Origin of the sequence: Arthrobacter sp., from assembly GCF_048266065.1 — a bacterium.
GTDB lineage: Bacteria > Actinomycetota > Actinomycetes > Actinomycetales > Micrococcaceae > Arthrobacter_H.
Genome location: NZ_JBLXAH010000006.1, coordinates 57672 through 287253 on the forward strand (window position 1 = coordinate 57672; position 229582 = coordinate 287253).

The 229582-nt window shown below is 68.3% G+C and carries 203 protein-coding genes, 5 tRNA genes and 1 riboswitch (1 of these 209 running past the window's edge); of the genes, 131 read left to right on the forward strand and 77 right to left on the reverse strand.

All coding sequences use genetic code 11. From position 1 onward, the window contains the following. From murC to nrdR, 13 genes are all read left to right on the forward strand, one after another. Positions 1 to 818: the 3' portion of a UDP-N-acetylmuramate--L-alanine ligase gene (murC, locus tag ACN0TP_RS11075; RefSeq protein ID WP_417218941.1), read on the forward strand. The gene continues 580 nt to the left of window position 1, outside the view; the window shows 818 of its 1398 coding nt (coding positions 581-1398); its start codon lies off the left edge, out of view; the stop codon is at positions 816 to 818. After that, positions 815 to 1558 carry an FtsQ-type POTRA domain-containing protein gene (locus ACN0TP_RS11080; RefSeq protein ID WP_417218942.1) on the forward strand — a complete coding sequence of 248 codons (744 nt, stop codon included), beginning with the start codon at positions 815 to 817 and terminating at the stop codon, positions 1556 to 1558. The genes murC and ACN0TP_RS11080 overlap by 4 nt, the downstream gene beginning before the upstream one ends. Positions 1559 to 1754: 196 nt before the next feature. After that, positions 1755 to 2984, forward strand: coding sequence for a cell division protein FtsZ (ftsZ, locus tag ACN0TP_RS11085; protein ID WP_417218944.1), 1230 nt, complete (start codon positions 1755 to 1757; stop codon positions 2982 to 2984). An 85-nt stretch (positions 2985 to 3069) separates the two neighbouring features. Continuing rightward, positions 3070 to 3873: a polyphenol oxidase family protein gene (locus ACN0TP_RS11090; protein WP_417218945.1), complete on the forward strand. Its 804-nt coding sequence runs from the start codon at positions 3070 to 3072 to the stop codon at positions 3871 to 3873. A gap of 10 nt (positions 3874 to 3883) precedes the next feature. Beyond that, positions 3884 to 4669: a YggS family pyridoxal phosphate-dependent enzyme gene (locus ACN0TP_RS11095; RefSeq protein WP_417218946.1), complete on the forward strand. Its 786-nt coding sequence runs from the start codon at positions 3884 to 3886 to the stop codon at positions 4667 to 4669. Positions 4670 to 4737: 68 nt separating this feature from the next. After that, positions 4738 to 5244: a cell division protein SepF gene (locus ACN0TP_RS11100; RefSeq protein ID WP_417218947.1), complete on the forward strand. Its 507-nt coding sequence runs from the start codon at positions 4738 to 4740 to the stop codon at positions 5242 to 5244. A 14-nt stretch (positions 5245 to 5258) separates the two neighbouring features. Beyond that, positions 5259 to 5549 carry a YggT family protein gene (locus ACN0TP_RS11105; protein WP_417218949.1) on the forward strand — a complete coding sequence of 97 codons (291 nt, stop codon included), beginning with the start codon at positions 5259 to 5261 and terminating at the stop codon, positions 5547 to 5549. Between the two features lie 168 nt (positions 5550 to 5717). After that, positions 5718 to 6467 carry a DivIVA domain-containing protein gene (locus ACN0TP_RS11110; RefSeq protein ID WP_417218950.1) on the forward strand — a complete coding sequence of 250 codons (750 nt, stop codon included), beginning with the start codon at positions 5718 to 5720 and terminating at the stop codon, positions 6465 to 6467. A gap of 96 nt (positions 6468 to 6563) precedes the next feature. Then, on the forward strand, positions 6564 to 7151 hold the full coding sequence (gene lspA / locus ACN0TP_RS11115) for a signal peptidase II (protein WP_417218951.1): 588 nt from the start codon (positions 6564 to 6566) through the stop codon (positions 7149 to 7151). Beyond that, the gene (locus ACN0TP_RS11120) at positions 7148 to 8083 is read left to right on the forward strand and encodes an RluA family pseudouridine synthase (RefSeq protein WP_417218953.1); all 936 of its coding nucleotides are present in this window, start codon (positions 7148 to 7150) and stop codon (positions 8081 to 8083) included. Before lspA ends, ACN0TP_RS11120 begins: the two co-directional genes overlap by 4 nt. Before the next feature lie 167 nt (positions 8084 to 8250). Beyond that, positions 8251 to 11757: a DNA polymerase III subunit alpha gene (gene dnaE, locus ACN0TP_RS11125; protein WP_417219398.1), complete on the forward strand. Its 3507-nt coding sequence runs from the start codon at positions 8251 to 8253 to the stop codon at positions 11755 to 11757. Between the two features lie 58 nt (positions 11758 to 11815). Beyond that, positions 11816 to 13183, forward strand: coding sequence for a histidinol dehydrogenase (gene hisD / locus ACN0TP_RS11130; protein ID WP_417218955.1), 1368 nt, complete (start codon positions 11816 to 11818; stop codon positions 13181 to 13183). A gap of 122 nt (positions 13184 to 13305) precedes the next feature. Further along, the gene (gene nrdR, locus ACN0TP_RS11135) at positions 13306 to 13797 is read left to right on the forward strand and encodes a transcriptional regulator NrdR (RefSeq protein ID WP_417218957.1); all 492 of its coding nucleotides are present in this window, start codon (positions 13306 to 13308) and stop codon (positions 13795 to 13797) included. A 28-nt stretch (positions 13798 to 13825) separates the two neighbouring features. Here nrdR and ppgK read toward each other — a convergent pair whose 3' ends face one another. Beyond that, entirely contained in the window at positions 13826 to 14632 is an 807-nt protein-coding gene (ppgK, locus tag ACN0TP_RS11140) for a polyphosphate--glucose phosphotransferase (RefSeq protein WP_417218959.1), read from the reverse strand. 54 nt (positions 14633 to 14686) lie between these two features. Next, positions 14687 to 15562, reverse strand: a complete 876-nt coding sequence (gene map / locus ACN0TP_RS11145) for a type I methionyl aminopeptidase (RefSeq protein ID WP_417218960.1) — start codon at positions 15560 to 15562, stop codon at positions 14687 to 14689. 98 nt (positions 15563 to 15660) lie between these two features. On the opposite strand from map, the gene ACN0TP_RS11150 reads away from it, so the two are divergent. Next, the gene (locus tag ACN0TP_RS11150) at positions 15661 to 15849 is read left to right on the forward strand and encodes an SPOR domain-containing protein (RefSeq protein WP_417218962.1); all 189 of its coding nucleotides are present in this window, start codon (positions 15661 to 15663) and stop codon (positions 15847 to 15849) included. Between the two features lie 24 nt (positions 15850 to 15873). On the opposite strand, the gene panB is transcribed toward ACN0TP_RS11150, so the two are convergent. After that, positions 15874 to 16728 carry a 3-methyl-2-oxobutanoate hydroxymethyltransferase gene (panB, locus tag ACN0TP_RS11155; protein WP_417218963.1) on the reverse strand — a complete coding sequence of 285 codons (855 nt, stop codon included), beginning with the start codon at positions 16726 to 16728 and terminating at the stop codon, positions 15874 to 15876. A gap of 127 nt (positions 16729 to 16855) precedes the next feature. Here panB and glnA (ACN0TP_RS11160) point away from each other — a divergent pair, with 127 nt between their 5' ends. The 4 genes from glnA (ACN0TP_RS11160) to ACN0TP_RS11175 all read left to right on the forward strand — a co-directional run bounded on the left by glnA (ACN0TP_RS11160) (position 16856) and on the right by ACN0TP_RS11175 (position 23899). After that, a complete protein-coding gene (glnA, locus tag ACN0TP_RS11160) occupies positions 16856 to 18196 on the forward strand; it encodes a type I glutamate--ammonia ligase (RefSeq protein ID WP_417218964.1) in 1341 nt (446 codons plus the stop codon). Between the two features lie 9 nt (positions 18197 to 18205). Beyond that, on the forward strand, positions 18206 to 21370 hold the full coding sequence (locus tag ACN0TP_RS11165; protein ID WP_417218966.1) for a bifunctional [glutamine synthetase] adenylyltransferase/[glutamine synthetase]-adenylyl-L-tyrosine phosphorylase: 3165 nt from the start codon (positions 18206 to 18208) through the stop codon (positions 21368 to 21370). A 57-nt stretch (positions 21371 to 21427) separates the two neighbouring features. Beyond that, positions 21428 to 21757, forward strand: coding sequence for a cupin (locus tag ACN0TP_RS11170; RefSeq protein ID WP_417218968.1), 330 nt, complete (start codon positions 21428 to 21430; stop codon positions 21755 to 21757). Between the two features lie 87 nt (positions 21758 to 21844). After that, the gene (locus tag ACN0TP_RS11175; protein WP_417218970.1) at positions 21845 to 23899 is read left to right on the forward strand and encodes a DUF222 domain-containing protein; all 2055 of its coding nucleotides are present in this window, start codon (positions 21845 to 21847) and stop codon (positions 23897 to 23899) included. A gap of 109 nt (positions 23900 to 24008) precedes the next feature. Here the strand turns inward: ACN0TP_RS11175 and glnA (ACN0TP_RS11180) are convergent, their stop codons facing one another. Then, the gene (glnA, locus tag ACN0TP_RS11180) at positions 24009 to 25433 is read right to left on the reverse strand and encodes a type I glutamate--ammonia ligase (RefSeq protein ID WP_417218972.1); all 1425 of its coding nucleotides are present in this window, start codon (positions 25431 to 25433) and stop codon (positions 24009 to 24011) included. 275 nt (positions 25434 to 25708) lie between these two features. Between glnA (ACN0TP_RS11180) and ACN0TP_RS11185 the strand changes: the two genes are divergently transcribed. Next, positions 25709 to 26143 carry an RDD family protein gene (locus ACN0TP_RS11185; protein WP_417218974.1) on the forward strand — a complete coding sequence of 145 codons (435 nt, stop codon included), beginning with the start codon at positions 25709 to 25711 and terminating at the stop codon, positions 26141 to 26143. Between the two features lie 100 nt (positions 26144 to 26243). On the opposite strand, the gene ACN0TP_RS11190 is transcribed toward ACN0TP_RS11185, so the two are convergent. The 3 genes from ACN0TP_RS11190 to lipB are packed head-to-tail and all read right to left on the reverse strand — an operon-like array spanning position 26244 to position 28721. After that, positions 26244 to 27005, reverse strand: coding sequence for a DUF4191 domain-containing protein (locus tag ACN0TP_RS11190; protein WP_417218975.1), 762 nt, complete (start codon positions 27003 to 27005; stop codon positions 26244 to 26246). Positions 27006 to 27036: 31 nt separating this feature from the next. Further along, positions 27037 to 28041, reverse strand: a complete 1005-nt coding sequence (lipA, locus tag ACN0TP_RS11195) for a lipoyl synthase (protein WP_417218977.1) — start codon at positions 28039 to 28041, stop codon at positions 27037 to 27039. Then, entirely contained in the window at positions 28038 to 28721 is a 684-nt protein-coding gene (gene lipB / locus ACN0TP_RS11200) for a lipoyl(octanoyl) transferase LipB (RefSeq protein WP_417218979.1), read from the reverse strand. Before lipB ends, lipA begins: the two co-directional genes overlap by 4 nt. A 105-nt stretch (positions 28722 to 28826) precedes the next feature. Between lipB and ACN0TP_RS11205 the strand changes: the two genes are divergently transcribed. Together ACN0TP_RS11205 and ACN0TP_RS11210 are read left to right on the forward strand one after the other, a co-directional pair. Then, positions 28827 to 30515: a serine/threonine-protein kinase gene (locus ACN0TP_RS11205; RefSeq protein ID WP_417218981.1), complete on the forward strand. Its 1689-nt coding sequence runs from the start codon at positions 28827 to 28829 to the stop codon at positions 30513 to 30515. A gap of 45 nt (positions 30516 to 30560) precedes the next feature. Further along, entirely contained in the window at positions 30561 to 34133 is a 3573-nt protein-coding gene (locus tag ACN0TP_RS11210; RefSeq protein ID WP_417218983.1) for a S41 family peptidase, read from the forward strand. A 112-nt stretch (positions 34134 to 34245) separates the two neighbouring features. Here the strand turns inward: ACN0TP_RS11210 and ACN0TP_RS11215 are convergent, their stop codons facing one another. The 5 genes from ACN0TP_RS11215 to ACN0TP_RS11235 form a co-directional block, all read right to left on the reverse strand. Then, on the reverse strand, positions 34246 to 34683 hold the full coding sequence (locus ACN0TP_RS11215) for an OsmC family protein (RefSeq protein WP_417218986.1): 438 nt from the start codon (positions 34681 to 34683) through the stop codon (positions 34246 to 34248). Positions 34684 to 34836: 153 nt separating this feature from the next. Then, a complete protein-coding gene (locus ACN0TP_RS11220) occupies positions 34837 to 35187 on the reverse strand; it encodes a hypothetical protein (protein ID WP_417218989.1) in 351 nt (116 codons plus the stop codon). A 135-nt stretch (positions 35188 to 35322) separates the two neighbouring features. Then, positions 35323 to 37059, reverse strand: coding sequence for a 2-oxoglutarate dehydrogenase, E2 component, dihydrolipoamide succinyltransferase (gene sucB, locus ACN0TP_RS11225; protein WP_417218990.1), 1737 nt, complete (start codon positions 37057 to 37059; stop codon positions 35323 to 35325). A gap of 143 nt (positions 37060 to 37202) precedes the next feature. Beyond that, complete coding sequence (lpdA, locus tag ACN0TP_RS11230; protein ID WP_417218991.1) at positions 37203 to 38582, reverse strand: dihydrolipoyl dehydrogenase; 1380 nt, start codon at positions 38580 to 38582, stop codon at positions 37203 to 37205. A gap of 207 nt (positions 38583 to 38789) precedes the next feature. Next, positions 38790 to 40301 (reverse strand): leucyl aminopeptidase, encoded by a 1512-nt coding sequence (locus ACN0TP_RS11235; RefSeq protein ID WP_417218994.1) that lies wholly within the window; start codon positions 40299 to 40301, stop codon positions 38790 to 38792. Positions 40302 to 40527: 226 nt separating this feature from the next. Here ACN0TP_RS11235 and ACN0TP_RS11240 point away from each other — a divergent pair, with 226 nt between their 5' ends. The 4 genes from ACN0TP_RS11240 to ACN0TP_RS11255 all read left to right on the forward strand — a co-directional run bounded on the left by ACN0TP_RS11240 (position 40528) and on the right by ACN0TP_RS11255 (position 45585). Further along, on the forward strand, positions 40528 to 41463 hold the full coding sequence (locus ACN0TP_RS11240; RefSeq protein ID WP_417218996.1) for a proteasome assembly chaperone family protein: 936 nt from the start codon (positions 40528 to 40530) through the stop codon (positions 41461 to 41463). Next, complete coding sequence (locus ACN0TP_RS11245; protein WP_417218998.1) at positions 41460 to 42806, forward strand: MFS transporter; 1347 nt, start codon at positions 41460 to 41462, stop codon at positions 42804 to 42806. The genes ACN0TP_RS11240 and ACN0TP_RS11245 overlap by 4 nt, the downstream gene beginning before the upstream one ends. A 126-nt stretch (positions 42807 to 42932) precedes the next feature. Continuing rightward, positions 42933 to 44069 carry a DUF4192 domain-containing protein gene (locus tag ACN0TP_RS11250; RefSeq protein ID WP_417219000.1) on the forward strand — a complete coding sequence of 379 codons (1137 nt, stop codon included), beginning with the start codon at positions 42933 to 42935 and terminating at the stop codon, positions 44067 to 44069. A gap of 250 nt (positions 44070 to 44319) precedes the next feature. Next, positions 44320 to 45585 carry an RNA polymerase sigma factor gene (locus ACN0TP_RS11255; RefSeq protein WP_417219002.1) on the forward strand — a complete coding sequence of 422 codons (1266 nt, stop codon included), beginning with the start codon at positions 44320 to 44322 and terminating at the stop codon, positions 45583 to 45585. A 178-nt stretch (positions 45586 to 45763) separates the two neighbouring features. On the opposite strand, the gene ACN0TP_RS11260 is transcribed toward ACN0TP_RS11255, so the two are convergent. Further along, positions 45764 to 45991: a hypothetical protein gene (locus ACN0TP_RS11260; protein ID WP_417219004.1), complete on the reverse strand. Its 228-nt coding sequence runs from the start codon at positions 45989 to 45991 to the stop codon at positions 45764 to 45766. Positions 45992 to 46242: 251 nt separating this feature from the next. On the opposite strand from ACN0TP_RS11260, the gene ACN0TP_RS11265 reads away from it, so the two are divergent. Next, the gene (locus tag ACN0TP_RS11265) at positions 46243 to 48348 is read left to right on the forward strand and encodes a DNA gyrase/topoisomerase IV subunit B (protein ID WP_417219006.1); all 2106 of its coding nucleotides are present in this window, start codon (positions 46243 to 46245) and stop codon (positions 48346 to 48348) included. Between the two features lie 12 nt (positions 48349 to 48360). Here the strand turns inward: ACN0TP_RS11265 and ACN0TP_RS11270 are convergent, their stop codons facing one another. Continuing rightward, entirely contained in the window at positions 48361 to 49386 is a 1026-nt protein-coding gene (locus tag ACN0TP_RS11270; protein ID WP_417219009.1) for a M56 family metallopeptidase, read from the reverse strand. A gap of 29 nt (positions 49387 to 49415) precedes the next feature. Next, positions 49416 to 49790 carry a BlaI/MecI/CopY family transcriptional regulator gene (locus tag ACN0TP_RS11275; protein ID WP_417219011.1) on the reverse strand — a complete coding sequence of 125 codons (375 nt, stop codon included), beginning with the start codon at positions 49788 to 49790 and terminating at the stop codon, positions 49416 to 49418. 204 nt (positions 49791 to 49994) lie between these two features. Between ACN0TP_RS11275 and ACN0TP_RS11280 the strand changes: the two genes are divergently transcribed. From ACN0TP_RS11280 to cydC, 3 genes are read left to right on the forward strand one after another with little or no spacing between them, the layout of a single operon-like run. Beyond that, positions 49995 to 51599: a cytochrome ubiquinol oxidase subunit I gene (locus ACN0TP_RS11280; RefSeq protein WP_417219013.1), complete on the forward strand. Its 1605-nt coding sequence runs from the start codon at positions 49995 to 49997 to the stop codon at positions 51597 to 51599. Between the two features lie 30 nt (positions 51600 to 51629). Beyond that, entirely contained in the window at positions 51630 to 52652 is a 1023-nt protein-coding gene (gene cydB / locus ACN0TP_RS11285) for a cytochrome d ubiquinol oxidase subunit II (RefSeq protein WP_417219015.1), read from the forward strand. Positions 52653 to 52659: 7 nt separating this feature from the next. Further along, positions 52660 to 56181, forward strand: a complete 3522-nt coding sequence (gene cydC, locus ACN0TP_RS11290) for a thiol reductant ABC exporter subunit CydC (protein WP_417219018.1) — start codon at positions 52660 to 52662, stop codon at positions 56179 to 56181. A gap of 40 nt (positions 56182 to 56221) precedes the next feature. Here the strand turns inward: cydC and ACN0TP_RS11295 are convergent, their stop codons facing one another. After that, positions 56222 to 58990 (reverse strand): DNA topoisomerase (ATP-hydrolyzing), encoded by a 2769-nt coding sequence (locus tag ACN0TP_RS11295; protein WP_417219020.1) that lies wholly within the window; start codon positions 58988 to 58990, stop codon positions 56222 to 56224. 125 nt (positions 58991 to 59115) lie between these two features. On the opposite strand from ACN0TP_RS11295, the gene ACN0TP_RS11300 reads away from it, so the two are divergent. The 3 genes from ACN0TP_RS11300 to ACN0TP_RS11310 are packed head-to-tail and all read left to right on the forward strand — an operon-like array spanning position 59116 to position 63785. Continuing rightward, positions 59116 to 61881 carry a GNAT family N-acetyltransferase gene (locus ACN0TP_RS11300; protein ID WP_417219024.1) on the forward strand — a complete coding sequence of 922 codons (2766 nt, stop codon included), beginning with the start codon at positions 59116 to 59118 and terminating at the stop codon, positions 61879 to 61881. Positions 61882 to 61932: 51 nt separating this feature from the next. After that, positions 61933 to 62601: a DUF5998 family protein gene (locus ACN0TP_RS11305; RefSeq protein ID WP_417219027.1), complete on the forward strand. Its 669-nt coding sequence runs from the start codon at positions 61933 to 61935 to the stop codon at positions 62599 to 62601. Positions 62602 to 62606: 5 nt separating this feature from the next. After that, the gene (locus ACN0TP_RS11310) at positions 62607 to 63785 is read left to right on the forward strand and encodes an alkaline phosphatase family protein (RefSeq protein WP_417219029.1); all 1179 of its coding nucleotides are present in this window, start codon (positions 62607 to 62609) and stop codon (positions 63783 to 63785) included. Between the two features lie 31 nt (positions 63786 to 63816). On the opposite strand, the gene sepH is transcribed toward ACN0TP_RS11310, so the two are convergent. After that, positions 63817 to 64983 (reverse strand): septation protein SepH, encoded by a 1167-nt coding sequence (sepH, locus tag ACN0TP_RS11315; RefSeq protein ID WP_417219032.1) that lies wholly within the window; start codon positions 64981 to 64983, stop codon positions 63817 to 63819. Positions 64984 to 65368: 385 nt separating this feature from the next. Between sepH and ACN0TP_RS11320 the strand changes: the two genes are divergently transcribed. Then, positions 65369 to 65668, forward strand: a complete 300-nt coding sequence (locus ACN0TP_RS11320) for a DUF4193 domain-containing protein (protein WP_417219035.1) — start codon at positions 65369 to 65371, stop codon at positions 65666 to 65668. An 18-nt stretch (positions 65669 to 65686) separates the two neighbouring features. Here ACN0TP_RS11320 and ACN0TP_RS11325 read toward each other — a convergent pair whose 3' ends face one another. Both ACN0TP_RS11325 and ACN0TP_RS11330 read right to left on the reverse strand, forming a co-directional pair. Beyond that, entirely contained in the window at positions 65687 to 66511 is an 825-nt protein-coding gene (locus tag ACN0TP_RS11325; RefSeq protein WP_417219037.1) for a GNAT family N-acetyltransferase, read from the reverse strand. A 99-nt stretch (positions 66512 to 66610) separates the two neighbouring features. Beyond that, complete coding sequence (locus ACN0TP_RS11330) at positions 66611 to 67084, reverse strand: DUF3093 domain-containing protein (protein WP_417219039.1); 474 nt, start codon at positions 67082 to 67084, stop codon at positions 66611 to 66613. A 76-nt stretch (positions 67085 to 67160) separates the two neighbouring features. Between ACN0TP_RS11330 and dut the strand changes: the two genes are divergently transcribed. From dut to ACN0TP_RS11350, 4 genes are read left to right on the forward strand one after another with little or no spacing between them, the layout of a single operon-like run. Continuing rightward, positions 67161 to 67670: a dUTP diphosphatase gene (gene dut, locus ACN0TP_RS11335; protein ID WP_417219041.1), complete on the forward strand. Its 510-nt coding sequence runs from the start codon at positions 67161 to 67163 to the stop codon at positions 67668 to 67670. A gap of 55 nt (positions 67671 to 67725) precedes the next feature. Beyond that, positions 67726 to 68478 (forward strand): DUF3710 domain-containing protein, encoded by a 753-nt coding sequence (locus ACN0TP_RS11340; RefSeq protein ID WP_417219043.1) that lies wholly within the window; start codon positions 67726 to 67728, stop codon positions 68476 to 68478. Next, a complete protein-coding gene (locus ACN0TP_RS11345) occupies positions 68471 to 68872 on the forward strand; it encodes a hypothetical protein (protein WP_417219045.1) in 402 nt (133 codons plus the stop codon). The genes ACN0TP_RS11340 and ACN0TP_RS11345 overlap by 8 nt, the downstream gene beginning before the upstream one ends. Further along, complete coding sequence (locus ACN0TP_RS11350) at positions 68869 to 69570, forward strand: DUF3159 domain-containing protein (RefSeq protein ID WP_417219047.1); 702 nt, start codon at positions 68869 to 68871, stop codon at positions 69568 to 69570. Before ACN0TP_RS11345 ends, ACN0TP_RS11350 begins: the two co-directional genes overlap by 4 nt. A 13-nt stretch (positions 69571 to 69583) precedes the next feature. Here the strand turns inward: ACN0TP_RS11350 and ACN0TP_RS11355 are convergent, their stop codons facing one another. Together ACN0TP_RS11355 and ACN0TP_RS11360 are read right to left on the reverse strand one after the other, a co-directional pair. Next, positions 69584 to 70294 (reverse strand): potassium channel family protein, encoded by a 711-nt coding sequence (locus tag ACN0TP_RS11355; RefSeq protein ID WP_417219050.1) that lies wholly within the window; start codon positions 70292 to 70294, stop codon positions 69584 to 69586. Further along, complete coding sequence (locus ACN0TP_RS11360) at positions 70291 to 70983, reverse strand: potassium channel family protein (RefSeq protein ID WP_417219052.1); 693 nt, start codon at positions 70981 to 70983, stop codon at positions 70291 to 70293. The genes ACN0TP_RS11355 and ACN0TP_RS11360 overlap by 4 nt, the downstream gene beginning before the upstream one ends. Positions 70984 to 71126: 143 nt before the next feature. Between ACN0TP_RS11360 and ACN0TP_RS11365 the strand changes: the two genes are divergently transcribed. From ACN0TP_RS11365 to ACN0TP_RS11415, 11 genes are all read left to right on the forward strand, one after another. Beyond that, positions 71127 to 73160: an APC family permease gene (locus ACN0TP_RS11365; RefSeq protein ID WP_417219055.1), complete on the forward strand. Its 2034-nt coding sequence runs from the start codon at positions 71127 to 71129 to the stop codon at positions 73158 to 73160. Continuing rightward, on the forward strand, positions 73157 to 74533 hold the full coding sequence (locus ACN0TP_RS11370) for a class I SAM-dependent RNA methyltransferase (RefSeq protein ID WP_417219057.1): 1377 nt from the start codon (positions 73157 to 73159) through the stop codon (positions 74531 to 74533). The genes ACN0TP_RS11365 and ACN0TP_RS11370 overlap by 4 nt, the downstream gene beginning before the upstream one ends. Before the next feature lie 114 nt (positions 74534 to 74647). Then, entirely contained in the window at positions 74648 to 77353 is a 2706-nt protein-coding gene (acnA, locus tag ACN0TP_RS11375) for an aconitate hydratase AcnA (RefSeq protein WP_417219060.1), read from the forward strand. A 462-nt stretch (positions 77354 to 77815) separates the two neighbouring features. Next, entirely contained in the window at positions 77816 to 78058 is a 243-nt protein-coding gene (locus ACN0TP_RS11380) for an addiction module protein (protein ID WP_417219062.1), read from the forward strand. A gap of 171 nt (positions 78059 to 78229) precedes the next feature. Further along, positions 78230 to 78952, forward strand: a complete 723-nt coding sequence (locus ACN0TP_RS11385) for a tyrosine-protein phosphatase (protein ID WP_417219065.1) — start codon at positions 78230 to 78232, stop codon at positions 78950 to 78952. Positions 78953 to 79614: 662 nt separating this feature from the next. Further along, positions 79615 to 80283, forward strand: a complete 669-nt coding sequence (locus ACN0TP_RS11390; protein WP_417219067.1) for a GNAT family N-acetyltransferase — start codon at positions 79615 to 79617, stop codon at positions 80281 to 80283. Positions 80284 to 80343: 60 nt separating this feature from the next. After that, positions 80344 to 82311, forward strand: a complete 1968-nt coding sequence (dxs, locus tag ACN0TP_RS11395; RefSeq protein WP_417219069.1) for a 1-deoxy-D-xylulose-5-phosphate synthase — start codon at positions 80344 to 80346, stop codon at positions 82309 to 82311. Beyond that, entirely contained in the window at positions 82308 to 82895 is a 588-nt protein-coding gene (locus ACN0TP_RS11400; RefSeq protein WP_417219071.1) for a DUF402 domain-containing protein, read from the forward strand. The genes dxs and ACN0TP_RS11400 overlap by 4 nt, the downstream gene beginning before the upstream one ends. Positions 82896 to 82973: 78 nt before the next feature. Then, on the forward strand, positions 82974 to 83546 hold the full coding sequence (locus tag ACN0TP_RS11405; RefSeq protein WP_417219074.1) for a hypothetical protein: 573 nt from the start codon (positions 82974 to 82976) through the stop codon (positions 83544 to 83546). 103 nt (positions 83547 to 83649) lie between these two features. Then, positions 83650 to 84624, forward strand: a complete 975-nt coding sequence (locus tag ACN0TP_RS11410) for an aldo/keto reductase (RefSeq protein ID WP_417219399.1) — start codon at positions 83650 to 83652, stop codon at positions 84622 to 84624. A gap of 9 nt (positions 84625 to 84633) precedes the next feature. Further along, on the forward strand, positions 84634 to 85374 hold the full coding sequence (locus tag ACN0TP_RS11415) for a hypothetical protein (protein ID WP_417219077.1): 741 nt from the start codon (positions 84634 to 84636) through the stop codon (positions 85372 to 85374). Positions 85375 to 85386: 12 nt separating this feature from the next. Here the strand turns inward: ACN0TP_RS11415 and ACN0TP_RS11420 are convergent, their stop codons facing one another. The 6 genes from ACN0TP_RS11420 to ACN0TP_RS11445 form a co-directional block, all read right to left on the reverse strand. Beyond that, positions 85387 to 85815: a Rieske (2Fe-2S) protein gene (locus tag ACN0TP_RS11420; protein ID WP_417219080.1), complete on the reverse strand. Its 429-nt coding sequence runs from the start codon at positions 85813 to 85815 to the stop codon at positions 85387 to 85389. Positions 85816 to 85868: 53 nt separating this feature from the next. Then, positions 85869 to 86315 carry a ubiquinol-cytochrome c reductase iron-sulfur subunit gene (locus ACN0TP_RS11425; protein WP_417219083.1) on the reverse strand — a complete coding sequence of 149 codons (447 nt, stop codon included), beginning with the start codon at positions 86313 to 86315 and terminating at the stop codon, positions 85869 to 85871. Positions 86316 to 86443: 128 nt separating this feature from the next. Further along, positions 86444 to 88573, reverse strand: a complete 2130-nt coding sequence (locus ACN0TP_RS11430; protein WP_417219085.1) for a 3-hydroxyacyl-CoA dehydrogenase NAD-binding domain-containing protein — start codon at positions 88571 to 88573, stop codon at positions 86444 to 86446. Between the two features lie 2 nt (positions 88574 to 88575). Beyond that, a complete protein-coding gene (locus tag ACN0TP_RS11435) occupies positions 88576 to 89817 on the reverse strand; it encodes a thiolase family protein (protein ID WP_417219088.1) in 1242 nt (413 codons plus the stop codon). A 126-nt stretch (positions 89818 to 89943) separates the two neighbouring features. Further along, on the reverse strand, positions 89944 to 91236 hold the full coding sequence (locus ACN0TP_RS11440; protein WP_417219090.1) for an HRDC domain-containing protein: 1293 nt from the start codon (positions 91234 to 91236) through the stop codon (positions 89944 to 89946). Positions 91237 to 91257: 21 nt separating this feature from the next. Continuing rightward, entirely contained in the window at positions 91258 to 91866 is a 609-nt protein-coding gene (locus ACN0TP_RS11445; protein ID WP_417219401.1) for a DUF3000 domain-containing protein, read from the reverse strand. A 233-nt stretch (positions 91867 to 92099) separates the two neighbouring features. On the opposite strand from ACN0TP_RS11445, the gene ACN0TP_RS11450 reads away from it, so the two are divergent. Next, a complete protein-coding gene (locus tag ACN0TP_RS11450) occupies positions 92100 to 93593 on the forward strand; it encodes an L-lactate permease (protein WP_417219092.1) in 1494 nt (497 codons plus the stop codon). Here ACN0TP_RS11450 and ACN0TP_RS11455 read toward each other — a convergent pair. From ACN0TP_RS11455 to ACN0TP_RS11480, 6 genes are all read right to left on the reverse strand, one after another. Further along, positions 93590 to 94483 (reverse strand): DUF817 domain-containing protein, encoded by an 894-nt coding sequence (locus ACN0TP_RS11455; protein WP_417219094.1) that lies wholly within the window; start codon positions 94481 to 94483, stop codon positions 93590 to 93592. The genes ACN0TP_RS11450 and ACN0TP_RS11455 overlap by 4 nt on opposite strands. Positions 94484 to 94558: 75 nt before the next feature. Continuing rightward, positions 94559 to 95590, reverse strand: coding sequence for a threonine aldolase family protein (locus ACN0TP_RS11460; RefSeq protein WP_417219402.1), 1032 nt, complete (start codon positions 95588 to 95590; stop codon positions 94559 to 94561). A 63-nt stretch (positions 95591 to 95653) separates the two neighbouring features. Beyond that, positions 95654 to 96385, reverse strand: a complete 732-nt coding sequence (locus tag ACN0TP_RS11465) for an SDR family NAD(P)-dependent oxidoreductase (RefSeq protein WP_417219097.1) — start codon at positions 96383 to 96385, stop codon at positions 95654 to 95656. Positions 96386 to 96394: 9 nt separating this feature from the next. Further along, positions 96395 to 97786, reverse strand: a complete 1392-nt coding sequence (locus ACN0TP_RS11470; protein ID WP_417219099.1) for a DUF6421 family protein — start codon at positions 97784 to 97786, stop codon at positions 96395 to 96397. A 177-nt stretch (positions 97787 to 97963) separates the two neighbouring features. Continuing rightward, entirely contained in the window at positions 97964 to 98398 is a 435-nt protein-coding gene (msrB, locus tag ACN0TP_RS11475; protein WP_417219101.1) for a peptide-methionine (R)-S-oxide reductase MsrB, read from the reverse strand. A gap of 64 nt (positions 98399 to 98462) precedes the next feature. After that, positions 98463 to 98687, reverse strand: a complete 225-nt coding sequence (locus tag ACN0TP_RS11480) for a hypothetical protein (protein ID WP_417219103.1) — start codon at positions 98685 to 98687, stop codon at positions 98463 to 98465. 76 nt (positions 98688 to 98763) lie between these two features. Here ACN0TP_RS11480 and ACN0TP_RS11485 point away from each other — a divergent pair, with 76 nt between their 5' ends. Then, on the forward strand, positions 98764 to 100026 hold the full coding sequence (locus tag ACN0TP_RS11485; RefSeq protein WP_417219105.1) for an alpha/beta hydrolase family protein: 1263 nt from the start codon (positions 98764 to 98766) through the stop codon (positions 100024 to 100026). Between the two features lie 28 nt (positions 100027 to 100054). Here the strand turns inward: ACN0TP_RS11485 and ybaK are convergent, their stop codons facing one another. The 3 genes from ybaK to ACN0TP_RS11500 are packed head-to-tail and all read right to left on the reverse strand — an operon-like array spanning position 100055 to position 101966. After that, a complete protein-coding gene (gene ybaK / locus ACN0TP_RS11490) occupies positions 100055 to 100567 on the reverse strand; it encodes a Cys-tRNA(Pro) deacylase (RefSeq protein ID WP_417219107.1) in 513 nt (170 codons plus the stop codon). Between the two features lie 13 nt (positions 100568 to 100580). Beyond that, complete coding sequence (locus ACN0TP_RS11495; RefSeq protein ID WP_417219109.1) at positions 100581 to 101027, reverse strand: SufE family protein; 447 nt, start codon at positions 101025 to 101027, stop codon at positions 100581 to 100583. Between the two features lie 30 nt (positions 101028 to 101057). Beyond that, positions 101058 to 101966 (reverse strand): sulfurtransferase, encoded by a 909-nt coding sequence (locus ACN0TP_RS11500; RefSeq protein WP_417219111.1) that lies wholly within the window; start codon positions 101964 to 101966, stop codon positions 101058 to 101060. 173 nt (positions 101967 to 102139) lie between these two features. Here ACN0TP_RS11500 and zapE point away from each other — a divergent pair, with 173 nt between their 5' ends. Next, on the forward strand, positions 102140 to 103183 hold the full coding sequence (gene zapE, locus ACN0TP_RS11505; RefSeq protein ID WP_417219114.1) for a cell division protein ZapE: 1044 nt from the start codon (positions 102140 to 102142) through the stop codon (positions 103181 to 103183). On the opposite strand, the gene ACN0TP_RS11510 is transcribed toward zapE, so the two are convergent. Continuing rightward, on the reverse strand, positions 103074 to 104360 hold the full coding sequence (locus ACN0TP_RS11510) for a benzoate/H(+) symporter BenE family transporter (RefSeq protein ID WP_417219117.1): 1287 nt from the start codon (positions 104358 to 104360) through the stop codon (positions 103074 to 103076). The genes zapE and ACN0TP_RS11510 overlap by 110 nt on opposite strands. A gap of 57 nt (positions 104361 to 104417) precedes the next feature. Between ACN0TP_RS11510 and ACN0TP_RS11515 the strand changes: the two genes are divergently transcribed. Beyond that, on the forward strand, positions 104418 to 104972 hold the full coding sequence (locus ACN0TP_RS11515) for a helix-turn-helix domain-containing protein (protein ID WP_417219120.1): 555 nt from the start codon (positions 104418 to 104420) through the stop codon (positions 104970 to 104972). Between the two features lie 89 nt (positions 104973 to 105061). On the opposite strand, the gene ACN0TP_RS11520 is transcribed toward ACN0TP_RS11515, so the two are convergent. From ACN0TP_RS11520 to ACN0TP_RS11540, 5 genes are all read right to left on the reverse strand, one after another. Next, the gene (locus tag ACN0TP_RS11520) at positions 105062 to 105289 is read right to left on the reverse strand and encodes an antitoxin (RefSeq protein WP_417219122.1); all 228 of its coding nucleotides are present in this window, start codon (positions 105287 to 105289) and stop codon (positions 105062 to 105064) included. A gap of 192 nt (positions 105290 to 105481) precedes the next feature. Then, positions 105482 to 105555, reverse strand: a tRNA-Gly gene (locus ACN0TP_RS11525). A gap of 34 nt (positions 105556 to 105589) precedes the next feature. After that, a tRNA-Val gene (locus ACN0TP_RS11530) sits at positions 105590 to 105661 on the reverse strand. Between the two features lie 28 nt (positions 105662 to 105689). Next, positions 105690 to 105760: transfer RNA gene (locus ACN0TP_RS11535), tRNA-Cys, on the reverse strand. A 63-nt stretch (positions 105761 to 105823) separates the two neighbouring features. Next, positions 105824 to 105897 (reverse strand) — tRNA-Gly (locus tag ACN0TP_RS11540). 206 nt (positions 105898 to 106103) lie between these two features. On the opposite strand from ACN0TP_RS11540, the gene ACN0TP_RS11545 reads away from it, so the two are divergent. From ACN0TP_RS11545 to ACN0TP_RS11610, 14 genes are all read left to right on the forward strand, one after another. After that, positions 106104 to 106955 (forward strand): cytochrome, encoded by an 852-nt coding sequence (locus ACN0TP_RS11545; protein WP_417219124.1) that lies wholly within the window; start codon positions 106104 to 106106, stop codon positions 106953 to 106955. A 91-nt stretch (positions 106956 to 107046) separates the two neighbouring features. Continuing rightward, the gene (gene def, locus ACN0TP_RS11550) at positions 107047 to 107619 is read left to right on the forward strand and encodes a peptide deformylase (protein WP_417219126.1); all 573 of its coding nucleotides are present in this window, start codon (positions 107047 to 107049) and stop codon (positions 107617 to 107619) included. Then, complete coding sequence (locus tag ACN0TP_RS11555; protein WP_417219129.1) at positions 107616 to 108560, forward strand: methionyl-tRNA formyltransferase; 945 nt, start codon at positions 107616 to 107618, stop codon at positions 108558 to 108560. Before def ends, ACN0TP_RS11555 begins: the two co-directional genes overlap by 4 nt. Beyond that, positions 108557 to 110080: an RsmB/NOP family class I SAM-dependent RNA methyltransferase gene (locus ACN0TP_RS11560; RefSeq protein WP_417219132.1), complete on the forward strand. Its 1524-nt coding sequence runs from the start codon at positions 108557 to 108559 to the stop codon at positions 110078 to 110080. Before ACN0TP_RS11555 ends, ACN0TP_RS11560 begins: the two co-directional genes overlap by 4 nt. Positions 110081 to 110083: 3 nt before the next feature. Next, positions 110084 to 110755: a ribulose-phosphate 3-epimerase gene (rpe, locus tag ACN0TP_RS11565; RefSeq protein WP_417219134.1), complete on the forward strand. Its 672-nt coding sequence runs from the start codon at positions 110084 to 110086 to the stop codon at positions 110753 to 110755. A gap of 19 nt (positions 110756 to 110774) precedes the next feature. After that, a riboswitch (FMN riboswitch) is annotated at positions 110775 to 110907 on the forward strand. A 95-nt stretch (positions 110908 to 111002) separates the two neighbouring features. Beyond that, positions 111003 to 111701 (forward strand): nicotinamide riboside transporter PnuC, encoded by a 699-nt coding sequence (pnuC, locus tag ACN0TP_RS11570; protein ID WP_417219136.1) that lies wholly within the window; start codon positions 111003 to 111005, stop codon positions 111699 to 111701. After that, complete coding sequence (gene ribD, locus ACN0TP_RS11575; RefSeq protein ID WP_417219139.1) at positions 111698 to 112798, forward strand: bifunctional diaminohydroxyphosphoribosylaminopyrimidine deaminase/5-amino-6-(5-phosphoribosylamino)uracil reductase RibD; 1101 nt, start codon at positions 111698 to 111700, stop codon at positions 112796 to 112798. The genes pnuC and ribD overlap by 4 nt, the downstream gene beginning before the upstream one ends. Further along, on the forward strand, positions 112798 to 113424 hold the full coding sequence (locus ACN0TP_RS11580; protein WP_417219141.1) for a riboflavin synthase: 627 nt from the start codon (positions 112798 to 112800) through the stop codon (positions 113422 to 113424). Before ribD ends, ACN0TP_RS11580 begins: the two co-directional genes overlap by 1 nt. After that, positions 113421 to 114761 (forward strand): 3,4-dihydroxy-2-butanone-4-phosphate synthase, encoded by a 1341-nt coding sequence (gene ribB / locus ACN0TP_RS11585; RefSeq protein ID WP_417219143.1) that lies wholly within the window; start codon positions 113421 to 113423, stop codon positions 114759 to 114761. The genes ACN0TP_RS11580 and ribB overlap by 4 nt, the downstream gene beginning before the upstream one ends. Further along, positions 114761 to 115243, forward strand: coding sequence for a 6,7-dimethyl-8-ribityllumazine synthase (gene ribH / locus ACN0TP_RS11590; protein ID WP_417219146.1), 483 nt, complete (start codon positions 114761 to 114763; stop codon positions 115241 to 115243). Before ribB ends, ribH begins: the two co-directional genes overlap by 1 nt. A gap of 91 nt (positions 115244 to 115334) precedes the next feature. Next, a complete protein-coding gene (locus ACN0TP_RS11595; RefSeq protein ID WP_417219147.1) occupies positions 115335 to 115598 on the forward strand; it encodes a phosphoribosyl-ATP diphosphatase in 264 nt (87 codons plus the stop codon). An 88-nt stretch (positions 115599 to 115686) separates the two neighbouring features. After that, positions 115687 to 116535: an ATP phosphoribosyltransferase gene (gene hisG, locus ACN0TP_RS11600; protein WP_417219149.1), complete on the forward strand. Its 849-nt coding sequence runs from the start codon at positions 115687 to 115689 to the stop codon at positions 116533 to 116535. Positions 116536 to 116547: 12 nt separating this feature from the next. After that, positions 116548 to 117318, forward strand: coding sequence for an imidazole glycerol phosphate synthase subunit HisF (hisF, locus tag ACN0TP_RS11605; RefSeq protein WP_417219151.1), 771 nt, complete (start codon positions 116548 to 116550; stop codon positions 117316 to 117318). Positions 117319 to 117340: 22 nt separating this feature from the next. Further along, positions 117341 to 118060, forward strand: coding sequence for a GNAT family N-acetyltransferase (locus ACN0TP_RS11610; protein ID WP_417219153.1), 720 nt, complete (start codon positions 117341 to 117343; stop codon positions 118058 to 118060). 40 nt (positions 118061 to 118100) lie between these two features. Here ACN0TP_RS11610 and ACN0TP_RS11615 read toward each other — a convergent pair whose 3' ends face one another. Further along, positions 118101 to 118736 carry a TIGR03085 family metal-binding protein gene (locus tag ACN0TP_RS11615; RefSeq protein ID WP_417219154.1) on the reverse strand — a complete coding sequence of 212 codons (636 nt, stop codon included), beginning with the start codon at positions 118734 to 118736 and terminating at the stop codon, positions 118101 to 118103. A gap of 93 nt (positions 118737 to 118829) precedes the next feature. On the opposite strand from ACN0TP_RS11615, the gene hisI reads away from it, so the two are divergent. The 10 genes from hisI to pyk all read left to right on the forward strand — a co-directional run bounded on the left by hisI (position 118830) and on the right by pyk (position 132904). Beyond that, complete coding sequence (hisI, locus tag ACN0TP_RS11620) at positions 118830 to 119264, forward strand: phosphoribosyl-AMP cyclohydrolase (RefSeq protein ID WP_417219156.1); 435 nt, start codon at positions 118830 to 118832, stop codon at positions 119262 to 119264. Then, positions 119261 to 120817, forward strand: coding sequence for an anthranilate synthase component I (locus tag ACN0TP_RS11625; RefSeq protein ID WP_417219158.1), 1557 nt, complete (start codon positions 119261 to 119263; stop codon positions 120815 to 120817). The genes hisI and ACN0TP_RS11625 overlap by 4 nt, the downstream gene beginning before the upstream one ends. Then, a complete protein-coding gene (locus tag ACN0TP_RS11630) occupies positions 120814 to 121497 on the forward strand; it encodes a Trp biosynthesis-associated membrane protein (protein ID WP_417219161.1) in 684 nt (227 codons plus the stop codon). The genes ACN0TP_RS11625 and ACN0TP_RS11630 overlap by 4 nt, the downstream gene beginning before the upstream one ends. A gap of 121 nt (positions 121498 to 121618) precedes the next feature. After that, entirely contained in the window at positions 121619 to 121888 is a 270-nt protein-coding gene (locus ACN0TP_RS11635) for an HGxxPAAW family protein (protein WP_417219162.1), read from the forward strand. Positions 121889 to 121890: 2 nt separating this feature from the next. Then, entirely contained in the window at positions 121891 to 122721 is an 831-nt protein-coding gene (gene trpC / locus ACN0TP_RS11640; protein WP_417219163.1) for an indole-3-glycerol phosphate synthase TrpC, read from the forward strand. Positions 122722 to 122772: 51 nt separating this feature from the next. After that, the gene (gene trpB / locus ACN0TP_RS11645; RefSeq protein ID WP_417219165.1) at positions 122773 to 124074 is read left to right on the forward strand and encodes a tryptophan synthase subunit beta; all 1302 of its coding nucleotides are present in this window, start codon (positions 122773 to 122775) and stop codon (positions 124072 to 124074) included. A 5-nt stretch (positions 124075 to 124079) separates the two neighbouring features. Beyond that, entirely contained in the window at positions 124080 to 124856 is a 777-nt protein-coding gene (trpA, locus tag ACN0TP_RS11650) for a tryptophan synthase subunit alpha (protein ID WP_417219403.1), read from the forward strand. Between the two features lie 391 nt (positions 124857 to 125247). Continuing rightward, positions 125248 to 129852: a glutamate synthase large subunit gene (gene gltB / locus ACN0TP_RS11655; protein ID WP_417219167.1), complete on the forward strand. Its 4605-nt coding sequence runs from the start codon at positions 125248 to 125250 to the stop codon at positions 129850 to 129852. Continuing rightward, the gene (locus ACN0TP_RS11660) at positions 129845 to 131302 is read left to right on the forward strand and encodes a glutamate synthase subunit beta (RefSeq protein ID WP_417219168.1); all 1458 of its coding nucleotides are present in this window, start codon (positions 129845 to 129847) and stop codon (positions 131300 to 131302) included. Before gltB ends, ACN0TP_RS11660 begins: the two co-directional genes overlap by 8 nt. Before the next feature lie 60 nt (positions 131303 to 131362). Further along, entirely contained in the window at positions 131363 to 132904 is a 1542-nt protein-coding gene (gene pyk / locus ACN0TP_RS11665; protein WP_417219170.1) for a pyruvate kinase, read from the forward strand. A gap of 103 nt (positions 132905 to 133007) precedes the next feature. On the opposite strand, the gene ACN0TP_RS11670 is transcribed toward pyk, so the two are convergent. Then, positions 133008 to 133610, reverse strand: coding sequence for an ANTAR domain-containing response regulator (locus tag ACN0TP_RS11670; protein ID WP_417219171.1), 603 nt, complete (start codon positions 133608 to 133610; stop codon positions 133008 to 133010). Between the two features lie 150 nt (positions 133611 to 133760). Here ACN0TP_RS11670 and ACN0TP_RS11675 point away from each other — a divergent pair. From ACN0TP_RS11675 to ACN0TP_RS11685, 3 genes are all read left to right on the forward strand, one after another. Then, positions 133761 to 133844: transfer RNA gene (locus tag ACN0TP_RS11675), tRNA-Leu, on the forward strand. 306 nt (positions 133845 to 134150) lie between these two features. Next, entirely contained in the window at positions 134151 to 134819 is a 669-nt protein-coding gene (locus ACN0TP_RS11680) for a GntR family transcriptional regulator (protein WP_417219172.1), read from the forward strand. A gap of 98 nt (positions 134820 to 134917) precedes the next feature. After that, positions 134918 to 136117, forward strand: a complete 1200-nt coding sequence (locus ACN0TP_RS11685; RefSeq protein WP_417219173.1) for an MFS transporter — start codon at positions 134918 to 134920, stop codon at positions 136115 to 136117. 3 nt (positions 136118 to 136120) lie between these two features. Here ACN0TP_RS11685 and ACN0TP_RS11690 read toward each other — a convergent pair whose 3' ends face one another. Then, positions 136121 to 136741 (reverse strand): L-threonylcarbamoyladenylate synthase, encoded by a 621-nt coding sequence (locus tag ACN0TP_RS11690; RefSeq protein ID WP_417219174.1) that lies wholly within the window; start codon positions 136739 to 136741, stop codon positions 136121 to 136123. Between the two features lie 192 nt (positions 136742 to 136933). On the opposite strand from ACN0TP_RS11690, the gene ACN0TP_RS11695 reads away from it, so the two are divergent. From ACN0TP_RS11695 to ACN0TP_RS11710, 4 genes are all read left to right on the forward strand, one after another. Next, positions 136934 to 138241 (forward strand): anion permease, encoded by a 1308-nt coding sequence (locus ACN0TP_RS11695; protein ID WP_417219176.1) that lies wholly within the window; start codon positions 136934 to 136936, stop codon positions 138239 to 138241. Continuing rightward, entirely contained in the window at positions 138238 to 138474 is a 237-nt protein-coding gene (locus tag ACN0TP_RS11700; protein ID WP_417219177.1) for a hypothetical protein, read from the forward strand. Before ACN0TP_RS11695 ends, ACN0TP_RS11700 begins: the two co-directional genes overlap by 4 nt. A 43-nt stretch (positions 138475 to 138517) precedes the next feature. Continuing rightward, complete coding sequence (locus ACN0TP_RS11705; protein ID WP_417219179.1) at positions 138518 to 139096, forward strand: dihydrofolate reductase family protein; 579 nt, start codon at positions 138518 to 138520, stop codon at positions 139094 to 139096. Between the two features lie 78 nt (positions 139097 to 139174). After that, positions 139175 to 139594 carry a hypothetical protein gene (locus ACN0TP_RS11710; RefSeq protein WP_417219181.1) on the forward strand — a complete coding sequence of 140 codons (420 nt, stop codon included), beginning with the start codon at positions 139175 to 139177 and terminating at the stop codon, positions 139592 to 139594. A gap of 35 nt (positions 139595 to 139629) precedes the next feature. Here ACN0TP_RS11710 and ACN0TP_RS11715 read toward each other — a convergent pair whose 3' ends face one another. After that, entirely contained in the window at positions 139630 to 140001 is a 372-nt protein-coding gene (locus ACN0TP_RS11715) for a hypothetical protein (protein ID WP_417219182.1), read from the reverse strand. Between the two features lie 175 nt (positions 140002 to 140176). Beyond that, a complete protein-coding gene (locus tag ACN0TP_RS11720; RefSeq protein ID WP_417219183.1) occupies positions 140177 to 140677 on the reverse strand; it encodes a hotdog fold thioesterase in 501 nt (166 codons plus the stop codon). 85 nt (positions 140678 to 140762) lie between these two features. Between ACN0TP_RS11720 and polA the strand changes: the two genes are divergently transcribed. The 5 genes from polA (at position 140763) to ACN0TP_RS11745 (ending at position 147722) form a co-directional block, all read left to right on the forward strand. Further along, on the forward strand, positions 140763 to 143396 hold the full coding sequence (gene polA, locus ACN0TP_RS11725; protein ID WP_417219405.1) for a DNA polymerase I: 2634 nt from the start codon (positions 140763 to 140765) through the stop codon (positions 143394 to 143396). Then, a complete protein-coding gene (locus ACN0TP_RS11730; protein ID WP_417219185.1) occupies positions 143396 to 144733 on the forward strand; it encodes a GNAT family N-acetyltransferase in 1338 nt (445 codons plus the stop codon). Before polA ends, ACN0TP_RS11730 begins: the two co-directional genes overlap by 1 nt. Positions 144734 to 144924: 191 nt before the next feature. Next, positions 144925 to 146394, forward strand: coding sequence for a 30S ribosomal protein S1 (gene rpsA, locus ACN0TP_RS11735; protein WP_417219186.1), 1470 nt, complete (start codon positions 144925 to 144927; stop codon positions 146392 to 146394). Positions 146395 to 146517: 123 nt separating this feature from the next. Then, positions 146518 to 146898 (forward strand): hypothetical protein, encoded by a 381-nt coding sequence (locus ACN0TP_RS11740; RefSeq protein WP_417219189.1) that lies wholly within the window; start codon positions 146518 to 146520, stop codon positions 146896 to 146898. Between the two features lie 32 nt (positions 146899 to 146930). Beyond that, a complete protein-coding gene (locus ACN0TP_RS11745; protein ID WP_417219191.1) occupies positions 146931 to 147722 on the forward strand; it encodes a PIG-L deacetylase family protein in 792 nt (263 codons plus the stop codon). 30 nt (positions 147723 to 147752) lie between these two features. On the opposite strand, the gene ACN0TP_RS11750 is transcribed toward ACN0TP_RS11745, so the two are convergent. Next, positions 147753 to 148913, reverse strand: coding sequence for a class I SAM-dependent methyltransferase (locus ACN0TP_RS11750; protein ID WP_417219194.1), 1161 nt, complete (start codon positions 148911 to 148913; stop codon positions 147753 to 147755). Continuing rightward, complete coding sequence (locus ACN0TP_RS11755) at positions 148910 to 149602, reverse strand: IMPACT family protein (protein ID WP_417219196.1); 693 nt, start codon at positions 149600 to 149602, stop codon at positions 148910 to 148912. The genes ACN0TP_RS11750 and ACN0TP_RS11755 overlap by 4 nt, the downstream gene beginning before the upstream one ends. A 70-nt stretch (positions 149603 to 149672) precedes the next feature. On the opposite strand from ACN0TP_RS11755, the gene coaE reads away from it, so the two are divergent. From coaE to ACN0TP_RS11780, 5 genes are all read left to right on the forward strand, one after another. Continuing rightward, entirely contained in the window at positions 149673 to 150323 is a 651-nt protein-coding gene (gene coaE / locus ACN0TP_RS11760; RefSeq protein WP_417219199.1) for a dephospho-CoA kinase, read from the forward strand. Further along, positions 150320 to 150652: a hypothetical protein gene (locus ACN0TP_RS11765; protein WP_417219200.1), complete on the forward strand. Its 333-nt coding sequence runs from the start codon at positions 150320 to 150322 to the stop codon at positions 150650 to 150652. Before coaE ends, ACN0TP_RS11765 begins: the two co-directional genes overlap by 4 nt. A gap of 87 nt (positions 150653 to 150739) precedes the next feature. Continuing rightward, on the forward strand, positions 150740 to 152842 hold the full coding sequence (uvrB, locus tag ACN0TP_RS11770; RefSeq protein WP_417219202.1) for an excinuclease ABC subunit UvrB: 2103 nt from the start codon (positions 150740 to 150742) through the stop codon (positions 152840 to 152842). A gap of 178 nt (positions 152843 to 153020) precedes the next feature. Then, entirely contained in the window at positions 153021 to 154064 is a 1044-nt protein-coding gene (locus ACN0TP_RS11775; protein ID WP_417219204.1) for a TerC family protein, read from the forward strand. 109 nt (positions 154065 to 154173) lie between these two features. Continuing rightward, positions 154174 to 155547, forward strand: coding sequence for an MFS transporter (locus ACN0TP_RS11780; RefSeq protein WP_417219205.1), 1374 nt, complete (start codon positions 154174 to 154176; stop codon positions 155545 to 155547). Here the strand turns inward: ACN0TP_RS11780 and ACN0TP_RS11785 are convergent. Then, a complete protein-coding gene (locus ACN0TP_RS11785) occupies positions 155544 to 156860 on the reverse strand; it encodes an alpha/beta fold hydrolase (RefSeq protein WP_417219207.1) in 1317 nt (438 codons plus the stop codon). The two genes, ACN0TP_RS11780 and ACN0TP_RS11785, sit on opposite strands and share 4 nt — an antisense overlap. 145 nt (positions 156861 to 157005) lie before the next feature. On the opposite strand from ACN0TP_RS11785, the gene ACN0TP_RS11790 reads away from it, so the two are divergent. After that, a complete protein-coding gene (locus ACN0TP_RS11790; protein ID WP_417219208.1) occupies positions 157006 to 157857 on the forward strand; it encodes a metal-dependent hydrolase in 852 nt (283 codons plus the stop codon). A 42-nt stretch (positions 157858 to 157899) separates the two neighbouring features. After that, positions 157900 to 159402: an AAA family ATPase gene (locus ACN0TP_RS11795; RefSeq protein ID WP_417219210.1), complete on the forward strand. Its 1503-nt coding sequence runs from the start codon at positions 157900 to 157902 to the stop codon at positions 159400 to 159402. A 23-nt stretch (positions 159403 to 159425) separates the two neighbouring features. Here the strand turns inward: ACN0TP_RS11795 and ACN0TP_RS11800 are convergent, their stop codons facing one another. Then, a complete protein-coding gene (locus tag ACN0TP_RS11800; protein ID WP_417219213.1) occupies positions 159426 to 161960 on the reverse strand; it encodes a DEAD/DEAH box helicase in 2535 nt (844 codons plus the stop codon). A gap of 140 nt (positions 161961 to 162100) precedes the next feature. Here ACN0TP_RS11800 and ACN0TP_RS11805 point away from each other — a divergent pair, with 140 nt between their 5' ends. The 4 genes from ACN0TP_RS11805 to ACN0TP_RS11820 all read left to right on the forward strand — a co-directional run bounded on the left by ACN0TP_RS11805 (position 162101) and on the right by ACN0TP_RS11820 (position 165182). After that, positions 162101 to 162850: a sulfite exporter TauE/SafE family protein gene (locus tag ACN0TP_RS11805; protein WP_417219214.1), complete on the forward strand. Its 750-nt coding sequence runs from the start codon at positions 162101 to 162103 to the stop codon at positions 162848 to 162850. Positions 162851 to 162927: 77 nt separating this feature from the next. Next, positions 162928 to 163452, forward strand: a complete 525-nt coding sequence (locus ACN0TP_RS11810; protein ID WP_417219217.1) for an AAA family ATPase — start codon at positions 162928 to 162930, stop codon at positions 163450 to 163452. 619 nt (positions 163453 to 164071) lie between these two features. Continuing rightward, positions 164072 to 164869: a trans-aconitate 2-methyltransferase gene (locus ACN0TP_RS11815; protein ID WP_417219218.1), complete on the forward strand. Its 798-nt coding sequence runs from the start codon at positions 164072 to 164074 to the stop codon at positions 164867 to 164869. Between the two features lie 109 nt (positions 164870 to 164978). After that, positions 164979 to 165182 carry a hypothetical protein gene (locus tag ACN0TP_RS11820; protein ID WP_417219220.1) on the forward strand — a complete coding sequence of 68 codons (204 nt, stop codon included), beginning with the start codon at positions 164979 to 164981 and terminating at the stop codon, positions 165180 to 165182. A 23-nt stretch (positions 165183 to 165205) separates the two neighbouring features. Here the strand turns inward: ACN0TP_RS11820 and ACN0TP_RS11825 are convergent, their stop codons facing one another. Beyond that, a complete protein-coding gene (locus ACN0TP_RS11825) occupies positions 165206 to 165877 on the reverse strand; it encodes an MBL fold metallo-hydrolase (protein WP_417219222.1) in 672 nt (223 codons plus the stop codon). A 104-nt stretch (positions 165878 to 165981) separates the two neighbouring features. On the opposite strand from ACN0TP_RS11825, the gene ACN0TP_RS11830 reads away from it, so the two are divergent. The 13 genes from ACN0TP_RS11830 (at position 165982) to secG (ending at position 180169) form a co-directional block, all read left to right on the forward strand. Then, positions 165982 to 166362: a GntR family transcriptional regulator gene (locus ACN0TP_RS11830; protein ID WP_417219224.1), complete on the forward strand. Its 381-nt coding sequence runs from the start codon at positions 165982 to 165984 to the stop codon at positions 166360 to 166362. Positions 166363 to 166455: 93 nt separating this feature from the next. After that, the gene (gene uvrA / locus ACN0TP_RS11835) at positions 166456 to 169353 is read left to right on the forward strand and encodes an excinuclease ABC subunit UvrA (protein ID WP_417219407.1); all 2898 of its coding nucleotides are present in this window, start codon (positions 166456 to 166458) and stop codon (positions 169351 to 169353) included. A gap of 103 nt (positions 169354 to 169456) precedes the next feature. Beyond that, positions 169457 to 170173, forward strand: a complete 717-nt coding sequence (locus ACN0TP_RS11840; protein ID WP_417219409.1) for an HAD hydrolase-like protein — start codon at positions 169457 to 169459, stop codon at positions 170171 to 170173. Next, positions 170174 to 170842, forward strand: a complete 669-nt coding sequence (locus ACN0TP_RS11845; protein ID WP_417219226.1) for a lysophospholipid acyltransferase family protein — start codon at positions 170174 to 170176, stop codon at positions 170840 to 170842. It begins immediately after the preceding gene. A 9-nt stretch (positions 170843 to 170851) separates the two neighbouring features. Continuing rightward, positions 170852 to 172840, forward strand: a complete 1989-nt coding sequence (gene uvrC, locus ACN0TP_RS11850) for an excinuclease ABC subunit UvrC (RefSeq protein ID WP_417219228.1) — start codon at positions 170852 to 170854, stop codon at positions 172838 to 172840. 37 nt (positions 172841 to 172877) lie between these two features. Next, positions 172878 to 173771 carry an RNase adapter RapZ gene (gene rapZ, locus ACN0TP_RS11855; RefSeq protein ID WP_417219230.1) on the forward strand — a complete coding sequence of 298 codons (894 nt, stop codon included), beginning with the start codon at positions 172878 to 172880 and terminating at the stop codon, positions 173769 to 173771. Between the two features lie 5 nt (positions 173772 to 173776). Then, positions 173777 to 174826, forward strand: a complete 1050-nt coding sequence (locus ACN0TP_RS11860; RefSeq protein ID WP_417219231.1) for a gluconeogenesis factor YvcK family protein — start codon at positions 173777 to 173779, stop codon at positions 174824 to 174826. A 2-nt stretch (positions 174827 to 174828) separates the two neighbouring features. Continuing rightward, complete coding sequence (gene whiA, locus ACN0TP_RS11865) at positions 174829 to 175809, forward strand: DNA-binding protein WhiA (RefSeq protein ID WP_417219232.1); 981 nt, start codon at positions 174829 to 174831, stop codon at positions 175807 to 175809. A gap of 92 nt (positions 175810 to 175901) precedes the next feature. Beyond that, positions 175902 to 176531, forward strand: a complete 630-nt coding sequence (locus ACN0TP_RS11870) for a superoxide dismutase (protein ID WP_417219234.1) — start codon at positions 175902 to 175904, stop codon at positions 176529 to 176531. Positions 176532 to 176794: 263 nt separating this feature from the next. Further along, positions 176795 to 177805, forward strand: coding sequence for a type I glyceraldehyde-3-phosphate dehydrogenase (gene gap, locus ACN0TP_RS11875; protein WP_417219236.1), 1011 nt, complete (start codon positions 176795 to 176797; stop codon positions 177803 to 177805). A 26-nt stretch (positions 177806 to 177831) separates the two neighbouring features. After that, on the forward strand, positions 177832 to 179061 hold the full coding sequence (locus ACN0TP_RS11880; protein ID WP_417219238.1) for a phosphoglycerate kinase: 1230 nt from the start codon (positions 177832 to 177834) through the stop codon (positions 179059 to 179061). A gap of 6 nt (positions 179062 to 179067) precedes the next feature. Then, entirely contained in the window at positions 179068 to 179883 is an 816-nt protein-coding gene (tpiA, locus tag ACN0TP_RS11885; protein WP_417219240.1) for a triose-phosphate isomerase, read from the forward strand. 34 nt (positions 179884 to 179917) lie between these two features. Next, on the forward strand, positions 179918 to 180169 hold the full coding sequence (secG, locus tag ACN0TP_RS11890; protein WP_417219241.1) for a preprotein translocase subunit SecG: 252 nt from the start codon (positions 179918 to 179920) through the stop codon (positions 180167 to 180169). 136 nt (positions 180170 to 180305) lie between these two features. Here secG and ACN0TP_RS11895 read toward each other — a convergent pair whose 3' ends face one another. From ACN0TP_RS11895 to tkt, 5 genes are all read right to left on the reverse strand, one after another. Next, complete coding sequence (locus ACN0TP_RS11895) at positions 180306 to 181247, reverse strand: glucose-6-phosphate dehydrogenase assembly protein OpcA (protein WP_417219242.1); 942 nt, start codon at positions 181245 to 181247, stop codon at positions 180306 to 180308. Next, a complete protein-coding gene (gene zwf / locus ACN0TP_RS11900; protein WP_417219244.1) occupies positions 181244 to 182824 on the reverse strand; it encodes a glucose-6-phosphate dehydrogenase in 1581 nt (526 codons plus the stop codon). The genes ACN0TP_RS11895 and zwf overlap by 4 nt, the downstream gene beginning before the upstream one ends. A 73-nt stretch (positions 182825 to 182897) precedes the next feature. Next, positions 182898 to 184526, reverse strand: coding sequence for a glucose-6-phosphate isomerase (locus tag ACN0TP_RS11905; protein ID WP_417219247.1), 1629 nt, complete (start codon positions 184524 to 184526; stop codon positions 182898 to 182900). Further along, entirely contained in the window at positions 184523 to 185647 is a 1125-nt protein-coding gene (gene tal, locus ACN0TP_RS11910; RefSeq protein ID WP_417219249.1) for a transaldolase, read from the reverse strand. Before tal ends, ACN0TP_RS11905 begins: the two co-directional genes overlap by 4 nt. A gap of 97 nt (positions 185648 to 185744) precedes the next feature. Beyond that, positions 185745 to 187829, reverse strand: coding sequence for a transketolase (tkt, locus tag ACN0TP_RS11915; RefSeq protein WP_417219250.1), 2085 nt, complete (start codon positions 187827 to 187829; stop codon positions 185745 to 185747). 298 nt (positions 187830 to 188127) lie between these two features. Between tkt and ACN0TP_RS11920 the strand changes: the two genes are divergently transcribed. Further along, positions 188128 to 189111 (forward strand): heme o synthase, encoded by a 984-nt coding sequence (locus ACN0TP_RS11920; protein WP_417219252.1) that lies wholly within the window; start codon positions 188128 to 188130, stop codon positions 189109 to 189111. Positions 189112 to 189435: 324 nt separating this feature from the next. Here ACN0TP_RS11920 and ACN0TP_RS11925 read toward each other — a convergent pair whose 3' ends face one another. From ACN0TP_RS11925 to ACN0TP_RS11935, 3 genes are read right to left on the reverse strand one after another with little or no spacing between them, the layout of a single operon-like run. Beyond that, positions 189436 to 190365 (reverse strand): COX15/CtaA family protein, encoded by a 930-nt coding sequence (locus tag ACN0TP_RS11925; protein WP_417219254.1) that lies wholly within the window; start codon positions 190363 to 190365, stop codon positions 189436 to 189438. Positions 190366 to 190411: 46 nt separating this feature from the next. Continuing rightward, complete coding sequence (locus ACN0TP_RS11930; RefSeq protein WP_417219256.1) at positions 190412 to 191206, reverse strand: ABC transporter permease; 795 nt, start codon at positions 191204 to 191206, stop codon at positions 190412 to 190414. Next, positions 191199 to 192161, reverse strand: coding sequence for an ABC transporter ATP-binding protein (locus ACN0TP_RS11935; protein WP_417219257.1), 963 nt, complete (start codon positions 192159 to 192161; stop codon positions 191199 to 191201). The genes ACN0TP_RS11930 and ACN0TP_RS11935 overlap by 8 nt, the downstream gene beginning before the upstream one ends. Positions 192162 to 192276: 115 nt before the next feature. On the opposite strand from ACN0TP_RS11935, the gene ACN0TP_RS11940 reads away from it, so the two are divergent. The 5 genes from ACN0TP_RS11940 (at position 192277) to ACN0TP_RS11960 (ending at position 196972) form a co-directional block, all read left to right on the forward strand. Continuing rightward, the gene (locus ACN0TP_RS11940; RefSeq protein ID WP_417219259.1) at positions 192277 to 193068 is read left to right on the forward strand and encodes a helix-turn-helix transcriptional regulator; all 792 of its coding nucleotides are present in this window, start codon (positions 192277 to 192279) and stop codon (positions 193066 to 193068) included. Continuing rightward, the gene (sufB, locus tag ACN0TP_RS11945) at positions 193065 to 194525 is read left to right on the forward strand and encodes a Fe-S cluster assembly protein SufB (RefSeq protein ID WP_417219260.1); all 1461 of its coding nucleotides are present in this window, start codon (positions 193065 to 193067) and stop codon (positions 194523 to 194525) included. Before ACN0TP_RS11940 ends, sufB begins: the two co-directional genes overlap by 4 nt. A gap of 2 nt (positions 194526 to 194527) precedes the next feature. Beyond that, the gene (sufD, locus tag ACN0TP_RS11950) at positions 194528 to 195805 is read left to right on the forward strand and encodes a Fe-S cluster assembly protein SufD (protein WP_417219262.1); all 1278 of its coding nucleotides are present in this window, start codon (positions 194528 to 194530) and stop codon (positions 195803 to 195805) included. Between the two features lie 64 nt (positions 195806 to 195869). Further along, complete coding sequence (gene sufC, locus ACN0TP_RS11955) at positions 195870 to 196628, forward strand: Fe-S cluster assembly ATPase SufC (protein ID WP_417219264.1); 759 nt, start codon at positions 195870 to 195872, stop codon at positions 196626 to 196628. 2 nt (positions 196629 to 196630) lie between these two features. Beyond that, positions 196631 to 196972: a metal-sulfur cluster assembly factor gene (locus tag ACN0TP_RS11960; protein WP_417219267.1), complete on the forward strand. Its 342-nt coding sequence runs from the start codon at positions 196631 to 196633 to the stop codon at positions 196970 to 196972. Positions 196973 to 197244: 272 nt separating this feature from the next. Here the strand turns inward: ACN0TP_RS11960 and ACN0TP_RS11965 are convergent, their stop codons facing one another. Genes ACN0TP_RS11965 through ACN0TP_RS11980 form a run of 4 tightly spaced genes read right to left on the reverse strand, consistent with a single transcriptional unit; the run spans position 197245 to position 199949 of the window. Further along, complete coding sequence (locus ACN0TP_RS11965; RefSeq protein ID WP_417219269.1) at positions 197245 to 197874, reverse strand: GNAT family N-acetyltransferase; 630 nt, start codon at positions 197872 to 197874, stop codon at positions 197245 to 197247. A 57-nt stretch (positions 197875 to 197931) separates the two neighbouring features. Next, positions 197932 to 198609, reverse strand: a complete 678-nt coding sequence (locus tag ACN0TP_RS11970) for a CbiQ family ECF transporter T component (RefSeq protein WP_417219271.1) — start codon at positions 198607 to 198609, stop codon at positions 197932 to 197934. Next, the gene (locus ACN0TP_RS11975; protein WP_417219273.1) at positions 198609 to 199322 is read right to left on the reverse strand and encodes an energy-coupling factor ABC transporter ATP-binding protein; all 714 of its coding nucleotides are present in this window, start codon (positions 199320 to 199322) and stop codon (positions 198609 to 198611) included. The genes ACN0TP_RS11970 and ACN0TP_RS11975 overlap by 1 nt, the downstream gene beginning before the upstream one ends. Positions 199323 to 199331: 9 nt before the next feature. Then, a complete protein-coding gene (locus ACN0TP_RS11980; protein WP_417219275.1) occupies positions 199332 to 199949 on the reverse strand; it encodes a biotin transporter BioY in 618 nt (205 codons plus the stop codon). Between the two features lie 149 nt (positions 199950 to 200098). On the opposite strand from ACN0TP_RS11980, the gene ACN0TP_RS11985 reads away from it, so the two are divergent. Further along, on the forward strand, positions 200099 to 201700 hold the full coding sequence (locus ACN0TP_RS11985; RefSeq protein WP_417219277.1) for an ABC-F family ATP-binding cassette domain-containing protein: 1602 nt from the start codon (positions 200099 to 200101) through the stop codon (positions 201698 to 201700). 108 nt (positions 201701 to 201808) lie between these two features. On the opposite strand, the gene ACN0TP_RS11990 is transcribed toward ACN0TP_RS11985, so the two are convergent. Genes ACN0TP_RS11990 through ACN0TP_RS12000 form a run of 3 tightly spaced genes read right to left on the reverse strand, consistent with a single transcriptional unit; the run spans position 201809 to position 203458 of the window. Continuing rightward, a complete protein-coding gene (locus ACN0TP_RS11990; protein WP_417219279.1) occupies positions 201809 to 202702 on the reverse strand; it encodes an SURF1 family protein in 894 nt (297 codons plus the stop codon). A 4-nt stretch (positions 202703 to 202706) separates the two neighbouring features. Continuing rightward, entirely contained in the window at positions 202707 to 202949 is a 243-nt protein-coding gene (locus ACN0TP_RS11995; protein ID WP_417219282.1) for a hypothetical protein, read from the reverse strand. After that, positions 202946 to 203458, reverse strand: a complete 513-nt coding sequence (locus ACN0TP_RS12000; protein WP_417219288.1) for a DUF3099 domain-containing protein — start codon at positions 203456 to 203458, stop codon at positions 202946 to 202948. The genes ACN0TP_RS11995 and ACN0TP_RS12000 overlap by 4 nt, the downstream gene beginning before the upstream one ends. 109 nt (positions 203459 to 203567) lie before the next feature. Here ACN0TP_RS12000 and fabG point away from each other — a divergent pair, with 109 nt between their 5' ends. Continuing rightward, the gene (fabG, locus tag ACN0TP_RS12005; RefSeq protein ID WP_417219291.1) at positions 203568 to 204293 is read left to right on the forward strand and encodes a 3-oxoacyl-ACP reductase FabG; all 726 of its coding nucleotides are present in this window, start codon (positions 203568 to 203570) and stop codon (positions 204291 to 204293) included. Between the two features lie 143 nt (positions 204294 to 204436). Further along, positions 204437 to 205180, forward strand: a complete 744-nt coding sequence (locus ACN0TP_RS12010) for an SDR family oxidoreductase (RefSeq protein ID WP_417219293.1) — start codon at positions 204437 to 204439, stop codon at positions 205178 to 205180. Positions 205181 to 205288: 108 nt separating this feature from the next. Here the strand turns inward: ACN0TP_RS12010 and ACN0TP_RS12015 are convergent, their stop codons facing one another. Together ACN0TP_RS12015 and serB are read right to left on the reverse strand one after the other, a co-directional pair. Next, entirely contained in the window at positions 205289 to 206986 is a 1698-nt protein-coding gene (locus ACN0TP_RS12015; RefSeq protein ID WP_417219410.1) for a VanW family protein, read from the reverse strand. Positions 206987 to 207125: 139 nt separating this feature from the next. After that, on the reverse strand, positions 207126 to 208058 hold the full coding sequence (gene serB / locus ACN0TP_RS12020) for a phosphoserine phosphatase SerB (protein ID WP_417219295.1): 933 nt from the start codon (positions 208056 to 208058) through the stop codon (positions 207126 to 207128). A 130-nt stretch (positions 208059 to 208188) separates the two neighbouring features. Here serB and ACN0TP_RS12025 point away from each other — a divergent pair, with 130 nt between their 5' ends. The 4 genes from ACN0TP_RS12025 (at position 208189) to ACN0TP_RS12040 (ending at position 210974) form a co-directional block, all read left to right on the forward strand. Then, entirely contained in the window at positions 208189 to 208980 is a 792-nt protein-coding gene (locus ACN0TP_RS12025; protein WP_417219297.1) for an ABC transporter ATP-binding protein, read from the forward strand. 14 nt (positions 208981 to 208994) lie between these two features. Beyond that, a complete protein-coding gene (locus tag ACN0TP_RS12030) occupies positions 208995 to 209789 on the forward strand; it encodes a sulfite exporter TauE/SafE family protein (RefSeq protein ID WP_417219300.1) in 795 nt (264 codons plus the stop codon). Further along, positions 209789 to 210595, forward strand: a complete 807-nt coding sequence (locus ACN0TP_RS12035) for a TrmH family RNA methyltransferase (protein WP_417219302.1) — start codon at positions 209789 to 209791, stop codon at positions 210593 to 210595. Before ACN0TP_RS12030 ends, ACN0TP_RS12035 begins: the two co-directional genes overlap by 1 nt. A 124-nt stretch (positions 210596 to 210719) precedes the next feature. Next, positions 210720 to 210974 carry a type B 50S ribosomal protein L31 gene (locus ACN0TP_RS12040; protein ID WP_417219304.1) on the forward strand — a complete coding sequence of 85 codons (255 nt, stop codon included), beginning with the start codon at positions 210720 to 210722 and terminating at the stop codon, positions 210972 to 210974. Between the two features lie 72 nt (positions 210975 to 211046). On the opposite strand, the gene ACN0TP_RS12045 is transcribed toward ACN0TP_RS12040, so the two are convergent. Next, positions 211047 to 211376 carry a GNAT family N-acetyltransferase gene (locus ACN0TP_RS12045; protein ID WP_417219306.1) on the reverse strand — a complete coding sequence of 110 codons (330 nt, stop codon included), beginning with the start codon at positions 211374 to 211376 and terminating at the stop codon, positions 211047 to 211049. A gap of 239 nt (positions 211377 to 211615) precedes the next feature. Between ACN0TP_RS12045 and ACN0TP_RS12050 the strand changes: the two genes are divergently transcribed. Next, positions 211616 to 212722: a lipoate--protein ligase family protein gene (locus tag ACN0TP_RS12050; RefSeq protein WP_417219308.1), complete on the forward strand. Its 1107-nt coding sequence runs from the start codon at positions 211616 to 211618 to the stop codon at positions 212720 to 212722. Here the strand turns inward: ACN0TP_RS12050 and pepN are convergent. From pepN to glgC, 3 genes are read right to left on the reverse strand one after another with little or no spacing between them, the layout of a single operon-like run. Beyond that, a complete protein-coding gene (pepN, locus tag ACN0TP_RS12055) occupies positions 212719 to 215343 on the reverse strand; it encodes an aminopeptidase N (protein ID WP_417219311.1) in 2625 nt (874 codons plus the stop codon). The two genes, ACN0TP_RS12050 and pepN, sit on opposite strands and share 4 nt — an antisense overlap. Positions 215344 to 215379: 36 nt before the next feature. After that, positions 215380 to 216858 (reverse strand): SDR family NAD(P)-dependent oxidoreductase, encoded by a 1479-nt coding sequence (locus ACN0TP_RS12060; RefSeq protein WP_417219314.1) that lies wholly within the window; start codon positions 216856 to 216858, stop codon positions 215380 to 215382. A 45-nt stretch (positions 216859 to 216903) separates the two neighbouring features. After that, complete coding sequence (gene glgC / locus ACN0TP_RS12065) at positions 216904 to 218166, reverse strand: glucose-1-phosphate adenylyltransferase (protein ID WP_417219316.1); 1263 nt, start codon at positions 218164 to 218166, stop codon at positions 216904 to 216906. A 102-nt stretch (positions 218167 to 218268) separates the two neighbouring features. Between glgC and glgA the strand changes: the two genes are divergently transcribed. After that, the gene (glgA, locus tag ACN0TP_RS12070; RefSeq protein WP_417219318.1) at positions 218269 to 219477 is read left to right on the forward strand and encodes a glycogen synthase; all 1209 of its coding nucleotides are present in this window, start codon (positions 218269 to 218271) and stop codon (positions 219475 to 219477) included. Positions 219478 to 219544: 67 nt separating this feature from the next. Here glgA and ACN0TP_RS12075 read toward each other — a convergent pair whose 3' ends face one another. Both ACN0TP_RS12075 and ACN0TP_RS12080 read right to left on the reverse strand, forming a co-directional pair. Further along, complete coding sequence (locus tag ACN0TP_RS12075) at positions 219545 to 221737, reverse strand: acyl-CoA dehydrogenase (RefSeq protein ID WP_417219321.1); 2193 nt, start codon at positions 221735 to 221737, stop codon at positions 219545 to 219547. Further along, a complete protein-coding gene (locus tag ACN0TP_RS12080; protein WP_417219323.1) occupies positions 221653 to 222381 on the reverse strand; it encodes a TetR/AcrR family transcriptional regulator in 729 nt (242 codons plus the stop codon). Before ACN0TP_RS12080 ends, ACN0TP_RS12075 begins: the two co-directional genes overlap by 85 nt. A gap of 64 nt (positions 222382 to 222445) precedes the next feature. Between ACN0TP_RS12080 and ACN0TP_RS12085 the strand changes: the two genes are divergently transcribed. The 3 genes from ACN0TP_RS12085 to ACN0TP_RS12095 are packed head-to-tail and all read left to right on the forward strand — an operon-like array spanning position 222446 to position 225986. Continuing rightward, complete coding sequence (locus ACN0TP_RS12085; RefSeq protein WP_417219326.1) at positions 222446 to 223774, forward strand: acetyl-CoA C-acetyltransferase; 1329 nt, start codon at positions 222446 to 222448, stop codon at positions 223772 to 223774. A 2-nt stretch (positions 223775 to 223776) separates the two neighbouring features. Beyond that, complete coding sequence (locus tag ACN0TP_RS12090) at positions 223777 to 225114, forward strand: 3-oxoacyl-ACP reductase (protein ID WP_417219328.1); 1338 nt, start codon at positions 223777 to 223779, stop codon at positions 225112 to 225114. Further along, positions 225111 to 225986, forward strand: coding sequence for a MaoC/PaaZ C-terminal domain-containing protein (locus ACN0TP_RS12095; protein WP_417219331.1), 876 nt, complete (start codon positions 225111 to 225113; stop codon positions 225984 to 225986). The genes ACN0TP_RS12090 and ACN0TP_RS12095 overlap by 4 nt, the downstream gene beginning before the upstream one ends. On the opposite strand, the gene ACN0TP_RS12100 is transcribed toward ACN0TP_RS12095, so the two are convergent. Together ACN0TP_RS12100 and ACN0TP_RS12105 are read right to left on the reverse strand one after the other, a co-directional pair. Further along, positions 225983 to 227257, reverse strand: coding sequence for a glycosyltransferase (locus tag ACN0TP_RS12100; RefSeq protein WP_417219333.1), 1275 nt, complete (start codon positions 227255 to 227257; stop codon positions 225983 to 225985). The genes ACN0TP_RS12095 and ACN0TP_RS12100 overlap by 4 nt on opposite strands. 73 nt (positions 227258 to 227330) lie before the next feature. Then, entirely contained in the window at positions 227331 to 228953 is a 1623-nt protein-coding gene (locus tag ACN0TP_RS12105; RefSeq protein ID WP_417219336.1) for a peptidoglycan DD-metalloendopeptidase family protein, read from the reverse strand. 302 nt (positions 228954 to 229255) lie between these two features. On the opposite strand from ACN0TP_RS12105, the gene ACN0TP_RS12110 reads away from it, so the two are divergent. Further along, complete coding sequence (locus ACN0TP_RS12110; RefSeq protein ID WP_417219339.1) at positions 229256 to 229492, forward strand: hypothetical protein; 237 nt, start codon at positions 229256 to 229258, stop codon at positions 229490 to 229492. The last annotated feature ends 90 nt before the right edge of the window (positions 229493 to 229582 follow it).

Here is a 229582-nt window from a genome sequence, read left to right on the forward strand (position 1 = left end):
ACGGCACCGAAGCGGCGGTGCACGAGAGCTTCCACCGGTTCGCATCGCTGCTTCCCGACGGGGGACTGCTGGTGGCGTGTGCCGATGACGCCGGGGCGCTGGCGCTGGCCGGGCGCATCCGCAGCGAACGCCCGCTGGTGCGGGTGCTGACCTATGGCTTCGCCGAGGATGCCGACCTCCGGCTCAGCGGTTCGGCCCCCGACGGTGGACGCTACGGCTGCGGGCTCCATTGGGGCGGCGGTGCCACGGAGCGGTTGTCGCTCTCGGTCCCGGGGGACCACAACCTGCTCAACGCAGCAGCGGCCTTCGCGATCGGCCTCGATTGCGGCGTCGCCCCCGACGCTGCGGCCGCCGGGCTCGCCGCCTTCACCGGGGCCGCGCGCCGCTTCGATTTCCGCGGGGAAGCCGACGGGATTCGCGTCTACGACGACTACGCCCACCATCCCACCGAGGTCCTGGCTGCCCTGCGCGCCGGCCGGGCCGTCGCGGGGGAACACGGGCGCGTGCACGTGGTCTTCCAACCGCACCTGTTCACCCGGACGCGTGAATTCTGGGCGGCCTTCGCCCGGGCGCTCTCGCTGGCCGACACCGCACTGGTGCTGGAGATCTATCCCGCCCGGGAGCAGCCGCTGCCCGGGGTCACCTCGGCACTGGTGGCCGACGCCCTGGAGACCACCGGGGGACTGGTCGCCCGGGATGAGGTGCCCGCGCGCATCGCTGACGTGGCACGGCCCGGCGACATCGTGATGACCATTGGCGCCGGAGACGTCACCGAGCTCGGCGCGGAGATCGTGGCGGCACTGGGTGGGCGCGCATGAGCCCGCGCACCACCGGCGGCCAGAATGTCGTCACCCTGCCCGAGACCCCCGGGCGTCGGCTGCGCCGTCGTGTGATCTGGGTTTCTGCCTCGGTCGTCGCCGTGATCGTGGCCCTGATGCTGGTGCTGCTGTTCTCGCCGTTGCTGGCGGTGCAGACGATCACCGTCGAGGGCAACAAGCTGGTGCCCACGAAGACCATCAACTCGGCGCTCGCACCGCTGAAGGGGGTTCCGCTGCCGCGCATCGGTCCCGCCCAGGTCAAGGACCTGCTCGCCGACCAGCCCTCGATCCAGGAAGTCGTCGTGCAGGCGCACGCCCCCGGGACCCTGGAGGTGCAGATCGTCGAATACGCGCCGGTGGCGATCGTGAAGAACGGGTCGAAGTCCTATGACCTGGTCGGCGAGGACGGACGCACGCTCTCCACGGTGGCCAAGCGCGAGAGCGTGAAGTTGCCGCTGATCGACGCGAAGAAGTCGGCACAGGATCCCGAGGTCTTTGCAGCGCTGACCCACGTCCTGGCGGCGCTGCCGGCCTCGGCGCTGAAGAAGCTCGACCACGCCAGCGCCCAGACCGTCGATTCTGTCCAGCTGTCCATGACCAACGGGCAGAAGGTCCTCTGGGGCAGCGACGAGCGCAGCGGCGACAAGGCCAGGGTGTTGACCGCCTTCCTGAAGGACAAGAACCAGCAAGGGGTCGACACCTTCGACGTGAGCACCCCCGACCACCCGGTCACGCGCTAGCCGCGGTGCTCTCCTGGACACAACAGATCACGGTAATGCAGCGACACGCGGTGGCGGTCGTTGCATGCCGGGGACTCAAAACATAGCGTCTTAGTAGCAGTTACTTGACATAACTCTAACCCTCAAGTAGAGGGTTAACGTTGGTCCGGTTGAAGCTTCCTAGACTCAGCAGCACATCGAACAAGGGAAACAGGACGTGGCAGCTCCACAGAACTACCTCGCCGTCATCAAGGTCGTCGGTATCGGCGGTGGTGGCGTCAACGCCGTCAACCGCATGATCGAAGTCGGCCTCCGCGGCGTCGAATTCATTGCGATCAACACCGACGCGCAGGCGCTCCTCATGAGTGACGCCGACGTGAAGCTCGACGTGGGGCGCGAACTGACACGTGGCCTGGGCGCGGGCGCCAACCCGGAGGTCGGCCGCCAGGCGGCGGAAGACCATGCCGAGGAGATCGAGGAGGTCATGCGCGGCGCCGACATGGTCTTCGTGACCGCCGGCGAAGGTGGTGGCACCGGAACCGGTGGCGCCCCCGTCGTCGCCCGCATCGCCCGCTCGCTGGGCGCACTGACCATCGGCGTGGTCACCCGCCCCTTCACGTTCGAGGGCCGCCGTCGTGCGACCTCGGCCGAGTCCGGCATCGACGCGCTGCGCGATGAGGTCGACACGCTGATTGTCATCCCCAACGACCGGCTGCTGTCCATCAGCGACCGCAACGTCTCGGTGCTCGATGCCTTCCGTTCCGCCGACCAGGTGCTGCTGTCCGGCGTCCAGGGCATCACCGACCTGATCACCACCCCGGGCCTGATCAACCTCGACTTCGCCGACGTGAAGTCGGTGATGCAGGGTGCCGGCTCGGCCCTCATGGGCATCGGCTCGGCCCGCGGTGACGACCGTGCCGTGAAGGCTGCGGAACTGGCCATTGCCTCGCCGCTGCTGGAGGCGTCCATCGACGGCGCCCACGGCGTGCTGCTCTCCATCCAGGGTGGCTCCGACCTCGGCCTGTTCGAGATCAACGAGGCGGCCCGCCTGGTCCAGGAGGTCGCCCACCCGGAGGCGAACATCATCTTCGGTGCGGTCATCGACGACGCGCTGGGGGACGAGGCCCGCGTGACCGTCATCGCCGCAGGCTTCGACCAGGTCGACGTCACCAGCGCCCCCGCGCAGCCGAAGCAGGTCCCGCAGCAGAACACCCAGCAGCAGGCACCGGCCCAGGCCATCCCGACGACGGTCCCGGGAACGATCCCGTTGGCGCCCGCCCAGGGATCCGCCTCCGCGCAGTCGAGCCAGGCGGGAGCCTACTCGGCCTCCTCGGCCGCGGAAGCCCCGGCCTCCGCCGGCTACGAGGAACTGCCCACCGTCGTCGAGCAGGACCTGTCCTCCTCGTCCGAGCACGACGAACTGGATGTCCCCGACTTCCTGAAGTAGCACTCCCGGACCGTTCGCGGTCCAGACGGCGCGTTGCCCGGCCCGGCCGGGCGACGCGCCGTTGCCCTATCCCGAGGTGGTCGACATGCTCCGCTACGAATTCAACGGCCCGACGCCGGCGCAGGTGGCCTTCACCTCGGTCGCCGAGGGCAACCTGGCCCTGCACGTCGGCGACCGGCCCGCAGAGGTGTTGCAGCGTCGGCGTTCGCTCGAGGCCGGCCTCGGCCTGGACGCAGGGGCCGTGCAGTTCATGAACCAGACCCATTCGGTGGTCGTCCACGAGGTGCGCTCCACCGCCTCCGGCCCGCAGGACACCGTTGGAGGGGACACCGTTGGAGGGGACACCGTCGGAGGGGGCACCGGGGGAGCGGACGCGGTGGCGTGGGGCCCGGATGCGGACGCCATGGTCAGCCCGGACGGCACGAGCGCGCTGGCCGTCCTGGTGGCGGATTGCCTGCCAGTGGTCTTTGCCGCCACCGGGGACGACGGCGGTCTGGTCTCCGCCGTGGCCCACGCCGGCCGCCAGGGGCTGCTCGGTGGCATCCTGCAGAACATCGTGGACGCCATCGTTGCAGCGGGCGGCCGCGACCTGCACGCCTGGATCGGCCCAGCCGTCTGCGGTGCCTGTTACGAGGTCCCCGCCCAGATGGCCTCCGAGGCCGACTCCGTGATGCCCGGCATCGCCGTCACCAGCCGGTGGGGGACCAGCTCCCTGGACCTGCCGGGGGCCGCCGGCAGGTTGCTGAGCGGGCTGGGCGTGCAGGTGGCCGCCACCGCGGTGTGCACGCTGGAGGATCCCGACTACTTTTCATACCGCCGTGACCAGCAGCACGCCGGCCGGCTGGCCGGCATCGTCTGGCCGGCAAGCACCGGCGCCCCGGGCGCCTAGGAGAGAACGCATGCCCACCGATTCCCCTGCCGATTCGACAGTCGCCGCCGAGCGCCGCGCGGACCTTGAGCGGCGCCTGGCCGCGGTGAACGAGCGCATCGCCGGGGCCACCCGTGCCGCGGCGCTGGACCGGTCCCCGGAACTGATCGTGGTGACCAAGTACTTCCCGGCCGCCGACGTCCGCGCCCTGCACGAGCTCGGCATCCGCCAGGTCGGGGAAAACCGTGACCAGGAAGCCGGGGCCAAGGCAGCGGAACTCGCCGACCTGGACCTGGCGTGGCACTTCATCGGCCAGTTGCAGGGCAACAAGGCCAAATCGGTGGTCCGCTATGCCACGGCAGTGCACTCGCTGGATCGCCCCTCCCTGGTCACGGCGCTGGGCAAGGCCATGCGGCGCGAGAACGAGCTGCGTGAGCAGGCTGGACGCGGCCAACGGGCACCGTTGGCCACGCTGATCCAGGTCGATCTGCGTGATGAGGCCCAGCGTGCGGGGAACGACGGCGGCGTTGGCCGCGGCGGTGCGGCACCGGCCGATGTGCAGCAGCTGGCGGACCTGGTGGCCGAGGCCGACGGGCTGGAACTGGCCGGCGTCATGGCCGTGGCACCGCTGGGCGCCGACCCGGCACCGGCCTTCGAGCGCCTGGCGGCAATTGCCGCCGACCTGCGGGCCAACCACCCGGGCGCCACCTGGATATCGGCCGGCATGAGCCACGACCTGGAACAGGCCATCGCCGCCGGTGCGACACACCTACGGGTGGGCTCCGATGTCCTCGGTCCACGTCCGCCGGTGCTGTAGCGTCGTTTCCAGCGGAGACTCAAGCGGGAGAAGACCCCCTCGCCGCGCACGATCATAAGGAGAAGACCATGGCTGGCGCCCTGCGCAAGACAATGATCTACCTGGGACTCGCCGACGGTGACGAGCACTACGAGGACGAGACCTACCAGGTGGCCGAGGCCCAACGCCCCGAACCATCCCGGGTGGAGCACGAGAAGGCCCCCATTGCCGTCGCCGCGGATCCGGAGACGGAATACCGGGCACCCGTTACCCCCATCAAGCGCGCGCCTTCTTCCAGGGACGAGGATTCTTCATTGCGGCAAATCACCACGGTCCACCCCCGTTCCTACAACGATGCCAAGATCATCGGGGAAAGCTTCCGCGACGGCATCCCGGTCATCATGAACGTGACCGACATGGGTGAAGGCGATGCCAAGCGGCTGGTGGACTTCTCCGCCGGCCTGGTCTTCGGCCTGCACGGCAGCATCGAGCGGGTCACCAACAAGGTGTTCTTGCTCTCACCGGCCACGGTCGAGGTCCTGGGTGAGGACAAGAAGTCCTCCGAGGACACGGCGACCTTCTTCAACCAGAGCTAGCCCCGCTTCGCCCCGTGGATATTCTTCTTGGACTGGTCTATGCGGTCCTGACGGTCGTACAGGTCCTGCTGATGCTGCGGATCGTGTACGACATCGTGCAGATGTTCGCCCGATCCTGGCGTCCGCGCGGGCTGGCACTGATCGTTGCCAGCTTCGTCTACCGCATCACCGACCCGCCCATGCGGTGGCTCAGGTCGCGGATCAAGCCGCTGGACCTGGGCGGCATGCGCCTGGATCTGGCGTTTCTGATCCTGTACTTCGCCATCATCATCGCCAAGGTGATTGTGCTTCAGATCGGCAGGTAGCCCACCAGGGGCGGTTCGCACCGAGGTTAGTCTTCGGTGCGGAAAACGTTATAGTCTTGAAATAGGAAGCGCGACCGGGTTGCCCGGTCGCGCTCATACCAACCGGTGTAATCGCCCTCGGGTCGCAATCAGGCGGCCGGGGAGAGAACTAAGTATCGAGGTGACCAGATGGCGCTCACGCCTGAAGATGTAGTCAACAAACGTTTCCAGCCAACCAAGTTCCGGGAGGGCTACGATCAGGACGAAGTTGACGACTTCCTGGACGAGATCGTTGTCGAACTTCGTCGCCTGACCCAGGAGAACGAGGAGCTGCGCCAGCGCGTCAGCGGCCTCGGCGGGTCCGACGCCGACACCGGCAGTGTGCCGGCACCCGTTGCGGCCTCCCCGGCCACCGAGGCTTCGGCAGCCAAGGGCGCCGACGAGAAGCCGGTCGTTGCCCCGGTCGAGGACAAGGAAGAGGCCGCCGAGGTCGCCGAGCCGGTCGTCGCCGAGGAGGCCCCGGTCACGGAGTCCGCTCCCGCCGCACCAGCACCGGCCGTGGCAGCAGCACCGGCCGCCGACTCCGCCGCTGTGGCGGCACCGGCCAACGGCGCCTCCGCCGAATCCGCTGCTGGCGTCCTGGCCATGGCCCAGCGCCTGCACGACGAATACGTGGGTGCCGGCGTCGAGCAGCGCGACAAGATCATCGCCGAGGCCCAATTGCAGGCCACCAAGCTGGTCACCGATGCCGAGAACAAGAGCACCAAGACGCTCAACTCGCTCGAAGAGCAGAAGTCGGTCCTCGAGCGCAAGCTGGACCAGTTGCGCGGATTCGAACGCGACTACCGTGCCCGCCTGAAGTCCTACATCGAAGGCCAGCTCCACGACCTCGAGTCGCAGGGCTCCATCGCGGCACCAGACGCCAAGGACAACGCCTAGCCACCCGTTTGCGGCGGGCCGCTGTGGTGGCCCGCCGAAACCATTGACTGTCGGGGGGCGGGGCTCCCGGCCGCCGACAGCACGTTAAGGACCACCATGGACCAGGACCACGCAGCACGCCCCGATGACACCGCCGCCGAGCCGCCGACGCCGGCGCGCGCCCGGCCGGCGCTGCTCGCCCTGTCCCTGGCGATCGCGGTGATCGGCATCGGGGTGGACCAGCTCACCAAGGCCCTGGTGCAGTCCACCATGGAACTCGGTGAAAAGATCGACGTGATCGGATCCGTGCTGAGTTGGCACTACATCCTCAATTCGGGGGCCGCCTTCTCCATGGGAACGTCGGTGACCTGGGTCTTCACCATCGTGATGGCGGTCGTCGTCATCTACGTGCTGACCCTGCTGCGCAAGGTCCGCTCCCGGCTGTGGGCGATCGCCCTCGGCGGGCTGCTGGCGGGAGCCACCGGCAACCTGATCGACCGGCTCTTCCGTGCGCCGTCCTTCGGCATGGGCCATGTCGTGGATTTCATCGGCGTGCGCCATTTCGCCATCTTCAACGTGGCCGATTGCTTCGTGGTCTGCTCGATGATCGGGATCTGCCTGCTGCTGTTCCGTGGCATCGGGGTCGATGGCCGGCCGATCGAGGACAAGCCGGCACGCAAGGACGGGAAAGCGGGACGGCCATGACCACCGCCTCCTTCGCCGTCACCCCCGAGGAGGCAGGACGCCGGATCGATGCCGCCGTGGCCTCCACCCTGGGTGTCTCACGCAGTACCGCCGCACAGTGGTGCACCGATGGCCACGTGCTGCTCAACGGCACGGCAACCGCCAAGTCCCGCAAGGTCGCGCCGGGCGACCTGGTCAGCGTCGAGGCACCCGAGGAAGACGACCCGCTGGAAGTGAGGGCAGAGCACGTGGAAGCCATGGGGATCCTGGCCGAGGATGATGACTTCGTGGTCATCGACAAACCCGTCGGCGTTGCCGCCCACCCCTCGCCCGGGTGGGTCGGCCCCACGGTCGTGGGCGCCCTGCTCGCCGCCGGCTACACCATCTCCACCTCGGGTGCCCCCGAACGCCAGGGCATCGTGCACCGGCTCGACGTCGGGACCTCCGGCGCCATGGTCGTCGCCAAGACCGAACGCGCCTATACGGCCCTGAAGCGGGCCTTCAAGGAACGCACCCCGGCCAAGACCTACCACGCCCTGGTCCAGGGGCTGCCCGACCCCCTGGCGGGGACCATCGACGCCCCCATCGGCCGGCACCCGGGACACGACTGGAAATTCGCAGTCCTCGAAGACGGCAGGGATTCCGTCACCCATTACCAGGTCCTGGAGGCCTTCGGCCGCGCCAGCCTGGTGGAGGTCGAACTCGAGACCGGACGCACGCACCAGATCCGCGTGCACTTCTCGGCCCTGCGCCACCCGTGCGCCGGAGACCAGACCTATGGGGCTGACCCGCGGCTGGCCGCCGCCCTGGGGCTGACCCGGCAGTGGCTGCACGCCCACCGCCTCGGGTTCCCCCATCCGGTCACGGGGGAGTGGGTCCAGGTCGAAAGCGGCTATCCCCAGGACCTGGAACATGCCCTGGAGATCATGCGCGAGGGCGACCTGCGCTATTAGCGAGGCACCGCCGTCGTGCACCGGTGGCAGTCGCCGGGCAGGGCGTGGGGATCGTCACCCGGCCCGCGCGGGGTCCTCGGCCACCGCCGGATCGGGCCTAGACTGGATCGGTGGCCAGCTCAACTCGTGACGGATTCGTCCACCTCCATACGCACACCGAATATTCCATGCTCGACGGCGCGGCACGCCTGACCGACCTCTTCGAGGAGACCGAACGCCTGGGCATGCCGGCCCTGGCGACGACGGACCATGGGTACCTGTTCGGGGCCTTCGACTTCTGGAGCAAGGCCACCAACGCGGGGATCAAGCCGATCATCGGCGTGGAGGCGTACGTCACCCCCGGGACGGCGCGCACCGACAAGACCCGGGTGCGCTGGGGCGAACAGCACCAGAAGCGCGACGACATCTCCGGCGGCGGTGCCTACACGCACATGACGCTGCTCAGCCGCAACAACGAGGGCATGCGCAACCTCTTCCGCGCCTCCTCCATCGGGTCGCTGGATTCGGTGTTCGGCAAATGGCCGCGGCTGGACCGTGAACTGCTGGAACAGTACAGTCCGGGGCTCATCGCCACGACCGGCTGCCCGTCGGGGGAGATCCAGACGCGGCTGCGGCTGGGCCAGTACGAGGAGGCCAAGCGGGCGGCCGGGGAATACCGTGACATCTTCGGGGCGGAGAACTACTACTGCGAGCTGATGGACCACGGGCTGGAGATCGAGCGCCGGGCCACGCAGGACCTGCTGCGCCTGGCCAAGGAGATGAACCTCCCGTTGGTGGCCACCAACGACCTGCACTACACCCACGAGCACGACGCCAAGGCGCACGAGGCGCTGCTGGCCATCCAGTCGGGCTCCACGCTGCTCGAGCCGAGCTACGACCAGGGCGGGTCGCGCTTTGCGTTCTCCGGGACGGGCTTCTACCTGAAGTCCCCGCAGGAGATGCGCACCCTCTTCGCCGAGTTCCCCGAGGCGTGCGACAACACGCTGGAGATCGCCGAACGCTGCGAGGTCTCCTTCAACACCGACGCGAACTACATGCCCAAGTTCCCGTGCCCACCGGGGGAGGACGAAACCAGCTGGCTGGTCAAGGAGGTCGACACCGGGCTGAAGTACAGGTACCCGAACGGGGTCCCCGACGCCTCGCGCAAGCAGGCCGACTACGAGCTGGACATCATCACGAAGATGGGCTTCCCGGGCTACTTCCTGGTGGTGGCCGACTTCATCAACTGGTCCAAGGACAACGGCATACGCGTCGGCCCCGGCCGTGGTTCCGGTGCCGGCTCCATGGTCGCCTACGCCATGCGCATCACCGACCTGGACCCGCTGCAGCACGGGCTGATCTTCGAACGGTTCCTGAACCCCGAACGCGTCTCCATGCCCGACTTCGACGTCGACTTCGATGATCGGCGCCGCTCCGAGGTCATCAAGTACGTGACCGAGAAGTACGGCGACGAACGCGTGTCCATGATCGTGACCTACGGCTCGATCAAGACCAAGCAGGCACTGAAGGACTCCGCCCGCGTGATGGGCCACCCCTTCAGCATGGGCGAGACCCTGACCAAGGCGCTGCCGCCGGCCGTGATGGCCAAGGACATCCCGCTGGCCGACATCGAGGACACCAAGGCCAAGCGCTACGCCGAGGCCGCCGACTTCCGCCAGCTGATCGCCGGCGACCCCGAGGCCGCGAAGGTGTTCGAGACCGCCAAGGGCATCGAGGGCCTCAAACGCCAGTGGGGTGTCCACGCCGCTGGGGTGATCATGTCCTCGGACCCGATCATCGACGTCGTGCCGATCATGCGCCGTTTTCAGGATGGGCAGGTCATCACCCAGTTCGACTACCCGACCTGCGAGGGCCTGGGGTTGATCAAGATGGACTTCCTGGGGTTGCGGAACCTGACGATCATTTCCGACGCGATCGAGAACATCAAGATCAACCGGGGCGTGGACCTGGACCTGGAACACCTGGAGGTCGATGACCGGGCCTCCTACGAGCTGTTGGCCCGCGGCGACACCCTGGGCGTGTTCCAGCTCGATGGCGGGCCCATGCGTTCGCTGCTGCGCCTGATGCGCCCCGACAACTTCGAGGACATCTCGGCAGTGATCGCCCTGTACCGGCCGGGCCCCATGGGCGCGAACTCGCACAACAACTATGCGTTGCGCAAGAACGGGCTGCAGGAGATCACCCCGATCCACCCCGAGCTGGAGGAACCGCTCGCCGAGATCCTGAACACCACCTACGGGTTGATCGTGTACCAGGAGCAGGTCATGGCCATCGCGCAGAAGGTCGCCGGCTACTCGCTGGGCCAGGCCGACATCCTGCGCCGCGCGATGGGCAAGAAGAAGAAGGCGGAACTGGACAAGCAGTACGCCGGCTTCCACCAGGGCATGCTCGACAACGGGTTCGGCGAGGCCGCCGTGAAATCGCTGTGGGACATCCTGCTGCCGTTCTCCGACTACGCGTTCAACAAGGCGCACTCCGCGGCCTACGGCCTGGTCTCCTACTGGACTGCCTACCTCAAGGCCCACTACCCGGCCGAATACATGGCTGCCCTGCTCACCAGTGTGGGCGACGACAAGGACAAGTCGGCCCTGTACCTCAACGAGTGCCGGCACATGGGCATCACCGTGCTGCCCCCCGACGTGAACGAATCCCAGTTGAACTTCACCCCGGTGGGCGATGACATCCGCTTCGGCATGGGTGCCATCCGCAACGTCGGCGCCAACGTGGTCAACGCCATGGTGGAGGCCCGGACCGAGAAGGGGAACTTCGAGTCCTTCAGCGACTACCTGCAGAAGGTCCCCGCCGTCGTGTGCAACAAGCGCACCATCGAATCGCTGGTCAAGGCCGGCGCGTTCGATGAGATGGGGCACCCCCGTCGGGCGTTGGCGATGATCCACGAGGAGGCCGTCGATTCGGTCATCGTGCTCAAGCGCAACGAGGCGGCCAACCAGTTCGACCTCTTCAGCGCCATGGACGATCCGGCGGCCGGGGCGGGGTTGGCCATCGAGGTGCCCGACCTGCCCGAGTGGGAGAAGAAGGACAAGCTCTCCTTCGAGCGCGACATGCTGGGCCTCTATGTCTCGGACCATCCGCTGCAGGGGCTGGGCAGCCTGCTCGAACAGCATGCGGACCTCTCCATCACCCAGGTGCTCTCCGAGGACGGGCCGCGTGACGGGCAGATCGTGACCATCTCGGGGATGATCACCTCGCTGCAGCGCCGCATCGCCAAGAACAGCGGCAACCCGTACGCCCGGTGCGAGATCGAGGACCTGGGCGGCTCGATGGAGGTCATGTTCTTCGGCCAGGCCTACGGGCCGATCGCCAGCGTGCTGGCCGAGGACCTGATCGTCGTGGTCAAGGGACGGCTGCAGCGGCGCGATGACGGCGCCGTGTCCCTGAACGCCCAGGAACTGACGATCCCGGAAATCAGCGAGGACGGGCTCGCGGGGCCGGTGGTCATCTCGATGCCGGCCCACAAAGCCACCGAGGCAGTGGTGTCGCAGTTGGGGGAGGTCCTGCAAACCCACTCCGGCAACACCGAGGTGCGGGTCAAGCTCTCCGGAACGCGCAGCGTCGAGCTCATGCGCCTGGGCATCGAATTCCGGGTCAACCCCAATCCGGCGCTCTTCGGGGACCTGAAGGTGCTGCTCGGTCCTGCCTGCCTGGACATCTGAGGTCCACGGGCCGTCGCAACAGTCGGCGGCCCGGCACCGCCCGTCGTAAACTTGGACGGTGACTTATCCAGCCAACGCCCCCGAGTCCTTCAGCGCCCTGCGCACCCTTGACCTGCGCAACACGGTGCTGGGCCATGCCGCGTTGAAGGCCACGCTGCCCCGGCCCGAGAACGACGGCGCGTCGGCGGCCGCAGCGGTCCAGGGGATCATCGACGATGTCCGCTCGCGCGGGTTCGCCGCCCTGGCCGAGCTGGCCCTGCGGTTCGACGGCGTCGAACAAACCACCACGGCGGTCCCCGCCGAGGCGCGGCGCCGGGCGCTGGAACAGCTGGACCCCGCCGTGCGACGTGCCCTGGAGGAATCGATCCGCCGGGCCAGCCGGTTCGCCGCGGCCCAGGTCCCCACGCCGGCGTCGGTGGACTTCGGCGACGGCGCCACGGTGACCCAACGGTGGGAACCGGTCCGCCGGGTCGGCCTCTACGTCCCGGGTGGCCTGGCCGTCTATCCGAGTTCCGTCATCATGAACGTCGTGCCGGCCCTGGCCGCGGGGGTGGGGTCCATCGCCCTGGCCTCGCCGCCGCAGCGCGAATTCGGTGGCCTGCCCCACCCCACGATCCTGGCGGCCGCCGAGCTGCTGGGCATCACCGAGGTCCACGCCATGGGCGGCGCCCAGGCGATTGCCGCCTTCGCCTACGGGATCGAGCCGGACTCGGGCCCCGCGGGCGCCGCGGGCATCGACCCGGTGGACGTGATCACCGGCCCCGGCAACGTCTTCGTGGCCACCGCCAAACGACTGGTCAAGGGGGCCGTGGGGATCGACGCCGAGGCGGGACCCACGGAGATCGCCATCCTGGCCGACTCCGGGGCGACCGCACGCTATGTCGCTGCCGACATGATCAGCCAGGCCGAACACGACCCGAATGCAGCGGCCGTCCTGGTCACCGATTCCGTGGACCTGGCGGACGCCGTCCGGGGCGAACTCGAGCTCCAAACCCGCACGACCAAGCACTCCGAGCGGGTGCTGGCCGCCCTGTCGGGGCGCCAATCGGCCATCATCCTGGTCGATGACCTGGAGTCCGGCCTGCGCGTCTGCAACGCGTACGCCGCCGAGCACCTGGAGATCCTGACCGCCGACGCCGCGGCAGTGGCCGCCCGGATCACCGCCGCCGGCGCGGTCTTCGTGGGGGAGCACAGCCCCGTGTCGCTGGGCGACTACAGCGCGGGGTCCAACCACGTGCTGCCCACGAGCGGGACCGCGGCCTTCGCCTCGGGCCTGAACGTGTTGACGTTCCTGAAGGCCATCCAGGTCATCGACTACCCGGAGGCGGCACTGCGCGGGGTCGGGGACCACGTGGTGGCCCTGGCCCGGGCCGAGGACCTGCCGGCGCACGGCGACGCCGTCACCCAGCGCCTCGACCACGGGTAACCCGCCCGCAGCGGGGAAACCGGACGTGGCGGACATGACATGATGGTTCCAACCGCCCACGGCACAGATCACGGCGGTGCGGGCGGAGCCCCGCCCCACGACCACGGAAAGGGATGGAGCCCATGCGTTGTCCATTTTGCAGGAACTCCGACTCCCGGGTCGTAGACAGCCGCCTGACCGAAGACGGCTCGGCCATCCGCCGGCGCCGGTTGTGCAGTGCCTGCGAACGCCGTTTCACCACGTTGGAGACCACCAGCCTGAATGTGGTCAAGCGTTCGGGCGTGGCGGAACCCTTTGACCGGGCGAAGGTCATCTCGGGGGTCGGCAAGGCCTGCCAGGGCCGGCCCGTCACCGATGACGACCTGGCGCTGCTGGCCCAGGAAGTCGAGGAAACCGTCAGGGCCTCCGGTGCCGCGGAGATCAACGCCAACGACGTGGGCCTGGCCATCCTGGGGCCGCTGCAGAACCTGGACCAGGTCGCCTACCTGCGGTTCGCCAGCGTCTACCAGGGCTTCGACTCGCTCGAGGACTTCGAGACGGCGATCGCCAAGCTGCGCAGCGAGGGCAAGGGCGCCCCCGACGCCGGGCACCAGCGGCCGCTGACCGCCGACTGACGGAACCCCGCCATTTGGGGCCCGCGCGCTACTTGCGCAGGCCGAAGTGGATGGCCGCCTGCAGTGCGCCGCCGACGATCCCCGCATTGTTCTTCAACGCAGCCGGCTTGATCGGCGTGCGCAGATCGAGCCGCGGCAGGAAGTCCTCGGAGCGCTTGGAGATCCCGCCGCCGACCACGAACAGCTTCGGGGAGAAGAGGAACTCCACGTGGGAGAAGTAGCGTTGCAGACGCACCGCGTAGTCCTCCCAGGCCAGGTCCTCGCGTTCCCGGGCGGAGGCGGAGGCCCGTGATTCGGCGTCGTGCCCGTCGACTTCCAGGTGGCCCAGTTCCAGGTTCGGGACCAGGATGCCGTCGTGGATCAGCGCCGAGCCGATGCCGGTGCCCAGGGTGATGACCAGGACCGTTCCCTCCACTCCCTCACCGGCGCCATAGCGCACCTCCGCGAGCCCGGCGGCATCGGCGTCGTTCATGACCTGGACCGGGCGGTTCAGCGCGTCGGTGAAGAGCGTGTCCACGTCCGTGTCGATCCACGACTTGTCCACGTTGGCCGCCGAGAGCGCGACGCCCTCGTGGATGATGGCCGGGAAGGTGATGCCCACCGGGGCGTCGGCGTCGGGGGCGCCCTCGCGGGACCCCAGCTCCGTGACGATCTGCGCGACGACCTCGGCGACTGCCTCCGGGGTGGAGGGCTTCGGCGTGTCGATCCGGTACCGGTCGCCGACCAGCTTGCCCTTCTTCAGGTCGACGATCCCGCCCTTGATGCCGGTTCCGCCGATGTCCAGGCCGATGGCTGTGGAGATCTTGTTCTTCTTGCTCTTCTCGTCCTTGGACATGCGGGCTCCTGTGCGGATCGGTGGGGCGGATCGGTGGGGCGGTGGGGGCGGCGCTCAGGCCACGGTGAGGATTTCGGCTCCGGCATCGGTCACCAGCAGGGTGTGCTCGAACTGGGCGGTGCGGCTGCGGTCGCGGGTGACTGCGGTCCAGCCGTCGTCCCACATGTCCCAGTCGATCCCGCCCAGGGTGAGCATCGGCTCGATGGTGAAGACCATGCCGGGTTCGATGACGCGGGAGTACGCCGGCGCCGCGTCGTAGTGGGGGATGATCAGCCCGGTGTGGAAGGCCTCGCCGACGCCGTGGCCGGTGAAGTCGCGGACCACCCCGTACCCGAAGCGCTTGGCGTAGGCGGAGATGGTGCGGCCGATGACGTTGATCTCCCGCCCCGGCATGACGGCCTTGATGGCCCGGCGCAGGGACTCCCGGGTGCGTTCGACCAGCAGGCGCGACTCCTCGTCGACGTCCCCGGCGAGGAACGTCGCGTTCGTGTCGCCGTGGACCTGCCCGATGTAGGCGGTGATGTCGATGTTCACGATGTCCCCGTCCTGCACCACGGTGGTGTCCGGGATGCCGTGGCAGATGACCTCGTTGATGGAGGTGCACAGCGACTTGGTGAAACCGCGGTAGCCCAGCGTGGAGGGGTAGGCGCCGTGGGCGATGAGGTACTCGTGGCCGATGCGGTCCAGCTCGTCGGTGGTCACTCCCGGGACGACGGCCTCGCCGACCAGTGCCAGTGCCTCGGCGGCGATCTTCGAGGCGTGGCGGATGCGTTGGATCGTCTCGGCCGATTTGACCTCCGAGCCCTCGAACGTCGCCGGGGCCGGTTTGCCCACGTATTCGGGGCGTTCGATCGAGGCGGGCACCCGGCGCATCGGCGTGGGCGTTCCGGGGACCAGGGTGCCCAACGGGGCAGTTGACGTGCGTGGCATGTCATCGATCCTATCGCCATCCGCCGGCGCCGGAGTATGGTGGGCGGGCAGCGACACGCCCCGCGATCCACGCGGGCCCGCAGACCCGAAGGAGCACGATGAGCGACGGCAGCGAAACCACCGGCGGCGATTTCTGGTTCAACGTCAACACGAAACAGGTCGAATCCGGTCCCCAGTCGGACTGGTCGCAGCTGTTGGGACCCTACGCGACCCGCGAGGAGGCCCAGGGGGCGCTGGCGCAGGTGGAGCGCAACAACGAGTCCTGGGAGGACGACGACGGCGCCTGAGCCGGTGCCCGGGGCGCCGGCGGGCTAGAACCCGTGTTCGTCGGCGGGGAACGTCCCGTCCACCACGTCACGGTGGTACGCCGCAGCGGCGTCGCCCATGACCTGGCGCAGGTCGGCATATTTCTTCACAAAACGAGGCAGCTTGCCGGGGTTCAACCCCATCATGTCCTGCCAGACCAGCACCTGCCCGGTGGTGGCGGCGCCGGCCCCGATGCCGATGGTCGGCACGGTGAGGGCCGCCTCCACGGCGGCCGCCGCCTCGGCCGGCACCATTTCCAGCAGCACGCAGAACGCGCCGGCCGCCTCCAGGGCGAGGGCGTCCTCGACGAGCCGCGCGGCGGCCTCCCCGCGGCCCTGCACCTTGTAGCCGCCGAGGGCGTGTTCGGCCTGCGGGGTGAACCCGATGTGCGCCATGACCGGGATCCCGGCGTCCACGACGGCCCTCACGTGGTCGGCACGGCGCGCCGTGCCCTCCATCTTCACCGCGTGGATGCCCGTGTGCTTCATCAACCACACCGACGATTCCACCGCCTGCCGCGGTGAGGCCTCGAAACTGCCGAACGGCAGATCGCAGACCACCAGGCTGCGCTTCGCCCCGGCGGTGACGGACCGGGCGAACACCCCCATCTCCTCGAGCGTGATCGGCAGCGTCGTGGTGTGGCCCATGACGTTGTTCGCCGCCGAATCGCCCACCAGCAGGACCTCGATGCCCGCCTCCTCGAAGATGGCTGCTGCGTACTGGTCGTAGGCGGTCAGCATCGTGAAGCGCCGGCCCTCGGCCTTGGCCTGGGCCAGATGGCCGATGCGGATCCGTCCGGCGGGGCGTGGCGCGGCGGCGGGCTGGCCGGAGGCATTGGGGGAGGGCTGTTCGTGCGACATGTCCCCCAGAATACGCCACCGGTGGGAGCCGGACACCCGGTTGACTACGGTTTCCGAGTAGAGTTGGCGACGGTGGGACGGCCCGCAACCACCGCAGCAATCGCCGGATCAGACGAGGAGCCAACCCATGGACCGCCAGCAGGAATTCGTGCTCAGGACCATTGAGGAACGCGACGTGCGCTTCGTGCGCATGTGGTTCACCGACGTCGTCGGATCGCTCAAATCCGTCGCCCTGGCCCCGGCCGAGGTCGAGGGCGCGTTCGAGGAAGGCCTGGGCTTCGACGGCTCCTCGATCGAGGGCCTGTCGCGGATCTACGAATCCGACATGCTTGCCCAGCCGGACCCCTCCACCTTCCAGATCCTGCCGTGGCGCGGGGAGATCGAACCGACATCGCGGATGTTCTGCGACATCCTCACCCCCGACGGGGAACCGTCGCCGGCGGATCCGCGGCATGTGCTCAAGCGCCAGCTGGCCGCCGCCGCCGACATGGGCTTCACCTGCTACACCCACCCCGAGGTCGAGTTCTACCTGCTGAAGTCCGATGACCTGGACGCCAACGGCGAACCGATGCCGGTGGACCATGGCGGCTACTTCGACCACGTGACCGGCGGCGTGGGCCAGGATTTCCGCCGTCGTGCAGTGACCATGCTCGAAGCGGTGGGCATCTCCGTGGAATTCAGCCACCACGAGACCGGACCGGGCCAGAACGAGATCGACCTGCGCTACGCCGACGCCCTGCAGACCGCCGACAACATCATGACCTTCCGGACGGTGGTCAAGGAGGTGGCGCTGCAGCAGGGCATCTACGCCACGTTCATGCCCAAGCCGTTCTCCAGCCACCCGGGGTCCGGGATGCACACCCACTTCTCGCTCTTCGAGGGCGACACCAACGCGTTCTTCGAGGCCGGCCAGGAGTACCAGCTCTCGCAGACCGCCCGGCAGTTCATCGCCGGCGTGCTGCACCACGCCCCCGAGTTCACGGCGGTCACCAACCAGTTCGTGAACTCCTACAAGCGGCTCTGGGGCGGGGGAGAGGCGCCCAGCCACCTCTCCTGGGGCCACAACAACCGTTCCGCACTGGTCCGCGTGCCGCTCTACAAGCCGAACAAGGGCCAGTCGGCGCGGGTGGAATACCGCGGGATCGACTCGGCGGCCAACCCCTACCTCGCCTACGCCGTGATCCTCGGTGCCGGGCTGAAGGGCATCCAGGAGGGGTACGAGCTGCCGCCGGCCACCGACGACGACGTGTGGGGCCTCAGCGCCGCCGAACGCCGCGCCCTGGGCCACGCCCCGCTACCGGGGTCCCTGCATGACGCGATCCGCTCCATGGAGGACTCCGAACTGGTCCCCGAGATCCTCGGCGAGCAGGTCTTCGATTCGTTCCTGCGCAACAAGCAGGACGAGTGGAACGAATACCGCCAATACGTCAGCCCCTTCGAGACCTCCCGCTACCTCGGCATCCTCTAGGGGCACGCCGTGAGCCTGACGCGACAGCTGATCTCCGCGGGGTTCGACGACGTCGAGCGGGCCAAGCGGTTCCTGGCCGACGACGTGTTCGCCGGCGCCGACGAGGCCGCGCTGCTGGCCGGGTTGCGTGCCGCGGCGGACCCCGATCTGGCCCTGCTGCTGCTGTTGCGCCTCGCCGAAAGCGAACCGGCCATCCTGGAACGGGTGCACGACGCCGAGGGGGCGGTTCCGGTGATGCGCCTGTTGGGTGCCTCCGAGGCCCTGGGGGACTTCCTGGTCCGGCACCCCGAACACCTGGACATCTTCGACCCCGGCGAGGCGGGTGCTGAGGATCATCCGGACGCCCCGGACGCCCCGGACGCCCCGGACGCCCCGGCCGCCACGGCACCGGAAGCCGGAAGCGCCGGGGCTGAGCCGGGGGACCCGGACGCCGTCGTGCCCGGCGGACCCGAGGTGCCGCCCGGGTGGACGCAGGTGCCCGCTGCCGCCCTGCGCGCACGCCTGCTGGCAGCTGTCGGGGCCGACCCCGCGGCCCGCGCACCCGTGGCCGAACACACCGGCAAGGACGCCTACGCCCGCATCCGGGTCGCCTACCGGGCCGCGTTGGCTTCGCTGGCCCTGCGCGACGTCAGCGCCGAGGACCCGTCCCTGGTCTTGCCGGTGGTCGCCGCTGAACTGGCCGACCTGGCCGGCGCGGCAGTCGACGCGGCGCTGGCCGTCGCCCGCACCGAGGCGGCCGGGCGTTTCGACCCCGAGGAGGTGGATGCCGTCCGTCTGGCGGTCATCGGCATGGGCAAATGCGGGGCCCGCGAGCTGAACTACATCTCCGATGTGGACGTGATCTACGTGCACGACGCCGAGGGGCTGGACGATGACCGGGCTGCAGATATCGCGGCGACCCTGGCCATCGGCATCGGCCGGGCCATCAACAGCCCGGGCCCCGAGCCGGGACTGTGGGAGGTCGACGCGAACCTGCGCCCCGAGGGCAAGGACGGGGCCCTCTCGCGCACGCTCTCCTCCCATGTGGCCTATTACGACAGGTGGGCCCAGAGCTGGGAGTTCCAGGCCCTGCTCAAGGCCCGCTGCATCGCCGGTGACCTGGAGGTGGGGCGTGCCTATGAGGAGGCCGTTGCACCGCTGATCTGGAACTCCTCGGAGCGTGACGGATTCGTGGAGTCGGTGCAGGGGATGCGCAAGCGGGTGCTGGCGAACATCTCCTCCGAGGAACTCGCCCGGCAGATCAAGCTGGGCCCGGGGGGCCTGCGGGACGTCGAATTCACGGTGCAGCTGCTGCAACTGGTCCACGGGCGCGTCGACGAGACGCTGCGGGTGCGGGACACGACGTCGGCCATCGCGGCCCTGAGCGAGGGCGGGTACATCGGCCGCGCCGATGCAGCTGAGTTCGACCTGGCCTACCGGTACCTGAGGGTCCTGGAGCACCGGATCCAGCTGGTCAACCTGCGGCGGACCCACCTCATGCCCGTCAAGGAGGAGGCCCTGCGCGTGCTCTTCCGCGCCTCCCGCGGCCGGGCCGTCAGCGGGCGCAAACCGGCCGAGGAACTGACCCGGCAATGGCAGAACACCAAGCGCTCGGTGCGCCGGCTCCACGAGGCGATCTTCTACCGCCCGTTGCTCGCCTCCGCCTCGAACCTCTCCACCGACGAGGTCCGCCTCTCCCCGGCGGCGGCCCAGGCGCGGCTGGCGGCGTTGGGGTACCTGGATCCGCAGGGTGCCATGCGCCATATCGAGGCGCTGACCTCCGGGGTCCGGCGTCGTGCCTCCCTGCAGCGCCAACTGCTGCCCGTGCTGCTGGAATGGCTCGCCGACGGGGTGGACCCCGACGCCGGATTGCTCGGTTTCCGCCGCCTGAGCGAGGCGCTGGGCGAATCGCACTGGTACCTGGGCATGCTGCGCGATTCCAGCGCCGCCGCCGAACGCCTCTGCCATGTGCTCTCCGGCTCGAGGTTCATCACCGACCTGTTGGAGGTTTCCCCGGAATCGGCCGCCTGGTTGGGCGATGACCGCGAATTGCGGCCCATGCCCTTCGAACAGTTGTGGCAGGAGAATGCCGCCAAGCTCAAACGCCACAAGAACCCGGAGTCGGCGATGCGCCTGGTCCGGTTGAACCGGCGGCGGGAGATGCTGCGTGTCGCGTTGGCCGATTCGGCGAAGCTGATGGACATCGATGAGATCGGGTTGGCGCTCTCGGACGTCGACCGGGCCGCCGTGCTGGCGGCGCTGCGCGTGGCGGAGCAGCACGAGTTCGCCACCACCGAGCGCCTCACGGACCTGCTGGTGGTCGCGATGGGCCGCCAGGGGGGCCGCGAAATCGGCTACGGCTCGGACGCCGACGTCCTGTATGTCCACCGGCCCCGGGACGGTGCCGACGCCCAGGCGGCCCAACAGCAGGCCCTGCGCATCTTCACCCACCTCGGCAAGCTGCTGACCCAGCCGTTGAAGCCAGCGGTGCTCGCCGAACCCAAACTCGTCGTCGACGCCGCCCTGCGCCCCGAGGGCAAGAACGGCCCCCTGGCCCGTTCGCTCGGTTCCTACCGCGAATACTACGAACGGTGGGCACTGGTCTGGGAACGCCAGGCACTGTTGCGCGCCCGGCCCATGGCCGGTGACGACGAGTTGGCCGGCGACTTCATGGAACTGGTGGACGGCATCCGCTACGGTCGTGGGGTCACCGCCGACGAGGTCAGGGAGGTCCGCAGGATCAAGGCGCGCGTCGAGGCCGAGCGGCTACCGCGCGGCGCGGATTCCACCCGCCATGTCAAGCTCGGGCGCGGGGGATTGAGCGACGTCGAATGGCTCGTCCAGCTGTTGCAGCTCGAACACGGCACGGAGCACCCGGAGCTGCGGACCACCTCCACACGGACCGCCCTGGCGGCCCTGGCCACGCTGGAGATCCTCCCGGCCGGCGACGTGGAACTGCTGGACCGGGCCTGGTCGCTGGCCACCCGGATCCGCAGCGCCTCGGTGGCCTGCACCGGGAGGGCATCTGACGTGCTGCCCAGGTCATGGCGCGACATGGAGGCCGTCGCCCGCTGGTGCGGTTACCCGGCCGGCGGGGCCTCGGAGCTCGACAACGACTACCGACGTGTCACCCGCAGGGCACGTGGTGTCTTCGAACGGCACTTCTATGGTTTCGAGGAGACAAGCCAACATTAAGGACGACGGCGGTGCCTCCCGGGCAAGCCGCCACCGGTGAGAAGGAGAGTGGGAACCATGCATGTGAGCAAGGCAGAGTTGGATGAGCTGGTCCAGGAGCACCTGGAACGGGCGAAGACCGCCCCGCATCGGCGCAGTGCCACCGCGGTGCTCAAGGACGGGCGGCTGCGCCAGACCCTGATGGCGCTCGACGGCGGATCCGAGCTGGCCGACCACACCAAACCGGAGGCCGCGACCCTGCTGGTCCTGCACGGTTCCGTGACGGTCCGGTGGGCCGACGGGGAACAGGTGGTCGGCCACGGGGGCCTGTTCGTCATCCCCGACGTCGTGCACAACGTCGTCGCCGCCGAGCCGGCGGTCTTCCTGCTGACCACCATCGCCGGATAGGCCCCGGCCCGCCTGGTCCGCCGTTCCGTCCAGCCTTTCCACCGGGGCCGGTTCCAAACTGTCGGTAGCGGCTGGCATCGTGGAGTCATGGAACAGATCGCGGACCGGGTGGAGGTCACCGGGTGGGGCATGACCCGCCTGGCGGGCTCCTCCGTGACGGGGTCCGCGCGGCTCAAGGCCGCCGAGGCGCTGGCTCGATTTGCCGAGGCCGAGAAATACCGGGCCGCAGCGATGCTCCATGACGAGGCCCAACGCGCCGTGGAACCACGCCTGGAGGCGCTGGAGGGCCGTCCGGGCATGCAGATTTCCCTGCGCACGGGGCGGACCGTCTTGTTTGCTGCCACGGACAGCGCCGCCATGGAGATCGCCTTGGTTTCGGGTCTATCGCAGGGCCAAGCACACCGCGTGCTGGACCAGGCCGAAACCCTGGTCATGGATACCCCCGAGGTGCTCGAATCCCTGGCCCTGGGGCGGATCGGGGCCAGCCACGTCCAGCGCATCCTCGAGCACACCGCGCACCTCGTTCCCGAGCCGCTGCCCGTGCCGCCGGCAAATGCCGACGACTCGACGAAGGAACAGTGGGAACGCGAAATGGCCCGACGTGCCGCCCGGACGCGGGAGGACCGGCGTGACTTCGGAGCCGACATGTTGGCTGCCGCTCCAGGAAAATCACCGGCGCAATTACGCGTCAGGGGCCGGCAGCTGTTGGAAAAGTACTATGGCTTCTCCTACACCAAGCGCTCCCGCACCGAACTGCGGGACCGGCGCATCACCCTGGAGGAGGCCAACCACGGCATGACGTGGTTCTCGGGCTACCTTCCAACCGCCAGCTGCCAGGCCATCTTCTCCAAAATCGACGGCATGGCCCGGCTGCTCAAGGCAGACCCCGACTCCGCCGCGGCCGTCGTCGAAGCGGCGGCGACGGCGGCCACCGGTGACGCAGGCGTCCAGCTGTTGGAGGACCCGGCAGAAGTCCGGACCATGGACCAGCTGCGGGCCGACGTGTTTACCGACATGATGCTCAACGGTCCACGTGGCCAGGGACTGGAAACGGTCAACGCAGAAGTCTTCGTTGCCATCCCGGCCACCATGCTTCCGGGGACCCCCGGTGGGCCCACCGCCGCCGACGACACGGGCATCGACGGCCCCGCAGTGGGACCCGGAACGGACGCTGAACGGCTCCAGCGGGCCGGAGGCGTGGCCATCGCAGAGCTTGAGCCGGGTGCGCCCGTGCCCTCACTGCTCGGGGCCGGTTCCATCGACCAGGAGTCGGCAGCCCAGCTGATGACCGCCGCGAAGACCTGGTGGCGCTTGATCACCGACCCGCTCACCGGGGCCATCCTGGAATTCGGCCAGGACCGGTACCGTCCCACCGCAGCCCAGCGCGCGGCGCTGACGTTCCGTGACGGTGGATGCACGACGCCAGGGTGTACCGGACCGGCGCGAAACTGCGAGGTGGACCACGCCGAGGAATGGCAGGACGGCGGTGGCACCGACATCGCCAACGTCGGGCTCAAATGCCTGCGATGCCACCGGTTGAAGTCCCTGGGACTGATCGAGGTGAAACAGTGTGCCGGGGGCACGACGCTGGTGACGAGCCTCTTTGGAACCCAGCGTGTCGGCTACCCTGCGGCGCCGTGGGCCGTGGGCGCAGCCCGGCAAGCTCCGGTGCCCCACCATCCGCCGGGCTCCGATATCCCGCCGTCCGATCCGGATTCATCCATTCCGTCTGCGTCAGCCCCACCACCGGCGGAGCCTGCCGACTCCCGGGTTGCCACCGTGAAGCGGACGACGTTCCTGGCCACGGTCCAATGGGAGCGCTGGCTGTGGAAGGACCTGGAGCCGGACCAGCCCCTGGACCGCTTCGGCACAGAGTGCAGGAGGATCGAGTCGGACCACTACCAGGCCCTGCACCTGAGCGAGTGGGGGCGCATCCAGGACGTTCCGGACAGCTCGAGCGAAGATCCCGAGCACGGTCGCTATGCGCGCAGCCGGTGGGGCAAGGCCACCCGGAAACGGAGGCTGAAGCGCATCGCCGGCGACTACGGACCGCCGGCCATCCACCGGCCCGACGACCGGGACAACCCCTGGGGCGGCGAACGGCCACCGCTCCCGGCGACCCCGGACGAGCCTCCCTTCTAGGCAGGGCCGGACAGCCAGGCGGGAACATCCCGGACAGCACGGAGGCCAGACACCGAAACGGTGTCTGGCCTCCCGATGCTAGGGCCGTGGTGCCATCAGGACCTGGGTCCTAGCAACCGTAGTAGAGCTCGAATTCGTACGGGTTCGGACGCAGCGACAACGGCTTGATCTCGTTCTCGCGCTTGAAATCAACCCAGGTGCGGATCAGGTCCTCGGTGAACACATCACCGGCCAGCAGGAATTCGTAGTCCTCCTCCAGCGCTGACAGCGCCTCCTCAAGGGAGCCCGGCGCGACCTGGATGTCCTTGGCTTCTTCGGCCGGCAGCTCGTAGAGGTCCTTGTCGATCGGGTCGGCCGGCTCGATGCGGTTGCGGATTCCGTCCAGGCCGGCCATCAGCTGGGCGGCGAAGGCGAGGTACGGGTTGCCGGAGGCATCCGGTGCGCGGAACTCGATGCGCTTGGCCTTCGGGTTCGAGCCGGTGATCGGAATGCGGATGCCAGCCGAACGGTTGCCCTGCGAATACACCATGTTCACCGGGGCCTCGAAGCCCTTCACCAAACGCTTGTAGGAGTTCACCGTCGGGTTGGTGAAAGCCAGGACGGCCGAGGCGTGCTTGAGCAGGCCACCGATGTACCAGCGGGCGACGTCCGAAAGGCCGGCGTAGCCCTTCTCGTCGTAGAACAGCGGTTCGCCGTCGGTCCACAGCGACTGGTGGCAGTGCATGCCCGAGCCGTTGTCCCCGAAGATGGGCTTCGGCATGAAGGTGGCGGACTTGCCCCAGGCATCGGCCAGGTTCTTGACGATGTACTTGAACTTGAGGATGTCATCGGCCGAGTGGGTCAGCGTGTTGAACTTGTAGTTGATCTCGGCCTGTCCGGCGGCGCCCACTTCATGGTGGGAGCGCTCGACCTCGAGGCCGGCGGCCTCCAGCTCCAGGCAGATCGCATCGCGCAGATCGGCCTGCTTGTCGGTGGGGGAGACCGGGAAGTAGCCGCCCTTGTACGGCGTCTTGTACGCCTGGTTGCCGCCCTCTTCCTTCTTGCCGGTGTTCCAGGGCGCCTCGACGGAGTCGATCTTGTAGAAGGAGCCCTGCGGCTTCGACTCCCACTGCATGTTGTCGAAGATGAAGAATTCAGCCTCGGGGGCGAAGAACGCTGTGTCGGCGATGCCGGTGGATGCCAGGTAGGCCTCGGCACGTTCGGCCACGCCACGCGGGTCGCGGTGGTAGGGCTCGCCGGTGCGTGGGTTCACGATCGAGAAGTTGAAGGCCAGCGTCTTCTCAACGCGGAACGGATCGATGAACCCCGTCGTGACATCCGGGATCAACTGCATGTCGGAGTCGGCGATGCCCTGGAAGCCCTTGATCGACGAGCCATCGAAGAGCTGCCCATTGACGAAGAAGTCGGCGTCGACCGTCTTCGCCGGGACGTTGAAGTGCTGCTGCACCCCCGGAAGGTCCGTGAATCGGATGTCGACGAACTTAACATCTTCGTCGGCAATGTACTTGAGGACTTCGTCCGGGTTCTTGAACATCTGCTACTGCTCCTAAGAGATCTGCTCAGGCCAGGGAAGCACGCGGCTTTTGCACGTGTCGGCCCCTCGCTGTTACCCCTACCCTAGCGAATTCTGGTTTCCCGGCAGTGACGCAATTGTTTCGATGACGTTACAGAGGGCCTCCCCTGGCGGCATCCCGGGACCCGGGGGTCACCCATGGTCGGCGCCGGAAGATCCCCGGATACCGGCGGCTGCACGTGTGTTCCCGGGCACGACGCCGGTACGCGTCGATGCGGCCAAGCTAAGCTAAGGGAGTGGAGAGAAAAGACATCGGTTCGTGGCTCGAAGGCCCCCCGCAGCTCAATCCGGAAGCCTGGCCCGGCCAGCGGCTGGGTCGACCCGAGTCGGGTCCGGGGTCGGTGGTGCGCATCGGACGGCGCGTCGGAGCACTGTGCATCGACTGGGCGCTGGCCATGATCCCGTCCTTCATCTTCTTCGACGGAAGCGCGCTGGCGAACCTGACATTCTTCGCCGCCATGCAGATCGTCTTTGTCGGCGTCACCGGCCACTCCATCGGCCACCGCATCCTCGGGATGCAGGTCCAGGGAATGGACGGCTCGGCCATCAAGCCGCTGCAAGGCCTGGTCCGCGGCCTGCTGGTGTGCCTCATCGTTCCGCCGCTGGTGACGGACCCCGACCAACGCGGACTGCATGACCGGGCCATCAAGGCGATTCTCGTACGCATCTGACCCCGCCGGCCGACGCCGGCCGGAAGCGAACGATCCCCCTGGTCAACAACAAAAAAGTGCTGGTTCCCCGGATGGGGAACCAGCACCTTGCCATGGGCGCCTAACGGCCGCGCATGGACCGGCGATCCGGCCGGGCCTTGTTCGGGTCGATGCCCTTCGGGATCGGCAGCTTGGCGCTTCCCAGCGTCGACAGGCGCATGTCCACGGCGTGGACTTCCTGCTTGTTCAGCGTCTTGGGGAACTTCTTCATCTTCTTGGCGACATCACCGAGCGGGGTTTGGCCCTCGCCCGAGCCGGCGTTGATGACATGGATCGGGACGTTGGGCAGCACCCGGCTCATGCGACGGCGCTCGGAGTCCACCAGGGGGCGGACACGGTTCGTCGGGCCCTCGGTGACCAGGACGACGCCGGGGCGGCCAATGCCGCGGAACACCAGGTCCTGGGTCCGGGGGCTGATGGCCACCGGCTGTTCGGTGAGGACCCACCCACGACGCAGGACTGACATGGAGGCCCCGGCGGCACCTGGCTTGCCCTCGAGCTGCTTGAAGGCTGCCCGTTCGGCACGACGCGAGAGGATCAGCAACGCGGCCAGCAGGCCCAAGGGGATGGAAACCAGCAGCGTGGTGATCCAGTTGTTGATCAGCAGACCGACGATCAGTCCGACGGCCACGATGCCCAGGAAGGCCAGGACCATCCACCACACGGCATTCGGATCGTTGCGCCGCGTCATCTGGAAGACCTGGCCGAGCTGCTTCAGCCGTCCGGGTTCCTTCGTGGCCTTTTCGGCCTTGGGCTTGCGGGAGAACAAGGATCGCTTGGGCTTCGCATCGTCATTTGAGGGAGAGTTAGTGGTCTTGGCCATAATGGGTCAATTCTACGCGATCGGCGGAGTGCTAGCGGGCAGCGATGAGGGTGACGGCCTCTTGCTTGGTCGTACCGGAGCTTTCGATGTGTGAGAGCTCCTCGGGGATGGCCAATCCCTTCTTGCGCATCGCTCCTGCCCACAACCGGCCGGCGCGGTAGGACGAGCGCACCAGCGGCCCGGACATGACCCCCAGGAAGCCGATCTCCTCGGCCTCCTTCTGCAGGTCCACGAACTCCTGCGGCTTGACCCATCGTTCCACCGGGTGGTGGCGTTCGGTGGGGCGCAGGTACTGCGTGATGGTCAACAAATCGCAACCTGCCTCATGCAGATCGCGCATGGCCTCGGAGACCTCTTCCATGGTTTCGCCCATGCCGAGGATCAGGTTTGATTTGGTGATCATGTGGTGGTCCCGGCCCTGTGAGATCACGTCCAGGGAGCGTTCATAGCGGAAGGCCGGACGGATGGACTTGAACAGCCGCGGCACCGTCTCGATGTTGTGGGCGTAGACCTCGGGGGCTGAGGCACAGATCTCGTCCAGGAATTCCTTCTTGCCCGAGAAATCAGGAATCAGCAATTCGACGCCGGTGCCGGGGTTGAACTGGTGGATCCTGCGGACGGTCTCGGCATAGAGCCAGGTGCCCTCGTCCTCGAGGTCGTCGCGGGCGACGCCGGTGACCGTCGCGTACCGCAGGCCCATTTGCTTCACGGACTGTGCGACCTTGAACGGTTCGGCCCGGTCGATGGCCTGTGGCTTGCCGGTGTCGATCTGGCAGAAGTCGCACCGCCGGGTGCATTCGGAGCCGCCGATGAGGAACGTGGCCTCGCGGTCTTCCCAGCACTCGAAGATGTTGGGGCAACCGGCCTCCTCGCAGACGGTGTTCAGCCCCTTGTCCTTCACGAGCTTCTTGAGCTCAACGTACTCCGGGCCGATCTCGACCTTCGCCTTGATCCACTCGGGCTTGCGTTCCACGGGGGTGGCCGAGTTGCGCTGCTCAATGCGCAACATGCGGCGTCCTTCGGGGGCGAGGCTCACAGTAGGGCTCCTTCATCGGCGATGGGTTGGATGGTCTTGATGGCTGGTTCCAGAAGCCGCGTCAGCTCGGCCTGGACGCGGTCCAGCACCTCGGCCGGGCGCACGGCAGTTCCGCTCTCCTGGGTGATGCTCGTCGTGGAGGCGTCGGTGATCCCACACGGGATGATCCGCGAAAAAGCAGCATCGTCATTGTCGCAGTTCAGGGCGAAGCCGTGCATGGTCACCCCGTGGTCAACGCGGATTCCAATGGCGGCGATCTTGCGGTCCTGCTGGCCGTCGGTGCCCAGCACCCACACCCCGGCCCGACCCGGCACTCGTTCGGCTTCGATGCCGTAATCGGCGACCACGTTGATCAACATCTCCTCGAGACGGTGCACGTAGTCGCGGATCCCTGCGTGGTTGGCCAACTCAACGATGGGGTAGCCCACCAGCTGGCCCGGTCCGTGCCAGGTGATCTTTCCGCCCCGATCCACGTCGATGACGGGGGTCCCGTCCAGGGGAAGGTCCTGGGGTTCCGTGCGTTTCCCGGCAGTGTAGACGGCCGCATGTTCGAGGAGCAGGACGTGTGGGCCGCGCGTACCGGCCGCCACTTCGTCGTGGATTCCGCGCTGCAGGTCCCAGGCCTTCTGATAGTCAACGTAGTCCGGGGCAAAGCCCAGCCGCTGGAAGGAAATGGTCATGGGCCCAACGCTACTCGTCGGAGTGCACAGGTTCGAATTGCATGAAGGCCGACGGGGCTGTGGATAACTTCTGCAGCGATCGGGCAAACACGTTAGAACTGGAACATGGATGCCCCGAACACCACAACATCACGCCCCGTACTCGAGGAGTGGTCCGTTGAATCGGAGATCGGCAGCGGTGCCGGCGGCACTGTCTATGTGGTGCGGCACCGCCAGACCGGCGAACGGGCGGCGCTGAAGGTGCCCACTACGTGGGGCAACGATGACCTCGCGGCAGCGGAGGTCTCGGCGCTGGCCTCCATGAAGCACCAGCACATCGTCGATCTGATCGGGACGGTTCGGACCGACCAGGGCACGGCCATCTTGATGGAATACCTGCCGGGCGGATCCATCGCCGACCTCATTGCGGCACGCGGGCCGTTGGGCCTTGGGGAGGCCGTGACCGTTGTTGCCCCCATCGCCTCGGCCTTGGCGTACCTGCACGAGCACGGCGGAGTCCACGGCGATGTGGCTCCGGGGAACGTCCTGTTCACCGCGGCGGGAATGCCCAAGCTGGCGGATCTGGGCCTGGCGGTGCTCGTCGGTGGACGGCAAACGGACTCGGGAACGCCAGGATTCCGGGCACCTGTGACGGTCGATGATGAGAGCAGCGGACGTCGGCTGCGGCCCGATCGGGATGTCTATTCCCTGGCAGCACTGGCCTGGTACATGGTGACGGGCAGGATTGCCGGACCGACCCAACAGAGGCCACCTTTGTCCAGTTTGCTCGGAAGCGTTCCCCGCCAGCTGGTGGAGCTGCTGGAGGAGGGGCTCTCGGAGGACGAACAACGCAGGCCCACCGCAGCGGAATTCAACCGCAGGATCTTCGAGGTGGCGAAGCCGCAACCGGTCAGCCTCCGCGATGCGGTTCGACCTGAAGCACTCAGCCAGATGGTGACCCACGTGGTGGCCGGCGCCTCGGCTCGTCCCGGCCGGAATCCCTGGGCATGGATCCGGGCCCGGGCGACGCGCCGCCAGCCAGGCAGCCTTCCGAGCCGACTGCGGTTCCAAGGCCTGCGGGGAAGGCAGCGCGCACGGTCGCGGCCCGAACGCACGCGGGAGAGTGGCACCAGCGCAGTTGCCGGCCGCTGGCGGCACCGTCGCGTGATGTGGGTTGCCGCTGGAGCGCTCGTCGTCGCGGGGCTGGCCGCTGGCGGGGCCGGGGTACTGGGGAACCAGCAGGCCGGGTCCCAACCACCCGGCGCTGACGGCACCCCAACGGCCGCAGCGGCCACCGACCCCGGCACCCGGGAGCCGGAAGCGAGCGGGGCGAAGACCCCCGCCGGAGCGGCCTCTGCGCCGACGGCCCAACAGGCCCTGGACGACGAGCAGTTCCGCCGGGCAGTACCCAGGGATCCCCTCGCCGCCGCCCAGGTCCTCAGTGGACGGCGGGACCTGGCCCTGGCGGCCGCCGATGCCGCGGCCTTGCGCCAGGTCCACTCACGCCATGGCTCCTCCCTCGGCCCGGATCTGGCGAAGGCGAGCCAACTGCGCGCCCAGGGCCTGCACTACCAGGGGTTGTCCACCCGACTGTCTGATGCGACGGTCCACAAGGGGGCCACGCACGGCACCGTAGACGTCGTCGTCACCAGCACGATGGGCGCCTACGAGGTGGTGGGGGCCGATGGGGCGATCGTTGCGCGCATCGAAGCCCCCCGGGCCCAGCGCGTGACGCTTCGCTTGGCCGACACCGACGGCGGGTGGCGTATCGCCGGGGTCTTCGAAGCGGCGGAGACCGAAAAAGCGGCGTCCTGACCACCTGCCGGTGACGCGTGCCGATCCTGTCGATAGGATCGGACGATGAGTCCTCGCAGCTATCTTCGATACCCCCATGTCTTCGGCGAACTGGTGACCTTTGTCGCCGAAAACGATGTCTGGCTTGCCCCGGTGACGGGTGGTCGTGCCTGGCGGCTGTCGGCGCAGGGCCTGCCGGCACGCAATCCACGTTTCACCCCCGATGGCCAGCACATTGTCTGGACCATCATCGACGGGGGCAGCCAGGAGATCGTCGCGGCGTCGGTCGACGGCGGCGACTACCGGCAGCTGACCCATTGGGGCCACCCGTCGACCAGAAACCGCGGCTTCACCCCGGAGGGGGACATCGTCGCGGTCACCTCCCAGGGCCAAGGCGACTCCCGGTTGACGTGGGCACGAACCGTCCGGCTGGACGGAACGCCGGGAACGACGCTCAGGTATGGTCCGGTGGATTCCCTGGCCTGGGGCCCCTCGACGGGGGATGACCGGCCGCTGGTCATCGGCAGCGCGCTGAGCCGTGAACCAGCATGGTGGAAACGCTATCGCGGCGGCACTGCGGGCAAGCTCTGGATCGACCGCGATGGTGGCGGGAACTTCGAACGACTGGTCCCCGAAATCGACGGGAACCTGTGCGATCCATGGTGGATCGACCACCGCATTGCCTTCCTCTCCGATCACGAAGGGTACGGAAACGTCTACTCCGTCGACCCTGACGGGGGTGGCCTGCAACGCCATACCGATCACGACAGCTACTACGTCCGGCACCTGGCCTCGGACGGAGGCCGCCTGGTCTATGAATCGGCCGGTGACCTCTGGCTGGTGGACGATCTGGAAGCGCAGCCGCGTCGGCTCGAGATCTCCTTGGGATCCGCGGGGCACGGACGCCAGCCAGGCTCCCTGGACGTGGCAGCCCATTTGGTGGACGCAGTGCCGGACCACGCGGGCCAGGCCAGCGTCATCGAAAGCCATGGAACACTTCACCTGCTGGTCCACCGGCGTGGGCCAGCCCGCGTCGTCGAAGCGCGCCCCGGTGTCCGCGCGCGACTCGGACGGCTCCTGGGCCGGGATCAGGTCGTCTACGTCTGCGACAACGGCGGGACGGAAACCGTTCAGATCAGGGCGTTGGACGCGGTGGAGCGGCGCGGAACCGACCCGGCGGGACCCACCGGACCGGCACGCCCCGGACCAACGCCACCCGACGACGCGAGGCAGGACGATGCCGGGCAGGACGACGGCGGTGCGCACTTCGCCCTCCCCGAGCCGGTCAGGGCGGCGCGGCTCTCCGCCCCGGCGGGCCAGCACGGCGCAGGCGCGACCATCGATTCACCGGGGGAGTCGGGCGGCGAGTCCGCTGGCGATCCGGACGAATCCGCCCCGGCGGCGGCAACCACCGATCAGGAACCGGGGTCCGCGGCCCCCCGGGCCTTCGCCCTGCCGGCAGGCCACCGGGTTCGTGCCCTGACCGCCAGCGCCGATGGCAACTGGGTCGGGGTTTCCACCGAGACCGGCCACGCGTTCCTGCTGGACCCGGCCACCGGCACGTGGCATGAACTCAGCAGCGGGGGGCATGGAGGTATTGAGCGGCTGGCGTTTTCGCCCGATGGCCGGTGGGTGGCCTTTGCCGAGCCGGTGACGGCCTTCGGTTCCCGCAGCCGGATCCAACTCGTCTCCACCGAGGATCCCGGCGCCGCCCCGATCAGTGCCACCGACGGTCGATTCCGTGACCACTCGCCGTCATTCACTCCCGACGGGAAGTACCTGGCCTTCCTGTCGGATCGGAGTTTTGACCCGCTGTACGACACCCACGGTTTTGACCTGGCCTTTCCCTCGTCGACCAAGCCGTTCATGATCGCGTTGGATGACCGGACGCCCTCGCCCTACGGGCCGCAGGCCTACGGGGCCGAATCCACCGCGGGGACGGTGGCCACGGGGGACGATTCCCCGAGCGCGGCCGCTGCCGGGGACGGCGTACCGGCGGTGGAGGGGCAGCCGGCCCCGATAACCACCGTGGTGGTCCCGGGATTGCCCGCCCGCCTCATCGCGGTCCCCGTCCCGCAGGGACGCTATGAATCCCTCGCAGCCGTCGACGGGGGTCTGCTGTGGCTCTCCGACGTCTCCACGGGAGTGACCGGCGACGGGAGGGCACCGGAGACCAGTGCCGAGGCGAAACACATGGAGCGATTCGACCACGGGACGCGGAAGTCCGCCACGCTGCTGGATGCCGTCGAGTCATACCATGTCAGCGGCGACGGCAAGCGGCTCGTGGCAGTCAACGACGGAACCGTGCGCGCCGTGCCGACCGACAAACCGGCAGACAAGGAGTCACCCGACGCCCAGGACATCGACCTGGGCCGGATCCGGGTGCGGCTGGAGCCGGGCGCGGTGTGGGCCCATGCCTTCGACGAGGCCTGGCGGCTTCAGCGGGACTTCTACTGGGTCCGCGACATGGCAGGACAAGACTGGGAATCGGTGGCCGAGACCTACCGTCCACTGGTGCAGCGGCTCGGCAGCCACGATGACCTCGTGGACCTGCTGTGGGAGCTGCACGGTGAACTGGGGACCTCCCACGCGTATGTGACACCGTCCCCTGCGGCCGGTGCGGAGCCGCAGGGCCTGTTGGGTGCCGACATCGAGCACGTCGAGGGCCACTGGCAGGTCGTGGATGTCCTGGCCGGGGAGTCCTCCGACCCGCAGGCGTACTCGCCGTTGGCCGCGCCGGGCGTCGGCGTGCGTGCCGGGGACACGTTGCTGGCCATCGACGGGGTCGACATCCCGGCCGGTGGGCCTGCTGTGTTGTTGCAGGGTGCCGGTGGCAAGATCGTCGAGTTGACGGTGCGTGACGGCGAGCAGTCGGCGACGCCGGGAGCCGTGCGACGCGTATCGGTGGTGCCGGTGCGCGATGAGCAACGCCTGCGGTATCACCAGTGGGTGGAACGCAACCGGCGGGAGGTCCGCGAGGCCTCCGACGGGTTGTTCGGCTATCTGCACATCCCCGACATGATGCCGTTGGGTTGGGCCCAGCTCTTCCGGGATCTGGACCAGGAGGCCTCCCGGGATGCCCTGCTGATCGACGTGCGGCGCAACCGCGGGGGCCACACCTCGCAGCTGGTCGCCGAGGTGATATCGCGGAAGGTGACCGCCTGGAGCGTTGGCCGGGACATGGAACCCTGGACCTACCCGACCAGTGCCACGCGGGGGCCGGTGGTCATCATCACCGATGAGTGGGCCGGGTCCGACGGCGACATCATCACCCAGGTGGCCAAGCTGCGGGGCATCGGTCCGGTGGTCGGCGTGCGCACATGGGGCGGGGTCATCGGCATCGACGGGCTCTTCGACCTGGTCGATGGGACCCGGGTGACCCAGCCGCGCTACGCCACCTGGTTCACCGGCGGGGTCGGCTGGGGCGTGGAAAACAGGGGAGTGGACCCCGACATCGAGGTTCCCTTCCCCCCGCATGCCCACCTGGCGGGGCAGGACCCGCAGCTGGAACAGGGCATCGCGGTCCTCAAGGAGATGCTCCGTGAGATCCCCACGCAGCTGCCACCGGAGCGCGCTGGATATCCGAGCCGGAAACCCGGTGCCCTGCCGCAGCGCCCGCAGGACGCCTCGGGACACTGACCCGGGACCCCGGCGGTGGTGGCCGGGGCCGCCCACCCGGACGGGCAGGAAAAAAGGGACGCCGGACCAGCTGGGCTGGTTCCGGCGCCCCTTGTCCGCGAGGCGGTGGAGGCTAGGACACGAGGGTGGCGTCCAGCGTGATGCTCGGGACCGAGGCCAGGGCCTTGGAGACCGGGCAACCTTCCTTGGCGCCCTGGGCGGCCTCCTCGAAGGCTGCCTCATCGATTCCCGGGACCGTGGCCTTCAGGACCAGGCGGATCTCGGAGATCAGCGGGCCGTTGGTCGTGTCGAAATCAACTTCGGCGGTCGTCTCGAGGGACTCCGGGGCGAACCCGGCCTCCTTGAGCACGTTGCTCAGGGCCATCGAGTAGCAGGAGGCGTGCGCGGCGGCGATGAGCTCCTCGGGGCTGGTCTTGCCCTCGGACTGCTCGGCACGGGCCTTCCACGTGATGTCGTAGGTGCCGATGCCCGACGTTTCGAAGGTCGTCTGTCCGCTGCCGGAGAAAAGATCGCCGTTCCATACGGTGCGGGCTGAACGGGTTGTAGCCATTGGGGGACTCCTCCACATCTGGGTGGGCGACCGGTTCCGGGCGCCACTTACCATCCTATGGGCCCACGTGCCGGTGGCAAGTGGAAGTCGCCGGAGGTCAAAGGACCCCCGGCGATCCGTGGGGATCGGCCGGGGGTCGTGCAGGAGATCCGGCTAGACCCAGAGAACGGCGATGGCGATGTTGACCAGGGCCAGACCGCCCACTGCGTGGGCAATGCCGGTGGGGACCTCCTCGTTGGCCTTGACCTTCTTGCGGCCGATCCAGGCCGCCACGAGGATGCCCAGGGCGATGATGAGCTTGATGCCGAGTTTGATGCGGTTGGGTTCGCCGTCGCCCATTTCCAGCAGGCCGAACATCAGGATTCCGGTCACGACCTGGGTGATGGCACCGATCCACTGCCACAGGCCCACGGTGGGCTTCTTGAAGGAGGCGAGCCAGCCGCCGAAGATCGCGGCCGCACCCAGGATGTGCAGGAAGATGAGCAGAGTGAAGAGGATGTCCATGACCCCAGTTTAGGGCCGAATTCGACAGCCTGTCGAAACCGCGCCGGAGACAACGACGACGGCGGGTGACTTCCGTGGGGGAAGTCACCAGCCGTCGTCGTGCGGGTTCAGGCAGCCGAGGCGCCCGCTACCCGGTTACAGGCCGAGGTCCGCCTCGAAGGCGCCCTCTTCCAGACGTGCGCGCAGCGTCTGCAGGAAGCGTCCCGCGTCGGCGCCGTCCACCAGGCGGTGGTCGTACGTCAGCGACAGGTACATCATGTGCCGGATCGCGATGGTGTCATCGCCGTCCGGGCCCGTGACCACCATGGGACGCTTGACGATCGCGCCGGTGCCGAGGATGGCGACCTGCGGCTGGTTGATGATCGGGGTGTCGAACAAGGCGCCGACGGAGCCGATGTTCGTGATCGAGAACGTGCCGCCGGACAGCTCGTCCGGTCCGATCTTGTTATCCCGCGTGCGCTTGGCGACATCGGCGATCTTGCCGGCCACTCCGGCGAGATTGAGGTCACCGGCATTGGAGATGACCGGAACCAGCAGGCCCTTGTCGGTATCCACCGCAATCGCGAGGTGCTCGGCGTTGTGGTACGTGATCTCCTGCTTGTCCTCGTCGTACTCGGCGTTCAGCTTCGGGTGCTGCTTCAGCGCCTCGGCCACGGCCTTGGCGATGAACGGCAGGAACGTCAGCTTGGTGCCGTTGACGGCCTGGAACTGGTCCTTGGCCGCCGTGCGGAGCTTGGCGACGCGGGTCATGTCGACCTCGTGCACCTGGGTCAGCTGCGTGGAGACATCCAGGGACTCGCGCATGCGCCGGGCGATGACCTGGCGGATCCGCGGGGCCTTCTCCGTCTTCCCGCGCAGGGAGGACGGCACGACGGCGGCAGGGGCCTTCGGTGCCGAACCCTGGACTGCTGCCGGAGCGGCTGCCGGGGCAGCTGACTTCTTGGCCTCCACGGCGTCCAGGACGTCCTGCTTGCGAATACGGCCGCCGACGCCGGTGCCCGAGACGGACGCGAGGTCGATGTCGTTCTGGGACGCCAGGCGACGGACCAGCGGAGTCACGTAGCCGTCGTTGCCGGAGGCCGGTGCTGCTGCCGCCGACGCGGGCGCGGACTGCTGCTTCGGGGCTTCCTGGGCAGGAGCCTCCTGCTTCGAAGCGGATTCCTGCTGCGGGGCAGCCTCCTCCTGGGGGGCCTCTTCCTTCGGGGCAGCCTCTTGTTTCGGTGCTTCCTCCTTCGGTGCTTCCTGGGCGGGAGCCGCTCCGGAACCGACAACTGCCAAGACGGCACCGACCTCTGCGGTCTCGTCCTCGTTGACCTTGATTTCCAGCAGGGTTCCGGCGACGGGCGACGGGATTTCGGTGTCGACCTTGTCGGTGGAAACCTCGAGCAGCGGCTCGTCGACCTCCACGCTGTCGCCAACCTGCTTCAGCCACCGGGTGACGGTGCCTTCGGTGACGCTTTCCCCCAGTGCCGGAAGGGTGACGTCGGCGCGTTCGCCGGAGTCGGCCGCATCATTGGACGCTGCGGGGGATTCCTCCGACGCAGGCTCCTCGGCCGGGGCCTCCTCGGACTTCTCGGGCGCTTCCTCGGCGGCGGGCTCTTCGGCCGGCTCGTCGCTGGAAGACCCCGAACCGGAGCCATCGCCGATGCGCACCAACGGGGCTCCGACGTCTGCGGTCTCGTCCTCGGGGACGAGGATTTCCTCGATGACGCCGGCGACGGGCGACGGGATTTCGGTGTCGACCTTATCGGTGGATACCTCGAGCAGCGGCTCGTCGACCTCGACGCTGTCGCCAACCTGCTTGAGCCAGCGCGTCACGGTGCCTTCGGTGACGCTTTCACCGAGTGCGGGTAAGTTCACGGTTTCAGACATGGTGTCCCCGTTCTCCTAAAGCTATGTGTCTTGACTTGGACGGCCGGCAACGAGGGCGGAGCGGCCGGTGTTCGGCTTGGTTCGAGCTTAGTCCACGGTGGCCCGGCAGCGGAAAGCCGGGGCACCGTGGACGCCCGAAGGATCTAGCCGTGAAGCGGCTTGCCTGCCAGCGACAGCGCGGTCTCGCCGAGCGCCTCGTTCTGGGTCGGGTGGGCGTGGATCAACTGGGCAACGTCCTCAGGGTAGGCCTCCCAGTTGACGATCAGCTGTGCTTCGCCGATCTGCTCGCCAATGCGGCCGCCGATGCCGTGCACGCCGACGATGGGCCCGTTCTTGACGCGCACCATCTTGATGAGGCCCGAGGTGCCGAGGATGGAGGACTTGCCGTTTCCGGCGAGGTTGTACTCCGAGACCTCGATCTGGTCCTCACCGAACTTCTCCTTCGCCTTGGGCTCGGTGTAACCGACCGAGGCGATCTCCGGCTCGCAGTAGGTGACCTTGGGAATGTTGATGTCCTCGACGATGACAGGGTTCTGGCCCGCGATTTCCTCGGCAACGAAGATGCCGTGCTGGAAACCACGGTGTGCCAGCTGCACGCCCGGGACGATGTCGCCGATGGCGTAGATGTTCCCGACGCCGGTGTGCTGGCGTTCGTTGGTGATGACGAAACCGCGATCGACGGTGATGCCCTGCTCTTCGAACCCCAGGCCCTCGGTGACCGGGCCGCGGCCGACGGCGACGAGCACGACGTCCGCCTCCAGGACCTTTCCATCGGCCAGCGAGACCTTGGCGGAGTTTTCGTCCTGTTCGACCTTCTCGAAGAAGACGCCGGTGTTGAACTTGATGCCGCGCTTCTTGAAGGAACGCTCAAGGTTCTTGATGATCGACGGATCCTCGTTCGGCACGAGGGAGGGCAGGCCCTCGACGATGGTGACATCCACTCCGAAGGACTTCCACACCGAGGCGAACTCGACGCCGATGACGCCGCCGCCGAGCACGATGGCACTCTGGGGGATCGTGTCCATGTTCAGCGCCTCGGTGCTGGTCAGCACGCGCCCGCCGATTTCCAGGCCCATGGTCTTGGACGTGGAACCCGTGGCCAGGATGATGTTCTTGCCCTTGTAGGCGACACCGTCGACATCGATGGTGTCCTGGGAAACGAGGCGGCCGTTGCCTTCGATGACATTGACCTTCTTCATCTTCAGCAGACCCGAGAGCCCCTTGAACTTCCCGGCAACAATGCCGTCCTTGTACTTGCGCACACCCTCCATGTCGATGGAGTCCAGCGTCGTGTTGATGCCGTACTTGGCGCCCTCACGGGCATTCTCGGCCAGCTCGGCCGAGTGCAGGTACGCCTTGGTGGGGATGCAACCGGTGTGCAGGCAGGTGCCGCCGACCTTGGCCTTCTCCACGAGCCCGACGGTGAAGCCGAGCTGGACGGCACGCAATCCGGCCGAGTAGCCGGCGCTGCCGCCACCAAGGATGAGTACATCGAATTCCTGCGTTGTTGCCGAATCGGCCACGTTAACGCTCCCTCGCGAGTGAGATCGGGCCCCCACGAAGCTGGGGGCTCATTCCTTGTAAATTGCCTGGTCGACGTAGCGGTCTGGCAGGCACTGCCTACTATTCTTTCAGGGTTCACCTTAGCGCGGCCACCGACCCTTCCTCCACCCGTGGTGACGGGGGGATCGGCCACTGGTGACCAGCTTCACGGCCGCCGGCCGGTTGGACTACTTGCCGGCGAGTCGTTCGGCGTACGCCACCAGGGTGCGCAGCCCGGAACCCGTACCGTCCTTGGGAACGTAACCGTAGGCCGCGACATCGTTGAAGGCCGGGCCGGCGATGTCGATGTGCGCCCACGGGATCTTATTGCCATCAACCTCTCCCACGAATTCCTGTAGGAAGACGGCCGCCGTCATCATCCCTCCGTTGCGATCCCCGGCGTTGGCCAAATCCGCAACCGTCGAGTCCAAGGAGGCGCGCAGTTCCTCGGGAAGGGGCATGGCCCAGACGCTTTCCCCGGACACCGCCGCTGCCTCGACGAGTGCATCCCTGACGGTTTCCTCACCCATGATGCCGCTGGTGCGACGCCCCAGGGCCACCATTTGCGCACCGGTCAAGGTCGCGATGTCGATCACCACGTCGGGCTTGTCCGCACTCGCGGCCACCAGGCCGTCGGCCATGACCAGACGACCCTCGGCGTCGGTGTTCAGGATCTCCACTGTCTTTCCGCCGAACATGGTGAAGACGTCGCCTGGCCGTGCAGCATTTCCACCGGGCATGTTCTCGGCCAGGCACAACCAAGCAGTGGTGCGGACCGGCAATCCGAGTTCCGCGATGGCCAGTATTGTCCCCAGAACCGTGGCGGCACCGGCCATGTCGGACTTCATGTGGTGCATGTTTGCCGGCGGCTTCAGGGAGATGCCACCGGTGTCGAACGTGATCCCCTTGCCTACGAGCGCCAGATGACGGGCTGCCTTCGCCGGGGTGTATTCGATCTTCACCAGACGTGGGGGACGGGCGGAACCCTTGCCGACGCCCATGAGACCGCCGTAGCCGTCCTTCTCGAGGCGCTTGTCATCGAGCACCGTGACCTTCAGCGGGAACGGCTTCACTGCGTTGCGGGCCTCGGAGGCAAAGGACTCCGGGTAGAGATCGTTCGGCGCGGTGTTGACCAGGTCCCTGACCCCGCGCACTGCCCGGCCGATCACTGCTGCCCGGCGGAGGGCTGCCGGCAGCTCCTTGTGGGCCGAGGCTGCCGTCGCGACGACGCCTTCGGTTAGCGGTCCCTTCTCTGGGGCCTTGGAACGGTGGTTGGAGTAGGTGTAGGCACCCAGGGCGATTCCTTCCGCCACGGCGGCGGCCAGTTCCACGGTGGGCGTCGGGAACGCGAAGACGACCTTGGACAGCCCCGCCAACTGGCGGGCAGCGGATCCAGCCGCCCGCCGGAGCGTTTCGGCATCAGGTGTGGAGCCTTCAACCCGTCCAACGCCGGAGAGGACCAATACGCCGGCCTTGAGCGAGTCGGTGGCAGGCAGTCGCAGAACCTGGTCAGTTGCCCCCGTGACTCCCAGGGAGGCCAGGGAGTCCTGCAAGGCAGCGGTTTCCGCCTTGGGAAGCGGTGAATCAAGCAACCGTGGCCCCTGTTTGTCCTGGGCGACGGCGATGACGACGGCTTGGGCCGCCACCCGACGCACATCGGGGGAGACTGCGGTCAGCTTGAGTTCGCTGGCGTTGATCACGGGGCAAATTCCTTAATGCGGCCGGTGGGCTGCTGTTGGTGAATCGGCAGGGTTGTTGCATCCACCTCCGATCGTAGCGCCGCATCGTGGGGACCGCGGTCCCGGACCGCCGCGGTGAGGGGCCCGTGGGGCCTGCCGATAGACTGGTGGAGGTGCCGGGAAGCATTCCGGCCGTGCGCGTGTTGAATCGTGAGAGTGCATGTCTGAGTCCCTGGAAGGAGACATCATGCTTGATCCCCTGTCCCTCGTCAGGCTCAATGAAGAGGTCATCGATGACGCGCGCCTGCAAGGTCTGGGGATGTTGGTTTCGTTGACCGGGCACGCCGACGCCGGGCATGTCAGCCAGCAGGTTCGCCGCGAACTGTTGGGAGGACTTGAGTCGGAACTGGTTGCCTCCTTTGATGCGGACCAGCTGGTGAACTACCGGGAGCGCCGCCCCCACGTCTCACTGGCTGGTGACCACTTCACCGAATATGTCGCTCCGGCCATCGAGTTGTACCGCCTCACCGACGGCCTCGGCACCGACTTCCTGTTCCTGACCGGTTCGGAACCCGACCTGCAGTGGGAGCGGTTTGCAGCAGCCGTCGTCCTGTTGGCGCGCGGACTGAACGTGCGCTTGACCGCCGGAATCGGCGCCGCCCCGCTTCCGGTACCCCACACGCGCCGCATCGGGGTGACCGTCCACGGTAATCGGCAGGACTTGCGCGAGGGGATTTCCACGTGGAATCCCACGGCCGAAATTCCGGCTGCCGCGGCCCACCTGGTGGAAATGCGGTTGGACGAAGACGGGCGCGACGTCGTGGGCTACGACCTTCATGTCCCGCATTACCTCGCCGATTCCGAATATCCGCAAGCGGCCGTGGCCGCCCTTGAGTTCCTCGGCGCCGCCCTGAGCCTGGGCTTGCCGACCGACAAGCTACGCGAGGCGGCGCGCAAGGTCGAGGGCCAGATCGCCGAACAGGTGGCAGAAGCCCCTGACATCCAACGGATGGTCTCCAGTTTCGAACAACGCTTCGATGCCCACGCGCCGGAGACGGAACGGCGGTCGCTGCTGCTTCCGCCCGACGAGGACCTTCCGGACGGTGAGGACCTGGCCTCGGCCGCAGAGGCGTTCCTTTCCTCACCGGCGGCCAAGGGCTTCTCCGACGAAGGCGGTCGATGAGCGACAAGGCCGTGAAGGTCGGATCCGGCCAGGCCTGGTGGGTATGGGGCATTGGGGTTTTCGCCTACCTGGTTGCCGTCACGCAGCGCACGAGCTTCGGCGTGGCCGGGTTGGAGGCCACTGAACGGTTCGATGCCAGCGCTTCGATATTGGCGACCTTCAGTGTTGTCCAACTCGTCGTGTACGCCGCACTGCAGATCCCCGTGGGGCTGATGATCGACAAGTTCGGATCACGGCGGCTGATCATCTTTGGTGCGGTGCTGATGGCCATCGGCCAAATGCTCCTTGCCTTGGCTACCTCCGTTCCGGCCGGCCTGGTGGGTCGTTTTTTTGTGGGCGCGGGTGATGCGATGACCTTCGTTTCGGTGATCCGGCTCATATCGGCATGGTTTCCGGGCTACCGGGTGCCTATGCTCACTCAGTTCACCGGCATGGTCGGACAACTCGGGCAATTACTGAGCCTGGTCCCCTTCGTCGCCTTGCTGCATTGGGCAGGATGGGCGCCGTCGTTCCTTTCGCTGGCCGCACTGTGCGTCATCGCCTTCGTGCTCTCACTGGTCGCGGTACGCGACCAGCCACGCGGCACTGCTCCGTTGCCAGCGGGCCCGCAGGCGAAGTCATTGGCCGTGCTGAGGGAAGCGTGGCATGAGCCGGGAACACGTCTGGGGTTCTGGACCCACTTCTCCCTGCAGTTTACGTCGAATGTCTTCCTGCTCGCGTGGGGATACCCCTTTTTGGTTTCGGGACAGGGCCTGGATCCGACCGTCGCATCGGGCCTCATGACAATTTTCGTGGTCGTGGCGTTGGTCTTTGGACCGTTGTTCGGTGCAGTGGTCTCCCGCCACCCCTTGCGCCGGTCGACTTTGGCGCTGACCATCATCATTCTGATCGCCGCGTCCTGGGCAACCGTGTTGTTGTGGCCGGGACGTGCCCCCATCGCGGTGCTAGTCGTCCTGATGACCCTTGTCGCCGTCGGCGGCCCGGGCTCCATGATCGGCTTTGACTTCGCCCGCACCTTCAACGCACCACGGATCATCGGGACTGCGACCGGCATCGTCAATGTCGGGGGGTTCACTGCGGCATTGGTGAGCGTCTACTTCATCGGGTTGATCCTGGATCTGCAGTTCGCGGCGGCCGGTGGATCAGGTGAGCTCTACAATCTCGGTGCCTTCCGCTGGGCCTTGGCCTTCCAGTTCATTCCGTTGGCGCTGGGTGCGCTGGGCATCGTCGTCACGCGGCGCAAGACCCGGGCCCACCTCGCTGAGACCGGAGTGGTGCTGGTTCCGCTGCTTCAGGCCATTGCCGAGCGCCGGTGGCGCAGGGGCGGCCACCGGGGGATCTGACTCACCGCTCACGTCTGGTTCGCCCACCCCCCTCACAGGCAAGGGACACCCGATCGGCCGTGCCGGTCGTCCACAGGAGGGTCTTTCGGTCCGGCGGCCTCACGGGCGGAGGTCCAGCGTGGTGGCATGGACAGCACACAGGGACAACTTTCCGTTACGGACGCCGAAGGGGTCATCTCGCTGGTGCCCCACATGCTCGGGTTCCACCCCCGCGAGAGCCTGGTGGTCCTGATCATGCAGGACAAGGCGCTCGAAGCCACCCTGCGCATAGACCTGCCGCAGTCGGATCTTGGTTTGCCTGCCACGCGCAGGCTCGCCCGGCAACTGGTGGATTATCTGCGCGCCGCCCCCGAAGCCGACGGGGCCTGTCTGGTGGTCTACTCCGAACGGGTCCGCACGCCCGACGAACTGCCGCTCCAGGAGTTCGTTGACGTGGTCACCACGCAATTCCAGCGGTGTGGATACCGCATACCCGACGCATGGCTGGTGGGCTGCCAGCGCTGGTGGTCATATTTTTGCACCGACCTCTCCTGCTGTCCCGTCGAGGGGCGCCCCCTTGAAGCTGTCTACCTGTCGGACGCCCACCTGCGGATGGTCGTGGAGGGAAGCAGCCCGTTGGCCGAGCTCTGGGACGGGACCGACAACCGCACCTGGCCCGGAGTGAATGCGGTGCGGGAAGTTGTGGGGGCCCAACGCGGGGCCGGTGACGGGTGGAAGGAAACCATCCGGGGGCTCGAGCGCTGGTGTTCCGCGCTGGACCAGGATCCCGACGAGCTCTTGGAACGGCTTCGCGCCAACCCGGCAGACGCCGGCGCGTTGTTGGCCGTTCTGGCCGAAAACCTGGTCAGGGATGCACTGCCGTTTGCGGCCGGGGCATCCAGTGCCGAGGCGCGTCGGGCGCTGGTGGGCCAGCTGCGCGAGGGCGGGTCCACCGGGCAATTGAACGAACTCGGTGAGTTCATGCTGGGCCATGCCGATCGTGCCCCGCATTGGGACGCACTGGAGCGCCTCTGGATCCTGGGGCGGGGCCTGCTGCCAGCGGCCCGTGGCATCGACCGTTGCGCCTTGCTGTGCATCCTGGGGTGGATCGAGTGGGCCAAGGGGCACAGCAGCGGCGCCCACGCCCTGATTTCCACGTGCCGCCTCGAGGATCCGCAGTATCGCCTGGCTGTCCTTCTGGATGCCTTTTTGGCCAGAGGCAGGCTTCCGCGTTGGGCGACGAACCGGGAGACGGCTTGGCGTGGGGGCCTGGGCGCGGGATAGATGTCCTGCCGGGGCGTGAAACGTGAGAGACTGGTAGCCGCAGACCCGGTTGGGTCCGTGTCCTTGGGCGGTTGATACCGCACTTCCGGTCTTCCGCTCGCGGAACCGGGAACAAAAGGTCGAATGAAGGCGTTCCAACCACTGGACCCTTCATCCTGATCCGTCGTCACGGCGGAACCCGGACTTGACAGGGTCATAGTGGTGTTACCCGTCAGGTGGCGCCGCGGTCGATCCGTGAGAAAGGTTATTCGTGCCAGCTTCCAAATCAAGCCCCCAGGCCACCACCAGCCGGGGCAAGAAGCCCGCTTCCGCAGCGGGTGCAGTGGATACAGCCGATGAGACGGACGAGTTGACGCCCCAGCAGAAGGCGGCCAAGACCAGGGCCGGAAACAAGGCGAAGAAGGCTGCGGAGGCCGAAGGGGCATCACACGACGTCGTGGCGACTTCCGAGACGGAGGCCGACGACGAAGGTGGCGCGGCAGCCAAGCCCGACGCCGAGAAGTCCGGGGCGCCGGCCGACCCGGCGGCGCCCGAAGACGAAGCACGCGGCTTCATCATCACCTCCGATGACGACGACGCCCCGCAGCAGCAGGTCCTGGTGGCCGGCGCGACCGCCGACCCGGTGAAGGACTACCTGAAGCAGATCGGCAAGGTAGCCCTGCTCAATGCCGAGCAGGAAGTCGACCTTGCTTTGCGCATCGAGGCCGGACTCTATGCAACGGAGAAGCTCAAGGCCGGCGATGACCTGCCCAAGCGGTTGCGCTGGGATCTCGAACAGGTGGTGCACGACGGCAAGATCGCCAAGAACCACCTGCTCGAGGCCAACCTGCGGCTCGTTGTCTCGCTTGCCAAGCGGTACACGGGGCGCGGGATGCTTTTCCTTGACTTGATCCAGGAAGGAAACCTGGGTCTGATCCGGGCCGTCGAGAAGTTCGACTACACCAAGGGCTTCAAGTTCTCCACCTATGCGACCTGGTGGATCCGGCAGGCCATCACCCGTGCCATGGCCGACCAGGCGCGTACCATCCGCATCCCCGTCCACATGGTCGAGGTCATCAACAAGCTCGCGCGCGTGCAGCGCCAGATGTTGCAGGATCTGGGTCGGGAACCCACTCCCGACGAGTTGGCCAAGGAACTGGACATGACCCCCGAAAAGGTCGTCGAGGTGCAGAAGTATGGCCGCGAACCGATCTCGCTCCACACCCCCTTGGGCGAGGACGGCGATTCGGAATTTGGCGACCTCATCGAGGACTCCGAAGCAGTGGTTCCGGCCGATGCCGTGAGCTTCACCTTGTTGCAGGAGCAGCTGCATTCGGTGCTCGATACGCTCTCCGAGCGCGAGGCCGGTGTCGTTGCCATGCGGTTCGGATTGACCGACGGACAGCCGAAGACGTTAGACGAAATCGGCAAGGTCTATGGCGTGACGCGCGAGCGCATCCGCCAGATCGAGTCCAAGACGATGTCCAAGTTGCGCCACCCCTCGCGTTCACAGGTCCTGCGGGACTACCTGGACTAAACCGTCGGGTACCGGGGTACCCCTGCTGCGAAAGGCCGGCTTCCACTGGAAGCCGGCCTTTCGCGTGGGCGCACCCGATGAGGACGATCCTCGGCGAGATGAAAAAAGTGCGGGAACCGTGGTCCACGGTTCCCGCACTTGTGGTCGTTACGTCCCGGACGGACGAACCAATGAGGCCCTAGTCCTCGTCGGCGAAGGCAGGCTTTTCGTGTAGCTTGCCGGTTTCGTCCTGCCACTCGGCGCTCATGGGACGGAGCTTTGCCTCGACATCGCGAGCATGGTGGCCGCAGAAGAGCAGCTCCCCGCCAGAGGTCTCTAACACCGCTCGCACATATGCCTGTGCCCCGCAGCGGTCGCAGCGATCGAGCGCGGTCAGTCCGCGTGTTGCCACTGATGTTGCCGTCATGGTGACCTCCTAAGATCTCGTGTACTCCATACAACCAGCTATCGGCCCGGAACCATGCCGCCGTCCCTTGACTTTCGCTCACCGCGTACTGATCCGGTCGCATGGGGGCTCCGGCGTGTCGAATGACGCGGCGCCGAATGCTTGGCGCGGAGTGGTGCGTGCGACAACGGCGCGGGAACCGGCAATTTCGGGCTCCTCGGACTAACGTGGTAGGGATCCCCTAGCAGTCGTCGACAAGGAGCACGCTTCCCGTGGCACCGAGTTCTGAGTACAACGCACGCCACCTCTCCGTGCTCGAGGGGCTCGAGGCCGTGCGCAAGCGCCCCGGCATGTACATCGGTTCCACCGATTCCCGCGGCCTGATGCACTGCCTCTGGGAGGTCATCGACAACTCCGTTGACGAGGCCCTGGGCGGATTCGGCCAAAGCATCACCGTCGTGTTGCACGCTGACGGCTCCGTCGAGGTGCACGATGACGGCCGCGGCGTACCCGTCGACCTCGAACCCAAGACCGGGTTGACCGGCGTGGAAGTGGTGTTCACCAAGCTGCACGCTGGTGGAAAGTTCGGCGGGGGTTCCTACACGGCTTCGGGCGGACTGCACGGTGTCGGCGCCAGCGTCGTCAACGCGCTCTCCGGCCGCTTGGACGTCCAGGTCGACCGGGGCGGCAAGACCTACCAGATGCAGTTCCGGCGCGGCGAGCCCGGCAGGTTCAAGGACACCGGCAAGCCCAAGCCGGATGCTCCCTTCGAGGCATTCGTCGAGAACTCGCAACTCGACATCGTGGGCAAGGCCAAGCGCGGGGTGACCGGCACACGCATCCGCTACTGGGCGGACCGGCAGATCTTCACGGCAGACGCCAAGTTCTCCTACGAGGAGCTAGAAGCCCGCGCACGCCAGACGGCCTTCCTCGTTCCCGGTCTGCGGATCACCCTGCGCGACGAGCGCAAACTGCCGGGGACCGCAGCCGAAAACGGTCCCATCGAAGAGGTCTTCCACCACGATGGCGGCATATCCGAATTCGTCGACTACCTGTCCAACGACCCGGCGGTAACCGACATCTGGCGCATCCAGGGCACCGGGACCTTCAAGGAATCGGTCCCGGTTCTGGATGAGAGCGGACATAGCCGCGTGATGGAGGTCGATCGCTCCTGCGAGGTCGACGTCGCCTTGCGCTGGGGGATCGGCTATGACACGTCGGTGCGCAGTTTCGTGAACATCATCGCCACGCCGAAAGGCGGTACCCATCAGACCGGTTTTGAACAGGCGCTGCTCAAGACCTTTCGCAAGGTCATCGAGGCCAATGCCCGCAAGCTCAAGGCGGGCAACGACAAAATCGAGAAGGATGATGTCACGGCCGGCATGACAGCGGTTTTGACCGTCAGGTTGGCGGAGCCGCAGTTCGAAGGACAGACCAAGGAGATCCTGGGGACCTCGGCGGTTCGCCAGATCGTCTCACGCGTGGTCGAAAAGCAGCTCGGCGCCCGGCTGACCTCGACGTCCCGGGCCGATAAGCAGCAGTCGACCTCCTTGCTGGAGAAGGTCGTCAACGAGATGAAATCGCGTATCTCGGCACGCGTCCACAAGGAGACGCAGCGCCGCAAGAGTGCGTTGGAGACCTCGTCGCTTCCGACCAAGCTGGCCGACTGCCGCAGCGATGATGTTGCGCGTTCCGAGCTTTTCATTGTCGAGGGCGACTCCGCGTTGGGGACCGCCAAACTGGCCCGTTCCTCCGATTTCCAGGCCTTGTTGCCCATCCGGGGAAAGATCCTCAACGTGCAGAAGGCCTCGGTGGGTGACATGCTCTCCAACGCCGAGTGTGCCGCGCTGATCCAGGTCGTCGGTGCCGGCTCCGGTAGGAGCTTCGACATCTCGGCCGCCCGGTACGGCAAGGTCGTGTTGATGACAGATGCCGACGTCGACGGGGCCCACATCCGCACACTGCTGCTGACCCTGTTCTTCCGCTACATGCGTCCCATGGTGGAACAGGGGCGGGTGTATGCCGCCGTGCCGCCGCTGCACCGTGTGGAGGTCATCCACTCCGGAAACAAGCCCAACGAGATGGTCTACACGTATTCCGAAAATGAGCTGCACGCCGTACTCAAGGACCTCGAGTCGCAAGGCAAGAAATACAAGGAACCCATCCAGCGCTACAAGGGCCTGGGCGAGATGGATGCCGAACAGCTCTCGGAAACCACCATGGACCCCCGGCATCGGACGTTGCGACGGGTGAACATCTCGGACGCCGAGCGTGCAGAACAGGTATTCGACCTGCTGATGGGCAGTGACGTCGCCCCGCGCAAGGAATTCATAATTGCCGGCGCCGAACGGCTGGACCTGGAGCAGATCGACGTCTGAGGCCGGCGCGTCTCAGACCAGCAGCCCGGGCGCCACGAGTGCCAGCGTCGGCACGACAATCAGCAGCACTGCTGTTGCCATGACCGTCGTTCGCCCGGCGACGGGCAACTCCGGGACCGGGCTGAGCAGTCGGCGAAGCCGGAGCGAGGACAACCGGCCGCCAGGAACGGCAGCGGCATCCCCGGGAGCCGAGGCCTCCAGCAGTGGGTTGTTCGTGGCGGGCGATCCCTGGCCCGTTGTCCCGCCTGCCGGGCCGGGCGTTGCCCGGGCGATGTCGTCGACGTCGCCCAGGCCGGCAGATACGGTGACGAGGGAGCGCAGCAGATCCTCGCGCGACACGTGCTCGAGCGCGGCGTCATCGGCGAGCATTTCAATGAGTTCCTGCACCGCCAGCCGTGCCAGCCGCGAGGTCGGCAGCCACGGGAGCGCTTGGTGCCACGATTCGAAGGCCAGGACGAGCAGGTCGTGGCGCTGGTCGAGATGGGCATGCTCGTGGGCGATCACCCCGCGAAGTCCTGCGGGGTCGAGCGAATCAAGCAGCCCACGGGAGATCACTGTCAGCGATCCACTGAAGCCGGGCAGGCAGTAGGCGACGGGTGCCTGGTGCTCGAGGACGACGGCGCCGGGAATCGTCGGGGATGGCCCGCTGAGCAGTGCCAGCAGGCCGCGATGGCGGGCACGCTGCCGGGTGACCTTGTAGGTGGCGAGCAACAAGGTGAAGACCAGGTGGCCGCCAATCAACAAGGCGGTGCTCAGGGCGAAGACGTGGATGACGGTGAGCTGCCTCGCATGGGGTTCGCCGGTGAGGACACCCCAGAAGCCGCGAAGCGCGGACAGCAGATCCCCACCCAGGGGCTCCAGTCCCCAGACCAGGAAGGCACCGATCATCGACAGGCCGCCGGCCAAGGCGATCGCCTGCCAGAGCAACAAGGCGGTGAACGGGGAGCGGGATGTCCAGCGGGCGCGCGAGAGCACTACCGGGGCCGGCCACGCCAGGACGATGGCGAGACCGAGGAGGAGGTAGGAGGCGGTCAGCATGGGACCGGCTGGCGGCTACCGGGCCGCGGCTATGCGGAGGCCCCGTCGTCGAGGATGCGACGCAAGGACGCGAGTTCCTCGGGGGAGATCCCGCCGATGAAACGGGCCAGTACCGCCTCGCGGTCCATCACGTTGCCCATGGCCTCGTTCATGAGTTCCACGGTGTGTTCCTCGCGGCTGGTCACCGCACGGTAGCGGTGGGGGCGCGTATCGCGTTCGCGGGTGACCAGCTGCTTCTTCTCCAGCCGCGCGAGGACGGTCAACACGGTGGTGACGGCAAGTTCCTTGCCGTCGCTGCCCGTGACCTGCGCGAGCTTGTCCCGCAGGTCGTTGGCGGTCTGCGCTTCGGTGCTGTCCCACAACAGGTCCATCACCGAGCGTTCAAGGTCGCCGAGAGTTGCCAATGATCTTCCTTATCTAGCCAACTAAAACATGCGCAGAACCGGTCCAGCGGGAGCCCCGCCGGCGTCCGGAACGCTGCGCTGGTACTAATCTACCCTGAAATGGCCCAAGGTTCTACATGGCGTAGAAATGAAGTATTCTACGTTGTGTAGAAGTCGCGTCGGGTATTCGTCCCGTCACTCCCGCAACGTCTGGAAGGTTTCCCCTTGGACCCCCTCGAAATTGCGCGGTGGCAATTTGGCATCACCACCGTTTACCACTTCCTCATGGTGCCGCTGACCATTGGCCTGGGGATCCTGGTTGCCGTGCTGCAAACCGTCTGGGTGCGCACCGGCCGCGAGGAATACCTGAGGATGACCAAGTTCTGGGGCAAGCTCTTCCTGATCAACTTCATCATGGGAGTTGCCACCGGGCTGGTGCAGGAATTCCAATTCGGCATGGCCTGGAGCGAGTACTCGCGATTCGTCGGCGACGTGTTCGGCGCCCCCCTGGCGATGGAATCCCTGTTGGCCTTCTTCGTCGAATCGACCTTCCTGGGCCTGTGGATCTTCGGCTGGCAACGACTTCCCCGGATGGTCCATCTGGCCTGCATCTGGGCGGCCACCCTCGCCTCGGTGGCCTCGGCCTACTTCATCCTGGTGGCGAACTCGTGGATGCAGCACCCGGTGGGCGTGGAGATGGTGGACGGCCGGCCGGTCATGAACGATGCCTGGGCCGTCTTCACGAACAACACGGCATTGGTCACGTTCCCGCACACCATCTTTGGCGCCTTCGCCGTGGCCGGCGGATTCCTGCTCGGCATCTCCTGGTTCCACCTCTACCGGCGCCGGGCCGCCGGCATCGACACCGTGGATGCCGCCGGCCGGGTCGTCGTCGGCGAGGACAGCACACGCGGGGCCGGACGTGACAAGACCGACCATGCCGTCTGGCTGAAGTCACTGCGCATCGGGGCGGTGGTCGCGATGGTGGCTTTTGCCGGCGTCGCGCTCTCCGGGCACGCTCAGGCCCAGCTGATGTTCAAGCAGCAACCCATGAAAATGGCAGCCGCCGAGGCCGCGTGCCACGACGGCACGGGATTCTCCGTGCTGACCATTGGAAACCTCAAGGGCGACGGTGCCACCACCTGTGACGATGTCGTCGCCGTGTTCGAGCTGCCCGGCCTGTTGTCCTTCCTGGCCAACGACAATTTCACCACCGAGATCCCCGGGGTGAACACCCTGTTGCCGCAATACCAGGAGAAGTACGGGACCCACCTGCCCAACGACCCGATCTACGGTGACCGGGCCGGTCAGGAAATCAACTACCTTCCGCTCATGGAGGTCACCTACTGGGGCTTCCGGCTGATGATCACGTTCGGCGGCTTGGCGGCCTTCGCCGCACTGGTGGCCCTGTGGATGACCCGCAAGGGCACGGTGCCGCAGAACAAATGGATGTCCCGGCTCGCCGTCTTCGGGATCCTGGCACCGTTCGGGGCGAACTCGGCGGGCTGGATCTTCACCGAGATGGGGCGCCAACCCTTCGTTGTCGCGCCCAACCCGACCATGGACGGATCGGTTGACCAGGTCTTCATGTACACCGCCGCCGCCGTGTCCCCGGGGGTGTCGGCAGCGGAGATGCTCTTCTCGCTCATTGCCCTGACCGCCGTCTACGGCGTGCTCGCCGTCGTCGAAGTCAGGATGCTGGTGCGCTACATCCGCGGCGGCGTCCCGTCGGCCATGCCGGAACTGGCGGCCTCGCCGCCGGGAGATGACGACGGGACACCCGACGAGGACCACCGGGACGACGGCGATGTGCTCGCCTTCGCCTACTAGCCCGGCCACGACAACGACAAAGGAATGCTGATGGATTTCCTCCCCACCCTCTGGTTCGTGATCATCGCCGTGTTCTGGGCCGGCTACCTGTTCCTCGAGGGATTCGATCTCGGCGTCGGCATGCTCATGAAGCTGCTGGCCCGCAACGAACGCCAACGCCGGGTGCTGCTGAATACTGTCGGCCCCGTCTGGGACGGCAACGAAGTCTGGTTGATCACCGCTGGGGCAGCCACCTTCGCCGCTTTCCCGATGTGGTACGCCTCGCTCTTCTCCGCCCTGTATGTGCCCCTGGTCCTGGTCCTGGTTGCCCTGATCTTCCGGGCCGTCGCCTTTGAATACCGGGGCAAGGCCCATCGGCAATCCAGCCGCAACATCTGGGATTGGGCCATCAGCCTGGGATCGTTCACCGCCGCCTTCGGGGTGGGGGCCATGCTGGCCCTCACCACGACCGGATTGCCGCTGGATGAAAACGGCGACCGGGTCGGCGGCGCCTTTGCCTGGCTGAATGGATATGCGGTCCTTGGTGGGCTGGCCGTGGTCGCCTTCGCCCTGGTCCACGCGCTGGCCTTCGTGGGGCTGAAGACCGACGGGGAGCTGCGCGCCCGGGCGCGTCGGCTGATCGGCCGCTGGCTGCCGCCGGCCTTGCTGCCGATGGCCGCCTGGGCGATCCTGGCCGTGGTGCCCGCCGGCAAAACGATCCCGGTGATCCTGCTGGTGGTGGCCGTCCTCGCAGCGGTCGCCGGCTGGTTCGCCAACCGCCACGGTGCCGAAGGATGGTCGTTCGCCGCGTCGGGTCTCTTCCTGCTGGCCGGGGTGGCCTCCATCTTCGTCGCGGTCTTCCCCGTGGTGCTGCCCTCAACCCTCGATCCCGCCTTCAGCCTGACCGTGGCCAATGCCTCCTCCAGTCCCTACACGTTGGGGCTCATGAGCGTCATCGGCGCCTTCGGCATCCCTCTGGTGCTGCTCTACCAGGGCTGGACCTATTGGGTGTTCCGCCGTCGCGTGTCCGAGACGCACATCCCGGCCGCCCACGCGGTCACCCCGGTGGTGTAGGGACATCATGGCCACGCCGACCTCCACCGGACCCACGGCAACCGCCGGCCCCCACCGGGCCCTGCGCCAGGTGCCGCGCCGCCAGCTGGCAGTGCTGGCTGCCTTGTCCGCACTCAAGGCCGTGGGACTCATCCTGGTCGGGCAGGCCCTGGCGACCGGGATCACCGCGGTGGCGGTCCCGGAGCCCGGGAACACCGCGGGCGCCCTGGCGCCTGTCCTCGCTGCGGGTTGCCTCGGCGTCGTGCTCCGTGCAGTCTCCACCTGGGCCTTGGCCTACACGTCGCAGCGGGTGGCCCTGGGCGCCAAGGAACGGTTGCGCCGCCGGCTGGTCGGCACGGTGTTGACCGGCAGGGCCCGACCATCCCGCCCGGACGAGGCCCCGGGCCAGGGCGCGGTGGCAGCACTGGCCACTCGCGGACTGGACGGGCTGGACGAGTACTACACCACGTTCCTTCCCGCCCTGGTGGGTGCCGCCGTCGTCCCCGTGTTCATTGGCGCGCGCATCCTCGCCGCCGACTGGGTCAGTGCCGTCATCCTGGTCTGCACGGTGCCGCTCGTTCCGCTGTTCATGGCGCTGATCGGGCTCCATACCCGCGACCGCATCGCCGCCGCAGCTGCCGGCTTGGACGCGCTGTCCAACCAACTGGCCGAACTGGCCCAGGGGCTTCCGGCGCTGATCGGGCTGCGCCGGGCCGGGGAACGCCGGCGCGGTCTGGCAGCGGTGTCCCGGCAGTACCGGGAATCCACCATGGGCACGCTGCGAACCGCGTTCCTCTCCGGCTTCGCGTTGGAACTGATCGCCACGATCTCCGTGGCCGTGGTGGCGGTCTTCGTGGGCGTGCGCCTGGTCTACGGGGACCTCGGATTGGAGGTCGGGCTGCTGGCCCTGATCCTGGCACCCGAGGTCTTCCTCCCCGTGCGGGCCGTCGGTGCCGCGTTCCACGCCTCCGAGGACGGGGTCGAGGCGCTGCGCCGTGCCGAGGAGCTCATCGGCCCGGACGCGGCCGGCAAGGATGGCCAGGCCGGGCCAGCGCCGGCGGGTGGGGGAAGCGCTGGGCACGGCCCGCGGCGGACCCACGCCGGGGGCGCGGACCGCCCCACGGTGGAGGTCCGCGACCTGCGGGTCCGATATGCCGGGGCGTCCGACGACGCGGTCCGGAACGGCGACCTCCGGCTGGAACCGGGCTTCGTGACGGTGCTCGACGGCCCCTCCGGCAGCGGCAAGTCCACCTGGCTGCACGCACTGGCCGGGACCCTGCCGGCCGACACGGTCGTGGCGGGAACCGTGGAGGTACCGGAGGCGGGGCGGTGTGCCTGGATGGGGCAGCACCCCCGCTTCACCGAGCCGACGGCTGCCGCCGAATTGGCCTTCCACGCCCCGGATGCCGACGGCGAGGAGCTGGCCGCCGTCCTGCGCGAGGTCAACGCCTCCCACCTGGCCCAGCTGCCGCTCGAGACACTCAGCCCCGGCGAACGCCGCAGGATCGCCGTGGCCCGGGGGCTGCTCCGGGTACGCCAGGGCGGGGCAGTGCTGGTGCTCGCCGACGAACCGACGGCGCATCTGGATGACGCCAGCGCCGCCGCGGTGCGCGCGGCCCTGGCGGCAATCAGCGGGCAGGTGGCGGTGGTGGTCGCCACCCACGACCGGACGCTGGCCGCCCTGCTGCGCGAGGACAACGCGGCGGCAGGGGCTCCGGGCACCGACCCACGCCGCGCTGCCCCCGCTGCCGACGGCGCCTCCGGCGTGGTCTGCCCGGACGGCAGGGGGGATCCCGCACCGCCGGAGCGTGCACGGTCCACCACCGACGCCCCGGCAACCAGCCGCCGGCGATGGGCGGGCCGCCGACGGGTGCTGGCCTCGGTGCGCTGGTGGCGTTCGGGGCTGGGCGGGGGAGTCCTGGTGGCGGCGGGTGCTGTCCTGTCCGGTGCCGCCTTGACCGCCGTCTCGGGGTGGTTGATCGTCAACGCGAGCACGCGGCCGCCCATGATGGTGCTCATGGTCGCCATCGTGGGCGTGCGGTTCTTCGGGCTCGGGCGCGCCGCACTGCGGTACGTCCAGCAACTGGCAGTCCACCGTGCGGTGCTCGACTGGGCCACCGTGCTGCGCGGGCAGCTGTGGGAGGCCCTGTCCGCCCGTCCCGCGGGCTGGGGGCGGATCACCCGGTCCGGTGGCGCCCTGACGCACCTGGTGGCCGACGTCGATGAAGTACGCGATGCCGCGCCCCGCGTGCTGGTTCCGTGGCCGGCCGCCGTGCTGGCCTGGGCCGGATCGGTCGTCACCGCGGCCATCCTGGTGCCCGGCACCACCTGGATCTTCTGCATCGCCGGGGCCCTGGGCTTCGTCATCGGACCCGCACTGGCCCTTGCGCTCGAGCGTGGTGCCGCGGTGCGGGCTGCACGGCACCGCAGCTGGCTCGCCGGGCGGATCTCCACGCTGCTCCGCGCCGCCGGGGACCTGCGGGCCCACGGCCGCGCCGATGCCGCCGTCGCGGGCTTCGGCCAACGGGACAGCGAGGCCTCGGAGTCATTGGTCCGTGCCGCGGCGGGTTCGGGCCTGGGGGAGGCCGTCGCCGTCCTGGCCTCGGGGTTGGCAGCGATCGCCTGCCTGGTGGTTGCCGCCGCCGACGGACTGGCCGGCGCCGACGCGGGAGCGCTGCTGGCGGTGGTCTCCCTCCTCGCGCTGAGCCTGCATGAGCCCTTCGCCAACGCCACCGACGCGGCATCGAAGCTCCCTCTGTTCCTGGACCGCCTCGATGCGGTGGCCACGATTGTGGCCCCCGACGACGAGGCGCCGGCGCCCCTTCCTGCGACCCCGGGCACCACGGCACGGCTCCAGGGGCTGGAGCTGGATCAGGTGGCCGTCGCGTGGGGTGATGGGCCGCCGGTGACCAGCCAGGTCCGGGCCCGGGTCACGCGCGGTCGATGGCTGGCCATCACCGGGCCCTCGGGCTCCGGGAAGTCCAGCCTGTTGGCCGTGCTGCTGGGTCTGGTCAGACCCGCTGCGGGGTCCCTGCGGCTGCTGGACGGCTCGGGGGCGCTGCACGATCCGTGGGTGGATCCCGCGGCGGCGGCACCGCTCATGGGACGGATCGCCTGGTGCCCCCAGGAGGCGCATCTCTTCGACTCCACGGTCAGGAACAACCTGTGCCTAGGACGTGGTGACGACGATCCCGTGGACGAGGCCACGCTGCACGCGGCGATGATGGCCGTGGGACTCGGGCCGTGGTTCGCCGCCCAGCCGCGGGGACTGGATACCAGGATCGGCAGCGGAGGCCACCGGCTATCGGGAGGACAGCGGCAGCGGCTCGCCGTCGCACGGGCACTGGTGGCCCGGGCCGACGTGGTCCTGCTGGACGAGCCCACGGCGCACTTGGGCCAGGACGAGGCAGCGGAGCTGGTCGCCGACCTGCGCCGTGCCCTGTCCGGGGTAGCCGTCGTGATGGTCACCCACGACCGGGCCATGGCTTCGACGGCCGATGCCATCCTGGACCTGTCCGCTGGGGCCGCACGCACGCCGGTTCCCGCCTGAGCGGCCGGGCCACCGGCGCACCCGTGGTGCGGTGGGCTGCCTAGGGTTGCACCGGCGTCGTCCCGCGTCCCTCGACCTCGACGACCGCTGAATCGGCGAAGGGCACGCTGTCCTCTTCGGGAGCCGCCAGGGGGGCCCGCCGGGGGGCTTCCGGTTCGAAACCGGGCAGGAAGTCGCCGGTGGGCTCCGCCGGGCCCGCCGTTCGGCGCCCCGCTGCACGGGGGGTGGCCGCGGCACGGCCGGTGGGCTCCGGAGCCGATGGTGCTGGGGCCCCCGCCTCTTCCTGCGGGGCGCGGTCGATCGGCGGGGCCGGCTCGCCGACCGATTCCGGGGCGAGGGGGGCGCCACCCAGGACGTCGACCTTGCTGGAGAGCGGGACGCCGGAACCGTCACGACGGCCGTGCTCGAGCGGCAGCGCCCGTGAGATGCCCGCGGAGGAGGCGGCCCGTGCGGGGCCGTGCCCGGCCCACGCCAGGGCCAGCGCATCCTCGCCCTTGAGGAAACGGTGCACGCGCACGCCCCCGGTGGCCCGGCCCTTCGCCGGGTATTCGGACAGGGGAGTGACCTTGGCGGTGCCGGCACCGGTTCCGGGGAGCGTCGCGCCGCCGGTGGCAATGGTGACCACGACGGCCTGGTCGTCATCGGGCCGGGCGGCACCGAAGAAGATGGCCTCGTCGTCGGCGGCCAGTTTGATGCCGGCCATTCCTGCCGCAGTGCGGCCCTGTGGCCTGACGCCGGAGGCCGGGTAGCGCAGCAGCCGTGCCTGCGCGGAGATGAACACCAGGTCATCGTCCTCCCCGGGAACGCAGACGCCGATGACCCGGTCCCCGGGCTTGAGGGTGATCGCCTCGAATTCGTCACGGTTCAACGGGTAGTCGGCGGTGACGCGCTTGACGACTCCGCGCGCCGTACCCACCGCCAACACGGCGTTCAGCGGGACCAGCCCGATGACTGTCTCGCCCTTGGCGAGCGAGATGAACTCGGTGACGGGAACGCCGTCGGCCAGGTGCGGGAACGAGGTGGTGGCCGGAAGGACGGGCATGTCCAGGACCTGCAGGCGCAACATGCGGCCGGTGGAGGTCACGGCACCGATTTCGCCGCGCGCGGTCACGGGCAACAGGGACGTGAGCACATCGTGCTTGACCCGTGGGCCATCGGCGGCCAGGGGGTCGCGGGTTGCCGTGCGGGCCAGCCGGCCGGAGCTGGAGAGCACGGCCCAGCACGGGTCGTCGGCGATCTCCAGCGTCAACGGCGCCTTGGCGCTCGCGCCGACCGGGGCCGGCATCGTGGTGCCCTTGAGCGGGGTGGCCGATTCGGACTTCAGCAGCACGGTACGCCGTGGGGTGGCGTAGCGTTCGGCGACCTCGGCCAGTTCGCTGGAGACCAGCCCGCGCAGCAGCTCGTCGGAGGCGAGGATGGCGCTGAGCCGCTCGATTTCGCGCTGCAGGTCGTCGCGTTCCTTCTCGAGTTCGATCTGCGAGTACTTCGTCAGCTGGCGCAGGCGCAGCTCCAGGATGTGGTTGGCCTGGATCTCGGAGAGGTCGTACACGGCCATCAGCCGTTGCCGGGCAGCCGCCGTCTCATCCGAGGTGCGGATGATCTGGATGACCTCGTCGATGTCGACGATGGCGATGAGCAGCCCCTCCACCAGATGCAGGCGGTCCTTCTTCTTGCCCAGCCGGTGTGCCGTGCGCCGGGTGACCACGGAGAGCCGGTGGGCGATGTAGACCTCGAGCAGCTCGCGCAGCCCCAGGGTGCGCGGCTGCCCGTCGACCAGGGCGACGTTGTTGATCCCGAAGGAGTCCTCCATCGGGGTGTACTTGTAGAGCTGCTGCAGCACGGCGTTGGGGTTGAACCCGTTCTTGAGTTCGATCACCAGGCGCATGCCGTTCTTGCGGTCCGTCAGGTCCACGACATCCGCGACTCCGGAGAGCTTCTTGGCGGTGACGGCATCCTTGATCTTCTGGATGACCTTTTCCGGGCCGACCATGTAGGGCAGTTCGGTGACGACGAGTCCGCTGCGGCGGGCGCTGATCTGTTCGAGCTCGACCTTGGCCCGGGTCTTGAAGGAGCCGCGGCCGGTGGTGTAGGCGTCCTTGATGCCGTCCAGGCCGATGACCAGGCCGCCACTGGGCAGGTCGGGACCGGGGACGAACTTCATCAGTTCCGCCAGCGTGGCCTCGGGGTTCTCCACCAGATGCCGGGCCGCTGCGACGACCTCACCGAGGTTGTGCGGGGCCATGTTGGTGGCCATGCCCACCGCGATGCCCGTGGTTCCGTTGACCAGCAGGTTGGGGAACGCCGCCGGCAGGACCTCCGGCTGGACCAGCTGGTTGTCGTAGTTCGGGACGAAGTCCACGACGTCCTCGTCGAGGTGGTCCGTCATGGCCACGGCGGGGGAGTCCAACCGTGCTTCGGTGTAGCGGGGGGCGGCGGGGCCGTCGTCGAGTGAGCCGAAGTTGCCGTGCCCGTCGATCAAGGGCAGCCGCAGGGCAAAATGCTGGGCCATGCGGACCATGGCGTCGTAGATCGCCGTATCGCCGTGGGGGTGCAGCTTGCCCATGACTTCGCCGACCACGCGGGCGCTCTTGACGTGCCCCTTCTCGGGGCGCAGGCCCATCTGGGTCATCATGTACAGGATGCGGCGCTGGACCGGTTTGAGCCCGTCGCGGGCATCGGGCAGGGCGCGGGAGTAGATCACCGAATACGCGTACTCCAGGAACGACCCCTCCATCTCGGAGGTCACGTCGATATCGACGATGTTCTCGACGAAGTCCTGCGGTGGTTCCGGTGTCTGCCTGCGGGCCATGATGTGGGATTCCTCGAATCGGTGCTGGTGCTTTCCGGCCTGGGCCGGACGGCGCCGCAGCGGGCGCATCGTCCCGGCGTGCCGGATCGCAGCGGATCCGCGCGGGAAGGCCGTAGGCTAAGCCTATGGTGCACGAGGTGGAAAACGCTGAATATCCGGCCCATTGGGAAGCCGATGTCGTCCTGCGTGACGGGACCACGGCCCACCTGCGGCCGATCGGCCCCTCCGACGCCGAGGAACTGCAGCGCTTCCACGCAGGGCAGTCCGAGACCTCCATCTACCTGCGGTTCTTCACCTTCAAGTCCAAGCTGACGGCCCGTGAGCTCGCCCGTTTCACCCAGGTGGACCACGTCAACCGGGTCGCGATGATCGTGCTGCGCGGCCAGCAGATCATCGGGATCGGCAGGTACGACCGGCTTGATGATCCCCTCGAGGCCGAAGTCGCGTTCAACATCGCCGACAACACGCAGGGCAAGGGTGCCGGGTCGATCCTGCTCGAACACCTCGCGGCAGCGGCCCGCGAAAACGGCATCGAGCGCTTCAGCGCCGAGGTCCTGCCGGAGAACCGCAAGATGCTCACCGTCTTCGCCGAGGCCGGTTATGAGGTCAAGCGCAGGTTCGACGACGGCGTTGTCATGCTGGAATTCCCGATCGACCCCACCGACAAGTCGCGGGCGGTCATGGAATCGCGCGAACACCGGGCCGAGGCCCAATCGTTGGCCGGTCTGCTGGCACCGCGTTCCGTCGCCGTCATCGGCGCCAGCCGGCAGTGGGGTTCTGTGGGGTACACCTTGCTGGAGAACATCATCGAGGGTGGTTTCACCGGGACCGTTTACGCGGTGAACCCTGATGCCCTGGAACTGGCGGGAATGATCTCCTACGGCTCCCTGGCCGACGTCCCGGAGCCGGTTGACCTGGCGGTCGTCGCGGTGCCCGAAGCGGAGCTGGAGTCCGTCGTGGCCGACTGCGGGGCCCACAGCGTGCGCGGCCTGCTGGTGGTCACCGGCACTTTCCTGGCCGACCAGGCCGAGGCGTTGCGCCGGCAGCGCGAACTGGTGCGGATGGCGCGCAGCAACGGCATGCGGTTGATCGGACCGGCGTCGCTGGGCCTGGTGAACACCGCTCCCGAGGTCAGTTTCAACGCCTCCATGGCACCCGGCATGCCGCGGCGCGGCGGACTCGGGCTGTTCAGTCAGTCGGCCGCCGTCGGGGTCCTGCTCTATTCCGCAGCGAGCCGACGGGGGATCGGGGTCTCCAGCATCGTCTCGGCGGGCAACCGGGCCGACGTGTCGGGCAACGACGCCATGCAATTCTGGGAGGACGATCCGGCCACCAGTGTGGTCGCGCTGTTCCTGGAAAGCTTCGGCAACCCGCGCAAGTTCTCCCGCATCGCCCGCCGTCTGGCCCGCAGCAAACCGGTTCTGCTGGCCAAATCCGACGTCATGGGCCTGCGGCTTCCCCCGGGGCACGCAGTGCGCACCACCCAGGCGCCGCTGGGCGCCGTCGACGCGATGCTCCGCCAATCCGGGGTCATCCGCGTTTCGTCCAATGAACTGCTGATGGATGTCGCCCAGCTCTTCGCAACCCAGCCGCTGCCCCGCGGCAATGGCCTGGCGGTCGTCGCCAACTCCTCGGCGCTGGCCCGGGTGGTGGAGGACAACGCCGAACAACATGAGCTCAACGTCGTGTTGCGCGAACGTGAACTGGTGCTCCACGATGGCGCCTCCCAGGCCCTGCCCCGGCTGCGCCGGACACTGCGCTCACTGCTGGCCCGCGACCAAGTCGACTGCCTGGTCCTGGCCGTGCTGCCCGTCCCCGGGATCACGCATCGCGAACTGGCTGCCGTGCTGCACGAGGCCGGCCGGGAGGCCGGCAAGACCGTGCTGGCGTCCTTCACGGGGATCATGGACCCCGCGGAGCCTGCCGTGGGACTGTTGCAGATGCCCCAGCCGCCCGCACCGGCGCCGGCGGCCGGCCCCGCAGACACCCCTGCGGCGACAGGGAACGACGGCGATCCCGGTGCACCACTGCAGCAGGCCGTCCCCACCTATGTCTCACCCGGTGGGGCGATCGAGGCGCTATCCGAAATGGTGCGGTACGTGGCATGGCGTGACCGGGACTTCGGCCTCCACATCGAGTCGGAGGGCATCGACCGCGCCCGGGCCGATGAACTCCTGGCCCGGCACATGCAGGAGGTGCGGGGGACGGATCTGCTCACCCTGTCCCCGCAGGCCGCTGCCGAGCTGCTGGCCTGCTATGGGATCGGGGTCCTGGAGTCCGCCCCGTTTGCCGACGAGGACGAAGCCGTGCGGGCCGCGCACCGCATGGGATGGCCGGTGGCGCTGAAGGCCAGGGACCAGTACCTGCGTCACCGCCTGGACCTGGGCGGCGTCCGGCTGAACATCACCGATGAGGACGCGTTGCGCTCGAACATCCGCCACATGCAGCAGATGCTGCGCCCTTTCGGTGCCGACGACCTGGAGGTGCAGACCATGGCCCCCTCGGGGCAGGGATGCGTGGTGCGTGCCCTGGAGGACCCGTTGTTGGGGCCTTTGGTGTCCTTTGGCCTGGCCGGCGACGCCGTGAACCTGCTCGATGACTGGGCCCATGCCATTCCGCCGCTGACGGCAACCGACCTGTCCGACTTCGTCCGATCCCCCCGGGCCTCGCAGCGGCTGTTCGGCTACCAGGGATTCCCGGCGGTCGATGTCCCCGGGCTGGAGGACTTCCTCAACCGGGTGGCCACGCTGAAGGACGACCACCCCGAAGTCGCGCTGATGGAATTCAACCCGGTCCTGGTCTCGACCGGCACCGTGACAGTGCTGGCGGCGGATGTCAGGATCGGCAACCCCGCCCAGCGCACCGACAGCGCCCGGCGCGCCATGCGCTGAGCCCCGGGACCGGGGTGGGGACGCAGCGGCCGGCGCCGCTAGACTGGGGACATGTTCTCCCGTACTTCGGCCTCGGGCCGTGACCTGCACAGCGCACTGGAACGGGCCGGGTTCTACCCGCGCCTCGTCGCCGACGTCGTCGAAGACGCCCTGGACGGGATGGAGCCATTGGCCCACCTGGTCCAATTGGAGACCCACATCGAACACACCGAGGTCCACCGCCATGTGACAGTCCTGGTGCTGACCGCCGAGGTGATGGTCATCGTGCACGTCGATGACCAGCAGATGGATGAGGCCGGCGAACAGGTCATGGCCCAGGTCTCCACCGAGACCGTCCCGATCGGCAGGATCTCCTCGGTGGTGCTCAGCTTCGTCTACCAGCAGCCGCAGGAATACCGTCCCAGTGACAAGAGCCGCGAGCTCACCCTGGCGATCTCCTGGTCCGGCGGACAACGCGTGGACCTGGCCCCGGCCGGCTGCGCCGACCCGCAATGCGATGCGGACCACGGCTACACGGGCACACTGCAGAAGGAAGACGTCGTCATGCGCGTCAGCGCGGAAGCCGACGGGCTGCGCGCCGTCGACGAGGCCCGCGACTTCGCGCGTGCCCTGCGCAAGGCCACGACCTCCACTGCACTGGACCCGCGGTCGGCCTCCGCTGCGGAGTCCCGCACGCCGCGGACCGGCGGGCGGTTCGTCCGCGGCCACCACCAGGGCTGAAACGGGTGACAGCTGCCACCGGCCCACGCTTGGAACCCGCCGAACCGCTCCCCGCCGCGCCGCGCTACGGCTCCGCCGACCTGTCGGCGCTGATGCCCAGTGCCGCCGCCGCCTTGGGCGTCCCCGGCTACGGCAACGCCCTGGGACTGCCGAAGGCCCGCAGGATCTGCGTCGTGATGGCCGACGGGCTGGGAAAATCGCTGCTCAGGGCCCGTGCCGGGCACGCCCCGTTCCTGCGCTCGGCCCTGGCGAACTCCCGCACGTTGGACGCAGCCTTCCCCACCACGACGGCGGCATCGCTGTCCAGCCTGGGGACCGGCCTGCCCCCGGGGCGCCATGGCATCGTCGGATACGACGTGGTGGACCCGGCGGTGCCGCGCGTGGTGAACATGCTCGGTGCCTGGCCCGGGGACCTGGACCCCGCGGCCTGGCAGCCGTACCGCACCGTCCTGGCCGACATCGCCGAGCACCTGTACGTGGCCACGGCCAGCCTGCCGCGCTTCAAGGACTCAGCCCTGACCCGGGCGTCGCTCAGCGGCGGCGATTTCCTGCCCGCCGGCACCCCGCAGGCCAGGGTCCGGGCCACGGTGGAAGCCCTCTCGGGCCACGACCGCGCGCTCGTCTACTGCTACTGGAACGAACTGGACAAGGCGGGCCACCGCTACGGCAGCGATTCACCGCAATGGGTCAGCGAGCTGGAGGAGCTGGACGCGAACATGCGCACACTGGCCCGCAGGGCACCGGCCGGGACCCTGGTGCTGCTGGTGGCCGACCATGGAATGGTCGATGTGCGCAGCGAGGCCCGCATCGATTATTCGCAGTACCCCGAATTGCTGGAGGGCATCGCCTTGACGGCGGGGGAGCCCCGGGCCGTCCAGCTGCACTTCGCCACCGACACCACCGACGAGGTGCGGGCCACGGTGATTCGGCGCTGGAAGGAGGCCTTTGGCTCCAAGGCCTGGGTCATCACCCGTGACGAGGCCATGGAGAGGGGATATTTCGGTCCCGTCGATGAGCGGGTCACGGCACGCATCGGCGACGTGCTGGTCCTGGCCAGCGGTGAACTGGCGCTCTATGACGGACGCAGGTCCACGCCACAGGCGATGGAGATGATCGGCCAGCACGGTTCGATGACCCGCGCCGAACGTGAAGTGCCCCTGTTGGTGCTGGCCAGCCCCAAATAGGCGCTCGTTCGGGAAACCGGAGAACCGGGGGTCAGTCCCGTTTCTTGCCGAAGACGATCTCGTCCCAACTGGGAACGGAGGATCGCTTGGCCTTCTTGCGTGACGGCCCGCCCTCGTCGTCGGCGTCGTCGTGGCGTGTCACCGACTCGTCGGCGTGGCGGAAGTCCTCGGCGCTGAGCCCGGGGATGACGGTGTATTCGGTGGTGTTGGTGCTGACGCCGTCGTGCAGCCGGGGCAGGGACTCGTCGTCGTCTGATGCGTCGTGGGCCGGGGCAAATCCCAGGCGCCGGGCCTCGCCCTCGTCGACGAATTCCTCATCGCGGGGATGTGCCGCAGGGATCGAGCCCTGCGAGAGCAGCAACGCCAGGGCATCGTCACCGTCCTCGTCCACGCCCAGCCGCTGACCGCGACGTGCACGCAGGATGTCCAGCAGTTCCTCCGACTCGTTGCCCGGAGCCGACGGCCCGGCGGAATCGCCCTCTGCCGGCTGGACATCCCCACCGGCGTCGGATTCAAAATCGAACGGGCGGTCGGCCACTGCCGTCAACCGCCGGTTGGTGAAGGCGTTCTCCGCAGGTTCCATCTCACTGAGCACCTGGGCCCAGCGGTTGGAGTTGTGCAGCGACTTCCGGGCCGGGTGGAAGACCCAAAGCGCCGGCGGCTCCTCGCCAATGCTGGATTCGGTGTTCGAGCCGGACAGGTCGAAGGAGGCGGAGACATCCCAGGACCCGTCGCTCCGGCGCCAGGCATCCCACTGCAGGGACGCGGAGTCCACACCCATAGAGCTGAGCCGGGCGGAGACCATTTCACCCAGCGACGCGGGCTCATCCCCGAACGCCGACCGGTAGGTGTCGTGCCCCTGGGGGGAGGACACCTCGATGCCTCGGGCGAGCTGGGCGATGTAGTCGCGTTCGGCGCGCACCGGGCCCTCGTAGCGCATGACGTGTTCCAGCGGCAGGCCGGATTCCTGCGCCACCTGTTCCGCCGTCGAACCGGTGCGGATCCGCGCCTGGATTTCCCGGGGGGACAGGGCGGTGGGCTCCCGCTCGGCGGTGGCCGCTGCGGGGCGGCCGATGGGACGGGCCGCAGCGGCGCGCAGCGCCTCGTCGATGCGCAGCACGAAGCTGGACCCATCGTCACTGCCCAACAGCAGGTGCTCGCCATCCTCTTGGACACCTACGAGCCGAAGTTGCTGCATACTTTCCCTCCACGGAAGCCTACGTACGGATATGACTCTGCCACCGGGCCCCGTGTTTTCCCATCATTTGCCGTGGTGTGGCGCGGTTTGATTGGGGTCGGGGACCGGAACATCCAGGGCACCGGGGGCGGCGGCGGGAGCGGGTTCCGAACGGGATTTGGTTTTTCCGGGCCGATGGTGAACAATCTGTCCGTCACGGGCACAAAATGCCCGGTCGCGACGTTGTGCTCCATGGATCGGGAACCCCGGCCGGCCCCCACGGGCGGCCTGCCGGATCCAGGGGCATCCAGGGGCCAGCGGCCCCACCCACACACCAGCAAAACCGTGCAGGCAGGGTCTTGAACGGACCGATGAACAGCAATGACCGGAGCGTGATTGACAGACCATGGCGACCGACTACGATGCGCCGCGAAAGAACGACGACGATGCCAAGGAGGACTCCCTCGAGGAGCTGAAGGGCCGCCGGTCCGACAAGCAGTCGGCGGTGGTCGACGAGGACGAAGCGGACATCGCAGACAGCTATGAGCTGCCCGGCGCCGACCTCTCCGGCGAAGAGCTGCTGGTGAGGGTCCTGCCGGCGCAGTCCGATGAGTTCACCTGCGCGTCGTGCTTCCTGGTGCGCCACCGTTCACAGGTGGCCAAGGAGAAGAACGGCCTTTTGTATTGCACGGACTGCGAAGGCTAGTTCCCTGAAAGGTCGGGGTCAGCCGGCGCGCACCAGGTCGGAGACCTGCGGGAGGCGCTGGTAGCCCGCTGCCACATACGTGGCCACGCCGGCGGCATTGGCTGTTGGCGTGGCCACCATGGCACTGCTGGCTCCCAGCTCACGCAACGTAGCAGCGGCCGCCCGGCAGATGGCCCGGCCATGGCCGCGGCCGCGGTGATCGCGATGCACGCCCATCGGCTCCAGCAGTCCCGGTCGGCCGGGTCCTGCCGACCAGACGGTCACCATGGCCACCGCTGTGCCCTGGTCGTCGTAGGCCAGCAGGCAACGGGCCGACGCATACGCGGGGCCGCGGGCCATCAGCTGCCAGCGTTCCCCTGAAAAGTGCGAGTCCTCGAAGGCGGCCCGCTGGACGGCGACCCGCTCGGCCATCCGCGACGTGCCCACCACCTCGATCCGGACCCCGGGGTCGGGCACCGAAGCGCTGAGATCGCGCCTGAGCGGCGTCCAGAGATCGCCTTCGCCCCAGCCCTCCCGGGGAACACCACCGCGCAGGCCATCGGTCCAGCCGTCCTGGTGCAGCTGCCGGCGCAGTGCCGGCCCCGCATGGTTTTCCACGGAAGCCGGGCCGGCGGGGAGGACACCGTGACGCGGATCCCCGAGATCGGCCGCCATGCGTTCGGCCAGCTCCCGGTCGGACCCGGCCCCGGGCGCGATGGCCAAGCGCAGCAGCCGCGGGCCATCGAGGAAGCCCACGGCCAGGATGGTGTTGTCCTCGGACCAGAGACGGACCCGGTCCGCCAGTGCCGCAGCACCCAGCTGCCAGGCCCAGCCGAGATCTCCGGGATGCAGCTGCGCCGGCATGCCTTCTTGTTGCCAGCGGGCGATCAGCGCTGGGCACCGCCGGCAGCGAGCCGGCATCCGGGGTCCGCAGGACGACGTTCCGCCGCCCCGCGGCCGGGCTCATCCGCGGGCCGTTTGCTGCAGCGCGTGGACCAGCTCCTCGGGGCGGCGCGTGGAGGCCAGCCAATACGGGGTGGCATCGTTGGGATCGATGACCTCCATCTTGACGACAGGATCAACCCAGCCGCGCAGACACAGGAAGGCGGTGCCATTCAGGCGCCGGCCACGCTCCAGGGATGCCTCGTCGCCGTGGAAGGACGACACGTCGCCGATGAATTTCCGTTCGATGCTGGCGCGGCCGACCTTCAGCCATTCGTCGGTGAGGCTGATCGTGGGGGTGGAAGCGAGCATGATGATCCCCACGGCCAGGAACACCACGATGCCGACGACAATGGACAGGCCCAGGTTGACGGGCAGGAACATGGCCATGCCGGCGAACCCGGTCCCGACCACGAGGATCCACAGCCACCAGGCGGGCCAGATCTTTTCGCGGTAGATCTCGGTGGACGGTGCGGAGGCATTCGAAGCAGGCATGACACCAGCTTATTCGCCCACGAGGCCTCCCCACGCATTGGGGCTGGGGGCCAACCCGGCTAGAGTGAACTCGTTCATGAACCGCAACACCCTGGAGACCCCGGCCACGATGCCCGACCAGACCACCACCACCCTCGACGTCCAGCTCAAGATGCTCGATCCCGGACTGGAACCACCGTCATATGCCCACCCCGGTGATGCCGGTGCCGATCTGCGGGCCCGCGAGGACGTCACCTTGGAGCCGGGGGAGCGCAGGCTCGTTCCCACCGGCGTCGCCATCGCCCTGCCCAACGGATATGTCGGCCTGGTCCATCCACGCTCCGGTCTGGCCACCAAACACGGCCTGACCGTCGTCAACGCACCGGGAACCGTCGACGCCGGATACCGCGGGGAGCTGTCAGTGACACTGCTCAACACCGACGCGCGGACCCCGATCGTGCTGCGCCGTGGCGACCGCATCGCCCAGCTGGTCATCCAGCGCGTGGAGCATGCGGCATTCATCCCCGTTGACGAGCTGCCCGATTCGGTGCGCGGCGCCGGGGGCTTCGGCTCGACCGGCGGATTCGCCTCGGCCACGTCGCGTTGAACGCCGCCATCCCACCGTCAACAGCCGCGGCCCCCACGGGCCGGAAGGAGCACCCATGATCTTCAAACGAAAAAACGCCAAAAACGCCAAGAACGGCAACGAAGCCGCCGAGGCACCGGAGGCCACCGCGGATGAGCCCGTGGCATCGGACGCGGAGGCACCCGCTGTCCCCGCCGCGGGCCACGAACAAGGCCCCTTCGACGTCGACGACGCCCCCGAGCACGACCACTACATCGACCTCGGCGCGCTGAAGGTCGAGCCCGTCGAGGGCATGCAATTGCGCCTGGAGGTCGAGGAAGGCAGCCAGCGCGTCATCGCGGCAGCGCTTGAACTCGACGGTTCCCGGCTGCAGCTCCAGGTGTTCGCCGCACCGAAGTCCAGCGGGCTGTGGGACGGCATTGCCGCGCAGATCGAGGAAAGCATCGCGGCGCAGGACGGCAAGATCGACCGGGTCGAGGGCCGCTTCGGCACCGAACTCATTGCCCGTGTCCCCGCCGAGGGGCCGGACGGCACCCAGGGCTACATGGTCGCGCGCTTCATCGGCGTCGATGGCGGGCGCTGGTTCCTGCGTGGCGTGATCGGCGGACCGGCGACCTTGGACCGGGCGCAGGCCGAACGCCTGGAAGACCGCTTCGCGCGCGTGGTCGTGGACCGTGGGGACCAGCCCATGCCGCCCACCGAGCTGATCCCGTTGACGATGCCCGCCGGTGCGGTGGCCCGCCAGGAACCCTCTGATGAAGCCACCGAGGCCGATTCAGGTCTGGGCGGACGCCCCGAACGCGGCCCGGAGATCACCCAGATTGGCTGAACGCGCCTCCGGAGGGCGACGCCGGGGGGCCGCTGCGGCCCCGCGCCGGGCGGACGCCACCGACGTCGAACGGTGCTCGGCGCTGAGCCAGCTGCCCCCGCGCGGACGGGTCCAGGCCCGCGGCTTCGTGGAGCAGATCCGCATCCTGCCCTCGACACAGGCACCGGTCTTCACCGCAGGAGTCGTCGACGCCCCGGCGCCCCCCGGCGGGCGCCGCACGCCGGCCGCCAGGATCCGCCTGGCCTGGAGTGGACAGCGGCGGGTCCCGGGCATCGAGGCGGGAACGCTGCTGCGCTTCGAGGGCATGATCGCCCTCGTCGACGGCGTGCCCACCATCTTCAATCCCCGGTATGAGATCCTGCCGGAGCATGAGCACCCCTGGGAGAACGCATGAGCGACGAACCTGACACCGGCCGGCCCTCGGAGCCCGAGGCGAACCCCGCCGATGACCTGGGCCGGCGCCTGGCCGAGGGCTCGGGAATCCACCGCACCGCCAGCGGACAGGTCGATGTCCTCAAGACGGTCGGCGGCATCCGCGGCCTCGTGGAGGCCCTGTTGCCGGGCATCGTGTTCCTGGGCGTCTTCATGGCCACCCGTGACCTGAACCCCGCGCTGGTCTCCTCCCTGGCGATCGCCGTCGTCTTCACGATCGTGCGGCTGCTGCGCAAATCGGGGTTGACCCAGGCACTGACCGGCCTGGCCGGCGTCGTCATCTGTGCACTGGTGGCCCGCACGACGGGCAATGCCAGGGACTTCTACGTTCCAGGGTTCTTCACCAACGGGGCCTACCTGGTGGCGTTGGCCATCTCGGTGTTCGTGCGCTGGCCGCTGATGGGCCTGGTGTTCGGGTTCATCCGCGGGGAGGGCACCGACTGGCGCCGGGACAGTGCGCGCCGTGCGGCCTACGCGGTGGCGACCTGGATCATCGTCGGGGTGTTCGCCGCCCGGCTGCTGGTCCAGTTGCCGCTGTACTTCGCGGATAACGTCGAGGCGCTGGGGGCGGCGCGGATCGTCATGGGCATCCCGTTGTACGCGATGGGATTGTGGCTCTCCTGGCTGGTTTCACGCCCGGCCGCCGAACCCGGCAGCTGACCCCGGTTCCGCCTCAGGCGCGGAAGGCGTCCGAGTCGTCGTCGTCCATCCCGGCGCGGGTGCGGGTCTCGGCGCGCAGGACCTTGCGCAACTCGTCCTCGGCGGCGATGGCGGTGATGAAGAAGAGCTCGTCGCCGCCCTCGATCACGTCGTCGGGGCTGGGGGTGATGGCCAGGTCGTCGCGGAGGATCGCCACCACCGCGGTGTCCTGGGGCCACGGGACCTCGCCGAGGGTGCTGCCGATCAGCGGGGCGTCGGGCGGGACCGTGAACTCGACCATGGATGTGACCCCGGTCTGCAGGGTCAGCAGCCGGACCACGTCGCCGACCTCCACCGCCTCCTCGACCAGGGCGGTCATCAGGCGCGGGGTGCTCACCGCGACGTCGACGCCCCAGGCATCGTCGAACATCCAGTCGTTCTTGGGGTTGTTGACCCGGCCGACGGTGCGGCCGACCCCGAATTCGCTCTTGGCCAGCAGGGAGACGACCAGGTTGACCTTGTCGTCGCCGGTCGCTGAGACCACCACGTCGACCTCGTCCAGGCGGGCGTCCTTCAGCGTGGTCAGTTCGCAGGCGTCGCCGAACAGCCAGGTGGCACCCTGGACCCCGCTGCGTCCGACGACCTCCGGCTTCTCGTCGATGAGCAGGACCTCGTGGCCGTGGGAAATCAGTTCCTTGGCGATGGAGGACCCGACGCTGCCGGCTCCCGCGATGACGATCTTCACTTCTCGTCCTCCTCGTCGTCCGGTGTGGGTGCCGGTGGTTTGGACAGGATCCTGTCGATGTCGCCCATCGAGCTGACGGCCATCATGGCGTGCAGGATGTCGCCCTGCTGCAGGCGGTCGTCCGAACGGGGGATCATGCCCTCGCCGAACCGCGTCAGGTACGCGACCCGCAGGCCCGCTGCCTCCTCGATCTCGGCCACGCCGCGCCCGTACCACGCGTCATTGACAGATACCTCGCCGAGGATCAGCCGTCCGGAGGCCTCACGGAAGTCGCCGTTGATGCCCTGTTCGGGCAGGATGCGGCGCAACACCTGGTCTGCGGACCAGCGCACCGCGGCCACCGTGGGGATGCCCAGGCGCTGGTAGATCTCCGCCCGGCCCGGGTCGTAGATCCGGGCCACCACGTGCGGGACGTGGTAGTTTTCGCGGGCGACACGGGTGGCCAGGATGTTGGAGTTGTCCCCGCTGGAGACGGCGGCGAAGGCGTAGGCGTTGGCGATGTCGGCCCGCTCGAGGGTCTCGCGGTCGAACCCGACGCCGTTGACCTTCTGGCCGGCAAACCCGCGGCGCAACCGCCGGAAGGCCGTCTCGTCCTGGTCGATGATCGCCACGGTGTGTCCTGCATCGTCCAGCGTGTGGGCCAGCGTGACGCCGACGCGTCCGCACCCCATGATGACGAAGTGGGCCATGCAACGCTCCCCTGGTGGTGGTCGTGGCGGTGGCGCCGTCGGCGTCCCGCAAGTGGTTCCCAGTCTCCCACGCCTGGCACCCGGTGGCCGGTGGGGGCGCGGCGTGTATGACAGATCCACCGTGCACGGGCTAACTTTGACTGGTGCTGACGTTCCTCGACGCGCTGAAGCGGATCCTGGTTGGCAGGCCATTCCGCACCGAACGGCTGAAGCAGGCGCCGCTGCGCCGCCGGCTCGCGCTTCCGCTGCTCTCCTCCAACGCGCTCTCCTCGGTGGCCTACGCTCCCGACGAGGTCCTGATGACCCTGGCCATCGCCGGGCTCTCGGCCATCTACTTCTCGCCCGTGGTGGGCATCGCCATCATGGCAGTCATGCTGGTGATTATCGCCTCCTACCGGCAATCGGTGAAGGCGTACCCCTCCGGGCGCGGGGACTACGAGATCGCCAGCGTCAACCTGGGCCCCCGGGCCGGGACGACGGTGGCCGCCGCCCTGCTGGTGGACTTCGTGCTCACCGTGGCCGTGTCGATGTCCTCCGCCGCACATTATGTCGTCGCCGCCTTCCCCGCCCTCAACGGCCACCAGACGCAGCTGGCCTGTGCCGGCGTCGTGCTGTTGGCCCTGCTGAACCTGCGCGGCCTGGGGCGCTCCCGGCTGGGCAAGGCCCTGCCGACGTACCTGTTCATCGCCGCCATGCTGGTGATGATCGCCACCGGGGCCATCGCCGCTGCGCGGGGGAGCCTCGGGGCGGCGCCGAGCGCGGGGTTCGAGATCCTGCCGGAGGCCGGCTACGACTCCTCGCTGACCGGGCTGCTCGGTGTGGTGCTGGTGTTGCGGGCCTTCTCCACCGGGTCCGCCGCGCTGACGGGCATCGAGGCGCCGATCTCCAATGTGCAGAACCTGGCCCGGCCCCGCGCCCGGAATGCCGCGTCCATCCTGCTGATGCTCGGGGTCATCGCCACCGTGCTGACCCTGGGCACCATGTTCCTGGCCCGCGCCGCGAAGGTGCACATGGTGGAGGACCCGCGGGCCAACCTGCTCGCCGGCGGGGGCCCGGTTCCGGCGGACTACATCCAGAACCCCGTGTTGGGCCAGCTCGCGCAGGCGGTGTTCGGTGCCGGCAGCTTCGGGTTCTTCGTCATCCTCGCCGCCACGGTCGCCGTGCTGTGGATGGCCGGACACACTGCGTTCACCTCCTTCCCGAACCTGGCCTCGCATCTGGCCACCGACGGCTACCTGCCCCGCCAGCTGCGCAAACGCGGGGACCGGTTGGGGTTCAGCAACGGCATCATCGCCCTGGGCGTCGGCGCGCTGGTACTGGTGCTGATCTTCAACGCGCACGTCGCCACGCTCATCCAGCTCTACGTCGTGGGGGTCTTCGTCTCCTTCACGCTCAGCCAGCTGGGCATGGTCCGGCACTGGAGCCGCCAGCTGGCCAGCACCGCCAAGGCCAGGGTGCGGCACCGGATCATGCGCTCACGCCTGCTGAACCTGGTCGGCTTCGTGCTCACCGCCGCCGTGCTGGTGATCGTGCTGGTCACCAAGTTCATCTTCGGTGCCTGGCTGGCGGTGCTGGCGATCGTGGTGCTCTACCTGGTCATGTATTCGATCCACGCCCACTACGCAGCGGTGGACCGAGAACTGTCGATCGACACGGCGGGCACCGCCAAGGCGCTGCCCGCGCGCGTGCACGCCCTGATCCTGGTCTCCACGTTGCGCAAGCCGGTGCTGCGGGCCGTCGCGTTCGCGCGCGCCGGACGGCCCTCCAAGCTCGATGCGATCATCGTGGACATCGACCAGGAGGCCACCGCGCGCACCGTCGCCGAATGGGACCGGCTGCAGATCCCGGTGCCGATCACCGTCCTGGCCTCGCCCTACCGCGAGACCGCCGCGCCGATCATCGACTACATCAAGGGCATCAAATCCGATTCCCCCCGCGACCTCGTGGTCGTGTACATCCCCGAGTACGTCGTGGGACGCTGGTGGGAGCAGCTGGTGCACAACCAGACGGCCCTGCGCATCAAGACACGGCTGCACTTCGAGCCCGGCGTCGTGGTGGCCAGCGTCCCGTGGCAGCTCTCGGAGGAAACCCACGGCCGCGCCCTCTTCGACAACGAACGCGGCGAGGCACACGCGGCGCAGAACACACCACAGCACGACGGCGGGAGCAACACGTGAGCACGCAGGCAGAGCAGGGCGCCGGGGACTTGATTGATGTCGAGATCGGCGCACCGGCCCACGGCGGGCACTTCGTCGCGCGCTACCAGGGCCGGGTGGTCTTCGTCCGGCACGCGCTGCCCGGCGAACGCGTCAGGGCCCGGTTGACCGATGCGGGGGAGGGGGCCAGGTTCTGGCGGGCCGACGCCGTGGAGGTCCTGGACGCCTCCGAACACCGGGTGCCCCACTTCTGGCCCGCCGCCGACGCGCTGGCCCGTCATGCCGCCGGGGAACTGCCCGTCGGTGGTGCCGAATTCGGGCACGCCGAACTGGGGTACCAGCGCGAGCTGAAGGCCTCGGTGGTGCGTGAACAACTCGAGCGCCTCGCCGGCCTGAAGGTTTCCGACGTCGGGTTTTCCGGAGTGGAAGCCGCCCCCGGTGAACGGCCCAACGGGCTGGGGTGGCGGACCCGGACGGCCTACAGCGTCGATGCCGCCGGGGCGCTGGCCATGAACGCCTACCACTCGGACCGCCTGGTTCCGATCGAGGACATGCCCCTGGCCGTCCCCGCGATCAACGAGCTGGGACTGGCGGCACTGCCGCTGCACGGACTGGCCCGCATCGAGGTGGCGGCCCCCTCGGCCGGTGGGGCACCCCTGGTGCTGCTGGTCGAGGACCCCACCGCCCGGCCGGGTGCCGCGGCCAGGGTCGCCAAGGCGCTGCCCGAGGGCAGCAACGTCGCGGCGATCACCCAGCAGGGCGGATCGGCGGCCGACGGCGCCGGAACCCTGCGCCGACTACGGGGCAGGACCTGGGTTGCCGAGCGGGCTGCCGGCCGCGAGTACCGGGTGACCGGCGAGGGGTTCTGGCAGATCCACCGTTGCGCCCCCGACGCGCTGAACGAGGCGGTGCAGCAGATCCTGGCTCCCCAGCCGGGACAGGCCTTCGCCGACCTCTACGCCGGTGCCGGGCTGTTCACCGTGCCGCTGGCGCATGCCGTCGGCCCCGAGGGGGTGGTGCTCTCCATCGAGGGGGCGCCGGGGACCAGCAAGGATGCCCGCCGCAACGTCCACGGGCTGGACCAGGCGCTCATCCGGCAGGGCAGGGTCGAGAAGGTCCTGCGCCAGGAGGTCTCACGGCTGCCCGGCGGCCTGGTCGGGGTCGTGCTGGACCCTCCCCGCACGGGAGTCGGGCGGGACGGGGTCGCCGCAGTGGCGGCGGCACGACCGGCCCGCATCGCCTATGTCTCCTGCGATCCGGCGTCGTTCGCCCGGGACATCCGTGACTTTGCGCTCAAAGGTTACGTGCTCGAATCGGTGCGGGCGCTGGACCTGTACCCGCACACGCACCATGTGGAGTGCATCGGGGCACTGGTACCGGCGCCGAAAGGATAGACTGGCCCCGAGCTCTGCCGCCATCCCATCGTGCCGCGCAGCCGGTTAGGTTCGCCTTACTGGCGGGGCGCACGGGCGTGCAACAAAGATGAAAGTCTGGCGAGAGGAGTCCCAGTGAGTAATGTGGACAGCTTTGGGGCCAAGGGCGTATTGGACGTCAATGGCAACGAGTATGAAATTTTCCGGCTGAACGCGGTCGAGGGCAGCGACAGCCTTCCGTACAGCCTCAAGATCCTTCTGGAGAACCTGCTTCGGACCGAGGACGGCGCCAACATCACGGCCGACCACGTCCGTGCGCTGGCCCAGTGGGACGAGAACGCCCAACCGAGCACCGAAATCCAGTTCACCCCAGCGCGGGTGCTGATGCAGGACTTCACCGGCGTGCCCTGCGTGGTCGACCTCGCCACGATGCGCGAGGCCATCAAGGAACTCGGCGGCGATCCCACCCGCGTGAACCCGTTGGCACCTGCCGAGATGGTCATCGACCACTCGGTCCAGATCGACGTCTTCGGCAACCAGGACGCGGTCCAGCGCAACATGGACATCGAGTACCAGCGCAATGGCGAGCGGTACCAGTTCCTGCGCTGGGGCCAGACCGCGTTCGACGACTTCAAGGTCGTCCCGCCGGGAACGGGCATCGTCCACCAGGTCAACATCGAGTACCTGGCCCGCACCGTGATGACCCGTGAGGTCGACGGGAAGCTGCGCGCCTACCCCGACTCCTGCGTCGGCACCGACTCGCACACCACCATGGTCAACGGCCTGGGCGTGCTGGGCTGGGGCGTCGGCGGCATCGAGGCCGAGGCCGCCATGCTCGGCCAGCCCGTCTCCATGCTGATCCCGCGCGTGGTGGGCTTCAAGCTCTCCGGCTCCATCCCCGCCGGCGCCACCGCCACCGACGTGGTCCTGACGATCACCGAAATGCTGCGCAAGCACGGCGTCGTGGGCAAGTTCGTTGAGTTCTACGGCGATGGCGTCGCCCAGGTGCCGCTGGCCAACCGCGCCACGATCGGCAACATGAGCCCGGAGTTCGGCTCCACGGCAGCCATGTTCCCGATCGACGACGTGACCCTGGACTACCTGCGCCTGACTGGCCGGTCCGAGGAGAACGTCGCCCTGGTCGAGTCCTACACCAAGGAACAGGGCCTGTGGCACGATCCCAGCCGAGAGATCCGCTTCTCCGAGCGCCTCGAGCTGGACCTGTCCACCGTGGTCCCCTCCATCGCCGGCCCGAAGCGTCCCCAGGACCGCATCGAGCTGACCAGCGCCAAGGAGCAGTTCCGCAAGGACATCCACAACTACGCCTCCGGTGACGCGGACAGCCTGAACATCGGCCGTCCCTCCAAGTCGGTCGACGTGAAGATGGCAGATGGCCGCGAGTTCGCCCTGGACCACGGCATCGTGTCCATCGCCTCGATCACCTCGTGCACCAACACGTCCAACCCCTCGGTGATGCTGGCCGCAGCGCTGCTGGCCCGCAACGCCGTGGACAAGGGCCTGGCGTCCAAGCCGTGGGTCAAGACCTCGGTCGCCCCCGGTTCCAAGGTCGTCACGGACTACTACGAGAAGTCCGGCCTGACCCCGTACCTGGAGAAGCTCGGCTTCTACATCGTCGGCTACGGCTGCACCACCTGCATCGGCAACTCGGGCCCGCTGGAGCCGGAGATCTCGGAGGCCATCCAGGCCAACGACCTCTCCGTCACCTCGGTCCTCTCGGGTAACCGCAACTTCGAGGGCCGGATCAACCCGGACGTGAAGATGAACTACCTGGCGTCCCCGCCACTGGTCATCGCCTACGCCCTGGCCGGTTCCATGGACTTCGACTTCGAGGTCGATCCGCTGGGCCAGGACGACGCCGGCAACGACGTCTTCCTCAAGGACATCTGGCCGAACCCGGTCGAGGTCCAGCAGGTCATGGACGCCTCCATCGACAAGGAGATGTTCGCCAAGGGCTACGAGGGCGTCTTCGACGGCGACGACCGCTGGAAGTCCCTGGACACCCCGGCCGGCGACACCTTCGAGTGGGCCGACGATTCGACCTACGTCCGCAAGCCCCCGTACTTCGAGGGCATGAAGGCGCAGCCGGAGCCGGTCTCCGACATCGACGGTGCCCGCGTGCTGCTGAAGCTGGGCGATTCGGTCACCACCGACCACATCTCCCCGGCCGGCTCGTTCAAGTCCGATTCCCCGGCCGGCCAGTACCTGCTGGCCAACGGCGTGGACCGCAAGGACTTCAACTCCTACGGCTCCCGTCGTGGCAACCACGAGGTGATGATCCGCGGCACGTTCGCGAACATCCGCATCCGCAACCAGCTCCTGGACAACGTCGAGGGTGGCTACACCCGCGACTTCACCCAGGCCGACGGCCCGCAGGCCTTCGTGTACGACGCCGCAGTGAACTACGAGGCAGCCGGCACCCCGCTGGTCGTCATCGCGGGCAAGGAATACGGTTCGGGCTCCTCGCGTGACTGGGCCGCCAAGGGCACCGCACTGCTGGGTGTGAAGGCCGTCATGGCCGAGAGCTACGAGCGCATCCACCGCTCCAACCTCATCGGCATGGGCGTGCTGCCGCTGCAGTTCCCCGAGGGCGAGTCTGCGGCCACCCTGGGCCTGGAGGGGACTGAGTCCTTCTCCATCTCCGGCGTGACCGAGCTGAACAACGGGACCACGCCGTCGACGCTGAAGGTCACCGCCACCGCCGAAGACGGCTCCACCAAGTCATTCGATGCGGTCCTGCGCATCGACACCCCCGGTGAGGCCGACTACTACCGCAACGGCGGCATCCTGCAGTACGTGCTGCGCCAGATTAGCGGTAGTTGAGCTGATCGGCTCGAATATGCGGCGATCTGGTCGCTGACGAAGTAGTCTCCGGCCGTCGCTTGAGATAGTCGCACAAGCGCCCCGTCAGGCTTCGGCCTGGCGGGGCGCTTGCTTTTCGTGCTGATCGCTTATAGCGCCGACCGGTCATAGCGCGAGGAGTCGGGCGAGGAAAGGCCCGGGGCACTGCGCTCCTTCGCGAGCACCGCGATCGTGACCGTGGGATTCAACTGGGAACAGGTCCTCGGGACCGGCGGCGTCGACCTCGCGTTCGACCACGATGACAAGCCTCCGACGCTCTCTACCAGGTCTGCCCGTGTTCCGTGCCGCCGGGAATGCCGGTCGATCCCGGCGACCACGTGATCGCCCTCCCCTTCAGCAAGAACTCAGCAGTTGAACACGGACTGCTTCGGAAGGCGCCGCGGATCCTGGCCGACGACCGCGCGCCGGACGTACCCTGAACACATGGCTTCGAAGCTGGAGGACTACATCGCGCAGGGCAAGGCCCTCGACGCCGATGAATGCGAGGTCGCCGCGCTCGCGCTCCAGCGGGTCGACGAGGCGGAGCAGGCCGAGGTCGACGCAGCCTGGGATGCGGAGATCGATCGTCGCGTCGACGAGGTCGTGAACGGTGAGGTCGCGCTCGTTGACGGCGAGGAGACCCTCGCGTCGATCCACAACATGATCGCCGCCCGCCGCGGGGCGTGATGGTGTCGTAGCGAGAGCATCCTGAAGCCGGGCGTGAGGCCTGCGACGCCGCTGTCTGGTACGCGGATCGGGAACTCGGGCTCGGCGAGAGGTTCGCTCATGAGTTGCAAAGGGACTTGATCTCCGCCATGGTATAACCGTTCAATGAACGCTAACGGGGATACTCGGGCTATGGATAATTGCCTGGCTGGATTCAACAACGCTCGCGACCTTGGAGGTTTGCCGCTGCACGGTGGTGGAACAACTGTTCGCGGGGCGATCATGCGGTCGGAGACTCCCGTTGACTATCAACCACCAGGGGCTGCTGCGACGATGCCTGCGTTCGCGCGCGTGCTCGATCTGCGTTCGGCTGAGGAAGCGAAAGCGGTGCCCCACCCGATGGTCAAAGGGCCAGGATACAAATTGAGGCCTTTGATTGACCCAAGTGCCGAGGCACTGAGGGATCCCGATTCCGAGGTCACGCTAGGTGCCGTTTACAAAGGCAGCCTTGGACGGAACACGGCTACAATCGCGGCGATCATGACCGAAATTGCCGATGCTCCGGAGGGCACAGTTTTGATTTCATGTGCTTCTGGCAAAGACCGGACCGGGATGATTAGTGCAATACTGTTGCGCTTGGCTGGCGTTCCTGACGAGATTATCGGTGAAGACTACGAACGCACTGAGCATGGGATGCGAGAGGCCTTTGCCAAAGAACTAGCGGAGGCAACGGACGAAGCCTCCGTCAAAAGCCTGTCTCACCTCCAAAACGCGCAGGCCAAAAATATCATTGAAATGCTTGAGCACATCGATGAGACATACGGGGCAGCCGACCAGTATCTGCTTAGCATTGGCTTGACCCAGGCACAGGTAGATCGGCTGTGCATCCGACTTCACAGACCCGGCGGGGCATAAAGACGCATCGATGTGGAACACGTCGAACAGATCGTGGCGATTATCTTCAGTGACAAGCCAAGTGCGTCCACATCGTTCTAGGCATGGTTCGTGAAGAACAAAACGATGAGCCGCTGGTCCAACGGGACCGGCTTTCCATGGTGTGAATTTTTTACACAAGGAGGTTCCCCTAGCGAGCGCTGGCAGATACATATTTTGTTGCGATTTACTCTCTTCGCCCGAAGTCCAGTCTCAGGAGCGCGCCTCGCGTCCTTATTGCACAAGACGGGCCTTTCGAGACTCTTGGCCAGTGTTGCGCCGGAACTGGGCTCGGCTCCCGGATCGATCGTGACGTCGGGATCCAGAGGGGGCGCAGGGACCTCAAGTACCGCGATCGAAGCATGTCCGAGGAGGTGCATCACCAACTGCAGGGTAGTGCCCGTTGGAGCCTCTCCGCGTGTCTCTGACTAGGTATTTCCCGCCACCGCTGGACGCGGAGTCGACGCCGGACCGGATAAATGGCGCTCAAAAGGGGTTATCGAATCACGTGGCAGTATGTGCTGCGCCAAATCTCCGCCATGTAGACAGAAAACCCCGCCACGGGGGCGGGCCATCCGGGACACCGGGTGGCCCGCCCGCGGGATTTAACCGGGCCGGGGCGGAGCGCACCCTAGACTCGGACCATGGACGAGATGACATCTGCGTGGCCGCTGTTCGCCCTGCGCCTGGCCACCCCCCGGTTGGTGTTGCGCCCGATCACCGACGATCACATCCCGGCCTTCATTGCCGCGGCCCAATCCGGCATCCACGACCCGGCACGCAGTCCCTTCTCCTACCCCTGGACCTCGGTACCGGCGGACGAACTCCCGGCGAACATGGCCCTGCACGTCTGGCGGACCCGGGCCCGGACCACGGCCGCACAATGGACGCTGCCCTTTGGGGTCTGGAACGAGGGGGAACTGGTGGGCATGCAGGACCTGGTGGCCGCGGACTTCGGCACGCTGCGCACCGTGTCCACCGGCTCCTGGCTCCGCCAATCGGCGCAGGGCCGGGGGATCGGCACCGAGATGCGCACCGCCGTCGTGCTCTATGCCTTCGACCACCTCGGCGCGGAGGTGGCCGAAACGGAGGCCGCGAGCTGGAACACGGCGTCGCTGGCCGTCTCCCGGGCCGTGGGCTATGCACCGAACGGGAGCACCCGGAAGTCATGGGGCGGCAACGCGCAGGACGTGCAACACCTCCGGCTGGAACCCCAGGAGCTTAACCGACCGGCCTGGACGCTGGAGGTCGGGGGGCACGACGGCGTGGCCTCCTTCCTGGGGCTGGGTGCCACGGTGCGCGCGGACTCGTGATCGGGGCAGGGGCGGCAGTACGATGGAATGATCTTCCCGGCAGCGAAAGGACCACTCCGCATGGGATTGCTTGAGAGCATCCACGAGCCACGCGACCTGCGTCGCCTGAGCATGGCGCAGCTACAGGACCTCGCGGAGGAGATCCGCACCTTCCTGGTCGCCAACGTCTCCCAGACGGGCGGGCACCTGGGCCCGAATCTCGGCGTCGTGGAACTGACGCTGGGCATCCACCGCGTCTTCGACTCCCCGCGCGACTCCGTGGTCTTCGATACCGGCCACCAGTCCTATGTGCACAAGCTCGTCACCGGGCGCCAGGACTTCTCCACGCTGCGCCAGCAGGGCGGCCTGGCCGGGTACCCCGACCGCTCCGAATCCGTGCACGACATCGTGGAGTCCTCCCACGCCTCGTCCTCGCTGTCCTGGGCCGAGGGCATCTCGCGTGCCCGCAAGCTCGCCGGGGAGGGGGACCGCTACGTCGTCGCCGTCGTCGGGGACGGCGCCCTGACCGGCGGGATGGCCTGGGAGGCCGTGAACAACATCGCCGCCGACCCCGACCGCCGGGTCGTCATCGTGGTCAACGACAACGGCCGCTCCTACGCCCCGACCATCGGCGGACTGGCCGAGCAGTTGGCCGGTCTGCGCCAGCGCACCCTGGACAAGGTCCGCACGCACCCGGTCTACGAGGACACCCTGTCCTGGTGGAAGGACCGCCTGCAGCAGGGCGGGGCGGTGAGCCGCTTCACGTACAAGTCGCTGCACGCCACCAAGAAGGGCATCAAGGACTGGTGGGCGCCGCAGGGGCTCTTCGAGGACCTGGGCATGAAGTACATCGGCCCGATCGATGGGCACAACCTCGTCGCCGTCGAGGAGGCGCTGCAGCAGGCGCGGAACTACGAGGGCCCGGTCATCGTGCACACGTTGACCGAGAAGGGCCGGGGCTATCCGCCGGCGCTGGCGGACATGGCGGACCAGATGCACTCGGTCGGCGTCATCGACCCGGAGACCGGCGAACCCGTCGAACGCCCGGGCGCCCAATCGTGGACGTCGGTCTTCGGCGAGGAGATTTCCGACATCGCCGATGAGCGCCAGGACATCGTCGCCGTCACCGGGGCCATGCTCATCCCCGTCGGGCTCTCCGCCATGGCCAAACGCCATCCAGAACGGGTCATCGACGTCGGCATCGCCGAGCAGCACGCCCTCACCAGCGCCGCCGGCATGGCCTTCGGTGGCCTGCACCCGGTGGTCGCGCTCTACGCCACGTTCCTGAACCGGGCCTACGACCAGCTGCTCATGGATGTGGCACTGCACCGCGCCGGTGTCACCATCGTGCTGGACCGCGCCGGGGTCACCGGCCCAGACGGCCCCAGCCACCACGGCATGTGGGACCTGGCGTTGCTGCAGTCGGTTCCCGGGCTGGCCCTGGCCGCCCCGCGCGACGCCACCCGGCTGCGCGAGGAACTGCGCGAGGCCGTCGCCATCAACGACGCACCGACCGTGCTGCGGTTCTCCAAGGGCAGTGTCGGGGCGGAACTCGAGGCCCTCGAACGCCTGGAGGACGGTGTCGACGTCCTGGCCCGTCACGGCGAGGACGAGCGGGACGTGCTCATCGTCGCCGTCGGCTCCATGGCCACGCTCGGACTGGATGTCGCCGGCCGGCTCGAGGCCCAGGGCGTCACCTCCACCGTCGTGGACCCGCGCTGGGTGTTGCCGGTGGCACGCTCCATCATTGGCCTGGCCGCCCGGCACCGGATCGTGGTGTGCATCGAGGACGGCGTGAAGGCCGGGGGAGTCGGCTCGCGGATCCGCCAGGAAATGCGCGCAGCCGGCGTGGACACCGCCTTGAACGAGGTGGGCCTGCCCGTCGAGTTCCTCCAACACGGTTCGCGCAACCAGGTCCTGGAACGCGTGGGCCTGACCGCCAACCAGATCGCCCAGGACACCCTGGCCCAGGTGCTGGGCACCAAGGTCCCCTTCGCCCGCCCGCTGCCCGGCCAGGACCTGCCCACCGGACAGATCCCCCGGCTGTGAGCCTGCCCCGGGACCTGGTGCCGGAGCCGGAGGGCATCACCGAGGGCGACCTCGTGATCGCCCGCGCCTGGAAGTACGACGGCGGTGCCCACTGGGTCGTCCCCGGCCGGTACCTGGGTGCCGATCGCCACGGGCACTGGGTCATCCAGCCGCAGGGTTCGCTTGTCTCGCGTCCCGGGGCCGGCTTTGCCGCGGCGTCCGACGCCGTCTGCCTCTTCCCCCACCAGGGCGACTGGGTGGCAACCTGCTATGACGACTCACACCCGGCCGGCCTCCGGCTCTACATCGACGTCTCCTGCAACCTGGGCTGGCAACCCCTGAAACTGGCAGGGTGGGAGTTCAACTCCATCGACATGGACCTGGACGTCGTCCGTTCCACCACGCGTGGCGTCTACCTCGACGACGAGGACGAGTTCGCCGACCACGCCGGATCCATGGGCTACCCCGCCGAGCTGGTCCGGCGCCTGCAGGGTGCAGCCGATGACTTGTTGGCCCGGGTCCGAACCGGAGCCGAACCCTTTGGTGCCACCGCCGACGACTGGTTCGTGCGCGGACGACGCCTCATCGCCCAGGCAGTAGGCTAGATGCTGCACCGCGCCGTCGCCGGAGACCGGGGGCAGCGCGGACCGTGAGCACACCATCGCCAGCATCCAGGAGAACGCATGCCCATCCAGCGCACCTACCGCCGCGACGACGACGGGGTCCTGCAGTTCCGCGAGGCCTGGTTCGAACAGGCCGAGGGCGAACCCACCGGGCAGTTCGTGGTCAACCACGGCACGGTGGGCCACCAATCCACCACCCAACAGGCGGTGGATGTCGATACCGCGAAGGGCGAGGCCCTCATGGAGGCCTTCGGCCAGCAGTGCGCCGAGGACGGGTACGCCGAACTCACCGACGCCGAACAGTCCTGGGTGATCGCCCAGTATGCGCTGAAGTCCACCGAAGGCACACAACGCGACGAGTACCTGCGGGACAAGGCCATCGAGGCCCTGCGCGGACATCTGGCCTGGCGGGGGCTGGGCACCGTGGAATCCAGCGACTTCGCCCCCCGCAAGCTGAACATCCGCATCCTCTCCCCGGAACCGGCGAAGGCGGTCACCGCCATCACCGTGTGCATCCGCCAGGCCAAGCTCGACTTCACCAAGCTCTCCATCGGCGTGGCCCCCTTCGAGGACCCCGACGCCGCGAAGCAGAAATACCCGATGCCTCCCAAGGGCAAGTTCTCCCTCTCCTGATCCCGTCGGCCGCCACCCGGCCTACCCCGTTCCCCGAAAGGACCCCGACGTGAGCAACGCCAGCAACTCCACCCGCCGTCCGGCCCAGCCGACGCAGTCCGACATGGAATACCGCCAGCTGGGCCGTTCCGGGCTGACGGTGTCAGTCGTCGGGCTGGGATGCAACAACCTGGGCCGTACCGGCACCGCCACGGAGTCGCAGCAGGGCACGGACGCCGTCGTCCATGCTGCCCTGGACGCCGGCATCACGTTGTTCGACACGGCGGACACCTACGGGCGCGAACCCGGGCTGTCGGAGAGCCGCCTGGGCAAGGCCCTGGGCGGACACCGTGACGAGGTCATCGTCGCCACGAAGTTCGGCATGGACACCGCAGGAGCCAACGGGCGTGACTTCGGGGTTCGCGGATCCCGGCGGTACATCATGCGTGCCGTGGAGGCCTCACTGGGACGGTTGGGCACCGACTACATCGACCTCTACCAGTTCCACACACCCGATCCGTCCACGCCGATCGATGAGACCCTCTCGGCCCTCGATGACCTGGTCGCCTCCGGCAAGGTCAGGTACATCGGCCATTCCAACCGGGCGGGGTGGCAGATCGCCGAAGCCGAATTCACTGCACGTGCCGGTGGATACACCCGCTTCATTTCGAGCCAGAACCACTACAACCTGCTCGATCGCCGCGCCGAGCTCGAGGTCCTGCCGGCCTCCAACGCCTACGGTCTGGGCGTCTTGCCGTATTTCCCGCTGGCCAACGGCCTGCTCACTGGCAAGTACTCCTCGGGCCGGGCCCCCGAAGGCAGCCGGTTGACCCATTCACGCCAGAACCTGTTGGAGAACGTGGACCTCGGCCAGCTCAAGGAACTGGGCGACTTCGCCGCCGAGCGGGACCTGACCCCGATCCAGGTGGCTTTCTCGTGGCTGGCCGCGCAGCGTCCCGTGTCCAGTGTCATTGCCGGGGCCACCCGGATTGAACAGGTCCACGAAAACGCACGTGCCGTCGCGTGGATCCCCACCGCCGAGGATCTGGCGGAGCTGGATGCGATCTTCCCGCGCGAGCCGAAAGTTGCCCTCTTCTAGGGGGCTGGCATGTCCACGCCGCGGGAGCTGCTGCAGGAGTGGCCCGACTTCGAACGCTGGGAGGTGTTCCGGGACGGGACGCAGCGGGTCGGTGCCATGCGGCGGGTCTGGAAGTACTCCGTGCTGCTCACCCGGGTCGTGATCGAAGGCGACGAGGGCCCGTACCAGGCCGAATCGCGGATCCGATTCATCCCCGGCATCGACTGGGATCTGAGTTGGTTCCACGCCACGGGGATGGAGGAGCCGGTCCTGCTGCACAACCCCGCCAGCTGGACCCACACCGGGAGCCTGCCGGTCATCGGGAGCGGGAACATTCCCACCCGTGACGGACGGGAACTGCCTCCGGGGCGTCGCCGCCCCGTCGAGGCGGGAACACTTCCCGGCTATGGCGAGTACTTGGTGCTCGCCCGGATGGTGGCGTCCGGCCGCCGTGAGGCGCAGTGGAACGCGGTGGACGACGAAACCGGCCTCGCGCAGCAGACCCGGTTGGTGGCCGTCGACGATGCCCCGCCGCCGTCGCGGCTCCCCGCGGGGGTCGAGGCCTCGGAGCCGATCCAGCGTTTCGACCGGATGGTCGCCGGGACGGTGCGGGCCAGCCACTGGGTCGCCGACGGTGTGGTCCTGGCCAGTGAATGGAGCGGCATCCATTCGGTCGCGGTGCTGGACCAGGCCGGTTCCGCCGGCTGGGAGGCGATCGCCGGGCTGGAGCCGGCCAATGCCGACTTCCTGCTCCAGGGTATGCAGCGCTGAGGGCAGGACGTCTCAGAGGTAGATCATCACGTCGGTGCCGTCGATGGCCGCCGCATAGCGGGTCAGCGGCTTCTTCGCGGGGCCCGCCACGCGGGAGCCGTCCTCATGGGAGAATTCCGAGCCGTGGCACGGGCACTTGAAATCCGTCTTGCCCAGGCCGACGGTGCATCCCTGGTGCGTGCACACCGCAGTGTAGGCGTAGACGGTGTTCTCGTCCTTGCGCCACAAAAGGTAGTTGTTGCCCTGCACTGCCACGGAGGCGCTGGCCCCGACCTTCAGGTCGGCGGTGGTCGTGGCCTTGGTGGGCGTGCCCGTGGGCTCGGGGACCGGTTGGGTCTTGTTCCCGCCGCCACAGGCCGTCAGCACCACACCGGTGCCTACGGCCAACGATCCTCCCAGGACTGCCCGGCGTCCCGTCTGGTGGGCTGTGAACTGTTCCATGGGCCCATTGTGGCACCGTGGGCCCGCTACGGCGAGGACCGGTGCCGGGGTGGCTAGGGATAGAGCAGGATCTTCCCGTTGGATACTTCAGCGGCGTACCGGGTGAGTGCGGCCCGGGCCGGACCCGCGGTCGCCGTGCCGTCCTCTGCGCTGAAGTGCGAGTCGTGGCAGGGGCAGTGGAAGTCGCCGTCGCCGGGGCCCACCCGGCAGCCGGCATGCGTGCACACCGAGGTGTAGGCCAGCACCGTCTTCTCGTCCTTGCGGTACAGCAGGTAGGCGTCCTTGGACCCCTCACGGGCCACGTTGACCGAGGTGCCCACGGGAAGGTCCGCGGCGTCGGCGACGGTCACCGGATCGCCGGACGGCTCGGGAACCGCCTTCGCGTTGTTGTCGGGGGCCGCCGAGGACCCGTCACCGCAGGCGGTCAGCGTGGCGGCCGCCCCGACGGCGAGGCTCGATCCCAGGACAAGGCGGCGGCAGGGTTGCGCAGGCGTACTCATGCAACGATTCTTTCATGGCCCCGGTGCCGGTTCGAGCGGGCCGAAGGGTGGTGCCGGCCACCACGACGACGGCGGGGCACCGGAGCGATTGCCCCGGCCATCCGCCGTCGTGTCCTGGCTGCCAGGGGTCAGGCGGTGTGGAACTTGGCCCCGCGCACGCGCTCGGAGGCTCCGACCCGGTCCAGGTACGGGGTGATGCCACCGAGGTGCATCGGCCAGCCCGCGCCGAGGATCATGCACAGGTCGATGTCCTCGGGGCCGGCGACGACTCCCTCGTCGAGCATCATGCCGATCTCCTGGGCCAGGGCATCCTGGGTGCGGACCAGCAGCTCCTCGGAGGTGCTGGGGGAGTTCCCGAACTGGAGCAACGCCAGGGTCGAGTCCGGGATCGAGCGGGTGCCGTCGTCGTTCTTGACCCAGAGCGACTTCAGCCCGTTGTCGATCAGGGCCTGCTGGTTGGCCGAGACCCGGAAGCGGTCACCGAACGCCTCGTGCAGGGACTCCATGACGTGCTGTGCCACGGGGATGCCGACCATGGCCAGCAGCGTGAACGGGCTCATGGGCAGGCCCATGGGCCGCAGCGCGTTGTCGGCGACCTCGGCGTCGGTGCCGTCATCGAAGGCGTTGGAGACCTCGCCCATCAGGCGCAACAGCACCCGGTTGACCACGAAGGCCGCCGAGTCCTTGACCAGGACTGCCGTCTTGCGCAGCTGCTTGGCCACGGCGAACGCGGTCGCCAGCACGACGTCGTCGGTCTTGGGGGCTCGCACGATCTCGATCAGCGGCATCACGGCCACCGGGTTGAAGAAGTGGAAGCCCACCACCCGTTCGGGATGCTTCAGATCCGCTGCCATCTCGGTCACCGACAGCGATGAGGTGTTGGTGGCCAGGATGCACTCGGGGGAGACCACTGCCTCCACTTCGGCGAAGACCTGCTTCTTGACCTGCAGTTCCTCGAAGACCGCCTCGATGACCAGATCGGCGTCGGCGAAGGCGTCCTTGGTGACCGACCCGGTGACCAGGCCCTTGGTCCGGTTGGCGGCATCGGCCGAGATGCGCTTCTTGGCCAGCAGCTTGTCGATCTCGCCGTGGATGTAGGCCAGGCCCTTGTCCACGCGCGCCTGGTCGATGTCGGTGATGATGACCGGAACCTTGAGCGCCTTGGCGAAGAGCAGGGCGAACTGCCCGGCCATCAGGCCGGCGCCGACGACACCGATCTTGGTGACGGGACGGGCCAGCTTCTGATCGGGGGCGCCGGCGGGACGCTTGGCGCGCTTCTGCACCAGGTCAAGGAAGGCGTAGACCGTGTCCTGGAACTGCGGAGTCTGCATCAGTTCGGTCAGGGCGGCGCATTCGAGCCGTGCGGATTCGGCCTGGCTGATGGTCTTGCCCGCCTCGAAGACGTCCAGGACCTTGCCCGGTGCCGGGGCTGCGTTGGCCGTCTTGGATTCCACGAAGGCCCGGGCCTTGGCGGCCGCGGCGTCCCAGCGCTCGGCGGCCGCGGCGTCGGTGGCGGGATCCACGGCGTTGGGCCGTTCCACGGAGGCTCCGGCGAGCACCGAATCGGCCCAGGCCAGTGACTGCTCGACGAAGTCGGCCGGTTCGAAGATGGCGTCGGCGATCCCCAGCTGGTGGGCCGTGGTGCCGTTGAGCGAGCGGTTGTTATTCAACGGGTTCTCGATCATGACGGTCATCGCGGCCTCGGGGCCGATCAGGCGCGGCAGGCGGTAGACGCCGCCCCAGCCGGGGACCAGCCCGATGAAGGCCTCCGGCAGCCCGATGCCGTTGGCTCCGGTGGAGACCGTGCGGTAGGTCGAGGCCAGGGCGATTTCCAGGCCGCCACCGAGGGCGACGCCGTTGATGAAGGCGAAGGTCGGGACGCCCAGGTCGGCCAACAGATCGTAGGCGGCATGGCCCAGTTCGGCCATGAGTGCTCCGCTGTCGGAGTTCTTCAGCGTCTTCACGGTGGTCAGGTCGGCCCCGGCCACCAGGAAGTGCGGCTTGCCGGTAACGGCGAGCGCGGCGATGTCCCCGGCGGCTGCGCGTTCCTTTTGGCGGGTCAGTTCCCGGCCCAGCTCGATGAGCGTGGCCGGGCCCAGGGTCGTGGGCTTGGAATGGTCCAGGCCGTTGTCCAGGGTCAGCAGCGCCAGCGTCTTGCCGGAGGGCAGCTGGACGTCGGAGACCAGGGTGTGGGTGACGATCTCGTCGGGGACCTGATCGGCGAGTACCCCGAAGCGGTCAAAATCCTGTGCAGCCATTTTCAGGCGTCCTTCCCATAGTCGGCGTGGTGGGGGTTTTCCCAGATGACGGTGCCGCCCATGCCGAGGCCGACACACATGGTCGTGAGGCCGTAGCGCACCGAGGGGTCGGCCTCGAATTGCCGGGTCAGCTGGTTCATCAGGCGCACGCCGGAGGAAGCCAGTGGATGTCCGACGGCGATGGCCCCACCATAGCGGTTCACGCGGGGATCGTCGTCGGCGATGCCGTAGTGGTCCAGGAAGGAGAGCACCTGGACGGCGAAGGCCTCGTTGATCTCGAACAGCCCGATGTCCTCGATGGTCAATCCGGCCTGGGCCAGCGCCTTCTCGGTGGCGGGTACCGGGCCGATGCCCATCACCTGGGGTTCGACGCCGGCGAAGGCATAGCCCACCAGGCGCATCTTCGTGGCCAGGCCCAGCTCCTCGGCAGCCTCCGAGGAGGTCAGCAGGGCTGCGGTGGCCCCGTCGTTCAATCCCGCGGCGTTGCCTGCGGTGACGTGCCCGTGTGCACGGAAGGGAGTGCGGAGGGAATCGAGGTCCTCCATGGTGGTGCCGGGACGGGGTGGCTCGTCGACGGAGTTCAGCGCCCAGCCCTCGCCGGGGCGGCGGGTGGCCACGGGGACGAGGTCGGGCTGGATGTTCCCCGCCTCGTAGGCGGCGGCCAGTTTGGCCTGGCTGGCGACGGCATAGCGGTCGGCGCGTTCCTTGGTGATGGCCGGGAACCTGTCGTGGAGGTTTTCCGCGGTGTTGCCCATGTTCAGTGCCGCCGGATCGACCAGGCGTTCGGAGATGAAGCGCGGGTTCGGATCGGCTCCGGCTCCCATGGGGTGGTTGCCCATGTGCTCGACGCCGCCGGCGATGACGACGTCGTAGGCGCCGAAGGCGATGGAGCCGGCACTGGTGGTCACGGCGGTCATGGCGCCGGCGCACATCCTGTCGATGGCGTACCCCGGTACGGACTGGGGCAGCCCGGCCAGCAGTGCCGCGGTCCGTCCGATGGTCAGGCCCTGGTCGCCGGTTTGCGTGGTGGCGGCAATGGCCACCTCGTCGATCCGCTCCGCGGGCAGCGACGGGTTGCGGCGCATCAGGTCGCGGATGCACTTGACCACCAGGTCATCGGCCCGGGTGCCGTGGTAGATGCCCTTGTCACCGGCCTTGCCGAAGGGGGTGCGGACGCCGTCGACGAAGACGACGTCGCGGACTTGCCGGTGGCGCGGCAGTGCGCGCGGGGTGGTGGGGCTCACTGGAGTGACTCCTTGCGTGGAATGAATGTGATCCACTCCATATGTTACCGGCGAGTAACTAGAGGTGCAAGAAGGGAACGGCGTGTCCGGCACGGCTTGCCGGCGAAAGGATCGCCGAAGGCGCGGTCAGGAGCGGGTGGCCGCGCGCTTGGATGGGAGCGGCTCGGGATCCAGGAACGCCACGGTGATGATGGGGGAGGTCTGTTCCACCTGCCAGGGCCGGGCTCCGAGCTCCCGGAGCGCGGCCTCGATGGTTTCGGGATCGATCCGTGACGGCGGCCGCCAGGCGATGCGCCGCAACAGATCAGGGGTCAGGAGGTTCTCGACCGGCATGTCCAACTCCTCGGCCCGCCGGGCGATGCGCGGCTTGGCCGTGTTGAGCCGACGTGCCGCCGCCTCGTCCTTGTCGGGCCAGGTGCGTGCCGGCGGCGGAGCCGACGAGGGGATGTGCATGGGCGGCAGATCCTCGGTGGTGCGGGCCTGCTGGAGGCACCGCAACCAGCGCGGTCCTTCCTTGCTGGCCGCACGCCCGTGGAAACCGGGGGTCTTCAGCAGCTGGGGGACGGTGGTGGGCATCGCCTTGGCGGCAGCGATGAGCGCGGCATCCGGGATCAGGCGCCCCGGTGCCACATCCCGGTTCTCCGCCAATGATTCACGTTCGAGCCAGAGGGACCGGACCGCTGCCAGCTGCCGGCGGTCACGCAACTGGTGCAGTCCGGAGGTCCGGCGCCAGGGATCGACCCGGGGTGCCGGCGCCGGGGCGGTCCGGATGGCCTCGAACTCCTCCAGTGCGAAGTCCAGCTTTCCGGACTCGCGCAGCAGGTCCATCAGGGCCAACCGCAATTCATCGAGGACCTCGACATCCAACGCCGCATAGCGCAGCCACGGCTCCGGCAGGGGGCGGGTGGACCAGTCGGCCGCCGAATGTTCCTTGGCCAGGCTCAGCCCCAGCAGCGATTCGACGATCGGGCCCAAACCCACGCGCGGCAGCCCGGCGATGCGGCCTGCCAGTTCGGTGTCGAAGAGGGCATCCGGATGCATGCCCAATTCGCCCAGGCACGGCAGGTCCTGGGTGGCGGCGTGGAGGATCCACTCGACACCGGACAGCGCCTCGTTGATCGGCAGCAGGTCCTGGAAGGGGACGGGGTCGATGAGCCAGGTTCCGGCGCCTTCGCGGCGGAGCTGGACGAGGAAGGCACGCTGGCCGTAGCGGAAACCCGAGGCCCGCTCGGCATCGACGGAGACCGGACCGGTGCCGGCCGCCAGGGCCCGCGCGGCGCGGCGCAGCCCTGCATCGGTGTGGACCACCGGGGGAACGCCGTCGCGTGGCTGCGTCAGTGGTGTCGGTTCGGGCACCGGTGGGTCAAGATCCCCGGCGTCGCGGGTTTCGGGAAGGCTGTCGGTGCGCGAATCGGTCATGGTGAGCCAATTCTAGTTGATTTAGTTCCTGCGCCGCAGAGGCAGCGCCGTGACGCCTTCGGGTAGTGGCGGCAATCCGGCGAACGTGCACACCATGTCGTTCCAGGCTTCGAGATGGGCGCGGACATCGGAGCCGTCGGGGGTCCATGAGGCCCGCAGCTCGATGTCAATGGTTTCCGGGCGGTTGTGGAGGCTTCCGAAACTCTGGGAAAGCATCCGGGTGGCGGTCCCACCGGCCTCCGAATATCCGGCATTGTTCTCGTGCAGGGCATCCAACAGCCAGGTCCAGGCCACGGAGCCGAGCATCTGGTCGTTGCCCATGGCGGCATCGAGCTGGGCCCGGATGTAGGTGACGATCCGGAACGTGCCCTTCCACAGGTCCGACCCCGCCGGATCATGGAGCAGGATGAAGCGTCCCGTGGCCAACTCGTCATCCTGGCTGAGCGTGCGGGCCTCGGCCAATGCTGCGGCGGCCGGACCATGGACCGAACCGCGGCCCGCGGAAGCGGGCTCGAAGACCTCTGCGGACAGGGCGACGGCGAACGGTGCCAGACGGGCCGGTGCGGGGATTTCTGCCAAACGCATTTCGGCACGGCAATCTGCCTGACGGAGCGCCGAGAGCGCCGTCATGAAGTCTGGGGGAACCTGGGCCAGGTTGCCAAGAGCGGTCACCCTCCCGAGTGTAGGGCTGCCCGTCGGGGGTGCCCGGAAGGCACGCCGCTGGGTGGCTGCGTTGGCTGCCGAAGGGATCCGCCCCGGGGTGCGCGGCGTGCGACGGCAGAGCCGGTGGGCTACGGTCATCCAGGGAGCAGGGATCCCCTTCGATGCGCATCCAGACGACGAAGCACCCGGGAAGGTGGACCATGACGGCAATCGCGGCAGCGATACCCATCGTACTGGCCGTGGTCCTGTTCTTCCTCGGGGTCAAGGGCACCCGGATTGCCGTGGCGTCGTTGGCCGTGGGCCTTCTTGTCGCCGTCGTCTTCTTCCCCACCGAACCGCAGGTGGTCCTGGCCTCCTTTGCTGCCTTCTCCCCGACGATCATCGAAATCCTGCTGATCCTCTATGCGGGGGTCCTGCTCAGCCGCATCATGTCCAACACGGGATCCATGGCGGTCATCTCCGGATGGCTGCAATCCAGTGCGCCATCGCGCAGGGCCGGAACGATACTGGTGGTGTTCGGGCTGGTGCCGTTCGCCGAATCGGTCACCGGTTTCGGGATCGGTGTGACGGTCGGCGTGCCCATCCTGCGGCTCATCGGACACAGTGTGCCCCGCTCCACCATCTTCGCCTTGCTGGGCCTGCTCGCAGTTCCCTGGGGTGCCCTGGGGCCGGGAACACTGCTGGCCTCGGAACTATCAGGCACCCCACTGCTGGAGGTGGGGATCCGCTCGGCGATGCTCTCCCTGCCGGCCATGCTCGGCGCCGCGCTGCTGGTGACCTTCCTGCTGCGCCATGAGGGGGCCTGGCCCCGGGTGCTGGGAGGGGCCGCGGGCAGCGCAGTGCTCTTGTGGCTGGGCATCCTGGGAGCCAACACGATGATGGGAACCCCCCTGGCCGGCGTCGTGGGTTCGCTGCTGCCGATCGTGGTGCACCTGCTGGTCTATCGGTGGCGCGGCACCCTGGCCCCGGCGGGCCGGGAGGTCGCCCGTGCCGCCGTACCGTACGCCGTCATGGCCGCCGGGCTCCTGGCCGCCCGGGCCGCGACATCCCCGGGGGAGCCAAGCCTGGCGGTGCGTGCGGCCACGAGCCCGGCCATCTGGCTGGTGGTGGCGTGCCTGGCGGCACAGTTCGGGCCGGGACGGCGCCGGGGACCGGTGCCGCCGGGGGAACGGTTCACCCACCGGGCGTTGCTCGCCTACCACACGTGGCTGCCCGTCGGTCTGGTGACCCTGTGCTTCACCGTCCTCGGGGCGCTGCTGTCCGTCACCGGAATGGGAGCGGCGCTCGGCACGGCCATGGCCGGGATGGGCCGCGGGTATCTGGTCCTCGCGCCCGCGCTGAACGCCTTGGCAGGATTCATCACCGGTTCCAACACGGCGGCCAATGCCATGTTGACGGCCACCCAGACACAGGTGGCCACGGAGTTGGGCTCCTCGGTGCTCCAGATCGTGGCTGCCACCAATGTCGCGGCGTCCCTGGCCACGATGGCCGCGCCCTCCCGCCTGCTGCTGGCCTACGAGCTGGCCGTGGCGACCCCCGTGCACGGGGAGGCATCGTCGACGGCCGCGGATTCCCCGGCCGCCGCGGAGGCGGGGTCCGAAGCCGAGGTCAACCGGTGGGTCCTGCCGCGCGTCTTCTCCCTGATCGCCGTCGTCTCGCTGGTTCTGGGACTGGCCACCTGGGCGATGTCCTAGGCGCCGGCACCACGCAGTGCCGGTTCGACGTCGTGCTCATCGGGTGCCCCGGGCGGGTAGGCCCAGGTGACCAGGACGACCGAAATGATCATCAGGAGCAGCCAGGAACCCAGCTTCGCCACGGAGACCAGCTGCCAGCCCTCCAACTGGTCGGGGTAGGCCCACGCGTTGGACCAGGTGGCGATGTTCTCGGCGAGCCAGATGAACACCGCCACGAGGAGGAACGCCAGGACCAACGGCATGCGCAGGCGCACCCGGAAGATCCGGAAGTGCATCCAGCACCGGCCAAACACCACCACGACGGCGGCCAGCAGGAACCAGCGCAGATCCCAGATGTAGTGGTGGGTGAAGAAGTTCAGGTAGATCGCCGCAGCCAGGACCGCGGTGATCCAGCGTCGTGGATACCGCTGGAATCGGAGGTCGAAGAGGCGGAACACCCGGACCATGTAGGAACCCACGGCCGCATACATGAAGCCGCTGTACAACGGGACGTTGTCCAGGTGCAGGATCCCCTCACCCTGGTAGATCCAGGAACCGACACTGGTCTTGAATAGTTCCATGCCGGTGCCGACGAGGTGGAACAAGATGATCACCCGCAACTCGCGCAGCGTCTCCAGCCGGAAGGCCACCATCAGGATCTGGATGGCAACCGCCGCCAGCGTGACGGCATCGTTGCGGGCCAGCGCGATGTCCCCGGGATACCAGAGCCGGGTGGCGAAGAGCACCGCGAGCATCGCCGCACCGAAGACACAGGCCCACGCCTGTTTGAGCGTGAAGACGCCGAACTCGACGAGCACCTTCGCCCCCGTGCTCTGGGGGAACCTGGCGATGATCCGATGGGCAACGGCATCGATGCGCTGCTCCAGTGGCGTGGTGGTGCGCCCGTTCACCTGGGACTCCTTCGCTGGGCCGGGATGCGGAACCCGCCGATCAGCCACTGCGATGGCGAAACCGGCGGGACGCAGTCAGCCTGCGGCGACTTCGGCGCGGATGGCCGCGGCGAACCGGTCCACATCCTCCTCGGTGGTGTCGAAACCGCACATCCAGCGCACTTCACCGGTGGCCTCGTCCCAGTCGTAGAACCTGAAGTCCTGGCGGACGCGGTCCGCCGCTGCCGATGGCAACTTCGCGAACACCGCATTGGACTCGGTGGGCTGGGTGACCTGGAGCCCCTCGATGTCCTCGACAGCTGCGCGCAGCCGTTGGGCCATGGCGTTGGCGTGGGAGGCCGAACGCAACCAGAGGTCACCCTCGTAGAGTGCGATGAGCTGGGCGGAGATGAAGCGCATCTTGGAACCGAGCTGCATGTTCATCTTGCGCAGGTACTTCAGCCCGCTGGCAGCCTCCGGATCCAGCACGACGATCGCCTCGCCGTACATCAGGCCGTTCTTCGTGCCACCCATGCTCAGGATGTCGATGCCGGCGTCGCGGGTGAAGGCGCGGAGGGGAACCCCCAGGGCGGCAGCGGCGTTGGAGAGCCGGGCACCGTCCATGTGGACCTTCATGCCGCGTTCGTGGGCGTGGGCGGTGATGGCCTTCAGCTCGGGGATCGTGTAGAGCGTACCCAGCTCGGTGGACTGCGTCAGTGAAACGGCCAGCGGCTGGGCGCGGTGCTCGTCGCCCCAGCCCCAGGCCTCGCGGTCGATCAGTTCCGGGGTCAGCTTGCCATCCGGCGTCGGGACCGTCAGCAGCTTCATCCCCCCGACGCGTTCCGGGGCGCCGTTCTCGTCGACATGGATGTGCGCCGTCTCGGCGCAGACGACGGCGCCCCAGCGGGGCAGCAGCGACTGCAGGGAGATCACGTTGGCACCGGTGCCGTTGAAGACCGGGAAGGCCTCCGCCGCGGGGCCGAAGTGGGACAGGATCACGTGCCCGAGGCGTTCGGTGTACTCGTCCTCGCCGTAGGCGATCTGGTGTCCGCCGTTGGCGGCGGTGATGGCCTCCAGGACCTCCGGGTGGACGCCGGAATAGTTGTCGGAGGCGAAGCCGCGGACCATGGTGTCGTGCAGGGAAGTGCTCACGTTTATCCTCAGGAGTTGCTGGTGGGAAGTTGGTTCAGTCTATGCCCGGGGCACCAGCGGGAGCCGGGTGCCGTTCAGGGATGCGGCGTCCGCGTCGAACAGGCCGGCGACCGCGCTGCCGAAGTCGGCGACGTCGGTGAACCCGGCAAAGTCACGCTCCGGTGCCTGTGCGCGGGCCGCGGCGTCGACGAAGGCCTTGATGACCAGGACGACTGCGGCCGAATGCTGGGCCACCGGTTCCTTCTTGTTGCCCGACTGGGCCGCGCGAAGTCCGGCGGCCGCGGCCATCGTCCACGCTTCCGCGGCCGCCTTGACCGCGACATAGTTGGCCCCCGACGCCGTGGGGCGCTGCACCGCAGTGGAGGAGACGATGGCCAGGCGTCCCAGGGGGGAGGCGGCGATATCGGGAAGGAAGACCCGCGAGGTGTTGCGCAGGGTGGTCACCACGTTGCGGTGCAGGAAGTCGTAGTCATCGTCCGACTGCCCGGCCAGCCCCTTGCCCCCGCGCCAGCCGCCGACCAGGTGGATCAGGCCGTCCAGCGGCCCGAACTGATCGTGCACCTTTCCGGCCAGGGCGTCGACGGCCGCCGGGTTGGCCAGGTCGGCGACGTACCGGCCGGAGGCGAAGGGCAGGCGCCCGGCGAGGCGTTCGGCACTGGTGCCGACGACGAGGACCCGGGCACCGGCGTCGTGCAATGCCTGGGCGGCGGCGACGCCGGAGGAGGAGGTGGCGCCGGCGATGAGGACGGTGGGGGACTGCGCGGTGGTCATGGTTGCAGTCTAGGCCGCTGCGGGTTCGTCGGCGGCGGTGATGCCCAGCGTGGACTCGATGACCGGCTTCATCTTCTTGTCCAGCGCCTCGTAGAACATGGAGAGCGGGAACTCGTCGTCCAGGACCTGGTTGGTCATCTCCTTCAGTGGCTCGGTCAGCGGCAGCGCGTCCGGGCCCTTCGCCCAGACCGATGCGGGGTTCGGGGTGAGCGTCGCGGACACCAGCTCGTAGGCGGCCAGCCAGTGGGCCAGCTTCGGGCGGTCGATGGAGCGCCAGTAGAGCTCGTCGATGGCGTCGCCCAGGGCGCTGACCACCTCGGGGACGGCATCCCAGTCGATGGTGAGCTTGGTGTCGGTCCAGTGCAGGACGTGGTGCTGGTGCATCCAGGCGAAGAGCAACTGGCCGCCGAGGCCGTCGTAGTTGCGCACCCGGTTGCCGGTGATGGCGAAGCGGAAGATCCGATCGAAGATGACGGCGTACTGCACCAGCCGGGCATGGCGGGCCGCCTCGGGGGCGGAGTCCGGGCTGGTGGCGATCTTGACGCATTCGCGGAACGCCGTCAGGTCGCAGCGCAGCTCCTCGAGCGAGTAGAGGAAGAAGGGCATGCGCTGCTTGATCATGAATGGGTCGAACGGCAGGTCACCGCGCATGTGGGTCCTGTCGTGGATCATGTCCCACATGATGAAGGTCTCCTCCGCCAGGTGCTGGTCGGCGACGAGCTCGGCGGCCTCGGCGGGCAGCTCGAGGTTGGTGATCTCCGCGGCGGCGGCGACGACGCGGCGGTAGCGGGCGGCTTCGCGATCCTGGAAGATGGCGCCCCAGGTGAACGCCGGGGTCTGGCGCATGGCGACGGATTCGGGGAAGAGCACCGCCGAGTTGGTGTCGTAGCCGGGGGTGAAGTCCAGGAAGCGCAGCGGCACGAAGAGGGCGTTGGAATAGGCCCCGGCCTCGAGTTCGGCGATGAAATCGGGCCAGATGACCTCCACCAGGATGGCCTCGACGAACCGGTTGGCCGATCCGTTCTGCGTGTACATCGGGAAGACCACGAGGTGGCGCAGCCCGTCGACGCGGTCCAGCTGCGGCTGGAAGGCCTGCAGCGAGTCCAGGAAATCGGGGACGCCGAATCCGGCATCGGCCCAGCCGCGGAAGTCCTCCACCAGGCGATCCAGGTAGGCGCCGTCGTGCTCGAAGTGGGGGCGCAGCGCGGTGATGGACGCGGTGATCGTGTCGGTGAGTTCGCCGGCGCGGGCGTGGTCGGTGGCCTCGGGGACCGATCCGTCCTTGACCTGCAGTGCCTGCAGTTGCGTTGCCGCGGACTTCAGCTCCAACCAGGCGGGGTTCGCGGCGAGGTCGCCGTCGGCTCCGTGGTGGGTCTCGTGCGTGATGGTTGCCTGGGACATCGTCCTGCACCTCGAATCGTCTCCGGGGCCGCGCCGGGTGCGGCGGCCTGCTGCCGTGATGGTCTCTCCAGCGTAGAAGAGATCAAGCAGGCCTGGTGGCCGGAGCGCCCGAGCATAAGAGAACTTCATGCAATCGGGTCACGGCGGCCACCGCAGGACCAGCGGGGGGCGTGCTGTCTACGCGTCGGTGGGGCGCAGGCTCAGCGAAACGGAGTTGATGCAGAACCGCTGGTCGGTGGGGGTGTCGTAGCCCTCGCCCTCGAAGAGGTGGCCCAGGTGGGAGTCGCACGTCGCGCAGCGGACCTCGACGCGCTCCATTCCCAGCGACGAGTCGTGCAGGTACCTGACGGTTCCGTCCGCCAGGGGGGCGTAGAAGGAGGGCCATCCGCAGTGCGAACCGAACTTCTCCCGGCTGGTGAACAGCTCCGCACCGCAGGCCCGGCAGGCATAGACGCCCTCGGTGGTGCTGTCCCAGTACTCCCCGGTGAAGGGACGTTCGGTCCCCGCCTGGCGGAGGACCTGGTATTCCTCGGGGCTCAGTTCGCTTTTCCACTGCTCGTCGGACTTCACCACTGCAGGGGAGGGGGCATTCGGATCAGAAAATGTACTCACACCTTTCCCAACGACCGGGGCCGCCCGGTCATTCCCCGGGGCGCCGGGCGCCGGGTGCCGGTGCTCACCGACGGCGGTTGCGCGGGTGGTCCCGGGCGGTCCGCTCGTTGCCGCGCTTGTAGTTCCCGGTCATCCGGGCCATGAGTTCCTGCGGGTCCTCGTCCTGGACCTCGGTTAGGAAACGGGCGGCGACATTGCCGCGGAGCGTCGCCGCGCGTTGGCCGTGGTGCTCGATCACGACGTCGGCGCCCTGCTGGCGGTACTGGAAACCCCGGGGTGGTTGTGTCATGGGTGACAGCATGCCACGGAGCCGATGCGCCGCGCCGGAACTTGGCCGTCCCGCGATGACTTGCAATGATGGTCGCATGCGCGAGCACACGACGACCGCCGCCCCTGCCCGGACCCCCCTGCTGCGCTGGGCGGTGCTCGGCGCCGGGGTCGGCGTCGCCGCCGGATCCCTGCTGGCCGCCAGCGCCTCGGCCCTGGCAGGGTACTTCGCCCGCCAGGTGGTGACCCCGGTGCGCAGGACCGAGGACCTGGCCATCCTCGCCGTCGTGCACGGCGCCGACGGGCTCGAGGTCATCCTGCCGGCCACCGCGGAGACCACTGCCCCCGGCACCTATTCGCTCTACTTCAACGGCGGACGCGGACACGCCAGGATCGGCGAAGTGCTCTCCTTCGCGGCCGCCGAGGGCACCGTCGCCCGGAAAGTCGAACACGTCATGACCGGCGACCTCGCCACCGCGGTGCGCGGTTGGTGGTCAGGAGTCGTCTACGAAAGTCCGCAGGATGCGGGCTACCCGGCCGAATCCGTCCAGATCCCCACCCCGGTCGGCGAGGCCCCGGCCTGGCTGGTGCGGGGGACCGGACGGGAACGGACCTGGGCGATCATGGTGCACGGCCGGGGTGCCTCGCGCACCGAAGGCCTGCGTGCCCTCTCGGCAGCCGACGAACTCGGCATCACCTCCTTGCTGATCTCCTACCGCAACGACGGCGTGGCCCCCTTTGCCGCGGACCAGCGGTACGGGCTGGGCGGCACCGAATGGGAGGACGTCGAGGCGGCCATCGACTTCGCGCTGCTGCACGGCGCGCGCGACATCATCTTGATGGGATGGTCCATGGGCGGGGCGATCTGCCTGCAGGTCGCCGACCATTCACGCCACAAGCGCCACATCCAGGCGCTCGTCCTGGACGGGCCCGTGGTCAACTGGATCGACGTGCTCCTGCACCAGGCCAAGCTGAACCGCATCCCCGAGGCCGTCGGGCGCCTGGGGCAGTGGATGCTCTCCAACCGGGCCGGCCGCGCGATCACCGGGCTGGCCACCCCGGTGGACCTGAAGGCGCTGAACTGGATCTCCAAGGCCGACCAGCTGCGCGTGCCCACACTGATCCTGCACAGCGAGGACGACGACTTCGTCCCCGTCGGGCCATCGGCCCAGCTGGCCGAGCTCAACCCCGACATGGTCACGTTCGAACGGTTCACGGTGGCGGCGCACACCCGCGAGTGGAATGTGGACCCGCAGCACTGGGAACGCACGGTCACCGGTTGGCTCGGCGCGATGATGCGCGCTTCCCGGCCCGGCGGTGGCGCGCCGGACGGACCGGCGGGGGACAACACGGCCCGATAGGCCAGCTCCCCGGGGGGAGGGGCGCCGGCTACGGCCCGGCCAGCGGCGCCGCGAGGGCAGCGGTCAGGCGCAGCAGATCCGCGGGGGCCAGTTCGATTTCCAGCCCGCGGCGCCCGCCGGAAACGTGGATGGTGTCCCAGCCGAGCGCCGAGGAATCGAGCAGGGTGGGGCAGCGGTGGCGTTGCCCCAGCGGGGAGATGCCCCCCAGCACGTAGCCGGTGCGGCGCTGGGCGTCGGCGGCGTCGGCCATCTTCACCTTTTTGACGCCGAGCGCGGTCGCCGCAGCCTTCAGGTCCAGCGACCCGGTGACCGGCACGATGGCGACCGCCAGGGCGTCGGCGCCACCGCGGCCGGTGTCGACCAGCAGGGTCTTGAACACCCGGGCCGGGTCGACCCCGAGCGCGGTGGCTGCCTCCGTGCCGAACGATGCGGCCGAGGGGTCGTGCTCGTAGGCATGGGTGGTGTAGGGCGCGCCGTCGGCATCCAGGACCAGCGTGGCCGGCGTCCCGGAGGCGTCGTGGCGTCGGTGTGCCTTGCCCATGCGATCGTCCCCGTCAGGCGGAGAGCGCCTCGTTGACCTGGCGCTTGATGCGTCCGAGCATCGAGGTCATGCCCCGCATGCGCAGCGGGGTGATGGCCCGGGTCAGGCCCAACCGGTCGGGCATGTCGTCGGGGACTGCCAGGATCTCGGCGGCCGGTAGGCCATCGAGCCCTTCCTTCAACACCCCGGCGAAGCCGCGCGAGGTCGGGGCCTCCGGCGGCGCGGAGAAGAACAAGCTGACCTCGTGGGTGTCGGTGGCGGCGATCTCCACCGTCAGGAACAGCGGCGACTGGCACTCCACGACCTGCTCGAGCAGTTCCGGATGTTCGGAGAAGCGCTCGGGCAGGGCCGGCAACTCATCGGAGAACTCGAGCAGCAATTCCAGCCGCTCGCGTTCGGTGACCGCATTGAACTCGTCGATGATCTCCGCCAGGGCTGCGGGGACGGCTGTCTCGCTCATGGTCGGTACTCCTTTGCTGGCGGTTCGGGGCTAGTCGCGGGTCGAAGCCGGGGCCTCGCCGCGGTCGGCGCCGACGGCGATGGGGACACGGACCGAGTTGCCCCATTCGGTCCAGGAGCCGTCGTAATTGCGCACCGTCTCGAAACCGAGCAGGTGCTTGAGGACAAACCAGGTGTGGCTGGAACGCTCGCCGATCCGGCAGTAGGCGATGACGTCATCGCCCTCGGCCAGTCCGGCCTCGCCCAGGTACAGGGCCTCGAGCTCGGCGCGGTCCTTGAAGGTCCCGTCCTCGTTGGCCGCCTTGCCCCAGGGCACGGAGGCCGCTGTGGGGATGTGGCCCCCGCGCAGGGTGCCCTCCTGCGGGTAGGCCGGCATGTGGGTGCGCTCCCCGGTGTACTCCTCCAGCGAGCGCACGTCGATCAGCGGCTTGCCGAAGTGCTCGGTGACATCCTCGCGGAAGGCGCGGATCGGATCGTCGTTGCGGGGCACCACCGGGTAGTCGGCCGGGGCCGGCGTCGGCGCCTCGCGGGTGGTCTCGCGTTCCTCGGCCAGCCACTTGTCCCGGCCGCCGTCCAGCAGGCGGACGTCCTCGTGGCCGAACAGGGTGAACACCCACAGGGCGTAGGCGGCCCACCAGTTGCTCTTGTCGCCGTAGACCAAGATCGTGGTGTCGCGGGAGATGCCCTTGGCCGACATCAGCCGGGCGAAGGCCTCCCCGTCGATGTAGTCGCGGGTGACCTCGTCGTTCAGGTCGGTGTGCCAGTCGATGTTCACGGCGCCGGGGATGTGCCCTGTGGAGTAGAGCAGGATGTCCTCGTTCGACTCCACGACAACCAGCCCCTCGTCGCCCAGGTGTTCCGCCAGCCAGTCGGTGGAGACCAGACGCCCGGGGTGGGCGTAGGAGGCGAACTTGGCTGCGGTATCGGGGGCAATGCTCATGACGGTTCCTCACTTCACATGACGGTAGGGATCTGCCTCCAGCCTAGTCCTCCACCGGAGGGGCCGGGCCCTGCGGGTCATCTGCGGCAGTGTATTGCGCGTGGGGCGTAAACTTGGCCGTGGTGCGCCCCGCGCGCCGGCCCGTCCCCGCACCTAAGGAACCGACCCCGCCCGTGGCACACATCGAACACCTGACCGAACGCACACCACAGGTCTCCCCGGATGAGCTCCTGGCCGGGTTCCACCCGTCCTACCGGTTCGGGGTGGTCTCCTTCGACACCTACCGTCCGGATCCCGCCCAGCCGACCCAGACCGAAGCGGTCGAGGCGCTCAAGGCGTTCGCCGCCGGCATCGGCACGTCGAAGAAGTCGCTGATGGGGCGCCTCTTCGGGGGCAAGTCGCCGCAGACCAAGGCCGGGATCTACCTCGATGGCGGGTTCGGCGTCGGCAAGACCCACCTGTTGGCCTCGCTGTGGCATGCCGCCCCCGGCCCCAAGGCCTTCGGGACGTTCGTGGAGTACACCAACCTGGTCGGGGCCCTGTCCTTCCGCAAGACCGTCGAGGTCCTCAGCGGCTACCAACTGGTGTGCATCGACGAATTCGAACTCGATGACCCGGGCGACACAGTGCTCATGTCACGGCTCATGCGTGAATTGTCCGACGCCGGTGTGAAGCTGGCGGCGACCTCCAACACCCTGCCCGGTTCCCTGGGCGAGGGCCGCTTTGCAGCGGTGGACTTCCAGCGGGAGATCCAGGTGCTCGCCGACCAGTTCGACGTCCTGCGCATCGACGGCGAGGACTTCCGCCACCGCGGCCTGGCGGAGGCACCCGAACCCGAGGACGACGCCGACCTGGAGGCCATCGCCACGGAGCGCTACCCGGACAAGGTGCTGGCCGTCGACGATTTCGCCGAACTGGTCAAGCACCTGTCCTCGGTGCACCCGAGCCGGTACCGCCAGCTCGTCGCCGACATCGACGTGCTGGTGCTGCACAACGTGCACACCATCACCGAACAGGCACTGTCGCTGCGCTTCGTGGTCCTCGCCGACCGGCTCTACGACAAGGATGTCCCGATCGTCGCCAGCGGCAAGCCGTTCAGCAGCCTCTTCACCGAGGAGATGATGGCCGGGGGCTACCAGAAGAAGTACTTCCGAGCCGTCTCCCGCCTGACCGCCCTGGCCCGTGAGGGGCAGCAGGTCCAGGAAGCAGCGCTGTAGGGCCGGGGCGTTCGAGCAGCATCCGCACGGCGAGCCCGCCGGCCAGCCCCCAGAAGGGTGCCCCGATGCCCGCTGCCGAGATTCCCGATGCCGTGACCAGGAACGTCGTCAGCGCGCCGAGGCGCGTCCGCGGATCGGACAGGGCCGACGACGCCGCCGCTCCAAAGGTGCCCAACAGGGCCAGCCCCGCGGCCGCCGCGAGCAGGCCCTCCGGCGCAGCGACGGCGACGGCACCCACCAGGGTCGCGCCGAGGCCGAGCACGAGGTAGAACCCGCTGGCCGCCACCGCGGCGATCCACCGCCGGGACCGGTCGGGACCCGCCTCCTCGCCGGCGGCCAGGGCCGCCGAGATGGCCGCCAGGTTGATGGCGTGGCCCCCGAAGCATGCTGCGGCAAGGCTGCCCGCGCCGCTTCCAAGCATCGACGCCGTCCAGGGCGTCCGGTAACCGAAGCCCGACAGGACGGCGACGCCCGGGACGTTCTGGGAGGCCATCGTGACGATGAACAGCGGCAGGGCGATCCCCGTGAGGCCGGCGGGCGTGAACCGCGGTGCCGTGAACTCCAGACGTGGCCACAGATCTGCCGGCAGGGCGGTCCCGGAGCCCAGGGAGTGCGCCACGACGACGACCAGGGTCACGGCCATCGCCGCGGGGACGGCCCAGCGGGGCGCCCAGCGCATGCACACCAGCCAGGCCAGCAGAATGGGTGCCGCCAGCCAGGGGACGGACGCCACGGAGTGGACCGGTGCCAGGCACAACTCGAACAGCACCCCGGCCAGCATCGCCTGGGCGAGCGGGGCGGGGATGGCCATGAGCAGTCGTCCCAGGGCCGGCACGGCTCCGGTCAGGCAAATCAACAGGGCGCAGACGACGAATCCGCCCACTGCCTCGTCCCACCCCAGGCCCAGCCCGCCCGCCGACGCCAGCAGCGCGGCACCCGGTGTGGACCACGCGAAGGTGACCGGCAGGCGCGTGGCCAGGGCAACGGCGAACATGCATGCGGCGAAGGCCAGCGTGAGGGCCAGCAGGCCGGAGGCCGCCTGGGCGGCGCTGGCACCCACTGCGTGGAGTCCCGCGAGCACCACGGTGAAGGACGAGGCGAAGCCGACGAGGGCCGTCACCAGGCCCGCGGTCAGCGGACGCGACAGCGAGCCGGGTTCCCGTGGAGTCGATGACATGGCTGGAGCCGCCCTTCGTTCTGTTTACGGAACGATCCACAGCGTAGTCTGTGGTGCATGCCCCCAGCAATCGACAGTCGCCTCCTCCATGTCGGCGGAAGGGTCCGCGCGCAACGCGAACGTGCCGGCTACTCGCTGTCGGGCCTGGCGGCCGCGGCCGGCATCGGCAAGGCCACGCTCTCGGAACTCGAACAGGGGCGCAGAAACCCGACCCTGGAGACCCTCTACTCCCTCGCGGGAGTCCTCGGGGTCCCGTTGTCCGGATTCGTGGCCGAGGACGGCAGGCAGGGGGTCCCCATCGGCGGCGGCACCGTCGACGCACGCCTGCTCGAGGCGAACCACCAGCCCAACGGTTCGCTCGTGGAGGTCTACTGGCTGGCCATCGGGCCGGGGGAGCGGCGCTCGCCCGGACATGGCGCGGGCGTGCTCGAGCGGCTCGTCCTGGTGGGCGGACGTGCCCGGGTCGGGCCGGTCGGCCGGGAGGTCGAGATCGAGGCCGGCGGGGTGGCGTCCTGGGACTCCTCCGGGCAGCACGTGTACGCTTCCGCCGCCGGAGCCGCAGGCGTGCTGACCATCATCAATCCGGCGCCAACCGACAGCGTGGGCACATAGCACGGTGCCGGTCCCGTCTCTCGACGGTACCGGCACCGTGTTTGCCGTGCTCGTGGGCAGGGCGGGCGCCTCTGGGGCGCTGGGAAATCCTAGGCGGGCGGGGCGGTGTCGTTGCCGCCGGCCTTGTCGAGCAGATCGTTGGCAGATTCTTGCAGGTGATTCACCTGGCTGGAGTACTTGCCATCGGTCTTTTCGTCGACGAAGTTGCCGACGCCATCTACCGCGCCGCGGAGCTTTTCGGCTCCACCCTCGGCCAAATCGGCGGCCTTGTCCTTGAATTCCCCGACCTTGCCCTTGAGCTCGTCAAAAAGAGCCAAGTGACACCTCCTTTCGTCCGGGAGGCCAAAGCTGCCTCCATCTGGTCACCATCCTAGGGACGTGGTGCCCGGAAATTCGAGGGGTGGGAGGGAAAAACTTCTGCGCCATCGGCGAAACCCGGGGCGGATGCCGCCCCCGTTCAGGCTGCATGCAAAAAACCGCCGGGGCCCAAGGGCCACCGGCGGTTGCGGAGCGGACAACGAGATTCGAACTCGCGACCTCCACCTTGGCAAGGTGGCGCTCTAGCCAGCTGAGCTATGTCCGCATAAAAAAACTCCGCCGTGGCGGAGCCTTTTCAGTGGGCGATACTGGGTTCGAACCAGTGACCTCTTCCGTGTCAGGGAAGCGCGCTACCGCTGCGCCAATCGCCCTCTTCAGGGTGCAACATTACCGTATGCGAGGTGGGGACGGGATTCGAACCCGCGTATACGGCTTTGCAGGCCGCTGCCTAGCCACTCGGCCACCCCACCGTGACCCGAATTGGTTTCCCGATTCCGGCTTGGACGACTAATCGACCATTACAGTGACTTGCGAGCGGACAACGAGATTCGAACTCGCGACCTCCACCTTGGCAAGGTGGCGCTCTAGCCAGCTGAGCTATGTCCGCATGTTGATTTCCTGCACCGTCCCGGCCCTTTTCGAGCTGCCGTTCCGCTGCGTTCCAACGAGTAAAAACTCTATACGACGTTTCCCCGAAGTTCCAAATCGGTGTCTCCGTCCCCGCGTGTCCGACCTGTCCCCGGCCAAACCACGGCCCCACAGGCCACGACGGCGGGAAGCAACCCGTCGGGACGACATGCCAGAATCGGGGGCATGACTTCACCTGCCCTGGCCCACCAGACGTCCTATGGCCGCATGTACTCCCGCAAGATCGGCGGCCTGCCCGAGGTTCCCTCCATCACCACCGTCATCGGCCAGGCTTCCATGTCCCTGGACGGCTGGATCGGGCACATGGCCGCCACCGCGGTCACCCAGGACGACCGCCTGCCCGCTGCCGTGGGCAGTTCGGCGAAGCTGCGCACCATTGCCCGGGACGCCTCATCGGCCGCGGAAACCTACAGGAACGCGGCCGCCGAGCGCGGGGACCGCGTCCACACCTACTGCGAGCAAGTGGCACTGCGGGCCCTGGGACGTCCCCACGCCGCGGCCGAAGCACGCGAGGCCCTCCTGGAGAAGGACGAAGGGGGATTCGCCTCACGATTCGATGACTGGTGGGACCAGTACCGTGTCGAACCCGTGGCGGCCGAAGTGACCATCTGGAACCACACCGTCGGCTACGCCGGCACCCTGGACCTGGTCGCCCGGATCGGGGGCCGGCTCTGCCTGATCGACTACAAGACCAAGGGCACCGATCGCGATGGCCGGGTGAAGGCACTGGACCCCAAGGTCGTCATGCAGTTGGCCGCTGGCTGCAAGGCCGAGGAAATCGTCGTGGATGCCACCGCCGGAACCTGGGAAGAGTGGCCGCACGGAAAGGACCCGATGTTGCTCGGCGTGGCCGTCGGGGAGACCGAAGTACGCACGATGATGGCAGCCCCTGAAGTCCTCCCGGCGTACTGGAGCAGGTTCTTTGCCCTGCGACGGGTGTGGGAGTCGGGGATGAAGGTGGCCGAGGCCGGGGTGCCCCTGCGCCCGGTGGGTCCGCCTCCGGCACCGGCCCCGTAGACTGGTCAGGCGCATCGGACCGGCCCCGCGGGGCGTCCGGGCGACTTTCCACAGCACATTGCCGGGCACTCGGCGTCAGGAGCATGAAGTCATGACGATTCTGGAAATCCGCATCGTGGGCGACCCGGTGTTGCGCACTCCCGCAACGGAGGTCACCACCTTCGGGCCCGAATTGGCCCGCCTCGTGGCGGACATGACCGAGACCATGGACGCGGTGGACGGCGCTGGCCTGGCCGCGCCCCAGATCGGCGTGGGACTGCGCGTCTTCACCTACCGGGTCGATGGCCATGACGGACACGTCGTGAACCCCGTCCTGGAAGTGGGCGGCCCGGAGGACCTGTCGGCCTCCGAAGGCTGCCTGTCGGTCCCCGGCTTGGGCTACCGCCTGCCGCGGCACGGCTGGGCCCGGGTCACCGGAGCCGACGTGAACGGGGAGCCCCTCGTGGTCGAGGGGGAGGGGATGCTCGCCCGCTGCCTGCAACATGAGACCGACCACCTGGACGGCAGGCTCTACATCGACCGGCTCCGGGGCGCGGACAAGAAGGATGCCCTGGGCAAGATCCGCACCTCCCGCTACAACGACGTGGCCGCGAAGACCCGCAGCAAGCGGGCCCCTGCCGTGGACTCCAGCTTCGGTGGCGGCACGTTCGGGGTCGGCCGATGAGGGTTCTGTTCGCCGGCACCCCCCAGGTGGCGGTGCCCTCGCTCGACCGGCTCGTGGCCGACGGGCTCGACGTCGTGGCCGTGTTGACCCGCGAGGACGCACCCCAGGGCCGCAAGCGCGTCTTGACCCCGTCACCGGTGGCTGCCCGCGCCGCCGAGCTCGGCCTGCCGGTCATCAAGGCCAACACGATCGATGCCGGGGCCATCGCGGAGATCTCAGCGGTGGACGCAGACGTCGCCGCCATCGTCGCCTATGGGGGACTGGTCCCCGGCCCGGCGCTCGAGATCCCCCGGCATGGCTGGGTCAACCTGCACTTCTCGTTGCTTCCGGCCTGGCGCGGCGCAGCCCCGATCCAGCACGCGATCATCCACGGCGACGATGTCACCGGCGCGGTGACCTTCCGGCTCGAGAAGGGCCTGGACACCGGGCCCGTGTACGGCACGCTGACGGAGGACATCGGCGCCGACGACACCGCCGGGGCCCTGCTGGACCGGCTCTCCCACAGCGGTGCCGTCCTGCTGTCCCAAACACTGCACGGCATCGACGCCGGCGCCCTGGTCCCGGTTGCGCAAACCGGGCAGGTGAGCCTGGCCCCCAAGCTGCTGCTGGAAGACGGCCACCTCGACTGGGGCCAACCCGCCCTGGCGATCCGCCGGCGCATCAACGGCACCACCCCCGAACCCGGACCCTGGACGGAACTGGACGGGCAACGATTCAAGCTCGGCCCCGTCACCCCCTGCCCGGACGTGACCGATCTGGCCCCCGGCGCCGTGCGGGTGTTGCACGGCCGGCGACCGCGGGTCCTGGTGGGCACCGGATCCCACGCCGTGGAACTGGTGACCGTGCAGCCACCGGGCAAGAAGATGATGCCAGCCGCCGACTGGGCCCGCGGGCTGGGCGCAGGAACCACCGACATCGAAAAGCAGGTCACCTTCGCATGAGCAACGAACCACGCCGCGACCGCCGCAACGACGCCGGGCGGCAGCGCAACCGCGGTGGCAGCGGAAACCGCCACTTCAGTACCTCCGCGCCGTCCCAGCGCCGTCGCATTGCCGACCCGGCCCGGTTGGCCGCCTATGAGGTGCTGCGTGCCGTCGTGGACCAGGACGCCTACGCCAACCTCGTCCTTCCCTCGCGCGTCCGCGACCACGGGCTGAGTGGCCGCGATGCCGGATTCGCCACGGAACTGGCCTACGGTGCGCTGCGCGGACGGGGCCTCTACGACGCCATCCTGGCCCGTTGCGTGGACCGGCCGCTGGAGAAGTTGGATCCGGCGATCCTCGATGCGCTGCGCCTGGGCGCCCACCAGCTGCTGGCCATGCGCGTGCCGCACCACGCGGCCCTGGACGAGACCGTCGGGCTCGCCCGTGCCGTCATCGGGGCCGGGCCCTCGGGACTCGTCAATGCCGTGCTGCGCAAGGTGACCCGGCACGATGCCGCTGCCTGGATCGGACAGCTCCTCGACGGCGTCGAGGACCCGGCGGCCCGGCTCGCCCTCGAGCACAGCCACCCCGAGTGGATCGTGAGGGCCATGCGCCAGGCGCTGGTGGCCCACGGCCGCGACGCGGAGGAGATCGGCGAACTCCTGGAGGCCGACAACCTGGCCCCGGTGGTCAACCTCGTCGCCCTGCCAGGCCTCGGATCCCTGGACGAGGCGCTGGACAACGGGGCCACTCCCGGCACCCTGGTGCCGGACTCCGCCTACTACGCCGGCGGGGACCTCTCCCGGCTTTCCTCCATCCACCGCGGTACCACCCGCGTCCAGGACGCCGGATCCCAGCTGCTGGCCCGGGCCCTGGCCGCGGTGCCCCTTGAAGGGCGCGACACCGACTGGCTGGACCTGTGTGCCGGACCCGGCGGCAAGGCGGCACTGCTGGCCGCCCTCGCCGCCGAGCGCGGCGCCGAGGTCACCGCGAACGAGCCAGCCGAGCATCGTGCCGAGCTGGTGCGCAAGGCCCTGCGACCCGTGGACCATGTCGCCTGGAACGTCGTCGTCGGCGACGGGCGCCGCTACCTGCAGATCCCCGCCGACCAGCGCTTCGACCGGATCATCGTGGATGCGCCCTGCAGCGGACTCGGGGCACTGCGTCGACGCCCCGAATCCCGCTGGCGCAAGACCCCCGGCGACATCGCCGAGCTCACGACACTGCAAGGTGAACTGCTCGATGCCGCCCTCGCCGCGCTGCGGCCCGGTGGGGTGCTGGCCTACGCCACCTGCTCACCCCATCCTGCCGAGACGCTGGCCGTCCTCGACGACGCGCTGCGCCGCACCCCCGGAGCGCGCCTGCTCGACACCGCGGCGACGGTCAACACGGTGGCCCTGGGCGGCGGAGTCGCCGGCACCACCCATGCCTCCGGCGGCACCACCGTCCAGCTGTGGCCCCACGTGCACTCCACCGACGCCATGTTCCTGGCCCTGATCACCCTCGACGACGGGGCCACCGCGCCCACGAAAGGCTGACCCATGACCGCCTGCAGCATCCACCCCAGCATCCTCTCCGCCGATTTCACCAACCTCGAGGCGGAACTGCACCGCATCCACACGGCCGACGCCGTCCATGTCGACGTCATGGACAACCACTTCGTCCCGAACCTGACGTTGGGGCTGCCCGTCGTCCAGCGCCTCGAACAGGTGAGCCGGTTGCCGCTGGATGTGCACCTGATGATCGAGGACGCGGACCGGTGGGCACCGGACTACGCCGACCTCGGGGTCCAGTCCGTCACCTTCCATGCCGAGGCGTCGGCAGCGCCCGTGCGGCTGGCCCGCGAACTGCGCTCCCGTGGCACGAAGGCGGCCATGGCCCTGCGCCCGGCCACCGCCGTCGAACCGTATCTGGACATGCTCCCGGAACTGGACATGCTGTTGCTGATGACGGTGGAACCGGGCTTCGGCGGCCAGTCGTTCCTGGACATCATCCTGCCCAAGATCCGCAGGGCACGGGCCGCCATCGACGGGGCGGGACTGCCGTTGGCGTTGCAGGTGGATGGCGGCATCACCCGCGAGACCATCCTGCGGGCCGCCGAGGCAGGAGCGGACGTCTTCGTCGCCGGATCCAGCGTGTACGGGACGGAAGACCCGGCGGCGGCCATCGACTCACTGCGACATGTAGTGGCGTCGGGCGAAACGGGACTATAGTTTTATTCCACAAGTAAACACACGTGCTCCGGGGTCGGTGTAAGTCCGAACCGGCGGTCATAGTCCGCGACCCGAGGTGCCTCACGGCACCACGGTTGAACCGGTGGAATTCCGGTACCGACAGTTAAAGTCTGGATGGGAGAAGCACGTACAGGGCTGGTCCGTTGACCGGTGCGCCACCGGCGCACCCCCAACGATTCCCTCGCTGTCGTACCCCCGGAGCCGCCGCGGCTCACGAGGAGGAACGATGGAATCCCTGCGGTGGCTCATTGATGTCTTCAATGCCAACATCCCGGTCGGCAACAGCTCGCTGCTGGTGCGCGAGGTCGTCGGGAACATCTTCGGGTTGGCCAGCGCCGTCGGCGGCATGCGCCGCAAGGTGTGGGCCTGGCCGGTGGGCATCATCGGCAACCTGCTGTTGCTGACAGTTTTCCTCGGCAGCATCTTCGACACCGGCCACGCGGCGAACCTGCTGGGCCAGGCCGGCCGCCAGATCATGTTCATCGCCGTGTCCTTCTACGGCTACCACCGGTGGCGGCAATCGCGCGGAACAGGAACCGCCATCTCGCCGCGCTGGGCCACGGCCCGTGAACGCTGGACACTGCTCCTCGTCCTGGTGATCGGGACCATCGCCCTGACCCCGCTGTTCCGGATCCTGGGCTCCTACGAACCCGTCTGGGCCGACGCCTGGACCTTCGTCGGTTCCCTGCTGGCCACCTGGGGCATGGCCAAGGGGTGGGTGGAATTCTGGCTGCTGTGGGTCGCCGTCGACATCGTCGGCGTCCCCCTGCTCTTCAGCGCCGGGTACTACGCCAGTGCCTTCATGTACCTGTTCTACGGCGGTTTCACCCTGGCCGGGTTCTTCGTCTGGTGGCGGGTGCGCAACCGTGAGCAGGCGATCATCCAAACGGCCATGCCCGACCCGATCACCCGGAGTGCCCCATGACCGGGCACCCGGCCGACGCCGGGTTCGACGCCGCCGAACACTCCGCCATGGCACACGCCCTGGAACTGGCAGGGCAGGGCGTCCGCGGGGCCAACCCGCTGGTCGGCGCCGTCATCCTCGACGAGGACGGCGCCATCGTGGCCACCGGATGGCACGCCGGCGCCGGCACCGCCCATGCGGAAGCCGCGGCCCTTCAGGCCCTCGGCCCGGTACCCGCCGCCCGGGCGGCGCGGCTGAGCATGCTCGTCACCCTGGAACCGTGCAGCCACACCGGGAGGACCGGGCCCTGCGCCGAAGCCATCATCCGTGCAGGCATCGGGCGGGTGGTGTACGCCGTCGCCGACGGGACCAGCCGTGCCGGTGGGGGAGCCGGGATGCTCCGCCGGGCAGGGGTGGTCGTCGCCACGGGCCTGCTCGCGCCGCGGGCCCGGGAGCTGAACCACCGCTGGTTCGCCGCCCGACGCGCCGGGCGGCCCTTCACCACCCTCCACCTGGCCCAGAGCCTGGACGGGCGCATCGCCGCCGCCGACGGAACCAGCCAATGGATCACCGGGGCCGGTGCCCGGGAGCACTCGCATGCCGTGCGCGCCCGGGCCGAGGCGATCATTGCCGGCACCGGCACCATCCTGGCCGACAACCCACGCCTCACCGCCCGGACCCCCGACGGGAGCCCGGCCGCACGGCAACCGCTGCGCGTGGTGATGGGCCACCGCGAGGTGCCGGCCTGGGCAGCCATCACCGACGGGCCGGGCTTCGTGCACTTGCGCGAACACGACCCGGCAGCCGTGTTGGCCGACCTGGCAGGTCGGGGGATCGACCACGCCATGATCGAAGGTGGGGCGTCCATCGCCACGGCCTTCCTCGCCGCCGACCTGGTCGATGAGATCTGGCTCTACCAGGCCCCGCTGTTCCTGGGCAGCGGACGCCACGCCATCGCCGACCTGGGCATCACCACGCTCGCTGAGGCCACCCGCTTCCGCTATGACGACCGGGGCGGCCCGTCCCACCAGCTACTGGGCTCCGACGCCGTCCTGCACCTCGAACCCACCCCGACCTCCCGACCCGAAACGGTCACCGAGCACGAAAGGACCCGCTAATGTTCACGGGCATCATCACCGGACAGGGCCGCGTCGACGACGTCGCGGATGTCCCCGGCCAGGACGCAGCCATCCTGCGCATCAGCGCCCCCGGCCACACCCATGACCTGGGCCTCGGCGGCTCCATCGCCGTCAACGGGGTCTGCCTGACGGCCACGGCCATCGACGGCGACCTGGTGGACCTGGACGTCATGGGGGAGTCCCTGCGCCTGACCACCACCGGGGCCCTGCGCCCCGGGGACCCGGTCAACCTCGAACGCTGCCTGCCCGCCGGCGGCCGGCTGGACGGCCACGTCGTCCAGGGCCACGTGGACGGAACGGGCACCGTGCTCGAACGCGAGGACGAGGGGAACTGGGTGCGCCTGCGCTTCGGGCTGCCCCACGAGTTGGCCCGCTACGTCGCCCGCAAGGGCTCCATCGCCGTTGACGGCGTCTCGTTGACGGTCACCACCGTCTCCGACGCCGCGGAGCCGGAGCAGTACTTCGAGGTCGGCGTCATCCCCACGACCCTGCGCGATACAGTCATCGGCGCACGCACCCCGGGGGACGCCGTCAACCTGGAGGTCGACGTCATGGCCAAATACGCCGAACGACTGGCAGCCTTCACCACCGGGGACCGGTCATGAGCGCCCCGCAGGGTGGAGGCACCGCGGGCACCCCCGGCGAGGGCAGCCTGCTGGATCCGGTGGACGCCGCGATCGCCGCGATGGCCGCCGGACGCCCCGTCGTCGTCGTCGACGACGAGGACCGCGAGAACGAGGGCGACATCATCTTCGCCGCCGAATTCGCCACCCCGGAACTGATGGGCTGGACCATCAGGTACTCCTCGGGAGTGCTGTGCGTGCCGATGCCCGGGGACCGGGCCGACCGCCTGGGCCTGCCGCCGATGGTCGAACACAACCAGGACGCCAAGGGCACCGCCTACACGGTCTCCTGCGACGCGGCGGCCGGGATCACCACCGGCATCAGCGGCGCCGACCGCGCCCTGACCGCCCGCATCCTCTCGGACCCGGCCAGCAACCAGGGATCCATCAACCGTCCCGGGCACATGTTCCCGCTGCGCGCCGTCGACGGCGGCGTGCTGTCACGCCGCGGCCACACCGAGGCCAGCGTCGACCTGTGCCGGCTGGCCGGGGTGCAGCCGGTGGGGGTCATCGCCGAACTGGTGCACGACGACGGCACCATGATGCGGGTGCCCGCGCTGCGGGCCTTCGCCGACGAGTTCTCCATCCCGTTGATCAGCATCGAGGACCTGGCCGAACACCTGGCCCGCGAGGGCAACCGGGCACCGGAACCCGCCAGTTCGGCGGCCGTCCTCGGCGGACCCGTGGTCGCGGTGCCCACCGCCCACGGCACCTTCGCCGTGCAGGCCTGGACCGAACGCGACAGCGGCCAGGAACACCTGGTGCTCACCGCCCCCACCCCGCAGCACGCCGGAGGGGAGGTCCCGCTGGTGCGGCTGCACTCGGAATGCCTGACCGGTGACGTCTTCGGCTCCTACCGCTGCGACTGCGGCGAACAGCTCGACGCCGCGTTGGCTGCCATCGCCGCATCCGGGGGCACGGTCGTCTACCTGCGCGGGCACGAGGGCCGTGGCATCGGCCTGGCGAACAAGATCCGCGCCTACTCCCTGCAGGACGGCGGGGCGGACACGGTCCAGGCCAACGAACAGCTGGGCCTGCCCGTGGACGCCCGGCGCTACGACGCCGCGGCGGCCATCCTCCACGGACTGGGGCTGGAACGGATCCGGTTGATCACCAACAACCCGCTGAAGGCCAGTTGGCTCCGCGAGGCGGGCATCGACGTCGTCTCCCTCGTCCCCAGTACGATTGCCGCCCGACCGGAAAACACCAGGTACCTGCAGACCAAGCGCGAACGCATGTCCCACCAGATCCTGGCCGAGGCCTTCACCGCGGCCACCCCCGAGACCACCGAACCCACCACCACGAAGGAGAAGCACTGATGAGCGGACACGGAGCACCCACCACCGGGACGGAGCAGCTGGCGGCGGCCGGCCGGGCAGGATTGCGCGCGGTTATCGTCGCGGCCAGCTGGCACCAGGAGGTCATGGACGGACTCGTCGACGGCGCCCAACGGGCCGCAGCCGAGGCCGGCATCGCGGCACCGGAGGTCATCCGCGTGCCGGGCACCTTCGAGCTGCCCGTCGCTGCGGCCCGCTTCGCCCACAACGTCGACGCCGTGGTGGCACTGGGCGTCGTCATCCGCGGGGGCACCCCCCACTTCGACTTCGTCTGCCAGGGGGCGACGGCGGGACTCACCGACGTCTCGGTGCGCACCGGCACCCCGGTCGGCTTCGGGGTGCTGACCTGTGATGACGAACAGCAGGCCCTGGACCGTGCCGGGCTGCCCGGTTCGGTGGAGGACAAGGGCCACGAGGCCATGTCGGCTGCGCTGCTGACCGCCCTGGCGCTGTCCGGCAAGTAGCCCGCCGGGGGCCCGCCGCCCCTGCCGTCGCTTTCGTCACATTGAAACCGGCGAGTCGGGCAGGCGGGCCGCCAACGGCTACCCTTGAGGGGTGAAAACCTTTGACACCCTCTTTGCCGAACTGGCCCACAAGGCACGGGAACGCCCCACCGGCTCCCGGACCATTGCGGAGCTGGATTCGGGTGTCCACGGCATCGGCAAGAAGATCGTGGAGGAAGCCGCCGAAGTCTGGATGGCCGCCGAATACGAGACCGACGCCGAAGCCGCGGAGGAAATCTCCCAGTTGCTGTACCACCTGCAGGTGATGATGCTGGCCAAGGGCCTGTCGCTGGAGGACGTCTACAAGCATCTCTAGCCGCCACGCCCCGCCATCGACGGGGCAGGCGGCACGCGATGCCAGATGACCGACCACCAGTCCAGCCAGCACAGAAAAGAGCACCGCCATGTTGCGAGTAGCCGTACCGAACAAGGGCGCCCTCTCCGAGGCCGCCACCGCCATGCTCAACGAATCCGGATACCGCCAGCGCCGCGACAACCGCGAACTGGTCATGGTCGACCCGGACAACGACGTCGAATTCTTCTACCTGCGCCCGCGTGACATCGCCGTCTACGTCGGACGCGGCATCCTCGACGTCGGGATCACCGGACGTGACCTCTTCCTGGACGCCGGGGTGAATGGGGACGCCGAGGAACTGCTGCCCCTGGGGCTGGGTGCCTCGACCTTCCGCTTCGCGGGACCGGTCGGCGATTTCTCCTCGGTCGAGCAGCTCCACGGCAAGCGCATCGCCACCAGCTACGACGGATTGCTGCGCAGCTTCCTGGACCGTGAAGGCATCGATGCCTCGGTGGTCCGTCTGGACGGGGCCGTCGAGTCCTCGGTCCGACTCGGGGTGGCGGACGCCATCGCCGACGTGGTGGAGACCGGAAGCACGTTGCGTGCCGCCGGCATGGAGACCTTCGGGGAACCGATCCTGGAATCCGAGGCAGTGCTCATCGGCCGCACCGGCGAAAACCCGCACGGCCTGGAGATCCTCACCCGCCGTTTGCAGGGCGTGCTGGTGGCCCGGCGGTACGCGATGCTGGACTACGACATCCGCAAGGACCTGGTCCAGCAGGCCTGCGCCCTGACCCCGGGACTAGAGTCACCCACCGTCTCCCCGCTGCAGGACGGGGACTGGGTCGCCGTGCGCTCCATGGTGAAGCAGGCCCAGGCCAACAACATCATGGACGAGTTGTACAACCTGGGGGCCCGCGCCATCCTGGTGACCAACATCCACGCCATCCGCATCTAGGAGGTCGACCCCGTGAGCGTTGCCATCCGTGTCATTCCGTGCCTCGACGTCGATGCAGGGCGAGTCGTCAAGGGCGTGAACTTCGAGGGCCTGCGTGACGCGGGCGATCCGGTCGAGCTGGCCAAACGCTACAACGCGGCAGGCGCCGACGAATTGACGTTCCTGGACGTGACGGCCAGCTCCGGGAACCGGGAGACCACCTTCGACGTCGTGCGCACCACCGCCGAAGAGGTCTTCATCCCGCTCACCGTCGGTGGCGGCGTCCGGACCGCCGACGACGTCGACCGGCTGTTGCGCGCCGGGGCCGACAAGGCATCCATCAACACCGCAGCCGTGGAGCGCCCCGACGTCATCCGGGAGATCACCCACCGCTTTGGTTCGCAGGTCCTGGTGCTCTCCGTGGACGCCCGCCGGACCACCGACCCCACCTTGGCCTCGGGTTTCGAGGTCACCACCCACGGTGGCCGCAACGGGTCGGGGCGGGACGCCGTGGCCTGGGCGCGTGAGGCCGCCGAGAGCGGAGTCGGGGAGATCCTGTTAAACTCGATCGACGCCGACGGAACCAAGGAAGGTTTCGACGTCGAGATGATTGCCGCCATCCGGGCGGCCGTCAACGTGCCGATCATCGCCTCCGGCGGTGCCGGTGCGCCCGAACATTTTCCCGCGGCCATCGCCGCCGGTGCCGACGCGGTCCTCGCAGCCTCGATCTTCCACTTCGGCCCGGTCGACATGATCGCCCGGGTCAAGCAGGCCATCAAGGAGGCAGGTTACCCTGTTCGCTGAACCAGCAGAGCTCGACCAGTTGATGGACGCCGCGTGGCCGGCCCTGGAAAAGAGCGCCCTGGGCGGGTGGACCCTCAGGTTCTCCGCGGGCATCACCCAGCGGGCCAATTCCGTGTTGCCCGCCGCGACGCCCAATGACGTTGCTGCAGCCGTGGCCGAGGTCGAAACACGCAGTGCCGCCCGCTGGCTGAACTCCACCTTTCAGATCAGCCCTGCAGCACAGCCGGCAGATCTCGATGACTACCTGGCGGCCCGCGGCTACACGGTGGGCACCCCCACGCTGGTGCAGGTCATGGACGGCTCCGAACTCGGGCGCTTTGCCGACGTGCGGGTGGATCCACGCATCGAATTCTCCGATGAGCCCTCGCAGGAGTGGCTGGAGGTCTTCTGGTACCAGGATGGACCGGCGGCGCCGGATGACCGCGAGGTCTCCCGCCGCATCCTGAAGGGCTCACCGGCCACCTACGTCGGGCTCCGGGTGGACGGCCGGATCGAGTCGATTGCCCGGCTGGCCCCGGTGGGGGAGTACGCCGGGATCTACTGCGTGACCACGCGCCCCGAGGCCAGGCGTCGCGGCTACTCGCGGCTGGTGATGGAGGCCGTCCTGCACGAGGCCTACCGGCGTGTCCTCGGCGGGGTCTGGCTGCAGGTGCGCGAAAGCAACGTCGGGGCGATCGTGCTCTACAACGCCCTGGGCTTCAGCACCGCCTCGAGCTACCACTACCGCACCCGGAGCCTCTAGGCGGGAACGGCGGCCCCACCGGGAGCCCGCCCCGGCGGGGTCAGGCCAGTGAACTGGTGAACAGGGCCAAGGCGTCGTCCGATCCCTCGAACGTGACCAGCGCGTGGTCCCGACGGCCGTTGGCGTGCATCATCAACTCTCCCGGGACCCCGGTGATCGCCACCGACGTGGCCGCCTTGCGGACCACATGGCGTTGGCCATCCGGGCGGCGCAGGATCACCCCGACGTCGACCCCGCGGTAATAGAGGGCGGCCCGGCGGATCAGGGCCTCCCAGAGCACCTCGGAGTATTCGGCGTCGAGCACCCGCGGTGCCCAGCGGTCAACACCGCGCCTGACGTCCTCGGTGTGCACGAAGAACTCGATGAGGTTCGCCGCATGTTCGAGCGCGGGCAGGGCCATCGGGGAGAAGGCGGCGGGACCACGCCGGAAGCGGTCGACGAGTTCGGCATAGTGTCCCGGGTCCTCGGCGCGGCGGGCCAGGCGGTCCATCCGGCGCTCCATCGGGGCCTGAAGTGGTGCAATGGCCAGTCCGGCGGCCCAGGGGCTGTGCTCACGCAACACCAGGTGGGCGGCCAGATGACGGGTCTTCCAGCCGGCACACAGCGTCTGCTCGTCCGGGCCGGCTGCCTGCAGGACCTCGGCGAGAACTTCACGGGACGGGGGTACGTATCGCATCACCTTGAAACTAGCACGATCACGGGCCTGCGGAGGGGTAACAGCCGATACCGGACTGCGTGGCGCACCGCCGCGGCCAGTAGACTGGACACGATGCCGCAGAACCCAGCCCCCCAGCCCCCGGAACCTACCCTCGACCCCGGGATCGCCGCCGGACTCAAACGCGACTCCCACGGCCTGGTGGCAGCCATCATCCAGCAGCACGACACCGCCGAGGTGCTCATGCTCGGATGGATGGACGACGAGGCCCTGCGCCGCACGCTCACCACCGGCAGGGTCACCTTCTGGTCCCGTTCCCGCAACGAGTACTGGCGCAAGGGCGACACCTCCGGGCACCAGCAGCTCGTGCGCTCCGTCGCCCTGGACTGCGACGGCGATGCCCTGCTCATCCGCGTCCACCAGGTCGGCGCCGCCTGCCACACCGGCACCCGCACCTGCTTCGACGGCCGTGAACTGCCCGCCGTCCAGGGCCCCCTCCCGGACCGCGCCCAGACCACCGACCACGCAAGGAAACCCACCACAGCATGAATGAATTCGGGGTCATTTCCCCCAGCCTGGAGCAGTTCCGCGAACTCGCCCACAGCCGCAGTGTCATTCCCGTGAACCTGCGCGTCCTGGCCGACACGCTCACTCCCATCGCCGTCTACGAACGCCTGGCCGGTGGCCGCCCGGGAACGTTCCTGCTCGAAAGCGCTGCGGCCGGCGGGGTCTGGAGCAGGTACTCGTTCATCGGATGCGGCTCCCGGGCCACCCTGACCACCCGGAACGGCAAGGCGCACTGGATCGGTTCCCCGCCGGCCGGCGTGCCCACCGAGGGAAGCCCGGTCGAGGTCCTGCGGGACACCGTAGCGATGCTGCGCACCGAGCCGTTGGCGGACCTGCCGCCGTTCACCTCGGGCATGGTCGGATTCGTCGGGTGGGAAAGCGTGCGCCACTGGGAACGGCTTCCGGACCCGCCACCGGATGACCTCGGCGTGCCCGAACTGGCCATGAACCTGGTCGGTGACATGGCAGTGCTGGACAACCGTGACTCCACGCTTACCCTCATAGCCAATGCCATCAACCAGGATGGCGCCGACACCGGCGTCGATGAGGCCTACGCCGATGCCGTCGCACGCCTGCACTCCATGCTCGACGGGCTCACCGCCGACGCCCCCGGATCCGTCTCCGTCTTTTCGGGAACGCAGGTCCCCTCCGCGGAACTCATGGAAGCGGTGACCCACAGCTGGGACGAGGACGGATACCGGCAGGCCATCCTGCGCGGCAAGGAGGCCATCGTGGACGGCGAGGTCTTCCAGGTGGTGGTCTCGCGGCGATTCGAGCTCGAATGCACCGCCGACCCGCTGGATGTGTACCGCATCCTGCGCACCACGAACCCCAGCCCCTACATGTACCTGTACAACCTCCAGGATTCCGACGGCGGTGCCTACGCCATCGTCGGGTCCTCGCCCGAGGCGCTGGTCACCGTGAACGACCGCGACGTCGTGACCCACCCGATCGCCGGCTCCCGCCCGCGCGGGGCGACCTATGAAGAGGACCACCTGCACGAGAAGGACCTGCTCTCGGACGAGAAGGAACGTGCCGAGCACCTCATGCTCGTGGACCTGAGCCGCAACGACCTCTCCAAGGTCTGCGAACCCGGCACCGTGGAGGTCACCCAGTTCATGGAGGTCGAACGCTTCAGTCACATCATGCACCTGGTCTCCAACGTCGTCGGACGACTCGATGCGCGCTCCACCGCCTACGACGTCCTGGCCGCGACCTTCCCCGCGGGTACGCTCTCCGGCGCCCCCAAGCCACGCGCCCTGCGCCTGCTCGACGAGATGGAGCCGCACCGCCGCGGCGTCTACGGAGGCGTCGTGGGCTACCTGGATTTCGCCGGGGACATGGACATGGCGATCGCCATCCGCTCGGCGTTGCTCAAGGACGGGCGGGCCTACATCCAGGCCGGCGGCGGGATCGTCGCCGATTCGGACCTGGACGCCGAGTCACAGGAAAGCATCAACAAGGCGGCCGCGCCACTGCGCGCCGTCTGGGCGGCACGAACGCTCCAACCGGCCACCCCCGAGGAGAAGTCATGAGCAGCACCCCCATGCCCGTCGCACCCCAACGACCGACCGGGAACCGGTGGCTGTCCAAGCGCTTTGTCGTGTTCGCCGGTGTCATCGGCGGCATCGCCGGACTCGCGATGAGCACCCGCACCTGGATCCACGTCGTGCCGGCCTCCGGCGCCATCAACGTCCAGGCCTTCGACGTGTCGGGGAAGGACGCGGCGACCGCCGTCGCCGCCCTGGCGGTGGTCGCCCTGGCCGGTTCCGTCGCCGCGGCCATTGCGGGGCGCCTGGCCCGGTGGGTCATCGCGGTGCTCGTCTTGTTGTCGGGACTGGGCATTGCCGCCTCCGCACTGACCGCACTCGCGGACCCGGTGGCCGCCTCCGTCTCCAAGGTCGGCGCCTCCGCCGGAACCATGCGCATCCAGGGCGATTACACGGTGACCTTCTGGCCTTGGCTCACGGTCGTCATCGGTGTCTGGATCATGGCCTCGGCCATCTGGCTGGCCATCGCCGGACGCACTTGGCGGGCCAGCCGCAAATACACCCCGGCGACCGTCGCCCCGGTCGATGGCGCAACGTCGGCACCCGGCTCCACGACGGACGCGGCCGACGGGGCCGATGCGTCCACGGCAGCCGGCGAAACCGGGTCCCTGGATGAGATCGACGGCTGGGACAGCCTCTCGCGGGGCGAGGACCCCACGCGGTGACGCGCCTCGGTTCCTTCCGGCGCAACATGGCGGCATCGAGCCGAAAAGAATGGCAGAATGGTAAGCAGTTTGGCCCGGCACGCTACCGGGATACCTGAGGCATCGAGGAGTAGATCAGAACATGTCAAGCAACGTGACCGCCCAGAACCCTGAGGGCCTTGACCCGGTTCTGTCCGAACCCGTCGGACACGGCAACAGCGTTGCCGCCTGGACGGCCGTCGGCATCATGCTGGTCGGAATGCTCGTGGGTTGCATCGCGTTTGCCCTGCACGCCGCCGTCGTGGTCTACATCGGCATTGCCATCATCGTCATCGGCCTCATCGCCGGCGGCGTCATGCGCCAGGCCGGCTTCGGCGTCGGCGGCCACCGTTCGAACGGCAACGGCCACTAGGAGTGACGGTACTCGAGGACATCATCACCGGCGTTCGCGAGGACCTGCACGAACGCCGCCTCCGCGTCGGCGACACGGCCATCCGGGCCCGCGCCCAAGCGGCGGCACCCGCCCGTGACGCGTACACGGCGCTGGGTGGGCACCACGATTCGAGCCAACGCGACCAGCGGCTGCGGGTCATCTCCGAGGTCAAGCGCCGCAGCCCCTCGAAGGGGGCGTTGGCCGATATTCCCGAACCCGCGGAGCTGGCCCGCCAGTACCGCGACGGGGGCGCTTCCGCGATTTCGGTGCTGACCGAACAACGCCGCTTCGGTGGCTCGCTGGCCGATTTCGATGCGGTGCGCGCCGCAGTGGACACACCGTTGCTGCGCAAGGACTTCACCGTGGACCCGTACCAGATCCACGAAGCCCGGGCCCACGGTGCCGACCTCGTGCTGCTGATCGTCGCGGCATTGGAGGACCATGAGCTTTCGGCCTTCCTGGATTTGACCCACGATCTGGGCATGAACGCCCTGGTGGAAACCCACACCTCCGGCGAGGTCGAACGTGCCCTGCGCGTCGGGGCCCGCATCATCGGGGTCAACGTCCGCAACCTCAAGACGCTCGACGTGGACCGCGGGAACTTCGCCCGGCTGGTCGGTGACATCCCGGATTCGGCGGTCATCGTCGCCGAATCCGGCATCCGCACCAGCGAGGACGTCGCACTCTATGGATCCCATGGAGCCGACGCCGTGCTCGTCGGCGAGGCCCTGGTCAAGGACCATGACCCCATCTCCGCGCTGCGCTCGTTCATCGACGCCGGCAGTGCGGCCAAGCCACCGCGTGGACGCTAGCCGATCCCGCGGACCAGCCATCCACCCTGCCAGACCTAAGGACGGCCACGCATGAGCCAGAGACCAGAAGAACCCGCGGAAGCGAACGCACAGCCTGCCGACGCCTTCCTGGCCGGAGGCCACAGCCTGCGCCACGCGCCGGGCCCGTACTTCGGTGACTTCGGTGGCCGCTGGATGCCCGAATCGCTCATTGCCGCGTTGGATGAACTCAACGACACCTTCGAGAAGGCCAAGGCCGATCCGGAGTTCATCGACGAGGTCAACGAGCTGAACCGCAACTACTCGGGCCGGCCCTCCTTGCTGACCGAGGCCAGGCGCTTCTCCGAACACGCCGGTGGGGTGAGGGTCTTCCTCAAGCGCGAGGACCTCAACCACACCGGAAGCCACAAGATCAACAACGTGCTCGGCCAGGCCCTGCTGGCCAAGCGCATGGGCAAGACCCGCATCATCGCCGAAACCGGCGCCGGCCAGCACGGCGTCGCCAGCGCGACGGCAGCGGCCCTGATGGGGTTGGAATGCGTCGTCTACATGGGCGCCGAGGACACCCGCCGCCAGGCATTGAATGTGGCGCGGATGCGCCTGCTCGGCGCCGAGGTCGTTCCCGTCACCGTCGGTTCCCAAACGCTCAAGGACGCCATCAACGAGGCCCTGCGCGACTGGGTGGCCAACGTGGAGAACACCCACTACCTGCTGGGCACCGCCGCCGGTGCCCACCCGTTCCCGGCCATGGTCAGGTACTTCCACGAGGTCATCGGCGACGAGGCCCGGGAGCAGATCCTGGCCCAGACCGGGCGGCTGCCCGACGCGGTGTGCGCCTGCATCGGCGGCGGGTCCAACGCCATCGGCATCTTCCACGGTTTCCTGGATGACCCCTCGGTTGCCATCTACGGCTTTGAGGCCGGCGGCGACGGCGTGGACACCGACCGTCACGCTGCCACCATCACCCTGGGGCGTCCCGGCGTCCTGCATGGTGCCCGCAGCTACCTGATGCAGGACGAGGACGGGCAGACCATCGAATCGCATTCCATCTCCGCCGGACTGGACTACCCGGGCGTCGGCCCGGAGCATTCCTACCTGCACGACATCGGACGCGTCACCTACGAACCGGTGACCGACACCGAGGCGATGGAGGCCTTCAGCCTGCTCTGCCGCACCGAGGGCATCATCCCCGCCATCGAATCCGCCCACGCGCTGGCCGGCGCCCTGCGCGTGGGCCGCCAGCTCGCCGAGGCAGGTGGCGACCCCCGGGAGAAGATCATGATCGTGAACCTCTCGGGCCGCGGCGACAAGGACGTGGGAACCGCCGCCGAATGGTTCGACCTCATCGACACCGAAACAGGTGAAGCCAAGTGATCCGCATGACCTCCGAGGCAGCCATCGAGCGTGCCCGCAGCCAGGGCCGCCCGGCCCTGATCGCCTATCTGCCGGCCGGCTTCCCCGACGTGCAGACCACCATCGACGCCGCGGTTGCTGTCGCCGAAAACGGGGCCGACGTCATCGAGATCGGCATTCCCTACTCGGACCCCGTGATGGACGGTGCCGTCATCCAGGCGGCCACCGTGCAGTCGCTGGCGCAGGGCTTCCGTGTCGCCCAGATCTTCGACATCGTCAGGGCCATCACCGAACGCTGCAACGCAGCGGTCCTGGTGATGACGTACTGGAACCCCGTCATGCGCATGGGAGTCGACGAGTTCTCCCGCCGCCTGGCCGACGCCGGTGGGGCCGGGCTGATCACCCCCGACCTCGTTCCCGACGAGGCAGCCGAATGGTTCACCGCCTCCGACAAGCACGGGCTGGAACGCATCTTCCTGGTCGCACCGAGCTCCACCCCCGAGCGCATGGACACCACGGTGAAGGCCAGCAGCGGCTTCGTCTACTGCGTGTCCATCATGGGCGTCACCGGCGCCCGCACGTCGGTGTCCTCCGCGGCCCGCGCCGTCGTCGACGCCGCCCACCACGCGGGTGCCCCGCGTGCCTGCGTCGGCCTCGGCGTCTCCAAGGCCGAGCATGTGCGCGAAATCGGCGCCTACGCCGACGGCGTCATCGTCGGCACCGCACTGGTCGCGGCACTGCGCGATGGCGGCGTGGAAGCGGTTGGCGCACTCGCCGCGGAACTCAGCGACCGCAGCGCCTGACCTGCCCGGGGCGCCCCGGAGAGCCCCACACCCAGGTTTCCGGTGCGCGACACAATTGCTGCCCCAATGTAAACGTTATGTTTCCGGCGGGGGTCGTCGGCCCGTGAGGTGCTAATCTCCTTTTACGTTTCCCGTGGGGTTGCTTCACAGCTGCCCGCGGTGAACCGCGGATGCAGCCCCACCGGCCACCACCCCTTGGACGCGGCTGCCTTTCACGATGACGTGGACCCGCCGGCACGGTCCCTGTGCGCCATTGCCCAGGTGTCAACCCTGCCGGCCGAAGGCCACGATGCTCCCCACCCCGGCTCACCGTCCTTCGGACTCCCTGACCCCTGGTCCGTACCCCGTCCTGTTCGACGGGGCCCGGACGTCCCGATTGAGAGGAACCACCATGAACCTGACTGGAGACCAGCAGAATGCCTCGCGAGTTCCAGGCGAGGTCGTGACCTCGCCCTTCACCCGCTTTGCAGCACTACCCGAGGCCCAGGGCCTCTACCGTCCCGACCAGGAAAAAGACGCCTGCGGGCTGGCCATGGTCGCCACCCTGCACGGCAGGCCCACGCACCAGATCGTGGACAACGCCCTGCGCGCGCTGCGCAACCTCGAACACCGCGGGGCCGTGGGCGCCGACGAGGGATCTGGCGACGGCGCCGGGATCCTGACGCAGATGCCCGACGAATTCTTCCGGGCGGTCGTCGACTTCAACCTCCCCGCCCCCGGCCGCTACGCCGCCGGAACCGCCTTCCTGCCCGATGACCCGGCGGCCGAGGCCACCACCCGCTCCGGGCTCGAGGAACTGGCCGCCCAGCAGGACCTCCGCGTCCTGGGCTGGCGCGAGGTCCCCATCGACGGCGACCTGATTGGTGCCATGGCCCGCTCCTGCATGCCGCGCCTGGTCCAGTTCTTCGTCGGCCTCGACGCCTCCGAGGACACCTCCGAGCTCGACGCCCGGGCCTTCCGGCTGCGCAAGCGGGCCCAGAACAAGCTCGGGGTCTACTTCCCCTCCTTCTCCTCCCGGACCATGGTCTACAAGGGGATGCTCACCACCGCCCAGCTCGAGCCGTTCTACCCGGACCTCTCGGACCCGCGGTTCGCCAGCTCGCTGGCCATCGTGCACTCGCGTTTTTCCACCAACACGTTCCCCTCCTGGCCCCTGGCCCAGCCGTTCCGCACCATCGCCCACAACGGGGAGATCAACACCGTGCGCGGCAACCGCAACTGGATGCGCGCCCGGCAATCCCAGCTGGCCGCCCCGCTGCTGGGGGAGGACCCGGAGGAGCTGTTCCCGATCTGCACCCCCGGCGCCTCGGATTCGGCGTCGTTCGACGAGGTTGCCGAACTGCTCATGCTCTCCGGCCGCCCCATCACCCAGGCGATCATGATGATGATCCCCGAGGCGTGGGAAAACCACACCACGATGGACGAGGACCGCCGTGCGTTCTACCGCTACCACTCCATGCTCATGGAACCCTGGGACGGCCCCGCCGCCGTCTCCTTCACCGACGGCCGGGTCGCCGGCGCGGTGCTGGACCGCAACGGCCTGCGCCCGGCCCGCTACTGGGTGACCGACGAGGGCCTGGTGGTCCTGGCCTCCGAGGTGGGCGTCCTGGACATCCCCGAGGAACGCATTGTGCGCAAGGGGCGGGTATCCCCGGGCAAGATGTTCCTCATCGACACCGATGCCGGACGCATCGTGGAGGACGAAGAGATCAAGGCCCAGGTTGCCGCAGCGAACCCGTGGCGTGAATGGGTCCGGGAAAACCTCATCTCCCTGGCCGAGCTGCCCGAACGCGAACACGTCTCGCACAACCCGGCCTCAGTGCAGCTGCGGCAACGCACCTTCGGCTACACGGAGGAGGAGAAGCGCATCCTGCTGGCCCCCACGGCACGCACCGGCGCCGAACCGCTCGGCGCCATGGGCACCGACACCCCCATCGCTGTGTTGTCCCAGCGTCCCCGGCTGCTCTTCGACTACTTCGTGCAGTCCTTCGCCCAGGTCACCAACCCGCCGCTGGATTCCATCCGCGAGGAACTGGTCACCAGCATGTCCACCTCGATCGGCCCCGATGGCAACCTGCTGGACCTCACCCAGGTCGGCACCCGGCACGTCTCGCTCGATTTCCCGGTCATCACCAATGACGAACTGGCCAAGATCGCCAACATCCGCGGGGCGGACGGTTCCAAGGCCTCGCTGAAGGTCAGGGGACTGTACCGGCCCGAGGGCGGAGCGACGGAGCTGAAGAACCGCCTGCAGGAGATCTGCGAACAGGTTTCCGCCGCGATCAACCGCGGGGTGAAGTTCATCGTCCTGTCCGACCGTGACTCCAACGCGCAGTGGGCACCGATCCCGTCGCTGCTGCTGACCTCCGCGGTGCACCACCACCTGCTGCGCAGCGCCAACCGCACGAAGACCTCCCTGGTCATCGAAACCGGCGACGTCCGCGAGGTCCACCATGTGGCGGTGCTCATCGGCTACGGCGCCTCCGCCATCAACCCGTACCTGGCCCTGGAAACCGTGGAGGAGATGGCCGACGCCGGGATCCTCGACGGGGTCGACGTCGACACGGCCCACCGCAACCTGATCAAGGCACTGGGCAAGGGCGTGCTGAAGATCATGTCCAAGATGGGCATCTCGACGGTGGCCTCCTACTGCGGTGCCCAGACCTTCGACGCCCTGGGACTCTCCGCTGCGGTCATCGACCAGTACTTCACCGGCACCCACTCCCCGCTGGGCGGGGTCGGACTGGACGTCATCGCCGCAGAGACAGCCGCCCGGCACCGCTTCGCCTACCCCTCCGACGGGGTCGAGGAACCGCACAAGCGCCTCGAAACCGGTGGCGAGTACCAGTGGCGGCGCGACGGACCGTCGCACCTGTTCAACCCGGAGACGGTGTTCCGCCTCCAGCACGCGACCCGCGAACGCCGCTACGACATCTTCCAGGCCTACACCCGCGGGATCGATGACCAGTCGCGGGAGCTGATGACCCTGCGCGGGCTGCTGCGCTTCAAGACCGGGGTCCGCGAGCCGGTCCCGATTGAGGAGGTCGAGCCGGTCTCCGAGATCGTCAAGCGCTTCGCGACCGGTGCCATGAGCTACGGCTCCATCTCCCAGGAGGCGCACGAGACGCTGGCGATCGCCATGAACCGGCTCGGCGGCAAGTCCAACACCGGCGAGGGCGGCGAGGACGTCGAGCGGCTGATGGACCCGGAGCGCCGTTCGGCGGTCAAGCAGATCGCCTCGGGCCGCTTCGGGGTGACCAGCCTGTACCTGACCCAGGCCGAGGACATCCAGATCAAGATGGCCCAGGGCGCCAAGCCCGGCGAGGGCGGCCAGCTGATGAGCCAGAAGGTCTACCCCTGGGTGGCCAGGACCCGGCATTCCACCCCCGGTGTGGGCCTGATCTCCCCGCCGCCGCACCACGACATCTACTCGATCGAGGACCTCGCCCAGCTGATCTACGATGCCAAACGCGCCAACCCGCGTGCCCGCATCCACGTCAAGCTGGTCTCCGGCATCGGGATCGGCACCGTGGCCGCCGGCGTGACCAAGGCACGCGCCGACGTCGTCCTCGTTTCCGGGCACGACGGCGGAACCGGCGCCTCGCCGCTGAACTCGCTCAAGCATGCAGGTGCCCCCTGGGAGCTCGGCCTGGCCGAGGCGCAGCAGACGCTGCGCCTGAACGGGTTGCGCGACCGCGTGGTCGTGCAGGTCGACGGGCAGCTGAAGACCGGGCGCGACGTCGTCATCGCGGCCCTGCTCGGTGCCGAGGAATTCGGCTTCGCGACGGCCCCGCTGGTCGTCTCGGGTTGCATCATGATGCGCGTCTGCCATCTGGACACCTGTCCGGTGGGCGTCGCGACGCAGAACCCGCTGTTGCGTTCGCGTTTCACGGGCAAACCGGAGTTCGTGGTCAACTTCTTCGAGTTCCTGGCCCAGGAGGTCCGCGAACTGCTGGCATCGCTGGGACTGCGCAGCATCGAGGAGGCCATCGGCCAGGCGCAGCTGCTGGACAGCACCGAGGCGATCCGGCACTGGAAGACCGAGGGCCTGGACCTGACACCGGTCCTGGACGATTCGGTGGGCGGTGACGCCCCGGTGCGCAACCTCATCCAGCAGGACCACCAGCTGGAGAAGCACTTCGACAACCGGCTGATCGAGCTCAGTTCCGAGGCCTTCGACACCCGCCAACCGGTGCGGATTGCGTTGGACGTGGTGAACACCGACCGTTCGGTGGGCACCATGCTCGGCCACGAGGTCACCCGGCACTTCGGCACCGAGGAGCTGGCCACCGACACCATCGACGTGACCCTGACCGGCAACGCCGGACAGTCGTTGGGCGCCTTCCTCCCGGCGGGCATCACCCTGCGGCTGAACGGCGACGCCAACGACTACGTCGGCAAGGGGCTCTCCGGCGGACGCGTCATCGTGCGCCCGGGCCGTGGGGGCCGGCTGGTCGCCGAGAAGAACGTCATCGCAGGAAACGTCGTCGGCTACGGCGCCACCAGCGGTGAGATGTTCCTGCGTGGACTGGTCGGCGAACGCTTCCTGGTCCGCAACTCGGGGGCCACAGCGGTCACCGAGGGCATCGGGGACCACGGGTGCGAATACATGACCGGCGGCACCGCACTGATCCTGGGGCCGACCGGCCGCAATTTCGGGGCCGGCATGTCCGGCGGCACCGCCTACCTGCTCGACGCAGACCGCGGCGCCTTCAACCGGCAGGCACTGGACGCCGGGGAACTGGAGCTGCGGGCCCTGGACGCGGCGGACCGCGAACTGGTCAAGACGCTGTTGACCCGCCATGCCGAAGAGACCGGCTCGACGCTGGCCGCGTCGCTGCTGATCGACTTCCCCGACACAGCGGCCCGCATGACAGCAGTGGTTCCCGTCAACTACGCGGCGGTGATGGCCACCCTGCAGGACGCCGAACGCGAAGGACTCGACCCGGACGGCGAGACCGTCTGGACCCGTATTTTGGAGGCACACCATGGCTGATCCCCGCGGATTCCTGACCATCACCGAACGCGTCACGCAGCCGCGCCGCCCGGTGCCCGTGCGCATCATGGACTACCGGGAGGTCTACGAACGCCAACAGGACGGCGTGCTGAAGCAACAGGCCTCGCGCTGCATGGATTGCGGCATCCCGTTCTGCCATCAGGGCTGCCCGCTGGGCAACCTCATCCCCGAATGGAACGACCTGACCCGGCAGGGACGGCGTGCCGAGGCCAGCGACCGGCTCCACGAGACCAACAACTTCCCGGAATTCACCGGGCGGCTGTGCCCGGCCCCGTGTGAGAGTTCCTGCGTGCTGGGCATCAACCAGCCGGCCGTGACCATCAAGCAGGTGGAGGTCTCCATCGCCGAGCAGGCGTTCGAGGACGGTTCCGTCGTCCCGGTTCCCGCCGAACGGCACACCGACCAGACGGTCGCCATCGTCGGTTCCGGGCCGGCAGGGCTCGCAGCGGCCCAGCAGCTGACCCGTGCCGGACACACCGTTGCGGTCTACGAACGCGATGACGCCATCGGCGGGTTGCTGCGCTACGGCATCCCCGACTTCAAGATGGAAAAGAACGTGCTCGAACGCCGGCTGGACCAGATGCGAGCCGAGGGAACCCGGTTCCGGACCAACGTGGAACTGGGCCGGGACATCTCCTGGGACCAGCTGCGCCGACGCTACGACGCCGTCGTGGTGGCCACCGGTGCCACGGTGCCGCGCGACCTGCCGATCCCCGGGCGGGAACTGCAGGGCGTGGAATTCGCCATGGACTACCTGGTCCCCTCCAACCGGGCGGTCGCCGGGCAAGATGATCCGGGGCTGATCGATGCCGCGGGCAAGCACGTGGTCATCCTGGGCGGTGGCGATACCGGCGCCGACTGCATCGGCACGGCACACCGCCAGCAGGCGGCCTCGGTCACCACGCTGGCCATTGGCAAGCAGCCCCCGGGGGAGCGGCCGGGGCATCAGCCGTGGCCCATGTTCCCGACGTTGTTCGAGGTTGCCTCCGCCCATGAGGAAGGCGGTGAACGCACGTACCTCGCATCTACGGTAGAGTTCCTTGGAGAGGACGGTCGTGTGACCGGCGTCATGGTTTCGGAAACGGAATTCATCGACGGTGCCCGTCGGCCCAAGGCCGGGACGGAGCGCGTGATTCCCGCCGACCTCGTGCTTCTGGCCCTGGGCTTCACCGGGCCGGAACCCGCCGGCCTGGATGAACAGGCCGGGATCGATTTTGATGACCGGGGCAACGTCGCCCGTGACGGTTACTACATGACCAACACGCCAGGCGTGTTTGCTGCCGGCGATGCCGGACGCGGACAGTCGCTGATCGTGTGGGCCATTGCGGAGGGGCGCTCCTGTGCCGCCGCGGTGGACAAGTACCTGATGGGCGAAACCCGGCTGCCCGCCCCCGTGGCGCCAACCGACCAGCCCATCGGCATGATCTAACGGGATGCGGATCCGTCCGCACCCCTCTTCGGGACGAGTAAAGGCGGATAGGCTTTCGGTATGAGACGCGCAAAGATTGTGGCCACTTTCGGGCCGGCCATTGGGACCTTCGAGAAGACGCTGCAGGCGATCCAGGCCGGAGTGGACGTCGCCCGGCTGAACATGAGCCACGGCGAGTATTCGACCCACGCGGAGAACCTGGCGAACGTCCGCCAGGCCTCCGAAAAGCTGGGACGTCCGGTCGGCGTGTTTGCCGACCTGCAGGGACCCAAAATCCGGTTGGGGCGGTTCTCCAACGGGCCGCACCTGCTGGCCGTCGGGGACCGGTTCACCATCACCATCGACGACGTCGAGGGCACCAAGGACATCTGCTCGACCACGTTCAAGGGCCTGCCCCAGGACGTCGCGGTGGGCGACCGGCTGCTCGTCAACGACGGGCGAGTGGCCCTACGCGCCGTGGAAGTCGATGACCGCCAGGTCGTGACCGAGGTCGTCACCGGGGGAGAGGTGTCCAACAACAAGGGCATCAACCTTCCCGGGGTGGCCGTCAACGTCCCCGCGCTGAGCGAGAAGGACGAGGACGACCTGCGCTGGGCGCTGCGCGCCGGGGTCGACATGATCGCGTTGTCGTTCGTGCGCAATGCCTCGGACATCGAGCGCGTGCACCAGATCATGGACGAGGAGGGCCGCCGCCTGCCCGTCATCGCCAAGATCGAGAAGCCGCAGGCCGTCGACAACCTCGAGGAGATCATCGACGCCTTCGATTCCATCATGGTCGCCCGTGGCGACCTCGGCGTGGAACTGCCGCTGGAGCAGGTCCCGCTGGTGCAGAAGCGTGCCGTGGAGTTGGCCCGTCGGTGGGCGAAGCCGGTCATCGTGGCCACGCAGGTCCTGGAATCGATGATCGAATCCCCGACGCCGACCCGCGCCGAGGCCTCCGACTGCGCGAACGCCGTCATCGACGGTGCCGACGCCGTCATGCTCTCCGGGGAAACCTCGGTGGGTGCCTACCCGATCGAGACCATCGAGACGATGGCCCGCATCATCACCGCCACCGAGGACCACGGCCTGGAGCGCATCCCGCCGCTGGGGACCCGTCCGCGGACCCGCGGTGGCGCGATCACCCGTGCCGCCGTCGAAATCGCGGACCAGCTCGAGGCGAAGTTCATCGTGGCCTTCACCCAGTCCGGCGACTCGGCCCGCCGGCTGTCCCGCCTGCGCCCGTCGAAGCCGGTGCTCGGATTCACCCCGTTGAAGCAGACCTACAACACCTTGACGCTGGTCTGGGGCGTCCAGCCCCGGCTGGTCGCCTTTGCCGACCACACGGACAAGATGACGGCCCAGGTCGATGAGGCGCTGCAGAAGGAGGGCCTGGCAGAGGTCAACGACCTGGTCGTCATTGCAGCCGGTTCCCCTCCCGGACAAGCAGGCTCCACCAACTCCCTGCGCATCCACCGCGTGGGCGACATTGCCGACGCCGGACAGCTGCTCGATGGCAGCCGGAACCAGGTACCGGCCAAGGAGAAGGTCGGCCCCTGGCGCACCCAGGACCAGGTGGACGAAGACCACGCCGCCAGCCGCCGCGAGGTGAAGGGCAACTAGGGCCAGCAGCTCGGGCAGAAGAAAGTCCGGCGGCGGTCGACCCACGTGAGTGGGCCGACCGCCGCCGGACTTTCCTTGTGGGTGGAGCCAGGCCGGTCCGCCCCTACTTCACCTGGGCGATGATCGTCTCGGCGACCTCGCGCATGCTCAGGCGCCGATCCATCGAGGTCTTCTGGATCCAGCGGAAGGCCTCCGGCTCGGTCAGGCCCATCTTGGTGGTGAGGACCGACTTGGCGCGTTCGACCAGCTTGCGCGTGGCAAACTGCTCCTGCAGGTCCCCGACCTCCTGTTCGAGGGCGATGATCTCCTCGTGGCGCGACATGGCGATCTCGATGGCGGGAATGAGGTCGTTCGGGCTGAACGGCTTGACTACGTACGCCATGGCGCCGGCCTCGCGGGCACGTTCCACCAGTTCCTTCTGGCTGAAGGCCGTCAACAGGACGACCGGGGCGATGCGTTCCTTCACGATGGCCTCGGCGGCCGAGATGCCGTCCATGACGGGCATCTTCACGTCCATGAGCACCAGATCGGGGCGGTGCTCGCGCACCAGTTCCACGGCCTTCTCGCCGTTGTCGGCTTCGGCAACGACGTCGAAACCCTCTCCGGTGAGGATCTCGACGATATCCAGCCGGATGAGCGTTTCATCCTCGGCGACAACGACCCGGCGGGCGGGCGTCGAGGTGGCCTCGGGGGTGGCTTCTGTCATGGCGTTACTCCTGGCTGCCCGGGGGAACGGGGCGATGGGTTCTCGGATTCCTCATCAAGCCTATCGGCATGTAGAGTTGTTTAGCGCAACGCATCCCTGTGATGTTTTCCCGGTCCACGTGGCCGGGTCGAACCCGGGGGAGTGGAGCAGGCCCGAGTGGCGGAATGGCAGACGCGTTGCACTCAAAATGCAATATCGAAAGGTGTGTGGGTTCGAGTCCCACCTCGGGCACCAACGGCCCCGATCCCTTGTTTGACAAGGGTTCGGGGCCTTCTTCTTTGCTGGGATGGCCGCCCATGAGTGGTGTTCCTGCCAGCTGGCGGGGTGGGCGATCCCGGCCCGCCGCGTCGATGACGAGGTTGTCCGGAGGGGCGCTGCCGGAGAACCTGCTGCGGGACCGGACCCTGCCCCATACCGTGGGGCCGGCCGGCGCGATCCGGGGCCCCTCCGATGCGTCCCGGATGCCCTCACTCAAGACCCGAGTGAACCCGCCAACCACCTGATGCATTTATCAATGTATTTATGCGTTAGGATGGAGGCATGGCAACGAACCAACAAGTCAGCCGCTTCTGGTCGTGGCGTCCGGACGCCGCCCCGGCGCGGACAGCGGTTGAACGCGTCTACCTCGACGTCAGCTCCGACATTGTCGGCGGCACCCTGGCCGGAGGCACCTGGGTCACCGAGGGGGAGGTGGCCGAGCGACTGGATGTGAGCCGGACCCCCGTCCGTGAGGCCTTCCTGGTGCTTGAAGCCCAGGGTCTGCTCCGCCTCTATCCGAAAAAGGGCGCCATCGTCACCACTCCCGATGCCGCGGGGAACCAGCATCTCCGCCAGGTCCGCATCATGCTCGAATCCCGTGCCGTGGAAATGCAGGCGGGGAGTGCAGGACGTGAACCCGGACTCGTCGGGGAACTGCTGGCGTTGATCGGGGCCCAGCGCGACGCCCTGTCGAGCGGCGACGACTTGGCGTTCGCCCGCGCCGACCACCAGTTCCATGCCCGCGTCGTGGCCGCCTCGGGCAACCCCATCATCGATGACTTCTATGCGCAGCTGGGCCCCCGGCTGGCGCGGCTGACGTGCCTGACCGTGCAGAAGGCCGGCGAACTCCAGCGCTTCGTGGACGAACACACCCGGTTGGCCGAGCTGTTCCGCACCCCGGACCACCGCGCGTATGAGCAACTGCTGCGGGCCCATGTGACCGGGAACTAGGCAGCCCCACCACCTGATGGCCGGTCCCGCTCCCGGCCCACCCGAACCACCCACCGCCCGCGCCGCCGCGCGCCGGCACCTGAGGAAAGTGATCCCCCATGCGTGCGCTCCCCGCCGCCCCCTGGCTCCGTGTTGCCCCTGCCGTGCTGGTCATGGCGTGGGGAGGCAACCACTTCACGCCGCTGCTGGGCCTCTACCGGGACCTCGGCCCGTACTCGGTGCTCAGCGTTGACCTGTTCCTGGGCACGTACGTCCTGGGCCTGGTTCCCGGGCTGCTCATCGGCGGCCCGCTCTCGGATCGCCACGGCCGCAAACCGGTGGCGGTGACCGGTGTCCTGCTGGGGATCCTGGCCAGCATCGTGCTGGGGCTGTTCTACCACCAGGAGGTGCTGATGTGCGCCGGACGCCTGTTGGCCGGGTTCGGTGTCGGCATCGGAATGGCCGTGGGAACCAGCTGGATCAAGGAATTGTCCGGTGTGGCCTACGATCCGGCAGCCGATGCCACCGCCGGGGCCAGGCGGCCGTCCCTGGCACTGACCCTTGGCTTTGGGCTGGGTGCAGGGGCCTCCGGATCCCTGGCGCAGTGGGGCCCCGCGCCGGCGCTCACCCCGTACATCCTGCACATCGCCTTGAGCCTGCTCGCGCTCATTCCACTGGTGAGGGCCCCCGAAACCGTGGCGCGCGGCCGCCAGGGGACCACCCTGCGGCAGGACCTGAGGGTTCCGCTGGCGGGGCACCGCCGTTTTCGCCGGGTCGTGGTCCCCGCAGCCCCGTGGGTCTTCGCGACGGCGGGGGTGGCCTACGCAGTCATCCCCATGCTGGAGAGCGGGAAACTCGGCGACCTCCAGCTGGGCTACGCCACCCTGCTGACCGTGCTCACCCTCGGCGCCGGGGCACTCATCCAGCCGTTCGTGGCGCGCATCGACCGGGCCACCGGTGGACGGGCACTGCTGGTGGGCATGGGGGCCATGCTGCTCGGCCTGGGCATTGCCGCCGTCAACGCCCACTACCTCTCGCTGGTGGCGGGGGCGGCAGGTGCCCTGATGCTCGGTGTTTCCTACGGCATCGCCCTGGTGTCCGGGCTGGTGGAGATCCAGCGCATCGCCACCGGCCGGGACCTGGCCGGGCTCACCGGCGTCTACTACAGCCTCAGCTACAGCGGATTCCTGCTGCCGGTGCTGCTCGCCGGCTTGGCCGGCATGGCGTCCTACACGGTATTGCTCGGCGGCGTCCTGCTGCTGTGCCTGGCCTGCCTGGGGCTTGTGGCCGGGGGGCTCCGGCGCACCGCGCTGCCCTGAGCGCTATTCGAAGGGGGTGGGATCGCCCATGCCCACGCGCAGGATCTCCGGGACCCCGCTGGAGAAGTCGACCACCGTGGTCGGTTCGGTGCCGCATTCCCCGGAGTCGACCACCGCGTCGACCTGGTGGTCTAGCCGTTCCTTGATCTCCCACCCCTGCGTCAGCGGCTCCTCCTGGTCGGGCAGCAGCAGCGTCGTGGACAACAACGGCTCACCCAGGGCGGAGAGGAGGGACTGCACGACGGCGTTGTCGGGGATGCGCACGCCGACCGTCTTCTTCTTCGGGTGCAGCAACCGCCGCGGGACCTCCGGGGTGGCCTTGAGGATGAAGGTGTAGCTGCCGGGGGTGGCGGCCTTCAGGCTGCGGAAGACCGCGTTGCCCATCTCCACGAACTGGCCCAGCTGGGCGAAGCTGCTGCACATCAACGTGAAGTGGTGCTTGTCGTTGAGGTGGCGGATGGTCCGGATCCGGTCCAGGGCCTCCCGGTTGCCGAGCTGGGCGCCGAGCGCGTAGCAGGAATCGGTCGGGTAGGCGATGAGCGCCCCCTGCTGGAGCATCTCGACGATCTGGCCCACCGCACGCGGTTGGGGGTCCTGCGGATGGACATCGAAGAATCTGGCCATGACAGGAGACTACGACCCGCCGGCCCAACTTGCACGCCCCCAGCCGGTGCCGTGTCGTGGAACACGTGGCGTGCTCTCCGCGGGGGTGAAATAGCGCCGCCAGCGAGATGTATGTGAACATAGAGTGAATTCTGGGTCGGACCCGTTCCTTCGTTCGGCCGTGCACCTCAGCCATCCCCAGATTGGTCCTAGATGGAAATCTCCCTCATCGTTGTCCTGGTCATCGCCTTGGCACTGTTCTTCGACTTCACGAACGGTTTCCATGACACGGCCAACGCCATGGCGACCCCGATCGCCACCGGGGCGATCAAACCGAAAACCGCTGTCACCCTGGCGGCGATCCTCAACCTGATCGGGGCGTTCCTGTCCACCGAGGTGGCGACCACGATCTCCGGTGGACTGATCAACGAGGGGGACAACGGCTTTTCGATCGGACCGGAGATCATCTTCGCCGGGCTGATGGGGGCGGTGGTCTGGAACATGCTCACCTGGCTGCTGGGCCTGCCCTCCAGCTCCTCGCACGCCTTGTTCGGCGGCCTCATCGGTGCGGCCATCGCCGGCGCGGGTTTCGGCGTGGTCAACTACGGCACAGTGGTCTCCAAGGTCCTGCTGCCCGCCCTGGTGGCCCCGGTCATCGCCGGCCTGGCCGCCTACCTGTGCACCAAGCTGGCCTACTGGATCACCAAGCGCCCCTCGGGGGTCTCCTCGCCCAAACGCGGCGGTTTCCGGGTCGGACAGATCTTCTCCTCCTCGCTCGTGGCCCTGGCCCACGGCACCAACGACGCGCAGAAGACCATGGGCGTCATCACCCTGGCCCTGGTCGCGTCCAACCTGCAGGAATCCGGCAGCCACGTGCACATCTGGGTCATCACCGCCTGCGCCCTGGCCATCGCCCTGGGCACGTACGTCGGCGGTTGGCGCATCATCGCCACCATGGGCACCGGCCTCACCGAGGTCAAGCCCGCCCAGGGGTTCTCCGCAGAGTCCTCCACCGCGGCGGCCATCCTGGCTTCCTCGCACCTGGGTTTTGCCCTGTCGACCACCCAGGTGGCCTCCGGCTCCGTCATCGGTTCGGGTCTGGGCCGCAAGGGAGCCAGCGTCCAGTGGCGGACGGCCGGCAAGATCGCCACCGGTTGGCTGTTCACGCTGCCGTGCGCGGCGGTAGTCGGCGCGCTGGCCGCCGCCCTGACCTACCTGGGCACCCTCGGGCTGGTCCTGGTGGCAGTCATCGGCTTCGGCGTCGTGCTGCTGATCTGGTGGCTGTCGCGCAAGAACGTCATCGGGCCGAACCACGCGGTCTCCGATGTCGACGAGGCCGGCGCTGCCGTGAACATCCCGACCAAGAAGCAACGCCGGAAGATGCGCAAGGCCCAGCGCCGTGCCGAGCGGGAGGAAACCGAACGCATGGCCCACGAGGCCCGGAAGAAGGCCGATCGAAAGCAGGCGCCCGCCGGCACCACGGCTGACGGCACGTCCACCTCTGCAGAGGAGACCCGATGAACATCGAATGGCTCTCGTTCCTGACCGTTACGGTCGTCACGCTCATCGCGTCGTTGGCGTTGGTGACGCTCTACTCCTCGGCCGTGCGCCTCAAGGCCATCGCCGAGGATGGCGGCCGCGGTGCCGCCCTGGCCAAGAGCGGGGCCGTGGCCTGCTTCGTGCTCTGCGGCTGCCTGGTCCTGCTGGGCATCTACCTGATCGTCCCGCAGCTCGGCGGCGGCGGAGGCCACTGATCCGACCCGGGGGTCGTGTGGCCCGATGTGGCACCATGGGCTCATGACACGCTTCCGGTACCTCGTGGCAGCCAGCGCCGACGGCTACATCGCCGACGAGCACGACTCGCTGGAATGGCTGTTCGCGTTCAACGACTACCACGCGGGATTCGGGGACCCCGTGGAGGCCTTCATGGCCGGGATCGGTTCCCTGGTGATGGGCGCCGACACCTACCGTTGGCTGACGGCACACATGCGCTCATCGGGCGAACCGTGGCCCTACCCCGACCTCCCCTGCTGGGTCTTCACCCACCGCGAACTCGCCGCAGAACCCGGTGCCGACCTGACGTTCATCCGCGGCGACGTGGACGAATGGGTGGGTGACATCGAAGCCGACGCCGGCGAGAAGGACGTGTGGGTCCTCGGCGGCGGGGGACTGGCCGGACAACTCGCCGAAGCCGGGCACCTGGATGAGCTGATCCTCTACACCATGCCCGTCCTGCTGGGCGGCGGCCGGCCCCTGGCCAGCCTGCGGGCGCCCCTGCCGCTGACCCCCACCTCGAGCCGCGAATACGGCCTGGGCGTGCGGGAAACACGGTACGACGTCGGAAAACCCCCTGCCGTGACCCGCAGCGGCTACTGAGCAGGTCCGACTGGCGCATGGGCGTCGGCCGCTCTAGGCTCGGAGGCGACCCGTGTACGCATCGAAAGGACCTGTCCCATGAAACTCAGCCACCTGCCCTTGCGCCTGACCACCGGTGCCTTCATCCTCAATTCCGGCGTGGGCAAGCTCCAGCTCGACGGGGAAACGGCCGCCGGACTGCAGCAGATGGGTTCCTCCGCGTTCCCGCAGCTGGCCGACCTGGACCCCGAACAGTTCGGAAAGGTCCTCAGTGCCGCGGAGATCGCCCTGGGTGCCGCCCTGCTGCTGCCCTTCGTGCCCAGCAAGCTCGCGGGCCTTGGCCTCACTGCCTTTTCCGCGTCGATGGTCACCATGTACCTCAAGACGCCCGGCCTGACCCGCGAAGACGGCATCCGCCCGACGCAGAACGGCACCGCCGTGGCGAAGGACTTCTGGATGCTGGGCATCGGCCTGGCCCTGATCCTGGACTCCGCGAAGAAGAAGCGCAAGGCCAACTAGCACCCGGCGCCGTCTCCGGCCGCATCCCCTTCCGTCTACGGCCAGGGGATGCGGCCTGATGCGTTAACGCCCTCCAGCCACAGCTGCGCCCGGCGGGCCGAGCGGAAACGCAGCACCTTCCGCGGGCCGTAGGCATCGGCCAGGGCCCGGATGCGTTCCCGCTTCCCCGCGAAGGAGGTGGCGTGCCAGCGCAGAATCGAATCCGCCGAGAACAACGTGCCCCAGGTTTCGACGTTGCCGTTGCACACCGCTTCGCGGGAGAGGACCCGGCGCACGCTGCGGCGGACCAGGCGGGCCAGTGACACCCACCGCCGGTAGTCCAGGCACACGATCAGATCCGCACGCCCGGCAACCTCGCTGCGGTAGTGGGAGTAGGCGGAATCGAAGATCCACGAGGGTTCTGCCACCCGTTCCAGCGCCAGCCGGCGCTGTTCCCCGGGGTCGCGTTGGACCCAGCCCGGCAGTCAACCGAATTCCTCGTCGACCAGATGCACCGGCAGGGCCGTGGCCCGGCCCAGCCGCACGGCCAACGTCGACTTCCCGGATCCGGTGACGCCGACGATCAGGTCCTGCGGGGGCCGTTCAGGACGGATCCAGCAGCATGTTGGTGATCCGGGCAGTGCACACGCGTCGTCCTGCCTCATCGGAGACGACGATCTCGTGGCTGGTGGTGCTCCGCCCCAGATGCAGGGGCGTGCAGACGCCGGTCACCAGGCCGCTGGTGCCCGCCCGGTGGTGGGTGACATTGAGGTCCAGGCCCACCGGCCGCCCGCCCGGGCCGGCATGCAGCGCCGCGGCGAACGAACCCAGGGTCTCGGCCAGGGCGGCACTCGCCCCGCCGTGGAGGATGCCCGCCACCTGCTGGTTGCCCTCAACGGGCATGGTCGCCACCACCCGGTCCACCGACATCGCGGTGAAGACGATGGCGAGTTTCTCCACCAGGGTCCCGACACCGTGGGCGCTGAGCATCGGCCACATCGCCGCCGGTACCCCGTGCCGGGTGAGCTGCCCGCGGAACGGGTTCACCCCGTCGTCGTTCCCGCTGCCCGGGGCGGCGGTGCCCGGCGTGTATTTGTCTGTCATGGCAACTAGGCTGGCACCTGTGAGTCCAGCAACCAAAAACGACGCCCCCGACACCCCGCGCCTGCTCGTCCTCGACGGGCATTCCATGGCCTTCCGCGCCTTCTATGCGCTGCCGGCGGAGAACTTCGCCACCGACACCGGACAGCACACCAACGCGGTCTACGGTTTCGTCTCGATGCTCATCAAGATGATCGAACAGCGCAAGCCCACCCACGTCGCCGTCGCGTTCGACCTGGACACCCCCACCTTCCGCTCCCAGGAGTATGCCGAGTACAAGGGCGGGCGCAACAAGACGCCCGAGGAGTTCTACGGGCAGATCGACCTCATCCAAAAGGTCATGGAGGCCATGAACATCCCCTCCATCACCCTGGACGGCTTCGAGGCCGACGACATCATCGCCACGCTCGCCCACGTCGGCGAGGGGGCCGGCTGGGACGTGCTGGTGGTCTCGGGGGACCGCGACGCCTTCCAGCTGATCACCGAGAAGACCACGGTGCTCTACCCGAAAAAGGGGATCTCCGACATCCCCCCGATGGACATTGCAGCCGTCGAGGAGAAGTACTTCGTGCGCCCGGAACGCTACCCCGACCTGGCGGCACTGGTGGGGGAGACCGCCGACAACCTGCCCGGCGTCCCCGGGGTGGGCCCCAAGACGGCCGCAAAGTGGATCAACCTCTACGGCGGGCTCGACGGCGTGCTGGAGAACATGGAATCCATCAAGGGCAAGGTCGGCGAATCGCTGCGCGAACACGTCGACGCCGTCCGCCGCAACCGGCACCTGAACCACCTGCTGACCGACCTGGACTTGCCCGTGGGGCTGGATGCCCTGGAACTGGAGGCACCCAACCGCGACGCCATCGAGGAACTCTTCGATGCGCTGCAGTTCAACACCCTGCGCAAGCGCCTGTTCGACCTCTTCGGCGAGGACGAATCCGAGCCGGAACCCGAGATGGAGATCCCCGAACCGTCACTGCTCGACTCCGCCGACGCACTGCAGGCCTGGTTCCACGAACACGGTGCCCACACCATCGGCCTGCATCTGGAAACCGTCGCTTCGAGTGCCGGCGGCGATGACGCGGTGGGCCTCGGCCTGGCCGCCGAAGCGGCGACCGCCTACGTCGACCTCGAGGGCCTGGACGCCGAGGCCGAGGCGGAGCTGGGACGGCTGCTGGGATCCTCCGACTACAAGCTGGCCATCCACGACTACAAGGCGGGCTACAAGCTGCTGGCCGCCCGTGGCATCGAGCTCGGGCCCGTCGTCGACGACACGATGATCTCCGCCTACCTGATCCAGCCGGACCGCCGCAGCCACGAGCTCGCCGACATCGCCCAACACCACCTGCGGATCCAGCTGGCGGCGGACGCACCGGCGGAGTCCGGGCAGCAGGTGTTGGACCTGGGTGGGGCACGGTCATCAGCACCCGTGGTCCGTGCCGCCTACGTGGTCCGCGAACTGGGCATCTACCTCACCGGCCAGGTCCTCGAACGCGGGGCCAGCACCCTGCTGGCCGACATGGAGCTGCCGCTGTCGGTGGTGCTGGCCCGGATGGAACGCGTCGGCATCGCAGTGGACGCCGGCCGCCTTCAGGACCTGATGTCCGACTTCGGCACCACCATCGAAACCGCCACCGCCGAGGCCTATGCCGCCATTGGCCACGAGGTGAACCTCGGATCCCCGAAACAGCTGCAGGTCGTGCTCTTCGAGGAACTCGGACTGCCCAAGACCAAGAAGATCAAGACCGGCTTCACCACGGACGCCGACTCGCTGGGGGACCTGCTCGCCAAGACCCGGCACCCGTTCCTGGCGGCCCTGATGGCGCACCGCGACGCGTCCAAGCTGCGCCAGACGGTCGAGGGGCTCCAGAAGGCCATCGCCGACGACGGCCGGATCCACACCACCTACGCCCAGACGATCGCCGCCACCGGACGGCTGTCCTCGCTGAACCCGAACCTGCAGAACATCCCGGTCCGCAGCGAGGCGGGCCGGCGGATCCGCGAGGCCTTCATCGTCGGAGAGGGGTATGAGACCCTGCTGACCGCCGACTACTCGCAGATCGAAATGCGCATCATGGCCCACCTCTCGGGAGATGAGGCCCTCATCCAGGCGTTCAAGGACGGAGAGGACCTGCACCGGTTCGTCGGCTCCCACGTCTTCGGCGTCGAGCCCGCCGACGTCACCTCCGAGATGCGTGCAAAGGTCAAGGCCATGTCCTACGGCCTGGCCTACGGGTTGAGCTCCTTCGGCCTGTCCAAGCAGCTCGGCGTCCCCGTCGACGAGGCCCGCGGACTGATGAAGGACTACTTCTCCCGCTTCGGTGCGGTGCGCGACTACCTGCGTTCGGTCGTGGACCAGGCCCGCAAGGACGGCTACACCTCCACCATCGAGGGACGTCGCCGGTACCTGCCCGATCTGGCCAGCGACAACCGGCAACTGCGTGACATGGCCGAACGCGCCGCGCTGAACGCCCCCATCCAGGGCTCCGCCGCCGACATCATCAAACGCGCCATGCTCGGCGTCGACTCCGCCTTGCGGGAGCAGGAGCTGTCCTCGCGGATGATGTTGCAGGTCCACGACGAACTCGTCCTCGAGGTGGCGCCCGGGGAACTCGAAGCCGTCACCGCGCTGGTGCGCGACCACATGGGATCCGCAGCGGATCTCTCAGTCCCACTTGATGTCCAGGTCGGTACCGGCCACAGCTGGCAGGAGGCCGCACACTGATGACCACCACGAACACCAACCCCACCACCGAAGCCACGGCGCTGCGCCACGAGATCTTCTCCGCCGGGTTCCTCCCGGCAGCAGGCGACGCCGAACCCCAGGTGGACCAGCGCACCGCCGACTGGTTCCGTGCCGTGCGCACCGGCTTCCACGAACAGCCCTACACCGCACCGGAGGTCGCCCGCCTGGCCGGCACCTACCAGGTGGACGGGCGGGTCCTCGTCGGGGTGTACGACGACGAGGCCCCGGCACCGTCGTTGGATGCAGGCATCCCCGTGGCCACCTTTGCCGAGTTCCGCAAGACCCTCAACACCGGTGCCGGGAACCTGGTGGAGAGCCACCTCATCACCGTGGTCACGGTCCGCCCCAGCCACCGGCGCCGGGGCATCCTGCGCCGGATGATGACCGACTCGCTCGACCGTGCCCGCGATGCCGGCCTGCCGATCGCCGCGCTGACGGCTTCCGAGGCGACGATCTACGGGCGGTTCGGCTTCGGACCCGCCACGACGTTGGACTCGGTCCGCGTCGACGTCAAGGGTGGGCTGCCCCTCGTGGCGCCCCCCGAAGGCCAGGTCGTCGCCGTCGACCCCGCGTCCCTGCAGGAACTGGCCCCTGCCTTGTTCGAACGCTTCCACGCCAGCCACCGCGGATCCATCGGGCGCCAAGAGGCGTACACCCTGCGGGCCACCGGCCGGCTGGCGGAGGACGCAGCCAAGGACGATCCCACGCTGCGGGCAGCGGTCCACCTGGACGACGAGGGCACCCCGCAGGGTTTCCTGACGTACTCCTTCGCCGGATGGAACACCTCCCCGGTGACCATGAAGGTTCGTGACCTGGTCGCCGCCACGGCTGCCGCCCGCCGTGAACTGTGGCGCTACCTGGGCGCCCACGACCTGGTGGAACGCGTCGAATATGGTGCTGCGGCTCCCGATGACGCGCTGCCCTGGATGATCGATGACCCACGGCGGGTCACCGTCACGGAGACCGAGGACCTGTTGTGGCTGCGCATCCTCGATGTGCCCGCGGCACTGCGTGCCCGCCAGTACGGCGCCGACGGGTCGCTTCGCCTCCGGGTCACCGATGCGCTCGGCTACGCCGACGGCACCTGGGAGGTGTCCGTCGCGGGCGGGACCGCCCGGGTGGACGCCGCCGCAGACGCCGGTCCGGCGGATCTCGAACTCGACGTCGCACTGCTCGGTTCCCTCTACCTGGGTGGAACCAGCGTCCGGGCCCTGGCCGAGGCCGGGCGGTTGCGGGCCTCCTCCGACGAAGCGCTGGCACGGGCCTGCACCCTGCTGGACCTCCCCGGGGCGCCCTACGCGATCAACGGGTTCTAGCCGCTGGCCCTGGTTCGACGACGACGCGCCAGGCGTTTTGACCGGCCGCCAACCGGGGGACTAAACTCATGTGGTGACTGCTGGGGTGTTCCATGCCCTGAGTCGCAACAATTTCAGTTCCATCTTCGGAGCATGCCGGGACTTCCGGCCCTTCGACTGACGCAATCTATCCACATCGGAGCCCCTACTACATGACCATCACCTCCAACGAGAAGACCGGTACCCCGCAGGTCGCCATCAACGACATCGGGACCGCTGAAGACTTCCTCGCAGCCGTCGACGCCACCATCAAGTACTTCAACGATGGCGACCTCGTCGAAGGCACCGTCGTCAAGGTCGACCGCGACGAAGTCCTGCTCGACATCGGTTACAAGACCGAGGGTGTCATTCCTTCCCGCGAGCTTTCCATCAAGCACGACGTCGACCCCGGTGACGTCGTTGCCGTCGGCGACAACGTCGAAGCCCTCGTCCTGACCAAGGAGGACAAGGAAGGCCGCTTGATCCTGTCCAAGAAGCGCGCTCAGTACGAGCGTGCCTGGGGCGACATCGAAAAGATCAAGGAAGAGGACGGCGTCGTCACCGGCACCGTCATCGAGGTGGTCAAGGGCGGCCTCATCCTCGACATCGGCCTGCGCGGCTTCCTGCCCGCATCGCTCGTCGAGATGCGCCGTGTGCGCGATCTGGCTCCGTACATCGGCCAGGAGATCGAAGCCAAGATCATCGAGCTGGACAAGAACCGCAACAACGTGGTCCTGTCCCGCCGTGCCTGGCTCGAGCAGACCCAGTCCGAGGTCCGCTCCACGTTCCTCAACAAGCTGGAAAAGGGCCAGGTCCGTCCCGGCGTCGTTTCCTCCATCGTCAACTTCGGTGCCTTCGTGGACCTGGGTGGCGTGGACGGCCTCGTGCACGTCTCCGAGCTGTCCTGGAAGCACATCGACCACCCGAACGAGGTTGTCGAGGTCGGCCAGGAAGTCACCGTCGAGGTTCTCGAGGTCGACCTGGACCGCGAGCGCGTCTCCCTGTCGCTGAAGGCGACCCAGGAAGATCCGTGGCAGACCTTCGCCCGCACCCACGCCCTGGGCCAGGTCGTCCCGGGCAAGGTCACCAAGCTGGTTCCGTTCGGTGCGTTCGTTCGCGTCGAAGACGGCATCGAAGGCCTCGTGCACATCTCGGAGCTGGCCGTGCGCCACGTCGAGCTGGCCGAGCAGGTTGTCTCCGTGGGCGACGAGCTCTTCGTCAAGGTCATCGACATCGACCTGGAACGCCGCCGCATCAGCCTGTCGCTGAAGCAGGCCAACGAGGGCGTCGATCCCGAGGGCACCGAATTCGATCCGGCTCTGTACGGCATGGCCGCGGAGTACGACGAAGAGGGCAACTACAAGTACCCGGAGGGCTTCGATCCGGAGACCAACGAGTGGCTTGAGGGCTTCGACACCCAGCGCACCGCCTGGGAGCAGCAGTACGCCGACGCCCAGGCCCGCTGGGAAGCACACAAGAAGCAGGTCGCCGAGCACTTGGCTCAGGACACCGCCGTCTCCGAGGGCACCACGTCCGAGTCGGCTTCGACCAGCTACTCATCCGAGGCTCCGGCCCCCGAGGCCGGCACGCTGGCTTCCGATGAGGCCCTCGCCGCTCTGCGCGAGAAGCTCACCGGCAACTAGTCTCCAGCGTCCGCGCTGAGGCTTGCCTCGCCGGGGCCCCTGCACCTACGGGTACGGGGGCCCCGGCTTCTTTAACCACCAGGAACCGTCGACGAGCACCGGGCGGGCAGACCAAAGGACACCATGGACACCACCGGCTGGTTGGCCACGCAGCGCGACGACGGGGAAACCGTGGGCTACCTGGAGCCACTGTCCGGCGACTACTCCCTGGTCCAGGCCCGCAACCTGCTGGGACATCCAGTGGGCGGGCCCACGGAATTCCTGGAAGCGGAGGAACTGCTCATCGACCGGGGGATTTCCGAACTGGCCGAGCGGTGGTCGCTGCGCGACGCCCCGGAGGAGTTGGATGGCGGAGTCGTCATCCTCGAGGCCTCACCCGACGGCATCGTCGTCGCCCACGCCGATCTGGCCAAGGCCGGGGTGTACGGGCGACGAGTCCACGTCCCCTGGCCCGACGTGGACCTGCTGTTGTCCCGGGAAACCCCGGCGGCGCGCGAAACATAGGCGAGGGGAGGACCCGGGCGTAGTCTGTGGCCATGCCGGAGCAGCGGTCCATCGCCGTCGTCGTGGCCCATCCCGATGACGACGCCTATGGTTGTGCCGGGTCGATCGCCCTCCATGCCGGCGACCCCGGCTTCCGTTTCGTGCTCGTCATTGCCACCGACGGTGCTGCCGGCGACATCGCCGACGGTTTCCCCGCCACCCGGGCGACGCTCGGAGCCCTCCGCCGCGTCGAAAGCAGGAACGCCTGGGCAGCTCACGGGGTGGTGCCCGACCGGCACGAATGGCTCGACTACGACGACGGCGGACTGGCAGGGGTGGACCCGGCCGAACTGGCGGCCCGCGTCGAGGAAGTCCTCTTGCGCGAACGGCCGAGCATCGTCTGCACGTTCGGCCCCGACGGGATCACCGGGCACCGCGACCACATCGCCATCGGCCGGGCCACCGACACGGCCTTCCATGCCGCCCGCCGCAGAGGCGGCCCCGGGCTGGTGCGGTTGGTCCACGGCGCCCTGCGCCGATCGACGTTCGACCGCTGGAACGAACACCGCCGACGCACCGGTGCACCACCCTGGGATCCCGACCGCGAATACGACCTGCACCCCGTCCCGGATGGGCAGATCGACATCGAGGTCGACACCAGCTCCGTGGCACCACGCATCGTCGCAGGCCTGCTGGAACACCGCAGCCAGCAACACGTGCTGCATCCACCCGGCATGGACGAGGTGACCTGGGCGCACCAGGTCAGCCGCGAGCACTTCGTGCTCGCCTGGCCGCGACAACCCCGGAACGGCCGTCTGCTGACCGACCTGTTCGAGGGGCTCTGACGCGTCGCGGAACCGGTGCGGTGCCCGCGCTCAGGGGCGGTCGGCGCGGGAACCGCGGGTGGACACCGTGACCGTGAACTTCGGATTCCTGGCCACCTGGCGGGTGGGCCCCACCCGGCGTTCCAGCTGTCCGCGATACGCCAGGTGCGAGTTCCACACACACCACAGTTCACCGCCCGGGGCCAGGACTCGCCCGGCGTCGGTGATGAGCTTCAGTGCAATGCCCGCGTGCACGGCATTGCCGACGTGGAACGGCGGATTGAGCACCACCAGCTCCTGGGACGCATCCTCCAACCAGCCCAGGGCGTCCTCGCGCACCACCTCGACGCGGTCCTGCACCCCGTTGGCCTCCGCGGTGGCCCGGGTGGAGGCCACTGCCGACGCCGACTGGTCGCAGGCCAGCACCCGCAGGCCAGGCCGCAGGCGGGCCAGGTAGGAGGCGATGGTGCCGTTGCCGCACCCCAGGTCGACGGCGGTGGACGCCGACCGGGCCCCGGTGAGGTGGGGGAGCAGGAAACGGGTTCCCGGGTCGAGCTTCGCGCCGCCGAAGGTGGCACCGAAGGCGCGCAGCTGCAGCGGCCGATCCCCTCCCACGTCGTGGGCGGCGGCGAGCGGGAAGCGCCGCGGGGGGAGCTGGGCGGCTGCGCGGGGGACGCCGGTGGTGAGCACCCGCGATTTCCGGGCCGCCCGGCTGGCCGACACGTTCTCGAAGTAGCGGGCCAACAGGTCGTTCATGGCCAGGTTCATGTGCTTGATGCGTCCCGCGGCCAACAGCACCACCCCGGGATCCGCATGGCGGGCCACGAGATCGGCGATCTCCTCGAGGGCGTCCAGCGAGCGCGGCAACTGCACCAGCACCAGCCGTGCGCCGGCCACCAGTTCAGGGGCGAGGGCGTCATGGGAAAACCCGGTGGTGCCGGCTCCCGTCCGCCCGGCGTTGGCCTCCAGGGCCCGCTCGCCCGAGAGGGCATCCTGGTGGACGCGTAGCCCGGTGGCCCCCGCGTGCAGGGCACCGAGCGTCAGCGCGCCGTAGTGGTCGTTCACCACCGCCACGGACCCGGCGGCTCCGGGCAGCAGCCCGGTGGCCAGTGCGGTGTCCAGGAGCAGGAGGTCGGCGCCGTCGTGCGCCTGCAGTTCGGGGGACTCGATATCCGGCCACCGGCGCAGCTGCGTGGGGTCGAACCCGGTCATGGGCGGACCCCGAACCCCGTATCGACCCACTGCGTGCCGTCCGGTTCGGCGGAACACACCCCGCCGGTCAACGTGGCCAGCCGGGCGCCGAAGTCCGCGGCGGTGTCCGGTCCGTCGGGCAGGGCCACCCGCAGCGTGGCCCGGTCGGGTCCATAGAACGTTTCCAGCAGGGTCGTCCCGTCGGAGCGGAGGTCGTTTTCCAGGCGTCCGGCCGCTGCATGGTCCACTTCGATGCCGAACAACGCCATGCGCCGGCGTTGGACCAGCCGGGCGCTGTCCAGCGCGGTGGAGACCGCCTGGGAATAGGCGCGGACCAGTCCGCCGGCCCCAAGCAGGACGCCTCCGAAATAGCGGACCACCACCGCGGTGATGTCCGAGAGGTCCGCGGCCCCCGACGGGGTCTGCCGTTTGGCCAGCGCCTCGAGCATGGGTGCCCCCGCAGTGCCGGAGGGTTCGCCGTCGTCGTTGCTGCGCTGGACGGCCCGGTCCGGCCCCAGCACGAAGGCCGAGCAGTGGTGGCGGGCGTCGTGGTGCTGCTTGCGCAGTCCGGCGACCACGCCGCGGGCCGCCTCCTCGGTGTCGGTGCGGACCAGATAGGCGATGAAGCGGGAACGTTTGACCTCGAGTTCATGGCTGGCCGCGCGGGCCAGTGTCGTATAGGCGACTGGAGGCGTGGCGGTCCCGGGCATCCCACCAGTCTAGACGCGCGGGGCCGGGCCGCGTGGCCGACGGGGCGGCACCGCCCACTATGCTGGGGAGATGCTTGATGTGGGACTGACCGGCGGAATCGCCGCCGGCAAATCGGCGGTGGCGGCACGGCTCGTGGAGCTCGGTGCCGTGCTCGTCGACGCCGATGCCATCGCCCGCCGGGTCGTCGAGCCCGGCACCGTGGGGCTGGATCAGATCGTGGAGGCCTTCGGGCCCGCACTGCTCGACGCGGAGGGACGCCTGGACCGTCCGCGGCTCGGCCAGCTCGTGTTCGCCGACGCGGAAGTCCGGGAGCGGCTCAACGGCATCGTCCACCCGCTCGTCCGGGCCGAAGCCGCCCGGATCCGCGAGGAAGCGGCGGCCGGGGAAACCGCCGGCCATCCGGTCATCGTCGTCCAGGACATCCCCCTGCTGGTGGAGACCGGCCAGTCCGGCTCCTTCGACCTCGTGGTCACCGTCCAGGCCCCCCGGCCGGAACGGATCCGGCGCATGGTCGCCGACCGGGGCATGACCGAACAGGAGGCCGCGGCGCGGATGGCCGCCCAGGCCACCGATGCCGAGCGTGCCGCGGTCAGCGACGTCGTGCTGGAGAATTCGGGGACGCCGGAGGAGCTGTTGTCCTCGGTCGACGAACTCTGGAACCACCGGCTGCAGCCGGAAGCCACCCGGAAGGCTGCGTCCAGCGCGGGGGAGGAAGCATGAGCGCGGCCAAGCCGGTCGGCTACACCTTCGGCGGCGGCATGAAGTGGGTGACCTGGCTGTTCATCGCCACCGGCGTGCTCTGGGTCCTGGCGATCGTGGTGTGGCTCGCAGCCGGTGGCCGCGCCGAATTCACCACCGGCCACGCGCCGTGGAGCTGGCAGGTCCTCGTCCCGGCATGGATGACACTGGCCGGGATCGTCGCTGCCCTGGCAGGATGCGTGGTCTTCGCCCAGCAGATGTTCGTGGCCATCCTCGGTCGCTTCGAGAACAACGGCCTGCTCGGGAACCCCGGCCGGGGCGCCCGGGCACCGCGGGACCCACGCGCCTGAACCTCCTGCCGGACCGGGCCGCCCCGGGTCGTTAAGCCGAGGGCGGGAACAGTGCAACGCGTCGGACGCGGGGCGTAGCCTAGATCCATGAGTCTTGCGCAGGAGATCAACCGCGTCGTCGCCCCCTTCGAGGTCATCAGCGACTACGAACCGGCAGGCGATCAGCCCCAGGCGATCACGGAACTTGCCGAACGCGTCAACGGCGGGGAGAAGGACGTGGTCCTGCTCGGCGCCACGGGTACCGGCAAGAGCGCCACGACGGCCTGGCTGATCGAGAAGATCCAACGGCCCACGCTCGTGCTGGTCCAGAACAAGACACTGGCCGCCCAGCTGGCCAACGAGTTCCGTGAACTGCTGCCGAACAACGCCGTCGAATATTTCGTCTCCTATTACGACTACTACCAGCCCGAGGCCTACGTCCCGCAGACCGATACGTTCATCGAGAAGGATTCCTCGGTCAACGAGGAGGTCGAACGGCTACGGCACTCCGCCACCAACACCCTGCTGACCCGCCGCGATGTCATCGTCGTCGCCACCGTCTCCTGCATCTACGGTCTGGGGACCCCCGAGGAGTACGTCGCCGGGATGGTCACCTTGCGCAAGGGGATGGAGATGAACCGCGACGAGCTGCTGCGCAAATTCGTCTCCATGCAGTACGCCCGCAACGACATGGACTTCCACCGCGGCACCTTCCGTGTCCGCGGGGACACGGTGGAGATCATCCCGATGTACGAGGAACAGGCGTTGCGCATCGAGTTCTTCGGCGACGAGATCGAACAGATCCACACCCTGCACCCGCTGACCGGCGACGTGATCCGCGAGGAAGAGGAGATGTACGTCTTCCCCGCCAGCCACTACGTGGCGGGACCCGAACGCATGAACCGGGCCATCACCGACATCGAGGACGAACTGCGCGTGCGGTTGAACGAACTCGAGGGGCAGAACAAGCTGGTGGAGGCCCAACGCCTGCGCATGCGCACCACCTACGACCTGGAAATGATGCAGCAGATGGGCTTCTGCAACGGCATCGAGAACTATTCACGGCACATCGACGGCCGCGGGCCGGGAACCGCCCCGCATTGCCTGCTGGATTACTTCCCGGATGACTTCCTGCTGGTGGTCGACGAGTCCCATGTGACCATCCCGCAGATCGGCGCCATGTACGAGGGGGACATGTCGCGCAAGCGGACCCTGGTGGAACACGGCTTCCGGCTGCCCTCGGCCATGGACAACCGTCCACTGAAGTGGGACGAGTTCCTCGAACGCATCGGACAGACCGTCTACCTCTCGGCCACCCCGGGCAAATACGAACTGGGCAAGGCCGACGGGGTCGTCCAGCAGATCATCCGCCCGACCGGTCTGCTGGACCCGGAGATCGTGGTCAAGCCGACGAAGGGCCAGATCGACGACCTCCTCGAGGAGATCCGTGCCAGGACCAGCCGGGACGAGCGGATCCTGGTCACCACATTGACCAAGCGGATGGCCGAGGACCTGACCGACTACCTCACCGAACACGGGGTCAAGGTCCAATACCTGCATTCCGACGTCGACACCCTGCGCCGGGTCGAGTTGCTCCGCGAGCTGCGCCTGGGCGTCTTCGACGTGCTGGTGGGCATCAACCTGCTGCGCGAGGGGCTCGACCTGCCGGAGGTTTCCCTGGTGGCCATCCTCGACGCCGACAAGGAGGGCTTCCTGCGCTCGGGCACCTCGCTGATCCAGACCATCGGCCGTGCAGCCCGCAACGTGTCGGGCCAGGTGCACATGTATGCCGACCGGATCACCGATTCCATGGCGCACGCCATCTCCGAAACGAACCGCCGCCGCGAGATCCAGGAGGCGTACAACAAGGAACGCGGAGTGGACCCGGTGCCGCTGCGCAAGAAGATCGCCGACATCACCGACCAGCTGGCCCGCGAGGACGCCGACACCCAGGAACTGCTGAACAACCAACGCCTCGCCAAGGGCAACCGCAAGACCACCGCCAAGACCCACCAAGCCGAAGCCGCGGTGCGCCGCGACGGACTGGCGGCGGTGCCGGCGGAGGACCTGGTGGACCTGATCACCCAGCTGACCGACCAGATGCACGGTGCCGCCGCGGAATTGCAGTTCGAACTGGCCGCACGGCTGCGCGATGAGGTCGGGGACCTGAAGAAGGAGCTGCGCCAGATGCAGCAGGCGGGCCACGCCTGAGCACATGCTGTAGAATTTCGGGAGCGTAGGGGAGTATCCCGAACACTGTGGACGTCAACACGCGGGTCATCGCTGCCCCGCCGGGCACAGCGGCCGCCCCGGGGACCGGGCCGGCGGAGAGACTTGCGGCCATGCCCCATACCCCCAGCCGGCGCCCAGCGCGCCCGGAAAGGTCAATGTGTCGGAACACCTGACAACCCAATTCGAAGTGATCTCGTTCGTGGTCCTCGGACTGATCCTGCTCTTCGACCTCTTGTACGTGGTCAAGCGCCCCCACGAACCCTCCATGAAGGAAGCCGGACTATGGGTCGGCTTCTACGTGGCGCTGGCCATTGTCTTCGCCGGCGTCCTGTGGTGGCAGGCGGGACCGGATTACGGCCAGGAATTCGTGGCCGGCTGGATCACCGAATACAGCCTGAGCGTGGACAACCTGTTCGTGTTCATCATCATCATGGCCAGGTTCTCGGTACCGAGGAAGTACCAGCAGGAAGTGTTGATGTTCGGCATCATCATCGCGCTCATCCTGCGCGGCATCTTCATCCTGCTGGGTGCGGCGCTCATTGAGAACCTCACCTGGATCTTCTACATCTTCGGCATCTTCCTGTTGTGGACCGCCTGGAAGCAGGCCACCGGCAGCGACGACGACGAGGACGAGGGCGAAAGCGGTCTCGTCTCCAAGCTGACGGCCAAGCTGCCGGTCAGCAAGAACTACGACGGCAACCGCCTGCGCACCACCATCGACGGCAAGCGCATGTTCACCCCGATGGTCATGGTCTTCATCACCATCGGCATGACCGACCTGTTGTTCGCCGTCGACTCGATCCCCGCCATCTTCGGGCTCACCCAAAGCGCGTTCATCGTCTTCACCGCGAACATCTTCGCGCTGATGGGGCTGCGCCAGCTGTACTTCCTGCTGGGTGGACTGATGGAACGGCTGATCTTCCTCAAGCATGCCCTGTCGATCATCCTGGCGTTCATCGGCGTCAAGCTGATCTTCCACGCCATGCACGAGAACGAGTTGCCGTTCATCAACGGTGGCGAGGGCATCCACTGGGTGCCCGACATCAGCACCGGCTTCTCGCTGATCGTGATCGTCGGGACGCTGGTCATCGCGACAGTGGCCAGCCTGATGAGCCCGGCCGGCAAGCGTGCCGCCGCCGAGGCCAAGGAGCAGGCGGCCGCCGAGCGGGGCAACGGGGAAGACCCGGAGCCGAACTCCTAGCCTGCCTGCCACGAGGGCCCGGGGAACCGTCCAGACGACGGTTCCCCGGGCCTTCCTGCGTCCGCGTACTGTCTCGGGCGGCGGGGACGGCGCTTGGTAGGCTGCTCGGGTGACCGAGATCCGCGCAGCCGATGATCCGACGCCCGGCGGCCTGCGGCGTCAACAGCGCCGGATCGTCACCACCCTGTCCGTGGCCCAACTGCTCAGTGGCATCGGCAACGGCTCCGGACTGGCGCTCGGCTCGCTGATGGCAGTGGAATTGACCGGCAGCAATGCGTTCGCCGGTGCCCCCACCATGGCGATCTCCGTGGCCGGGGCGCTCACTGCCCTGCCGCTGGCCGGCCTGGCCATCCGCCGGGGACGCCGCCTCGCGCTCTCCACCGGCCTGCTGATCGCCGCCCTCGGCGCGGTCGGCATGGCCCTGACACCGATGGTCGGTGGCCTCGGACTGCTCCTGGTCTCGGCCGCCCTGCTGGGCGTGGGCAACGCCGCCAACCTGCAGGCCCGCTTTGCCGCGACCGATCTGGCCGCCCCGGCCAGCCGGGCACGTGATCTGGGCCTGGTGGTCTGGGCCATCACGATCGGGGCGGTGGCGGGCCCCAACCTGATCGGCCCCGGTGCCGCCCTCGGCGCACGGTGGGGGCTGCCGGAGATGAGTGGCCCGTTCCTGTTTTCGTTGACGGGGATGCTGCTCTCCGTCGTCGTGCTCAACATCGGGTTGCGCCCCGACCCGTTGTCACTGGTCAGGCAGGAACCGGCGGCCGGCCCGGCGGAAGCAGCTGCCCCGTCGGCCATCCGCGGCGGCCTCGCGATCCTGCGCGCCAACCCGGCAGCCCGGCTGGGCGTGCTGACCATCACGGGATCACATCTGGTCATGGTCGCCGTGATGTCGATGACCCCGGTGCACCTGAAGGACCTGGACGCCCTGGCCTCCGGCGGCGCGGGGACCGGCATGGCAGGACACCATCCCGGCCTGGACGTGCTGGTGCTCATTGGCTTTACCATCTCGTTGCATATTGCCGGCATGTACGCGCTCTCGCCGCTGGTGGGCCTGCTGGCCGACCGGCGCGGACGGGTCACCACCATGCTCCTCGGCGACGCCGTCCTGGTCGCTGCCCTGCTGACAGCTGGACTCGGGGCCTCCCACACGGTGGCCGTGACCACGGGGCTGGTGCTGCTGGGGGTCGGCTGGTCGTTGGCGACCATCGCGGGGTCCGCCTTCGTCGCCGAATCCGTGGCGGCGGGCCACCGGGTCCCCATCCAGGGGCTCTCCGATGCCCTGATGGGCGTGGCCGGGGCGGTGGGTGCCGCCGGTTCAGGAGTGGTCCTGGCCCTCATCGGGTTCCGCGGCCTGGGCCTGGCCTGCCTGGTGGTGGTGCTTCTCGTGGCCGTCGCGGCGGTGCGGCAGGCACGCCGGGCGTCCGCCGGCACGCTCGCGGCCGGCACGGGTGAAACCGTGCACCGTGCAGAGGTTCCGGATTAGGCGGTGGACTCTTCGGTGGGCGTGGTCATGCCCAGCAGCCGGGCGAAGATGGCTGCACCGTCGTCGGCGATCCCGTCATGGTGGAAGTCAGCGGTTTCCCAGACCTGCAGGCCCCTGACCTTCCCGGCGGTGGCCCGGCTGATGTCGCGGTCCACGTAGACGTCGTCGGTGTACACGGCGGCGGCCACCGGCACCGTGTTGGAGGCGAGCTGTCCGGCGTCGTACAGTTCCGGCCAGTGCTCATGCTCGGCCAGGATGCGGGCCACGTCCTCCAACGGACGCAGTGCAGGATCCTCGCGGAAGTACCAGCTGTAGACCATTTCCCCGGTCAGCAATGGTTCGGCGGATCCGGGGTCGAAGGCCGGGAACTCGGCGGCGATGCGTTCGGCGGCCCAACCGGTGGCGCCGCCCTGGGCGTAGATCGATTCGTGCATGAGCGCGTAGAGCGGGTTCGCGGCCCGGCTGGCCTGGTGGAGGAGGACCTCCGAGAAGGCATCGGAGAGCCGCGGGCCGGCCGGGGTGGCAATGAAGGCGCCCTCGAAGACGAAGTGCAGCTGGTCCATGCGCGTGTTGCCGCCCAGGAACTGGCCGAGCATCTGGACCAGGCCGCCGGTGATCCGGCGGCCGTCGGGGAGGTGCTCGTGCTCCTGCTCGACATGGCGCATGATCCGGTTCAACACGATCCGGTCCTCGGGGTAGCGCGCAAAATACTCGGCGTTGCGGGCGGCCATGCGGGCGTAGGTGGCGCGGTAGACGTCGTCCGGCGTGCCGTGCAGCGGGCCGAGCCCTCCGGTGACCAGGCAGCGGTCCAACGCAGCGGGCGCGAAAGACAGGTAGGTGAGCGTGCAGAAGCCGCCGTAGCTCTGCCCGTAGGTGCTCCACGAGGTGATGCCCAGTTCGGTGCGGATGGCCTCGGCGTCGGCCACGATCGAGTCGGCCCGGAAGTGGGTGAGGTAGGCGGCCTGGGCGGCCGCGTCGCCACGCAGCGGCAACGACTGCCGGTTGGCCGGGGTGCTCAGGCCGGTGCCGCGCTGGTCCAGCAGCAGGATGCGGAACGTCTTGGCGGCCTCGGCCATCCACCCGGTCAGGCTGGACACGCGGGGGCCCTGTCCGCCGGGACCGCCTTGCAGGTAGAGCAGCCAGGGCAGTGCGTCGGGTGCCTCGTGCTCGAGCGAGCTGATCTCCCGGGCGAAGACGGTGATGGATTCCCCGCCCGGCCGGCCATGGTCCAGCGGGACGGTGAAATGGTGTTCGGTGGCGCGCAGGCCGCGGAATTCGTGGGTGGCTGCCACGCGGTGCATCAGGGCGGTCATGTGATCAACACTACCGGGCACGACGGTGCGCGGCGGCTCCCAGGTGTCGGTGGCCGTGCCTAGGGTGGTTACTCGCGGTGGCCCGGGGGAGCCGGCCGCCACCCCGGCACCAGAGACACCTTCCAGCGAAAGAGAGCCAGAACCCATGATGGGAGGACACCACGCAGCCAGCGGCGCGGCCGTCTGGATTGCAGCCACCACCGAACCGGTGATCGCGTTGGGGCCGCTGGCGGATCGCCTGGCGTTCCTGCCAGCCGAGGTCCCCTTGGGTTTCGGGCTCCTGGACGTCACCCCGGCGGGAGTCCTGGCCGGGGCCATGGCGTGCGCGGGCGCCGCCCTGCTGCCCGACGCCGACCACCGGCACGCGACGATCGCCCACTCGCTGCCGCCGGTCTCCAACGTTGTCTGTGCAGGAATCGGAGAGGTTGCCGACGGGCACCGCAACGGAACCCATTCGCTGTTCGGGATCGCCGTCTTCACCCTGGCCGCCTACCTGTTGGGGCTGTGGCAACTCGAGCTGCCGCGCTACGGCACCGTTTTCCCGGGGGCCGGCCTGTCGGCTGTCCTGCTGATCGCCTTTGCCCTGAAGGCGCTGAAGTTCATCCCCGACACGATGCGGCGCCTGCCGTGGCTGGTATCGATCCCGGCCGGGGCGTTCGTGGCGCTTTTCGCCCCCGAGCAGCAGTACTGGTTCGTGCTAGCGATGCTGCTGGGCACGGCCACGCATATTGTCGGGGACCTGCTGACCGTGGGCGGCTGCAATCTCATCTGGCCGCTGAAGATCCGGGCACCCCGTTTCGTCAGAAGGCTCCCCGTCCTGAAACACGTATGGCGCAGGAGCGGCCGCCTGTCCATCCCCGTGTTGGGCAAAGCCGGATCGTGGCGTGAATGGCTGCTGTGCGTCCCGGTGTCCGTCTACGCCTTCCTGGGGATCATGGTCCCGGCCATCGAGATCGCCAGGACCCGGGCGCAGCCGTTGCTGGCACTGCTGCCTTGATTCCTTCCGGCGTCGACGAAGCCGCTGTTAGGCTCCACAAGCATGGACGATGAACTCAAGCGGTTCTTGGCGGATTTCAGCACACTGACGGACCTGGCTGCGTCGATGCAGCTCGGCGAGCACCACGGCGAGCAGGTCTGGGACGCCGTTGAAGCGCATTTCGGTTCCACGACCGCCGGAATTCCTGCGGTGACCGAGGAATTCGGTGGGCATCGGCTGGCCGACGCCTCGATCCTGCTCTCCGGGATGGATGGAATCAAGCGATTGGTGGGCGTCGGATCGGAGGAACGGCACCACCTGTCCCTGGGTGACCTCCTGCAGAACCGGCGCCACCACAGGGCGCCGATCGCCGAGCCGGACTACAGAACCGTCGACGTCGGACCCGATCAGAGCCGTCGCATCGTCGACTACGGCCTGTTCCTGGTCGATGGCTCCCACGGGCGCTTGGCAGTGCTGCTGCGGGGCCCCCATCCACAATTCGGCAGGGCGGCCGCCAGTCTGGAGATCCTCGGTGGCCGGGCGGAGCACGTCGACGCCTTCACCTCCTGGTTCCGTGCGGAAATGCGCGCCCAAAGCATCTACCGCCGACACGTCGTCTCCTTCTCCGCCAACGAATTCGAGCCCACCACCGGCGGTGTGACGTTTCATCGGCGGCCGCAGATGACCCCCGGTGACATCATCCTCCCGTCGGGGGTGCTCTCGTCCGTGGAACGACAGGTGATCGAGCTGGGCCGGCACAGGGCCGCATTGCTGCGGGCCGGTCAACACCTCAAACGCGGGGTCTTGCTGTACGGACCGCCGGGGACCGGCAAGACGCATCTGGTGCGGTACCTGTTGTCGCGTTCGGCGGGGACCACGGCGATCCTGCTCTCTGCCGGGTCGCTCTCCCTGGTTGCCGAGGCCGCGCGGATGGCGAGGGCGCTGCAGCCGGCCATCGTCGTGCTGGAGGACTGCGATCTGGTGGCGGAGGATCGCGGCTTTGGCATGGGCGCCCAGCCGCTCCTGTTCGAGTTGCTGGAGGCCATGGATGGGCTCGACGCCGATGCCGACGTGGCCTTCGTGCTCACCACCAACCGGGTGGAGACCCTGGAACGCGCCCTGGCCCAACGCCCCGGACGGGTGGACCTGGCCGTCGAAATCCCGAAGCCCGGTGAAGCGGAGCGCCGGGCCCTGCTCGGGCTCTACGCGGGCTCGCTCGGATTCTCCGAGGAGACCCTGGACCGGGCCGCGGAACAGACCGGGGGGACCACTGCCTCGTTCGCCAAGGAACTCGTCAGGCGCTCCGTCTTGCGGGCGGCACTCCAGGACCGGGACGTCACCGACGATGACCTGGCGGCCACCGTGGAGGAGTTGATGGCTGCCCAGTCCGCGCTCACGCGGAGTCTGCTGGGCGCCGGCAGCCCGCCGAACCCGGAGGACGACGACGAGGTCCCCGATGTCGACGGCACGGCAGAAGGTCTGGCCTACGGATCGTCGTTCGGCTGGGCTCCGTCACCCGGAACGGAATCCCGGGTGGCGGGCTTCATCGACGATCCCGAAGGCTAGGGCGGGAACGCCGGCAGACGGCCTTAGCCCAGCCGGCCCACACCGGTCACGGTGACGATGGCGGTGCCCGCCTCGTCGGAGTCCGCCAGGTTGACCACCGCGTCGATGCCCCAGTCGTTGTTCCCCGCGGGGTCCTTGAAGATCTGGCGGACCTTCCATTCGGTCCGCGTGGGGGTGATGATCAACAGCTGGGGGCCACGCGCCGCCGGTCCGTCGTCGATGTCATCGTGCTCGTCGAAGTAGGCGTCCATGGCGTCGGCCCACGCGTCCGCATCGAATCCGCTGTGCCCATCGAGGTCCCCGAGTGTCCCATCCTGTTCGTCGGCGAACAGCTGGACGCGGCGGAACATCTCGTTGCGGACCATGACCCGGAAGGCCCGTTCGTTGGAGGTCAGGCGCTCCGGGGCAGGCGGGGTGATCTCCCCGTCCAGGTCCTCGGGCACCTCGCCCTGGGAGAGCTTCTCCCATTCGTCGAGCAGTGAGGAGTCTGTCTGCCGTACCAGTTCGCCGAGCCATTCGATGAGGTCCTCCAGGTCCTCACGCAACGCATCGCGTGGCACGGTCTGGCGCAGGGCCTTGAACGCGTCGGTGAGGTAGCGCAGCAGGATGCCCTCGGAGCGGGCGAGCGAGTAGAACTGGATGTATTCGCCGAAGGACATGGCCCGCTCGTACATGTCGCGCACCACCGACTTGGGGGACAATTCGAAGTCACCCAACCAGGGGGCACCCTGGCGGTAGGTTTCGAACGCCTCGCCGAGCATCTCGGCCAGCGGCTGGGCGTAGGTGACCTCATCCAGCGCGTTCATGCGCGCCTCGTACTCCATCCCCTCGGCCTTCATCGCCGCCACAGCCTCGCCGCGGGCCTTCTTCTCCTGGGCGTTGAGCACCTGGCGGGGCTTTTCCAGGGTGGCCTCGATGATGGAGACCACGTCGAGGGCATAGGTGGGGGACTCGCGGTCCAGCAGCTCCAGGCTCGCCATGGCGAACGGGGAGAGCGGCTGGTTCAAGGCGAAGTTCTGCTGCAGGTCCACTGTCAGGCGCAGCAGGTTGCCGTGCTCGTCCGGCTCGGCGAGCCGTTCCACGACACCGGTGGCCAGCAGCTCGCGCAGGATGCCCAGTGCACGCCGCAGCAGGACACGCTGGCGGGCCGGGGGCTCATGGTTTTCCGTGAGCAGTCTCCGGGCCGCGGCGAAGGAGTTGCCGGGCCGCTCCAGGAGGTTCAGCAGCATGGAGTGCGTGACGGTGAACGATGAGGTCAGCGGCTCGGGGGTGGAGGCCACCATCTTGTCGAAGGTCTTCTCCGACCAGGAGACGAAACCCTGCGGTGGCTTCTTCTTCACGACCTGGCGCAGTTTCTTCTGGTCGTCGCCGAACTTGGCGACCGCCTTGGTCATCGCCTTCTTGTTCTCGATGGCGAACTCCGGGGCCTGGACCACCACGGTTCCCGCGGTGTCGTAGCCGGCGCGTCCGGCCCGGCCGGCAATCTGGTGGAATTCTCGGGCATTCAGCGGGCGGGTACGGATGCCGTCGTACTTCGACAGCGCGGTGAGCATGACGGTGCGGATGGGGACGTTGATGCCCACGCCCAGCGTGTCCGTCCCGCAGATCACCTTGAGCAACCCGGCCTGGGCCAGCTGCTCCACCAGACGGCGGTACTTGGGCAGCATGCCGGCATGGTGCACGCCGATCCCGTGCCGGACCAGCCGGTTCAACGTCTTGCCGAAGCCGGTGGCAAAACGGAATCCCGCGATGAGCTCGGAGATCCGGTCCTTCTCCTCACGGGTGCACACGTTGATGCTCATCAGCGACTGGGCACGCTCGATGGCCTCGAGCTGGCTGAAGTGGACCACGTAGACGGGCGACTGGTTGGTGGCCAGCAGCTCCTCCATCGCCTCCTGGACCGGCTCTTCCGAGTAGTAGTTGTGCAGCGGGATCGGTCGCTCGGCGTTGGCCACCGTGGTGGTCTGCCGTCCGGTGCGCAGCGTGAGCTCGTCCTCGAAGCGGGTGACGTCACCCAGGGTGGCGGACATGAGCAGGAACTGGGCCTGCGGCAGTTCCAACAGGGGCACCTGCCAGGCCCAGCCGCGCTGCGGATCGGAGTAGAAGTGGAATTCGTCCATGACGACGGGGCCCAGATCGGCTTCCCGGCCCTCGCGCAGTGCAACATTGGCCAGGATCTCGGCGGTGCAGCAGATGATCGGGGCATCCTGGTTGACGGATGAGTCCCCGGTGACCATGCCGACGTTCTCCGCGCCGAAGATCTCGCACAGGGCGAAGAACTTCTCGGAAACCAACGCCTTGATCGGTGCCGTGTAGTAGCTGCGTTCGCCGCGGGCCAGCGCATGGAAATGCGCCGCAACGGCCACCAACGACTTCCCCGAACCCGTCGGGGTGGCCAGGATGACGTTGTTCCCCTCGACGATTTCCATCACCGCCTCGTCCTGCGCCGGATACAGCGAGATCCCGCGGTCCTCGGTCCAGGTCAGGAATGAGGCGTAGGTGGATTCGGCAGTGGCCCCGCGCGGTGGCGCATCGGGCAGGAGCTCAGTGAGTTTCATGGTGCATCCAGCCTATCTCCCACCAGGCACGACGGCGGTGCCGGTGCCGGGCGCGGTGCCGGTGGCTGCCTGCGGGGCAGTGGAGCCGGTTGGATCCCCGGTTGGATACCCGGGCGGGCAACCGCCGATAGGCTGGAGGCTTGTCTACTCTACTTCTCGCCGGCATCGGTTTGATCGCCGGGATCGGCATCACGGCGCTGGGACCAGGAGGCGTGCTGGTCACGATTGGCCTCTTCCTCTTCACGGGGTTGGAACCGGCAGTCGTCGCCGGCACTGCCATGGTGACCCATGTGGCCACCGGCACCGTCGGGTCCCTCGCCTACCTGCGTTCCGGTCATCTGCGCGAACGGCAGACAGTGCGTATCGCCGTCGTGCTGCTGGTGACCGCAGTCGTGGGAACGCCGGCCGGGGTGCTGCTCAATTCGGTTCTACCCGCCCGGGAATTCGGAATCCTGATGGCCGGATTCGTCGTGGTTGTCGCGGTGCTGGTGTGGTATCGGCAGGGCCATGCAGCCGACGATGGCCTCCACCCGCGGCATCCGACGCCGGCGCTGATCGTGATCGGACTCCTGGTGGCGGTGGCCAGCGGCACTTTTGGTGTCGGCGGACCGCTGCTGACCGTGCCGCTGCTCGTTGCCATCGGCACGCCGATCTTGCCCGCCTTGGCTGCGGCACAGGCACAATCGATCGTCATTTCGCTGGTGGGCAGCGTGGGCTACTTCAGCATCGGCGCGATCGACTGGCGTCTTGCACTCATCGTGGGCGTACCGGAAATGTGCGGCGTCCTCATCGGGTGGAAGGTCGCGCGTTCGGTGCCCGCCCGGTACCTCACCTGGACGATGATCATCATCCTGATCGCCGTCGCGCCTGTTCTGGCGCTCAGGCACTGACTGGCTGCTGCCGCACCCGGGGTGCGCCAGCCCCGGTGGGCACCTGTGTGCTGCCACGCCGCGTTAGAGTTCGGTGCATGATCGTTTGGCTGAACGGAACCCACGGGGTGGGAAAGACCACGACGAGTGGGATCGTGCAGCAAATGCTTCCCGATGCCCGCATCCTCGATGCCGAAAAGGTCGGCGAGGTGCTCATGGACATCAGTCCGGGTCTTCCACCCACGGGAAATTTCCAGGACTGGCAGCCCTGGAGGCCGCTGGTGGTCGAGACCGCGCGACGGGTGCTCGAGTTCACCGGAGGCGTGCTCGTGATGCCGATGACCGTCCTGGTCGAGGACTACTGGCGTGAGATCAGCGATGGCCTGGCCGGGCACGGCATACCGGTCCGGCACTTCGTGCTCCATGCCGACCAGGCGACCTTGCGCGACCGCATTCAGAACGACGATGTACTCGGTCCATCGGCCTTCCGCTTCGCCTATGTGGAGCCATACGCGCAGGCGGCGCGGACCTGGCTACACCACGAAGCCGAAGTCATCGACACCACTGACATCACGCCGGACCAAGCCGCACGGCACATCGCGGATATGGTGCTCGGCTCCTGACGGTGCTCGCAACGGAGTACCCGAGGGATCGCTGAACTGCCGGCGACACGTCGGTGGATCGGGTTTCGTCGTTCGCGTCAGGCCAACGTCGACCAGGCCCTCGCGGTGGTCGACATCGAAGCAGGACCGCCAGGAATCGGTCGAGCCGGGGCCGGGTGTCATCACCGAACGTGTGCGTGACGGTGCCGACTACCGACGGGGAGCCGGGAGGGAGCAGGACACCGTAGGGGATACCCGGAGCACGATGTGCCCGCGGGGCCAGCGCCAGCGTGGATGTTATCGACAACTCGTCGGCCGCCGCATCCAGAGATCGTCCCCCTGCTCCGGGTAGGCAAAGGGCTCAACGACGATTTGCACGTCGTCCTCGTGGCTGAGGATTCCGGGGTGGTTTGATCGAAGTTCGACCCAGGGAACTTCGTACGTGTCGAGGAGGGCCAGGTACTCGGCCGACAGGGTCCCCGCGGCGATTCGGAACGGCACTTTGAAAGCGAACGTAGTCCATGGTTCAGATCGTATGCGGTGATGGCATGACGTCGACCCACTGGCCCGGTCGCCGGCCCGGAGGGGCTGTGCTGTGGTGGTGCAACCGGGGGCCGACCCGGCTGGATAGTCTGTCCCCATGAAATGGAACCCCGCCAAGTACGTCCAGTTCGCCTCCCACCGCGACCGGCCCTTCTTCGAACTCACACAGCGCATCAACACCGATGCCCCGCGGAAGGTCGTCGATCTGGGCTGCGGTCCCGGCCCGCTCACCGCTGCGCTCGCCGACCGGTGGCCCCGGGCCGCCGTGACGGGATTGGACGCCTCGGCCGAGATGATCGCGAAGGCCTCGGCAGACCACCAGCGCGCGAACCTCGCCTTTGCCGCGACCGACGCGACGGAGTGGATGCCCGAGCCGGGAACCGACGTGCTGGTCAGCAATGCGATGCTGCAGTGGATCCCGGGGCATCGGGAACTGATGGCCGGATGGCTTGATGCCCTGGAACCGGGGGCCTGGTTCGCCGCCCAGGTGCCGGGGAACTTCGGGGCCCCCTCGCATGCGCTCATGCGGGACCTGGCGGCTCGCCCGCATTGGGAATCACGGCTCGCGGGCCTTGCCCTGCGCAAGGACGCGACCGCCGAGCCGGATACCTACCTGCGGTTGCTGCTGGAGAACGGGTTCGAAGCCGATGTCTGGGAGACGACCTATTCCCAGATCCTGCGCGGTGAGGACCCGGTGTTGGAGTGGGTCAGGGGTACTGCCCTGCGTCCGATCCTCTCGGTGTTGGGGGAGCAGGACGCGCGGGAGTTCGAGGCCGAGTACGCCGACCTGGTCCGGGGGGCCTACCCGCCGTTCACCGGACCCGAGGGGGACCAGCTGACGGTCTTCCCGTTCCGCCGGATCTTCATGGTCGGCCAGAAGACGGCCACCCGCTGATTCCGGGAGGGCGTGCGGTTCCCGGACCCGGGCGGGCCGCCCTTCACTTCGACCCGCTCCGGTGGTAAAGCAGGAGGTACCCGCCGACCAGGAGCACCAGGAGCACGTCGTGGAACACATCCTTCCCGCCGCCTACCAGAAGTATCTCGACGCCGCCCCCGAGCGGCAGATCGGCACCCTGCGACCGGTTCTGCTGGAATCGGTGGCCGAGGGCAACACCGGGGTGGTGGTGCGCTTCATGGGGACCGAGGTCCACGCCATGACCTCCGAGAAGGTGCCCTTCGGGGAAATACGCGAAGAACACCTGGAGTAGCAGCGGGCCCTGCGGTCTCCGTCCTACCAGCCGCGGTCCCGCCATTCCTGCAGGTGCGGACGCTCGGCGCCCAGGGTGGTGCCGTCCCCATGGCCGGGATGGACCAGCGTGTCATCCGGGTAGCAATCGAAGAGCCGGTTCACGACGTCGTCGTACAGGGAGGCGAAGCGCTCCGGATCCTTCTCCGTGTTGCCGAGGCCCCCGGGGAAGAGGCTGTCCCCGCTGAAGATGTGGGTGGGGCCCGCCGGGTCCCGGTAGACGTAGGCGATCGAGCCCGGGGTGTGGCCGCGCAGGTGGATGGCGGTGAGGTCGAACCCCTCGAAGTTCCCCACATCCCCGTGGTCCAGCCTCACGTCGATCGCCACGCCCACCTGCTCGCGGATCCCCTCGGCGTCGTCGGTGCCGGCGGCGGTGCGCACGCCGGTCTCCTCCGCGAGTTCGCGCAGCGCCCTGATGTGGTCCCAGTGCTGGTGCGTGGTGGCGATCAACGCCAGCTTCGGCGGGACGGGGGCATCGTGCGCTGCATCGGCCAGCAGGCGGCGCAACGCCGGCGCGTCATCGGCGGCGTCGATGAGGACCTGCGCCCCGGTCTGCCGGTGGGTGATCAGATACGCGTTGTTGGCCATGGCCGACACCGAGACGCTGCGGATCGTGACCTCGGCCAGGTCATGCAACAGGGTGTTGTGGGTGCTCATGATGCCCAGCCTAGGACGCGGGGCACCTTTCCTGCCAGGGGTCCGGGTACGGTGAAGGCAGCCCCACCATCCCCGGGTACCGGGCGGAAACACCAGGAGCAACAGTGAACGACGACGATGTGCTGGCCTTTGTCCGGATCCACCAGGACGCCACCACCCACCCCTATGAGCAGATCCGCCAACAGGTCCTGGACGCGATCGCCGCGGGACGACTGGTCCCCGGAACCCGGCTCACCCCGGTCCGGGCGCTCGCCGGACGGCTCGGCGTGGCAGTGAACACCGTGGCGAGGTCCTATCGCGAACTGGAACAGGCGGGCGCCGTCGAGACGAGGGGACGCCACGGCACGGTGGTGTTGGCCACGGGGTCCGAGGCGGACCGGAGGCTGGCGGCGGCCGCTCACGAACTGGTGCAGCAGGCGGTGCAATGGGGTGTTGACGAGGGGCGGACGCTGGAATTCGTCAGGGCCGCCTTCCGCGGGCAGTGAACACCGGCTGGCCACCGGCCCGGAATGGCGGGCCACGACACGGGATTAGAACGTGTGTTCGAACTGGTTTTCGACTACCATCGACACGTGGCTATTACCCCCAGCGCTCTTGAAGCAGATACCGACCCGTCGGCCGTGCGCGCCCACGACCAGTCCCGCCTTCTGGTGAAGGGCGCCCGCGAGCACAACCTGCGCAACGTCGACCTGGACCTGCCCCGCGATGCGATGATCGTCTTCACCGGCCTGTCCGGGTCGGGGAAGTCCTCGTTGGCGTTCGACACCATCTTCGCCGAGGGCCAGCGCCGCTACGTCGAATCCCTCTCCGCCTACGCCCGGCAATTCCTGGGCCAGGTCGACAAGCCGGATGTCGATTTCATCGAGGGCCTCTCGCCCGCGGTGTCGATCGACCAGAAGTCGACGTCGAAGAACCCGCGCTCCACCGTCGGCACGATCACCGAGATCTACGACTACATGCGTTTGCTGTGGGCCCGTGTGGGCCGTCCCTATTGCCCGGTCTGCGGCGAGGCGGTGACCCGCCAGACGCCCCAGGCGATCGTCGACCAGCTGCTGGAGCTCGAGGAGGGCACCCGCTTCCAGGTCCTCGCCCCGGTCGTCCGCGGCCGCAAGGGCGAATTCGTCGACCTGTTCAAGGAACTGGCCGTCAAGGGCTACGCCCGCGCCCGGGTCGATGGGGAAACCATCCAACTCAGCGATCCGCCCAAGCTCGGCAAGCAGTACAAGCACACCATCGAGGTGGTCATCGACCGCCTGGTCGCCAAGGACGGCATCCGCCAACGCCTCACCGACTCCATCGAAACAGCCCTCGGGCTGGCCGACGGCCGGGTACTCGCCGACTTCGTGGACCTGCCGGCAGACGACGACGGACGGACCCGTGCCTTCTCCGAGCACCTCGCCTGCCCGAACGAGCACCCGTTGGCCATCGACGAGATCGAACCACGCTCGTTCTCCTTCAACAACCCGTTCGGTGCCTGCCCCGCGTGCACCGGCATCGGCACGCGGCTGGAGGTCGATGAGGAACTCGTGGTCCCGGACCCCTCCAAGTCGCTGTTCGAAGGGGCCATTGCCCCCTGGTCGCTGGGCACCGCCACGACCGAGTACTGGAACCGGCTGCTGGCCGGACTCGCCAAGGACCTGAAGTTCGACCTCGAGACCCCGTGGCGCAAGCTCACCGACAAGCAGCGCGAGGCGATCCTCAACGGCAAGGACCACAAGGTCGTGGTCCAGTACCGCAACCGCTTCGGGCGTGAACGCAAGTACAGCACCGGCTTCGAGGGTGTCATCCAGTACATCCACCGCAAGCACCAGGAGACCGAGTCCGACCATGCGCGGGACAGGTACGAGGAGTACATGCGGCAGATCCCGTGCCCCGAGTGCAACGGTGCCCGCCTGAACCCCGCCTCCCTCTCGGTCCTGATCAACGGCAAGTCCATTGCCGAGGTCTCCGCCCTGCCGATGCGCGAGTGCTCCGAGTTCCTCAACGGACTGGTCCTGACGGGCCGCGAGAAGCAGATCGCCCACCAGGTCCTCATCGAGATCCAGGCGCGGCTGCGCTTCCTGCTCGACGTCGGTCTCGAGTACCTGAACCTGGAACGCGCCGCGGGAACCCTTTCCGGCGGCGAAGCACAGCGGATCCGCCTGGCCACCCAGATCGGGTCGGGACTCGTCGGCGTCCTGTACGTCCTGGACGAGCCGTCCATTGGGCTGCACCAGCGCGACAACCGGCGGCTCATCGAGACCCTGAACCGGCTGCGCGACCTGGGCAACACCCTGATCGTCGTCGAACACGACGAGGACACCATCCACCAGGCGGACTGGATCGTGGACATCGGCCCCGGTGCCGGCGAACACGGCGGCTCGGTCGTGCACTCCGGCTCCCTGGAGGGACTGCTGGCCAATACCGCGTCGCTGACCGGTGACTACCTCTCGGGCCGGAAGAAGATCGACCTGCCGGCCAAGCGCCGCAAGGTCGACCGCAAGCGCCAGGTCACCGTGGTCGGGGCCCGCGAGAACAACCTGCAGGACCTGACGGTGAAGTTCCCGCTGGGCGTCTTCACGGCAGTCACCGGGGTCAGCGGCTCGGGCAAGTCCACCCTGGTCAACGACATCCTCTACAAGGTGATGGCCAACAAGCTCAACGGGGCCAAGCAGGTGGCCGGCCGCCACACCCGGGTCGAGGGCCTTGAACTCCTCGACAAGGTGGTCCATGTCGACCAGAGCCCCATCGGCCGCACCCCGCGTTCCAACCCGGCGACCTACACCGGCGTCTTCGACCATGTGCGCAAGCTCTTTGCCGAGACGAACGAGGCCAAGGTCCGCGGCTACCTCCAGGGCCGGTTCTCCTTCAACGTCAAGGGCGGCCGCTGCGAGGCCTGCTCCGGTGACGGCACGCTGAAGATCGAGATGAACTTCCTGCCGGACGTCTACGTGCCCTGCGAGGTCTGCCACGGGGCGCGGTACAACCGCGAGACGCTCGAGGTCCACTACAAGGGCAAGAGCATCTCCGACGTGCTGAACATGCCGATCGAGGAGGCCGCCGAGTTCTTCGCAGCGTTCACCCCCATCGCCCGGCACCTGAACACGCTGGTCGACGTCGGGCTGGGCTACGTCCGGCTCGGGCAGCCGGCCACGACGCTCTCCGGTGGCGAGGCTCAGCGCGTGAAGCTGGCCTCCGAGCTGCAGAAGCGCTCCAACGGACGCAGCATCTACGTCCTCGACGAGCCCACCACGGGCCTGCACTTCGAGGACATCCGCAAGCTGCTGCTCGTCCTGCAGGGACTCGTGGACAAGGGCAACACCGTCATCACGATCGAGCACAACCTGGACGTCATCAAAAGCGCCGACTGGCTGATCGACCTGGGCCCCGAAGGCGGCTCCGGCGGCGGGCAGGTCATCGCCTCCGGCACCCCGGAACAGGTCGCCAAGATCGAGGCCAGCCACACCGGCGGCTTCCTCGCCGAGGTCCTGGACTGAGCCGTCCGCGCCCACCCGGGCGGTGGCCACGCCGCCGCGGAGTATTCCGCGGCGGGCATGGCTGCCGTCCCGGCGCGGTGGTTCGTGCAACAATATTGCGGTGATGATTCCCGCCCGCGCCGTGCTCCTGGACCTCGACGGCACCCTGGTCGACCCGGCAGGCGGCATCACCGGGGGCATCCTCCACGCCCTGCTGGCCAACGGCATCGCCCACCCCGGCGACGACCACCTGGCCTCGCTCGTCGGCCCCCCGCTGGCCAGTGGGCTGATGACGATTCCCGGCATGACCGAGGCCCTGCTGCCGCACGTCATCGCCGACTACCGCCAGGAGTATGCCGCCCACGGCATGGCCGCCAGCCGGGTGTACCCCGGCATCGCGGAACTCCTCGCCGGCCTGCGCGCCGACGGCCGGATCCTGGCCGTTGCCACCTCCAAACCCGAACCGCTGGCCCGCCAGCTCCTGGCAGCCAAGGGACTCGACGGCTACTTCGACTCCATCCACGGCTCATCGCCCGACGAGGTGTCGGCACCGAACCGGACCACCGGCAAGCCGCACATCGTCGCCGCGGCCCTGGAGGCCACGGGCCAGGGACCCGAAGCGACAGTCATGGTCGGGGACCGGATGCATGACATCGAAGGTGCCCGCGCCAACGCGCTGCAGTCCATCGGCGTCGCCTGGGGCTTCGCCGCGGACGGCGAGCTGGAGGCGGCAGGCGCTGCCGCCGTCGTGCATTCCCCCGCGGAGCTGGGCGGGCTGCTGGGCATCGGGCGTGGACACTCCGCGTCGGTCCACGGCGCCGTGCGGGATGGAATCGCGTAGATGGGCCTGTTCGAAGGAGTCCGCGCCGGTTTCCGCGGAACGATCCACACGCTGTGCCGCCCGACGGTGACCGGTTTGGAGAACGTCCCCACCGGGGGGCCGTTCATCATCGCCTCCAACCACCTGTCCTTCCTGGACAGCATCATCATCCAGGCCATCTGCCCGCGCCCCGTCGCGTTCTTCGCCAAGGCCGAATACTTCACCACGCCCGGTCTCAAGGGCCGCGCCATGAAGGCGTTCTTCGAATCCGTCGGATCCATCCCCGTCGAACGCGGGGAGCAGGCTGCCAGCGTGGCGGCGCTGGATGCGCTGGTGGACCTGCTCGAGGACGGCCAGGGCGTCGGGATCTACCCGGAGGGCACCCGCTCCCGCGACGGACGGCTGTACCGCGGCCGCACCGGGGTGGGCTGGCTCGCCCTGTCCACCGGTGCCCCGGTGGTCCCCGTCGGACTCGTTGGCACGGAGAAACTCCAGCCGGCCGGCAGCAACCGGATCACCCCGCGCAAGTTCACGCTCACCGTGGGGGAGCCCCTGCGCTTCGACCACGTGGGGCGCAAGCACCCGTTGCCGCAGCGCCGCCAGGCCACCGACGCCATCGTGGACGCGATCGCAGCGATCACCGGGCAGGAACGCTCGGGCAACTACAACCAGTCGCCGTCCGCGGAGTAGCGTTAACGCATGGCCGATCCCACCAGCTACCGCCCACGGACCGGTGAAATACCCACTTCTCCCGGCGTCTACCGCTTCCGTGACCCGCAGGCCCGCGTCATCTACGTCGGCAAGGCCAAGAACCTCAGGTCGCGGCTGAACTCGTATTTCGCCAACCCGGCCACCCTGGCCGCCAAGACGCACACCATGGTGCACACCGCCGCCAGCGTCGAATGGACGGTCGTCGGCAGCGAGCTCGAGGCCCTGCAGCTCGAGTACACGTGGATCAAGGAATACGCGCCGCGGTTCAACATCATGTTCCGCGACGACAAGTCCTACCCCTACCTGGCCGTCACGCTGGGGGAGAAGTACCCCCGGGCCCAGGTCATGCGCGGGGACCGGCGCAAGGACGTGAAGTACTTCGGGCCGTTCTACCCGGCCAAGGCGATCCGCGAAACCCTGGACACCCTGCTGCGCGTCTTCCCCGTGCGCACCTGCAGCTCAGGCATCTTCCGCCGCGCCCAGCAGTCGGGGCGGCCCTGCCTGCTCGGGTACATCGACAAATGCTCCGCCCCGTGCGTGGGACGCATCAGCCCCGAGGACCACCGCAAGCTCGCCGACGAGCTGTGCCAGTTCATGGGCGGTGAAGGCACCCGTTTCATCCGCGACCTCGAGGGGCAGATGAAGGCCGCCGTCGCCGAACTCGACTACGAGCAGGCCGCCCGGTTGCGCGACGACATCGCCGCCCTGCGCCGGGTGTTCGAGCGCAACGCGGTGGTGCTCTCGGAGGACACCGAGGCGGACATCTTCGCCGTCGCCGAGGACGACCTCGAGGCAGCGGTGCAGGTCTTCCACGTCCGCCAGGGGCGCATCCGCGGCCAACGCGGCTGGGTCGTGGAAAAGGTCGAGGAGACCAACGGCCCCGAGTTCATCGAGCACCTGCTCCAGCAGGTCTACGGGGAGAACACCGGAGGGGACCGGATCCCGCGTGAGGTCCTGGTCCCCGTGGAACCCGAAAACCCGCAGGAACTGGCCACCTGGCTGCGCGGGCTGCGCGGTGCGGCGGTGAACCTGAGGGTGCCCCAACGCGGCGAAAAGGCCGCCCTCATGGGCACCGTGAAGGACAACGCGGAACAATCGCTGCGCCTGCACAAGTCACGCCGGGCCGCCGACATCACCACCCGCAGCGCCGCCCTGCAGGAACTCCAGGAGGCGTTGGGCCTGCCCGTGCCGCTGATGCGCATCGAGTGCTACGACATCTCCCACGTGCAGGGCACCAACGTGGTCGCCTCCATGGTGGTCGTCGAGGACGGGCTGCCCAAGAAGTCCGACTATCGCAAGTTCTCCATCACCGGGGACGCCGCCCGGGACGACACCGCGTCGATGTATGACGTGATCACCCGCCGTTTCCGCCACTACCTGGACGACCAGGCGGCCATGGCCCCGGTCATCAGCGGTGAGATCAGCATCGAGGACAGCGGGGAGAAGGCCCCGCCGCGCAAGTTCGCCTACCCGCCCTCGCTCGTGGTCGTCGACGGCGGCCCACCCCAGGTCGCCGCGGCGGTCCAGGCGCTGACCGACCTGGGCATCGACGACGTCTACGTCGCGGGACTGGCCAAACGGCTCGAGGAGCTCTGGCTGCCCGACGACCCGTTCCCGGTGGTCCTTCCACGGGCCTCCCACGGGCTGTACCTGCTCCAGCGCATCCGCGACGAGGCCCACCGCTTCGCCATCACCTTCCACCGGCAGAAGCGCAGCGCCGCCATGACGACCTCGTTGCTGGACGACGTCCCCGGGCTCGGCCCGGCCAAGCGCCAGGCCATCGTCAAGCACTTCGGATCGCTCAAGCGCATGCGGGCGGCAGGCGTCGAGGACTTCCAGCAGGTCAAGGGCGTCGGACCACGACTGGCGGCCCACCTGGTCGAGGCCCTCTCGGCTCCCGCCACCGCGGGCGGGGAGGGGCACGACGACGGGGCTGGACCTGCAGTGAACACCGCCACCGGGGAGCTGTTGGATTGAGGATCGCCGGGACCCGGATCCCGACTAGACTTCAACCATGAGTACCGAGCTGAGCACCGTCAAGCCCGAAGAGTCAGAAATGCTGGTGGTCACCGGCATGTCGGGGGCCGGCCGGACCACCGCCGCCCACGCCCTGGAGGACCAGGGCTGGTACGTCGTGGAGAACCTGCCTCCCCAGCTGTTGGGCACCCTGACCGATCTGGTGGCCCGCAATCCGGGATCGATCCCGAAGCTGGCCGTCGTGATGGACGTGCGCAGCCGGGCACTGTTCACCGAGCTGCGGGCGAACCTGGGCCAGTTGCGGGCCGCGGGGATCAAATACCGGGTCCTGTTCCTGGACGCCAGCGACGACCTGCTCATCCGCCGCTTCGAACAGGGCCGCCGCCCCCACCCGTTGCAGGGTGACGGGCGGATCTCCGACGGGATCGCCGCCGAACGCGAGGTCCTGCGCGAGATCAAGGACAGCGCCGAGATCGTCATCGACACCACCCCGCTGAACGTGCACGCACTGGGCCGTTCCATCATCGAGCTCTTCTCCGATTCGGGTCCCGTGGTGCTGCGCCTGAACGTCATGAGCTTCGGGTTCAAGTACGGGCTCCCGACCGACGCCAACTTCCTGGCCGACGTCCGCTTCATCCCCAACCCGCACTGGGTCCCCGCCCTGCGCCCCCACACCGGCCAGGAGGCCGTCGTCAGCGACTACGTGATGGAGGCGGAGGGAACCCAGGAATTCATCACCCACTACCTGGCGGCACTGGAACCGGTGTTGGACGGCTACCGGCGGGAAAACAAGCACTACGCCACCATCGCGATCGGCTGCACCGGCGGCAAGCACCGCTCCGTCGCGGTCGCCGAGGAAATGGCCCGGCGGCTCAGCCAGGTCCCCAACGTGACCGTCCTGGTCAACCACCGCGACCTGGGCCGGGAGTAGCCACCGTGACGTTCCTGACGGGCCAGATGCCCATGCTGCCACCGCGATCCACTGCCGACTCCTCCACGGCCACGCGGGTCGCCGCACTGGGCGGGGGGCACGGGCTGTCGGCCTCCCTGTCGGCCCTGCGCCGGTTGACGAACGACATCACCGCGATCGTGACCGTGGCCGACGACGGCGGGTCCTCCGGGCGTTTGCGCCGTGAGCTCGGCGTCCTGCCACCGGGTGACCTGCGCATGGCCCTGGCTGCGCTCTGTGATGAATCCGATTGGGGACGCACCTGGCGTGATGTCATGCAGCACCGGTTCAAGGCGAATCCCGGCACCGAGAGCTCACTGGACAACCACGCCCTGGGAAACCTGCTCATCGTGACCCTGTGGGAACTGCTGGGGGATCCGGTCGCCGGGCTGCGGTGGGCCGGCGCCCTCCTGGGCGCCCGGGGGGCCGTCCTGCCGATGAGCGCCGTCCCGTTGAACATCTCGGGTGAAGTGCTCACCACCGCCGACAACGGCAGCCTGGTCCGACGCCGGATCGAGGGCCAGGCTGCCCTGGCGGCGGCCGGCCATGACACCCTGGTCAACAACGTCACGCTCTCTCCCACCGACGCTGCCGCTTGCCCCGAGGCGCTGGAGGCCATCGAACTCGCGGATTGGGTCATCCTGGGGCCGGGTTCCTGGTACACCTCGGTGCTGCCGCATCTGCTGCTGCCCGAGGTGCGCGAGGCCCTGCAGAACACCCCCGCCCGCCGGTTGCTGACCATGAACCTGGCCATGGACACGGGGGAGACCGCGGGCCTGACCGCCGCCGGCCACCTCGATGTGATCGCCCGTTACGCTCCTGACCTGCGCATCGACGCGGTTTTGGCTGATCCGTCGTGCATCGACGATGAGACGGCTTTCACAGCGGCCGCCCGGCGGCTCGGTGCCGAGTGCTTTTTCGGTAAGGTGGCTAGTGGGCATGACCGCGCCGTCCACGAGCCCTTGCGGCTGGCGGCGGAGTACCAGGACGTCTTCGAGGCGTTCGCCCGCCAACAAATGCGAAGTGAGGAAGAGTAGCCATGGCACTGACAGCCTCGGTCAAGGACGAGCTGTCCCGGCTGGACGTCAAGAAGTCCTCGGTCCGCAAAGCCGAAGTGTCGGCGACCCTGCGTTTCGCCGGCGGCCTGCACATCATCTCGGGACGCATCGTCATCGAGGCGGAGGTCGATCTCGCCGCAACGGCCCGCCGCCTGCGCCAGGCCATCGCCGAGGTCTACGGCCACTCGGCGGAAATCATCGTCGTCTCCGGCGGCGGACTCCGACGCGGCAGCCGCTACGTGGTCAGGGTCGTCCGGGAAGGCGAGTCCCTGGCCCGCCAGACCGGCCTGCTCGACGGCCGGGGGCGTCCCGTGCGCGGTTTGCCGTCGGTCATCGTCAACGGCTCGGCAGGTGACGCCGAAGCCGTCTGGCGCGGCGCCTTCCTGGCCCACGGCTCATTGACCGAGCCCGGCCGTTCCTCGGCGCTGGAGGTCACCTGCCCGGGCCCCGAGGCAGCACTGGCACTGGTGGGTGCCGCCCGCCGGTTGGACATCGTGGCCAAGGCCCGCGAAGTGCGCGGAGTCGACCGCGTCGTCATCCGCGACGGGGACTCCATCGCGGCCCTGCTCACCCGCATGGGTGCCCATGACACGTTGCTGGTGTGGGAAGAACGCAGGATGCGCAAGGAAGTCAGGGCCACCGCCAACCGCCTGGCGAACTTCGACGACGCGAACCTGCGCCGCTCCGCGCAGGCAGCCGTCGCGGCCGGGGCACGCGTGGAACGCGCGCTGGAAATCCTCGGCGACGACGTCCCCGACCACCTGCAGTACGCCGGACAACTCAGGGTGGCCCACAAACAGGCCAGCCTGGACGAGCTCGGACACCTGGCCGAGCCGCCGATGACCAAGGACGCCATCGCCGGTCGCATCCGCCGCCTGCTGGCCATGGCGGACCGCCGCGCCGTCGAGCTGGGAATACCCGGCACCGAGGCCAGCGTTACAGCAGATATGCTCGACGGCTGATTCAGCCGCTTGGTTTCCGCGCCCGCGGGCCGGAATGCATTACCCACCAGCAGGACCGGACCACCGGAACTGCATGACGAATGGAGGAGAACATGGTCAAGTACGAACTTCCCGAACTGCAGTACGACTACGCAGCACTGGAGCCGCACATTTCCGCGCGCATCATGGAGCTGCACCACAGCAAGCACCACAACGCCTACGTGACCGGCGCCAACACGGCGCTGGAGAAGATGGCCGAGGCCCGTGACAAGGGCGATGCCGCTGGTGCCGCCAAGCTGTCCAAGGACCTGCAGTTCAACCTGGGTGGACACGTCAACCACTCCATTTTCTGGAACAACCTCTCCCCGGAGGGTGGCGACAAGCCCGAGGGCGAACTGGCTGCAGCCATTGACGACGCCTTCGGCTCCTTCGATGCGTTCCGCGACCACTTCGCCGCGGCCGCCACCACCATCCAGGGATCCGGTTGGGCCATCCTGGCCTACGAGCCCATCGGCGGGAACATCGTCATCGAGCAGATGTACGACCAGCAGAACGGCGCCCCCGTGGCGACCACCCCGCTGCTGATGCTGGACATGTGGGAGCACGCCTTCTACCTGGACTACCAGAACGTGAAGGCCGACTACGTCAAGGCATTCTGGAACATCGTGAACTGGGCCGACGTCGCCGCACGTTTCGCGGCTGCGCGTTCCGGCGCCAAGTCCCTGGTTGTTCCGGGCAAGTAGTACCTGAGCCTCCGGGTCCTGGCGACACGGAGCACCGGGCAAGTAACCTTGCTCACACTTCCCGCGCCACATGGCGTAGGATGTGGTCAACGGTTCCTGCGGGCCCCGTATCCGGTTTTCCCCGGATCGGGAGCCCGCGGAATCGGCCGGTCCGCCGGCCAACGACACAACGGGGTGTCCCATCACCAACAATGCCACCCCGCTTCAACAACTCCTCATCCGGAGCACGGTGGTGGCTTCCATCCGGCAAGGAGAATATTCACGTGACTACCCGTGTTGGCATCAATGGTTTCGGACGCATCGGCCGTAACTACCTGCGTGCAGCGCTCATGAACCAGGCAGACCTCGAGATCGTCGCCATCAATGACCTGGCAGACATCGAGAGCCTGGCCATGCTGCTGAAGTACGACTCGGTCCTGGGCCGCCTGGCCGAAGAGGTCACCGTCGACGGCGATTCGCTGGTCGTCGGCAAGCAGCGCATCCGCGTCCTGTCCGAAAAGGATCCCGCACAACTGGGCTGGGGCGACCTCGGAGTGGACATCGCCATCGAGTCCACCGGCATCTTCACGAAGGCCGAGGGCGCCAGGAAGCACCTCGAAGCCGGTGCCAAGAAGGTCATCATCTCAGCACCCGCCAAGGGCGAGGACATCACCATCGTCATGGGCGTCAACGACGGCCAGTACGATCCGGAGAACCACCACATCATCTCCAACGCCTCCTGCACCACCAACTGCCTCGGCCCCGTGGCAAAGGTCCTCAACGACCAGTTCGGCATCGTCGACGGCCTGATGACCACCATCCACGCCTACACGGCCGACCAGAACCTGCAGGACGGACCGCACCGCGACCCCCGCCGTGCCCGTGCGGCAGCCCTGAACATGGTCCCCACCTCCACCGGTGCCGCCGCGGCCATCGGATCGGTGCTCCCCGAACTCAAGGGCAAGCTCGACGGCTACGCCATGCGCGTCCCGGTTCCGACCGGCTCCGCCACCGACCTCACCGTCACCCTGGCCCGCGAGGCGTCCGTCGAGGACGTCAACGCCGCCTTCCGCGCTGCCTCGGAGGAGGGCCCGCTGGCCCCCTACCTGAGCTACAACGAGGACCCGATCGTCTCCAGCGACATCGTGACCGATCCGCACTCGGCGATCTTCGACGCGCCCATGACGAAGGTCATCGGCACCACGGTCAAGGTAGTGGCCTGGTACGACAACGAATTCGGCTACTCCAGCCGACTGGTCGACCTGACGGAATACGTCGGCTCGAAGCTGGCGTAGCCGCGGCGATCCGATAGCCTGAAGCCATGACTTCCCACACTCTCGACGATCTGCTCGCCGATGGTGTCCGCGGGCGGCACGTTCTGGTCCGAAGCGACCTGAACGTGCCGCTCGACGGGTCCACCGTCGCCGACGACGGCCGCGTCCGCGCGTCCCTGCCCGTCCTGTCCAAATTGTCCGACGCCGGTGCCCGGGTCATCGTCATGGCCCACCTCGGCCGGCCGAAGGGCAGCCCGGAACCCAAGTACTCCATCCGCCCCGCCGCCGACCGGCTCGCCGAATTGGCGGACTTCGACGTTGCGGTGGCGCAGGACGTGGTGGGTCAGAGCGCCCGCCAGCTGGCCTCCGGGCTGGCCGACGGACAGATCCTGGTCCTGGAGAACGTGCGCTTCGACGCCCGCGAGACCAGCAAGGACGATTCCGAGCGAGTGGCCTTCGCCGCCGAACTGGCGGCCCTGACCGGGGAGAACGGAGCGTACGTGGATGATGCCTTCGGTGCAGTGCACCGCAGGCACGCCTCGGTGGTCGACATCACCGACGTCCTGCCCGCCTACCAGGGCGACCTGGTCCGCACCGAGGTCGAGGTCCTCCACCAGCTCACCGAGGCACCCAAGCGTCCCTACGTCGTCGTCCTCGGCGGCTCCAAGGTCTCCGACAAGTTGGCGGTCATCGACAACCTGCTCGGTCGGGCCGACCACCTGCTCATCGGCGGCGGCATGGCCTTCACCTTCCTCAAGGCCATGGGCCACGAGGTGGGCAAGTCGCTACTGGAGGCCGACCAGCTCGAGACGGTCCGCGGCTACCTGTCGCGGGCCAAGGAGATCGGCTGCGACATCATCGTCCCCACCGACGTCGTGGTCGCCTCGAAGTTCGGGGCCGACGCCGAGCACGAGGTGTTGCCGGCCGACGGCATCGAGTCCGGGCGCTTCGGCGACACGGGCCTCGGACTGGACATCGGGCCCGCCTCGGGGGAGGCCTTCGCCAGCTACATCCGTTCGGCCAACACGGTCTTCTGGAACGGGCCCATGGGAGTGTTCGAGATCGAGGCCTTCGCCGGCGGAACCCGCGCCGTGGCCCAGGCCCTCGCCGACTCGGAGGCCTTCAGCGTCGTCGGCGGTGGCGACTCGGCCGCCGCGGTGCGCACGCTGGGCTTCGACGAGGACGACTTCGGCCACATCTCCACCGGGGGCGGAGCCAGCCTCGAATACCTGGAGGGCAAGGAATTGCCCGGCCTCACAGCGCTCGAAGGGAAGTAGGCCCAGATGACCACCTCAACGAACGGGCAATTCGTCCGCAAGCCGTTCATCGCCGGCAACTGGAAGATGAACATGGACCACGTCCAGGGCATCACGCTGCTGCAGAAGCTGGCGTGGACGCTCGAGGACGCCAAGCACGATTTCAACAGGGTCGAAGTGGCGGTGTTCCCGCCGTTCACCGACCTGCGCGGCGTCCAGACGCTGGTGGCCGGTGACGACCTGCCTGTCGTCTACGGAGGACAGGACCTCTCACCCGAGGACTCCGGCGCCTACACCGGCGACATCTCCGGTGCGTTCCTGGCCAAGCTGGGGGCCCGCTATGTGCTGGTCGGCCACAGCGAACGCCGCAGCATCCACGCGGAATCCGACGAACTGCTCTCCCGCAAGGTCGCGGCAGCCTACCGCCACGGCCTGGTGCCGGTGCTGTGCGTCGGCGAGGGCCTGGAAGTCCGGCAGGCGGGCACCCACGTCCAGCACACGCTCGAGCAGCTGCGTGGCTCCCTGGCCGGTCTGGAAGCTGGGCAGGCGGCCAGCCTGGTCGTTGCCTACGAGCCAGTCTGGGCCATCGGCACCGGGGAGGTTGCCGGCCCGGAGGACGCCCAGGAAATGGCAGCAGCCCTGCGTGCCGAACTGGAAAAGCTGTACGACGCCGACACGGCTGCCGGCATCCGGCTGCTCTATGGCGGGTCGGTGAAGGCCGCCAATGCCGCTGCGATCCTGCGCGGATCCGACGTTGACGGCCTGCTCGTCGGCGGTGCCAGCCTGGACGCCGCGGAATTTGCTAACATTGTCAGGTTCGAGCATCATCTGGTGACGGACTAGCCGGCCTCCGGCCGTAGCCGACCGAAAGGTAGTAGTGGAAGCACTCAAGATTGTCCTGCAGGTGGTGTTGGGACTCGTCAGCCTCCTGCTGACCCTGCTCATCCTGCTGCACAAGGGGCGCGGCGGCGGCATGTCTGACATGTTCGGCGGTGGCATGACCACCAGCCTGGGTTCCTCCGGTGTCGCCGAACGCAACCTGAACCGCATCACCGTCGTCCTCGGCCTGATCTGGGGCGCCATCATCATCGCCCTCGGCGTCATCATGCGCTTCAGCGCCGAGATGTAGACCTGCCAGACCGTGCACCCGGCCCGCGTGGCCGAGGCGGCACCTGCACCACCAACAGGAGGCGCTTCCCCCGCGGGGGAAGCGCCTCCTGTTCCGTGTCCCGGGCCGTGCCGCTGAACGGCACGGTGCCAGGTGTTCAGCGTTCGCTGGCGGTCACACTGCGCAGGTTCGTCTGGGCCAGGCCCTGCTGGAGCACCTCGCCGAGCACCTCGTCGGGATCGAGCCGACGCAATTCCTCGGCCAGGCACGATGAGGTGTTCCGCCGTGGAAGCGAGACCCGCTGCACTGGCTGTCCGGGCTGGTAGAGCTCGGCCACATCGTCGTGCGGGCGGGTGAGCACCACGTCGCCGTCGGCACGGGAGAACCGCACGCTGCGCACACCGGTGCCGCGGACCGACGCAGCGATCGTCACCGGGATGTCCAGCCGCAAGGTCAGCCAGGCGGCCAACAGGACCACGCTGGGGTTCGACGCGGCGCCCTTGACCGTGGCAGCGGTCAGCTGCGACGGGTCGAGCTGGTCCAACACGGCGGCCAGCTGGGCCCGCCAGAGGGTCAGCCGGGTCCAGGCCAGATCCGTATCACCTGCAGCGTAGCTCTCAGCCAGGGCGAAGAGCGCCTTCTGCGGTTCCTCCGCTGTGCTGCTGTCGGTGATGCGCCGGTGCGCGATCTTCCCGATGGCCGTCTCCGAGGCGCTGTGGGGCATGCCATGGGGCCACCACGCAACGATGGGGGCGTCGGGCAGCAGCAGGGCATTGACCAGCGACTCATTGGCGGTGGCCAATTCGCCGGCGGCATGCAGCACGATCACCTCGGAGGCCCCGGCGTCACCGCCCACCCGGATCTGGGCGCCCAGCTCGGTCGGGGAGCCGGGGTTTCCCTCGACGACGACGACGATGCGGCAGGGGTGTTCGCGGCTGGCCAGGTTCGCCGCGGCGATGGCCTCCTCCTCGAAGCCGGCACGGGTGACCACCACCAGGGTCAGCACCCGGCTCAGTGCCACCACGCCACCGGCTTCCCGGAGGTTCATGACCTTCTTCGCCACCTTGGAGGTGGTTGTGTTCGGCAGGTCGACGATCATGGCCTGCGCCACGTCCTTCCGTCTCGGGCCAGCAGCTCGTCCGCGGAGGCCGGCCCCCAGCTTCCCGGTGCATAGGGTTCAGGTTGTTCATCAAGGCCCGCCCAATAGTCCTCGAACGGGTCCAGGATCTGCCAGGACAGCTCGACCTCCTGGTGCCGGGGGAAGAGCGGCGGTTCCCCCAGGAGCACGTCCAGGATGAGCCGCTCGTAGGCCTCGGGGCTGGACTCGGTGAACGAGTGGCCGTAGCCGAAGTCCATGGTGACGTCGCGGACCTCCATCTGGGTGCCGGGGACCTTGGACCCGAAGCGGATGGTCGCGCCCTCATCGGGCTGCACCCGGATGACGACGGCGTTCTGGCCGAACTCCTCGGAGGAGTTGTCACGGAAGAGCAGGTTGGGGGCCCGCTTGAAGACGACGGCGATCTCGGTGACGCGGCGGCCCAGGCGCTTGCCGGCGCGCAGGTAGAAGGGGACCCCCGACCAGCGTCGGGTGTTGATGTCCACCCGGATCGCCGCGTAGGTCTCGGTGCGCGACTCGGGGTTGAATCCCTCCTCATCGAGGAACCCGGTGACCTCCTCGCCGCCCTGCCAGCCCCCGGTGTACTGGCCGCGGGCGGAGTGGCGGGAGAGGTCCTCGGGCAGCTTGACGGCGGCGAGCACCTTTTCCTTCTCGGCCCGCAGGTGGTCGGCGTTGAAGGAGATGGGTTCCTCCATGGCCGTCAGGGCCAGCAGCTGGAGCAGATGGTTCTGGATCACGTCACGAGCCGCGCCGACGCCGTCGTAGTAGCCGGCACGGCCGCCGATGCCGATGTCCTCGGCCATGGTGATCTGGACATGGTCGACATAGTTGGCGTTCCACAAGGGCTCGAAGAGCTGGTTGGCAAAACGCAGCGCCAACAGGTTCTGGACCGTCTCCTTGCCCAGGTAGTGGTCGATCCGGAAGACGGCGTCGGGGGGGAAGACGGATTCGACGATCGTGTTGAGCTCCCGCGCCGACGCCAGGTCGTGGCCGAACGGCTTCTCGATCACAACCCGGCGCCACGGATTCGCTTCGGTGGCGTCGTCGTCGTGCCCGTCAGGTGCGGTGCGGACCTGGTCGCTTTGGGCCAGCCCGTGACGGGAGAGCTGCTCGCAGACCTGCTCGAAGGAGTTCGGGGGGATGGAGAGGTAGAAGACGTGGTTTCCACGCGTGCCACGGGAGCCCTCCAACTCGTCAAGGGCCTCCGCGAGCCGGTCATAGGCGGCCTCATCGTCAAAGCCGCCGGTGACGAACCTGAAGCCGCCCGAGAGCTGCGCCCACACCGTTTCGTTGAACGGTGTGCGCGCATTGGCGACCACCCAGTCGCGCGCCTGGGCGACGAAATCGTCGGCCGACCAGTCACGGCGGCCGAATCCGACCACTGCGAAACTGGGCGGGAGCAGGCCGCGGTTGGCCAGGTCGTAGACGGCGGGGATGAGCTTCTTGCGGGCCAAGTCGCCGGTGACGCCGAAGAACACCAGGGCTGAGGGCCCGGCGATACGGTTCAGGCGGCGGTCGCGGCGGTCGCGCAGGGGGTTGTGCGCGGCTGTTTCTGCCATGGGGTACTTTCTCTGTCGGAGCAGGCTGAACGTGAAGGGCGGGCGGCCGGAGGGGCCGCCCGCCGTGGCGTTGCTACCGGTGGCTGCCGGGCAACGCGGCGATGGCTGCACGCAGCTGGCGGATGCCCTCGTCCCGGGAGGTGAGGTGCAGGCGCAGCACGGGCCGGCCGTGATCCGCCAGGACCTGGGCATCCCCGGTGGCCTGTGCGGAGATCAACTCACCAAAGGTGAACGGTCGGTCCGGGATGCTGATGTCGGTGTCCGAGTCCGCGGTGATCTGCAGGTAGACCCCGATCCGTGGACCACCCTTGTGGAACTGTCCCGTGGAGTGCAGGAACCGCGGGCCCCACCCAAAGGTGGTGGGCCGATCCGAAGCGATGGCCAGGTCCTCGCGCAGGGTGGCCAGGTCGGCGTGGCCGACCCGGTCCAGGTAGGCCTGGATGCTCACATAGCCGTCGGCCGGCAGGGCACCCAGCAGGTTGGCCACGGCGTCGGTGACACCGGAGGCGCCCTCGAGCAGCCCCTCGGTGGCGCGCAATTCGATGTCCCCGTCCACGAGCTGCGCCGCCTCCGGTTCCGGTGTGGCATCGAGCAGACCGCGGGCCGCTACCTTGGCGGCCTCGACGTCGGGCTGGTCGAACGGATTGATGCCCAGCAGCTTGCCCGCTACCACCGTGGCGTACTCCCACCAGAGCATCTGGCTTCCCAGTGAGCCGGAAACGTAGAGGTGGTGGCCGTGGCTGGCGACGACCGGGTCCTCGTCGTCGGACACCAGGTGAACCAGCAACACGTCGTCGGCCTGGTTGACCGTCTCCTCGGCACCCGGTTCGACGACCACGGGCAACAGGCCGGTGCCGTGCTTCCCGGTGGACTCCGCGATGAGTTGCTCGGCCCAGTCGGCGAAGCCGACGATTCCGGACCCCTCGTCGACGAACACGATCTTGTTGCGCAGCGGAGACGTGCCGGCCAGGGCCGCGCCCAGGGCGAGGCCGAGGTTGTCCTCGTCGTCGTCGGCCAGGAATTCGGCGGCTTCCTCGGCGTCGTCGAGCAGCGCGGCGATGTCGACGCCGGCCAGACCGGAGGGCACCAGCCCGAAGGCCGTCAATGCCGAATACCGTCCGCCGACATTCGGATCCGCGTTGAACACGGCACGGTAGCCGGCCTTCCGCGATGCCTCGTCCATCGGGGACCCGGGATCGGTGACGACGACGATGCGGGATGCCGCGTCGATGCCGGCATCCTCGAACGCCTGCGAGAACACCCGGCGCTGCGAATCGGTCTCGACCGTGGAGCCGGACTTCGAGGAGACCACCAGCACGGTGCTGGACAACCGGTCGGTCAGGGCGTTGCCGACCATCTCCGGATCGGTGCTGTCCAGAACGACCAGTTCGACGTCCGCGGTGGCCGTGATGACCTCCGGCGCCAGCGAGGAACCTCCCATTCCCGCCAGCACGACGCGGTTGATTCCCTCGGCCCGCAGCTCATCGCGCAGTTCGAGGATGGAGGAGACCAGGGGGCGGGATGTCTCGGCCAGATCGACCCAACCCAGGCGTTTCGCCGCCTCCGATTCGGCATCGGGACCCCAGAGGGTTGCGTCCTTGGCGGCAATGCGCGATGCGGTGTTCTCGGCAACCAGGCCGGGGACGTGCGCCCTGATGGCCTCCTGTGCGGCACCCGTCGCGGTGAACCCGAGGGCGCTCATGCCGACGCCTTTCCGGCGGCCTCGAGGGCACCGCGGACATCGACGAGCAGTTCCTTCCAAGCCGCGTCGAACTTGTCGACGCCCTCGGTCTCCAACAGGGCCACGACGTCGTTGTAGTCGATGCCCTGGGCGGCCAGGTCGTCGAGGACCTGGTTGGCCTCGTCGTAGGTCCCGGTGACGGTGTCTCCGGTGATCTCCGCGTGGTCGGCGGTCGCATCCAGCGTCTTCTCGGGCATGGTGTTCACCACCTGCGGGGCGACCAGGCCGGTGACGTAGAGGGTGTCGGGAAGGGAGGGGTCCTTGACGCCGGTGGAGGCCCACAGCGGACGCTGGGGCCGGGCCCCGGCCGCAGCCAGGACGCCCCAACGCTCGGAGGAGAAGTCCTCTTCGAAGACCTGGTAGGCCAGGCGCGCGTTGGCGAGTCCCGCCTTGCCCTTGAGGGCCTTGGCCTCGTCGGTGCCGAGGGCGTCGAGCCGCTTGTCGATTTCGGTGTCGACGCGGGAGACGAAGAACGAGGCGACTGAATGGAGCTTGGACAGATCGTGGCCGTTCTCCTTGGCCTGCTCCAAACCGGTCATGAATGCGTTGATGACCGCGCGGTAGCGCTCGAGGGAGAAAATCAGCGTGACGTTGACGCTGATGCCCTCCGCCAGGGTGGCCGTGATGGCCTCGAGGCCCTCGACGGTGGCCGGGATCTTGATCAGCACGTTCTCGCGGTTGACCTTGGCGAACAACTTCTTGGCCTCCGCCACAGTGCCCGCTGCGTCGTGGGCCAGCCGTGGGTCGACTTCGATGGAAACACGGCCGTCGATGCCCTGGCTGGCCGTGGCGACCGGGGAGAACAAGTCGCAGGCCGTCGTGACGTCCTGGGTGGTGATCTGGAAGACGGCGTCCTCGACGTCGGCTCCGGAGGCCGCGAGCTCGGCGACCTGGTCCGCATAGTCTGCGTCGCCCTTGGACAAGGCAGCGGCGAAGATCGAGGGATTGGTGGTCACGCCGACCACATTGAGGTTGCCGATGAGTTCCTTCAGGGAGCCCGAGGTCAGGCGCGAGCGTGAGAGGTCGTCAAGCCAGATGGAGACGCCGGCATCGGAGAGGGCCTGGGTGTTGGGGTTGCTCATGGTGTGGATCCTTCCGGGGATGGGATGGGGTTCGAGCCGCTCCGTGGCCTGGGCCGGGGAACGGGACCGGCCAGCCCGAAGGCTGGCCGGCGGATGGCTATTTGGTGGCGGCGATGGAATCCCGGGCCGCCTGGGCGACGGCCTCGGCGGTGATGCCGAACTCCTGGTAGAGCCGCTGGTAGTCCGCCGAGGCACCGAAGTGGTCCAGGGAGACGATCCGGCCGTTATCACCCACGAGTTCGCGCCAGCCCTGGGCAACGCCGGCTTCGACGCTCACGCGTGCCGTGACGGAGGCGGGCAGCACCGACTCGCGGTAGGCCTGGTCCTGGCGGTTGAACCACTCGATCGACGGCAGCGAAACCACGCGTGCGGCAATGCCCTCGGCGGCCAGTGCCTCGCGGGCGTCCACTGCCAGCTGGACCTCGGAGCCGGTGCCCATCAGCACGACATCGGGATCCACGGCCTGGCCATCGCGGAGCGAGTCAACCAGCACGTAGCCGCCCCGGGCGACGCCGGAAGCGGCACCAAAGCCGGGCTGCGAGCGGTCGTACACCGGGAGGTTCTGGCGCGAGAGCACCAGGCCTGCGGGGTTGGACGTGTTTTCCAGGATCGTCTTCCACGCCCAGGCGACCTCATTGGCGTCCGCCGGGCGGACGACGTCCAGGTTCGGGATGGCACGCAAGGAGGCGAGCTGTTCCACCGGCTGGTGGGTCGGGCCGTCCTCGCCGAGGCCGATGGAGTCATGCGTCCACACGTAGATGGAGGGCACACCCATCAGCGCCGACAGCCGGATGGCCGGTCGCTGGTAGTCCGAGAAGATCAGGAACGTCCCCGAGTACGGGCGGGTGGGCGATGCCAGGGCGATGCCGTTGACGATCGAGGCAGCGGCGTGCTCGCGGATGCCGAAGTGCAGGACGCGCCCGTAGGGGTTTCCCTTCCAGGAGTTGGTCTGCTTCGTGGCGGGGATGAACGACGGGGCGTTCTCGATCGTGGTGTTGTTCGAGCCGGCCAGGTCGGCGGATCCACCCCATAGTTCGGGCAGCACATCGGCGATGGCGTTGATGACCTTGCCGGAGGCCGCACGCGTGGCCAGATCCTTGCCTGCCTCGAATTCGGGCAGGTTTGCCTCCCAGCCGTCGGGGAGCTTGCCCTCGGTGATCCGCTGCAGGAGGGCGGCATTTTCGGGGTTGGACGACTGCCAGGCGTCGAAGCCCTTCTGCCAGTCGGCGTGCAGGGCCGCTCCACGGTCGGCGACCTCGCGAACGTGGGCCAGGACCTTCTCATCCAGGGCGAAGTGTGCCTGCGGGTCGAAGCCCAGTTCCTTCTTCAGGGCCTCCAGCTCATCGGTACCGAGCTTGGACCCATGGATGCCGCCGGTGTTCTTCTTGGTCGGGGACGGCCAGCCGATGATCGTGCGCAGGGAGATGATGGAGGGTCGGCTGGTCTCGGCCTTGGCCTCGTTGATGGCCGCATGCAGGGCCTCGATGTCCTCGACGTATTCGCCGGTGCGGGTCCAGTCGACCCGCTGGGTGTGCCAGCCGTAGGCGGCGTAGCGGCCCAGGACGTCTTCGGTGAAGGCCACGTCGGTGTCGTCTTCGATCGAGATGTGGTTCTCGTCGTAGATCACCACCAGGTTGCCCAGTTCCTGGTGTCCGGCCAGCGATGAGGCCTCAGAGGTGACACCCTCCTGCAGGTCGCCGTCGGAGGCAATGACGAAGACGGAATGGTCAAACGGGCTCGTGCCGGGAGCTGCCTCCGGGTCAAGCATGCCGCGCATGCGGCGTTCGGCGTAGGCAAAGCCAACGGCCGAGGCCAGCCCCTGGCCCAACGGACCGGTGGTGATCTCGACCCCATCGGTGTGTCCGACTTCGGGGTGGCCGGGAGTCAGCGATCCCCAGGTGCGCAGCGACTCGAGGTCCTTCATCTCAAGGCCGTAACCGGAGAAGAAGAGCTGCAGGTACAGGGTCAGCGATGTGTGGCCGGGGGAGAGGACGAAGCGGTCGCGGCCGATCCACTGGGGATCACTGGGGTCGTGGCGCAGATGCTGCTGGAAGAGAAGGTATGCCGCGGGAGCCAGGCTCATGGCCGTTCCGGGGTGGCCGCTGCCCACCTTCTCCACGGCGTCGGCTGCGAGGACACGGATCGTGTCCACCGCCTTCTGGTCCAATTCCGTCCACGACAATTCCCGAACATCTGACTGTGGCGCCACGTGGCGGCCCCTCTCTCTGGTCCTGATAGGCGGTCGGTGCCGGACGAGTGAAGGCGATGGAAGCGCAGATGCTGCACGCCCATGTATTAATACTGAGCTCCAGCGCTCCGGCACATCGCCTCAACCATAACGCTTTGGGGGTGCACCCGCCCTGTTTGCCCGGATAATTTCGACATGCGTTCGCGCAGGGGAGAACCGTGGCCAATTTCTACGTTGTGTAAAAGGGTATGATGGACGTTGTCTGTGTATTCCCCGCGAAGAACTGAGTGGCATGTCCGTGAAGACCGTACCGACCGACGCCGAGCTCGCACCTCGTGCGTCACGTCAACCCGACGAACGCCTGGGTGGCTTCGTCGGTCGCAAGGCCAGGGCCTATGTCGCCCTGACCAAGCCGCGGGTCATTGAACTGCTGCTGGTCACCACCCTGCCGACGATGATCTTCGCCCAGCGCGGGTTCCCCGACCTGCTCACCATTCTGGCCACCCTGGTCGGCGGTGCCTTCGCCGCCGGCAGCGCCGGGGCCTTCAACTGCTATTTCGACCGCGACATGGACAAGCTCATGCACCGCACGTCGAAGCGCCCGCTGGTCACCGGCGAGGTGACTCCACGCGAGGCATTTGTCTTCTCCTGGTTGATCGGCATTGCCTCGATCGCCATCCTCTGGGCCGGAACGAACCTGTTCACCGCCGTCCTGGGGTTGGTGGCGATCCTGCTCTACGTGGTCTTCTACACGTTGATCCTCAAGCGACGCACCTCGCAGAACATCGTCTGGGGCGGCATCGCCGGGTGCATGCCCGTGCTCATCGGCTGGGCTGCAGTCACCGGCACCCTTGACTGGCCGGCAGTGATCCTGTTCCTGATCATCTTCCTGTGGACCCCGCCGCACTACTGGCCCCTGTCGATGAAGTACGCGGATGACTACAACAACGCCCACGTTCCGATGCTCGGCGCGATTGCCGGAGCCCGCACCGTTTCCGTGCAAGTGGTCCTCTACGCCTGGGCCACCGTGGTGTGCTCGCTGCTGCTGGTCCCCATGGGCAACGCCGGCATCGTCTATACGGTCTTGGCCGCCGTCTCCGGCGGATGGTTCATCTTCGAGTCCCACGTGCTCTACCGGGAGGCCCGGCGCGAGCACCTGCCGCAGGACATGAACCGCAAGGCGATGAAGGTCTTCCACATCTCCATCACGTACCTGACGATTGTGTTCGTGGCCCTGGCCATCGACCCGTTCGTCGGCCAGCCCATCTTCGGCTAGGCCCCGCCACGCCAACCACAGGCCGGGTATCCGCAACAGCGGGTGCCCGGCCTTTTGGGTGGCTGGGACGTCCGGCGGCATGGCCGGCGCACCGTCCACGACGATGTCCACGGCCCGGCTCCGGCGCAGGGCAGGCGCCCACCGTCCGCCCGGCAGGCCTGGTCGGGCGTCAGCCGGCACGGGTGGCCAAGGGATCGCGGCGTGTGGGCGTGGGGGAGGGCGAGACGGCGGGGGAACGTGCACGGCCCCGCCCCCCTGCCGTGAAGACGGTGGGGGCGGGGCCGGACGCCGGGGTGGGCCGAGGGAACCCGACGCGGCGGCGGACTACAACGGAACGATGCCGGTGGAGCGGTCCCAGACGTTGGTTGCGGCTGCCGTCAGCAGGGCGGTGCCCACCATGTGCAGCATGACCACGCCGATGGGCAGGCCAAGGAAGAACTGCGTATAGCCGATGGCGGCTTGCGCCAGGACGGCCACCACCAGCATGATGTATCCGCGTTTGAGCTGCGCCGAGGCCCGGGTGCGGATGGCCAGATACAGTCCCAGCACCGTGGCGATGACCAGCAGGTAGACGGGGACGACATGGATCCGCGTCACCAGGTAGAGGTTGAAGTCATGCCGTGGCGACGAGGGGTCGCCAGCGTGCGGGCCGGACCCGGTGACCACGGTTCCCAGCACGAGCGCCAGGGCGGAGGTGATGGCGACGGTCCAGCCCAAGGTGCGCAGGGTTCCGGTCAGCGGGCCGGGTGCGACGAGTTCCTCCCCGCGTGCCTCCCGCCCGGTGCGGTTGACCAGCAGTGTGGCCGCCGCGACGAGGACGATGGACGCCAGGAAGTGCAGGCTCACGACCCACGGGTTCAAGTCGCTGAGCACCGTGATGCCGCCGATGACCGCCTGGATCGGGATGAAGCACAGCAGGGAGATCGACAGCCAGAAGACCGTGCGGTGCGTCCGCCGGATCCTCCAGACGGAAATGATCATGGCCAGGGCGATGGCTGCCAGGACAAATGTCAGGAGCCGGTTGCCGAATTCGATCAGGCCGTGGATCCCCATCTCGGGGGTGGGCGTCATCGTTCCGGGCATGCAGTTGGGCCACTGTGAGCACCCCAGGCCGGACGCCGTGAGGCGAACGGCTCCTCCTGAGACGATGAGGGCTGCCTGGGCCACCAGCGAGGCGATGGCCAAGCGGTGGATGCCGGTGCCGATGGACAGCGGGAGCCGGCCGAACCAGCGCGTGGCAACGGGCGTTGTCATGATGTCATTCTCCATTCGGAACACGGTGCTGCGGTGAGCGCGCGCGTCAGTTCCATTTAAACCAGCGGGTGGCGGCCAGTCCTGCGGCAATCGTCCAGGCCAGCAGGATCAGGCAGGCGCCAAGGTTCATTGTCCCACCGATGAGCGCGTCGCGAAGGGCATCGCCCAGGGCGGAGGAGGGCAGGACTGCGACGACGTCGGCGAGCACGCCGGGCAGCCGGCTGCCGGGGATCAGGATCCCGCCGCCGGCGGCCAGCAGGATCCAGGCCAGATTGGTGATGGCCAAGGTGGCCTCGGGGCGGACGGTGCCGGCAATCAACAGACCCAGCGAGGTGAACGCCGCGGCCCCGAGCACGAGCAGGACCACTGCAATGGGGATCCCGGCCACTGCGGGGCGCCAGCCGAGGAGGAGGGCGGTTCCGCCGACGAGGATCATCTGGATGACCAGCACAGCGAGAACTGCCAGCGCCTTGCCGAAGATCAAACCCGCGCGGCCCAGGGGAGTGGTGGCCAGGAAGCGCAGGACGCCGTAGCGCCGATCGAACCCGGTGGAGATGCCCTGGCCGGTAAAGGCCGTGGACATGACGCACAGCGCCAGCACGCCGGGAGCGGCCGCGTCGACGCGGTGGGGGGCGACTCCCTCGAGGATGTCGGTGAAGGTCAAGCCGAACAGCGCCAGCAGCGGAAGAACCACCGCGAGCACCAGCTGCTCGCCGTTGCCCAGCATGGCCAGGGTCTCGTAGCGTCCATGCCGCAGGATGCGGCGGGCCAAAGGAGAGGCGTTTCCACCGGCGGACCCCGCGGCAGCGGTGGGAAGTCCTGTTGTCTGGGTCCTAGCCATGGGTGCCTCCTGCGGCGATGTCCAGGAAAACGTCTTCCAGGTTCTTCGGTTCCATGCTGATCGACGTCGGCAGGATCGACTGTGCGGTCCACCAGGACGTGATCTCGGCCAGGGCCTCGGGCGAGCGGATCCCCTCCACCCGGTAGTGGCCCGCGGATTCCTCCGTGAGCGACGCCGCGTGATGCAGTGCCGGGGGCACCAGTCCCGGTGCCGCGGTGAAGGCGAGGGTCCGGCTGTCGCTGGCGGTCGTGGCCTGCGCGGTCAATTCCGCGACGGTTCCCTGGGCGACGTTGCGTCCATTGTCGATGATGTAGACGTAGTCCGAGAGCCGCTGTGCGTCTTCCATCAGATGCGTGGTCAACACGATGCACAGACCGCGTTCGCGCAGTTCGGTGATCAGGTCGAAGACCGTCTGGCGCGATTGGGGGTCCAGCCCGGCGCTGGGCTCGTCCAGGAACACGACCTCGGGATTCCCCACCAGGGCGGCAGCCAAGCCGACGCGTTGACGTTGGCCGCCGGAGAGCCGGCGGATCGTGGTGTGGGCAAAGGAATCGATCCCCAGGCGCTCGGCCAGCGCATCGACGTTGACCGGCCGGGCATACATGCCCGCGACATGGCGCAACAGGGCCATCGGCTTCACGGAAGGTGGCAGGCCGCCGTCCTGGAGCATCACCCCCACCCTCGAGCGCAGGAGGCTTCCGCCGTCGTACGGGTCCCGGCCCAACAGGCGGACTGAGCCTCCATCGGGCTTCAGGAGTCCCTGGGCGCATCCCAGGGTGGTGGATTTGCCGGCACCGTTGGATCCGAGGAGCGTTGTGACCGATCCCGCGTGCGCGGTCAGCGAGATACCATTGAGGACCCGGACCATGCGTCCGTCCAAGGCCGGAACGGGGCCGAAATCCTTGCGCAGGGAGTCGACGACGAGGCGCGGTTCTAGTGTGGGCACGCAGGCCATTCTACGGTATGTAGAGAACGACGGCGGCGGGTCTGCGGGCACGTGCCGTTTGGCTATGGGGGAACTAAGCCACGCCTTACTGGCGGAGATCATCCCATTAGGTCATGATTGTGTTGTGTATTCATCGCAATTGACTCCTCCCGACGCGGACGCCCCGGCGACCGTGCCCCGGGTGGCGCCCGACGCCGAGGAACGCACCCGCGATCGGGTTCTGCATGCGGTCCTCCACCAGGGGCCGGTCAGTGCCGCCGAACTGGGCGAAGACCTCGGGTTCACTCCGGCCGCCGTCAGGCGCCATCTTGACGCCCTGAGCCGAGACGGCCTCGTGGAGGTCAAGCTCGTGGCCAACCAGCCAGCTGGCGCCGGCCGACCGGCCCGCCGCTACGTGCTGAGCCACCGCGGCCAGACCAAGCTCGGCAACGACTACCTGGACATCGCCACGTCGGCCCTGGCCGATCTCGCCGCCACGGCCGGTGACGAGGCGGTTCAGGCGTTCGCCGCCCGCCGCTTCGAGAAGATGGAACGCCGGTACCGTCCGGTCGTTGAAGCCGCCGGCGAATCGCTGGCGGATCGGGCCGAGGCCCTGTCACAGGCGTTGAGCGGCGACGGGTTCGTCGCCTCGACCCGCAACGTCGGATTCAACCAACCGGCGGCAACGATGCAGAGCATGCAGCTGTGCCAGGGGCACTGCCCCATCCAGGACCTGGCCCGGGAATTTCCGGTGTTCTGCGATGAAGAAACCAAAGTCTTTGCCCGCCTGCTCGGTGTCGACGTCCGTCGACTCTCGACCCTGGCCTCCGGCGGGCATGTTTGTACGACCCATATACCCATGGGCCGCAACCAGACTCCTCAGCAAGCTGAGAAGAGAACACGAGTCAAGCTGACAAAGCAGGAAAGGCCGCGATGACGGATCAGATGGCACAGGAGACCGCCGACCCCGGCGTGATCTCCGAGATTCTGGAAAAGAATCCGGAGCTCCAGGGGATTGGCAACTACGAGTATGGCTGGTCGGACAAGAACGACGCCGGCGCGAATGCGCGCCGTGGCCTCAACGAGGAAGTCGTCCGCGACATCTCCGGCAAGAAGAGCGAGCCCCAATGGATGCTCGACTTGCGGCTGAAGGGGTTGAAGTACTTCGACCGCAAGCCGATGCCGACCTGGGGCGCCGACCTCTCGGGCATCGACTTCGACAACATCAAGTACTTCGTCCGCTCCACCGAGAAGCAGGCCACGTCCTGGGAAGAGCTGCCGGAGGACATCCGCAACACGTACGACAAGCTGGGCATCCCCGAGGCCGAGAAGCAGCGCCTCGTATCGGGCGTCGCAGCACAGTACGAGTCCGAGGTCGTGTACCACCAGCTCCGTGAGGACCTGGAGAAGCAGGGAGTCATCTTCCTGGACACCGACACGGGCCTGAAGGAACACGAAGACATCTTCAAGGAGTACTTCGGCTCCGTCATCCCGGTGGGCGACAACAAGTTCGGCTCGCTGAACACGGCTGTCTGGTCCGGCGGCTCCTTCGTGTATGTGCCCAAGGGCGTGCACGTGGAGATCCCGCTCCAGGCATACTTCCGCATCAACACGGAAAACATGGGCCAGTTCGAGCGCACGCTGATCATCGCCGACGAGGACTCCTACGTCCACTACATCGAAGGCTGCACGGCCCCGATCTACCAGTCGGACTCGCTGCACTCGGCCGTCGTGGAAATCATCGTGAAGAAGGGCGCCCGCGTCCGCTACACGACGATCCAGAACTGGTCGAACAACGTGTACAACCTGGTCACCAAGCGCGCCATCTGCGAAGAGGGCGCCACCATGGAGTGGATCGATGGCAACATCGGCTCCAAGGTGACCATGAAGTACCCGGCCGTCTACCTCACCGGCGAGCACGCCAAGGGAGAGACGCTCTCCATCGCCTTTGCCGGCGAGGGACAGCACCAGGACACCGGATCGAAGATGGTGCACATTGCACCGAACACGTCCTCGTCCATCGTCGCGAAGTCGGTGGCCCGCAACGGCGGCCGCTCGGCCTACCGTGGACTGGTCCAGGTCCGCGAGGGCGCCAAGGGCTCCCGGAACTCCGTGGTGTGTGACGCGTTGCTCGTCGACCAGATCTCGCGCTCGGACACCTACCCCTACATCGACGTCCGCGAGGACGACGTGACCATGGGCCACGAGGCCACCGTGTCGCGTGTCTCGGAAGAGCAGCTGTTCTACCTCATGTCCCGCGGCATGGCCGAGGACGAGGCCATGGCCATGATCGTGCGCGGCTTCGTCGAGCCGATCGCCCGTGAGCTGCCGATGGAATATGCGCTCGAACTGAACCGCCTCATTGAACTGCAGATGGAAGGATCCGTCGGTTAATCATGACTGATACCGCAACAGCATTCTCCGGAGAAAAGGCGCGCATTGGCGCGCCCGCCATCGCCGGCTTCACAGAAGAGGGCGAAAACCTCTCCCCGCTTAATGAGGACAGCTCACCACTCGGTGGCGACGCCAGCCAGGCCCACAGCCATGGCGGCGGCGCCGGCGTGCCCGACTCCTCGCGAGCTGGCCGTCTGACCAGCTACCGGTTGGAGGACTTCAAGCCCTTGACCGGCCGCGAGGAGGACTGGCGCTTCACCCCGCTGAAGCGTCTGGGAGGGCTGCACAAGAACGTCCCCACCGGCACCGCCCCGACCGTCACTACGGACCTCGGCGACGGTGCGACCGTGGAGACCGTCTCCATGGACGACCCCCGGATTGGCTCCGCCGGCATCCCCGAGGACCGGGTCTCCGCCAACGGATGGAACGCCGCCACGGAAGCCACGGTGCTGACCCTCGGTGCCAACGCCGAGAACGTCCGGGCGACCCTCACCCTGACCGGTGCCGGCCTGGAAGCAGCCGCCCAGCACCTGGTGGTCATCGCCGAACCGAACTCCCGCGGACTGGTCGTCATCGACCACGTGGGCAGCGCGGTCGTCACGGAGAACATCGAGATCGACGTCCGGGAAGGCGCCGACCTGACGGTCGTCAGCGTCCAGGCGTGGGAGGACGACTCCATCCACGCCAGCTCGCAGCAGGCCAAGGTCGCCAAGGACGCGCAGTTCAAACACATCGTCGTCACCTTTGGCGGCGACCTGGTGCGCCTGACCCCGTCGGCCCGTTTCGCCGGAACCGGAGCGAAGGCCGAGATGTTCGGCCTGTACTTTGCCGACGCCGGCCAGCACCTCGAACACCGTCTGTTCGTGGACCACGCCCAACCCCGCTGCACCTCCAACGTGCTGTACAAGGGGGCGTTGCAGGGCAAGGACGCGCACACCGTCTGGGTCGGCGATGTGCTGATCCGCAAGGAAGCAGAAGGCACCGATTCCTACGAGGCCAACCGCAACCTGGTCCTCACCGACGGGGCACGGGCCGACTCGGTTCCGAACCTGGAAATCGAGACGGGCCTCATCGAGGGGGCCGGCCACGCCAGCACCACCGGCCGTTTCGACGACGAGCACCTCTTCTACCTCATGTCCCGTGGCATCGACGAGAAGACGGCCCGCCGCCTGGTCGTACGCGGCTTCCTCAACGAGATCATCCAGAAGATCGGCGTCGAGGAACTGCAGACCCGCCTGAATGACACCGTCGAAGCCGAACTCGCGGCCACCGAAAACTAGGCCATCGGCCACCCCACCCAGTGAACCTCGCCGGCGCGTCCGGCACGTCAGAGAACGGACACCAATGTCTACCCTGGAAATCAAGGACCTGCACGTCTCCATCGATACGGAGCAAGGCAGCAAGGAAATCCTCAAGGGCGTCACCCTCACCATCAAGACCGGTGAAACCCACGCCATCATGGGCCCCAACGGTTCCGGCAAGTCGACCCTTGCCTCCACCATTGCCGGCCACCCCCGCTACAACGTCACCTCCGGCACGATCACCCTTGACGGTGAGGACGTGCTGGCCATGAGCGTCGATGCCCGCGCCCGGGCCGGCCTGTTCCTGGCCATGCAATACCCGGTCGAGGTCCCCGGAGTGACCATGACCAACTTCCTGCGCACGGCCAAGACGGCCATCGACGGCGAGGCCCCGAGCCTGCGTCACTGGACCAAGGACGTCAAGGCCGCCATGGCCGAGCTGAAGATCGACGCCGACTTCGCCGGACGCAACGTCAACGAAGGCTTCTCCGGCGGCGAGAAGAAGCGCGTGGAGATCCTGCAGCTCGAGCTCTTCAAGCCCAAGTTCGCCATCCTCGACGAGACCGACTCCGGTCTTGACGTCGATGCCCTGAAGGTCGTCTCCGAGGGCGTGAACCGCGCCGCCGCCGGCCACGAGATGGGCACCCTGCTCATCACCCACTACACGCGGATCCTGCGCTACATCAAGCCGGACTTCGTCCACGTCTTCGTCGACGGCCGCGTCGCCGAACAGGGCGGCCCGGACCTGGCAGACCGTCTCGAGGAAGAGGGCTACGACCGCTTCCTCCCCGTCGGGGCCTGATCATGAGCGCCACCGAAGCAGCAGCGGGTTCGCAGCAGACCCCGCTCGAGGACGTTGAGGAAGCACTCAAGGACGTGATCGACCCCGAACTCGGTGTCAACATCGTGGACCTGGGCCTGCTGTACGGGTTGAAGTACGCCGATGACGGCGTGCTGCTCATCGACATGACATTGACCACCGCAGCGTGCCCGCTGACCGACATCCTCGAGGAACAGGTCGCCGGAGCCATGGACAATGTCGTTGATGACCACCGTCTGAACTGGGTCTGGATGCCGCCATGGGGTCCGGAACGGATCACCGATGACGGACGCGACCAGATGCGGGCGCTCGGCTTCAACATCTAGCAGGACACCCCGGTCCCTGGCCGCCACGGCGGCTTGGGGCCCTGGTTCATGGTGGCGTCCCCTTCGCAACGAAGGGGGCGCCACCCTTTGCGTTCCGGAGCGGCTGGCAGTCCACGGCCCGGGTTTGGCCGGCTCAATGGGTCCAGAAGGCGATCACGGCGGCCGCTCCCTCATCGGGGTCGCCCCCACACTGCAGCAGCCCCCGGGAAATATCCGCTTGGCGAATGGGCATCGTGGACGAGGGCGTACCGCCCACGCACCGGAGTTCGTGGCTAGGTCGCGTTGGCGGAGGTTGCTTCCACGACGCGGCGCATCACGGTGTTCCTGAGACCCTTGGCGCGGACGAGGCCAAAGCCAGCACGTTCGTAGACGGTGCTCGTCCCGTTGTAGAGGAAGGACGATGACGTCTTCTTCTCCGGCGGCAGATGGGGGTATCCCTCCACCACGCCACCGCCGGCTTGCGCGATGAGGTTGAGCGCTCCCTGCAGGGCGACCTCCACGAGTCCCTGCCGACAGAAGCGCCGGTCGACGAAGATGCACGTGACGCGGTAGTCGGGCTCCGACTCCGCGGCGAGGGCCAGATCCGCCAGGTACTGCTTGCGGTGATGGAGGTTGGGCAGCTCCGACGGCGTGCCGTATTCCGCCCAGGCGATCGCCTCTTCGCCGTCGTCCCCGTCCCGGACAACCAGGGCGGCGTGCGCGACCCCGCTGGAAACCATGCGCCGTTTCAGCGTGCGGCCGCCCGGGGAGGCCCCGTCCTGGTGCGCGCAGGAGGGATGGAAATGCATGCACCAGCATCCGCCGAATATGCCGTTGTGCCGGTCGACGAGCGCGGCAAACAGATCCCAGGTGTCCAGGGTCAGGGGCTTGATCGTGGTCGCACCGGGGTCCATCGTAGCCATGCACCGGACTTTAGCGGCCGCGCTGCGGTTGCGGAACCCTTGCCCGCGTCGGGTCTGCTACCCCAGCGTCGGCGGGCGGTTGTCACCGTCGCGGTCCGCAGGGCCTGCGGCCGGTGGGTGGTCGAGGATTCCGCGGGCTGCCAGCGCGTCACCGGTCTGCTGGGCAAAGGCCACCGCTGAGACGACGACGGGAGCCGCCAGGGCGAGGGGATGGCGTCCCAGCCCGCGGGCACGGGCGGCGTCGGCAATGTCGGCGATGCAGCCGAGGATGGACGGGATGCTGCGCAGCATCAAGCCCACGGCCAGCGAAACCACGTCAGGGTTCACGCCCAGTGGCCGCAGCGGCGCGCAGGCCCGGGCCAGGCCGTCGACGAGGTCCGACTGATCGGTGGTCAGGAGCAGCAGGCGTGCCAATTGCAGGGAGGCCACCATGGTGCCCACGACCATGAACGCAATCCAGGGGCCGTTGATCCACCATTGGTAGGCCCCGAGGATCACCAGGATCCACCATAGGTAGCGCAGTGGTGCCGCCCATGCGGCCAGGACGCGACGCCCCGCCAGGGCAAAGAGTGCGACGCCGACCGCCAGCAGGACGGCGGCCACCAGGGGGCTACGCCAGAGGACCAATGCGGTCCCGCAGGCCACGAGCACGAGGTACTTCAGCCACAGTGGGGCGCGGTGGACGGGGGAGTGGCCCGCGATGCGCAGGCCGATGACGAGGGCATGTCCCCGCATCAGTGGCCACCCGGATGTGTGGTGGCCAGGCGGCGGTAGTGGTCGATCGCCCCGCGGGGTTCCCCGTCGTGGACGATGCGGCCCGCGTCGATGACCAGCACCCGGTCCGCCCGGGCGGCGAAGTCGAGGTCATGGGTGGAGTAGACCACCTGCTGGTCGAGCCCGAAGAGGGTGTCCTGGAGCAGGATGTTGTTGCGCAGGTCCAGCAGAGTCGTCGGTTCGTCGGCGACGAGGATCCCCTGTCCCGTGGCCAGGACGCTGGTCAGGGCGACCAGTTGGCGTTCCCCGCCGGACAGATCGTGGACGCTGCGCTCGGCCAGGTGGGACAGGCCCATGGTGGCCAGATGGGACAGGGCTGCCTGCCGCCGTCGTGCCTTGTCCTTGATGGTGGCCTTCAGCGAGAGCTCGACATCCTCATGCACCAGTGGCATGACCAGTTGCGAGAGCGGGTCGCTGAACAGGAAGCCCACGCGGCGGCGGACCGCCGAGACCTCACGCACGGTGTCCTTGCCCTCGACGGTGACAAGTCCGGTGGTGGGCCGGGCCAGGCCGTTGATGAGGCGCAGGAAGGTCGACTTGCCCGAGCCGTTGGCGCCGATGACCGCGATGCGGCGCTCGGTCAATTCCGTGGTGGCCGCTTCGAGCAGGACCCGGTCCTGGCCGTCGCCGCGTGGATCGGGGACGCTGACGCCGGCGGCCTGGAAGATGATCACGCCAGCAGCCTAGGCGGCGAATTCGCGGCGTGCCATCCGCGGAAACGCCTTGAACACGCTCGCCGCGACCAGGGCCGCGACGAGGTTCTTCAGCAGGTCACCGGGCCAATAGGCGAGGTCAACCAGTGCCGCCTGGCCGAGGGGGAGGTGCCCGTTGATGCTCATGCCCAGGATGCCCAGCGGGTGCGTGACCAGGATCGATCCGGCCATGGCAGCGGCAAACAGCCACAGCGTCCTGGCCCGGCGCACCCTGCGCAGCACGAGCGTCGCCAGGGCGCCGGCCACCAGCGCGGCCAGCGGAAAGGCGAGCAGGTAGCCGGCAGTCGGCCCCGCCAGGACCCCGAGCCCACCGGAGAATCGCGCGAAGACGGGGACGCCGGCCAGGCCGACGATCACATAGAGCAGGACGCTGGCCGTGCCGCGCAGGGATCCCAGGCACAAGGCCACCAGGGAGACGGCGAAGGTCTGCAGGGTGATGGGGACCCCCAGCGGTCCCACGGGGATCGCCGGGACGAGGGTCAGGGCGGCAAGCAAGGCGGCGAACACGGAGATCAATCCGAGGTCGCGGGCACCCCAGGCGCTGCGTCGGGCCGGGCGGGGTGGTGTGTGTACTGAGGGATGCGTCATGGTCAACAGCATACTTGATCAGTGTTCAAGGCGTGTTCCGGGGCCAGAACGCCGGTGTGCCGGTCATCACCCCACGCGCGGCCGGCCCGGCACGCGTACACTGGAAAGGTTGCGTGTGAGCGCATCGCATTCCATTCGAGAGGTTTCTTGTGATTTCCGTAGCCGACCTTGAGCTCCGTGCCGGTGCTCGACTCCTGATGGAGGGTGTCTCCTTCCGCATCGACCAGGGGGACAAGATCGGCCTGGTCGGGCGCAACGGCGCCGGCAAGACGACCATGACCCGCGTCCTGGCGGGGGAGTCCGAGCCGACCGGCGGCACCGTGATCCGCCAGGGATCCGTCGGCTACCTCCCGCAGGACCCACGCACCCCCAACATGGGCCAGCTGGCCCGCGACCGCATCCTCTCCGCCCGTGGCCTGGACGAGATCGTCACCAAGCTCAAGAAGTGCCAGGACGAGATGGGCAGCGAGGACGAGTCCATCCGCACCAAGGCGATGAACCGCTACGACCGCTTGGACGCAGAGTTCATGTCCCGTGGCGGCTATGCCGCGGAGGCCGAGGCTGCGGCCATCTGCAACAACCTGGCGTTGCCCGAACGCCTGCTCAACCAGACCCTGGACACGCTCTCCGGCGGCCAGCGTCGACGCGTGGAGCTGGCACGGATCCTCTACGCCAACGCCGAGACGCTGCTGCTCGATGAGCCCACCAACCACCTCGACGCCGACTCCATCGCCTGGCTGCGCGAGTTCCTGAAGAACCACCAGGGCGGTCTCATGGTGATCTCCCACGACAACGAACTGCTCGAGGCCACGGTGAACAAGGTGATCCACCTAGACGCCAACCGGGCGACGATGGACCTGTACAACCTCGGCTGGAAGCGCTACCTCGAACAGCGCGAAACCGACGAGCGCTCCCGCCGACGCGAACGGGCGAACACCGAGAAGAAGGCCACCACCCTGCTGGCCCAGGCCAACAAGATGAAGGCCCGCGCCTCCGGCGCCTCCGCCGCGCAGAGCATGCTCAAGCGCGTGGACCGCCTCATGGGCGGGCTGGAGGGCGTGCGCGTGCAGGATCGCGTGGCGGCACTGCGCTTCCCGGATCCGGCACCCTGCGGCAAGACCCCGATGATGGCCAAGAACCTCAGCAAGTCCTACGGATCCCTGGAGATCTTCATGGACGTCGACCTGGCGATCGACCGCGGTTCCAAGGTCGTCATCCTCGGGTTGAACGGTGCCGGCAAGACGACGCTGCTGCGCATGCTCGCCGGTGTCGGGGAACCGGATACCGGGGAAGTCATCGCCGGCCACGGGCTCAAGATCGGCTACTACGCCCAGGAGCACGACACCCTGGACACCGAACGCAGCGTCTTGGAGAACATGCGATCCGCGGCCCCCGACAGCCTCGGGGACGCCGAGGTGCGTGGCATCCTCGGGTCCTTCATGTTCAGCGGGGACGACGTGAACAAACCGGCCGGGGTGCTCTCCGGTGGCGAGAAGACCCGCCTGGCCCTGGCCACGATCGTGGCCTCCAGCGCCAACGTGCTGCTGCTCGATGAGCCGACGAACAACCTGGACCCCGCCAGCCGCTCCGAGATCCTCAACGCGCTGGGCAACTATCCTGGCGCCGTCGTCATGGTCAGCCACGATGAGGGTGCCGTGGCCGCGTTGAATCCCGAGCGCGTGGTCCTGCTGCCCGACGGCGACGAGGACCTCTGGAACGACAGCTACCTGGATCTGGTGACGCTGGCCTGAGAACCAGCTGCACCCCGTGCGGGCCTCCGGCGTTGGCCGGGGGCCCGCCGTCGTCCCTGCCGCAGTGAAGGCAACGGGGCACACCCGCGTCCACGCGCGGCCCTGCAGTTAGCGGTTCGCCCGATCCTCGAACGCATCGAGGTAGGCGTCCTCGAGTTCCTCATCGGTGGGGGCCCCATCGCGGCGGCGGGTCTTCCGGGTCCGCGGCGGGCGGTAGGCGGAGTGGACGACCTCGACGCCCGCCGCCTTGGCCTCGGCGGCCTGTTGTGCGTCTTCCCGGTTGATGCGGGCCTGCTGCCGGGCGGCATAGCCCAGGCCGACGAAGGAGAGCACGCCGAAGGCGAACCATTGCAGCGAGTAGGACAGGTGGTTGCCCGTATCCACCGATGGCCGTTCCAGGGCCACCGGCATGGGGTCGACCGCCGGCTTTTCCTGGTCCACGATCCCGTAGGCTCCCGGCGCGACCGGGTATCCGAGGGTTTCGGCCACCCGGGGGAGCTCGATGGAGGCGATCTGGCCCGCGGGCGCCGACCGGGAGACCGCCGGCTCCCCGACCTTCAGGCGGGCGATGACCTGCACGTCGCCGGTCGGGGGAGCGGGAACGGTGTCAGGACGACCCGAGGACTTGTCCCCGATGGGCAGCCAGCCGCGGTCGATCATGACCACGGTTCCCTCCCGGGTGCGGAACGGCACCAGGACCTCGTACCCGGGGGAGCCAGCATTGGTCCGGTTGCGCACGATCAGCGTGTCGTCGGGGAGGTAGCGTCCCGACATCCTCACGGGAGTCCAGGCCTTGTCCTCGGGGAGCGACTGGAAGTAGGGCCGGGCCTGCTCGAAGGACAGCGGGGCGGCGTCGTAGTTGGCGTCGACCCGTGAATTATCGGTCCGGGCCTCGTCGAGCCGGTTCATCTGCCAGCGGCCCAGTCCCACACAGGCTGCCGCGAAGATGCAGACCAGCAGCAGCCAGCCGAGCCAGCGCGTGCTGGCCAGGAATCGATACACGGGTTCAGCCCTCCTGGGCGTCGTCGGTGAGCGGGCGAGATTCCCTGAACAGGCCGCGTTCGCTCAAATACGTGGTCAACCAGTCCCGGTGGTCCCCACAGGCCAACCAGATCTTGCGGCGTTCCGGTGTGTGGATGCGCGGGTTGTTCCACAGCAGCTGCCAGGAGGCCGGCTGGCGGCAGCCCTTGCGGGAACAGGTCGGAGTGGCCGGGCCGTCGGACCCGGAGAGCTGGTCGAAAATGCTCATTCGCTGCCGTTTTCCGTCCCCTGGCGTCCGGCTGCGGTGTCCGGGCCCTCGGAGGTGTACCACTGCCCGGGCAGGACCTCGGATTCCGCGCCCTGCGCTGCGCCGCCGCCGGTCCGGTCCGTCTGGTCGGTCGCAGCCGCGGGGTCTGCCGGCGCCGGGTGGGGCTCGTCGTCGTCCTGGGTGGCGTCCTGCGCGGAGGCTCCCAGCTCGGCCACCGGCTCATGGTCGTAGTAGTTGCTCTCACTGCGCTTGTCCAGGTTCGTTCCGCTGGCGTTGGCGACGATCACCGCGAAATACGGCAGGATCACTGCCAGCACGAGCATCACGACCTGCAGCCAGCCGTGGACGAAGAAGGCGGCGATGAAGCAGGCCAGGCGCACCGACATGGACACCGTGTACTTCACCGTGCGCGAATGCATGTCGGCGGAACGCGACTCATCGGCGGAGGTGATCCGCTGCGGGCGGCCGGCCGCGGGCCGCGCGTGGAGGTGGTGGGGATTCTGGCTCATGGTTCTTCCGTGGGGTACCCCTCCATTGTCTCACCGTCGACTCGATCCGCCGAACCCGCACGCCGTTAGACTGGTGCCGAAACCACTGAGCACCCGACCTGGAGGACCCATGACCGAAAACGCCCAGCACACCCCGCGCAGCGTCCTGATCACCGGAGGCAACCGGGGGATCGGTCTGGCCATCGCCCGGGCCTTCGAGGCCAACGGCGACAAGGTGGCCATCACCTACCGCAGCGGCGAGGTCCCCGCGGGCCTGCTCGGAGTGCGGGCCGACGTGACTGACACGGCCTCGATCGACGCGGCGTTCACCGAGGTCGAAGCCGCCCACGGTCCGGTCGAGGTGCTCGTGGCCAATGCCGGCATGACCCGCGACATGCTGCTGCTGCGCATGAACGAGGACGACTTCTCCTCGGTGTTGGACACCAACCTCACCGGTGCCTTCCGCGTCATCAAGCGGGCCTCCAAGGGCATGATCCGCGCGCGCAAGGGCCGGATCGTGCTGATCTCCTCCGTGGTGGGCCTGCTCGGATCCGCCGGACAGGTCAACTATGCGGCCTCCAAGGCGGGCCTGGTGGGCATGGCCCGCTCGATCACCCGCGAACTCGGCTCCCGCGGCATCACCGCCAACGTCGTCGCCCCGGGCTTCGTGAACACCGACATGACAGCCGAGCTGCCCGAGGCCACCCAGAAGGAATACCTCTCCAGCATCCCGGCGGCACGTTTTGCCGAGCCGACGGAGATCGCGGCAGTGGTGCGCTGGCTCGCCGGCGACGAGGCAGCCTACATCTCCGGTGCCGTCATCCCGGTCGACGGCGGACTGGGCATGGGCCACTAGGGCCGCACCCCACCCAATTTTGGAGCTTCCCTACAACTGCACGACGCCGGTCGGGCTGGCAAGATGGAGGGGAGCGCCCGCGACGCGGGCACCTTTTTGCAGCATTCCCACAACTCCGGGGCCCACCCGGACTAGGAGCATTCATGAGCGATCTCTCCGGCAAGACAGCCATCGTCACCGGTTCCTCGCGCGGCATCGGCGCCGAGGTGGCCAAGAACCTCGCGGCCGACGGTGCCGCCGTCGTCGTCAACTACCGGCAGAAGGCCCCCCGGGCCAACAAGATCGTCGCCGGCATCACCGAGGCCGGCGGCCAGGCGGTGGCCGTGGGCGCCGACCTGACCGAGGAGGCAGGGGCCCAGGCACTGGTCGATGCGGCCCTGGAGAACTTCGGATCCCTCGACGTGCTGGTGCTCAACGCATCCGGCGGCATGGAATCGGGCCTCGGCGAGGACTATGCGCTGCGGCTGAACCGGGACGCGCAGGTGAACATGCTGCGTACCGCGGCAGCCGTTATGCCCGCCGGATCCCGGGTCGTGTTCGTGACCAGCCACCAGGCCCACTTCATCGACAAGGTCCAGACCCTGGACGCGTACGAACCGGTGGCCCGGTCCAAGCGTGCCGGCGAGCTGGCCCTGCGCGAGGAGATCCCGGCCCTGGAGGCCAAGGGCATTTCACTGGTCGTCATCTCCGGGGACATGATCGAGGGAACCGTGACGGCCACCCTGCTGGATCGGGCACAGCCAGGGGCCATCGAGGAACGCCGCAAGGCCGCGGGGAAGCTGCTCAGCGTCGAGGAATTCGGCGTCCACGTGGCGGCGATGGTCAGTGCAGATGTCCCCACCGGACACACCGAATACGCCGGCGGCGCCGGGCATTTCCTGGACTGACCCCACCCGGTCCTGCCACGGCATCGCAGGGCCGATGCAGGAAGGGCGTTCGCCCGGCACCCGGTGCCAGGCGAACGCCCTTCATGCGTTCCGCTGGTCCCGGAACCCCTACTTCTTCTTCGGGTCCTTGCCGCAGACGATCTTGTTCCACGGCTGGTAGGTCCAGTGCAGGCTGTCGCGCAGCACCTCGGAGCCCGCGGTGCGCGTGCGGTGCACGTCCACGGTGAAGCCCTTTTGACCGCCCGATTCGGAGACGCACTTCTCGGCGTCGTTGTACCGGGTGATGGGGCTGGTCTGGTTGTAGTGGTCCGACGTGGTCGAGGTGACCTTGTACTTCTTGGTTCCCCACAGCCGGGTATGGACACGGTCGCTGCCCACCCACGCCTGGATCATGACGGCATGGCCGGTGTTGTTCTTCCAGGCCATGTCGATCTGTCCCTCCCAGAGGGTGGACTCGCGGCCGGCAGGGTAGCGGTCGAACCAGCGGCTATGCGGACGGTGGGTGATGTCATCCATCCCGCCGAGCCAGCCGACGTTGAAGAGCTGGGTGGAGATCTGCGAGAGGCCGCCACCGACCGCAGTGGTGGAGAACCCATCCTCGACGACGCCCGACTCGTAGTAGCCGTTGGCCACGGTGATCGGGGCCAGCGCCTTGGTCAGGGAGAAGGTTTCCCCGGGCATCACGATCAGCCCATTGAGTTTCGCCGAGCCGGCCTTCAGGTTCTTGGTGCGGACCGTGTCGCTGGTCGGATAGGGGCTGGAGAACTCGACGATCTGCTCCTTGACGCCCAGGGCCTTGGCCTTTTTCGTCGTCAAGTCAGGTTGGGTGACCTTCAGGTCCACCGTGGCGGTCCGGTCCTTGGTGGTGGCCGCAGCCAGGATCTTGTCGGAGAGCTTGGCGGTATCGACGCCGTGGCCCTCAACGGCCGGCACGATGGCCGGCCTGCCGCCGCGCAGGACGATCTTCGCGTCCCGGGCCGTCGAGGCCATTTTCGGGTTGGCCTTCAGGAGCTGCTCCGCGAGCTGGTCGTTGTCCAGTTTCATCGTCACGGCGCCGTCGGCGACGCTGAAGGAGGCGGCCTTCGCCAAGACGGCGGGGGACAACGTGGCGGACAGCTTCCCGGCGGACACGGTGACGTCGTCCTTCACCAGCGGCTTGGCCTGGTCGTCGCGGGCCTTCTCAAAGGCGGCCACCGGGGTCTTCGGTTCCACGCTGGTCGCCGGAACGTCGATGGGCTGGGTGGCACCGAACCAGGAATCCCGGATCGTGTCGGCCGCTGCCTCGGCATCGATGCCCTGGCCCGCCTTCGGCGCCGTGTAGTCGAGGGCAGCGTCCTTGAACGCGATCTTGCCCTCGGTGGCTTTGGCGTCCAGCTTCGGCCGCAGCCCCTCGACGGCGTCGGTGAGCATGCCCTGGTCCTCGGTCAGGACCGGCTCCACCGATTCCCCTCCCGTGATGCGTTGCCACAGGACGACGGGGTTCAGCGAATATCCGGTCTGCCCGGCCAGCGTGGCGTCCACGTCAAGCCCGAACCCGGCGTTGGCCGGAATGAGCTCGGCGCTCTTCTTGCCGGCGGAGATCGTGATCGGCTCGGTGACCAGCGGGTCGAGCTTCTCGTGCAACCGCGCTGCGGCGTCTGCGGAGTTCAGGCCACCGATCGTCACGCCGTGCACGCTGGCACCCTGGGGGATCTGGTCTCCAACGAGGGCGGCCCCACCGGCGTAGGCTCCCGCGAGGACGACGACAGCGCCTCCTCCGATCAGCCAGCCCTTGAGGTTCTTGCCGCTGCGTTGCTTATCCCGCATTTTCACCCGTGCATGCTCCATGTCAGTGGTCAGGATGGGCGCACCCAACCGTGCACACCTGTTGCATCCTAGCGCCGGTGCCCGTGCGCACCGTGCAGGCGGGGACGCGAAGCCGCCGGTAGTTATGCAATCGTCATGATCAAACGCCCGACAAATGCCGCACGATGTCCAACCGCGGCACGTCGATCGCCGCGTCGGCCGCCGCCCGCAGGGCCGGTTTCGCCCGGTAGGCGATGCCCAGGCCGGCAGCCCGGACCATCAACAGGTCATTTGCCCCGTCGCCCGCGGCGATGGTGTGCTCCACCGGGATCCCGGCGTCGGCGGCCCAGCGGCGCAGGCAGGCTTCCTTGGTGGCCGCGTCGACCACCTCGCCCGAAACGGTTCCGGTCAGGACGCCGTCGGCGATTCCCAGATCGTTGGCCCGGGCGAAATCCAAGCCCAGCCCATCGGCCAAGGGCGTGAGGATCTGCTGGAATCCCCCGGAAACCACTCCCACCAGGTGCCCGGCGGCATGGAAGGCCTCCACCAGTTCCCTGGCACCCTCCGAGAGCACGACGGCGGCACGCACCGTCTCGATGACGCCGGCATCGAGCCCGGCCAACGTCTGCACGCGGGCATGCAGGCTCCCGGCGAAATCCAGTTCCCCGCGCATCGCCGCCTCCGTGACGGCCGCAACCTCGGCTTCACGTCCCGCATGGGCAGCCAACAGCTCGATGACCTCCTGCTGGATCAGCGTGGAGTCGACATCCATCACCAACAACTTGCGCGGCGCCTCGATGAGGGCTGCCGGAACCAGCGCGTGGAGCTGGCCATCCCGGGCATCGGAGTCGAGGTCTGCGGCCAGCGCGGTGCGCACCCGCTCCAGCTGCGGCGGGCCATCCGCCGTCGCTTCCTGCGCCAGCGCGCGACGGGTGCCCGCATAGCCAGGTCCCGCAAAGGAAGTGGTGGACACCACGGTGAGGCCATGGGCTGCCAGCACCGCATCCAGCCGTTGTGCTGCGGCCGATTCGTCGGCGGCGGGGGAGCTTGCCGGTTCGCTGTGGTGGGACACGAGGTAGGCGCAGATCTGCATGGTGGAATTCTCCCGTGTCCACACCCGGGGACGCCAATTCGCGTCGTTCCCTGGACCGATCACGACGCGGAGGAGCCCGGACGGGGCGGCGTTTGGCCGATCACGGCACTGTTGCCTTAGTGTTTTGCCTATGAATGATGTGCTTTCCTTCGCCGGAATCGACGTGGTCCGCGGCCAGAAGAACCTGCTGACGGGCATCGACTGGCAGGTGGAGGACGACGAGCGGTGGGTGGTCCTGGGCCCCAACGGCGCTGGGAAGACGACGTTGCTGCAGATCGCTGCGGCGCGCATGCACCCCACCCACGGCACCGCCTCCATCCTCGGTGAAACGCTGGGCCGTGTGGACGTGTTCGAGCTGCGCCCGCGCATCGGGCTGTCCTCCGGGGCACTCGCTTCCCACATCCCCGACCACGAGACGGTGCTGAACACCGTGGTCACCGCGGCGTACGGCACCACCGGACGGTGGCGTGAGAAGTACGACCAGATGGACGAGCGCCGGGCCTTTGGCCTATTGCACGACTGGGGCATGTCCACCCTGATGAACCGCAGATTCGGGTCGCTGAGCGACGGCGAACGCAAACGCGTCCAGATCGCCCGCGCCCTGATGACCGACCCCGAACTGCTGCTGCTCGACGAGCCGGGCGCCGGCCTGGACCTCGCCGGCCGGGAGGACCTGGTGGCACGTCTGTCAGAACTCGCCGCCGACGAGGACGCCCCGGCCATGGTCCTGGTGACCCACCACCTGGAAGAGATCCCGCCGGGCTTCACCCACGCGCTGCTGCTGAACGAGGGGGCCGTTGTGGCGTCCGGCCCCATCGGCACCACGCTTACCGAGGCCAACCTCGCCTCCACGTTCGGGATGGACCTGGCCCTGCGTGAGGATGCCGGCCGGTACACCGCCGTCGCCCGCCACGGCGCCTAGGACCGGCGCCGCGCATGGAATTGTGGAGGGAACTGGTCGTCGGCTTCGCCGGCCTGTGGGCCGGGACGATCAACACCATCGTGGGCTCTGGCTCGCTGGTGACCTTCCCGGTGCTCGTCGCCCTGGGGTATGCACCGGTCAACTCGATCATCTCCAACGCCATGGGCCTGGTCGCCGGGGGGTTCTCCGGCGCGTGGGGCTACCGCCGGGAGGCGCGCAGCGTTCCGAAGACCATGCTGAAACTGCTGCCGGCCTCGCTGCTGGGCGGCATCCTCGGGGCCTTCCTGTTGCTGCACCTGCCCGAGAGCGTCTTCGGATACGTGGCACCGGTGCTGATCGCCATCGCCGTGCTGCTGGTCATCTTCCAGCCGCGGCTGGCCCGCTGGGTCCGCGAACGCCAGGCCGGTGAGCCGCTGCGCCCCGAACATGCCGACGAGCAGAAGCTCCCGCTGCTGGTGTACGTGCTGGTGTTCCTCATCGGCGTCTACGGCGGGTATTTCACCGCAGCCCAGGGCATCCTGCTCATGGCCGTGCTCGGGATCTTCTTCCACGGCTCGTTGCAGCAGTCCAATGCCATCAAGGTCATCCTCTCGCTGGTGGTCAACCTGGTCGCCGCCGCCTCGTACCTGCTCTTCGCCTTCGACAGGATCAACTGGCCCGTCGTCGCGCTGATCGCCGTCGGTTCGTTGATCGGCGGGTTCATCGGGGCGAAGGTCGGCCGGAAGCTCTCGCCACTGCTGCTGCGCGGCTTCATCGTCGTGCTGGGCATCGTGGCACTGGTGAACATGATCGCCAAGCTGGTCAACTGATGCCGGTCATCGACCTCGTGTCGGCGGACGACCCGCGGGTCGCGGACTACGTGGCCCTGTCCGACGCCGCCCTGCGCCAACGCACCGACCCGGGGCGTGGGCTCTACATCGCCGAGAGCTCCAAGGTGCTGCGGCGTGCGCTGGCCGCCGGGCATGTGCCGCGGTCCTTCTTCCTGGCCCCGAAATGGCTGGACGGGCTCTCCGACGTGCTCGACGCCCACCCCGACGTTCCTGTCTTTGTCGGCGCCCCGGGGGTGCTGGAGGAGATCACCGGATTCCACCTGCACCGCGGTGCCCTCGCGGCCATGAACCGCCCGGCCCCGGTTCCGTTGGCCGAGGCCCTCGCCGGGGCGCGACGTGTCATCGTGCTCGAGGACATCGTGGACCACACCAACCTGGGAGCCATCTTCCGGTCCGCCGCCGCATTGGGGATCGACGCCGTACTGGTCTCACCGCGGTGCGCGGACCCGTTGTACCGCCGGTCCATCAGGGTCAGCATGGGCGGGGTGTTCCAGGTGCCCTGGGTCCGGCTCGGGCAGTGGGATGCGGGACTCAGGCAGCTGCGGTCCGCGGGCTTCACCCTGGCAGCGATGGAACTGACGGACGACGCCCAGGACATCGACCAGGTCGCCGCCGAATCGATCGAACGGCTGGCCCTGGTGCTCGGCACCGAAGGTGCCGGTGTCTCCGCGGCCACGCTGGCCGCCGTGGACCGCGCCGTCATGATCCCGATGCGTGCCGGTGTCGACTCGCTGAACGTTGCTGCCGCGTCGGCCGTGGCCATGTGGGAACTACGCGCCAGGTAGGCGCGCCGATTTCCATCGGTGTCCGGCGGTGGGATATAGTGAACAGTCGGTTCCGTGTCGAATGGAACGACGTACCCGTATGGCTTCTGGCAAAATCCAGGGGCTCGAGCAAAGGTTTATAATCATGAAGTCCAACACGCACCCGAAGTACGGGCCGGTCGTTTTCAATGACCTGGCCTCCGGTGAAAAGGTCCTGACCCGCAGCACCGCCTCCTCGAACAAGACCATCGAGTGGGAAGACGGCAACACCTACCCGGTCATCGACGTCGAAATCTCCGCCGCCTCGCACCCGTTCTACACGGGCAAGCAGCGCATCATGGACTCGGCAGGACGCGTCGAGCGCTTCAACGCCCGGTTCAAGAACTTCGGCAAGAAGTAAGCACGCACTTCATGCGCAAGGGGACCCCTCGGGGTCCCCTTCGTCGTTAACGGCAGGTCGTTGACGCGCAGTTCAGTCGAAGAGTGCCGTGTGTGCGCTGGACACCGGGTCGATGTGTTCGGCGAAGTCGTCGTGCGTCGTCGTCCACTTCACGACGTAGGGGCACATCGGCACGACACGGAACCCGGCGTCCACCGACTGCCGGATGGCCTCGCGGGTCAGCACCGACGCCAGGCCCCGGCCACCGAAGGCGTCGTCGATGAGCGTGTGGTAGAGGATGCGTTGCGGTGTCCCGGCATCCTCGGTGTCGCGGTAGGACGAGGATCCCGCGGCCTGCCCGTCCACGGTGATGTCGTACCGGTGCTGGGCGGTGTTGGGTGTGACGTCGATGGCCTCTGCCATGATCGCTCCTTCGGATGGCTGCTAATGATGGTCTGGCGGCCTGCCCTGCGGCTCCGCATCAAGCCCGACGGGGATTGATGCGGAGAGCCCGAGGGGATCGGGGTGCGTGGGTGCACGCCAGGGTGTGCAACGCCTTCCACCCGTGGGGAGGGAATCGGTCCCTGAGGGGCAGACGGTCGCGGGCGCTCATGTTCGCCAGTGTAGCCCGGGGCAGTGCCGGCAGTTACTAGGATGGGGGCATGCCAGTTGACGATGCAGCACCCCGCGAAAACCCCCCCTACACCCACCATGGCGAATACAAGGTCCCGGGCGGCAAGCTCGTCGTCGCCGACCTCGAGGTCGCCGGCCAGGGGCCCGACGAGCGGATCGTCCGGGCCAATGTCAACGGTGACTTCTTCCTTGAGCCGGACGAGGCCCTGGATGACATCAACGCCGCGCTGGTCGGGTTGGATGCCGCCTCGCCGCACTCGAGCATCCGCGACGCCGTCGATGCCGCGGTGGACGATGACGCAGTGATGTTCGGCTTCGACCCGGCCGCCGTGGCCACCGCCGTCCGCCGGGCCCTGGGCCTGGCCACCGGCTGGGAGGACCACGACTGGGAGGTCATCGGCCCGGTCACCCTGCCCATCGCCGTGAACGTGGCATTGGATGAGGTGATGACCCGCGAGGTCATGGAAGGCACGCGCAAGCCCACCCTGCGGTTTTGGGACTGGAACGAGCCGGCCGTGGCCATTGGCAGCTTCCAGTCCGTCCGCAACGAGATCGACCCCGAGGGGGCTGCCCGACATGGGGTGACCGTCGTGCGCCGCATCAGCGGCGGCGGGGCCATGTTCATGGAGGCCGGCAACTGCATCACCTATTCGCTGTATCTGCCGGCGTCACTGGTCGACGGGATGAGCTTTGCCGATTCGTATCCCTTCCTGGACGCCTGGGTCATGGAATCGCTGCAGCGCCTGGGCGTCGAGGCGTTCTACAAGCCGCTCAACGACATTGCCACACCCCAGGGGAAGATCGGGGGCGCAGCCCAGAAGCGCTTTGCCGGCGGCGCCATCCTGCACCATGTTACGATGAGCTACGACATCGATGCCGACAAGATGACCGAGGTGCTGCGCATCGGCAAGGAGAAGATCTCCGACAAGGGGATCGCCAGCGCCAAGAAACGGGTCGACCCGCTCAAGCGCCAGGCCGGCGTGCCGCGGGCCGAGATCATCGAGACGATGGTCTCCACCTTCGCGGCACGCTACGGGGCCGATCGGACCGAGATCGGTGCCGCCACCCTCCAGCGGGCCGATCGGTTGGCCGATGAGAAGTTCCGTACCGAGGAGTGGCTGAACCGCGTCCCCTAAACGGCCGCCTGTCCGCGCAGCGTCCGGGCCAACTGGTCGCGCTGTTCGATGATGATCCGGCGCAGGGCGCGCGGCGCGTCGGGATGTTCGGCGAGCCAGCCGTCGGCCGTGCGCAGCACCGGGTGTGAATCCGCTCCCTCCGGGCCCAGGTCCTGCGCACCGGGGAAGAGCCCCTGGACGGTCCGGGTGGCCAGGCCAATGCTGCGTTCGGCCCAGATGCCCTCCAGCGCCGGCCAGTACCTGTCGTAATAGGGGTCGATGAGTTCGTGGGATCCCACGAGGAACCCGTCAACGCTCGCGCTGAGCACGTCGTTCGACAGTGCCGTCCCGTTGGCGGCGGTTCCGGTCAGTGCCGCGTCAAAGGCTGCCCGCTTGACCGCGGGTTCGGGCCGTGCGGCCATCGCCAGGGCGTGCCCCACCGAGGCGACCGCCGACGGATGGGCCTCCCGCTCGGCATCCAGCGCTGTCGCGTCGAGGTGGCCGCGGGCCGCGCCCGCCTGCAGCAGCGCCCAGCGCAGCTGTTCGTCCACGACCAAGCCGGGTACCGCCGAGGAACCGTCGAGCAAGCCGTCGACGACGTCATCGAGACCGCCGTGGCGGGCGAGCCCTGCCAGGCGGCGGGCAAAGGCCACCTGTGCATCGGAACCCGGCTCGGCCTCCAGCAGGAAGCCGTGGACGGCGCCCGCCAGTGCCCCCTGCTCGCCGTCCCTGACGGCCGGCGGGCAGTAGAGCCGGACGGCGGACGCTGCCTGGTCCAGGATCATGGTCAGCACGCCGACGTCGGTGATGGTGTCCACGTGGCGGCGCACCGCCTGCAGGAACACCGGGGCCGGCAGGTCGGCGTCGCGGACCATCGACCAGAGGGCGGCCCAGGCGGTGGCGCGTGCCAGCGGTTCGTCCAGGGTGCCCAGGTGTTCCAGCAGCACCGACAGGCTGCCGTCGTCGAACCCGACCTTGGCGTAGGTCAGGTCACCGTCGTTGGGGAGGATGACCGCTGGCCGTGGCCGGCCGATGAGGTCGGGGATGTTGGTGCTGGCGCCGGTGACGTCCATCCGGAAGCCGCCGGAGCGCTGGAGCCGGCCCTCGCGCAGGTCGAAGGTGCCCAGCCCCAGGGTGTGGGGGCGGAGTGCGGGGGATCCCGTGACCGGGTCCACGCCCTGCTGGATGATCACCGCAGTGGTGATGATTCCGCCGTCGTCCTCCTCGAGTTCCACCCGCAGCGATCCGACACCGGCGCTGCGCAGCCAGGCGTCGGCCCAGGCTCCCATGTCCCGTCCGGAGGCCTCCTCCAGGACGGCCAGGAAGTCGGCGAGGGACGTGTTGCCGTAGGCGTGGCGGCGGAAATAGGTGCGCGCGGCGGAGGTGAACGCCTCCCGGCCCACGAAGGCGTCGAGCTGCTTGAGCACCGAGGCACCCTTGGCGTAGGTGATGCCGTCGAAGTTCTGCCGGGCGGCCTCCAGATCGGGGATGTCCGCGACGATCGGATGGGTGGTTGGCAGCTGGTCCTGCACGTACGCCCAGGCCTTGCGCCGGTTAGCGAAGGTGACCCAGGCGGTCTCGAAGGCGGTGGCCTCGGCGACGGCCAGGGTGCCGATGAAGTCGGCGAACGACTCCTTCAGCCACAGGTCGTCCCACCAGCGCATGGTGACCAGGTCGCCGAACCACATGTGGGCCATCTCGTGCAGGAGCGTGTTCGCGCGGGCCTCGTACTGGGCCTCGGTGGCGTGGGAGGTGAAGACGTAGTGCTCGGTGAAGGTCACCAGCCCGGGGTTCTCCATGGCGCCGAGGTTGTATTCGGGGACGAAGGCCTGCTCGTACTTGCCCCAGGGGTAGGGGTAGTCGAAGAGTTCGTGGAAGAAGTCCAGCCCCTGCTTGGTCGTGGCGAACAACGTTTCGTGGTCGAAATGAGGTGCCAGCGACGCCCTGCAGGTCAGGCCCAGGGGCACGTCCAGGACGGTGCCGTCGGCGAGGGTGCGCTGCCAGCTGTCGGTGACGTAGTGGTAGGGGCCCGCCAGGATCGTGGTGATGTACGTCGACATCGGCAGGGTGGGGGCGAACACGGTGGTCGCTGTGCCGTCCTCGTGGTCGGTGCGTTCGGCCACCGACTGGTTGGAGGCCACGTGCCAGGCGGTGGGCGCGGTGACGGTGAAAGTGAACGGCGCCTTCAGATCTGGCTGTTCGAAGGTGGCGAACACGCGGCGCGCATCTGCAGGCTCGTACTGCGTGTAGAGGTAGGTCTCGCCGTCCACCGGGTCCACGAAACGGTGCATGCCCTCACCGGAGGTCGAATACAGGGCGGTGCCGTCGACCTCGACGACGTTCTCTCCGGGCTCGGTGGTGAAGTGGATCCGCGAGCCGTCCACCGTGGTCGCCACGTCGAGCCGGCGCCCGTTGTGCACGACGGCGGTGACCCCGCCATGGATGAAATCCAGGAAGGTCCCGACGCCCGCGGATGCCGCGGTGAACGCCACCCGGGTCCGGGAGCGGTAGCCGGCGGTGTCGGGGTCCGGTGCACCGCTCAGGTCGAGGGCGACCTCATACGAATCGACGGTGAGGATCCCGGCGCGCTCGGCGGCCTCGTCGCGGGTCAGGTTCTGGTTCTGGGGCTGCTGGATATCCACCCCACCATTGAACCATGAAGCAGGTGTTGCATATCACTACCAGGGTGAAGGCCGGTAGTCCTTGATGAAGCAGCCCCGCAGGTCCTCGCCTGCTTCCCCGGCGACGATGGGGTGGTAGACCCGCGCCGCCCCGTCGATCAGGTCCAACGGTGCGTGCCAGCCCTCTGCGGCGTGGCGGATCTTCGATTCGTGGGGACGCTCGTCCGTGATCCACCCGGTGTCCACGGCCGTCATGAGGATGCCGTCGGTCTCCAGCAGTTCCTCGGCCGCCGTGCGGGTGAGCATGTTGAGAGCTGCCTTGGCCATGTTCGTGTGGGGATGCCCGGCACCCTTGTAGACCCGGGAGAACTGGCCCTCCATCGCCGAGACGTTCACGACGTACTTGCGCCGTGCCGCAGCGGCGGCCATGGCCGGGCGCAGCAGGCTGGCCAGCAGGAACGGGGCGGTGACGTTGCACAGCTGGACCTCCAGCAGCTCCAGCGCCTCGACCTGGCCCAGGTTCTGTGTCCAGCTGTTCACCGACACCAGATCGGGGACGAGCCCGCCGGCGTCGATGGCGGTCCCGGCGGCGATGCGCTCGAGCGACGCCGAACCGGCGGTCATCGCCAATTCGGCGAGCCGCTCCGGGGCGACGCCCATCGTGGATTCCAGGGCAGCGGTATCGAGGTCGAAGGCAGCCGCCAGAGCCTGCGGGTGGGCCTGCGGGGCGACACCTGCACCCCAGACCTCGGGTCCGCCGTTGGCCATTGACAGCGCGGGGGCCAACGGACGTGCCTCGGCCTCGATGAGGTGGCGGTAGGCATTGCCGGAACGGCGGACCGTCTGTGCCGCGTTGTTGATGAGGATGTCCAGCGGACCGGCCGCGGCGAGGCGTTCTGCGAGGGAGACCACCTGCGAGGGGTCGCGCAGGTCGATGCCCACGATGCGCAGCCGGTGCAGCCAGTCGCCGCTGTCCTCCAGTGCCGCGAAACGCCGTGCTGCGTCCGCCGGGAATCGGGTGGTGATGGTGGTGTGGGCGCCGTCGCGCAGCAGCCGCAGGGCGATGTGCATGCCGATCTTGGCGCGGCCCCCGGTCAGCAGGGCGCGGCGGCCGGTCAGATCCACCCGGGCCTCGCGCCAGTGGCGGCCGCTCGCCGCGCAGTCGGGGCAGAGCAGGTGGTGGAACGCGTCGACCTTCGTGAACGGCTGCTTGCAGATGTAGCACTTGCGCGGCTGCCGGTATTCGCCCGCGCTGCCATCGGCAGTGGCCGAGGACAGATCGAGCCCCTCGGTCTCGTCGTCGAGCCGGTTGGCGGCACCGGTGGCGGTGCGTTCCATGACCTTGCGGTCGGCATCCAGGACGGCCTGGCGGGCCTCGGTCCGTCGGGCGCGCTTGACCTCCTTGAACATCTTGGCCGTGGCCCGGCGGACGGCGATGAATTGCTCGTCGTCATCGGGCAGCTGGTGGATGCGTTCGAGAACGCCCAGGCAGGCGGCCAGGTCGTCGGGGGAGATGGGGGAGGAATGCTCAGTCATGACGGGAGAACTCTACCGCCTGCCGTCCACCACGGACGACCCGGTCTAGGCCGTGACGAGGTCCTCCTCCGCCGTCACCTCTTGCCCCTTGGCCAGGATGGTGAGCCCCGAGTCGGTGACGGTGAATCCGCGGGCCCGGTCCTTCTGCGGGTCCACCCCGATCTGCGCTCCGGGCGGGACCACGACGTTCTTGTCGATGATCGCGTGCTTGACCACGGCACCGGCTCCGATGACGACGTTGTCCAGCAGCACCGACTCCTCGACCTGGGCCCCGGCATCGACGCGCACGTCCACCGACAGGACCGATTTGCACACGGTGCCGCCGGAGATCACGACGCCGGCTGCGAGCAGGGAATCATGGGCCTCGCCGGGGGTGCCGTCCTTGGCCCGGATGAGCTTGGAGGGTGGGGAGCTGTGGTGCCGGGTGTGGATCGGCCACTCCTGGTTGTAGAGGTTGAACTCGGGGATCGGTGCCACCAGGTCCATGTGGGCTTCGTAATAGGACTCCAACGTGCCGACATCGCGCCAGTAGCGCACCCGCTGCAGGTCCTCTCCGGGAACCGGGTTGGCCGAGAAGTCGTAGACCGCGCAATCACCACGTGCGACGAATCCCGGGATGATGTCCCCGCCCATGTCGTGCTGGGTGTCCTCGCGTTCGTTGTCCGAGCGCAAGGCCTCCAGCAGGGGGCCCGTGGTGAAGATGTAGTTGCCCATCGAGGCCAGGAAGTTCTCCGGGTCATCGGCCAGGCCCGGCGTGGTGGCGGGCTTCTCGACGAAGGCCGAAATCCGGTCGGGGGACGAAGGGTCGGTTTCGATGACGCCGAACTGGTCGGCCAGGGACCGCGGCTGGCGCACGGCCGAGACCGAGGCGGAGGCACCCGAGGCGATATGTGCATCCAGCATGGCGGAGAAGTCCATCCGGTACACGTGGTCGGCGCCCACGACCAGGACGTAGTCGGGCTTGGAGTCGTGGATGAGGTTCAGCGACTGGAAGATGGCGTTGGCCGAGCCGAGGAACCAGTCCTTGCCCAGACGCTGCTGGGCCGGGACGGAAGCGACGTAGTTGCCCAGCTGGGTGGACATCCTCCAGGTCTCCGAGACGTGCCGGTCCAGGCTGTGTGACTTGTACTGGGTCAACACGACGACCTGGAGATAGCCGGAGTTCACGACGTTGGACAGGGCGAAGTCGATCAGCCGGTACCCTCCGGCAAACGGGACGGCAGGTTTGGCCCGATCCGCCGTCAAGGGCATCAACCGCTTGCCTTCTCCGCCGGCCAAGACCACTGCGAGGACCTTTTTCTGGGGCATGGCGACTCCCTGCAACTCGTTCCATCCCGGCGGGGTGGCCCGCCGGCTTCACCTTGTGGGATCACACTATGGCAGAACTCACGAAGCGACTACGTTGGGGGTGTGAGAGTCGACATTGTTACCAAAGAATTCCCTCCGGCCATCTACGGGGGAGCCGGCGTCCACGTCGCCGAACTGGCCCGCGTGCTGGCCCCGCTGACCAAGCTGCACGTCCACGCCTTCGGTGGGGAGCGCCCCACCGACTACCACGGCGCCACAGTGGCCAGCTACGCCGAACCCGATGACCTGGCGGACGGCAACCCGGCGCTGGCGACCCTGGGGACGGATCTGCGCATCGTCCCGGCCCTGGCCGGCGCCGACGTCATCCATTCGCACACCTGGTATGCGAACATGGCCGGCCACTGGGGCGCACTGATGAACGACGTTCCCCACGTGCTCAGCGCCCACTCCCTCGAACCCCTGCGCCCGTGGAAGGCCGAGCAGCTCGGCGGCGGCTACGCCGTCAGCTCGTGGGCCGAATCCACCGCCTACCATGCCGCCGATGCCATCATCGCCGTCTCCGACGGCATGCGCCGGGACATCCTCTCCGCCTATCCGGGGGTGGACCCGGAACGCGTGCACGTGGTGCACAACGGCGTCGACGTCCAGTCCTGGCAGCCGGCGCCCCATCTGGACGACCTGCCCTCACTGGGCATCGATCCGGGAAAGCGCACGGTCGCCTTCGTCGGGCGCATCACCCGGCAGAAGGGTGTTCCCTACCTGCTGCGGGCAGCTGCCCTGCTTCCGCCCGACGTGCAGCTGGTGCTGTGCGCCGGGGCTGCCGACACCCCCGAGCTCGCCGCCGAGGTGGCCGGGCTGATCGCGGAATTGCGCGCGAGCCGCGAGTCGGTGGTCGTCATCGAGCGGATGCTGCCCCGCCATGAACTCATCCAGGTGCTCACGCAGGCCACGGTCTTCGCGTGCCCCTCGATCTATGAGCCCCTGGGCATCGTGAACCTGGAGGCCATGGCCTGCTCGACGGCAGTGGTGGCCAGCGCCGTCGGCGGGATCCCGGAGGTGGTCGCCGACGGGGAAACCGGCTACCTGGTGCCGCTGGAACAGCTACCCGACGCCTCGGGGACGCCGCGTGATGTCGAGGTCTTCGTCGCCGATTTCGCCGCCGCGCTGAACCGGGCGCTGGAGGATGGCGACCGGGCTGCCGCCATGGGAGCTGCCGGTCGCCGCCGCGCCGCCGAGCACTTCAGCTGGGAAGCCATCGCGCAGCGGACCCTCGAGGTCTACCGGGCAGCCATCGGCTCCCGGTCCCGCTGACCGCCAACGACGACGCCGCCGGGCTCCCCTGGAGGGGAACCCGGCGGCGTCGTGTCGGGGATGCGGGTCAGGCGCCGACCTTGCGGCCCTTCTTGGCGGCCGCCTTTGCAGCGTGCCGCTGGGCCTTCTCCTCCGCCTTGCGCCGTGCGACCAGGACCTTTTCGTCCATCGGGGCATCGGGCAGGGCACGCTGGCGCCGCAGGTATTCCGCCGCCTCGTCCTGGCGTTCGGCCTCGATGCCGGTCGCGATGTCGGCGCGCAGGTGCTCGGGGCCGTAGCCGAAGGCATCCACCAGATCCTGGGCGTGGGGGCGCAAACGGGCCAGCAGGCGGTTGCTGTAGGGGCCCAGGGTCCGGGCGCGCTGGCTCGAGAGCCGGCCGTGCATCTGGTACCAGGCCAGGTCCTTCTCGATCAGCTGCAGGCCGAACAAGTCACGGACCCAAGTCATGATCTGGCGGGTGTCCGCGTCCTTGATGTTCTCCAGCGCCGCGGTGAACGACTCCCAGAGCAGCAGCTCGCCGTGGGCGCGGGCCGCCTCGATGATCTCGTGCTGGTTTTCGTTGAAGATCCGGGCGCCCTCGGCCTGCGGCAGCTTGGCGGCCCCGCGCATGGCATCGGCGACCTCGCCCACTGCCGTCTGGACGCGGTCGGTGAGCAGGTTGCGCTGTGTCTCGGCGTCCTTGAGGAAGTTCGCCGAGCGCTTTTCCGACCCGGTGTCGGCCCAGGTCTGCGCGAACTGGCGCAGCCCCGAGCGGTTGATGGCGACATTGCCAGCCTGGCGGACCACATAGCGGGCCAGGACGCCGGCATCGAGGTGCCGGAATTCCTGGGCGTAGTCGGTCAGCAGGCGCTTGGCGACCAGTTGGAGCAGCACGTTGTTGTCGCCCTCGAACGTCACGTAGACGTCGAGGTCGGCGCGCAGGGAGGTGAACCGGTTCTTCGTGATGAACCCGGCACCGCCGCAGGCCTCGCGGCATTCCTGGAGGATGTCCAAGGCATTCCACGTCGAGGTCGGCTTCAGCGCGGCAGCGAGGGTCTCCAGGTCCTGGCGGTCCTCGTCGGTGTCCGAGGCGCCGGAGAAGACGCCGTCGAACTTCTCGAGCAGCGATTCGTGGGCGAAGGACATGGCGTAGGTGGTGGCGATCCGGGAAATCAACCGGCGCTGGTGGCGCTGGTAGTCCATGATCACCTCTTCCTGGATGTTGGAAGTTGCATTGAACTGACGGCGCTGGTGGGCGTAGGTGACCGCGATCTGCAGTGCCACCTTCGAGGCGGCGACCGCTGCGCCGTCCAGGGAGACGCGGCCCTGGACCAGGGTGCCGAGCATCGTGAAGAACCGGCGGCCCGGGCTGGCGATGGGGGAGGTGTACTTCCCGGAGGCGTCGACGTCGCCATAGCGGTTGAGCAGGTTGGTGCGGGGGATCCGGACGTGGTCGAAGTGCAGCCGTCCGTTGTCGATCCCGTTCAGGCCGCCCTTGAGCCCGTCATCTTCTCCGCCGATGCCGGGCAGGAAGCCGTTCCCATCGCGGATGGGGACATAGAGCGCATGGACGCCGTGGTTGACACCCTGGGTGATGAGCTGGGCGAAGACGACTGCCGCATGGCCGTGCTGGCCGGCGTTGCCCAGGTACTCCTTCCAGGCGGCGCGGAACGGGGTGTGGATCTCGAACTCGTCGGTTTCCGGGATGTAGGTGGCGGTGGTCGCCACGCTGGCCACGTCGGAGCCATGGCCGATCTCGGTCATGGCGAAGGCGCCCGGGATCTCCATGTTCAGGATGCCAGGGAGCCACTTCTCGTGGTGCTCCTGGGTGCCCAGGTGCAGGACGGCGGAGCCGAAGAGACCCCACTGCACGCCGGCCTTGATCTGGAGCGAGGGGTCCGCGGTGACCAGTTCCTCGAACGCGGCGATGTTGCCGCCATGGTTGTTGCTCCCGCCCATGGACTCGGGGAACGCGCGCTGGATGGCGCCCTCCTCGACCAGCAGGGAGAGCTGGCCCAGGACACGTTCACGGTGTTCGGCCATGGACTGGCCCTCGATCCGCTGGAATTCGGCACGGCCGGCGATGGCGCGTGAAACGCGGCGATCCTCGGCCCATTTGCCCAGGAGCTGCTCGCCGAGCGCTGCGACGTCGAGGTGGGGTTCGGTGCGGCTCGTTGCCGCCGTGTTCTGCTGGGTCACGAGGAGTGCCTTTCCAATTGTTGAGCGGTCGTGGTGGTTGCTGGTGGGGTGTTGCCCCCGGCAATGCCGGAGATCAGCCATCCCGTGATGGTGCGGGTGAGCTCTTCCTCCGTGGGCTTGGCGGGGGAGTCCGGGGTGCGCAGCCAGGTTTCGCCGGTGGCCCTGACCATTCCGATCGCTGCGCGCGGCCACAGGTCCAGGGCGGACGTTCCCGGGTGGTCCCGCGCCCGGAGGTAGGCGCGCATCCGGTCGGTCATCATCGAGGTGAGCTCGGCGAAGAAGTCATCCAGTGGTTCCCCCGGAGCGGAGGTGCTCGTGGCCGCCTGCGGATCGCGGGAGACGTCGGTGACGTAGAAGTAGACGTTCGGCGAGGTCTGGGCCATGTGGAGGTAGGCGCGGACCATAGCCAGCAGTCCTGCTTGTTCGGTGGTTGCGGTGCGGGCGGCATCGACGACCTTGGAGCGCATCTGGCCGATGACGATCTCTCCCATGGCGCGGCGCAGTCCGTCCTTGTCGCCGAAGTAGCGGTAGAAGACGGACTTGGAGGTTCCCGCTGCGGCCGCGCACTCATCCATGGAGGCGGTCGGGCCGAGCCGGTGGATGACCGATCGGGCCGCCTTGACCAGCTCGGTCCGCCGCGAGAGGCGGTGTGCATCCCACCGGGCCGAGCGGCCGTCGCCGGAGGTGCCGGGTGCAGCCTCGGTGGATGTGTCTGAGGAGTTCACGATACCCAGCGTATCAGGTACGCTAGGTATCGGTAATCCACTTCACACCGTCAGGAGTCATTCCATGGCCGAACAGGCTTCCCCCGCCCAGTCATCGACGTCCGGCGCCGCCGGTCTCCGGCCCGCCGTCGTGATCGGTGGCAACCGCATTCCCTTTGCCCGTTCCAACGGCAAGTACTCGACAGCCTCCAACCAGGAGATGCTCACGGCAGCCCTCGACGGGCTCGTGGCCCGCTTCGGGCTGCAGGGACAGCGCATCGGTGCCGTCGCCGGCGGCGCAGTGCTCAAGCACTCCAAGGACTTCAACCTGGTGCGCGAGTCGGTCCTGGGCACCGCACTGTCCCCGACCACACCCGCCTACGACATCCAGATGGCCTGCGCCACCGGCATGGAGGCCATCGGATCGCTGGCCAACAAGATCCGACTCGGACAGCTCGAGTCGGGAATCGGCGGCGGCGTGGACACCACCTCCGACGCCCCGATCGCCGTCAGCGAAGGACTGCGTTCGGTTCTCCTGGAACTATCCCGTGCCCGGACCCTGCAGCAGCGTCTCGGCGCGATCTCGAAGTTCCGCCCCAAGGACCTGACGCCCAACGCGCCCGGAACCGGGGAACCGCGTACCGGGCTGTCGATGGGCGACCACCAGGCCATCACCACCGCAGCCTGGGGCATCACCCGCCAGGCCCAAGACGAACTGGCACTGGCCAGCCACAAGAACCTCGCCGCGGCCTACGATCGCCACTTCTTCGACGACCTGGTCACCCCGTTCCGTGGCGTTTCGCGGGACACCAACCTGCGCGCCGACAGCACGCTGGAGAAGCTGGGCAGCCTGAAGCCGGCCTTCGGCAAGAACCTCGGGGACAAGGCGACCATGACGGCCGGGAACTCCACGCCGCTGACCGATGGCGCCTCGGCCGTCCTGCTCGGCTCCGAGGACTACGCCCGCGAACACGACCTGCCGATGTTGGCGAACTTCGTGGACTTCGAAGCCGGCGCCGTCGACTTCGTGAACGGCGAAGAGGGCCTGCTCATGGCACCGGCCTATGCGGTGCCGCGCCTGCTGGCCCGCAACGGGCTGACCCTGCAGGACTTCGACTTCTACGAGATCCACGAGGCCTTTGCCGGCACCGTGCTCAGCACCCTGGCCGCCTGGGAAGACGAGGACTTCTGCCGCAACCGGCTGGGCCTGGACGCCCCGCTGGGCGCCATCGACAGGTCCAGGCTCAACGTCAACGGCTCCTCCCTGGCCGCCGGGCACCCGTTCGCCGCCACCGGCGGTCGCATCGTGGCCACCCTGGCCAAGATGCTCCACGAAAAGGGATCCGGCCGCGGCCTGGTCTCGGTCTGCGCCGCCGGTGGGCAGGGCGTCGTCGCGATCCTGGAGGCACGCTGAACATGGCTGACAACTACCTGAAGCTCGTCAACAGCGGGTTCACGAAGGAACTCGCCAAGTCGCTGGGCCTGCCACGGCCCTCCATCCTGCGCCGCTACCGGCGTGGCCAGCCCCTGGTGCCGGGCCCCGTCGTCGTCCTCGGTGCCGGCTCGGCAGCCCACGAACTGACCGAGACCCTGCTGGGTTGGGGACTGGATGTGCGCCGCCACGCCGGAGGATCCGAAAAGCTCGGTGCGCTCATCCTCGCACTGGACGCCGTCGAGGCACCGGGCGACATCTCATCCATCGCCCTGGAGACCGGCGCCGCCTTGCGCAGCCTGGCCCCGGGTGGGCGTGTGGTGACGATCTCGCGGCCGGCGGACGCCACCGATGCCCCGGCCCGCTCCGCGGCACGCCAAGGCGTCACCGGGCTCCTGCGTTCCCTGGGACGTGAACTGCGTGGCGGGGCGACAGCCAACGGCATCCTCCTCGCCGAGGGCATCCGCGCCGATGCGCCATCCGCGACCGCGGCCCTGCACTTCCTGCTCTCGGGCCGCAGCGCATACGTTGACGGCCAGTTCCTGACCATCGAATCCGCACGCGGCGAGCTGCCGGCCGACTGGGACCAGCCGCTGTCCGGCAAGGTCGCAGTGGTCACCGGTGCCGCCCGGGGCATCGGCGCGGCCATCGCCCGGACCCTGCATCGCGACGGCGCCACCATTGTGGCCGTCGACGTCCCGCAGGCCGGCGACGCGTTGGCCAAGGTCGCCAACGAAGTCGAGGGAACCGCCCTGCAACTGGACGTGACCCGCCACGACGCCGGCCAGATCATCCTGGACCACGCCCGGCAGCGACACGGCCACCTGGACATCGTGATCCACAATGCCGGGATCACCCGGGACAAGCTGCTGGCCAACATGGATGCGGCCCGCTGGGACTCGGTCATGGCAGTGAACCTGGAATCGCAGCTGCGCATGAACGAGGCCTTCCTGGCAGCGGAGCTGCCCGGGCTGCGGATCGTTTCGCTGGCCTCCACCAGCGGCATCGCCGGCAATCGCGGGCAGACCAACTACGCGGCCTCCAAGGCCGGGGTCATGGGCATGGTCGTTGCCACCGCGTCGGCGATGGCCGAGCGCGACGGCGGGATCAACGCTGTGGCACCGGGGTTCATCGAAACCGAGATGACCGCGAAGATCCCGGTCGCCACCCGCACGGTGGGCCGGATGCTCATGCCCTCCCTGATGCAGGGCGGACAGCCGCTGGACGTCGCCGAGGCCATCGGCTTCCTCGCCTCCGACGCAGCCGGTGGCATCAACGGCCAGACGCTGCGCGTCTGCGGGCAGTCGCTGGTGGGCGCATGAGCCGCCGCGAGGTCCGTCTCGACGCCGTTCCCTCCCTGCCGCGGCTCTATGCGGAGGCACTGGGCAACCAGGTCCGCACGAAGCTGACCGGGTCTTCCGGTTCGCTGGTGCTGCCCGAGGTCGAGCACTCCGTGACAGGGGTCCGGGCCGAACTGCCACGGCTGGAGGCCTACCAGCAGCTGGTGGGCGACACGGTGCGCGGGACGCTGCCCAGCGTCTTCGTCCACGGAACGGTCTTCCCCGTGGCCATGTCGGTGCTGGCCGCCCGGGAATTCCCCCTGCCTCTGCTGGGCATGGTGCACCTGTCCAACCAGGTCGAGCACCTGCGTCCGATCCGCCTGGAGGAGACCCTGGACGTCCGCGCCTGGGCGGAGAAGCTGCGCGACCACCATGCAGGCACCGCAGTCGACGTGGTGTGCGAGGCCAGCGTCGGCGGCGAGGTGGTCTGGGTGGGCACCTCGACGTACCTGGCGAAGGGCGTGTGGGCCGGCGCCCGGCCCGAACGCAGGAGCGAACGCCCCGAATTCGTGGCACCGCGCCAGACCGGCGCCTGGCGTCTGGGTGCCGGTGCGGGGCGTGACTACGCCGCAGTGCTGGGCGACTACAACCCGATCCACCTGGGCGCACTGCCGGCCAAGGCGCTGGGCATGAAGCGCCAGATTGCCCACGGCATGTTCCTGGCCGGCAAGGCCCTGGCCCAGACGGCGCCGCTGGACGGCGGGTACCACTGGGACATCGTGTTCGAGGCGCCGGTGCTGTTGCCCTCCACCGTCAGCTTCGGGGTGGAAACCTCCCCGAAACTGCTCTCCTTCCAAGGGTGGAATGCCCGATCGGGCAGGCGCCACTTCCACGGCGCGGTGCGTGCGCTCTAGGAACCACTTCGCACGTGATCGGCGGCGGCCCTGGCATAGCAGTCCAGGGCCGCCGTTGCCGTGTGGGACCAGCTGAAGGCCCGTGAACGCACGACGGCGGCACTGCCCATCACCCTCAGCTGATCCCGGCGCGTGGCCACCTGGGCGATGGCATCAGCCCAGCTGCCGGCATCCAGGTCCGGGACCAGGATCCCGGTGGAGCCTGCGGCGACACTGTGCCGCAACCCGCCGACGTCGTGTGCCAAGACAGGCGTTCCGCAGGCCTGTGCCTCCATGGCGACCAATCCGAAGGACTCGCTGTAGGACGGCACGGCGACGACGTCCGCCGCCCGGAACCAGGCGGCCAACTGGTCTGCCGGGGCCGGGGGGAGTCGATGGGCGGTATGCTCCAGGTGCTCGTCGGCGATCAGGCGCGCCAGATCGAGTTCCTTGGAACCACTGCGCGACCCGATGATGGCCAACTCGACGTCGATGTCTGGCCGGAGCCGGGCGAGCAAACCGAGTGCGCGCAGCAGGATATGGGGGCCCTTGAGCTTCTGGATGCGTCCGGCGAACGCAATGCGCAGCGGGTTGGCCGCCGGACCGGGGGTGTGCCCGGCATCCCCGATCCAGATCCGCGTGCCCTCGGGACGGAAGACCTCCAGGTCCACCCCGGGGGCAACCACGTCGATCCGTGCGGCCGGTGCTCCATAATCGGCGACGAGTTCATCTGCCTCCGCCGCCGTGTTGGCGGTGAGGCGGGTGGCGCGGGTAGCCAGCACGGTCTCGGCTTCCACGCGGGAGTCCGGTTCGTCGGCATCATGCTGCAGACGTCGTTTGACCTTGGCCATGGTGTGCATCGTATGGACCAGTGGTATGTCCCAGCGGGCGGCGAGCTCCAGTCCGACGACGCCCGATATCCAGTAGTGGCTGTGCACCACGTCGTAGGGGCCGAAGCCCCCCTGGAGGATCCCGGCGGTGATGTCAGGCAGGTGGCGGGGCAGGTCCTCCTTGGACACCGGGCCGTCGGGACCTGCGGGAATATGGTGGACCACGACGCCGTCGGCCAGCACGTCGGGATCCCGGGGTCGTGCGCTGCGGGTGAAGACGTCGACCAGGGCGCCGGCGGCCGCGAGGGCCAGAGCGGTTTCCCTGACGTAGACGTTCATGCCGCCGGCGTCCCCGGAACCGGGCTGGTCCAACGGGGAGGTGTGCAGGCACAGCATGGCCACGCGGGGTGTCCGCCCGGAGGCGCGACCCGACGGGTCGGGGGAGTCAATGGCGTGGTGCATGGAGGTCCTGTGCGGGGGTGGCCGGCGCAAACCGGTGGTCCCTTGAAGACTAGTCCCCGGTCCGCTGCCGAACCTACTTCGGCGAGTTCTCCGCCTCACGGGTGCTGGCAGCCTCGCCCGCCTGCACTGCTGCGAGATCAGCGGGAGCAGTGTCAGTGTCGATGCCGTCGGGGAACCAGGCAGGGCAGAGCATGACCACCTGGTGCACCGTTGGGTCTTCTTGCAGGGGCGGGGCTTTCGGCACCTGTGCCGCGAGCGTCCTCGCGAGAAGGGTCGTTTCATGCTCGGAGAGCACGCGTAGGGCCGGACCTGATGGGTCCTTCGCCAGCTCTGCGTCCTCGAGCTGGTAGGCCACGCAGAGCGAAGCCAAGCTGGGCGGTGTGGCGGGGGGATCCGTGGGCGTCGTGCCGGGTGCCTCGGCTGGTGGTGTGGGATCGGGGGACTCGGCCGGTGGGGCAGTGGGGGATGCGCTGGGTGGTGGTGTGGGTTCTTCGCTGGGTGGAGCCGGTGATTCGGCCGGAGGAGTCGGATCCGCGGATTCCACCGGTTCGCTGGTGGGTGTCTGGCTCGGTGGTGCGGGCGTTTCGGCCGGTGGTGACGCCGGGTGCGTGGGTTTGGCTGACGGGGTCGGCGGTGCCGTGGGCTGTGTGCTGGGCGGCGCCGGAGTCGATGTCGGGGCCGCGGCGGTGGGTGGGACCTTGGGGGAGGCCTGAACGGCCGGGTCCGATGGGCGGGTGGACGGGGTCTCCCGGGCCGCCGGCGGGGTGGTGCTCGATGCCGGGGCCGGGGACGGACTCGTTGCTCCGGGACTGGGGGTTGAACTGGATGCAGCCGCGGCGTGCTCGACCGGCTTCAATCGGGAGTCGGCGATCTGCTGGCGTTCATCCCCGGTGACCGGACGGTTCTGGCCGGGGAGCAGGGGCAGGTACAGCGCAGGGTCAACCCATTTGCCATTCAGGTAGACCTCGAAGTGCACGTGGCATCCTGTGGAGTTTCCGGTGGTTCCCGACAGGGCCAGCAGATCACCGCGCCGGACGGTGTCGCCGACGTGGGCGATGAGCAGTGAATTGTGGCTGTAGGCGGTCTCGACTCCACTGCCGTGGTCCACCCTGACCCGCTGGCCGGAGTGGCCGGCCCAGGCCGACTGGACCACTGTCCCGTCCTCGGCGGCGCGGACGGCGGTTCCGCAAGGGACTCCGTAGTCCTGCCCGATGTGGATGTATGAGCCGGGCCCGGTGGGGTTCAGCCGCCAGCCGAACCCACTGGTGATCCGCGTGCTGGATACCGGTGCGGACAGCACCAACCCGCCCGGAAGCAGCCCGGCTGGGCCCGTGGCGATGTGCGCTGTGCCTCCGGTACCGGAGACCCCCTCTCCGTTCAGGGCGCTGCCGTCCGGTCCGACCTCTGAGGTGATGAGTGGCTGGTACCCCGGTGTCCATGTTGCAGCCCAGCTGGATGCCGCCGTCGGGTCCAGCAGTGGGGAAGCTTCGGGAATCGCGTAGACGGGGCTGACCTTCGGCGTTGACTGGTGTGCCGTTGCGGAGGGGGAGCCGCCGTCGGTGCCACCGGTCTGCACTCCGGCTGCGGGGGCGGTGCCGATGAGCAGCGTGCCCGCCGCTACCAGGACGACCCATTTGAACAGGGGCCGCGGTGTAGCCAGGAGATGCGCCGGATGCTGCGGCACCTGCTGGCCCATGATTCCCCCGGGAGACAGAACGGGGCCCCACCGGGGGACTGGCCGTCCCGACGGGGCGTGGTCCAGATCACGTTACCCGTCACGGCGGTACTAGGCCAGTGCGGGGGATGCGAAAATCCTGCCCGTAAACTTGGATGGACCCAATCTGTCGGGCATGAAAAAGCCCCGGTAGACCTGGGCTCATTTCGTGCGCGGAGGGGGACTCGAACTCCCTGGGGCTGGGCGACCGAATTGGGGCGATTGACGAGCTCCAGATTGTCTCTGACGATGGTGCGTAGCGGGCCCGGGGCTAGCTTCCGCAGGTGCACCACGGTGGTGAGTCCCGGCCCCTGCTCGGCGGGGCGTGGCGGTGCCGGGAGGTAGACCTGTTCGAATACGGCAAGCCCGGCCCACAGCATGGTTTCCACGAGCTGGGCGAGGTGGTCGGTGAGAACGACGCCTTCCCCGTAACGGCGTCGCAGCGGCTGGCCGGGCGCGGGCATTCCCAGCTCTGTGCGGACCAACACGGCGACTTCTGGGTCCACGCCTTCGGCGTCTAACTCCCATCGGGCCCCGGTGATGGCCATGCTGACGGCTTGCATGACCGAGTCGACCTTGCCGTCCTGGGCGCGCATGGCATCGAAGATGGC

Bases quoted from the DNA above. Each gene is read 5' to 3' on its own strand.
- ACN0TP_RS11080 (WP_417218942.1), top strand. From the start codon at position 815: ATGAGCCCGCGCACCACCGGCGGCCAGAATGTCGTCACCCTGCCCGAG.
- ACN0TP_RS11090 (WP_417218945.1), top strand. From the start codon at position 3,070: ATGCTCCGCTACGAATTCAACGGCCCGACGCCGGCGCAGGTGGCCTTC.
- ACN0TP_RS11095 (WP_417218946.1), top strand. From the start codon at position 3,884: ATGCCCACCGATTCCCCTGCCGATTCGACAGTCGCCGCCGAGCGCCGC.
- ACN0TP_RS11100 (WP_417218947.1), top strand. From the start codon at position 4,738: ATGGCTGGCGCCCTGCGCAAGACAATGATCTACCTGGGACTCGCCGAC.
- ACN0TP_RS11110 (WP_417218950.1), top strand. From the start codon at position 5,718: ATGGCGCTCACGCCTGAAGATGTAGTCAACAAACGTTTCCAGCCAACC.
- lspA (WP_417218951.1), top strand. From the start codon at position 6,564: ATGGACCAGGACCACGCAGCACGCCCCGATGACACCGCCGCCGAGCCG.
- ACN0TP_RS11120 (WP_417218953.1), top strand. From the start codon at position 7,148: ATGACCACCGCCTCCTTCGCCGTCACCCCCGAGGAGGCAGGACGCCGG.
- dnaE (WP_417219398.1), top strand. From the start codon at position 8,251: ATGCTCGACGGCGCGGCACGCCTGACCGACCTCTTCGAGGAGACCGAA.
- nrdR (WP_417218957.1), top strand. From the start codon at position 13,306: ATGCGTTGTCCATTTTGCAGGAACTCCGACTCCCGGGTCGTAGACAGC.
- ppgK (WP_417218959.1), bottom strand. From the start codon at position 14,632: ATGTCCAAGGACGAGAAGAGCAAGAAGAACAAGATCTCCACAGCCATC.
- map (WP_417218960.1), bottom strand. From the start codon at position 15,562: ATGCCACGCACGTCAACTGCCCCGTTGGGCACCCTGGTCCCCGGAACG.
- ACN0TP_RS11150 (WP_417218962.1), top strand. From the start codon at position 15,661: ATGAGCGACGGCAGCGAAACCACCGGCGGCGATTTCTGGTTCAACGTC.
- panB (WP_417218963.1), bottom strand. From the start codon at position 16,728: ATGTCGCACGAACAGCCCTCCCCCAATGCCTCCGGCCAGCCCGCCGCC.
- glnA (WP_417218964.1), top strand. From the start codon at position 16,856: ATGGACCGCCAGCAGGAATTCGTGCTCAGGACCATTGAGGAACGCGAC.
- ACN0TP_RS11170 (WP_417218968.1), top strand. From the start codon at position 21,428: ATGCATGTGAGCAAGGCAGAGTTGGATGAGCTGGTCCAGGAGCACCTG.
- ACN0TP_RS11175 (WP_417218970.1), top strand. From the start codon at position 21,845: ATGGAACAGATCGCGGACCGGGTGGAGGTCACCGGGTGGGGCATGACC.
- glnA (WP_417218972.1), bottom strand. From the start codon at position 25,433: ATGTTCAAGAACCCGGACGAAGTCCTCAAGTACATTGCCGACGAAGAT.
- ACN0TP_RS11190 (WP_417218975.1), bottom strand. From the start codon at position 27,005: ATGGCCAAGACCACTAACTCTCCCTCAAATGACGATGCGAAGCCCAAG.
- lipB (WP_417218979.1), bottom strand. From the start codon at position 28,721: ATGACCATTTCCTTCCAGCGGCTGGGCTTTGCCCCGGACTACGTTGAC.
- ACN0TP_RS11205 (WP_417218981.1), top strand. From the start codon at position 28,827: ATGGATGCCCCGAACACCACAACATCACGCCCCGTACTCGAGGAGTGG.
- ACN0TP_RS11210 (WP_417218983.1), top strand. From the start codon at position 30,561: ATGAGTCCTCGCAGCTATCTTCGATACCCCCATGTCTTCGGCGAACTG.
- ACN0TP_RS11215 (WP_417218986.1), bottom strand. From the start codon at position 34,683: ATGGCTACAACCCGTTCAGCCCGCACCGTATGGAACGGCGATCTTTTC.
- ACN0TP_RS11220 (WP_417218989.1), bottom strand. From the start codon at position 35,187: ATGGACATCCTCTTCACTCTGCTCATCTTCCTGCACATCCTGGGTGCG.
- sucB (WP_417218990.1), bottom strand. From the start codon at position 37,059: ATGTCTGAAACCGTGAACTTACCCGCACTCGGTGAAAGCGTCACCGAA.
- ACN0TP_RS11240 (WP_417218996.1), top strand. From the start codon at position 40,528: ATGCTTGATCCCCTGTCCCTCGTCAGGCTCAATGAAGAGGTCATCGAT.
- ACN0TP_RS11245 (WP_417218998.1), top strand. From the start codon at position 41,460: ATGAGCGACAAGGCCGTGAAGGTCGGATCCGGCCAGGCCTGGTGGGTA.
- ACN0TP_RS11250 (WP_417219000.1), top strand. From the start codon at position 42,933: ATGGACAGCACACAGGGACAACTTTCCGTTACGGACGCCGAAGGGGTC.
- ACN0TP_RS11260 (WP_417219004.1), bottom strand. From the start codon at position 45,991: ATGACGGCAACATCAGTGGCAACACGCGGACTGACCGCGCTCGATCGC.
- ACN0TP_RS11270 (WP_417219009.1), bottom strand. From the start codon at position 49,386: ATGCTGACCGCCTCCTACCTCCTCCTCGGTCTCGCCATCGTCCTGGCG.
- cydB (WP_417219015.1), top strand. From the start codon at position 51,630: ATGGATTTCCTCCCCACCCTCTGGTTCGTGATCATCGCCGTGTTCTGG.
- cydC (WP_417219018.1), top strand. From the start codon at position 52,660: ATGGCCACGCCGACCTCCACCGGACCCACGGCAACCGCCGGCCCCCAC.
- ACN0TP_RS11295 (WP_417219020.1), bottom strand. From the start codon at position 58,990: ATGGCCCGCAGGCAGACACCGGAACCACCGCAGGACTTCGTCGAGAAC.
- ACN0TP_RS11300 (WP_417219024.1), top strand. From the start codon at position 59,116: ATGGTGCACGAGGTGGAAAACGCTGAATATCCGGCCCATTGGGAAGCC.
- ACN0TP_RS11305 (WP_417219027.1), top strand. From the start codon at position 61,933: ATGTTCTCCCGTACTTCGGCCTCGGGCCGTGACCTGCACAGCGCACTG.
- sepH (WP_417219032.1), bottom strand. From the start codon at position 64,983: ATGCAGCAACTTCGGCTCGTAGGTGTCCAAGAGGATGGCGAGCACCTG.
- ACN0TP_RS11320 (WP_417219035.1), top strand. From the start codon at position 65,369: ATGGCGACCGACTACGATGCGCCGCGAAAGAACGACGACGATGCCAAG.
- ACN0TP_RS11325 (WP_417219037.1), bottom strand. From the start codon at position 66,511: ATGCCGGCGCAGCTGCATCCCGGAGATCTCGGCTGGGCCTGGCAGCTG.
- ACN0TP_RS11330 (WP_417219039.1), bottom strand. From the start codon at position 67,084: ATGCCTGCTTCGAATGCCTCCGCACCGTCCACCGAGATCTACCGCGAA.
- dut (WP_417219041.1), top strand. From the start codon at position 67,161: ATGAACCGCAACACCCTGGAGACCCCGGCCACGATGCCCGACCAGACC.
- ACN0TP_RS11340 (WP_417219043.1), top strand. From the start codon at position 67,726: ATGATCTTCAAACGAAAAAACGCCAAAAACGCCAAGAACGGCAACGAA.
- ACN0TP_RS11350 (WP_417219047.1), top strand. From the start codon at position 68,869: ATGAGCGACGAACCTGACACCGGCCGGCCCTCGGAGCCCGAGGCGAAC.
- ACN0TP_RS11360 (WP_417219052.1), bottom strand. From the start codon at position 70,983: ATGGCCCACTTCGTCATCATGGGGTGCGGACGCGTCGGCGTCACGCTG.
- ACN0TP_RS11380 (WP_417219062.1), top strand. From the start codon at position 77,816: ATGGCTTCGAAGCTGGAGGACTACATCGCGCAGGGCAAGGCCCTCGAC.
- ACN0TP_RS11385 (WP_417219065.1), top strand. From the start codon at position 78,230: ATGGATAATTGCCTGGCTGGATTCAACAACGCTCGCGACCTTGGAGGT.
- ACN0TP_RS11390 (WP_417219067.1), top strand. From the start codon at position 79,615: ATGGACGAGATGACATCTGCGTGGCCGCTGTTCGCCCTGCGCCTGGCC.
- dxs (WP_417219069.1), top strand. From the start codon at position 80,344: ATGGGATTGCTTGAGAGCATCCACGAGCCACGCGACCTGCGTCGCCTG.
- ACN0TP_RS11405 (WP_417219074.1), top strand. From the start codon at position 82,974: ATGCCCATCCAGCGCACCTACCGCCGCGACGACGACGGGGTCCTGCAG.
- ACN0TP_RS11410 (WP_417219399.1), top strand. From the start codon at position 83,650: ATGGAATACCGCCAGCTGGGCCGTTCCGGGCTGACGGTGTCAGTCGTC.
- ACN0TP_RS11415 (WP_417219077.1), top strand. From the start codon at position 84,634: ATGTCCACGCCGCGGGAGCTGCTGCAGGAGTGGCCCGACTTCGAACGC.
- ACN0TP_RS11420 (WP_417219080.1), bottom strand. From the start codon at position 85,815: ATGGAACAGTTCACAGCCCACCAGACGGGACGCCGGGCAGTCCTGGGA.
- ACN0TP_RS11425 (WP_417219083.1), bottom strand. From the start codon at position 86,315: ATGAGTACGCCTGCGCAACCCTGCCGCCGCCTTGTCCTGGGATCGAGC.
- ACN0TP_RS11430 (WP_417219085.1), bottom strand. From the start codon at position 88,573: ATGGCTGCACAGGATTTTGACCGCTTCGGGGTACTCGCCGATCAGGTC.
- ACN0TP_RS11440 (WP_417219090.1), bottom strand. From the start codon at position 91,236: ATGACCGATTCGCGCACCGACAGCCTTCCCGAAACCCGCGACGCCGGG.
- ACN0TP_RS11445 (WP_417219401.1), bottom strand. From the start codon at position 91,866: ATGACGGCGCTCTCGGCGCTCCGTCAGGCAGATTGCCGTGCCGAAATG.
- ACN0TP_RS11450 (WP_417219092.1), top strand. From the start codon at position 92,100: ATGACGGCAATCGCGGCAGCGATACCCATCGTACTGGCCGTGGTCCTG.
- ACN0TP_RS11460 (WP_417219402.1), bottom strand. From the start codon at position 95,590: ATGGTCCGCGGCTTCGCCTCCGACAACTATTCCGGCGTCCACCCGGAG.
- ACN0TP_RS11465 (WP_417219097.1), bottom strand. From the start codon at position 96,385: ATGACCACCGCGCAGTCCCCCACCGTCCTCATCGCCGGCGCCACCTCC.
- ACN0TP_RS11470 (WP_417219099.1), bottom strand. From the start codon at position 97,786: ATGTCCCAGGCAACCATCACGCACGAGACCCACCACGGAGCCGACGGC.
- ACN0TP_RS11480 (WP_417219103.1), bottom strand. From the start codon at position 98,687: ATGACACAACCACCCCGGGGTTTCCAGTACCGCCAGCAGGGCGCCGAC.
- ACN0TP_RS11485 (WP_417219105.1), top strand. From the start codon at position 98,764: ATGCGCGAGCACACGACGACCGCCGCCCCTGCCCGGACCCCCCTGCTG.
- ybaK (WP_417219107.1), bottom strand. From the start codon at position 100,567: ATGGGCAAGGCACACCGACGCCACGACGCCTCCGGGACGCCGGCCACG.
- ACN0TP_RS11495 (WP_417219109.1), bottom strand. From the start codon at position 101,027: ATGAGCGAGACAGCCGTCCCCGCAGCCCTGGCGGAGATCATCGACGAG.
- ACN0TP_RS11500 (WP_417219111.1), bottom strand. From the start codon at position 101,966: ATGAGCATTGCCCCCGATACCGCAGCCAAGTTCGCCTCCTACGCCCAC.
- ACN0TP_RS11510 (WP_417219117.1), bottom strand. From the start codon at position 104,360: ATGTCATCGACTCCACGGGAACCCGGCTCGCTGTCGCGTCCGCTGACC.
- ACN0TP_RS11515 (WP_417219120.1), top strand. From the start codon at position 104,418: ATGCCCCCAGCAATCGACAGTCGCCTCCTCCATGTCGGCGGAAGGGTC.
- ACN0TP_RS11545 (WP_417219124.1), top strand. From the start codon at position 106,104: ATGACTTCACCTGCCCTGGCCCACCAGACGTCCTATGGCCGCATGTAC.
- def (WP_417219126.1), top strand. From the start codon at position 107,047: ATGACGATTCTGGAAATCCGCATCGTGGGCGACCCGGTGTTGCGCACT.
- ACN0TP_RS11555 (WP_417219129.1), top strand. From the start codon at position 107,616: ATGAGGGTTCTGTTCGCCGGCACCCCCCAGGTGGCGGTGCCCTCGCTC.
- ACN0TP_RS11560 (WP_417219132.1), top strand. From the start codon at position 108,557: ATGAGCAACGAACCACGCCGCGACCGCCGCAACGACGCCGGGCGGCAG.
- rpe (WP_417219134.1), top strand. From the start codon at position 110,084: ATGACCGCCTGCAGCATCCACCCCAGCATCCTCTCCGCCGATTTCACC.
- pnuC (WP_417219136.1), top strand. From the start codon at position 111,003: ATGGAATCCCTGCGGTGGCTCATTGATGTCTTCAATGCCAACATCCCG.
- ribD (WP_417219139.1), top strand. From the start codon at position 111,698: ATGACCGGGCACCCGGCCGACGCCGGGTTCGACGCCGCCGAACACTCC.
- ACN0TP_RS11580 (WP_417219141.1), top strand. From the start codon at position 112,798: ATGTTCACGGGCATCATCACCGGACAGGGCCGCGTCGACGACGTCGCG.
- ribB (WP_417219143.1), top strand. From the start codon at position 113,421: ATGAGCGCCCCGCAGGGTGGAGGCACCGCGGGCACCCCCGGCGAGGGC.
- ribH (WP_417219146.1), top strand. From the start codon at position 114,761: ATGAGCGGACACGGAGCACCCACCACCGGGACGGAGCAGCTGGCGGCG.
- hisG (WP_417219149.1), top strand. From the start codon at position 115,687: ATGTTGCGAGTAGCCGTACCGAACAAGGGCGCCCTCTCCGAGGCCGCC.
- ACN0TP_RS11610 (WP_417219153.1), top strand. From the start codon at position 117,341: ATGGACGCCGCGTGGCCGGCCCTGGAAAAGAGCGCCCTGGGCGGGTGG.
- ACN0TP_RS11615 (WP_417219154.1), bottom strand. From the start codon at position 118,736: ATGCGATACGTACCCCCGTCCCGTGAAGTTCTCGCCGAGGTCCTGCAG.
- hisI (WP_417219156.1), top strand. From the start codon at position 118,830: ATGCCGCAGAACCCAGCCCCCCAGCCCCCGGAACCTACCCTCGACCCC.
- ACN0TP_RS11625 (WP_417219158.1), top strand. From the start codon at position 119,261: ATGAATGAATTCGGGGTCATTTCCCCCAGCCTGGAGCAGTTCCGCGAA.
- ACN0TP_RS11630 (WP_417219161.1), top strand. From the start codon at position 120,814: ATGAGCAGCACCCCCATGCCCGTCGCACCCCAACGACCGACCGGGAAC.
- ACN0TP_RS11635 (WP_417219162.1), top strand. From the start codon at position 121,619: ATGTCAAGCAACGTGACCGCCCAGAACCCTGAGGGCCTTGACCCGGTT.
- trpB (WP_417219165.1), top strand. From the start codon at position 122,773: ATGAGCCAGAGACCAGAAGAACCCGCGGAAGCGAACGCACAGCCTGCC.
- trpA (WP_417219403.1), top strand. From the start codon at position 124,080: ATGACCTCCGAGGCAGCCATCGAGCGTGCCCGCAGCCAGGGCCGCCCG.
- gltB (WP_417219167.1), top strand. From the start codon at position 125,248: ATGAACCTGACTGGAGACCAGCAGAATGCCTCGCGAGTTCCAGGCGAG.
- ACN0TP_RS11660 (WP_417219168.1), top strand. From the start codon at position 129,845: ATGGCTGATCCCCGCGGATTCCTGACCATCACCGAACGCGTCACGCAG.
- pyk (WP_417219170.1), top strand. From the start codon at position 131,363: ATGAGACGCGCAAAGATTGTGGCCACTTTCGGGCCGGCCATTGGGACC.
- ACN0TP_RS11670 (WP_417219171.1), bottom strand. From the start codon at position 133,610: ATGACAGAAGCCACCCCCGAGGCCACCTCGACGCCCGCCCGCCGGGTC.
- ACN0TP_RS11680 (WP_417219172.1), top strand. From the start codon at position 134,151: ATGGCAACGAACCAACAAGTCAGCCGCTTCTGGTCGTGGCGTCCGGAC.
- ACN0TP_RS11685 (WP_417219173.1), top strand. From the start codon at position 134,918: ATGCGTGCGCTCCCCGCCGCCCCCTGGCTCCGTGTTGCCCCTGCCGTG.
- ACN0TP_RS11690 (WP_417219174.1), bottom strand. From the start codon at position 136,741: ATGGCCAGATTCTTCGATGTCCATCCGCAGGACCCCCAACCGCGTGCG.
- ACN0TP_RS11695 (WP_417219176.1), top strand. From the start codon at position 136,934: ATGGAAATCTCCCTCATCGTTGTCCTGGTCATCGCCTTGGCACTGTTC.
- ACN0TP_RS11700 (WP_417219177.1), top strand. From the start codon at position 138,238: ATGAACATCGAATGGCTCTCGTTCCTGACCGTTACGGTCGTCACGCTC.
- ACN0TP_RS11705 (WP_417219179.1), top strand. From the start codon at position 138,518: ATGACACGCTTCCGGTACCTCGTGGCAGCCAGCGCCGACGGCTACATC.
- ACN0TP_RS11710 (WP_417219181.1), top strand. From the start codon at position 139,175: ATGAAACTCAGCCACCTGCCCTTGCGCCTGACCACCGGTGCCTTCATC.
- ACN0TP_RS11720 (WP_417219183.1), bottom strand. From the start codon at position 140,677: ATGACAGACAAATACACGCCGGGCACCGCCGCCCCGGGCAGCGGGAAC.
- polA (WP_417219405.1), top strand. From the start codon at position 140,763: ATGGCCTTCCGCGCCTTCTATGCGCTGCCGGCGGAGAACTTCGCCACC.
- ACN0TP_RS11730 (WP_417219185.1), top strand. From the start codon at position 143,396: ATGACCACCACGAACACCAACCCCACCACCGAAGCCACGGCGCTGCGC.
- rpsA (WP_417219186.1), top strand. From the start codon at position 144,925: ATGACCATCACCTCCAACGAGAAGACCGGTACCCCGCAGGTCGCCATC.
- ACN0TP_RS11740 (WP_417219189.1), top strand. From the start codon at position 146,518: ATGGACACCACCGGCTGGTTGGCCACGCAGCGCGACGACGGGGAAACC.
- ACN0TP_RS11745 (WP_417219191.1), top strand. From the start codon at position 146,931: ATGCCGGAGCAGCGGTCCATCGCCGTCGTCGTGGCCCATCCCGATGAC.
- ACN0TP_RS11750 (WP_417219194.1), bottom strand. From the start codon at position 148,913: ATGACCGGGTTCGACCCCACGCAGCTGCGCCGGTGGCCGGATATCGAG.
- ACN0TP_RS11755 (WP_417219196.1), bottom strand. From the start codon at position 149,602: ATGCCCGGGACCGCCACGCCTCCAGTCGCCTATACGACACTGGCCCGC.
- coaE (WP_417219199.1), top strand. From the start codon at position 149,673: ATGCTTGATGTGGGACTGACCGGCGGAATCGCCGCCGGCAAATCGGCG.
- ACN0TP_RS11765 (WP_417219200.1), top strand. From the start codon at position 150,320: ATGAGCGCGGCCAAGCCGGTCGGCTACACCTTCGGCGGCGGCATGAAG.
- uvrB (WP_417219202.1), top strand. From the start codon at position 150,740: ATGAGTCTTGCGCAGGAGATCAACCGCGTCGTCGCCCCCTTCGAGGTC.
- ACN0TP_RS11785 (WP_417219207.1), bottom strand. From the start codon at position 156,860: ATGACCGCCCTGATGCACCGCGTGGCAGCCACCCACGAATTCCGCGGC.
- ACN0TP_RS11790 (WP_417219208.1), top strand. From the start codon at position 157,006: ATGATGGGAGGACACCACGCAGCCAGCGGCGCGGCCGTCTGGATTGCA.
- ACN0TP_RS11795 (WP_417219210.1), top strand. From the start codon at position 157,900: ATGGACGATGAACTCAAGCGGTTCTTGGCGGATTTCAGCACACTGACG.
- ACN0TP_RS11800 (WP_417219213.1), bottom strand. From the start codon at position 161,960: ATGAAACTCACTGAGCTCCTGCCCGATGCGCCACCGCGCGGGGCCACT.
- ACN0TP_RS11810 (WP_417219217.1), top strand. From the start codon at position 162,928: ATGATCGTTTGGCTGAACGGAACCCACGGGGTGGGAAAGACCACGACG.
- ACN0TP_RS11815 (WP_417219218.1), top strand. From the start codon at position 164,072: ATGAAATGGAACCCCGCCAAGTACGTCCAGTTCGCCTCCCACCGCGAC.
- ACN0TP_RS11825 (WP_417219222.1), bottom strand. From the start codon at position 165,877: ATGAGCACCCACAACACCCTGTTGCATGACCTGGCCGAGGTCACGATC.
- ACN0TP_RS11840 (WP_417219409.1), top strand. From the start codon at position 169,457: ATGATTCCCGCCCGCGCCGTGCTCCTGGACCTCGACGGCACCCTGGTC.
- ACN0TP_RS11845 (WP_417219226.1), top strand. From the start codon at position 170,174: ATGGGCCTGTTCGAAGGAGTCCGCGCCGGTTTCCGCGGAACGATCCAC.
- uvrC (WP_417219228.1), top strand. From the start codon at position 170,852: ATGGCCGATCCCACCAGCTACCGCCCACGGACCGGTGAAATACCCACT.
- rapZ (WP_417219230.1), top strand. From the start codon at position 172,878: ATGAGTACCGAGCTGAGCACCGTCAAGCCCGAAGAGTCAGAAATGCTG.
- whiA (WP_417219232.1), top strand. From the start codon at position 174,829: ATGGCACTGACAGCCTCGGTCAAGGACGAGCTGTCCCGGCTGGACGTC.
- ACN0TP_RS11870 (WP_417219234.1), top strand. From the start codon at position 175,902: ATGGTCAAGTACGAACTTCCCGAACTGCAGTACGACTACGCAGCACTG.
- ACN0TP_RS11880 (WP_417219238.1), top strand. From the start codon at position 177,832: ATGACTTCCCACACTCTCGACGATCTGCTCGCCGATGGTGTCCGCGGG.
- tpiA (WP_417219240.1), top strand. From the start codon at position 179,068: ATGACCACCTCAACGAACGGGCAATTCGTCCGCAAGCCGTTCATCGCC.
- ACN0TP_RS11895 (WP_417219242.1), bottom strand. From the start codon at position 181,247: ATGATCGTCGACCTGCCGAACACAACCACCTCCAAGGTGGCGAAGAAG.
- zwf (WP_417219244.1), bottom strand. From the start codon at position 182,824: ATGGCAGAAACAGCCGCGCACAACCCCCTGCGCGACCGCCGCGACCGC.
- ACN0TP_RS11905 (WP_417219247.1), bottom strand. From the start codon at position 184,526: ATGAGCGCCCTCGGGTTCACCGCGACGGGTGCCGCACAGGAGGCCATC.
- tal (WP_417219249.1), bottom strand. From the start codon at position 185,647: ATGAGCAACCCCAACACCCAGGCCCTCTCCGATGCCGGCGTCTCCATC.
- ACN0TP_RS11920 (WP_417219252.1), top strand. From the start codon at position 188,128: ATGTCCGTGAAGACCGTACCGACCGACGCCGAGCTCGCACCTCGTGCG.
- ACN0TP_RS11925 (WP_417219254.1), bottom strand. From the start codon at position 190,365: ATGACAACGCCCGTTGCCACGCGCTGGTTCGGCCGGCTCCCGCTGTCC.
- ACN0TP_RS11930 (WP_417219256.1), bottom strand. From the start codon at position 191,206: ATGGCTAGGACCCAGACAACAGGACTTCCCACCGCTGCCGCGGGGTCC.
- ACN0TP_RS11935 (WP_417219257.1), bottom strand. From the start codon at position 192,161: ATGGCCTGCGTGCCCACACTAGAACCGCGCCTCGTCGTCGACTCCCTG.
- sufB (WP_417219260.1), top strand. From the start codon at position 193,065: ATGACGGATCAGATGGCACAGGAGACCGCCGACCCCGGCGTGATCTCC.
- sufD (WP_417219262.1), top strand. From the start codon at position 194,528: ATGACTGATACCGCAACAGCATTCTCCGGAGAAAAGGCGCGCATTGGC.
- sufC (WP_417219264.1), top strand. From the start codon at position 195,870: ATGTCTACCCTGGAAATCAAGGACCTGCACGTCTCCATCGATACGGAG.
- ACN0TP_RS11960 (WP_417219267.1), top strand. From the start codon at position 196,631: ATGAGCGCCACCGAAGCAGCAGCGGGTTCGCAGCAGACCCCGCTCGAG.
- ACN0TP_RS11965 (WP_417219269.1), bottom strand. From the start codon at position 197,874: ATGGCTACGATGGACCCCGGTGCGACCACGATCAAGCCCCTGACCCTG.
- ACN0TP_RS11970 (WP_417219271.1), bottom strand. From the start codon at position 198,609: ATGCGGGGACATGCCCTCGTCATCGGCCTGCGCATCGCGGGCCACTCC.
- ACN0TP_RS11980 (WP_417219275.1), bottom strand. From the start codon at position 199,949: ATGACGCATCCCTCAGTACACACACCACCCCGCCCGGCCCGACGCAGC.
- ACN0TP_RS11995 (WP_417219282.1), bottom strand. From the start codon at position 202,949: ATGAGCATTTTCGACCAGCTCTCCGGGTCCGACGGCCCGGCCACTCCG.
- ACN0TP_RS12000 (WP_417219288.1), bottom strand. From the start codon at position 203,458: ATGAGCCAGAATCCCCACCACCTCCACGCGCGGCCCGCGGCCGGCCGC.
- fabG (WP_417219291.1), top strand. From the start codon at position 203,568: ATGACCGAAAACGCCCAGCACACCCCGCGCAGCGTCCTGATCACCGGA.
- ACN0TP_RS12010 (WP_417219293.1), top strand. From the start codon at position 204,437: ATGAGCGATCTCTCCGGCAAGACAGCCATCGTCACCGGTTCCTCGCGC.
- ACN0TP_RS12015 (WP_417219410.1), bottom strand. From the start codon at position 206,986: ATGCGGGATAAGCAACGCAGCGGCAAGAACCTCAAGGGCTGGCTGATC.
- serB (WP_417219295.1), bottom strand. From the start codon at position 208,058: ATGCAGATCTGCGCCTACCTCGTGTCCCACCACAGCGAACCGGCAAGC.
- ACN0TP_RS12025 (WP_417219297.1), top strand. From the start codon at position 208,189: ATGAATGATGTGCTTTCCTTCGCCGGAATCGACGTGGTCCGCGGCCAG.
- ACN0TP_RS12030 (WP_417219300.1), top strand. From the start codon at position 208,995: ATGGAATTGTGGAGGGAACTGGTCGTCGGCTTCGCCGGCCTGTGGGCC.
- ACN0TP_RS12035 (WP_417219302.1), top strand. From the start codon at position 209,789: ATGCCGGTCATCGACCTCGTGTCGGCGGACGACCCGCGGGTCGCGGAC.
- ACN0TP_RS12040 (WP_417219304.1), top strand. From the start codon at position 210,720: ATGAAGTCCAACACGCACCCGAAGTACGGGCCGGTCGTTTTCAATGAC.
- ACN0TP_RS12045 (WP_417219306.1), bottom strand. From the start codon at position 211,376: ATGGCAGAGGCCATCGACGTCACACCCAACACCGCCCAGCACCGGTAC.
- ACN0TP_RS12050 (WP_417219308.1), top strand. From the start codon at position 211,616: ATGCCAGTTGACGATGCAGCACCCCGCGAAAACCCCCCCTACACCCAC.
- ACN0TP_RS12060 (WP_417219314.1), bottom strand. From the start codon at position 216,858: ATGACTGAGCATTCCTCCCCCATCTCCCCCGACGACCTGGCCGCCTGC.
- glgC (WP_417219316.1), bottom strand. From the start codon at position 218,166: ATGCCCCAGAAAAAGGTCCTCGCAGTGGTCTTGGCCGGCGGAGAAGGC.
- ACN0TP_RS12075 (WP_417219321.1), bottom strand. From the start codon at position 221,737: ATGGCTGATCTCCGGCATTGCCGGGGGCAACACCCCACCAGCAACCAC.
- ACN0TP_RS12085 (WP_417219326.1), top strand. From the start codon at position 222,446: ATGGCCGAACAGGCTTCCCCCGCCCAGTCATCGACGTCCGGCGCCGCC.
- ACN0TP_RS12090 (WP_417219328.1), top strand. From the start codon at position 223,777: ATGGCTGACAACTACCTGAAGCTCGTCAACAGCGGGTTCACGAAGGAA.
- ACN0TP_RS12095 (WP_417219331.1), top strand. From the start codon at position 225,111: ATGAGCCGCCGCGAGGTCCGTCTCGACGCCGTTCCCTCCCTGCCGCGG.
- ACN0TP_RS12100 (WP_417219333.1), bottom strand. From the start codon at position 227,257: ATGCACCACGCCATTGACTCCCCCGACCCGTCGGGTCGCGCCTCCGGG.
- ACN0TP_RS12105 (WP_417219336.1), bottom strand. From the start codon at position 228,953: ATGGGCCAGCAGGTGCCGCAGCATCCGGCGCATCTCCTGGCTACACCG.